Genomic DNA, 230,686 nt, shown 5'->3' on the forward strand with positions numbered 1-230,686 from the left:
TGCAGGCGATAAGATATTTGGTACAAAATAATATCTCTTGACGATAATAAAAAAATGAGTGAGGGCCTAAAATAATTTATATTGGCTTTGCTTTATGAGAAAGAGTTTTTGAACGAACTCTTTCTCATATTTTTTATATAGTGATAAGTTGTGTAATGTTTTTCGTAGTATCAATACATATATCAGTTGTACTCCTGTCTATTGATTCGATATCTTTTCTTCCATAAATTTTTACTATACTAAAAAGGTTAGATGACAATAAGATGAAAAGTATAGAGGGACAGAATGGAAAACATAAGCACTATTACTTTATATATAGATGAGTCTCTGATAAAAGCGCTTTATACTGAGCTTGCTAAATTTCACATAGAAGTTGATTCAGTCAGATATCGTCCAAAAACGTTCAATGCAGTTAAACCAACGCTCACTTTTTTTAAAGATAATTTAAGATATCTTGATGATATAAGAAAAGCTTTAATTTCACTCCTCGGAGGTGGCCGTAACCTAAAAATATCTGTAGTTAAAAGTGATGGTAGCTCCATATCTATTGAAGGTGATCTAGATAAGGATGAAATCAGTGAAATTTTGAAAGAAGCTAACGCTTTGATAATTTCTAAGTCAGATAAGGAAAAATAACTCATCAAAAAAAATCATTTCATTATTAATGAAGCCATAGCCACTTACATTTTTTCTTACTATTTTTTTTATCACTCTTTGTAATAGTCAAAGAGTTTAGTGTAACTCATATTATTCATTTCGGATGTATTATAATCAGTTATTATATTTTTATCTGTTAATTGATAAAGTTTACCTGTCCCATCAATAAATGCTCGGTTTAAAAGTATAACTTCTGCCTTATCACGTATGGTCGTGAATATAAGTTGTCGTAAAGGAGAAAAACATTGGTTATACATGTCAGTTTTGATTTCATTACACTTTTGGCTGTCTACTACTGAAGGCACATAGTGATCATTAACATACCATATTTGCATTTTTTTCTGCCATTCAAAAGGATATTGTGAACCTTGACAAATAATATCAGCCCAGGGATCGCATATCCAGGCTTCTGGTTGAAGGGTATTGAGCTTATCGAATTCATGCTGAATATCATCAGAACAGGTTCGAGGATGGTATATCATAATAAAAACATGATCATAGGGGGCGGTGAGACTACATGAAACTATAAAAGTTGGATTTCTATCTATTTTTCTATAATGATGAAAAATTTCAAGTGAGTGGAGTTTCATTAATTCATGAAGAGCATAATCGCTAAGTTCGTGACAATTTCCAGCAAGATTTCTTCTGAATTTATTAACGGTATAATAAGCATAGCTATAGGGAATATCATCGTCTTTCTTTCTTTGTATAAGTGTATTACGCATTTTCTCTACGTTAGTGTGAACTTTAAAAAAGGTATCTATGAATTTTTCTATGTTAGGATTTAGAGTATCTCCAATGCAATCAATATCTTTTGTAGAGTAGGGGATATGGGTTGATGAGCCAGCTTTAAATGTGTTTTGTGCTCGTCTGGTGACTAGTCTTAAAATATTCTCAATATCCATGGTGAATTCCTCGAATATATCTGATGATGTAATAACCGAATATCGTCTTTGACGTTGTATAATATTTTTAATTACATAGTCAATGGTGATTTGAAAGTCTGCTCTATAGTGTATTTTTTAACGAATATCTGGATGAATAATCCCTTAAAATGAAAAACAGGTTTTGATACAAGCCGGATTCATTTCATTTGCTGCTGTTTTTTGCGGTAGACTTGGTTTTTATGGTAGACTTAGTGCTGTTCGTTATCCGTTCTGTTTGAGGTGCTTCTGAATACACCGGCGCAGCTTTCATTGCCCTTATATTTGCCTGATGATGAAACATTTGCCAGTTTTTTTGCAGGTGAGAATACGTCTTTATTAGCAGCAATAAAATTGGCTATTAGTCAATCACATGGCAGTTATATTTATTTTTGGTCCCGCGATGGTGGGGGCAAGAGCCATTTACTCCACGCAGCCTGTGCCGAATTGTCCCAACAAGGGGAGGCTGTAGGATATGTACCATTAGATAAACGTGCTTATTTTGTTCCGGAAGTTCTTGATGGTATGGAACATTTATCATTGGTGTGCATTGACAATGTGGAGTGTATTGCAGGTGATCAGTTATGGGAAATGGCTATTTTTAATCTTTATAACCGAATTGTAGAGATCGGCCGAACCTGTCTTTTGATCACCGGAGATCGTCCTCCCCGGCAAATTAACTTAACATTACCAGATTTGGCATCTCGCCTGGATTGGGGACAGATCTACAAATTGCAGCCACTGTCTGATGATGAAAAAATTCAGGCATTGCAATTGCGGGCGAAGCTACGGGGATTTGAATTACCTGAAGATGTAGGCCGTTTTGTGTTAAAACGACTTGATAGGGAAATGCAAACGCTATTCAGGACGTTAGATGAGCTTGACCGTGCTTCTATTGTGGCTCAACGTAAACTCACAATTCCGTTTGTAAAAGATATTCTTGACCTTTAACAAGTCGGGTCAGGAAGCAAAGGGCGAAAAAGTGATAGCGGTATTTCCCTATCACTTTTTTGTCTATCTCAGATTAATTAATCGCCTAAAATTTCTTTAACTTGCTCTGGCGGGCGTCCTAAGCGTGCTTTATCTCCTGCCACAACAATTGGGCGTTCTATGAGTTTAGGGTTCTCGGACATTGCCTGAAGTAAGGCTTCCTGTGATAGTTCACTATTATCAAGCGCCAGTTCTTTATAGAGTGCTTCTTTAGTTCGCATTAACTGACGGGCATCGTTGAAACCCAGTTTTTTTAATAAAACAGCAAGTTGTTCTGCTGTTGGAGGTGTATCGAGATAATGAATGATTTCTGGTGTAATCCCAAGGTCTTCAACTAACTTAAGCGTTTCCCGGCTTTTTGAGCAACGGGGATTATGATAAAAAATAATATCTTGCATGTAAAAAAACCTCATTTCTCATATTGGCTATAACGTTGTTGCAGTTGGCGTAACTGATCAATGCGGGCATCGTAGCGGGCTTGATCATAACTATTTAATTTTACCAATGCACTGGCCTGACTGAGATAATTTATAGCCCTATCAAACTGTCCTTTTAATGCCATGGTTTCTGCATAAGCTGCCAATTCAGTACTGCGTTTTCCTTGTTTACCTGCCGCTTCTGCCATTAATGACCATCCCGTTAAATCATCAGGATAGTTAAAGGTATATTGGAATAGCTGCTGTGAAGCCTTTGGATATTGTTTAGCCTGAATATAGACATTAGCGAGATTGATTTGTAGTACTGGATCATTTTTATGTTTTTGAAAGGCTTGTTGTAAGCGGGTAATAGCTTGCGCATACTGTGATTGTTCAATATCAATATTTGTCATGGCGTCGATAAACCATATATTATCTGGTTGCGCATCCAGTAATGGAGTCAGTATTGTTCTGGCTTCAGCATATTTTTTATTTTGGATTAGCAAGAGAACCCGCCCGTAAGAGGCGGCAATTTTTTCTTTTGGGGTTCCTTGGCTGTATTTGTTCAGAAACTCCTCTGTATAGGGAGATTGTGCATAAGATTGTGTTGTAGGCTTTATTGTCAGAATACGCACGCGAGCAAGCAGATAATCCTGTGATTCTGGGATAGATTTTTTGGGGTATTGATTGGCTCTATTGCGGGCGTCAGCTAAGCGGTTGTCAGGCAGTGGATGGGTGTATAACATTTCTGGCAGTTTAGAGCTGTACCGGGATTGATCTCCTAGAGTTTGCATGAAATTGGGCATTCCATAAGGATCAAATCCGGCCTGGTTTAATATCCGCACACCTATACGGTCTGCTTCCTGTTCGTTTTCACGAGTAAAGCTGATTATGCCTTGTGTAAAACCAGCCAGAGTACCACTTAATGCTGCCATTCCTGCTTGTGGATTAGCCATTAGCAGTAAGATAGAACCTAATGCTCCAGCCCATGCCAGCGGTGATTTTCGTTGAATATCTTCCATCCGGCGGGCTAAATGACGCTGAGTGACATGGGCGATTTCATGGGCCATGACAGACGCTAATTCGCTTTCATTTCGGCTATAACGGAACAGGGCTGAGTGTAGTACAACATTGCCACCGAAAATAGCATACGCATTAATGTTAGGGTTATTGACGATATAAAAATGAAAAGGCGTTTTGACCGCATTTGCGTGATTTACTAACCGCTGGCCTAGCATATTGATGTATTTTGTTAATAGTGGATCATAAATCAGCGGAGTTTCAGCACGTATTTGACGGATATAGAAATCACCTAGTTCTATTTCTTGATTGATACTGAGTGTAGATCCTGCTGTTGTACCAATATCTGGTAATGAATCTGCAACAGGTGCGGAAAGGGCCGGAGTATTACCAAATAGTGTCAGATTAACCAATATCGCTATCAGGGATTTTTTAGTAGACGTTTTTTTCATAAAGCGATTCTCATAAAAACACTTCTAATAAAAACACTATGTCCAGTTAGCTATCATTTTCGGGATACGTGTATGATAGAAAAGGGTAACTTAAAATCAATCAGTTGTAAGCAATTTCAGTAAAATAATTGTTAAGTTTTATTATCAGGGAGTTTTGTCTATGTTGGATATGATCATGCAATGGTATCACCGCCGTTTTGCTGATCCACAAATTGCTGCATTATCGTTCATTTTGTTAGCAGGTTTTGGCATCATTTATTTTTTTAATGGCATTTTGGCACCAGTTCTTGCCGCAATTGTACTGGCGTATTTACTGGAATGGCCAACGGTAAAACTGGAAAAATTAGGGTGTAGCCGCTCACTTTCTGTGACTATTGTATTAACCATTTTTATGGGGATTAGTGCCCTGATTATCCTAATCGTTGCCCCAACGGTCTGGCAACAGGGAGTGAATCTGTTTTCTGATCTGCCAAATATGATTAACCATTTTAATGAGTATGCCCATACTTTACCCTCCCGTTATCCTGCTCTGGTTGATGCAGGTATCATTGAAATGTTTGCAGAAAATCTGCGTGGCAAACTTTCTTTAGCCGGTGAATCTGTGGTTAAGTTTTCCGTGGCATCTTTGATTGGGCTGTTAACTTTTTCTATTTACCTGATTATTGTTCCTTTTATGGTATTTTTCCTGCTGAAAGATAAAAATAAGATGGTTGCAGCATTACAAAGTATATTGCCACGTAACCACGGTTTAGCCGGGAAAGTATGGCATGAAATGAATCAACAGATTACGAATTATATCCGTGGAAAAGTGATGGAAATGGTTATCCTGACCATTTTTACTTACGCGGTATTTGCTTTCTTTAAATTGCATTATTCGATGCTACTTGCTGTACTCGTTGGCCTGTCCGTGTTAATTCCCTATGTAGGTACGGTGATTGTTACTATTCCTGTGATTATAGTTGCATTATTCCAGTGGGGTTTCGGAACAGATTTTTGGACACTATTTATCGCTTACTCGGTTGTACAAGGATTAGACGGAAACCTGCTTGTACCTATTCTGTTTTCAGAAGCAGTAAATCTCCATCCACTGGTTATTATTCTTTCTGTTATTATTTTTGGTGGATTATGGGGATTCTGGGGCGTTTTTTTTGCTATCCCATTGGCGACTTTGATCAAAGCGGTCATTAATGTCTGGCCAGAAGAAAAAGCAGAAGAGTAGTCATAGTGAACCGCGATAGTGCTGACAATGCAGAAGCACCGCAAAAGTGGTTAAGTTGCGATTATTGTCAAGCACGTGGTTATAATGGTATGGAATATAATAGCCCGTAAAAAAATCCCCCATCTGATTGATGGGGGATTGTGTTATTAGCCTGTAAGTTTATCAAGATGAATGCTGTTTTAGATAATTCAGAACAACTTGGTGGTGGTCACTGGTTTTGAATTTATCAAAAACGTGTTCAATATTACCTGCTGGATCAATTAAAAAACTGATGCGATGAATACCGTCATAGGTTTTTCCCATAAACTGCTTTTCACCCCAAACACCAAATTGCCCGGCAACCTGATGATCAACATCAGAAAGCAGAGTGAAATTCAGCATCTCTTTCTCGACAAAGCGGGATAATTTTTCGGGAGTATCTGTACTGATGCCTAATACTGTGACATTAATTTTTTCCAGTTCGTCCATCGTGTCGCGTAAACCACACGCCTGAACAGTACAGCCCGGTGTCATTGCTTTGGGATAGAAATAAACTAAAACACGCTGACCTTTGAAGTCAGATAAGTTAATGTTTTCACCATCTTGGTCAGGAAGGCTGAATTGAGGGGCCTTATCTCCGGCTTTCAATGGACTCATCACGCATTCTCCGTTTAATCGTTTTTATTCAAATGGATTTTATACACTAATACTACCAGATGTTCACTCATTAATACGTATTCTGCATCTTTCGAAGAGCTGGCAACTGGCCGAATGGCTGGTGTTGGGCATTGAGCTCATGCGAAATCGCTCTCTGTCTTATGCAGAAGACGGATTTTCATCAGGACTCTTTGAAGCCGGATATATCCGTCATTCCGTACCCAATTCCTGATTTAAAAATAGTGTGATCTTCATCCTGTTTTTAACTTTCTTCGTTTACCGAAAATTAGGGCGCTATGAGGATGTGAGGGAGTCTATCTGAACAAAAACCGATGGTTCTATTTTCGCAGTTTGTCTCAGGCTGTAAGATATTTCTGAGTGTTTGAAATATTACATCAAAGAATAAACTAACTGTAATACATCTTATTGTATTGATTATTACTCTGTTCATGTTTTTTTAATTAAATAACAAGAGGTGAAATTAATTTTTATTGATGATTTTTAATCATCACTATAAATGCAATTGCATTTATAAAATAATTTTAAATAGAATTATTCTTAAGCTAAGATAATTTTTATTTATTAGGTTAATAAACGTAGTCAATAAAAAATGAATGAGTTCATCTAGAAAAATAAAAATGAAGACAGAATATCTTATTCTGATTTGCCAAATTAATTATTTACTCCGTTATTAGAAAAATTGTTGTAAAGTTGATGTTTATTAATCAAAAATTAAACGATGAAATTTAAAAGTCTGATAGAAAATACCAATTAAATATTCTGAATAATGTCTTAGGCATGAGTTATATTTCTCTCCAGTCAAATGAACAAAACAAAAAGCAAGAAAAAATATTTTTGATAATCCTACAGATTGATCATTTTTAAACAACTAACAGATTCGTTTAGATGAGGTAATAAATGAAAGATAACATTGCTACAGCGGGAAATAGTCTTAATGGTGAAACACTTTCTGGAATTGCTATCCCTGAATTAAGCACTCACCATCCGTGGCCTGTCGCGGTTTCGGGAATACTGTACGTTCTGGCGGAGCACTACCGCCTTTATTCTTTGTTCCCACTGGAACAGGCGATTATTCCTATACTTTCGGGGTGACTGAACATATCCAGTCAGGTTATCCGGTTTATGCGTTGCCCTGGCCGTCTATGAATGAGGAACTGATATCGACAATGGAAATGCTGGCCGCCAGAGTTATCACCTTTATGAAAGCCGTTCAGCCTGAAGGCCCATACCGGATATGTGGTTACTCTTCTGGTGGGATACTGGCTTATGCCATTGTTCAGCAACGGTTGAATAGTGGTGATAAGGTTAACAGACTTGGCCGCAAAACAGCTGGAGCAGAGAGAAAATTATGCGCAAATAGTTAAAGATTATGTGCCAGAAACATTGACAGTGACGTTACATTAGTTTTATGCGATAGATCCTCCTCCCTCTAAATCTATGTCAGTTTCCACAGATTCTGAACAGACGTCTTTAATTATGGACTGTTCATTAGGATGGAGTGAAGTGATGCCTGCTTCTTTAATACGGCTGATTGCTATACCCGGTAATCATTCCAGTTTATTTGAGGATAAAGAAAATAGAATTGTTTTATCTCAGGCGCTCAATACGATGTTAGCAAGGTAAATATCTGGTGATCCCACTTTATTTTTATTCGATAAAGTAAGGTGGGATTTTAACCCAAGGTGTTCATACGGAAAATCTGCTCTGGGGCCAATTCCTATTGTGGCGAGTGTACTCAAGCCTTACCATCCAACGCTTCCTGCACACTAATACTGCCTTGCGCATTCAATTCGGTGCACAGGCGATAAAAGGTTTCTTTAAATACAATCCCGTTATCATCCAGTGGATTATGGCCTGTAATTTGGATCTGCAAACGAGCGGGCATATTTTCATCGACCGGATGGGTTTTTGATACCAGTTCAGCAATATTGAAATTCTGGGTTGTGAACAGATTAGTAAAACGTTCAACAATACCGGGAGAATCATCTACATCTACCCGGACTGAAACTGTTGAAGGAAATTTTGTCTGAGCACCGCTGTGGGTACGTTTCATCACAACGAGTAATTCAAGTTCAGCTGCTCTTTGGGGCAGAGTGGATTCAATCAAGGTAATCGAGTTCCAGCTACCAGATAGCAGCATGATAAAGGTAAATTCTTCGCCAAACATTGCCAGACGGCTGTCCTCAATATTACAGCCGCATGTATTAACAAGGCGGGTAATGGTATTGACGATACCAGGGCGATCTGCACCGAGAGCAGTGATCACTAAAAAATGTGGTTTTGATTTTGGCAAAGTGATTTCCTTTATCTATGGTAGATGTCTGCTATACATATCGTTATTAAACATAAAAAATGATCAGGGGAAGGTCAATCGCATTTATGGGAGAAAGGTTACGATTATAATCTCTGTTTAATCGTCTACATTTGGTATTAACAAAATTCATTGAAATCGTATGGTTAAAGAGTTTCCTTCCTTATGACAAGAAAGTACCATGATTTTCTTGTTTGCAGTGTAAGATTTAGTTAAGAGGAAATGGTAATGGAGAGTGGGTACTTCGATTTTACGGGCAGTATGGTTGCAATAATCACACCAATGGATTCAACAGGTCAGGTTGACAAGAGCAGTTTGAAAAAGTTAATTGATTATCATGTCGCCAGTGGTACATCATCAATTGTTTCTGTTGGGACAACCGGAGAGTGTGCCACACTTACTCATGATGAGCATGTAGATGTTGTACTGACAACACTTGAATTAGCTGATGGCCGTATTCCGATTATTGCCGGAACAGGCGCAAATGCTACTACGGAAGCTATTTCTCTGACCCGATGCTTTGAAAATACCGGAGTTGTTGGTTGCCTGTCTGTGACACCTTATTATAATAAGCCATCGCAGGAAGGTTTATATCAGCACTATAAAGCGATATCTGAGAATACCGACTTACCACAAATTCTGTATAATGTGCCATCTCGTACTGGATGTGATTTACTGCCATCGACTGTTGCACGTTTGGCGAAATTGAAAAATATTGTCGCAATTAAGGAAGCAACAGGGAACTTAAGTCGTGTCAGTCAGATCCGTGAATTGGTTAATGATGAAAATTTCATTCTGCTGAGTGGTGATGATGTAAGTTTTCTCGATTTCATGCATCTTGGTGGAAAAGGGGTTATTTCTGTAACAACGAATGTGGCTGCGGCAGAAATGGCACAAATTTGTGAGTTGGCTCGTCGTGGTGAATTTGCGAAAGCGCGTAGCCTGAACAGCCGGTTGATGGAATTGCATCATAAATTATTTGTTGAACCTAGCCCGGCGCCAGCTAAATGGGCCTGTCAGAAACTGGGGTTAATTGCCGATGACACATTGCGTCTGCCAATGGTTTCATTGACGCAAGAAGGGCAAATTTCAGTTGAAAATGCCTTGAAAGTGGCTGAATTACTGTAAAATTTAGGGAATTTTAATGGCAACATTATTGCAAAAATCGAAGGTCATGAAGATTGCTGGCCTGTCATTGGTTGTCTTGCTGGCAGCATGCTCCAGCGATCAGCGCTATAAACGTCAGGTAAGTGGTGATGAGTCTTATCTTGAAACGCCTCCTTTGAAGATATTGAATATTCCCGCTGGGATGAGCTTACCACTACAAAATGGTGAATATGATATTCCGCCAGTGGCTTCAGAAGGGGCAACCGGAAAGGCTCTTGATATACGCCCACCATTGCAGGCATTGGCGTTATTGACAGGATCTCGTGTTGAAAATAGCGCACAAAGCAGTAAGCTGTTGCTTGAAAATACGCCTGAATACAGCAAATTGTGGTCACAAGTGAATGATTTCTTAGCTAAGAAAGGTTATCAGGTCAGTCAACGCAATGATGCCACCAAAACGTTGACAACTGACTGGGTTTTGTGGCCACGGTCAGATGAAAATGTGCCTTATAAAGGACGTTACCATATTTCGGTTGCTCAGCAGGGTTATCAAATAGCCTTGACTGTTTCAAATGCAGGTCTGGAACATGGCGATAAGGTTGTCAGCAATCCACTGGAAATCCAGCATTACAATACATTGATGCTTAATGAATTGGCCAGAGGTTTGAGTGAACAGCAAGAACTGTTGGCTCAGAACGGTACTCAGGATACGGGTGCTTTGGCGGTACAGAGCGGTAGCGATAACACAGGGTTGCCACAAATTATTGTCCGTGCATCATACAATACAGTCTGGAACAGGCTGCCATATACATTGGAAAGCATCGGCATGCAAGTTACCGATCGTACCCGTTCGACTGGCTTAATAGCGGTAACTTATAAAGAGCTATCTTCTTCAGGCTGGAAAGCATTAGGTGTTGAGGCACCGACTATCAGTGAAGGAAACTACAAGTTACAGGTAGGTGATCTGGATAACCGAAGCAGTTTGCAATTTATTAACGAAAAAGGTAAGCCGCTGACTCAATCCGAAAATGATCAAATGGTCGCAGTGCTGCAAGCAGCATTTAGCAAGACCACAAACAAATAACATATAAAGGGGCTTAAGCCCCTTTATATATTTGAGTGAAATGTTTTAGGTTAGATGTTTTGTTTAATTTTCCGTTTAAAAAAGATGTCGCATCTCTGGAGTGTAATATGCAGAAAAAAGCTGAGTTGTATCGTGGAAAGGCAAAAACAGTGTACGCTACTGATAATCCTGATCTGCTTGTGCTGGAATTCCGTAATGATACATCAGCATTGGATGGTGAACGCATTGAACAGTTTGATCGTAAAGGAATGGTGAATAATAAGTTCAACTATTTCATTATGCGTAAATTGGAAGAAGCAGGTATTCCGACCCAGATGGAACAGTTGCTATCAGAGAATGAATCTCTGGTTAAAAAACTGAATATGGTGCCTGTTGAATGTGTTATTCGTAATCGTGCGGCGGGTTCACTTGTGAAACGTCTTGGTGTGGAAGAGGGAATGGTTCTGAATCCACCTTTGTTTGACTTGTTCCTGAAAGATGATGCCAGACATGATCCGATGGTTAATGAATCGTATTGCGAAACATTCGGCTGGGTCAGCAAGGAACATTTAGCTGAGATGAAGCGTCTGAGTTACAAAGCCAATGAAGTTTTAAGTCAGTTATTTGATGATGCCGGCTTAATTTTGGTGGACTTTAAGCTGGAATTTGGTCTGTTCAAAGGGAAAATCGTATTGGGTGATGAGTTTTCACCAGATGGTAGCCGTTTATGGGATAAACAAACGATGGATAAAATGGATAAAGATCGTTTCCGCCAAAGTCTTGGTGGCTTAGTTGAAGCGTATGAAGAGGTAGCTCACCGTATTGGCGTTCTTTTAGATTGATTACGCAAACGATTACTTAAATGGATGTAGCCATTCGGCAATATCTGTATCCAATAAATTTCAGGTTGCAGCTTTGTTAGCTGCAACCTGAAAAATGAAATGCATGAAAGCAATTACGTATTAGTTGCCACGGGTTACAGCAGATATTTTGTTTTTTGCTGCCAGCCGTTTTGCTGCATACAAAATCTGTAAATTTGATTTCTGGAGCGTTCGTTGACATCAATGATATAACTTTCAGTCATAGGAACACTTTGTTCATAAGAACAATCTTTACCACAGTAATTTTTGACTGTTCTAAGGTGAGAAGTTTGAGCCACTTCGTTTTTCACTGGAAATCGTTGTAGAGCACTTGTATTGCACTCTGCATTTGCTTCGTGAAAAGGTGTGGGATTACTCCTTGCGGGTATCCATTGAGTGGTACAACCAGTTAATAGCACACTTATAGTGATTAAAAGCGCTGATTTTTTCATATTTCCTGTACGAACGCATCCTGTTTGCGAGGTATTCCCCACAATCTTTCCGCATTCACCTTAATAAAAGCATTAATATCTATCATAGAGATAACTTGAAAGATTCAGGGTATATTAGCAACTATTTTATTATGAAAATATAGTTATTCGTTGGTATATTTCCACCGAACATCAATAGGTTTACTGACATGCCAGGTAATTAAGCTATTATTCTGCTCTGCGTCAGATAATATATTGATTACTGTCAGAAGCATTATCTTCTATTTTGATAGAAAACAGGGAATTTATGAGTCAGATTGATCCCACTTTACTTATCTTATTAGTACTGGCTGGGCTTGGCATTATTAGCCACAACATGACAGTAATACTGGCCATGTTGTTTTTGCTGGTCCTCCGCCTTACCCCATTGAATCAATTTTTCCCTTGGGTTGAAAAGTATGGTTTAACACTGGGTATTTTGATTCTCACAGTAGGAGTCATGGCTCCTGTCGCCAGTGGAAAAATTTCTGCGCAAGAAATCTTCAGTTCATTCCTGAACTGGAAATCGTTGCTCGCTATTGCCGTCGGTGTTTTTGTGTCGTGGCTAGGTAGTCGGGGCGTATCCCTGATGTCAAATCAACCTTCTACAGTCGCGGGATTATTGGTCGGTACGGTGTTAGGTGTAGCATTGTTTAAAGGGGTTCCGGTCGGCCCATTGATTGCGGCAGGCATATTGTCCATTGTGATTGGCAAGTCATGACAGAACTGGATTTGAAATGGATAGCGTTGCAGGAACAAATGCAACGACAAGGACAACGCCGTTTGCTGGTATTAAGCGGTGAGAGTCAGTGGAGTGAACAGATCGTCACTTATTTGAAAGGGGTGTTTCAGGGGGATTGGATCACAATTACTTCCAACGCTCATGATGTTGTTGAATCCAAAAATGTTGTTGAACCCACAAAATCGGCTGGTTTACTGGGAAGAGAATTTTTACACGGGGTTTTTGATGCAACCCGTGGCTTTAATGCTGAAGCGTTAGCAATACTGGCGGGTACGCTGAAAGCAGGCAGCTGGCTGGTGATGCGCGTTCCTGTCTGGAAACAATGGGCTAATTTGCCAGATGAAGATAGTTCTCGCTGGAATGAGTCTGTTGGTGTGATCCCCACACCGCGCTTTATTCAGCATATTCAATGGCAACTCCTTACTTCTCCTGATTGTTTATTATGGCGGCAGGAAGCGTCTTTTCAGCCGGAGTTATTGCCTCAAACTCAGTTGTGGAGCATGCCGGATGGGAACCCAACAAGCAGTCAGAAGTTGATCCTTGAACAGTTGTTACAAGTTTCACAAGGTGTTTGGGTGATCACTGCACCGCGTGGGCGAGGAAAGTCTGCGCTTGCCGGAATGTTGGTGCGCCAGTGGCGAGGAAAATGTTGGTTATGCGCACCAGCAAAAGTGACAACAGAAGTTATTCGTTATTATTCCGGGGGGGTTGATCATTCTGATCCTGACGAACAGGGAGCACTATTCTGGTCGGTCGATAATTTACTGAAATTTCTTCGACTGAAACAGATCACAGACAATAATAGTGCAGAACAGAAGGTAGCGGCAGACTGGCTTTTGATTGATGAGGCCGCTGCAATTCCGATTCCACAGTTAGCGGAACTTATTCGACATTTTCCACGTGTGCTGCTAACCACAACTGTACAGGGTTATGAAGGAACCGGACGAGGATTTTTATTGAAATTCTGTTCTGCTTTACCCGATTGTCATATCAGAGAGCTGAAAACACCCATGCGCTGGGCCGAAAATGATCCATTAGAAACATGGCTGGATAGCGCATTGTTATTTGATAACGGTATTGATGATAGTCGATTGTTTTGTCAACAACCGTTTCATTTTGATATTGAAAAAAATTTATCCTTCAATTCCATTGAACAAGCCACGTGGTTACAACAACCCTGGTTATTGCGACAGTTCTATGGGTTATTAACAAGTGCCCATTATCGAACTTCTCCTCTTGATTTGCGTCGTTTGCTGGATGGCAGTGGAATGACATTTCTGGCGGCTATGTCTTCTTGTGTTGTGCATGATAACCCACAGCTGATTGGTGCACTGTGGATAGTGAATGAAGGCGGGTTGTCACCGGCACTGGCGCATGAAATATGGGCTGGCCGTCGTCGCCCAAGGGGGAATCTGGTGGCTCAATCGCTGGCAGCGCACAGTGGTTTTTCTCAGGCTGCCATAATGCGATCACAAAGAGTCAGTCGTATTGCGGTGCAAGCACAATATCGTCGCCTTGGTATCGCGCAGTGTTTAATTACTCAGCAATGTCAGGCAGCACGTGAGCAAAATCTGGATTTCCTGTCGGTCAGTTTTGGTTACACTGCTGAACTTTGGGCACTTTGGCAAAAATGCGGTTTTCGATTAGTGCGGATGGGAACGCATCTTGAAGCGAGCAGTGGTTGCTATACCGCGATGGCTATTTTGCCGTTGAGTGAACAAGGGATATGGCTTGCTCAGTCTGCACAGCAACAATTATCCCGTGATGTGAAGTGGCTGGAGTCATTGATTGGGTTTGTTTTACCTATTGCTCATCAAGATGATAGCCAGCTTGATGAGAATGACTGGCAAGAGCTGGCTGGTTTTGCATTTGCACATCGTCCTTTATCCGCTTCTTATTTTGCATTGCAACGCTTATTGTTAGCGAATGATCTGGCTCTGCCTGCATTGAGAAAACATCTCCAACAGGAGATGGAAATTGAGCAATGTGTGCGTGATTTGTCTCTGAATGGACGTAATGCGTTGTTAAAACGCTGGCGAGAAGAGACAGCAAGTGCATTGGCAAGTATTGATGAAATACTTGCCAGGCAATGGAAAGATCGGGCTATTTCTTGTGATCCGTTTTCTTGCCACCTGCCTGAGGCCAGTCGTCCTCATCGTCCCATGCAGCATTAAGATCCCGGTGAGGAGGGAGTTCAGGTTTGTTATCCAAAAAACGTTTTGTATTGATCCGGCTCAGTTCTTTTATTGCATTGATAATAATGCCTGCAAGTAACAACAGAACTACCCACCAATAATCCATTAGCCAGTGCATAACAGGCTCCTCTAACATTGTGATTGACCTTAAACCTCTTCTGTTGTTTTGATGTATTTTTCAAAAACACAGGAGAGGTTCGTAGTCAACCAATTAATGCCAGCAATGTCACGATCTTGCCAGGCATCTAATAAAATTTGTTCATTGAATAAGCATTCGGCTGCGTGAGATAGCGGCCAGTAACTAATATGCCAGGGTTCATAAGCTACACCTCGCACCGTGGCGTGGGTAAAGGGCCGATAGAAATCGTAACGGGACATGTTTTCTGTTAACCAATCTGATAGTGATTCAAAGTAACCACCTTCTTCATATTCCCATGGTTCCAATAATAACTGTTTGCCTTGTGGCAGCAGAAAAGGATCATAAATATCCAGCTCAGTTCCCCAATGATGGCGGCTGGCCCCCGGTAAGGCAGACCAACGGAGAATGGCTTCACAAATTTCTCCTTCGGCCATTTGAGTAATATCAAGAAGCTGGCTGTTGACATCTGATACTGGTCGTTGACCACGAAATTTTTCATTCCAGATAGTTTGTTGGCGTGTGAAATCACGAAAAGAGCTGGCGGGCTGTAACTTAAAGCCTGCATTGGCAGCGTCTCGTTGCATGGCAAGGAATGCTTTGGTGGCGTCAAATTGTAAACGATGATTACCAGATAGTGTCACCAAATGACCTGTCGATACACCAGTCAGCATTTCAGGGGTCATCATTTGATTAATTGCTCCATGATACGTTGATAGATCAGGCTTAACTCCTGTAAATCAGACACGCTGACACATTCATTTGTTTTGTGAATAGTTGCATTAATAGGCCCCAATTCCACGACCTGCCCGCCCATTTTGGCAATAAAGCGCCCATCAGATGTGCCGCCGCTTGTCGATAATTCTGGCTGATATCCACGATAATGTTTGATGGCTTCAACTGTAGCATCAACAAGCTCCCCTTTACAGGTCAGGAAAGGCTGACCGGATAACCACCATTCAATTTCATGCTTCAACTTATGTTTTTTCAGCATATCTTCCACCTGCTGGCGGACCCCGGTGTCTGTCAGTTCGGTACTGAAACGGAAATTAAACTGAACCTGCAATTTACCCGGTATGACATTATTGCTTCCCGTACCTGCCAGAATATTCACGATTTGCATACTGGTGGCAGGGAAGAATTCATTACCGTCGTCCCATTTAGTATTAACTAACTCCTGTAGGAAGGGGAGTGAGTGGTGAATAGGATTATCAGCGAATTGAGGATATGCAACATGCCCTTGAACACCGTGAATGGTTACATTGGCGGTCAGGGAGCCACGGCGTCCATTTTTGATAGTATCACCGAGACGTTTCTGGCTGGAAGGCTCGCCCACCAGGCAATAATCCAATCGTTCATGGCGTGACATTAATGTTTCAACGACTTTGACAGTGCCATTTACTGCATTAGCTTCTTCATCTGAAGTGATCAAAAAAGCAAGGCGGCCCTGATGATTAGGGTTATCAGCAACAAAGCGTTCTGCTGCAACTATCATCGCAGCCAGGGAGCCTTTCATATCTGCTGCACCACGACCATACAACATACCGTCACGGATAATTGGCTCGAATGGTGGGTTTTGCCATTCTGAGGTATCACCAGCAGGGACAACATCAGTATGCCCAGCGAGAGCAAAGGTTACCCCTGTTCCACGATAGGCCCAGAAATTCAGAGTATCACCGAACGGCATCCTTTCTATTGTAAAACCCGCATTTTGCAGACGCTGGATCAGAAGTTCCTGGCAGCCCTGATCATCGGGGCTGACGGAAGGTCGCTTAATTAATTCCTGAGTCAGTTCAATCACTGGACAAGTCATCAGTAAGCCCTTATTTAGCCGTAAGAGAACAGTCATGAGAAAAAAACTGTTGGTATTGTTCAGCTTTGAAACCCAGTAAGTAGTTTTCTGTTGCTGATGCTATTGCTTCCGATGCTGATGGTTTTGAGGTGACTGGCTTTGAAACCAGGGGTTTTGAAACTAATAGTGGGCGTTTAATGATAGCGGGTTGTTCCAGCATCAGTGCCTTAGCTGCTTCGGCATTGTTGATAGTGGATTTCTGCTCATCAGTCAATTTGCGCCAGGTTGTGCCACGGGTATTCAGTAAAGCTTCCCAACCTGCTTGTTCAATGAATATTTGCAGTAGTTCAGGGGATAAGCCATCAACACGGTAGTCATGAAATTGATATGGGATCTCTTGATCTTCTAACCAACGACGTGCTTTCTTCACAGTATCGCAATTTTTGATACCGTACAGAGTGAATGTTTTTTGAGGAGTGGTATCTGACATTATGAGATCCTTAGTCTTGTTTACACATCCGGCGTATACCTGTCATCTTCCAGGTTGCCGCTTTGCTGGCCGCATCTTGAAGTCCATTGGGTATAATGCGGGAAATTTGTCATTTTATCCAGATAACACGAACCTTTCATATACTCTGGCTGAACTGAACTCTGTATTTTACCTGATTGTCTGTCAAATAATGTTCTGACTGCTTATACTTATTCAACAATATATGGTAATTTGATACGATAATTTGAGAACCATTAGGCATAATTTACATATATATATTTCATGAATAAATTAATTCCAAAATATTAGTTTCAAATAAATACAATAATTGCATTTATTATAATGTAATTAACTATGAATTAAATTGAATTAATTATAATTAACTTTTATCTGGTTTAATTCACAATTTCCCTGATTTTTATCAACAGGGAAATTGTGTCTCTCTATTATAGAGATTGACTGTCAAGTGCTATATTAAATCTGCTTTTCTATGTTTCAGATAGATGATGGTAGCTTCGAGACGGGAGCGGGATTTAAGTTTTTTCAATAAGTTACGGGTATGAACTTTCACAGTTTCTTCTGAGATAAAAAGAAAATCAGCAATTTCTTTATTTGTCATTCCTTCTGAGATTTCTTTTAAAACGTCTAATTCACGTTTAGTTAATTTTGATAAAGGATCAACATAAAGATGACGAGTAGATAAATATTGATGAACTTTTTCACTGTATACTGCTTGCCCATTTACAGCTTTTTTTATGTTAACCAGCAGAGGGGTTAGTTCAATATCTTTTAATAAATAACCATTCGCACCTGCATCAATAGCATCATAAACATCGCTTCGGTTAGCTGAATCAGAAAGTACCAGAACGTAGGAATCAAGCCCTTTGCGGCGGAGTGACCTAATCGTATCAATCCCGGAAAAGCCGTTGATTTCCAAACCCATTAAAATAATATCTGGTTTTATTTGGCAAGCGATATTAATGGCATCTTCGCCGTTATCTGTCTCAGCAGTCACAATGAGTTCGCGCTCTGATTCAATCAACCCTTTTAAACCGTGACGAATGATAGGATGATTATCAACTATCATGACTGTATGATTATGCATGTTCCTTCTCCCATAATAGAAATGCAGATCTTATGTTTTGATAAAACATAAAAAAACAGAATTCTGCTTTATGTTAAATAGCTGTGTGATTTTTATGGAGTATATTGAATCATCTATAATAGAGATCCTGAAAATATATCCTGATATAAAAAAAGAAATATCGCAAACAGGTTTATCCATTTAGGTGAAATAAAATTCACAGGCATAAGAAAATGAGTTTCCCTAATTGCTAATAATTTTCTAAATCAAATGACTGCGATTATTTTATAGATTAAGTTTTGTTTTTGTAAACTCATTTTAAGTTGTTTCTTAGATATCTCTCTTATTAATTTAGTGAGTTATTAATGAATGGAAAATGGGAATACCTCTATATGAGTATAATTAAGGCATTTCTATATATTATTGGCTAATATGAAACCATTAGTAGATCATTTTATGATCATTTATTTCAGTGGCTATTAACAAAAATATTGTTAGTATCATGATATAACCTTCCTTAACTATTATACTGAGCAGATTTTTACTTAGACATGACTCACAAAGGATCAGACGATGGACGAAAAATTAAAACAAAGTGCCCTTGATTTTCATGAATTCCCGCAACCGGGGAAAATCACTGTTACTCCGACTAAGCCGCTGACTACACAGCGTGATTTAGCCTTAGCATATTCGCCAGGTGTCGCAGCTCCTTGTCTTGAAATAGCAGAAAATCCATTGGCGGCTTATAAATATACTGCACGTGGCAATCTGGTGGCTGTTATTTCCAATGGCAGTGCCGTATTGGGGCTGGGCAATATCGGGGCATTGGCGGGTAAACCTGTCATGGAAGGGAAGGGGGTGCTATTCAAAAAATTCTCTGGCATTGATGTTTTTGACATTGAAATTGATGAGTCCAATCCTGATAAATTAATCGATATCATTGCGGCGTTGGAGCCGACTTTTGGTGGTATCAACCTTGAAGACATCAAAGCGCCAGAATGTTTCTACATTGAACAGAAACTTCGTGAGCGGATGAAAATTCCTGTATTCCATGATGATCAGCATGGTACGGCAATTATTTGTACTGCGGCAGTACTTAACGGGTTGCGTGTTGTTAATAAAGACATCAGTAAAGTACGTATGGTGGTGTCTGGTGCGGGTGCGGCATCCATTGCCTGTATGAACCTGCTGGTGGCTTTGGGTTTAAAACGTGAAAATATTGTTGTTTGTGACTCAAAAGGTGTTATCTATCGTGGTCGCGAAGAAAACATGGAAAAAACCAAAGCGGATTATGCTATTGAAGATAACGGTAGCCGGACACTCGCTGATGTAATTCCCGATGCTGATATTTTCCTCGGATGTTCCGGGCCGGGCGTTCTGACACCAGAGATGGTCAAAATCATGGCGGAAAATCCACTCATTATGGCTTTGGCAAATCCGGAACCTGAGATCTTGCCACCACTGGCAAAAGCTGTGCGTCCTGACGCAATTATTTGCACCGGCCGTTCTGATTATCCTAATCAGGTTAACAATGTGCTCTGCTTCCCATTTATCTTCCGTGGCGCACTGGATGTTGGTGCAACAACCATTAATGAAGAGATGAAACTGGCCTGTGTACATGCAATTGCAGATTTGGCACTGGCTGAACAAAGTCAGGAAGTTGCTTCTGCATATGGTGATCAGGATCTGTTCTTTGGCCCTGAATACATCATACCGAAGCCATTTGATCCACGACTGATTGTAAAAATTGCGCCTGCTGTAGCGAAAGCGGCGATGGATTCCGGTGTTGCAACTCGTCCTATTACTGATTTTGGCGCTTATATTGAAAAACTGAGTGAGTTTGTCTACAAAACCAACTTATTTATGAAGCCGATTTTCGTTCAGGCGAAAAAAGAGAAAAAACGCATTGTATTGGCGGAAGGGGAAGATATTCGGGTGCTGCATGCAACTCAGGAACTCGTATCTCTCGGATTGGCATTCCCTATTCTGATTGGTCGCCCAAGTGTTATTGAGATGCGTATCAAAAAGCAAGGACTTCATATTGAAGCCGGTAAAGATTTTGAAGTAGTCAACAACGAAAATGACCCGCGCTTCAAAGAATACTGGCAGGAATATTACCAACTGATGAAACGCCGTGGTGTTTCTCAGGAACAGGCTCGCCGCGCTGTTATTGGTAATCCGACATTGATCGGAGCCATCATGGTACATCGTGGTGAAGCGGATGGTCTGATTTGTGGTACGGTTGGCAGTTATGGTGAACACTACCAAGTTATAAAAGATGTCCTTGGTTTCCGTCAGGGGGCGTGCACAGCCGGTGCAATGAATGCTTTATTGTTGCCAATGGGTAATACCTTTATTGCTGACACTTATGTCAATGAAGATCCGACACCAGAGGAATTGGCTGAAATCACGCTGATGGCGGCTGAAACTGTACGTCGCTTCGGTATTGAACCAAAGGTTGCTTTATTATCGCGTTCAAGTTTTGGTTCTTCTGATTGTGCTTCTGCACAAAAAATGCGTAAGACGCTGGAACTGGTACAGCAAATGGCTCCGTCACTGGAAATTGACGGTGAAATGCATGGTGATGCAGCCCTGGTAGAAAGTATTCGTCGTGACATCATGCCGGACAGCCCATTAAAAGGTTCTGCTAACCTGTTGATTATGCCGAATATGGAAGCTGCGCGTATTAGTTATAACCTATTACGTGTTACCGGTTCGGATGGTGTAACTGTTGGCCCGGTACTGATGGGGGTCTCAAAGCCAGTACATGTACTGACGCCGATCGCTTCTGTCCGTCGCATTGTTAATATGGTGGCATTGGCTGCGGTTGAAGCACAAACTGATCCTCTATAACTCATTCGTATTAAAATCCTGGTTTAAGACAGGGATGAATAAGTAAGTAACTCTGCCGGGCCTTTGTCTGGCAGGGGATTTTATTTGTAAATAATTCTCATTATCTATAGTATGCAGAGAAATTTTTAATGTGATAATGAACATCAATGAAAACATCTATCTGTATAAAAACAATTTTTTTGGTATGTGCTTTCCTGTTTGGTGGTTGTGCAACATCACTGACTACCCCTCAAAATAACTCTCAAGAAGTAAAGCAATCTCTTCCCAGTGAGTTAACACAATCAGGTGTTTTGCTTGATATGAACACCGGCAAATCTATCACTTCTGATGAATTGCTCGAACAATTGGCAACCTATCCCAGAATCATTGTGGGTGAAAAACACGATAATCCTTATCACCATCAAATCGAGTTATGGCTGGTTCAACAACTTGAGCAAAAACGCCCTCATGGCTCTGTATTACTGGAAATGATTAACCCAGACCAGCAAGAGAAAGTGAACAAAGTTAAAAGCTGGTTGCAGGGAAATCCAATAGTCAGAGATGAGCGCATTAAAAATCTGTTAGCGTGGCAGCAAGGCTGGCCTTGGGAGTTATATGGAAAACTGGTTATGGCGCTGATGAAAGCACCTTATCCATTGTTAGCAGCAAACTTGGATCGTAGTGAAATTGATCAGGCATACAAAAATTACAGAGCTGGAGACAGAACTTCACTAGTCTCTGATGATGTCAAAAAACGTATCGACGAAACTATCAAAAATTCCCATGGTGGAAATATAGATGAACTTCATCTCTCTGCCATGAGCAGAATTCAGCAATTACGTGATCAGCGAATGGCAGAACAATTGATTAAAGCACCATCACCAGTACTGTTATTTGCGGGAGGGTATCACGCCGTAAAAGTGATGGGAGTACCTCAGCATGTGAAAAAAATAGCACCCAATGAACGGGTTGCTGTACTTGTCATCGCTGAACAAGGGGTTTCTTTGAACAACGAATATGCTGATTTTGTCTGGTTTACCCCTAAAGTGGCCAGTAATATAACTAATTAGTTGTATCTATCACAAGGATGTGGTGATCTTAATAAATAAAAATAGTTTTCATTTATATATTCAATTGATTATCATTCACTAAATTTATCTTTGACATAATGCGCTATAAAAAATGTTGACGTATACAACGTACCAAACCGCTCACGTTGGTCACGTGACAAAATCCTTTCTCGCTGCTATCACACTTCATGTCTTATTGGTCGGATGGTTGATTTATAAACCGGAGGATCTTGATCTTGAGGCGTTTTTGCCTCCACCTGCGGTTATGATGGAAGTATCGCTACAGACAGAAGCAATACATAAGGTTGAAAAACAGCCGATTGGGATTGAACAATTATTATCTGTTGCCAGTCATCAGCAGGAAAGCAAGGTTGATGAAATCAATATGCCCAAATTGGCGGTGAATGAAGAAGCACAGATTTTAGTTTATAAGCCAAAGAAAAAACAAAAAGAGCAGGATGCACCTAAAAAAGCCCAACCTGTTAAGCGAGTGAAGGCAAAAGAGCAGGAAAGTGAAAAGTCCCAGAGTAGTTCAGCGCCGACAACCAGTAGCGCCACAGCGGATAATGTTACTTCCCGGACAGCCGCCTCTTATGAAAGTAACTCGGATGCGGTTGCTGATGCAAAAGCAGTCTGGCAGGCTGAGGTTAGTGGTCATTTAAACCGTTATAAAAGATATCCGGCGGATGCCCAGAGAAGAAAACGGACAGGGCGTCCAATGGTGAAATTCACAGTTAATCAATTTGGCGCAGTGATTGACAGTGAATTAGCAAGACGCTCCGGGACGTATTCACTTGACAGAGAAGCAAGGCTTGTATTGGAAAGAGCACAGCCTTTACCAGCTCCACCTGATGTCATTTTAACCAATGGCAGTGTTACAGTTGAACTGCCAATTGATTTCACTTTATCCCAATAACAATAAAAAATAGGACGAATGGCATGTCACAGTATAAAACGGTGTTTTCACCAAAAACCCAAAAAGCCGTGCTAACAAAAAGGATCGTGCTTAGTTTTTTGTTGGGAGGAAGTTTGTTGAGTAATAGTGTTACGACCATCGCAATGGAGGAAAACATGGTGCCGCCTATGGCCAAAAAACAGCCACATGAAATGACCATTCATGGTGATACCCGTATTGATCATTATTACTGGTTACGTGACGACAATCGTCAGGATAAAGAAGTCATTGATTATTTGACGGCTGAAAACAAGTATACCGCGGAGGCGCTGAAATCTGGCCAAGAATTGCGGGAAACACTGTATAACGAAATGACTGGCAGAATGAGTAAAGAAGACCAGTCAGTTCCTTATACTTATAATGGTTATATTTATCGTACCGTTTATCAGACAGGAAAAGATTTTCCAATCTATCAGCGTAAGCCAGCTGATAATGCAACTGACTGGCAGGTAATGGTTGATGGTAACGAACGGGCAAAAGGTCATAAGTTTTATCAAATCGGTGGATTTGTGGTTACCCGTGACAATAAGCGTATCGCCGTAGCAGAAGATACTCAAGGTCGTCGTAACTACCAAATTTCTTTCAAAAATTTTGCTGATAATGAATGGCAGAATAATGTCATAGAAAATACTTCAGGCAATATCTTGTGGGCTAATGATGGTAATACTTTGTTTTATGTACGCAGAGATCCACAAACTCTGCTGCCTTACCAGCTATTCCGCCATCAATATGGTACAGATACGAAGCAGGATAAAAAAATCTATCAGGAAGATGATGATCGCTTCTATCTATCAATTTCGAAAAGTACTTCTCTTGATTATATTCTGATTTCGATTACCAGTTACTCAACTTCAGAATATCGACTGATTGATGCTAATAACCCGCAATTAAAACCACAGATTTTCTCTGCTCGTCAGGCTGGACGTGAATATTATATTGATCACTTTCGTGGACAATTTTATATCCGCTCCAACTATGAAAATCCATTGTTTGGCTTATACCGGACGGATGCTCTCGATAAGCCATGGGAAACTGTGATTGCGCCACAGGAAAATACTGATTTAGAAGATTTTGAACTGTTCAACAATTGGTTGGTGGTGCAGGAACGTACGAAAGGATTAGCGGAGATTCGTCAGATTGATTGGAAAACTCAGCGGGAAAAACGGGTTAAGTTTGACGATCCGGCCTATATGGCATCATTAAGTTATAACCCGGAGCCAGATACTGATTTACTGCGTTATAGCTATTCATCTCTGACAACCCCAAGCTCTGTATTCCAATGGAATATGCAAACAGGCGAACGTGAATTGCTGAAGCAGCAAGAAGTTAAAGGGTTCAATAAAGAGAACTATGAAAGCCAGCGTATCTGGATAAAAGCACGGGATGGTGTGGAAGTCCCTGTTTCTCTGGTTTACCGCAAGTCTTTGTTTGAAAAAGGCCAGAACCCAATTCTGATTTATGGCTATGGTGCTTATGGTATCAGCATGGATCCATATTTTAGCTCTCCAATGCTGAGTCTTTTAGATCGTGGTTTTGTTTATGCTTTGGTGCACATACGTGGTGGTGGCGATTTAGGCCGGAACTGGTATCTGCAAGGTAAGCTAGAAAATAAAATGAACAGTTTCCACGATTTTATTGACGCGACTAAAACATTAATTGCTGATGGATATGGTGACAGCCGGCGTGTCTATGCGGAAGGTGGCAGTGCAGGTGGTTTACTGATGGGCACGGTGATTAATCAGGCACCGGAGTTATACCGTGGTGTGATCGCTAAAGTGCCTTTTGTTGATGCTGTGACTACCATGCTTGATCCATCTATTCCTTTAACAACAGGTGAATATGACGAGTGGGGTAATCCAAATAATAAGGAAGTTTATTTCCGTATTAAATCTTATAGCCCTTACGATAATATTAAACACCAGCGTTACCCTCATTTATTAGTGACAACGGGTTTACATGACTCTCAGGTACAATATTGGGAGCCTGCAAAGTGGGTGGCTAAATTAAGGGAAATGAAAAAAGGGAATAGCCTGTTATTATTGGAAACCAACATGGATACCGGGCATGGTGGAAAGCCGGGGCGTTTTAACCGATTGAATGATATCGCTTTTGATTATAGTTTTCTGCTTATGTTAGATGATGCTAAAACATATTTTCCAACCTTAAAAGATTAATAAAAATATATTAATAAATATGGATGCTGATAATTCGTTATTAGTGTCCGGATTTTTTATCGCCAAATTTTCGAAGCAATGTGAGTCTTAATAAATATTTTTTGATTTAGGATGATGTTAATGAAAATCATGGCAAAAATAGCTGGAGCCAGCGCAGTATTTATTGGGCTTCAGGGACTGGCTTATGCTGAAAATATAAATGACAATAAAAATCAAAAAGTCATGCGATTTAGCACACTGAAAATTTCAGGTTCTCAGGATAATAAGAACTCGCCGCAAATTGATGCAATGGAAAAACCCGGTGCTTATAGTTCTGTGGGTGAAGATAATAAACTTGGATCTATGGACAGCGTATTACGTGCTTTGCCGGGGACTTACACTCAGATGGATGTAAGTCAGGGAACAGTAGCCGTTAATATCCGTGGACTAAGTGGTTTTGGCCGTGTCAATATGATGGTAGACGGTGTTAGTCAGAGTTTTTATGGTATAGCGCCGAATTCATTTGGACACGGGGGAATGCCTTATAATCAGTTTGGTGTTTTGATTGACCCTAATTTTATTATCCGGACAGATATTGATCGTGGGCAGACTAACGATGGGGATTCAATCAATGCATTGGTGGGAAGTGCTAACTTCCATACCATTGGGATTGAAGATATTGTTTTCGAAGGTGATAAACTGGGTATACGAACTAAATCAACCTATGGCACTAACGGCATAGGCAAAAATGGCATGATTGCCATTGCGGGAAAAACGCAGGCATTCAGCCCGGAAGGTTCCATTGGTGCTATGCTTGCTGTTAGTGGTCACAGTATTGATGCTCACTATAAAAATGGCATGGGGATCAGCAGCGAAGAATTTGGTACGGATAAGACATTTAAGCAGAAACCAAATTCACAATTGATGAAAATAAATATTAAGCCAAATGATTTTCATGATTTGGAGTTGTCTGGACGTTTTTATCATAATAAGTTTACTAAACGTCATATCGATAGCTATGATTATCATTTGAAATATCATTACACACCATTTAGTGAATTAATTGATACTAAAATTTTACTGAGTTCAGGAAAGGGTGAACAGTCCTTTGTTTATCCTATGAGTGGATTAGGTAAAGGCGAATCACATAATAAATCTAATGCTATCGATGTTAAAAATACTAGCCGATTTAATTATGGTGACACTGATTTCGCATTTACTCTTGGTAGTAAATTGATGCGCACTGAATACAGGAAAAAAACAGGTATCGGCCTTAGTGAAAAATATACATCCTCAGAGGAACACAATCCATTTTCACCAGGCGGGAAACAAGATATCAGAAGTATTTATAGTCAGTTAAAAGTTGAACATGGTATTTATACCGCTAATTTGGGATTAAACTATTTAGACTCCAGCATAAAGGGAAGAAAACCGGCTTGTGATAAGAGAGTAAACTGTTTCCCTCAAGGAGAAGTACAATTAGATATTAAATCACGTGGATTTAATCCAAGTATTTTATTATCAGCAGAAATTACACCTGCATTCCAGCCATTCATAAGTTATACCCATGCAATGCGGGCACCAAATGCACAGGAAGTTTTCTATTCCAATGAAGGAGGAATTTCAATGAATCCATTCCTGAAAGGAGAAAGAGCAGATACTTATCAGATTGGGTTTAATAGTTATCGTCCGAACTTATTTATAGAAGGAGATTCATTTCGTCTGAAAGCAACGATGTTTCATACCAAAATCAAAAACTATATCTTCAGTGAATCTTATCTGGTTTGTGCAGAAGGTAGAATTTGTAAAAATGATGGGACATTGACAGATGAAGAGTGGGGAGAAGTTGATCCTAACTTTAATATATATATTTATGGTAATAGTCTGGCACCGGTAACTATGCGTGGCTATGAGCTTTCGGCGAATTATGATGCTGGCATATTCTACAGCTTATTAGCATATAGCCAGCAAAAAACACAACAACCAACCTCACTTTCGGCAAGTATTATGGGAACAAATCTAGCATCTCAGTTACCGGAGCGATATATGACATTAGATACTGGCGTTCGTTTACTGGAAGAAAAAATTCGTGTTGGTGCGATAGTGAAATATACAGATCAGTCTTATCACCAAAATCCTGATGTAGATGGAAATGCGGAAATCAGTGATAAGATGATAAAAGATAATAAGATACCGACCATTATTGATTTATATGCGGATTACCAAATCAATGAGAATATTTCTGTTAAATTTTCTGTACAGAACGTGGCCAACAAAAATTATGCTGATGCCCTGAATCGCATGAATTCTTCACCAAATATAGCGGAAGGGGAAGCTGTAGCTCAAACAGCCCGTGGCAGAACTTACGTGATAGGGGCTGAGGTTCGCTTCTGATAATGGTTAGTCGATATAATAGTGGTGCATATGCACCACTTTTTTTACATATTTTTGTACCAAATATCTTTCTTTTTCTTATTATTACCACAGATTTTAAAATTGTTTGTTTTTTAGATGATTGCCATACTATATATAGTATGCATTCTTATTTATTAGTATTTTGTATAATGTTTTTATTTAATTCATTGAAATTAATATACAGGGTAAATTTTATTTATAATTAAAATAATATCATAAGGTTTATAATGAATGATTAAAATGGGTATTTGAAACTGAGTGATAGTGGAAGATATTACTCTTTTAACTCTCCGCTTCCTGGTGATGAATTTTTCTCAACTGAACCACAAAAAAATAAAGATAAAATGGCAAATTCATCGCCTATCATTGATGATGAAACAGGCCTTTGCATTGGCTATCTGTATAGCAGAGGTGGAGGATTATATGAAGTTTATGATGTCAATGGAGAATATACCGGTTTACATGAATTACCACTGGAAACACCATTAATAGATCCCTTTTCATCTCTATGTTTTTTTATCATAATATGTTGAGCTTTTTTATACACCACGCCAAATTTATAAAGTTTATTGGAACTTATCACAAAACAGATAAGACACTTTTATACGTTATTTTTTCTCTTGCTAACTTTTTTCACTTTTATTACCTGGCTCTCAACCCAGCCATCCAGCAACCGGGTTTTCAGCGAATCCCCAACTTTGACCTGCTTAACCTGTTTCAACAACTTTCCATCGGGCGTTTCACTGATACTATAACCACGACTCAACGTTGCCAACGGGCTTACGGCTTCCATTCGTGAACAGGAAACCACAAATCTCTCTTTATAACGAGATAATTGCCGTTCAATTGCCTGTTTTAACCGAAAATCATATTGTTGAATATGCTGGCTATAATACCGGATTTCCTGTTCAGGATTATGCTGTAGCAGTCTTTGATTTAATTTTTCATAGGAAATTGAATTTTGTTTCAGGCAGCGTAATAAACCATCGACCAGTTTCTGCCGTAATTCAGATAAACGATTCTGTTGACGAGCCAGTCGCAAATCAGGCCTTTGTTGTTGAAGCCGATGTTGTAATCCATTAAAAATACGCTGCTTTTTGGCAAAAAAGTAATCCATCGCCATTTCGAGACGTTGTTGCAGGGACTGAACTTGCCTCAACAATTCAATTTGATTACGGCTAACCAATTCTGCCGCCGCAGAAGGAGTCGAAGCACGCAAATCAGCCACAAAATCTGCAATTGTGACATCAGTTTCATGCCCAACAGCACTGACGATAGGAATTTGGCTCTGAAATATCGCGCGAGCTACCTGTTCGTCATTGAAACACCACAAATCCTCCAACGAACCACCACCACGCCCGACAATCAAAATATCACACTCTTGTCGGGTATTTGCCAGCTCAATCGCCCGAATAATCTGCAATGGCGCTTCTGCCCCCTGAACCGCAGTCGGATAAATAATAATGGGCAAAGAAGGATCACGACGTTTCAGAATATTCAGAATATCGTGCAATGCTGCACCACTGGTTGAGGTGATCACTCCAAGGCATTTAGCCGGTGAGGGTAGTGGTTTTTTATAGATCTGCTCGAACAACCCTTCTGCGGCGAGTTTCTGTTTCAATACTTCAAATTGCTGTTGCAATAACCCGTCACCGGCAGGCTGGATGCTTTCTACTATCAGCTGATAATCACCACGTGGCTCATACAGGGTGATTTGCGCTCTGACCAATACCTGCTGACCATTTTGTGGCCGGAATGCCGCTCGCAGATTGTAACTACGAAACATAGCTGCCCGGATCTGCGCCCGTTCATCTTTCAGCGTGAAATACCAGTGCCCGGATGAAGGTTGGGAAAAGTTAGAAATTTCAGCACTTAGCCAAATTCTACCCATTTCCAGCTCCAATAGCTGACGAACCGTCTGATTCAGACGACTAACAGAAAAAATTCCAGTGTTGGTTGGCAGTGACATGTGAGCTAGATCAAATTTCAAAACAAAGACTTAATTGACTGATAATAACTACTCATAACCACTAATCAAGAAATTTTTTCAGAAAATGCTGGAGGCAACCAATTACGGCCTGTATAATGCCGCGGCAATATTTTATCCCTTATTGCCACATAGCTTGGTGAGATATTGCCCATGTTACGAATTAGAAAAGAAGCATTAACTTTTGACGACGTTTTGTTAGTTCCTGCCCACTCTACAGTTCTGCCTAATACAGCAGATTTATCCACTCAATTAACATCTACTATTCGCCTGAACGTGCCCATGCTCTCTGCGGCAATGGATACCGTGACGGAATCTGCCTTGGCTATCGCACTGGCACAGGAAGGGGGAATTGGTTTCATTCACAAAAACATGTCTATCGAACGTCAGGCTGAAGAAGTCAGTCGCGTGAAAAAACATGAAAGTGGTGTTGTGACCAATCCTGTCACTGTAACTCCACAAACGACACTGCGTGCAGTCAATGAACTGACTGAACGTAATGGTTTCGCAGGTTACCCGGTAGTGACAGAAGCGAATGAATTGGTGGGTATCATTACTGGTCGTGATGTCCGTTTTGTGACTGACTTGGATCTGCCTGTTACAGCCGTTATGACGCCAAAAGAGCGCCTGGTGACGGTAAAAGAAGGTGAAGCCCGCGAAGTAGTATTGCAGAAAATGCACGAGAAGCGTGTTGAAAAAGCGCTGGTTGTTGATGACAGCTTCCATTTGCTCGGCATGATTACTGTGAAAGATTTCCAGAAAGCAGAACGTAAACCGAATGCCTGTAAAGATGAGCAGGGGCGTCTGCGTGTTGGTGCTGCGGTTGGTGCCGGTGCGGGCAATGAAGAGCGTGTTGATGCACTGGTTGCTGCGGGTGTAGACGTGCTGCTGATTGACTCATCCCATGGTCATTCAGAAGGTGTTTTGCAGCGTATCCGCGAAACTCGTGCCAAGTATCCTAATCTGCAAATCATCGGTGGTAACGTAGCGACTGGTGAAGGTGCTAAAGCGCTGGTGGAAGCCGGTGTGAACGCAGTTAAGGTAGGTATTGGCCCAGGCTCTATCTGTACTACTCGTATCGTTACGGGTGTTGGTGTTCCGCAAATTACTGCAATCGCTGATGCAGTGGAAGCACTGGAAGGAACTGGAATTCCAGTCATTGCTGACGGTGGTATCCGTTTTTCAGGTGACATTGCCAAAGCCATTGCTGCGGGTGCATCTTGTGTGATGGTAGGTTCAATGCTGGCTGGTACAGAAGAATCTCCGGGTGAAATTGAGCTTTACCAGGGCCGTTCATTCAAATCTTATCGTGGAATGGGTTCTTTGGGCGCGATGTCCAAAGGTTCTTCTGATCGTTACTTCCAGACTGATAATGCGGCTGACAAATTGGTGCCAGAAGGTATTGAAGGCCGTGTTGCCTATAAGGGGCTGCTGAAAAATATCGTCCACCAACAAATGGGTGGTTTGCGCTCCTGCATGGGATTGACAGGTTGTGCCACGATTGGCGAACTGAGAACTAAAGCAGAATTCGTTCGCATCAGTGGTGCTGGTATTCAGGAAAGCCACGTCCATGACGTGACTATCATCAAAGAATCGCCAAACTATCGTTTAGGTTTGTAATTTATTTATTAAAGTGGCCCGCAATTGCGGGTCACTGACTTTTATTTTTTTAATTGCCACTTGTTTTGGGAATTCACCTCGAATGACAACTAATATCCATCAACATCGCATTCTGATCCTTGATTTTGGCTCGCAATATACACAGTTAATTGCCCGCCGTATTCGTGAAATTGGTGTTTATTGTGAACTTTGGACATGGAACGTCACTGAAGAACAAATCCGCGCATTTAACCCGAACGGCATTATCCTTTCTGGTGGCCCGGAAAGCACAACTGAAAACGACAGTCCACGTGCACCAGAGTATGTCTTCAACGCAGGCGTGCCAGTATTGGGAGTTTGCTATGGTATGCAAACCATGTCCATGCAACTGGGTGGAGAAGTTTCTAATTCTAATGAGCGTGAGTTCGGCTATGCTCAGGTTGAGATCAAAGGTGACAGCAAGCTGTTCCGTGGTATTCAGGATACACTAAATGAATCAGGTACGCCGGTACTGGATGTGTGGATGAGCCATGGCGATAAAGTAACAGCTATTCCCGAAGGTTTTACAACCGTGGCCAGCACGGATAGCTGCCCATTTGCTATCATGGCAAATGATGAAAAACGTTTTTATGGTGTGCAATTCCACCCGGAAGTGACTCATACCCATCAAGGCTTGAATATACTGAAACGTTTTGTGCTGAATATTTGCCAATGTGAAGCGCTGTGGACGCCGGCTTCTATTATTGACGATATCGTAGAACGTTTGCGTGCAAAGATTGGCGATGATCACGTTATTCTGGCGCTGTCTGGTGGTGTTGACTCTTCTGTAACTGCACTGCTGTTGAATCGTGCAATTGGTAAGCGTCTGACTTGTGTATTTGTAGACAATGGACTGCTGCGTCTGAATGAAGCAGATCAGGTGATGGAAATGTTTGCGGGTAAATTTGATCTGAACATTGTCCATGTTAAAGCGGAAGATCGCTTCCTTTCTGCGCTGGCAGGAATTGATGATCCTGAAGCTAAACGTAAAACTATTGGTCACGTGTTTATTGATGTATTTGACGAAGAAGCTGCAAAGCAAACTCAGGTCAAGTGGCTGGCACAAGGCACGATTTATCCAGACGTTATTGAATCTGCGGCCTCTGCGACAGGTAATGCACATGTGATCAAATCTCACCATAATGTGGGTGGTTTGCCGGAAGATATGAAACTGGGTCTGGTTGAGCCGCTGAAAGAGCTGTTTAAAGACGAAGTTCGACGCATTGGTCTGGAACTGGGCCTGCCATATGACATGCTGTATCGTCACCCATTCCCAGGGCCGGGTCTTGGTGTTCGTGTACTGGGTGAAGTGAAAAAAGAGTACTGTGACTTGCTGCGCCGTGCTGATGCTATCTTTATTGAAGAACTGCATAAGGCAGATCTGTATAATAAAGTCAGTCAGGCATTCACCGTATTCCTGCCAGTTCGTTCTGTTGGTGTAATGGGAGATGGTCGTAAATATGACTGGGTTGTATCTCTGCGTGCAGTAGAAACCATTGACTTTATGACTGCACATTGGGCACATCTGCCATATGATTTCCTGGGCCGCGTATCAAACCGTATCATTAATGAGGTCAATGGTATATCGCGAGTCGTTTATGATATCAGCGGTAAACCACCAGCAACAATCGAGTGGGAATAAGCTAAAGCTTTCCAAGGCTTCACCAAATTATCATGATTTTCTCATTAAGGCCCTGATTTAAGGGCCTTTTTATCTCTGGATCTCACCAAATCACACTATACCAGCTGTAATATAGCCATATTTAATAACCTACTTTGGAGCTAAGAAATCCCCGAAAAATAGACAGGCATAGCATCATGTGAGCTACTGACTATTCTTCCCCATTCAAGGAATACTGTTATGCCTGCACATATATCTATTTTTTCTATGTGCTTTGTTGGTTGATAGTGACGTATATAGTGATAATAATAATTAAATATTATATTTTACATTGATTATCATCCAATGTAATGTGAATAGAAATCCATCATAAAATGGACTTCATCATATTCACATTAGGCCTTTGATTATGAATAAAAAAATGATGTTAACAGGTATTACTATTGCTTCTGTGTTATTTGGGCAAATAGCTTTGGCAAGCAATAAAATTATTCCTTTTACTGAGAATGATGCGAAGTTCGCGAAATCTTTGGTTGATAATGATGTCAATAAGTTATTTGCTGGCGGTAAGGTATCCGGTAATTATGGATATAAGTACATAACTGCAAGAGACTTATACAAAGAATATTCAGAGAATGAAGTAAGAGCAAACAGAGAGTTAAAATATAAAAAAGTTATTATTTCTGGAAAGATTAAAAGCATAAATAATTATCTTTCTGATGGTAAGTCATTTATTGCATTAAGTGCCGGTAGTTTCTTAGATACCGTACATGCAGCATTAGGTAATAACTTTCAAGATTATGCCCTTGAATTACACAAGGGGCAAAAGATCACCCTGGCATGCGAAGTGGTTGGGACGGTTGTTGGTGAACCTGTTGTAAAGGATTGCATACCAGAAAGCAGTGTGAAAGAGCAAGTAACCCAATCTCTGGTATTGCAAATTAATAAAGCAATTAATGGTGACAGGGATGGATCTAATAGGAAAGGTGTTGCTATAGTGGCATTAACAAAATTAGTTAGTTTATCAACTAACAACTTCTCTATTTGTAAGAAAATTGATCTATCTTGCCTGCAATTAGCAAATAATCCAAAGTGGAAAAAGTTTGCAGCAGAAAACAAAGGGCAAATAGAACAGTATAAAAAAATGCTGGATAATCAGAAATAAAATAACCTAAGATAATTAAAGATCAAAATCATAGGCATGCAATAGATAATAAAGTTGTTAGTGGCGGCCTTTCAAAGGATAAAAGAGGCTAATGGATGGAGCCTGGTCTTCGCATCGCACTTGTATTCCCCCTTAAAATCTTTCCTTACCAGACAGAGATTGTGACTCTTTTCACGCTTTACAGTAGATAAACCTAAAACTAGGAAATATTCCTAGTTCAACTAAGACTATAGCTCAAGCCAACCTTTTATCACTCCTTTACACTATCAGTAATAATAATACCTACGAAAAATTTCGCGTTTCAGCGATCCACCTTTTTGGATTTCCACCTGCATTAAGAAGGTTCTTTTTATCGTGGTTATCTGAGGATTTCACATGCTTAAAATTCTTGAACAAGTCCGCCAACCAACGTTGGATTTACCAATCGAAGTACGCCGCAAAATGTGGTTTAAGCCTTTTATACAGTCGTATTTGGTGGTTTTTATTGGCTATATGGCTATGTATCTGGTGCGAAAGAACTTTAACATTGCCCAGAACGATATGGTTTCCACTTATGGTTTGTCGATGACACAGCTTGGTCTGATAGGGTTGGGTTTTTCTATTACTTATGGTGTTGGTAAAACCTTAGTCGCTTACTATGCTGATGGAAAGAATACCAAGCAATTCTTGCCATTTATGTTGATCTTGTCTGGTCTTGCCATGCTTGGTTTCAGTATGAGTATGGGCAACTCAGGCATCAGTATTTTCCTGATGGTAGCATTCTATGCTTTGAGTGGTTTTTTTCAGAGTATAGGAGGCCCGGCAAGTTATTCCACCATTACCAAATGGACACCCCGTAGTAAGCGGGGAACTTATCTTGGTTTGTGGAATATGTCACATAATGTTGGTGGTGCAGGTGCTGCCGGGGTTGCACTGTTTGGTGCTAACTATTTGTTTGACGGTCATGTGATAGGGATGTTTATTTTCCCTTCTATCATTGCGTTGATCATCGGTTTTATCGGCTTACGTTACGGTAGCGACTCACCGGAAAGTTACGGTTTGGGTAAAGTTGAAGAATTGTTTGGTGAGAAGGTCAGCGAAGAAGATATTGCGGCAGAAGAAAACCAAATGACCAAGCGTGAGATCTTTGTTGAATATGTCCTGAAAAATCAAGTGATTTGGCTTCTCTGCTTTGCCAATATTTTCCTCTATATCGTGCGGATTGGTATTGACCAATGGTCAACAGTATATGCATATCAGGAATTAGGGCACTCAAAAGAGATTGCGATTTCTGGTTTTACCATGTTTGAAGTCGGCGCGTTGGTGGGAACGCTAATGTGGGGTTATTTATCAGATTTGGCAAATGGTCGTCGTGCTCTGGTCGCATGCATCTCATTAGGCTTAATCATTGTTAGTCTTGAATTCTATCAACATGCAACCAGTGAATTTATGTACTTAGGCTCCCTGTTTGTACTCGGATTTTTGGTATTTGGCCCACAGCTGTTGATTGGTGTGGCAGCCGTTGGTTTTGTACCGAAAAAGGCAATCAGTGTTGCAGATGGTGTTAAAGGTACTTTTGCGTATTTAATCGGGGACAGCTTTGCTAAATTGGGCCTGGGGATGATTGCTGATGGTGTGCCTGTTTTTGGTTTAACGGGCTGGAAAGGCACTTTTGCGGCACTTGATGTTTCTGCATTTATTTGTATCGGCTTACTTGTTTTTGTTGCCATTGCTGAAGAGCGGAAAATCCGAAATAGCAGAAAATCACCGTAAATTCTATGAAAAATGTTCTGACGCTATTGTTTCATCCACGGTAGCGTCTTTGGGCGAAACGTATATGTTCACAGTTTATTGCACAGTTATATTAATGAGTGGAATATTACTGTGCTGGCGATTACGTGATAAACCGACTTCAATGGGATTGCCGACTATTGGCCAGTATCGCAATGATTTTTTGGAAAAAAAGCATGAGAACCAGGGGAAAGGGTTAAGTACCAGAGAAATATTGAGGACCTACGTTTTCCGCAATAAATACATTTGGTTACTTTCCTGTAGCTATGTGTTGGTTTACATCGTTCGCACGGTTATCAACGATTGGGGAAATCTTTATCTGACTGAATACCACCATTATGATTTAGTGAGTGCAAATTTTGTCGTGTCACTTTTTGAGGTTGGAGGACTTATGGGTTCATTGGTTGCTGGTTGGGGTTCCGATAAGTTGTTCGGCGGTAATCGTGGTCCTATTAATTTAATATTTTCAATAGGGATTTTTTTATCAGTAGCGGCTTTATGGTTGATGCCGGTGACCGATTTGGTGTTCCAATCGTTGGGTTTTTTTGCCATTGGTTTTTTTGTTTTTGGCCCACAATTATTGATTGGTATGGCTGCAGCAGAGTGCTCGCATAAAGATTCTGCCGGCGCAGCAACAGGATTTGTCGGCCTTTTTGCTTATACTGGTGCAGCACTTGGTGGCTATCCTTTTGCGATTATTTTAGAAAATTACCACTGGACAGGCTTATTTATTACTATTTCTGTTTGTGCTGTCATGATTGGCTTATTATTACTGCCTTTTTTGCAAGCCCAATTTCCTCAGCGATGACACCGACGTCATCCATTTTCATCATTTGATAATTATTGCGCTTTTATCCAGGTGATACCGCTCATATTTCTGCTCTCAATTCCGCTATCCGAAAATGACGAAGATACCAAATGCTCCAAATAGCATACCGTCATATCCAGATAATAAAATAAACCAAAACAACTAGATAACAAACATTATCGTTATAAATTAACTGATTAATTTATAGATGTAACTATTTGCTTAAATGGCAATTGATATTAGTTATCATCATTAATAATAATTATCAATAAGGTTAAATATCTTTAGATATTCTGACTAACGTTCGAGGCGCGAAGAGCTTCACTTAAAAACAGACAAAGGATTACTTCAATGGCTTACATGTCCAATGGCTTCAAAACACTGCTAAATACCCTGATCGATCAACAGATCAAGGCGGCGGGTCATCAGACCGAATGGTTCAACATGAGTCCCGATGAGCGTGACAAGTATATCAATCAGGTTGGCGACCGCCTGCTGGAAATGCAGCAAAGTACCCTGAGTGTGCTGGCAGCCCAGTATTTTCAGGAGACCCCCATCTCGGTGAGAGACCAGTTGCAAATTTTACAGCAACGACGACAGCAGATGAACGCCATACCCGACACCCCGGCGACCACTGCCTACAAGCAGCAACTAGACCGCGACATTCAGTTGTACAGCCGCCAGCAGACGGCCATCACGAGCTATGACAGTGCCTGGAAAAAGGCTCTGGTCAAGCTCAATAACGGCAGCGTCAAGCCCCCGGAGATGGCAGGCCTGATGGCCAATGCGCCGGCCAAACAAGACCAGCTGAATAAGCAGATCAGCCAACTGGAACAACAGTTGGCCATTCAGGTGGCTGAGTCCACATTCACCGCAGAATACGTGAAGTTGTTCTCCAGGCTGCAAGCCTACAAGGAGGTCAAGACCCGCTACGACAAATTTCTCAATGCACCGCCTGAGCAACAGAAAACCACGGCCCTTGACGCTCTCGTCAAGATACCTCAAGCCTCCGATGATCTGCCGGTGAATATTTCACTGCTGATGATGGAGGAGCGCCCTGGCTACATCCGCATGAACGTTGCGTTGGTCAATGCCAGCACTGATGGTCGTTTCAAGGACTTCTTCCTGGAGAACGGCAAGCTGGTCGTACCAACTGACGGGGTACTCAACTTTTCCTTCGGTACTGCGGCCCGTTCCCTGGCCTGGCAGCAACAATACCGGCTAAAGAACGAGCCACCTTCCTTCCGTTCGCCGACCTATGCACCGATTCGCTCAGTGCTGGTCAAAACCGGGTTCGTCGAGCAGTACTTCGCCAACCATCTGGTGTCGGAACACTCCTTGCGAGAAGGCTTCAAGGCGCAGTTGCTCGGTAACGGTCACAAGCTGCTGTTGACCAACGTTGATCGCAAGGTTCCGAACCAGATTGGGATCCAGGTCTCCGGCCAGGCGCCGAATACCACCATCACCCGCGTAGTCCCACTGGCTAGCGCCTTGAGCGAGCTGATCAATCAAAACGCGGATATCACCAGCTTCCAGACTATCGGCGTTGAAGGGTTTCGCCAGAACAATTATCACCCGGATCGTGACGGTTTGTTTGTCAATATCCATGAACTTGAACGCTCTGTCGGTTTTACCGAGCGCCAGTATCTGTTGGAAATGCCTGAGAACTACGGCTACCGTTCCGCGACACCTTTTGTGATGATGACTGTCGAGGGTGACAAGGTCAGCAGCAGTCACTTGAGCAAGACGCAGATCGACGGGCTGTATAGACACAACGACGCCTTTTTCGAGACACTGGGAAAACTGCGTAACGGTGATATCAAGTATAGTAAATTTAAAGAAAGCCCCGAATACGCTAGATTTGAGCAACAGCTGACGCGTTTGCTCGAACGTAACCACATCACCCCCGCAGGAGTGTTAATGCCAGAGTACCCCCGTGACAGCATGCGCGATATCAAGGGCAACAACCTGAACAAGGTACTGTGGGAACGGGCCTTCGCCGAGACGGTCTGGCAGAGCCACGATAACGACTCGCTGTTGTTCGGTCTGGCGACAAACTTGGCAAGAGATTATGATGTGAACAAGATCCTGCAAGGTGGCTATGTGCAGAGTGACATTGCCCAGGCCAAATTGCTACTGGCACCGCTGTACGAGCAATGGCGTGAGCAGGCTATCGACGCGGAAACCGAACGGGTCGCCAGTGAAAACGCGGCGCAGCATCCAAACAACCCGAGAGTATATGTCTTCGATCAGGTTGCGGTGGAGCGGTCACTGGACAGCAAGCTGTTCACCTTGTTATTGCGCGGCCCGGAGGGCCTGGAGATTAACGATGTGCAATTGTACCAGACAGCCGAGGCGCTGCTGTCGGGCAATGAGGGCCGGAGCTTGCGCAAGCAGGCGTTGTTCCATGCCCTGCGCCCGATAGCGGATAGCTTTTCCAAGGCAGCGGTGCCGGTTAATCCCCATGCTGAGCTGGTGCCGCAAAGCGGTGAGAATAAGGTCATAATCAATAACCGACTGAATCAGCCAGACCCGTATCTTATCCTCAATACCCACCCGGAGCTGGCATATGCCGATGGCTCGTACCGGATCAAGGAAGATAAATATCGCAGTTACAACCAGTTCCGTCCCGACCCTGAAAATGAAGCTACGCGCTACATGAATGACCTGGATACCCCGTTTGTGGGCGGGATTTCCGGGACCACCCAAACCGTCAGTAACGTCTTGCCGGAATTATTCGGTCACACGTTGAGCGTCAAGCAGTACTGGCAGTTTCAGATGGCCAATGCGGCCTTCATGATCCGTAACGGCTATCACTCGTTCTTTGAAACCTTCTATGTCGCTGCGCGTTACGAACCGGAGGGCGCGGGCAGTATCGGCAAGGACATGTTACAGATGTTCGACCAGTACCGCGATGCAGGCAGAGAGAAGGCGTTACAGGGTGAACTGTATGACGGGGTGATGGAGCGAGTCTTGCCGATCATCAATCAGGGCTTGCCAGAGGCTGAAAAGTTCCATTCACCGCGTTTTACTCGCTTTGGTCCAATGCCTGCGCTGCTGGATAAGAAGGAACCAGCAGGCATTGCTCCGTTCGATGAAAAACCTGTCAGTGACTGGGAAAAGCCTGTGGTTGAGGCTTACCATGAGGAGAGAAAGTCCCGCTTTGATGGTCAGCTGATTATTCAGCTTGAAAACGACCCGATAGTCATGGAGGCAGCGGCAAAATTGGCAGGAAAACACCCTGATTCGGTGCTGGTGCAGCTGGATGCACAGGGTCAATACCGGGTGGTTCATGGTGACCTGACTATTCTGGAGGATAAAGAAAAAATCCGCTGGCAGCTGGTTGGTCATAGCCGCGATGGTGAGACTAAGCTTAGTCACCAGACGCTGGCCAAACGCACTCCGGAAGCCCTGGCGTCACAACTCAGCCAGTTCTGCACAGACTCCGGCGTTAAAACGCCCCCTGAACATATCAGTATGGTGAGCTGTTCACTGGCTGGTGAAGGCCAGCAGGAAAGCTATGCGCTAAAGTTTGCTCAGTCGCTTGACCAGCGTATTCGTCCGTATTCTGTTAAGGCTTATGCCACGCCAGTTACAGTCAGCCCTGACGGACGGAAACAACCCACGGAAGACGGTAATAAAGCCACGTTTGTTTTTAATCAGAAGCATGAGGTATGGACAGTAGAAGTAACGCCAGCTAAATCAGTCCCTTCAGGGGGGATGGTTAACCCACCACTGGGAAACAAAACGGCTCCGGTTTCAGACAATGTGCAGATTGACATCCGGTTGCTGGCGATGCTTAACCGTGCAGAGGATTTTCAGCAGGCCACGGAGCAGCTGTACAGTAAAAACGCACTGTCCGCAGAAGAATGGCTGCCAGTACTGGGTAGCTTCAGGGAAGATAAGTCCCAGCCAGGAAGTTATTCTTTACAGTTTATTAATACAGCACGCTCTGAGCTTCCGCCCCGGACATTCACGACGGATGACCGGCGTATTATCGATTTTATCCATTCTTATGATAACGATCTCAAGGTTGTCAGAAAAAACTACGAGTATACTGAAGGGAAGCACACCCGGCGCACAGGTATCCCCGAAGCAGAAGCTGTGCACGGGCTGAATTCCGCCTTTATCATTAAGACGCTGATCCCCTGGTTTGCCGATAGAAACCGCACCACCGTAGCGAATGATAAGGTGCACAATACGATGCCCAATACGTTAGAGACCGCACTGCGAGTGCACACTTATGTTAACCTGACTCAGATGGCTCATGGTGCGCTGGAGGACAGTGCGAAACTCGTCAGTTTGTACAAGGCGGTGGCCAGTGAAGGCCGGGGAGTGACCAGCAGCCTGTTTTCATCGCTGTCCCATATCAGCACAGGTGTCGGGGCGGGGTTAAATATCACCAGTGTGGTACTGGACAGCATAGAACTGGCGCATGCGCAGAATGAATCCCAGAAGGCTGTTTATGGTACTCAGCTGGCGTTTGACAGTGCTGGTCTGGTGACAACTGGCGTGGGTATTGGTGCCAGTGCCCTCGGTGCCCCCATTATTGCAGGTTCTGCCTCCTCGCTAGCGGTGCCACTGGCGGGTTTAGGGATTGGTTTTACAGCCCTGGCCGAGGCGTTCGGCAGGGTAGCCGATGATGTAAAGGCAGTAGGCAATTATTTTGCCGATCTGGACGCCGCTTATCAGCAGGGGGGATACCGGCAGACGGAAAAAGAGGCAGCAGATGGCAGCCGTTATACGGTGATGGAGCCAATCCCCGGCGCAGTGATCCGTCAGCTCGATTTGCGCCACGGTAATCTGACTTTTGACAGCCAGTATCTCTATCGTAACGACCCAACTTACTCAGTAGGCTCAGGCCGGAGTAATTACTTTTTCTGGTGGCCCGGCCGGGCGGCTAATACTGATAAAAAGCAGGCAATTAATATCCGTGAAGGTATCGGTTACAAACAGGCGCAGGTCAGCTTCAGCTTCCATCCCAGAAGCAGCGACATACTGATCCTGCCCGTTACCATGAAGTCCTATATTAATTACGAATATATGATCCTGCCCTTCGTCACTACCCGCAACGACCGGGGATTTGACGTTCTGCGACGACTGGAAGAAGACGGACGATTCGACTTTGATTTTTATGCTTTTCCCTCTGAGCGCGTGGTACGCCGTATAACGCCGGAGTTTGTTAAGACGCCGGTTGACGTCATTCTGAACGATGAAGACCGGGATATTGTCATCCCGCCGTTGCCGAAGGATGTTCACGGTCGCTTGTCCTATCAGCTGACCGGCGGGAAGGGCAAATACCGTATCAGCTTGCAGGAGGGTGCCTCTCTGTCCTTACAGGGAAATAATTCCGATACTCACTGGATACTGGATGCCCGTCATATCGGCTCTGATGTTAACCCCAGTCTCAGCAAAAAAGATAACCAACTACTGCTCGGCAGTATAAAGATAACCCTGCCTGAAGCGTCGGATAATATTTCCCTGATAAATAATGCAGGGGTATTTTCTGTTCAGCAGAACAAAGAGCATCAGTGGCAGATAACAGAGATCGAAACAAATGCTGAGCGGTTTAACAGCCTGCAAGGGTTGCATGATCATCTCAGGCGGTTAAGCAATTCTGAGCATCACAACAGGCCATATATAGTGGTGGAACACTACCGGCACTCGCCGCAAAGCCGTCCAGTCGGCCGTGCATTCTATGAGACCGGTCGCGATCGTATGATTTACACCAACGTCCCTGACGCAGCAGATTTTCTCAACTATGCAGAGCTGGCGAAAGTTGACGGTAATAAGGCATGGCTTTACCGGGATGCCACGCTCTGGCAAGTGGACATTGTCAGTGGCGAAGTTCTGCGGCAGTACCTGCCGATAAAGTTTCCGGGAAGTGATCAGGAAAAAATCAGCAGCCACGTGATGCAAAGCAATGACCAGCTCTGGTTCGTGGTGGAACAGCAGCGGGATGAAAGTCGTATCTCGTATACGTATCAGGTGGCAGAGGAAGCACTGAAACTGGTGGCAGTTGACGGGAATACGGCCATACTGGCGGGCCTGGATAAAGTCAGTGAAAAAATCTCGCTGCCTGTCCCCCTTGGTTCCAGTGACGGTGAGTTTAATGGCCTGCTGGCACCACTGGCGGCGAGTCAGTGGTTCAGCGGCGATCTCTGCGCGCCGGAACGTCAGGTTAAAGGCAGTCCGGCGGAAGTGATCAGCTTTTCTGGGCGAGTAGCGGGTGTGGACAGACATTACTGGTTACAGACTGATGGAAGACAGCTGCAAAATGTGGTCAGAATGAACCGGATAAATCCGGATCAGGAGGATGCCGGTATTTTGGATAAGCTGAAAAAGAAAAATCCGGCTCTGGATCTGCTGGCCCTGACGGCAGATTTCACCCTTGTTTTCACCACAGCCGGTGATAAACCGGGTTATTATTTTTACAGCCATCAGAGACATAGTCTTTATTTTCAGCAGGATAGTGGTCTGTCCGGCACCCCGGCCAGCAAGGTGGCGGTTGATGATATCAGATCCGTATCCATAGCGAACAACCAGTTGGTTGTACTTTCCAGCAGTGGAGTGCTGTGGCGGGCAGATGATCAGGGCAGTATCCGTCTGATCGGGGTGACGGCAGACTGGTTGCTGCAACCTCACCAGAAGGGCCTGACAGCCGCACTGAGTCAGCTGGTGCGGGATACTCCAGATCAGTTAAGCACCCTGCTGCTGTTGGGGTTGCAGGACAGAGACGGAAAACCCGTCAGTGCCTGGTATGACAGTAAGGAAGAGCTGGTGGTGCAGGGCAGAGTTGGTCTCAATACAGAACACACTCTGGCCTATCTTGGTTTAGCGAAAGCGGAAAATGGCAGGCAGGCATGGATTTTTGACACCGACAACCATCAGTTATATCGCCAGCCACTGTCGGCGGAAACTGACCTTAAGGTGAGTGAAAAGCGGGTGCTCTCTGGGGAACCTGCCGCAGCGGAACTCTGGCACCAGGCCAGCTATCGATACCGCAGTGCGGTTCGTCAGGGCAATACACTCCGGCTGGAAACCCTGGACGGCGCGGTCTTGCTGCTGTCAGCCGACGCCAAGATGACAGACCGCCCGGTGCTGATTGCCTGGCATGTGCAGGGGCAACCAGACAGTGAAATTACCTCAGCCATTGTGGAGCTCAAGCGCAAGAATGAGGCTGAATTATCGCAAGCCGTTAGACTGTTTTCTGAGCATGGTTATCCTGCGTGGTATCTGCCGAAGGAAGGGAAAACGCTTCGTTCCAGCACACTTAATCCGGATCATGTTCTGCATTACCTGGGGCAGGTCGCCGGGCAGGAGGCCAGTTATGTCCATGACCAGATTACCGGAGATTTGTGGCAAGTCAGCGAAGAAAAGTCCACCCTGGTGGGGAATTACCGTTTTGTTAACCGAACGCCGGAGAGGCTGGTATTGCAGGTAGGTCAGGTTTCTCCGGATGGAACAATCCTGCTGCCACAACTGGCGGGCACCGATCGGCTGGCCATCACCGGACGTTCAGAAAAACCGTATTACTGGCTTTCCCCCGCCGAAGCGCTGACTCACTATCGGCATATCACGATAGATGATCGGGGTCAGGGTTCAGTCATCCGGTTTTCTGATACCGCCGGCATAGCCAACCTGTCACTATGGCTCAGTGGCCAAGATATCGTGCTGTTTCATCAGGCATCAGACACCAGTATAGGCATTGTCAGTATTGACAGGCGGCTAAGCGCCATATGAGGCTTGAAAGCACCGACGCTGAAGATGAAGATAATTCACTTACTGGAAAAATGGCCAAACTGACGGCATTAAACCCTGATGTCAGCCGTTTCGTCTACCGCAGTATGCGATAGAACTGAAGTTGATGAAAAAGGCTTCAGGGCGTAGTGTTAAGTAACTGGTCAATCTCATTGGCCAGTTGCACAAATCTTAAGAAGGGAACTTAAAAGTGCCTGAGACACAATAAAAGTTTTTATCAAATTAAGCAGAGCTGAGATACCGTCTCAGTCATTAAACTGCAAGCGGTATTTCTGCGTTAAATCACACTAATACAGTTAAATAATATATCCAGTTTCCTCAGTAAAGGGAGCAGAGTTAGCTGCTCTCACTGAGGTGTGATCTCTGTCGGTTACACCAATCTTCTCTGGTTAATTCCCATATTTCACAATCGTATTTACCCGATACGTATTCTTTTCTCTCTGTTTTAATTACCTTCATTCCTTCAGCTAATGAAATCTTTCTTGAGTTGTCATTAACTTTGGCTTTGGTTACTCTGAGTACAGTTTGCCCTAATTCGTTAAACCAATAACTCGTAACTCTTTCACATGCTTCACGCATTAACCCATTTCCTTGATATTCAAGAGAAAGCCAAAAACCGCGATTGCTATCATGTTTTTTGTATAACCCAATGAGACCGATCAGTTCATCAGGACGGGTTTTAATTCTGAGCGACCAGATATAGGCTTTTTGATCTTGTATTGCTGGCATGGCAATGTTATTGACAAAATCTTCACCGCCATTATCAGGATATGGCCAGGGTACGGCGTTACTGTCTAAATATTTTACGATGTCCCAGTGAGGAAATTTTTGTTGAATTTGAGAAGCATCATCATAAGCCAATTTCTTTAACAAAAGGCGTTTAGTTTCCAGATCTTTAAATGACATATCTTTATCCGCACAATCAAATGTTAATTTATGGTGAAGGATATAATGGGTTTTAGATGGTTAGCAGTCAATTTGATATCACCCCGGTTTTATAAAAACATGCTAAACGAAACATGGTATAGTAGGTTTTTGTTCTGTCTTTTATCCCATCGGAATGTTATGTCTTATCAATGCCCGTTATGTCATTTGCCACTGCTGTTTTCTTATCACCAATGGCGCTGTGAAAAGAATCATCAGTTTGATTGTGCAAAAGAAGGTTATGTTAACTTGCTACCAGTTCAGCATAAACGTTCAAAAGAACCGGGTGATAGTGCTGAGATGATGCAGGCGAGAAGGGCGTTTTTACAAGCAGGTTATTATCAGACACTACAACAAAAAGTCATTGAATTATTTGATCGTTTTTTACCTGAACAGGCTGAGGCATTGCTGGATATTGGTTGCGGAGAAGGTTATTACACTGCATCGGTACAAAAGGCGTTGAACCTTAAACAGCGTATTACAGTGTATGGCTTGGATGTGGCGAAAATCGCCGTTCGTTATGGTGCTAAACGTTACCCGGATGTCAGCTTTTGTGTGGCATCCAGCCATCGATTGCCGTTTGCGGATAGCTCCCTTGATGGGATTTTGCGAATTTATGCTCCCTGCAAAGCAGCGGAATTATCCAGAGTAGTAAAATCAGAAGGAGTTGTCCTGACTGTTACACCTGGCCCGCGTCATTTATATCAATTGAAAGAATTAATTTATCAGGAAGTTCATCTGCATCCTGAGAATACTGAACAACTGGGAGGTTTCGAATTGATTTCGGCGGAAACTCTGGCGTATGAAATGCAATTGGATGGTGAGCAATCCTGTAATTTATTACAGATGACGCCGTTTGCCTGGCGGACCTCTGAAGAGATCAAAAACAATTTGATTGCTAAGCAGTCATTTAATTGTGAAGTTGATTTTATGTTGAAAGTTTACCGTCGTATTTAATTTGTTGGACATTTTCTTACTCCTCGCGTCGCGAGGAGTTCTCAGATTTTATTATGGAAAGATATTTATAAAACTGGAGCCGGAATAGATATCTGGAAAATATCTATTCCGCGGAGAATATTAATATTATCAGGCATACATAAATAATTTTAGATGCTCAAATAATATATTGAAACCAATAGCAATTAATACCAGTCCACCAATAAGTTCTGCACGATTACCTAATAATGGCCCGATATAGCGTCCGATTAACATTCCCAGAGTAGCCATAATCATTGTCACCATTCCGATCGCCATTGCAGTATGTAATATATTTACCTGTAAGAAGGCGAGACCAACACCAATTGCCATCGCATCCAGACTGGTTGCAATGGCAGTAAATATTAATGTTAATGAACTATAACAACGGGGGGTAGTGGATTTAACCGCGGTTTCCGGCTCACGTTTGAAACTTTCGACAATCATCCGACAACCAAGGATAAACAATAATGAGAATGCTACCCAATGATCCCATTCCATAATATATTGGCTGGCATAAAGCCCCAGAGACCAGCCGATTAAAGGAGTACAGGCTTCAATCAAACCAAAAATAAGACCAGTGCGGATTGCTTCACGCAGATGTGGGCGATGGAGAGCTGCTCCTTTACTTACGGTAGCAGCGAAGGCATCCATAGATAGCGCTAATGCGAGAGTAAGAGTCGTATAGAGATTCATTAAAATAACCTCGGTTGGGTGATTCCACATACACATAAATCACCCCCAACCAATGGTGACGTTATGTGTCTATGGTCTTGCCAACCGATTTGGCATTCGTACCACGTTTTATGCAAACGAGTATGTTGATACGAATTTTCCAGAAGTCTTCTGGAACAGGCTACTCCCCAATGACTGGTGTGGACAATATCATAATTGGCATAAAAGGCAAAAATATTTTACTATATATGTCAAATAAGGAATTGATAATAGTTATCATTAACTTCTTGGGTGGAAAATAAGGCTGATATAATGTTGCAGCCTTATTCAAGATTAATATGAACCAGGGAAGGATTATTTGTTATTTAGCAGAAATTGATAAATTTTTTCTAAGTCATCTGGTTTTGTTACGGCAATATATATTTTATTTGACTCAAAATCTATCATTAAAATACCATCTTCAGACAAGTTCATTGCCTTAATCTGATCATAATTAAAGAATCGGTTGGAATAATAAAAGCCTTTTTCTTTAAATATGAGTTTAGGTGAACGAATATAACCAAGATATATTGTCACTAAGATGACAAAAGATAATAGATAAGTCGTTAGTGGAGAACCTTGCGCTATCACGTTATTGTAAATAATGATAGTAATTAAGACGATAAATATTAAAGCATCAATTCGATGTTTTCTTTTTAATTTTATGTTTAACAGAGTCTTGCCTTTGAGATAGTTGATGATAATTTCATCATACACAGCAAAAGCGAGCATTAATACAATTGAAATCATCAATACGATGTCATTCAGGCTCATTGTTACCTCTGATTTTCTAACTCATAGCTCTTGTTTTTATAAATGGGGGAGGAAATTTCCTCCCCATATTTTTAATAAATCAACTTTCTAACAAAACTATTTAACTAAGCCCAGAAAACCGAAATGATAACCGATGATGCCGATTACGAAGAACCCAACAATGATCCATAGAGGGTTTACTTTTTTCCGTAATAGCCACATGCAGCCAAAGGTCAGCAATAGCGGGGCTATACCGGGTAGCAACTGGTCAAGAATAGTTTGGACCGTTGTTACCTTCACCACTCCTGTGACGGGATCAGGTACTTTGGAAATAACAAATGGAATATTGACTTTCGTCCAGCTATTAACCAAAGCTCCCATCACGAATAGCCCCAGGATTGACGCTCCTTCTGTCATCTTTTGCAGGAAACCGCCACCCATATCTTTAACGATATCCATTCCTTTTTTATAGCCATAGGCAACACCGTAGTAGCGGGTCAATAAACGCACCAGGTTGAACAAAAAGAAAAACAGAATAGGGCCAAGCAAGCTGCCACTCATAGCAATTCCTGCTCCAAGTGCTGCAAAAACAGGACGGACAGTTCCCCAGAAAATAGGGTCACCTACACCTGCCAAGGGTCCCATTAAACCAACTTTAATACCGTTGATTGCACCATCATCAATATTAGCTCCGTTGGCCCGTTGTTCTTCCATCGCCATTGTAACGCCCAGAATAGGAGCAGCGACATAAGGATGCGTATTGAAAAACTCAAGATGGCGTTTGATAGCCAGTTTGCGTTCTTCGGTATTTTCGGGATAGAGACGACGAATGGCAGGGACCATTGAGAAACAGAAACCCAATGCCTGCATACGTTCGAAGTTCCATGAACCCTGTAATAAATTAGAGCGTAGGAAGACACCACGGATATCGCTTTGTGTCAGTTTTTTCTGCCCCATGTTTGCTGTATCTGACATATTGTTTATCCTCTTAATCTAATTCGTTATCAAGGTTATTTGGGGTATTGCCAGCCGGAGCAGTGGCTTGTGATTGGTTGTATTTAGGGCTGAGTTGGATATACAGGATGGCCAGAACAGCGCCAACGACACCGAGTATAACGAGATTCTGGACATATACAGCGGCCACAAAACCGAGATAAAAGAATGGCATCAGGTAGCCGGCACGCATCATGTTAATCACCATTGCATAACCAACAACGACGATCATACCGCCAGCAATATTGAGGCCAGTGGTGACAACTTCTGGAATAGCGTTCAGCATGCTCTGAACTTCAGAGGTTCCGACAGACAATGCAACAACCAGTGCAGGCAAAGCAATACGCATTGCTTGCAGTATTAAAGCAGTAATGTGAATGATAGTGATAGTGCGTAGGTTGCCATTTTCAGCAGCCTTATCCGCTGCGTGTTGGAAACCGACAGTCATAGTACGGACGATAATGGTAAGAACCTGACCCGCAGCAGCCAGTGGAATCGCCAGCGCGATACCTGCGCCAACATCTTGCCTGCCGGCGATAACCAGAATGGTTGAAATGATGGATGCCAGAGCTGCATCAGGAGCAACCGCTGCACCGATGTTCATCCAGCCCAGGGCGATCATTTCCAGTGTACCGCCGATGATAATGCCGGTTTTCATATCACCAAGCACTAAACCAATCAATGTACAAGCAACTAATGGACGGTGGAATTGAAATTCATCAAGAATGGAACCCATACCCGCAATACAGGCGACGATGAATATCAATAAAAGTTGAACAACGGTAATTTCCATTGTTTTCTCCTGTAACCAAATGTAATTTGGTAAGAATTTCGTTATTGAGTAATGGTTAATAAAAAAATATCTGTTTTTGTTTTTTTAAGCTTTTTTGAGCAAATCCATCATATTTAAGCGTGCATCGCTGGCAACTTTGCGTGCCTCAAGCTCGATACCGCGAGAATTCAGCTTTTCGAAAGCGTTAATATCTGTTGCATCAACAGAGATAGCATTGTTGATTTGGGTTTTACCTTGTTTGAAAGCCATGCCGCCAATATTAACAGATTCCAGTGCAACACCGCCTTCTACAATACGTAGTACATCAGTAGGGTTGGTGAACAACAGCATAACGCGCTCACCGGCATATTTAGGGTTATTGTAAACACGGATATACTTGGCAATATCGACCACATGTGCACTGACACCGGGAGGTGCAACCTGCTTTAATAACGTAGAGCGTACAGTATCTTGTGCTACTTCATCACTGACTACAATGATACGTTTAACGTTAGTCTCTTTTGTCCAGCGAGTTGCAACCTGACCATGAATAAGACGATCGTCAATGCGAGCAAGGGCAATTTTCATGTGACCACCAGCAACAGGTGCAGTAGTCTGGGAAGTCATGGGAGTTGCAGGTTGGGTTGGTTCAGGTTTATCAGCTTCTTTGGCTGGCTCTGTTTTAAGGGCTCGAATACCTTCTTTCCCTGTTTCCAATGCAACGGAAACCAGTTCTTCCATTGATGGATCATCATCACGGCACATAAAGGCTTCAACCAGCATTGGTATGTTTACGCCAGTGATGATTTCGTAGTTTTCTTTGTCCATTACGATACGGTTCGCCGCATTAAATGGACTGCCGCCCCAAGTATCGACAAAAAATAAGACCCCCTGTGTTGTATCAAGTAACTCCAGCTTCTTATTGTATTTTTCGAATAACGTATCGGCATTTTCACCGGGCACAAAGTCAATATAAGAAACGTTTTCTTGTTCCCCAATCAACATCTCTGTGGTGTGAAGCAGTTGCTCAGCCGCAGCCCCGTGTGTGCCAATCATAATGGCTATACTCACTTGTTTTCCCCTTTTTGTAACAATTGAACTCGGATTTATTGCAAGCTCATACTCAATATTTCCAATATGTTGCACTATACCCGCTGCTTTCAAGATGCAGATTTGAAATCCATAGGGTATATCGATTAATAATGATGACAGCTATTAACGAATATGATAGTTACAAACATCGTGTTTTATCGAGGATCCATCTCAAGTATTTCATTTCTCATGGTTTATATTTCGTTACATAAGAAAATATATCATTAGATTATCATTGGAAGCATTTAAGAAAATTGCTATCAGTCAGAAAATTCAAGATGGACTATTTTGAGAGGTTAAAATAAGATTTTTATTCTACTCATCATAAATTAGTAACTTATTTTCCTTTAAATTTTTGTTTTTATGATTTTTGAAACTATTTCCGGTAGCATTTTATTAATTTTTAGATAAAAAATTTTGATACCTTAGACTGGAAAGAAGAAAAAATGTACTTAATTGATCCGTTTCAGCCAAAAAAAATCCCTACTGTATAGCGGGGATTTTTTCAGATAAGTAAGATTTTACCTAAAATAGGTGACAGTTTAACTTATGAACATATTAATTAAGTTGCAGGTTTGATTAGTCACACTGTACTTTTATTGCCAAACCACCACGTGATGTTTCACGGTATTTCGCGTTCATGTCCTTACCCGTTTCGTACATGGTTTCAATAACTTTATCAAGTGAAACCCGTGGTTCGCTGGTGCGGCGCAATGCCATACGAGCGGCATTGATCGCTTTAACTGAAGCAATGGCATTACGTTCAATACATGGAACCTGTACCTGTCCGGCAACAGGGTCACAAGTCAAACCAAGGTTATGCTCCATGCCTATTTCGGCTGCGATGCAAACTTGTTCAGGACTTGCTCCAAGTAATTCTGCGAGACCTGCCGCTGCCATTGAACAGGCAACTCCCACCTCTCCCTGACAGCCGACTTCGGCTCCAGAAATGGAAGCATTCATCTTATACAGAATGCCGATTGCACCTGATGCCAGGAAGTAGCGCGTGTACAGCTCAGGAGTAACAGGCTCGATACAATGGTTGTAATAAGCCAGTACTGCCGGCACGATCCCGCATGCACCATTGGTTGGTGCGGTCACAACACGCCCACCAGCGGCATTTTCTTCATTGACTGCCAAAGCGAACATGTTGACTAAATCAACGACATTCATTGGGTCATTAGACAGTTTATTTGATGATGTCAGCATACGGTGCAGAGCGGCTGCACGACGAGGTACACGCAGAGGGCCAGGTAAAACGCCTTCTGTATTCAAACCTCGTTCAATACAGGCCTGCATGGTGTCCCATACATCTGCAAAGTATTCAGCAATTTCTTCTTTGCTATGCAAATCCAGCTCATTTTTCATCATCAAGCCAGAAATAGATAACCCTGTTTTGCTGCAATTCATCAGCAGATCAGCAGCAGAGCTGAATGGGTAAGACACAGGTTTGGTATCCTGAGATGGCTTACCGAAATGTTCTTCATCAATAATAAAACCACCACCGATGGAGTAGTAAGTTTTGCTGTAAACTTTTTTGTCACCTGCAATTGCATGAATCTGCATACCATTTTCATGCAATGAAAGGTTATCGCTACGGAAATTCATACCTCCGTCACGAGGAAAATCGACTTCATGTAAACCATTTGCCAGCGGCAAACGTTGAGTTTGCTCAACATCACGAATAAAACCAGGGATTGAATCAATATCAACAGTAGCGGGCATATTACCGGCCAACCCCATGATAATGGCGATATCCGTATGATGACCTTTCCCGGTTAATGAAAGTGAGCCGTATACGTCAACAGCTACACGCGTGATAGAGGACATCAGCCCCTGGTTTACAAGATCATCGACAAATTGTTTTCCTGCTTTCATAGGGCCAACAGTATGAGAGCTGGATGGGCCGATACCCACCTTAAACATGTCGAAAACGCTAATCACGCCAGACTCCTTAGAGAAGAAAGATATATAGTATATTTATAATTAAAGCGCGTTACTTTACTGTTATTTAGTGGTGTTGATAAAGGAGTTTACAGTTTTTTTTTAATTATAATAGCTATTGATATGATTTTGGATAATAAATAAACAGATTTATAACGCCTCGTAAGCCGTTCCTAGAGTGATTTTTGAACTTGCTGTGCCAGTTGGTAAATAATGGCAGCGGTTAATCCCCAAATCATCTGCTCACGATACCAGTAAAAATAGATCCGATGTTGTCGATTTCGCAGCTTAACATCCAAATATTGATAGCAAGGAAGAGAGAGTGCATCAAAAAGTGGAATTTCAAAAACTCTGTCTACTTCTGTTGGATTGATCTGAAAAGAAAAGGGAGGCGAAACCAACCCGACGACAGGTGTAACACGATACCCGCCACTACTGTCCAATGGGGCGAGTTGCCCCAGAATTTGTACCTGATGATGTGGAATGTTGACTTCTTCTTCTGCTTCACGCAAAGCTGTAGCGATCAATGAATGATCTTCTGGATCAGCTGCACCACCGGGAAAAGCAACTTGCCCTGCGTGTGAACGTAAACTTTTAGCTCGTTGAGTCAATAAAAGCGTTGGTTCTGGCTTACAAGTAATTGGCAATAATACAGCGGCATTCCGTTGATTATTGCTTAGATACTTTGGTTGTACAGGAAGTTGCAATTGAAACCGATGAATAAAATCAGAAAGAGATGTCATGATAGTTGGAGTTCCCTTAATTTAGGTAAGATATGTCCAAGTTTATCGAATGTTTCCTGATACTCTTTTTCCGCAATACTATCTGCAACGATACCGCCACCAGCCCAGCAGTATATTTTTCCTTTTTCTGTCAGCAGAGTACGTATAGTGATATTGCTGTCCATTGTACCGCAGAAACTAATATAGCCAATAGCTCCACAATATCCGTGTCTGCGATGTGGTTCTAATTCTTCGATAATTTCCATAGCCCGAATTTTTGGGGCACCAGTAATGGAACCACCGGGAAAACAAGCGCGTAGTAAATCGGTCGCGTGATATTTATCTGGCAGTGTGGCGGTAATGGTACTGACGAGATGATGTACTGCCGGGAAAGGTTCAACGACAAATAATTCCGGAACTTTGACGGATCCTGGTATTGCAACACGTCCGATATCATTTCTCAGGAGATCAACGATCATCAGATTCTCAGCACGGTCTTTTCGGGAATTGGATAATTTCTCAGCTTGCAATTGATCTTTTTCCGGATCTTGATCACGTGGTAGTGTCCCTTTGATTGGTCTGGTCTGGATTTGCTTATCTTCCAGCAATAAAAATCGTTCAGGTGAAACACTAATGATGCAATTTTCGGGCAAGCGGATAAAAACTGAAAAAGGAGCACGGTTACATTCATTCAGTTGCTCGAATGCCTGCCATTCATCACCTTGGTAGTCAGCATGAAAACGTTGGGCCAGATTGACTTGATAGCAATCTCCATCACGCAGATAACGGTGGATTTGGGCGATTTTTTCATGATATTGCTGTTCACTCATATTAGATTGCCATGAATTGGTGAGCGCAAAATCGGTTTCTTGATTTTTTTTGTGTGATTTTAGCCATGCCAGACGGTTATCAATATCGTGATAGCTGAGTAAAGTCGCTTTTTGCTGATGATGGTCAATAATAAGACACCAATCGTAGATCCCAATCGCCATATCTGGAAAATTCAGTTCATTAATGGCCGTAGCGGGTAATTTTTCAGTTCGTCGTCCGAGATCATATCCCCATATTCCCAGAGCTCCTCCTTGAAATGGTAAGTCGGGATCAAATTGTGCGGTAAGATTACAGGCATGAAGATGTTTTTTCAGCAATAGAAAGGGATCATCTTGCGAATAAGAAACTGCATCACGACTTTTGATTTCTGTCGATTCCCCTTGTGTTACAAGAGTCACAAGGGGTTCAGCCACAAGAATGTCAAAACGATTATGTGGATGTTGGGCTGCACCTGAATGTAACAACATTGCCCAGGGAGAGGCAGAGAGCGGAGCGAAATAATAGGTAGCAAGACTGGGAGAATAAGGTAGCTGACGTTTTTGTAATGTAATCTTCATGGCGGAACCCGTATTGGCTGGGCAATTAAAAATAACTGATTAATGCGCGGAGAGTACCATAGAATGGTATACTTGTTCACTGGTTGTCACACTGCAACTTAAAATTGATTGAGTATATAATCACAGCTTGTCGCTAATTATTGTCGTATATTTGAGGTTAAAGCTATGTTTTCAGGTATGCCAGCATTGTCCCATGAAGAACAGCAAGTCGCAGTAGAAAGGATCCATCAACTTATTTCTGAAGGGATGGGAAGTGGAGAAGCCATTGCCATTGTTGCTCAGGATCTGCGGGAAAAGTATCAGGACAAAGAGCAGATCCATGTTTTATTTGAGGATGATGTAAAATAGCAGCAACGCATTTTTAACAAAACTCACATAATTACTTTCTATTACATGTTAATTTAACCGAACATTTAATCCATATGATTTGGATGGTAATAGGAGGTAATATGAAGACAAACCAATTTATTCATCGTACTGGGTTATTGAGTGTAACTGTTGCGTTTTTCCTTTCGTTTGCTGCGTCAGCCGCTGAACATGATCATGTGGCTAAATTTGTTTCCTGTAAAAACTTGACTAAAGATCAAATCGCAGCGCAAGTTAAGCAAGATTTTTTACAAAATCGTCTTAATCATTGGGGTAAAGACAGGCAACAACTGGGTACAGGAAAAACCCGTTGCGTGGGTAAATGTCAATGATATTACTGGTGATGAAGATGTGTTACAGATTCCGCTTATTGTCCGGGGTTCCAAAAAAGACAAAAGTTACAATGCCACAATTGATTGCCAAAAAGAGACTATCAGTTATCGTGAAGTTAAATAAACAAATTGTCATGACAGCTTCAAATATATTCGGGATACTGGAAATGTATCCCGTTTTATTTATGAGTGAGGGTTCTTTATGACGGAATTACGAAAACTTTATCCAGCTTATGACGCATATGAAACCGGATATCTGGATACTGGGGACGGGCACCAAATTTACTGGGAGCTTTGCGGTAATCCTGAAGGTAAACCTGCGGTATTTATCCACGGAGGGCCCGGAGGGGGAATAGCAAATTATCATCGGCAGTTATTCGATCCAGAGCATTATCATGTCATGTTATTTGATCAACGTGGCTGTGGTCGTTCCAGGCCTCATGCAAGTCTTGAAAATAATACAACATGGCACCTGATAGATGATATTGAACGTTTACGTAAGCGGATGGGAGTTGATAAGTGGCTGGTTTTTGGTGGTTCATGGGGGTCAACGTTATCTCTGGCTTATGCGCAAAAAACATCCGAATTCTGTATCAGAATTGGTATTAAGGGGAATATTTTTACTCCGGCCTCAAGAATTGCAATGGTACTATCAGGCAGGTGCTTCCCGGTTTTTTCCTGAAAAGTGGGAGCGTACACTTTCTATTCTTTCTGAAGAAGAACGTACTGATGTGATAAAGGCTTACAATAAACGTCTCACGAGTAATGATCCCGCAGTGCAGTTGGAAGCTGCCCGTTTATGGAGTACCTGGGAAGGGGAAACTGTTACACTATTACCTTCTGAGCATGCAGATTCATTTGCAGAAGAACAGTTTGCGTTGGCGTTTGCACGTATTGAAAACCATTATTTTATCAATAACGGTTTTATAGATGAGACACAGCAGTTATTAGATCATGTTGACGTTATCAGGCATATTCCAGCAGTCATCATTCATGGGCGTTATGATATGGCATGCCAGTTACAGAATGCCTGGGATCTGGCGAAATCGTGGCCAGAGGCAGAGTTTCATATTGTAGAAGGTGCAGGTCATTCCTTTGATGAGCCGGGAATTCTGCATCAGTTAATTGAAGCAACTGATAAATTTATTGGAAAATAGGTGTGGTAACCACTCGCTTATGCGGTGGTTACTTTTTTATTCATATTTAACGGTTCTTAGGTTCATAAGGTAAGCGAGACAAATATCTCGATTGTTGGCGATAGTGGTTCAATCGTTGCTGAAAATATTCTCGCAGGTGTTGTGGTTGGGCTTGCTCAACAGTGTCGGGAATGACAGGCATATTATAGCGCTCTTTAAATGCAACCCCTGATGCCGCCAGATCAACATTGACCTTATCCATCTCATCTTTAGATAACTTGGCTAAGTTATGCTCTACCATTTCCTCTCCAAAAGTACTATGTAACCTCAGACGATAAAATTAATTGAGTCTTCTTTATTTGGCAAGTCATTATTTGCATAAAAAAACACCTCTTAAATATTAATAATATCAATTCTCATTTTTATTAAATATTAATTCTTTGATTAAATATTTAATTAAATAAAACTGATTCTTATTTTCTCATATTTAATGAGATTTATTCTTGCGATAAAATAAAAATAATTCTTTAAATATCAATGCATTATTTTTTTAAAATTTATCTTTGTTTTATTGATTTTTAATGGGCATAATATGCAGCAATTAATAAAATATTAGGAGGATGGGCTAATGTTAAAACAAGAAATGATTACGAAATTAAATGAGCAATTAAATCTGGAGTTTTATTCTGCCAATTTGTACCTGCAAATGAGTGCATGGTGTAGTGATAAAGGTTACGAAGGTGCGGCAGCATTTCTGAAAAACCCATTCACGAGAAGAAATGCAACATATGCAGCGTTTATTTGATTATCTGGGCGATACAGGAGCAATGCCTGTACTGGGTGCTATTCAGGCTCCACCTGTTGAATTTAATTCTATTTCTGATGTGTTCAATCAAACCTATGAACACGAAAAAACTGATCACAGAAAAGATCAACAAACTGGCTCACTTAGCAGTGACAACCCAGGATTACTCTACTTTTAACTTCTTACAGTGGTATGTGGCTGAACAACACGAAGAAGAAAAATTATTCAAATCTATCTTAGATAAACTGGATATGGTGGGTGAGAGTGGTAAGTCTTTATTTTTACTGGATAAAGATTTGAAAGGATTATCCGTTCCAGCTCATGCTTAAGAAAGCACTAAAATAAATTAATCTGCATTATTTTTACCGTATTTCCTGTTTTTGCTTATTTTTAAGCAGGAATTACGGTTTTTTTGTTTTATCTCCTGTTTTTGTTTTTTGCGCAGTGCTTCACAGGTCAGGACTTTCACCACAGATTAAATTTATCGTTTGTTATAAAATCCCCTTTAAGCATAAAAATTCATCGGTATATTAAAGGGTTATTCTATCATGTCTATTTTTAACATCCGTTCATTCTGGAGTAATCTGTCTGCTTTGGTTGTTCTGTTTGTCGGTATGTCCTGTCAACAGGCTTTAGCTCATGCTCACTTGAAAGATCAAACTCCGGCAGAAAATACAACGGTGGAAGCTGCACCACAAGCTATAACCTTGAGTTTCTCAGAGCGTATTGAACTTGGATTTAGCAAAGTAAAATTAATTGGCCCAGAAAAAAAAGAGATTAAAACAGGTAAGTTAGCACTTGATCCTGCGACTAAAACGCAACTAATCCTGCCCGTAGAGGATAAACTGGCAGCAGGGGAATATCGTGTTGACTGGAGTGTTCTTTCTGTTGACGGTCATAAGACGAAGGGTGTTTATAACTTTACTGTAAGATAATGATTTCACTTGAGGCGTTATACATACTCTGCCGTTTCTTGCATTTTGTGGTAGTTATGCTGATGTTTGGGTTCAGCTTGTTTACTACCATACTTGCTTCAGGCCATTTTTTAGTTTTAATTAAAAAAACGGTTGGGAGTCGGTCTGGCAATTAGCACGGTATTGGCTTTTGTCACCTCAATGATCTGGTTTATTGTACAGACAGGGTTGATGGGAGATGGCTGGCACGACGTTTATCAATTTGAAATATGGCAGGCAGTGTTAACAACTGCTTTTGGTAAAGTATGGCAATGGCAATTGTTGGTTGCTGCCCTTGCTGTTGGGGGAATATTCTTTTTACGTACTAATGTTGGTGACTCTAAGACAAAGAATTTTTTATTATTAGGCTGCTCTGTCATTTTGCTTTCAAGCCATGCTTTCATTGGTCATGCCGCTATGTATGAAAGGGAGCTTGGCTTGCTGCTTCAGGTAAATCAGATTGTTCATTTGCTTAGTGCAGGCTATTGGTTCGGAGGGCTATGGCCTTTTTTGTTATGCCTGCAATTTTCGCGGCTAAAAGATATTTCCAAACCAAACTCAGCTTTTCACCAGATAGATAGCTATAGTATGGAGAATAGTCTGTGTGATGAAAGTGTAGCTGCGATGAGGCGATTTTCTAACTACGGGCATATAGCCGTTTTTTTGGTGATCGTCACAGGAAGCGTAAGCAGTACCATTTTAATTCCTGGTTGGCTGACTTTTGATGCCCCTGCTTCCGAATATCAATCAATGCTATGGCTGAAAATCATACTTGTTACAGCTATGGTTCTTTTGGCCTTAATCAATCGTTATATTCTGGTGCCCAAATTAAAGCAGAAAGGACGTTATGAATTACTAATGGTGAACAGTTGGTTGGAAATCATTCTGGGAACTGTTGCTCTATTGTGTGTTGCTATCTTTGCGACAGAGCCTCCTGTGTGATCCTTGAATAGTTGGTGTGAGCTTGGATATACCTCTATGGTTTTTTAAGTTGTGACCAATAAAGCTGCTACTTGTAAAACGATGGGTATATAAACAAGAAAAAGGGCGGTAGAATTCAGCTTGTATGTTTATCAGGGGGATGATGATGAAACGAGTATTTTGGTTTTTATCTTTTTTATTTTTTTCTTTCCAGGGGATTGCTGCTCCAATACAAACCATCAGTAAATTACAGTTCGGGAAACAATGGGCTTTTACTCGTGAAGAGGTTATGCTTGATTGCCGTTCAGGAAGTGCGTTGTTTGTGATCAATCCCAGTACGCTTATGCAATATCCACTCAATGATCGCGCAGTAGAAATGATGAAAAATAATCAAGTTATTGCAACCCCACTAAGTACAATACTCTTAGATGATCCTGAACATCGCAATCGAAAAATGAGTATTGAGCCATTTCAGAAAGCGGCTATGTTGCTATGCAATGATCAAACAAGTAATGGTAAATCAAGCGATGAAAAATAACCGTAATTTTTACTGCTGATATGTATGTTAATTAACGAGCTAAATAATTAACAAAATTTGGTAATTTACCGTGTGTCAACTACTCTTTAAGAGGTAGGTTGTTCTACGTCTCAATGGCATTTTAGCGCACGGCTCTTTAAACAGAGCCATTTTCCCTAGGCTGAGTAGAGGAGTAAGCTCGGCCTTTTTTTATTATGTTTACTATGAGAACTGAATAATTTTACTCTTTTTTCGCAAAATTATCTCTTTTTCTGAACTTGTATAATCTATTCAATATACCTCATGGATTTCAAGCTTTAGTGTGGCGGTAGATAAATACCTAAATAGCAAGTGGCTGATTACTCGTTTTTGACGAAGTGTTTGATAATAATATGAGCAAGGGCACGATTTTGGCTGCAAATTAGGTGATTTTCTAATATAAGCTGTGATAACTAACTGAATTTCATAAGTGAATACTGGTAAAATATTAAAAGAAAATTTTAATTCTGAGATTCAGACGGTATTCTGGAACAGCGATATAAGGATAGTAGAAGATTTACCAGAATGGTTTGATGTTCTTGGGAAAACTTAAGTTGTTGTTTTCTTATTATTAAATTGTTATTTTCCTGGCTCTTGTGTAGGTGTGTATGGACAAACGTGAATTCTATCAGGAACTATCAGATAGCTTAGTAGCTCTGTTATCAGGCGAATATAACTTGATCGCATCTCTTGCAAATACAAGTTCATTGTTATATGCCCGTTTGGGCAATGTTAATTGGGTTGGCTTTTACTTGGTAGATGGTGATACCCTAGTTTTAGGGCCATTCCAAGGTAAAATTGCTTGTGTTCGTATTCCTATAGGGAAAGGTGTATGTGGAACCGCTGTAGCAAAGAATTGTGTCCAGCGTATTTCCGATGTACATGCTTTTCCCGGTCATATAGCTTGTGATGCTGCCAGTAATGCTGAAATTGTCCTTCCTTTGGAAATTAATGGGCAAATTATTGGCGTTCTGGATATTGATAGCACGGTTTTTGATCGGTTTGACGAACATGATGAATATGGCTTAACAGTGCTTGTTAGCAGGCTTTGTGAGCATTTGGAGCAATGTGTTGTGCCAAATTATCTGCAACAGAATGTAACTTAACCTATGTATGGCGTGGCATTTATCAGCAACACTATTATAATGTCGCCTGTTCATGCCTGCGCTGGTTGGCAAAACCGTTGTAATCAGGAAATTTCATGGAAAATCAACCTAAGTTGAACAGTAGTAAAGAAATCATTGCTTTTTTGGCTGAACGATTCCCGCTTTGTTTTGCCGCAGAAGGCGAAGCACGTCCTTTAAAAATCGGGATCTTTCAGGATATCGTTGAACGTATTCAGGGCGAAGAGTGTTTAAGTAAAACACAGCTCCGTTCTGCTCTGCGCTTGTATACTTCCAGTTGGCGCTACCTTTATGGAGTTAAAGAAGGAGCCCAACGTATTGACCTTGATGGTAATGCGTGTGGTGAGCTGGAAGTTGAACATATTGAACATGCGCGTCAGCAGTTAGCGGAAGCTAAAGCTCGGGTACAAGCTCAACGAGCTGAACAACGTGCCAAAAAACGTGAAACAGAAAACATATCTGACAAGAAAAGCGAACGTCCTGTGAATAAAAAGGCAACGCCTCGTCGTCGCCCATCAGCAGGTAAAAAGGATGAAAAGCGTCCATCACGTTCGCAAGATAGTCTGCAACAATCACGTAAGCCAGCAGATAAAATGGCCAAAAAAATTGCACAACCTGAATTAACCTCAGTAACAGATGTATCCTCTCTGAAAGTCGGTCAGACAATCAAAGTGAATGTAGGAAAAAGCCTCATGGATGCTTCTGTGCTGGAAATTGCAAAAGATGGTGTAAGAGTGCAATTACCTACTGGTTTGGCAATGATTGTACGCGCAGAACACTTAAAGTTCTGATACGGAGGCCAACTTGGGCATGAACAAACTCATTACTTTGGCTTTCGTTTTAGTGCTAACATTTTCTGGTATAGGGCACGCAAATACTGTTAATGACAGTGTGAATCGTAATAGTAATGCCACTAATGCTGATGTAGCTGGTGCTGGTACAGCAGGTGGAAATAATCCTCTTACTGTTACTATCAATCAGTTACCCGATCTAAAGCCAGAACCACAACATCCTACAGTGAGTAAACGGATCGTTTCCCGTTTTCTCCGCTCTCATTATCGCCATTTTAGTCTGGATGCTGATTTTTCAGGTAAGGTTTTTGATCGTTACCTAAATATGCTGGATTATGGACACAATGTTTTTCTTGCATCAGATATTGCACAATTTGCTGCGCAAAAAGGGATTTTAGGCAAAGAGCTTGAAAATGGTGATCTACATCTTCCATACGTATTATTTAATTTACAGCAGAAACGCCGTTTTGAACGCTATCAATATGCTCTTTCCCGATTGGAAAAGCCTATCAGTTTAGATGGCAACGATACGCTTGAAACTGAACGTGATAAGGCACCCTGGCCTACGAGTGTTGAAGAATTAGATAATCTTTGGGATGCCAAGATTAAATCCGATTGGATAAATCTCAAACTGTCAGGTAAAAATGACAAAGAGATCAAGGAAGTACTGACAAAACGCTATCGGACTTTATTGAAACACCTTACTCAGAGTAAAAGTGAAGAAGTTTTCCGAACAATTATGATGGCTTTTGCTCGTGAAATAGATCCGCATACCAGCTATCTCTCTCCTCGTGATACAGAACAGTTCAATTCAGAGATGAGCCTTTCTCTTGAAGGGATTGGGGCTGTTTTGCAGTATGATGATGAATATGTATCTGTTCGCTCACTGGTTGTGGGAGGGCCAGCAGCCAAAAGTAATTTACTCAAAGTTGGAGATAAAATTATTGGAGTGGGGCAGGCTGGTAAACCAATTGTAGATATTGTTGGTTGGCGTCTGGAAGATGTTGTTGCTCTGATTAAGGGGCCAAAAGGTAGTAAAGTCCGCCTTGACGTCATCCCAGGCACAAAAGGCGCTAAAAATCACATTATCACTTTAACGCGTGAAAATATCCGTCTTGAAGATAACGCAGTTAAGATGTCAGTTAAAACTGTTGGTAAAGAGAAGGTTGGGATCCTTGATATACCAAGTTTTTATGTCGGTTTGACTAATGATGTAAAAGTACAGCTGCAAAAACTGGCGAAACAAAATGTCTCTGCAATTGTCGTTGATTTACGTGGTAATGGTGGTGGTGCGCTAACAGAAGCTGTCTCACTTTCTGGCTTGTTTATCTCAACGGGGCCGATTGTGCAGATTAGAGATAATACAGGCCGGATTAAAGAAGATTCGGATACTGATGAGGCAATCTATTATAAAGGGCCTTTGGTTGTTTTAGTTGATAACCGAAGTGCTTCCGCATCTGAAATTTTTGCGGCTGCTATGCAAGATTATGGGCGTGGATTGATTGTTGGTGAGCCTACTTTTGGTAAAGGAACTGTCCAACAATATCGTTCTTTGAATCGCATTTATGATCAGATGCTAAGCCCTGATTGGCCAGAGATTGGCTCGGTACAATATACTATTCAGAAATTTTATCGGGTGAATGGTGGTAGTACTCAACTTAAAGGTGTAACGCCTGATATCCTTATGCCAACAGGGGAAGAACCATCTGACATAAGTGAAAGTCAGGAAGACAATGCCCTGCCATGGGATAGTATTCAATCGGCAAGTTATACTTCTTCAAAGAAAATTTCAGAGTTAGTACCGCTATTGACCAAACTGCATCATCAGCGTATCACCAATGACCCTGAGTTCAAATATATCAATCAGGATATTGCCTATTACAAGGTGCTAAAAGCGCGTCATGGTGTTTATTCGTTAAACTATGCAGAGCGAGATAAAGAAAATAAAGAATATGAGGCGATAAAATTAAATCGCATTAATGAGCGTTTTAAACGTGAAGGGAAGAAGTCACTTACATCACTTGATGATTTGGCAAAAGATTATAAAGGTCCAGATCCTTATTTAGATGAATCAGTACAGATTGCTTTAGATTTGTCTCATCAGTTTGCTGAAATGACTCAGGCGAAGTGATTGCAAACTTCGTTATGGATAAAAAGCCGGCTTGATAGTCGGCTTTTCTATTACTGGTTGGATCTTATATAATATTGTAAAGTTACGTCGATTCTGTCGCTTAACGTCTTAAAAAAATTGAATAATACGGGTTCAGCCCCCATCTTATGATTTACTTTTAGTTGAACTGTTTGATTATTATAGGAAGCCAATTTATATGATGCGAATTGCTTTGTTCCTGCTCACTAATCTGGCTGTTATGGTAGTGTTTGGGATAATACTTTCACTCACAGGAGTTCAGCGCAGTAGTGTAGCTGGTCTCATGATAATGGCTGGGTTGTTTGGTTTTGGTGGTGCATTTATTTCTCTGTTAATGTCTAAATGGATGGCATTACGTTCTGTTGGTGGTCAGGTTATTGAAAAGCCGTCTAACGAAATGGAATTTTGGCTGATGGAAACTGTCCGTCGCCAGTCTGATCAGGTTGGTATTACCATGCCACAGGTTGCTATTTATGATGCACCTGATATTAACGCATTTGCGACAGGAGCTCGCCGTAATGCTTCTTTGGTTGCTGTTAGTACTGGGTTACTGAATAACATGAGTCGTGATGAAGCAGAAGCTGTAATTGCTCATGAGATCAGCCATATTGCTAATGGTGACATGGTCACAATGACGTTATTGCAAGGGATTGTAAACACATTCGTTATCTTTATTTCACGTATCATCGCACAAGCGGCTGCAAGTTTCCTGTCCAGCAGCGATAATGAGAGCGAAAGCAGCAGTAATGGTAACCCTATTGTTTATATGATCCTTTCCATGGTTCTGGAGATTGTATTTGGTATTCTGGCAAGCATCATTACCATGTGGTTCTCCCGTTACCGTGAATTTCACGCAGATGCAGGGTCAGCGAAACTTGTCGGACGTGAAAAGATGATTGCTGCATTACAACGTCTCAAAACCAGTTATGAGCCTCAGGAAGAAGGCAGCATGATGGCGTTTTGTATTAATGGTAAGTCTAAAAGCTTCAGTGAGTTATTCTTATCTCACCCTCCATTAGATAAGCGTATTGAAGCTCTGCGTAGCGGTGAGTATATAAAGTAACATTCTTCTCTGATTTTTAGATGAAAGATTAAAAAAGTAATTAAAGTAAAAGCCGGGATTCAATGAACTCCGGCTTTTTTGATACTGTTTATCAGATAAGAAATGGAACTGAACTGAGAAAGTTTGGATGGAGGAAAAGGAAGGGGGATAAATCTTGAACCCCACCTTTGCTACTGAGATACAAAGGTGAGGGAAGGGAGTAATGAGTTGATCTTGATTAAGATTGACGCAATGTTACTTTATCTTGTTCGAATGTTTTTTATCAGTCTTACCCATTAATTGGCTGGTAATTGTGCCAGCAGCCATTGATCCGTTGACGTTTAACGCCGTGCGGCCCATATCGATAAGAGGTTCAACAGAGATCAACAGGGCGACTAAAGTGACAGGTAATCCCATTGCAGGCAGAACAATAAGCGCAGCAAAAGTAGCACCACCGCCAACACCAGCTACACCGGCAGAGCTGATTGTCACAATACCAATGAGAGTGGCTATCCATAGGGGGTCAAGAGGATCAATTCCAACAGTTGGAGCAACCATTACTGCTAACATGGCAGGATAAATACCTGCACAGCCATTTTGACCGATAGTTGCCCCGAATGAGGCGGAAAAGCTGGCTATAGATTCCGGGACACCAAGATGACGGCTTTGTGTCTCAACATTTAACGGAATGCTGGCAGCACTTGAACGGCTGGTAAAGGCAAATGTCAGTACAGGGCCTGCTTTTTTGAAGAACTTCAGAGGATTAATGCCTGTCAATGCCAGAAGGACGCCGTGTACAACAAACATCAGACCTAAAGCGACGTAGGAAGCAACAACAAAATTACCTAATTGTGCGATATCGTGAATATTGGAGCTGGCAACAACTTTAGTCATTAAGGCCATTACACCATATGGCGTGAGGCGCATAACCAGTCTGACAAGTTTCATTGCCCATGCCTGCATAGTATCGATAGCAACAAGTGCTCGCTCACCACGCTCGCGGTCATCTTTTATCATTTGTAATGCAGCAATTCCCAGGAATGTTGCAAAAATGACCACACTTATAATTGAAGTTGGGCTTGCTCCTGTGAGATCTGCAAATGGATTTTTAGGAATAAAAGAAAGGATTAATTGCGGCACACTCAGCTCTGAAACCCGATGGATATAGTTTGCTTCAATCGCTGACAGACGCGCAGTTTCTTGCGTACCTTGAATTAATCCGGCAGAAGTTAAGCCAAACATACTGGCGATAACAATAGCAATTAAAGCGGAAATGGCGGTAGTAAACAGTAAAGTACCGATAGTCAGGAAGCTGATTTTGCCTAAAGAAGACGCCTTATGCAGTCGTGCAACTGCACTCAGTATAGAGGCAAAAACCAATGGCATAATGACCATCTGTAACAATTGTACATAACCATTACCGACAATGTTGAACCATTTAATTGATTCTTTCACAATAGGATCGTGTGCACCATAAATCACATTTAATGCCAATCCAAAAAAAACGCCTACAATCAGGGCAATAAGAACTTTCTTGGATAGGCTCCATTGATCTGAACTCGTTTTAGCTAATACTACGAGCAGCGTTGCGAAAATCAGCACATTAATAATGAGTGGTAAATTCATCCCCAGTCTCCAATATTTTGACTAATATGATTTTTTTGTATGGAATATGCTTACTTCAGGTTATAACAAAAAGTTGCACCATATATTCTATTAACTATGCATGGTATCAATATAAGAATTGGCTTTCTTATAATTAAAAAGAATAAAATATAATTATTTATCACTAGCTAGTTCAATTAGTTATATGTGCTTATGTAATTTATTTTCACCTTGTTCAGGTTTGGTAACAATGTGCAGAGATTTACCGCGTGATATATGGGTTTCTTGGTGTTATATAATTAATATAATTCATATTGTTACATCAGAATAGGAGGACATAACTAACAAAATAGCAACGCTGAAGATGAAAATGATAAGTAAAAATTAAAAAGTAATACTTATATTTTGAGTTAACTCCCCATCTTTTAAATGGGGCTGTGGTTTGATTAAAAATAAACTCAATTACTTATATAGATTTTGTAATTTATCGATATTTAACTTATCAAGTGGCAGTTTATCGAATGGTAGTTTGTCTAAATAGTGCATAAACGAAAAATCGATGTACTGTGGAATGAGAATAGCAATTGCTACAATCAAAACGGCTATAAATCGTTCCGCTTTTTTGCGCTCTTTTCCCCTTAATATAGGGATTCGGAAACGCATCTTTAGTGGCCATAAGAGAGGGATACCTGCTGGAGTAAGCATATCTGCAACCAAATGGCTGATATAGCCTACGATCATGGCATGGAAAAAGTCAGTTGGTATGGGCCAGTCAGCAGGCATTTTGGTCTGAAAGAGAATAATGCCAACAACTAGTGCCAATAGGCTATGTGTGAATCCTCGATGCCCACAAAGTCGTGCAATAGGAATGGAAATAAAACGGAATAACCTGCCTAACGTTGAATGTGGATGATCAATATCAGGTAATAAAGAAGCCAAAAGCACACCAGGAAGCATATGCAACCAATCTCCCTGTGCTATTTCTGGCGTAATTTCTAGCTGATGAGCCAATACAAGGCTGGCAACTGAAAAGAGAAGATGCCCTTCTGCTGTCATAATTATTTATACTGAATTGTTTGTTATATTGATATTTATTGCTGTTTATGCATACAGTTCGCGCTAGTATAGAGGGTTTTGTATAAGTTGAATAGGGGTAAACAAGAAAAATCTTTTATTTATTAACATATAACACTAATATTTAACTGATTTTTGTCTAGAATAGTTATCCATGCTTCTGGAGATTCGTTCACTTACTGTCGCGTTATAACTTGAAATTTATTGGGTATATGCTCATGAGGAGTATTAATGACGTATCATCAAGCAAGATATGTCGCTATTGCGAAGCGGCTGTTGGGATGGATTATTTTTGTACCCGCTTTTTTGTCAACTTTAGTTTCAGTGGCTAACCTGATATGGCAACATGAGGTTAAAGGTGAGGGCATTAATGCAGTATTGAATGATTTTTTGAGAATGATGGCTGAAATGATCAAATTCAATACACCATTTTTGGATTTTTTTTGGAAGCACTCTCCAACTCCAGACTATGTGGCAATGATCACAGGGGCAAATGTCAGTTTTTTGGTTATCTATTTCCTGATGTTTGTTGGCTTGGCAATGAGTGCATCTGGTTTGAGGATATACCGCCAATTCAAATTTATTAAGGAACAAATTGAAGATCATATGGTCCTTGAGAAAGCTAAAGAGAGCGGTGTAACTAAGGAACAGTTGGAAGCTAAAATCGAATTTCCACGCCATTCATTATTCAGCCAAATATTCATTCTTTATATATCACCCATTATTATCGGCGCAATCGCCTATTTTTTATCGAAATTATTAGGTTGGTAATATATAAGATAGCTGCGAGAGTAGTTAGCTCTGCAGCTTACTGGTATATCCAAGAATAGAACGGAGAACTGTCTAAAATAGCACTCTGATATCGGGTAGTTATAATATTCGTAAATTGAGGGTATTAAAATCTAGTTATTAACTTTAACCATTGAATTAGACTTGAAAAAAGAAATTTTCCTTTATTATGTAGATAGTCTGAATGATTATTCAGATAATATATTATCGATTATGGTTTGCACGGCAATGAAACTATCGCCACCAAAAAGGTTACAGCGATTCAGTAAATAATAGAGCTGATAAAGTGGCTGTCGTTCAATAAAGTCTGGTGGCAATGGCCAAACACTTTGATAACCGTCAAGAACTTGCAGAGGCAATTCAGGATAGAAAGGGAGCATAGCAAGGTCACATTCACGATCTCCCCAATAACATGCAGGATCAAATGCTACGGCGCAATTGTTGTTTAATGATGCACAATTTGTTGGCCATAAATCGCCATGCAATAAAGAGGGTTCAGGTTGATGAGAATGCAGTTTGTCACTGATTTTTTGGACAATAGAATCGATATTCCCGAATACCATTCCCTTGTCTGCTGCAAGTTGTAACTGCCAGCCAATGCGCTTTTCTGCGTAAAATTGATTCCAGCGTTTTTGCCACCCATTAGGCTGTATTGTAGTGCCAAGCATATTGTCAAAATCAAAACCGAATTTCGGTTGTTCATTCCATTGGTGCAGCTTGGCAAGTTGTTGGCCAAAGCAATACGCGTTATGAGCATCGAATGGTTTTATAGGAAGGTATTCCAGTATAAGAAAACTATGACTACGATCATGCCCAACACCGTAAACTTCAGGTATGCGCGTTGTTTTACTACGTGCTAATAATTCCAGCTGTTCTGCTTCTGTTTTAAAAACAGTCAACATCTCTTTCGTGTTGGATTTAACAAAGATATGTTGTTCACCATACTCAATGGACCACGAGCGGTGAATGTCTCCTCCTGATAATTCCGTCTGATTGCAGATTTCTGCTTCACCAAAATGTTCACTTAATAGACGGCTAACAGTTTGCCACATGACTCACCTCATTAAGTTGACAATTACTATGATGCTCATAGTACATACAGAACCAACGATTGAACAGATTAAAAAGAAATTTAAATGCAATTGACAGGGCTATATTTAAATCAGATATAGCCCTTTAATTTGATTTTATTGAAGACTCATAATGATGGAGAGAATATGTCTCTGGTCAACTTTCTATGCATTTTTTTTCTGGCTAATTTTATTTGGTCATAAATAACGGCAAATGTGAAGAAAATAGCCTGAATGATAACAATGCATGGTCCTGTTTCACCATCAATATGGAAGCTGACTATTGTGCCTAAGACACTTGATAAAACAGATGCTATTATGGCGACAATCAACATTCGATCAAAACTCCGGCAAAGAATAAAAGCAATAATGCCGGGGGATATCAGCATAGCAATGACCAGAATAATACCGACGGCTTGTAATGAAGCGACAATGGTTAGAGCCAAAAGGGACAACAAGCTATAGTGGAGCAGTTTTACTGGCAGGCCAACCACTTTTGCTTGATTGGGGTCGAAGCAATAGAGCATGAAGTCTTTGCGTTTCAGCAGTACAACTGCCAGCGTGAACCCTGCAATGCAGAATGTCTGGATCAATTCATTTTCGGTAATTCCGAGTATACTGCCGAACAGAATATGGGTCAGATGTTGTTCCGTATCTATACGGGTAAAAAGTACTAACCCAAATGCAAACATGCCAGAAAACACAACACCCATTACGGTATCTTCTTTTATCCTGCTGTGTTCTTTCAGATATCCGGTGGCGAATGCACAGAATATTCCTGACAGGAAAGCACCGATTGCAAGTGGTATACCTGCGACAAATGCCAGAACGATACCCGGTAATACGGCGTGAGAGATGGCATCTCCCATCAATGACCAGCCTTTTAGCACTAAATAACATGATAGTACTGCGCAGACTGTACCGACCACGATAGCCGCAAAAATAGCGCGTTGCATGAAATCATGCAGAAAGGGTTCCGTGATGAGTTCAATTAGTGTACTCATGGTGTCCTCCTTGAGTTAATGCCTGAGATTCTTTTCTGGCTCGTTTGCGAGAAGCTAACATGCCATGCTTAGGTGCAAAAAAGAAAGCCAACAAGAAAATCAGAGTTTGTATTGTGACGATCACACCGCCGGTTGCGCCGTTGAGGAAATAGCTGATATAAGCGCCTACACAACTTGTTAGTGAGCCAATAGCAACCGAAATGATAAGTAAGTGTTTAAAACGATCTGTCAGCAAATAGGCCGTTGCTCCGGGAGTGACTACCATAGCAATAACCAGGATGGCTCCTACTGTTTGTAAAGCAGCAACAGTACAGGCACTTAATAAGGTAAAGAAAATAATTTTCAGGCGTAATGGTGATAACCCGATAGATCGGGCATGGACTTCATCAAAGAAAACGACCAGCAGATCTTTCCAGAGCAGCATGAGGATAACGAAGGATACGGCAATAATAATTTCTACTTGTAAAACATCTTTATCAGCAATACCCAGAATATTGCCGAGAATAATCGTCTGCACATTGACAGAAGTCGGATTTAAAGAAACGATTAATAACCCGGCGGCAAAAAAGGTGGAAAAGATAAAACCGATCACTGCATCTTCACGTAATCGTGTGATGTGACGAACCAGTGTCATTGATAATGCTGCAAGCATACCGGTAAAAAAAGCGCCTCCGGCATAAGGTAAGCCAAGAGCATATGCACCGGCAACACCGGGTACAACAGAGTGGGAGAGTGCATCCCCCATCAACGACCAACCTTTCAACATTAAATAAGCTGATAAAAAAGCACAGACAGCACCGACAATAGCACTTACCCACATGGCCTTAACCATGTAGTTATAATTAAACGGTTGTAACAATACTTCCATCATGGCTGGCTGTCCTTCTGTTTTTGATTTTGTCGTGGAGGAACATGATGGTTATGACCATAAAATACGGCGGCACGTTCGTCATCGGTAATGACAGTGAGGGAGCGTGGGTCATCATCATCATGGAGTTCGGGCCCAGAAAGATTGACATGGCGTAAGACACCGTCAAATGTCATTTCCAGATTCTTCTGAGTGAATGTTGTTTCAGTTGGGCCACTGGCCAGGACTGTTCGATTAATCAAAATAACGTGGTCGCAAAATTCGGGAACACTACCGAGGTTATGTGTTGACACTAAGATTAAGTGCCCTTCATCACGTAAATCACGGAGTAAATCGATAATAGCGTTTTCTGTCTTAACATCTACTCCGGTAAAAGGTTCATCCAGTAGCAGAACTTTTCCTTCCTGAGCCAGTGCTCGTGCCAGAAATGCACGTTTTTTCTGTCCGCCGGAAAGCTCACCAATTTGGCGATCGCGTAGTTCAATCAACCCGACACGTTCAAGTGAGTTATTCACGATTTGATGGTCAATTTTACTCGGCCTGCGTAGGAACCCCATTTTTCCATAGCGTCCCATCATCACAACATCAGAAACCAGAACCGGAAAATTCCAGTCAACATCTTCGGTTTGTGGAACGTATGCGATGATATTTTGTTTCAATGCTGTTTTAATGGATTGGGCATTGAGAGTCACTTTTCCTTGAGAAGGTGTCACTAATCCCATAATGGTTTTAAACAATGTGGATTTTCCACTACCGTTCATACCGACTAACGCACAGATTGTGCCGCCTTTAATATCGAAACAGGCATCGTAGATTGCAGTATGTCCATTGTTGTAAGTAACAGTAGCGTTATTAACCAATAAATGTGGATGTTCAAATAGTGACGATGTGTTTCTCATTGATTAAATCCTTTTGCGATGGTGTCTACTGTCGTATTCAGTAGGTCAATATATGTCGGCACTGGGCCTTTTGATGTAGAAAGAGAGTCAACATAAAGCACCCCGCCGTAACGAGCACCGGTCTCTTTACTGACTTGTTTTGCTGGCTTATCTGAAACAGTACTTTCACTGAAGATAACAGGGATCTTATGTTTCATCATAGTATCAATGACATGGCGAACCTGCTGTGGTGTGCCTTGGGCTTCAGCATTGATCGGCCATAAATAGACTTCTTTGAAACCATAATCCTGAGTGAGATAGCTAAAAGCGCCTTCACTGGTTACTAACCAACGCTCATTTTCGGGAATACGAGAAAGGCGCTCTCTTAGTGGTACATCCAGTTTGGCTATCTTATCGGCATAGATTTTTGCATTGCGATTGTAAGTATCTGCATTCGCTGGATCGTGTTTGACTAAGGCTTTGCGAATATTTTCAATGTAGATTAACGCATTGTTCGGGGACATCCAGGCATGTGGATTGGGATTTTGATTGTAAGGTCCTTCACGGATTGGAAGCGGTGTAATGCCTTCGGTAATCACTGCAACAGGAATATCCTGCATATTTTCGAAAAAGCGTTCAAACCAACGTTCAAGATTCAGGCCATTCCAGAGGATTAGATCTGCTCGCTTCGCTTTAATAATATCTTTTGGGGTGGGTTGATAATCGTGAATTTCTGCTCCGGGTTTTGTGATTGACTCTACAATCGCTGCATCGCCTGCGATATTTTGAGCCATGTCTTGAATAATAGTAAATGTAGTAACGACCCTGAATTTTTTATCAGCATGGGCCTGTTGGCTGAATAGAATAATCGAGAAGAGAGCAACGACTATACTGAGTATCGGGAGTGCAGAGAGCGAATGTTTTTTGTTCATTAGCGTAAACCTTATTTTTTATGTCTGTAATTATTGATAATGATTATCAGTATCACCTTTGTAAAGTCAAGGTGACGCTGTCATATGGAGGATAATTTTGTAGACCTTCCTGAATTTTCTTCCCGTTTTTGGAATTACTATGCGAACAAAAAAACAGCACATTGTCTAGTGTTTTGAAGTTTATTGGATATAACGACTTCAATTTATTTTGATGAGATATATAAAAATATTTTTATTTTATTTAAAAAATTATATATGCTTTATAAGGTTAATTTTAGTTCAGGAGGATTTTCGTGAGACTAAATTTTATTCATGCTTATATTTTTCTGGCAATATTGTTAACGGGCTGTGCCAGTCAGGAATCTCATCAAGTAAAGAATCATAGTCCATCGCCTAAAGGAATATTCAGTGGTAATAATGTTGTTTTGGGTTCTGGTAAATTGACAAATCGAACCAGAACAACGCCATTTGATGAGATTATTGAGCAAGCTGCAAAGCGTTATGGTGTTGATGAAACTTTGATCAAGGCAATTATCCAGGTGGAATCCGGTTTCCGTCCAGAAGTTATCAGTAGATCTAATGCGGTTGGATTGATGCAGATTAAGGCCTCTACAGCAGGACGGGATGCCTATCGATTGAAAGGGAAACCGGGGCAACCAACGATACGAGAATTGAAAGATCCTAAAACTAATATTGATCTTGGCACTGCTTATATCAGTATCTTGAAAAAGCAGCACTTGGAAGGGATTATCCATCCTGAAACTTTATATTATGCGACGATAGTCGCTTATGTTAATGGTGCAGGGGCACTACTGCGAGCCTTTGACTCCAATCGTACTCTGGCGATTAATAAAATTAACCGAATGACTCCGGATGAATTTTATCAATATGTTCAGAATAATCACCCTGCACCGCAAGCACCTCGTTATTTATGGAAAGTGAAGAATGCTTATCGTGCCTTAGAGTAGTGTGATTTTTAATATGTTTTGAGTATTTATTGTGTTGATGAAATTGACAGAAGACTTTAGTTTTGTTTTATTTTTTCCGTAAGTAGAAAATGCAGTTTATTACTTGTATTCTGTTAACATATATAAAAGATAAATAGATTTGGTTATTAACGATATATCGAGGATTTACCTTCGAAGATATTAATATCTTTAGGCTTCAAGAGTTCTGTAGAGTAACGGAGATGGAAGCATATCAAAATAATTTATAAGTAAATATATTAAATTATTATACGAGGCGATTTATTTCCGAATTGGGGTTTGAAATAGGAGAAACTATGTTAGTTAAACATAGTTATTGGAATAAAATAATTTAATTATCTTACTATCAACAATTATTGATTAGGAAAAGTAATGTCATTAAAACAAAAAAATAGAAGGCCTGAGTGTATCCAACACTGGACACAAAATGAAGAGGAAGAGGGACTAGGATATTCTGATAGCGATGAAATATTCACTATAGGTTCTTCTCTTGGTGAATCTCTGGGACACTAAAGAAAATAGGTATTCATCATGAACGTGTATTGCCTGGTCGCAGAACGTCCTATCCTCACGCAGAGAGAGATGAAGAAGAGTTTGTATATGTCCTCGAAGGAACTCCCGATGTATGGATTAATGGAAAGTTATATCGATTAGAACCTGGGGATGCGGTTGGGTTTCCTGCGGGTACAGGAATTTGTCATACAGTAATTAATAATACTGATTCAGAAGTCAGTTTACTGGTTGTAGGAGAGAAAAGTAAACCTGAACATAAAATTTGGTATCCACTGAACCAGGAATATCAAAAAACTATAAGTAGAGGATGGGATTTTCCTCCTGAGCAGATATTTGATGAGCATGACGGTAAGCCCGATAAAAATAGATAAATTATGTTACATTGTTATCCCTAAACTATCTGCTATACAGGTGGTTTTTTACATAAGTATAGCTCCATGTAAACAGAATGAATGCTGTCAGTAAAAGATAATATGAAAGAGAAAAATTTGAATATGACGTTCATACTATAGTCATCTGATTAAACTATGATGGTGAATGTATGTTTGATGATTTGCTTGATTGGTCAATAAGAAACTATTCTGCGATAGCATCAATATTGTCTGCTTTAACTGCATTTCTTGGCGGAATTTGGATAATGCTTAAAAATTTCTATAGCAGTTTAAATTTCTTGAGAAATAGGAGGCTAACAAACAATATTGATTATCTTGAAAAATATGATGAATATCTGAGTCAGGAAGATAAAAAATATATCAAAAACATTATTACTTCTGAGATTATGTTTAAAGTAACCAGGATTAAATCAAAGGAACTTAGACACCTGGTCATAAAGCTCGCTGCTCTCGGCATTGAATCAGGTTATATATTCGATATTAGAAGATTGAAAAGATATGTGATAGTGAATGCAGATATTGCAAAGATAAAGATTGACGCTTCTTATGTGGTAACTTATTGGATTGAAAAGTTAATGTCTATCGTTATTTTTGCTTTAATGATTTTCATCGTTTTTAAAACCCTGTATATCGATAATCCAAATATCTCCAGTTTGGAGTTTCTGGTGATGATATGCCTCGTTATCATCTTAGAGTTGTTAGGCATTTGCTTTTTAACATTGAGTGTATCTCCCAGACGAATAAAGAGAATAAATACGGAATTAGCTAAACATAAGTTGGATAATTAATGTTCAATGGTTGAAGCTGAGAAATCATAACGAAATTTGCTGCCTTATTTGGCGAAAAGAATTGTGTTAATAGAATGATAATTCTTATGTTGTTCTTTTTATTTGTTGCTAAATGATATGGGTGATAACATCCTCTCCCGAGTTAAGGCGGTGTACATGAGTCGTTTGTAATTTTGTGTACTTAACTGTGTACATAACTTGCATGGTGCAGCAAGTGCCCGTAATTAACGTATTGAACTTTAAGGTAAAATATTTCATACAAGTGATCTTTCGTGTGGGTCACCACTGTAGATAAGGATTTTAAATGCCTGTAATTACTCTTCCTGACGGTAGTCAGCGTCAGTTTGAGCATGCCGTCTCTGTGATGGATGTTGCTCGCGATATCGGGGCTGGTTTGGCAAAAGCGTGTATTGCTGGTCGTGTTAATGGCGAATTGGTGGATACATGTGAATTAATCGAAACCGATTCCACTCTTGCTATCATCACCAGTAAAGATGAAGAAGGTCTGGAAATCATCCGCCATTCATGTGCTCATTTATTGGGGCATGCAATCAAGCAATTGTGGCCTAATACGAAAATGGCAATTGGTCCTGTGATTGACAACGGTTTCTATTACGATATCGATTTAGATCGCTCTTTGACGCAGGAAGATATTGAGCTGCTTGAGAAACGCATGTTGGAACTTGCCAAGAAAGACTATGATGTTATCAAGAAAAGAGTCACTTGGCAGGAAGCCCGTGATACTTTTGCGGCTCGTGGTGAAGAGTATAAAATCCAGATTCTGGATGAAAATATCAGCCGTGATGATCGCCCTGGCCTGTATCATCATGAAGAGTACGTGGATATGTGCCGCGGCCCTCACGTACCTAACATGCGTTTTTGTCATCATTTCAAATTGCAGAAAGTTGCAGGTGCATATTGGCGCGGCAACAGCGATAACAAAATGTTGCAACGTATTTATGGTACTGCATGGGCGGATAAAAAACAGCTTAACGCTTATTTGTTGCGTCTGGAAGAAGCTGCAAAACGTGACCATCGTAAAATTGGTAAGCAGCTTGATTTATACCATATGCAGGAAGAAGCGCCGGGTATGGCATTCTGGCACAATGACGGTTGGACTATTTTCCGTGAGCTGGAAACTTTTGTTCGTGTCAAATTGAAAGAGTACCAATATCAGGAAGTCAAAGGCCCATTCATGATGGACCGCATCTTGTGGGAAAAAACCGGGCACTGGGAAAACTATAAAGAGAACATGTTCACCACATCATCGGAAAACCGTGAATACTGCGTAAAACCGATGAACTGCCCTGGCCACGTCCAGATTTTCAACCAAGGGTTAAAATCCTACCGTGATCTGCCTCTGCGTATGGCTGAGTTCGGTAGTTGTCATCGTAATGAGCCTTCAGGTGCATTACATGGTTTGATGCGTGTCCGCGGTTTTACTCAGGATGATGCTCATGTTTTCTGTACTGAAGAGCAGATCCTGCAAGAAGTCAGCAACTGCATCAAAATGATTTATGATGTATACGCTACATTCGGTTTTGAGAAGATTGTTGTTAAGCTATCGACTCGTCCGGAAAAACGCATTGGTACTGAAAAACAGTGGGATGAAGCGGAAGCTGATCTCGCAGAAGCGCTGAAAATGAATGGTATTGAATTTGAATATCAGCCTGGTGAAGGTGCGTTTTATGGCCCTAAAATTGAATTTACTTTGTATGATTGTTTGGATCGTGCGTGGCAATGTGGTACTGTGCAGCTAGATTTTTCACTGCCAGCGCGTTTGAGTGCGTCATATGTCGGTGAAAATAACGAACGTAAGGTTCCTGTAATGATCCATCGTGCTGTTCTTGGTTCCCTTGAACGGTTCATCGGTATTCTGACAGAAGAGTATGCTGGGTTCTTCCCAACATGGCTGGCACCTCAACAGGTAGTTGTCATGAATATTACGGATGGTCAGTCAGATTATGTACAGGAATTGGTTAAAAAACTTCAAGATGCAGGCATTCGTGCAAAAGCAGACTTGAGAAACGAGAAGATTGGCTTTAAAATTCGCGAACACACTCTGCGTCGAGTGCCTTATATGCTTGTCTGTGGTGATAAAGAGGTCGAGTCAGGAAAAGTTTCCGTTCGTACCCGCCGAGGCAAGGATTTAGGTAGCATAGATGTCAGTGAGTTTACAGAGAAACTACTGACAGAAATACGTAGTCGTAATCTTCGTCAATTGGAGGAATAAGGTATTAAAGGCGGAAAAAGAATTCAACCGGCGCGCCCAAATCGCATTAATGAAGAGATTCGCGCCTCTGAAGTTCGTTTAACTGGGTTAGATGGCGAACAGATTGGTATTGTCAGTCTGAGGGAAGCTCTTGAAAAAGCTGAGGAAGCTGGTGTTGATTTGGTGGAAATCAGCCCAAATGCCGAACCGCCGGTTTGTCGTATCATGGATTACGGCAAGTTCCTCTATGAGAAGAGTAAGTCAATCAAAGAACAGAAAAAGAAACAAAAGGTTATTCAGGTCAAGGAAATTAAATTCCGTCCTGGTACAGATGAAGGCGACTATCAGGTCAAACTACGCAACCTGGTTCGTTTTCTGGAAGATGGCGATAAAGCCAAAATCACTCTGCGTTTCCGTGGACGTGAAATGGCGCATCAGCAGATTGGTATCGAAATGCTTAACCGCATTCGTGACGATCTGAGTGAACTGGCTGTAGTCGAATCCTTCCCATCGAAGATCGAAGGCCGCCAGATGATCATGGTGCTCGCTCCTAAGAAGAAATAGTCAGGCAGACAAGTAATAGGCTCTAACCATTTGGATGGAGTCTATTCGCCTTACTAGTTCGTTGTAATTAACAATGCGAAGTGGATATTAAAATGCCAAAGATTAAAACAGTACGCGGCGCAGCTAAACGCTTCAAGAAAACTGCAAGCGGCGGTTTCAAGCGTAAGCACGCTAACCTTCGTCACATTCTGACTAAAAAATCAACTAAGCGTAAACGTCATTTACGTCCAAAAGGCATGGTCTCCAAAGGTGATCTGGGCCTGGTTGTTGCTTGTCTGCCATACGCATAAGCAATTTTTTAGATTAGAACTCAGAGACGATAGGAGAAGTATATGGCTCGCGTAAAACGTGGTGTTATTGCCCGTGCACGTCACAAGAAAATTTTGAAACAAGCGAAAGGTTACTACGGTGCTCGTTCGCGCGTTTATCGTGTTGCTTTCCAGGCTGTTATCAAAGCTGGTCAGTACGCTTACCGTGACCGCCGTCAGCGTAAACGTCAATTCCGTCAACTGTGGATTGCTCGTATCAACGCTGCTGCACGTCAGAACGGCATGTCTTACAGCCGTTTCATCAACGGTCTGAAAAAGGCTTCGATTGAAATTGACCGTAAGATTCTGGCTGATATCGCTGTATTCGACAAAGTAGCATTTGCTGCTCTGGTTGAAAAAGCGAAGGGCGCTCTGGCATAAGTCAGGTTAGAAGAGGGAGCAACGCTCCCTCTTTTACTTTTTTCAAAAATATGCTTACTATTAGTCAAGTTTGCTGGTCAGGTGAAAATAGCCGGCTTAAAAATGATATAGGAGAGAGAATAAAAATGATGAAATTAGCCTTTTTTCGTTTCTTTTTTTACTTTAGCACCTAAAATCAGGGGGCTTTGCGCGTAAGAAAAGAAACGAAAAACAGCGCTTGAGCCTCCGGTATGGAGGCTTTTTTATTTCTATGACCTCATTTACAGATATACACATATTGATGAGGGCATAGTCGATAACAACTAAAAGGCCATCTGGCCGAAGGAAGAGGAAAACGATGTCACATCTTACTGAGCTGGTTGCAAAGGCAAAAGCAGCCGTGGAAGAAGCCCAGGATGTTGCCGCGTTGGATTTGGTGCGAGTTGAATACCTGGGAAAAAAAGGCCATTTAACTCTCCAGATGTCATCGCTGCGTGACTTGTCTGCCGAGGAACGTCCAGCAGCAGGGGCTGTTATTAATCAGGCAAAACAAGAAGTCCAGGAAGCTTTGAATGCACGTAAGGCCAAATTGGAAGCGGATGTCCTGAATGCCCGTTTGGCAGCAGAGAAAATTGATGTTTCATTGCCTGGCCGTCGTATGGAAAATGGCGGATTACATCCTGTCACTCGCACGATTGAACGAATCGAGACTTTCTTTGGTGAGTTGGGCTTTTCTGTTGAATCAGGCCCGGAAATTGAAGACAGCTATTATAACTTTGATGCCCTGAATATTCCTTCGCATCATCCGGCTCGTGCTGATCATGATACTTTCTGGTTTGATGCAACGCGTTTGCTGCGCACACAAACCTCAGGGGTACAGATTCGTACAATGAAAGATCGTCAGCCGCCGATCCGCATTATTGCTCCTGGCCGTGTATACCGAAATGATTATGATCAGACACACTCGCCAATGTTTCATCAGATAGAAGGGTTGATTGTTGATAAAAATATCAGCTTCACCAATCTGAAAGGTACGCTACATGATTTTTTGAACAATTTCTTTGAAGAAGATATGCAAGTTCGTTTCCGTCCGTCTTATTTTCCATTTACTGAGCCATCCGCAGAAGTTGATGTGATGGGGAAAAACGGCAAGTGGTTGGAAGTATTAGGCTGTGGCATGGTGCATCCGAACGTATTGCGTAATGTAGGTATTGATCCTGAAGTTTATTCTGGCTTTGCCTTTGGTATGGGAATGGAACGCTTGACTATGCTGCGTTACGGCGTTACCGATCTGCGTGCTTTCTTCGAAAATGATCTGCGCTTCCTTAAACAGTTTAAATAAGGCGGGAATATCTCATGAAATTCAGTGAACTCTGGTTACGCGAGTGGGCGAATCCTGCTATCAGCAGTGAAGAATTGTCTGATCAAATCACCATGGCAGGTTTGGAAGTTGATGGTGTTGAAAAAGTAGCGGGTCAATTCCACGGTGTTTTTGTTGGTGAAGTTGTTGAGTGTGCTCAGCATCCGAATGCGGATAAATTGCGCGTTACAAAAGTCAATGTAGGTGGCGATCGCCTGTTGGATATTGTCTGTGGTGCGCCAAATTGTCGTCAGGGGCTTCGTGTAGCTGTTGCTACTGTTGGCGCTGTACTACCGGGTGATTTCAAAATAAAAGCTGCCAAATTACGTGGTGAACCATCAGAAGGTATGCTTTGTTCATTTTCCGAACTGGGAATTGCCAGTGATCAGGATGGTATCATCGAACTGCCTGCGGATGCGTCAATTGGCTCCGACTTACGTGATTACATGAAGCTGGATGATAATGCGATTGAAATCAGCATTACACCTAACCGTGCTGATTGCTTGAGCATTCAGGGTGTTGCACGTGATGTTGCTGTTATCAATAAACTGTCAATGACTCAGCCAGAAATCGAATCTGTTAAATCATCTACAGATGCGACATTCCCTATCCGTGTTGATGCACCAGAAGCTTGCCCACGTTATCTGGGACGAGTTATCAAGAATGTTAATGTTAAGGCAGTGACACCATTATGGATGCGTGAAAAGCTGCGTCGTGGTGGTATTCGTTCTATTGATCCTGTTGTTGATGTGACCAATTATGTATTACTTGAATTGGGTCAACCATTGCACGCATTCGATTTAGAACGTCTAAGCGGTTCAATTATCGTGCGTATGGCAGAGCAGGGTGAAAAATTAACACTGCTAGATGGTAATCAAGCGGAACTTTCTGCTGATACTCTTGTCATTGCTGATGAAAAGCAACCACTTGCAATCGCAGGTATTTTCGGCGGCGAATATTCTGGAGTTAATGCTGAAACTCAGCATATTCTGCTGGAGAGTGCTTTCTTTGCACCATTGGCAATTACAGGTCGTGCCCGTCGTTATGGCCTGCATACAGATGCTTCTCATCGTTTTGAACGAGGCGTTGATCCACAGCTTCAATACAAAGCGATGGAATATGCGACTCAGTTATTGACTGCTATTTGTGGTGGGGAAGCTGGTGAGATCATCGATGTTACCAGTGAATCTCATCTGCCGAAGCCAGCAACTATTACTCTGACCCGCAGCAAATTGAATCGTTTGATTGGCCATCATATTGCTGATGAACAAGTAACGGATATTCTGGCACGTTTAGGTTGTCAGGTAACAGAACATAATGATAGTTGGGAAACAGTTGCACCAAGCTGGCGTTTCGATATGCAGATTGAAGAAGATCTGGTTGAAGAAGTTGCCCGTATTTATGGTTATAACAATATCCCTGATGTACCTGTACGTGCTGATTTGGTAATGATTTCACATCGTGAAGCGGATTTATCCCTGAAACGTGTAAAAACCATGCTGGTGGACAAAGGTTATCAGGAAGCTATTACCTATAGTTTTGTTGATCCTAAGATCCAGCAATATTTGCACCCACAGCAAGAAGCATTGATCCTGCCAAATCCAATTTCAGCTGATATGTCTGCAATGCGTCTGTCTTTGTTGACAGGATTATTGACTACTGTTGCGTATAATCAGAACCGTCAACAGAATAGAGTTCGATTATTTGAAACAGGTCTACGTTTTGTACCTGATGAAAGCGCAGAATATGGAATTCGGCAGGAATTGATGCTTGGTGGTGTAATTGCCGGAAATCGTTTCGATGAACACTGGTTGATTGAAAAACAAGCAGTTGACTTCTTTGATCTGAAAGGTGATTTAGAATCTGTTTTAGAAATGACGGGTAAACTATCCGAGATTTCTTTTAAAGCAGAAGAACATCCTGCTTTGCATCCCGGACAAAGTGCTGGGATTTATCTGGGAAATAATTACATTGGTTATATTGGGGTTGTTCATCCAGAGCTGGAACGTAAACTTGACTTGAATGGCCGCACCGTGGTATTCGAATTGTTGTGGGCCAACCTTGCGGACCGCATAATTCCAGAAATGAAGGAAGTTTCTCGCTTCCCATCCAATCGCCGTGATATCGCGATAGTTGTGCCTGAAAATGTAGCCGCAGAAGATATTCTGGTTGAATGTAAGAAAGTTGGCATAAATCATATAGTTGGCATAAACTTATTTGACGTGTATTGTGGTAAAGGTGTCGCGGAAGGCTGTAAAAGCCTTGCTATTAGCTTAATCTTGCAGGATACCTCGCGTACACTGGAAGAAGAAGAGATTGCTGCGACCGTTAACAAATGCGTTGCTGCATTAGAACAGCGATTCCAAGCATCCTTGAGGGACTGAACTTATGGCGCTTACTAAAGCTGAAATGTCAGAAAATCTGTTTGAAAAACTGGGTATTAGCAAACGTGACGCTAAAGATCTAGTGGAAATATTCTTTGAAGAAGTGCGTCGTTCTTTGGAGAATGGGGAGCAGGTTAAGTTATCTGGATTTGGCAACTTTGATTTGAGAGATAAAAACCAACGTCCAGGCCGTAACCCGAAGACAGGCGAGGATATTCCAATTACTGCTCGCCGAGTTGTCACTTTTCGCCCGGGGCAGAAGTTGAAAAGTCGGGTAGAAAGAGCTTTACCAAAAGAATAATGCATAAAAAGACCGCCATTAAGCGGTCTTTTTTCTTATTTTCCATTCTGAATAATTTCACTCTTCATGTTACCTACACACTCTTTATCGACACTTTCTGTCACTGAATTGATCACACGCCAGAGAAAACGTGATTATCGGATGATGATTTTTTTATTCGCTTTGTCAATTGTGCTGTTTATTTTATCACTGTGTGCCGGGGAAATATGGTTCTGGCCCAATCAATGGTTGTCTGATCCTGCACGGCTTTTTATTTGGCAATTAAGATTGCCCAGAGCACTGGCGGTGTTTGCCGTTGGTGCAAGTTTGGCGGCGTCTGGTGCAGTTATGCAGGCATTATTTGAAAATCCATTGGCTGAACCCGGACTATTAGGAATTAGTAATGGTGCGGGAGTCGTGGTTGTTTTTTTGATCCTTGTTTTTCATGGTATTGCTCCATTGTGGATATTAAGTACCGGTGCAGTTTTAGGCGCACTACTTATGACCACGATTTTATTCGCTTTCTCTAAAAGGCACCGGGTGACTAATGCACGCTTATTATTAATTGGCGTAGCTTTCGGTGTTGTATTCGGAGCTATGATGACATGGATGGTTTATTTCAGCACCAGTCTGGACTTGCGCCAATTGATGTACTGGATGATGGGTAGTTTTAGCGGTATTGATTGGCGGCAGATATGGCTGGTGATCGCACTGATCCCTGTTATTTTCTGGTTAAGCGGAACCGGGAAGATACTTAATTATCTCTCCCTGGGGGAATTGCAGGCGCAACAATTGGGTATATCTCATAATAAATGGCGTAATTTATTTGTATCGGCAGTGGGATTATTGGTTGGTTTAAGTGTTGCCCTTGCCGGAGCGATCAGTTTTATCGGTTTGGTGCTTCCCCATATTTTGAGGCTGCTTGGTCTTACGGATCATAAGACTTTACTACCAACCTGTACATTGGCGGGAGGGAGTTGCTTGCTGTTGGCAGATTTAATTTCTCGTTTATCTTTATCCCATGCTGAAGTACCGATCGGTGTTGTTACAGTAACGTTGGGAGCCCCCGTTTTTATCTGGCTGTTATTAAAAACACCCCGGACATAGCTACATGTTCATCATAACTATGCATTAGGTATTAATGAATGACCTGGTAGATTACGGAAAGGCACGAAGAGAATAACAAAGAAATAAAAGAGTAGGGAAGATAGCATGACTCATCGACCACTTTTAGTATTGGATAATATCACGGTCAGTAACAGGCTGGCCTCACTGTCTGCATCAGTAAAGGCTGGCGAGAAAGTTCACTTAGTTGGGTTGAACGGTTCAGGAAAAAGCACTTTACTTGCAGCAATTGCCGGAGTTTTGCCTCACGGTGGCAATATTTATATCAATGGCAAAGAATTGCGTGATTATCGACAAAGTGAATTAGCGCAATGCCGGGCATGGTTCTCTCAATCTGCTTCAGCTCCTGTTATGCCTGTTTTTCAATATTTGGATATGTACCGCCCTGAGTTGGCACGATTGTCTGAAGGAGAAGAGGTGTTATATGAACTTTGTCGGCAACTGAAATTGACCACATTACTGTCTTCAACAATTGGGCAATTATCGGGAGGAGAATGGCAGCGGGTCAGGTTGGCTGGTGCTTTTTTGCAGGTATGGCCTGAATTGAATTCAGATGGGAAATTATTACTTCTTGATGAACCAACTAATAACCTTGATATCACCCAACAAGCTATTTTAGATAAATTAATTAACCAGTTTTGTACATTAGGTGGTTCTGTTTTATTGAGTAGCCACGATCTTAATCACACTTACGAACAGGCTAGTAATGTATGGTTACTTTTACGCGGTAAATTATTTATGTCGGGTATTCCACGGAGTATTATGAATGAAATTAATTTATCTGAAATTTTTGAAATAAACATTAGACATATCAAAAATAATAACTATAAATTATGGAGGGTCGATCATACTTAATTTTCATAAATAGAAAATCACCTTAATTGATTGCTTTCTTTTTGGGTGTGTTGATTGCCCTTGAATTTGTTTGCTTGTTGTTATTTTGTTTAGTGAATGTTTTTCATCATAAAATAAATCAGGCTACACAAGGCGATTATGGATAACTTTTTACCATTCTCTCGTCCATCAATTGGGAATGAAGAGATCAAAGCAGTAGAGAAAGTTTTACGTTCAGGCTGGATTACAACAGGGCCACAAAATCAGCAGTTAGAACAGGATTTTGCTCGGATGTTTGGTTGCAGACATGCGATAGCTTTGTATTCTGCTACGGCGGGAATGCATCTGGCCTTGCTGGCGTTAGGTATTGGATCTGGTGATGAAGTAATCACTCCTTCCCAAACCTGGGTTTCTACTATCAATATGATTTGCCTGTTAGGTGCTGAACCAGTCATGGTCGATGTGGATCGTGATACTCTGATGGTTAATGCCAAAACGATTAAACAGGCTATTACACCGAAAACCAAAGCAATTATCCCTGTCCACTATGCAGGTGCGCCCTGTGATCTTGATGCCTTGCGTGCGGTTGCTAAAGAAGCTGATATTCCCTTGATTGAAGATGCCGCTCATGCAGTGGGAACCCGCTATAAGAATGAATGGGTTGGTGAACAGGGAACGGCTATCTTTTCTTTCCACGCCATCAAAAACATGACATGTGCGGAAGGTGGCATGTTGGTTACAGATAATGATGAACTTGCGCAGCGAGTTCGTTGTTTGAAGTTTCATGGGTTGGCCGTTGATGCTTTTGATCGGCAGATCCAGGGCAGGAAACCTCAGGCAGAAGTTATTGAACCGGGCTTTAAATACAATTTATCAGATATTCATGCGGCGGTGGCGGTTGTCCAGCTAAGCAAATTAGCATCCATGAATGCCCGCCGCCGGGAGCTGGTAGCGCGATATTCTTCTGCTCTTAAAGATACCCCTTTACAGATGTTAAGTGTGCCTGAGTATGAACATTGGCACTCTCATCATTTATTCATGGTACGTGTTGATCAAAGTATTTGCGGTATTGACCGCGATACTTTCATGACGCGCTTAAAAGAACGCAATATCGGCACAGGATTACATTTCAGAGCGGTGCATACACAACAATATTATCGGCAACGTTATCCAGTGCTGTCTCTGCCTGAATCTGAGTGGAATTCGGCAACACTTTGTTCGTTACCCCTTTTTCCAGATATGAACAATGATGATGCAGATCGTGTCGTGAATGCAGTGTTGGAAATTCTTGCGGAGTGTAGATAGTGGTGTTTGAAAAAAATAAAAAAAGTTTCGGTTGTTATTCCGGTTTATAACGAAGAAGAAAGCTTGTCCCAATTATTGGAAAGGACGATATCTGCATGTCAACAACTTGAGCAGAAATATGAATTAATTTTAGTAGATGATGGTAGCCGCGACAGCTCCGCCGATATTTTGACTCAAGTGGCTGAAGATCCTAAAAATCATGTCATTGCAATTTTGCTGAACCGTAATTATGGGCAGCACTCTGCAATTATGGCGGGATTTCATCAGGCCGATGGTGATCTTATCATCACCCTTGATGCAGATTTACAAAATCCACCGGAAGAGATCCCCCGTTTAGTGAAAACAGCCGAAGAGGGATATGATGTTGTCGGTACACGCCGTGCCAATCGTCAGGATCCTTGGTTCCGTAAAACCGCCTCTAAGATCATTAATGCAATGATCACGAAAGCAACGGGGCGTTCAATGGGGGATTACGGCTGTATGTTACGGGCATATCGCCGCCATATTGTGCGAGCGATGTTGCAGTGTCATGAACGCAGCACATTCATTCCTATTCTGGCTAACACATTCGCCCGCAAAACAATCGAAATTGATGTAGCTCATGCAGAGCGTGAGTTCGGTGATTCAAAATACAGCTTTATGAAGCTGATAAACCTGATGTATGACCTGTTAACTTGTCTGACAACAGCACCGTTACGGTTATTGAGTGTTGTGGGAAGTATTATTGCTGTGACGGGTTTCCTGTTGGCTATTTTGTTGATTGCCTTACGCCTTATTTTTGGTTCCATGTGGGCTGCTGAGGGCGTGTTTACTTTATTTGCCATCCTTTTCATGTTCATTGGTGCACAGTTCGTTGCGATGGGGTTACTCGGAGAATATATCGGCCGGATATATAACGATGTCCGTGCACGTCCACGTTATTTTATTCAAAAAGTGGTCGGAGCTAAAAAAACCGACGATAATCAGGAAAAAAGAGAATGAAAGCCGTTATTTTTGCCTATCATGATATTGGTTGTGTCGGACTTAATGCATTAGTGAGAGCGGGGTTTGATATTCAGGCTGTCTTTACACATGTCGATGATCCGAATGAAAATAATTTTTTCTCTTCTGTGGCACATATTGGTGCGGATTTAGGCTTACCTGTATTTGCTCCGGAGAATGTCAATCATCCACTCTGGATTGAACGTATTAGTGAAATGCAGCCGGAGGTTATTTTCTCATTTTATTATCGCGATCTGCTCAGTCAGGATATTTTATCACTGGCAACAAAAGGAGCATTTAACTTACATGGTTCTTTATTACCTAAATATCGTGGTCGTGCACCTGTTAACTGGGCGATATTAAATGGTGAGACAGAAACAGGTGTAACACTGCATAAAATGGTAGCAAGGGCAGATGCCGGAGATATTGTTGCTCAACAGGCAGTACAGATTGAGAAAACAGACACTTCATTGGGTATTCATGGAAAAATTCGTGAAGCCGCAGTTGAACTATTGAATAATATTCTGCCTCAGATAAAAGCGAATAATTACCCCTCTATTGCGCAGGATGAAAATCAGGCAACCTATTTTGGTCGCAGGACAGCAGAGGACGGGAAAATTTTCTGGCATAAATCTGCTGAAGAGATTAATAACCTCGTCCGGGCGGTAACAGAACCTTATCCAGGCGCATTTACTTTCCTCGGTGAGCGTAAAATTACTATCTGGCGTTCACGCCCGATTAATAAAGCTCATGATAAACAGCCAGGAACCGTGCTTTCTGTGGATCCACTGATTATTGCGTGTGGAGAAGGGGCATTAGAGATTGTCAGTGGACAGAGTGAATCCGGTATTTATGTGCAGGGTAGCCGACTCGCTTTGGAAATGGGGATTGTGGCAGGCATTCGGATTGGGCCGAAAGCCACAACACAAATCAGCCGCCGTAAACGTGTCTTGATTCTGGGGGTTAACGGATTTATCGGTAATCATCTGACAGAACGTCTGTTGAACGATGGTAATTATGATATCTATGGAATGGATATTGGCACTTCTGCCATTGAGCGTTTTATCGGTAATCCAAATTTTCATTTTATTGAAGGGGATGTCAGCATTCACACAGAATGGATCGAATACCACATTAAAAAATGTGATGTTGTGCTGCCATTAGTGGCGATAGCTACACCTATCGAATATACCCGTAACCCGTTGCGTGTTTTTGAGTTGGATTTTGAAGAAAACCTGAAAATTGTTCGCTATTGCGTGAAATACAATAAACGGATTATTTTCCCGTCCACTTCTGAAGTTTATGGCATGTGTGACGACAAGGAATTCGATGAGGATACTTCTCGTTTAATTGTGGGGCCAATCAACAAACAGCGTTGGATCTATTCAGTTTCTAAGCAATTGCTTGATCGTGTTATTTGGGCATACGGCGAAAAAGAGGGCTTGAAATTTACTTTGTTCCGGCCATTTAACTGGATGGGGCCGAGGTTAGACAATTTGAACTCAGCCCGTATTGGTAGTTCAAGGGCAATTACTCAGTTAATTTTAAATCTGGTGGAAGGTTCCCCCATTAAGTTGGTTGACGGGGGAGAGCAGAAGCGCTGTTTCACTGATATTCATGATGGAATTGAAGCGTTATTCAGAATTATCGAGAACCGGAATGGCTTGTGTGACGGCCAGATTATCAATATCGGTAATCCGACGAATGAGGCCAGTATCCGTCAATTAGCTGAAATATTGCTGAATAGCTTTGAAAAACATGAACTACGTAGATATTTTCCTCCGTTTGCCGGATTCAAGAAAATCGAAAGCAGTAGTTATTATGGTCAGGGGTATCAGGATGTTGAACACCGCAAGCCTAGCATTAAAAACGCGGCACATCTGTTGGGATGGAAACCCACGATCAATATGGAACAAACCATTGATGAGACATTGGATTTCTTCTTGCGTGATGCTGTGAAAGAGCTAAAAAAGAAGAAAGAATATGCAGGGCATATATGATGCAAAAAGTTGGCTTGAGAATTGATGTAGATACTTACCAGGGCACCAGGGAAGGTGTGCCGCAATTACTTAAGATTTTACGGCGTCATCATATCCAGGCTAGTTTCTTTTTCAGTGTTGGCCCAGACAATATGGGACGCCACTTGTGGCGTCTGCTAAGGCCTAAATTTCTGTGGAAAATGTTGAGATCAAATGCAGTATCTCTTTATGGTCTGAATATTCTATTAGCCGGCACAGCCTGGCCGGGAAAGAAAATTGCAAAAGATTTAGGTTATCTGATGAAAAAAACTCTGGATGCAGGCCATGAAGTTGGTCTGCACGCGTGGGATCATCAGAGTTGGCAGGCAAAAGCAGGGCATTGGTCAGAATCAGAACTGGCAGAACAAATCCAACTTGGCATTGATGCCCTGGAAAAGGCGACAGGACACTCCGTAACATGCTCTGCCGTTGCTGGCTGGCGGGCAGATGAACGTGTACTGGCAGTCAAGCAGCAATTTGGTTTTGACTACAACAGTGATTGTCGGGGAACACATCCGTTCAGGCCATTGTTGCCGGATGGGAGCTTAGGGACTGTTCAAATTCCTGTAACATTACCGACTTATGACGAAGTTGTCGGAACGCAAGTCAATGATGCGGATTTTAACCTCTTTATTCTTGATGCAATCAAAAATGTTCAGGGTGTTCCTGTTTATACCATTCATACAGAAGTTGAAGGAATGTCCAAAGCGCCGCAGTTTGAAGCACTGCTGGATATACTCTGCCAGCAAGATATTCAGTTTTGCAAGTTATGTGATTTATTACCAGAAAAGAGAAACACATTGCCTGTTGGGAGAATTATCCGTTCAGATTTTCCTGGTCGTGAAGGCTGGTTAGGTTGCCAACAAGAGGTATAAAACAAATATGTCGAATACTTGGACGAGTAGAGCCGGGGCCGTTCTGATGGCTCTTTTTTTTATCTTTACTTACCTGATCCCTCTGAATAGCCGTCTTTTGTGGCAACCAGACGAGACACGATATGCCGAAATCAGCCGGGAAATGTTACAACGTGGCGATTGGATAGTTCCTTATTTTTTGGATATCCGTTATTTTGAAAAACCAGTGGCTGGATATTGGATAAATAACATTAGCCAGTGGATCTTTGGGGATAATAATTTTGCGGTGCGTTTTGGTGCTGTATTCAGCATTATAATTAGTGCATTTCTTCTTTATAGGTTAGCTATGATGATGTGGCAGTCTCGCCAGACTGCATTTATTGCCAGCCTGATTTATATCTCCATGTTTATCGTTTTTTCTGTCGGCACTTATAGTGTTCTTGATCCAATGTTTTCACTGTGGATCACGGCAGGAATAGTGAGCTGTTATTGGGCACTGAAGGCCGGTAGTTGCCGTGAACGGATTTGGGCCTGGTCTGTACTGGGTATAACCTGTGGCATGGCGTTTTTGACAAAAGGTTTTCTGGCATTGGTTTTACCGGTAATAGCCATGATACCTATCACGATATACCAGAAACGTTTTCTGGAAATGGTTCGTTTTGGTCCGCTTGCAATTATTTGTGCTGTTTTGATTAGTTCGCCTTGGGTGATCGCAATTGCTTCGCAAGAGCCTGATTATTGGCGTTACTTTTTCTGGGTGGAGCATATACAGCGTTTTGCTTCTGATCATGCACAGCATTCCGCCCCATTCTGGTATTACCTGCCAATATTGATTTTAGGTGTTATTCCGTGGCTGGGATTATTACCCGGCGCTTTGCTCAAGAGTTGGCAAGAGAAAAAAAATCATCCTGAGATGTTCTTCTTGTTTTGCTGGTTTTTTGTCCCATTGCTATTTTTTAGTATTTCTAAAGGAAAACTGCCTACTTACATTCTGCCATTTATCGGGCCTTTAGCGTTGATGATGGCAAAATATGCTGTTGATAATATGAAGAATGGCAATATGAAGGCATTAAAGCTCAATGGATTGATAAATGTTTTCATTGGATTGATAGCAATACTGGCGCTTGTATTTCTGGAAGTTGCTTCCAGTCGTCCTCTTTATCAACCCCATGAATGGCTTAAATGGGTGATAGGACTTTTCGCTTTTGGGTTTTGGGGGATAGTGGGCTATTTCTGTTTTATACGCAATGGCAAACATTGGCAATGGGCGGCTGCTTGTTCAATTGTGCTGAGTTTATCAATAGGCAGTGCCTTACCAGATAAGACCATTGATTCTAAACTGCCGCAGAATTTTATCAGGCAGAATGAAAAAGAGCTGGCTGAAAGCAAGTATATTTTATCTGCATCGGTTGGTTTAGGAGCCGCAGTTGCATGGGAATTAAAACGCAGTGATATTGACTTATTTCAAAACAAGGGTGAACTGAAATACGGATTGAATTATCCAGATAGCCGCAATCGGTATATAACACAGGAACAATTTCCCTCATGGTTAGCCAGTGCACGGAAAGAGGGACAGGTTGCAATTGTTTTCTTATTGCCTACAAAAGGGATGCTTCCTGAGTTGCCTAAACCTGATTTGATACAGCGTAAATATCGTTTTGTCCTTGTGATTTATAAGAAGCAGCCATGACATGAACAGTAGTATAGGGTTATTGATACTGGTTAGTTTATTAACTTGTGCAGGACAAATTTGTCAGAAACAAGCTGTTACCTGTTGGGGGAGAAAAGATGTTCCCTATAAACCGGCAATTGTAGTGGCATGGTTGGTTAGTGCTGTTCTTCTGTTGGGTATAGGGATGATATTCTGGCTACGTTTGCTGCAATTGCTACCGCTGAGTATTGCTTATCCTATGCTGAGTATTAATTTTGTACTCGTAACGCTGATCGGACAGTTTCTGTATCATGAAAAAGCCGGGATAAAACACTGGATAGGTGTGTTTTTGATTATGCTGGGAATTTTATTGATGAGCTTAAATCAATGAAAGGGTATTTTTGGGGAGTGGTTAGTGTCCTGCTGATTACTGTTGCCCAACTATCATTGAAGTGGGGAGTGGCGCAATTACCTGAACTTTCTTTATCTAGACATTGGTCAGATATCGGTTGGCTTTGGTTGCATCATCAGCCTTTATTGATGGTGATGGTGGGACTAGTGAGTTACGCATTATCCATGTTCAGTTGGATTTTTGTTTTGAAATATCTGCCGTTGAATAAAGCCTATCCGCTTATCAGTCTGAGCTATATTTTTGTTTATCTATTGGCGGTATTATTACCCTGGTTTAATGAAGATATCTCACTACTGAAAACAATAGGGATCCTGTTAATTTCATTGGGAGTTTGGTTTATTAGCAGGCCAGAAGGCAGAGAGGCTGATTGATGATTATAAGAATAAGATATTTATGCTTGTTACTGAGCTTATTTCTGATTGGGTGTTCTAATCCTGTTTCGAAATCAAACTTACCTCCATTACGAGCAGCACTTTCTGATCCGATTATTGTTATTGCACAGTTAGAAAAGCAGCTTACACAATGGCAGGGTACGCCTTACCGTTATGGTGGCATGGATCAGCGAGGTGTTGATTGTTCTGGCTTTGTTTATCGTACTTTTCATGATCGTTTTAATATCCTGCTTCCTCGGACAACGAGTGAACAGACCCAATTGGGGACACGGATTAATAAAAAAGATTTAATGCCGGGTGATCTGGTATTTTTCAAAACCGGTAGCGGTGATAATGGGTTACACGTTGGTATTTATGATATCAACAATGAATTTATTCACGCATCGACCAGCAAAGGTGTAATACGTTCCTCTCTTGATAATATCTATTGGCGTCGTGTTTTTTGGCAGGCCCGCAGAATATGATCCCAACCTGAGTCACCAATTGAATCAGAACATTATGATATCCTGAGACACTGTTTTTGCTTTGTCCGGAGACAAATAATGTCCACATTACGCTTACTGCTGTCTGATTCCCACGATCCCTGGTTTAATCTCGCTGTTGAAGAGTGTATTTTCCGTCAAATGTCGCCAGAGCAACGTGTTTTGTTCTTATGGCGTAATGCAAATACTGTTGTCATCGGGCGGGCTCAAAATCCGTGGAAAGAGTGTAATACACGGCGCATGGAACAAGATGGTATAAAACTGGCGCGACGTAGTAGTGGCGGTGGGGCAGTTTTTCATGATCTGGGGAATACATGTTTTACCTTTATGGCGGGTAAACCAGAATATGACAAAACGGTTTCTACTCAAATCATTCTGGATGGATTAAAAAAATCCGGTATTCATGCAATGGCTTCTGGCCGAAATGATCTGGTTTTGCCTTTATCGGATGGGGAGCGCAAAATTTCTGGGTCAGCGTATCGGGAAACCAAGGACAGAGGTTTTCATCACGGTACATTGCTGATTAATGCAGATTTGAATCGCCTTGTGGATTATCTCAACCCTGATCCTAAAAAATTGCAGGCAAAAGGCATTACTTCTGTTCGTTCCAGAGTGACAAACTTGTCAGAATTATTACCGGATATTACACATGAAAAAGTGTGCGAAGGAATTATAGAGGCATTTTCTGAATATTTTGGCGAAGTTGTGCAACCAGAGCTTATTTCTCCACAAGCTTTACCGGATTTACCGGGCTTTGTTGATATTTTTAGTAAGCAAAGTAGTTGGGCATGGAATTTTGGCCAGGCACCTGCATTTAGCCATACACTGGATACCCGATTTCTTTGGGGGGGCATTGAATTACATGTTGATATTGAAAGTGGAATTATCAATCGTTGCCAGATTTTCACTGATAGTTTAGAACCTGCCCCATTCGAATTATTGGCAGAAGAATTGATTGGTGTACTGTATCAGCCGGATGCCGTTGGGCAAGTGATCCAGCGCATCAGAGAGCAAAATCCGTTGTTGGATATGGAATTGCAGCAATTTGCTCATTGGGTAGTTAATGAGCTGAAATAAAAAGTAATTTAGAGGATCTAACAACAAAAAATGGTCAACGGCAGGGACGTTGACCAGAAAAGGGGACACTGACTATAAACACATTTTGTAAATCGGGATTGGACGATTAGTTATCTTTTGTCATTATTCAGTCACCTGTTTTTCCATGGGTTGCCGAAGAGCGCCATCGTATACGAATTGGCAGGGCTTTGCCACGCGCCAGAAATCCCTGGTTGAAAATCTTATCTGGCTGAGTTTATTCGGGTTACTGCTCAGGCGTAATCTGGCAAGGCGTTTACTCCCGACAGTGTCCTTATTGAAAGCTGCTAATAATAGCTGTATTTGGCTGCGGCCTATATTAAATGGTGTCCTTCAAAAGGCCTGGTCAGAAATCGTTTTTTGTCTGGAAGAAGCGAAGGAATATTTATCCCAAAAGGCATTCAAGACACCATAAAGAAAAATAAGAAAAAACAGTACATTAGATGAATATTTTGAAAAAATTAATTATTAAGCTCCAGTATATGATTGACCTATAGTTAACTTCAGGTTTTATAGTGCACATCTGGTATTTCTGTTAATTGACAGAATACAGGATACTGAGTTACTTTCCCTATAAATTGAAAAAAGTAGTATCTTCTGCTTGAAAATCGTAAGGATAAATTATGCAACGATTTGTTGAGAATATTCTGGAGAGTTCTTGGATATGGATTATCACTCGATTACTTATTTTATTTATTTTTATTCCATCGGGGCTTGCCAAGATTATCGATTTTGAAAGTAGTCTGGCAGAAATGCGTGCTGCGGGTTTACACCCTGATTGGTTTTTTAATATTGCATCAGCAATCGTCTTACTTTTCGGCTCAATATTGATCCTGTTAGATCGCTTTGTCTGGTTTGGTGCAGGCATATTGGCTGTCTTTCTTTTGTTAACTATTTTTATTGTCCATACTTTTTGGAATTTCTCTGGCGAAAATGCCAAGATCTCACTCTATTTTGCGTTTGAACATACCACTGTGATCGGAGGATTGCTGGCAACGGCGATTGCGAGTCATTTAAGAAAAAAATTCAATATACATTAAAGGAGGCTACCTTATGTTATCTACACCAATAGGGCGATTAAGAGTAATGGGATTCGTTGAGGGGATTTCTTTTCTGTTACTATTATTTGTAGCAATGCCGTTAAAATATTTCGCGGGATTTCCAATAGCGGTTAAAGTTACAGGTATGGCTCACGGTATCTTATTTATTCTGTTTGTCTTTGCACTAATTCAAGTAGCAATAGTCCACCGTAAATCAATTTTATGGTTATTTGGTGCATTTGTTTCATCTGTTATCCCATTTGGTACGTTTGTATTAGATGCAAAATTAAAAAATGAACAATAGTGAAAATCCCCTTTCGTAGAAAGGGGCATTGATTTATTTATTCCCGAAGGGACGTTATTGAGGGGTAGTGGAACAGTAAACGTCTTTAAGCGGCAAATTTAAATAACCCGAATTCCGTTTAAACCATCACTGAAAATTTTCTACTCAGAAGAAGATCTTCCAGTGATGGTTTCTTCCATTTGGTCGCGCAACGCGATTCAGGCGCTTATTTGGCAAATGTGGCGCATAAAAATGGTGAAAAGAACGCTCACTGACTATCTAAAACGTTGGGGATTTACGCCACAAAAACCGCTAAAAAGAGCCTATGAACAAAATCCCAAAGCCGTTGAAAAATGGCATAAAGAGACCTGCCCGGCGGTAAAAAAAGAAATCCGCCAGAATGAGTGAAAAAGACCCGAAGTCATATGATGAAGCTACAGAAAAGATCTGAACATGTTGCACGTTATTTTCCGCATCGCTGTATCCAATATGCTGCTTGATAAACAATATATATTTGAACACCGGGTTAATAATATAAATTATGGCTGTAGTCTTAAGCTACTCCAGCCAGCTTTACCATATTCAAAACGTAATCTTCTATGCAAACGATTAGAGCTGGCTGCCCAAAACTCAATGGCATGGGGTTCAAGAAGATAAACAGAATACCGTTCCGGACAAGGCAATGCACCACTCCCCTCGAGCTGTTGCGCAGATATAAGGAGCTGTTTATATGAGATCAAAGGCTCACTTTGATAGGAAGCCGTTGACATTGAATGTAAAGGTATTGGTCGTTTATTCCATTCTTCAATAGCGTATTCTTGGGTCAGTTTTTTAACCTTGCCACTTACAGACATTTGACGGCCAAGCTCACGCCAGTAAAAATGGCCACAAGCAAAAGGATTATCGTTTATATCTCTTATTTTACGACTACAGCTATGTGTGGAAAATACAATACCCTCATTTGTAAATTCTAAAATAGCCATTACACGAGATGACATATCTCCGGTGCTGTTTGTAGTCGTCAATACCATTGAACGAGGTTCACAAACGTCTTGATTAATGGCTTCCTGCAACCATTTTCTACCCAAATTAATAGGCTCAGCAGGAAGACAATCATATTCAGGGAAATTATAATCCAGCTTACCTGTCATACTTTCAAAAATTTCGCTCATAATTATTACCTTACATATTTATCTTAAATATTATTCCTAAATAAAATATTGTCCTACTGCAATCTGATACGCATAACCCCCTGCTTCAAGGAAAAATTCTTCATTGATCTTTTTAGCTACTGCATTCATATAAGATGGCCTTTCTATTTCCACACCTTGTATGATTTCAATCCTTTTCCCAAACTCAGATAAGCCATATCGGCAAAGATGCAGGGCTAAAGGGCCAGCTGCCGAACCTGTTGCTGCATCCTCGGCAACACCGTAAGCAGGGGAAAACATACGCAATCTCAAACTATCAGTATCGGTTAGGCAAAAACATAAAGCTGCCATATCATTAAATTGAGAAAGTTTTTTAAGGTCAGGATTAATTTTTTCGAGTATGTCAATATTTTCAACGCCCACAAATACATGTCTTGGTCCCACATTATACATATCTATCGGTAATGTACTTTTTTCCACACCAAGGGCTTCAAGTAATTTTTGATGATACTTATAAGAAGAAATAATGGGATTAGGTTGTTCCATCTGTACATAAGCGGTGTAGGGTTTCTCTTTTACTAAATCAATTGAAAATCGATAAATACCTCTTTGTGTTTCAATATTAATTTGAAATAATCCGGTTTCTTTTGCCAAAGCTAATGCCGTGCCAAGTAATGGATGCCCTGCAAATCCCAATTCGTTAACAGGAGTGAAAATTTTTATATTAAAATCTCCTCCTTTTATAGGGGAGCGAATAAATGTTGTTTCAGAAAGATTAATTTCTGCAGCTAATTTCTGCATGTGATAGTCATCTAAATCGTCACAATAAAAAAATACAGCTACTGGATTGCCTGTAAATAACTCACTACCGAAAGAATTTATAATGGTATATTTATGCATAACTCACCTTAATAATTATTTAATATGATATAGATAAGAAGAAAACCAAATTCACGCCCATTCAAAAACAGCTCGGTCTTTATGAGTAATTACTGAGTAGATAGCATCTTTCAATATTCTATGACCTTCTTTAGTTAATATTGACTCAGGGTGAAATTGCATTGAACAAAAATTCTTTCCTTTCAATCCATGAACATGTTTTGATAACGGATCACGATAAACCAAAATATCACCCACAGGGCTTGTTATACATTCTGATTCGGAAATAGCAGTAAAAGTATTATAGAAACCAACATATTCTGTTTTTCCGAAAATAGATATTTTCTTTTGTATTCCTTGATTTGGAGGAGAAAGACGTTCTATTGGCAATCCTAGGAGTGTACATAAGATTTGATGGCCAAAACAAATCGAAATAAAAGGCTGATTTTGTACCATCGTATTCATGATGATATGACGACTTGTTAACACTCTTGGATCAGTTAAGTTACATGGATCACCTGGCCCTGGTCCTACCACAAGTAACTTTGAAGGTTCAATATCACCGATTGAAGAGAATGATTTAACATCAACTTTAAAACCTACTTCACGCAGTTGATATGCCATCATAGATGTAAAAGTATCTTCATTATCTAAAATTACAATCTCTGGTTTACTTATATCATTTAATGAATGGTTTGATGATTGCATCATATCCCCAAACCAAAAACTGGAAAGCCGTTCATTTCTTTTTTTGAGTATTTTATTAATATCTTCTCTTTTAATAGATATTGTATCAGAAACAATCATTCCCATCGCATTTTGAATTGCAGAAGCTTTAGCAATCGTTTCTTGCACCTCTGAAAGCGGATTGGAATCACGAACCAATGTTGCACCCACTCCCACTTGTATTTTTCCGCCTTTTGAAATCTCAGCAGTACGAATAAGAATTGCTGAGTCCAATAGCCATGATTTATTATTTACATTCTCTATCAATGCAGTAAAACCACTATAGTAAGAACGACCATGTTTTTCGTAACGTGCAATCACTCTCGTTGCGTTCTCTAAAGGACTGCCAACAACAGTGGGTGCAAACATTGAGAGCCTTAATATTTCAGATACGGACAGTTCTGTTGAGCCTTTCAGGTTATAGTAGACGTGTGCTAATTTTGACATATTAATTAATGATGGCCCTTGGACTTTAACGTCTGAGGAACAAATATTTGTCATCATTTTTAGTTCTTCATCAAGAACCATTGATAACTCGCCTTCCTCTTTCGTATCTTGTAAGAAATTAAAAAGGCCTTCTTTAGTCTGACCAGAAGCAGGAAATCTATATGTACCACTTATTGGCATCATTGAAACTGATTTGGCATTAAGGCTAATATGCATTTCCGGAGAGGCGCCAACTAAAGTTATCTCTTTCATATGAATAAAGAAAGTCCAGTAAGCTCCTTTCTCTTGTTCCAATAAATTCCGAAAGATTGTCATGCCTACATGATCATCATAATGTGTCATGTCACCATTCAGAGTTCGTTTAATAACGAAATTAGCCCCTTCTCCTGTACCTATTTCATTCTCTATGATCTCTTTGACAATTTTTTCGTAATTCTCATCATTCGGATTGAAATAGGTATTGCTAATATCAACCGGAACTTCAGGTAAAATATCAATAGCATCCTCAAGTAAACATGTTTCATATTGATTGACAACAAGGGCACGGAAAGGCGTGTTGTCGTCAATAACAGTAAAGCCACGCTCTTTAATCTGGCGATAGGGTGTAACAAGCAGAATTCCCCAATTCCCCATTGCCCGTTGTTCACTTTGAAGTTGATCCAATTCTTTTAAATTTTTAAGTATACACTCTGTACCAACAAGAATTTCAACTGTTGCTTTTTTAAATTTATCTGGCCTGTATACTAATGCATAAGTATCGAAATAACCCGCAATGATTTTTTGCAGGATTGTTCCTTCTTCAAAAAAATAAGTGTTCATCATTTACAAATCTCTTGAGTCGGTAATACCTTCGCACAACATTTATCCGCATATATTAATGCCTGTAAATGAATCTGTTTTGAAAAATCTGCAATTGCATCTTGTATAAGAAAGACTTCAATATCTCTTGAATAAGCATCAACGGCGCTGGTCTGTATTCCAATATGAGCAAAAACACCACAGAGAATGATTTGATCGCGTTTTTCTTTCAGAAAAATGTCACCAAGAGATGTTGCATGAAAAGCACTGTATCTCCATTTAGCTAAAATGCTATCTTCTGGTTGGGGTGCTAATTCTTTGACTATGGCAGTGTGTTCATCTTTTCTGCTCATTCCTTTTCCCCATATATCGTAGAGTAACCCGCGTTCTTTTTTGGTCATATCTCCACGTTGTGCGGTATAAACAATCGGGATATTATTTTTTCTGGAATAAGCAATAAGTTTTTGACAATTTCTTATTAGTTCTTGCCTTAAATCAGAATGAAAAAAATTCAGAAAATAGGTTTGCATATCATGTACAAGCAATATGCTTCGATTATTATCATGTTTCCATTTTACTCTACTTATAATATTAAACTCAGGAAATTTAAGTGAGTAGCTCTCTATTTTAGGAATATTCATTTTTCATCCTATTGAAAATATGTTAAAAATAGCCATTATTATAATAAATATGGCCATCTATTATTTATAGTTAAATATTGAGATAATTAAGTTGGCATATGGCTTCTATTTATTTTTGGAATTTCAATGCCCAATGCTTTAAATTGTTGACAAGGATTCATAAATTCACGTTGTAGCTTTATTTTTCCATTTTCAAACTCAAAGTAATGAATAAAATGATTTTCATAGATACCTTCAGGATAATCATCAAAACGAATTATTCCTTTTCCATCACATTCAACCCAGAAAATGTTAGGATCTTGGGTACTATATATGTCAACATTATACCAAACCCAATCAGGAAAGTATTTCAAAAACCCATACAGCATGCTTAGCTAAACTTTCCCTTCCTTTTATCATAAGGGGCTCTCCTGTATCAGAAGTCCAAAGCCCACCACAACCATCCTCGCTAAACAACTCATACCGTTTCAGTCTATCTTGTCCTTTTGTAGCCATATATTTTTCAACAATTAATCTATTTTGTTGCCGTACTTTATTGTTGTCTTTCATAGTAACACCTTCACTTTAATAAGAGAATTAAAATATCTGAATAATAATTTAGGGTAATTATTATTCACTCAGAAATTAATATCCATTAAATCAACAAGTGCTGCATTGCTTAATGATAATGATCATGCCTAAAAAAATAACCATTGATACGCTAATATATATATTTATAAATTGTAAATGTACAGAATGAATTTAATATTAATATGTGACTGATATCACAATTAATAGAATATAAAATCTTTAATGAAAATTTATTTTATTTATGACAGAGTTAAGCTTAACTAAGTATATTTACTATAAACACCTTAAATCATTAAGGTTTTGTCGTATTATTAACCTGGTGTACATATATCTATTATTTGTCATGCAGCATATCGGCTACAGCGATGCTGGAAATAACGAACAACATGTTCAGACCTTTTCTGGAGCCTCATCATATGACTTCGGGTCTTTTTTATTCATTCTTGTGGATTTCTTGCTGGTGAAGAGGCTCGGATAGCATTTTTCAAGTCGCCATTGAGGGACTCATCCGAGTTTAATTCGGGTGAACAGGCAGGCAAATAAAACACTTCAATTTGTTTTTTTGTGTTTCTCTAACCACTTTTTGACAAACCGGGCATGGTGGACACGCAAATTATCCAGTATCAAATAGACTTTACGATCGGCCTCTTTTATCAAGCGTTGAAAAAAGTGCAGTAGCCTTCGGGCCGTCATCGTGTCGTGATACAGCATAAATCTCACACTGCCCTGATTATTAATCGCCGATATCATATTGATAGAAAAGCGCGTTGCACAAAATATCAACTTAAGGAAACGTAAGACGGCTTCTTTATTCCAATAAGCTGTCAACAGAAAATCCACTGTATCGCCATCTGAATCCACAGCCCGGTAGAAATAACGCAATCACCCTTTGATAATACGACAGGACCTTAATGATTTAAGGTGTTTATAGTAAATATACTTAGTTAAGCTTAACTCTGTCATAAATAAAATAAATTTTCATTAAAGATTTTATATTCTATTAATTGTGATATCAGTCACATATTAATATTAAATTCATTCTGTACATTTACAATTTATAAATATATATATTAGCGTATCAATGGTTATTTTTTAGGTATGATTATCTTCATTAAATAATACAGCACTTGTTGATCTAATGGATATTAATTTCTGAGTAATTTAATAATTACTCTAAATTATTATTCAGATGTTTTTTTATTAAATTGATATAAAAATAAGGCAAATAATATTCATTATCTTTAGTGTCAACAATAAACCAGGAGAATAAATTGAAAGTTATATCCGCGAGTACAAATGGTTCAATTGTTGAAGAGTCAATTATGTTTGGTCAATTTGGCTGGCCGGAATGTGAACCTGTTATGAATTCGAATGATTATATAATTTCATCAGATTTAAGAAAGTTTTTACTTGAAAAGTGTTCAGTATCTAAATCATTACCTTCTGAAAATTGGTGGAAAGAGAAATGGAAAAAAAATGTTCCTTTACCGACTCTTGTCCGAGATTATATCAATCATCACTCTATTCAGTTTAATCCTCGAACTGTTTTTGCATCCAGTTCAGAAATATTAAAAAAAATTGAATTGTGCGTAAACGAAAGAAAGAGAATAGATATCATTCTTCCTGTTTTTTGTATCGTTAACAACTGGCAGAAAAGACATAATATTACGTCTGTGACGATGGCAGAAGAGGCTTCTTTATTACATCTGGCGAATTTTTCGTCTTATCTTGAAGAAAATACGGGGGTCAGCATACGTTTTAATATTCTTTCAGATGCTACATTTTATGCTGGGATCATTGGTTCGCCTATGGATGCGTCAGAAAAATATATACAAGATCTGAAAACATTTACCCAGGAACAAAAAATTGATGACATTGTTAATGTTACCGATATGTCTGATATTGTGTCACAGTTTCGGAGTGAATATGAATATGCTTTATCCGAACATCTGAAAGTTTTCACCCTGGATCCGTTTTTCGGAATTAATCCTGAAGAAGCCATTCGTTTTCAAGCTAGTGTCGGAAATGCGGTCAATATTTCTGATTTGCCACTGACGTATGATCAGAAAAAAGCGATGTTTTGTGATTCTGTTTTTCCGAGTCAGGAAATAAAACAGGAAATTATCGACAGAATTAATAAATCTTTCGTGCATTATCGAGCAATGAAAGAAGCAATGGCGGCCATTCAATGGGAAAATGCGCTATTTCCTCATGCAATTCGAGCTTCTATTCACCATAAAACAATGCCTATACTGGGTGTCAGGGTATATCCTAACTACAAGAGCCATTCACCAACACTGCCTTATCATGGTATTGCTGTGATTGAACACCGGGATAATGTTTGGTGGATGAATATCGAACAGGAAATTCACCAGCATGGTAAGAGATTAAGAATTATAAACAATCATGGCGTGAGTGATTTTTATATTGATGCGGATACGCTAGAAAATCTGTCAGCTATTTCTTAATCACGATAATACCTGTTTAAGGTGCAGTTTTTCGGCAAAAATCAGTTTTTATGAATACGTATTTGAGTCGTTATTCAGCACCTTATTTTAAAATTTAATTATTTAAATTAAGCCATTTTTGTCTGGTGAAATTATAGATACGTTATTTTCATCTCTAAAGTAAGGTGATATATGAAAAATGCAGAACAAATAATCGGTCTCTCCACTGAATCCACTGAATCTCGTCTACAAAGAGAAATACACTATATCACTTCGAAAGCCCCGCTGGATTACTGGCAGAAACAATTATTGGGTATCTCTCTATTACATCATTTTCCTGTGGATAACCCGCGTCCAGAAAAACCCAGTTTCAAAAAATGTACACTACAGCAACGTATCTCAAAGGAGTTAGTGCAAAAAATAACCAAATTATGCGCCAGATATGACGTTACATTATTTACGTTTCTGGAAACCGCTTTTGCGCTACTTCTGAGCCGTTACAATCATGAACAGGATGTTCTAATAGGGACATTTATGCCAGAAATAGTGCATGATGAAACGCAAACGTTAATCAATTCCTTCACAAATTTACGGGTTATCAGGACAGATTTATCCGATCAGCCAACTTTCAGTGAATTATTAAAGCAAAATCACCGCACTATTTTGGAAGCTTACGCGCAGCAGGATCTCCCTTTTGAACAATTGGCGGCAGTATTCAACCCGGATCAGAATCTGAATTATCACCCTATCGTCCAAATTGCTTTTACACCGGAAAAAACGTCTCAGCATAGGACAGTACTGCAATCTAATGGTGAGGCATATCCGCCTTTGAAAAATCGCCTGGATTTAGATATCCGAATTTATGAAGAGGATACGGATGAAATCTATATTTTATGGCATTATGCCACTGAACTGTTTGAAAATGTGACGATTGGAAGATTAATCGCCAATTATCAGACTCTGCTTACCAATATCACTGGCGTGATGAATTCATGTGAGAATCCTGAACAGGAGCCTGTTATTCATCATATTCCATTTTTATCCGATGCCGAAAAACACACGTTATTACACGAATGGAGCGGGCCACGGAAAGTGTATCAATCCGCACGCTGTTTCCACGAATTGTTTGAAGAACAGGCCGAAAAAGTACCTGAAAACACTGCACTGATTTTTGGAGATGATTCGCTGAGTTATCGGGAGCTCAACGAACAAAGTAACCAGCTTGCACACTATCTGATTGAGCAGGGAGTTAAGCCGGATATGCTGGTTGCATTTTGCCTGTCAAGATCACTGCAGGCTATGGTGGCGTTGTTAGGTATTCTTAAAGCCGGTGGTGCGTATGTGCCTTTAGATCCCACGTATCCGCAAGCTCGCCTGCAATATATGCTGGAGCACAGTGAAGTTAGTTTGATTCTGACTGAAACACAACAGGTAGAAAAATTGCCTGTTAGTCAACAAAAAGTAATTTATCTGGATGCACAAGAGCTGCGTTCGCATCTGCAAACACAACCAATGACAAATATCACTGACCGTTCAGCGCCTCTGACAGAAAATCATCTGGTGTTTGTGAGTTATACCTCCGGCTCGACAGGCAAACCGAAAGGTGTGATGGTGAAACATAAGGGCAGCGTCAACATGGCATTATCGGAGGCCACGCTGTTTGGCATGGATTCAAATAGCCGAGTATTGCAGTTTGCCTCTCTGAGCTTTCCCGCGATTACTATGGAAATAGGAATGGCTTTTCCTTATGGTGCCACGCTGTTTCTAATTTCAGAAGAGCAGCAGCGTACTCCGGAGCTGTTGGACGATATCGTTGAAAAGTATCAGATTACCCATGCTTTACTGCCGCAGGCATTATTACCTCATCTGGATTTCGAGAAGTGGCGTTCGGTTTCATGTCTATTGCTGGGAGGGGAAGCCCTACCATCACAAATAGCGCTCCGATGGAAACCGGGTAGAAAGCTATTTAATGTGTATGGCGCGGTAGAGCTTTCCTCTATGGTGACGGCGGGTTTATTAAGCGATGACCGGGTTACAATTGGAAAACCTCTGCCAAATATTGTTGCGCGTGTGCTTGATCCACTGGGTGAGTTAGTACCGGTTGGTGCTGTCGGGGAGCTGTATATCGGCGGTGTTCAGCTGGCAAAAGGCTATCTGAATGCCCCGGAAATCACGAAAAAGCAGTTTATCCGTGCGGCGGCAGGTTTATCCTATGCGGATGATAATACAGAAAATAGACTCTATCGGACAGGAGATTTAGCCCGCTGGACTTCGAATGGTCAACTAGAGTATGTTGGCCGGGCTGATTCATTAGTGAAAATTCGCGGTTATCGAGTTGAATTAGGCGAGATTGAAGAAGCGTTAAGCAAACATGATGCGCTGAATAGCGCTGTAGTGATCACTTACGGCGAGGGCGACGATAAAAGACTGATCGCTTACGTATGCCCAAATGAGCAATGGCTTGCGGAAAGAGTAGCAGAGTTTAATATTGGTGACGTTGAAAATAAAATAGGCAAATATACGGGAAGCTACCGGGACTTATCCGTGATCCGCCGTGAACTTTCAGAATTGCTTGAATCAGCACTGAGAAAGCAGTTACCTGATTATATGGTGCCCAGCCTCTATATTCCGCTGGAACGAATGCCACTCACACCAACTAAAAAAGTAGATAAAAAAGCGCTGCCCATACCAAATGAAAGCGATTTACATCAGCAAGATTATATTGTACCTAGAGATGAGCTTGAAGAAACGCTGTGCCAGATATGGCAAAACCATTTGAATGTTAATCAGGTGGGAATTAAAGATAATTTCTTTGCACTCGGTGGACATTCACTTTTAGCAGCGAAAATTACGGCGTCCATAAAAAGTTGTTTGAACAATAATATTTCTATATATCAATTACTTACTAATCCGACCATAGCTCAGATTGCAGATCTTATTAAGAAGATGAAAGCACCGGAAATAATGATATCTGAACCGATGCAAACGGCCTGTGATGAGAAAATAGCCCTTGATAATTGTCAGAAAGTCTTTTTCCCTTTGATACAACAGCGATGGTTAGAGCAAAGCTTACATGTCTCCATTACTTTACTGGTCAATAGTAAAATAGATCTCAGTGCCCTGAAAAAAAGCCTGAATGCCGTTTTAGGCCGGCATGAAAGTTTACGTTTAAAATTCTATCAGCAACATGGACAGATTTTTTCGCGACCTGACAATGAGATAGCAATCGATTTTCAGATCATTGAATTACAATTTAAAGGAAAAGATAAAGAAAAGTTAATCCATGAAATTGACTCATTCTGGAAAGAAGAGAAGAAGATACCGTTTGATATTTATCATGAACCATTAATCAGGGCATTTCTGTTTCCTGTTTCGGAAATAAGTGCAGTATTATTGTTTGATATTCACCATATGGCTTTTGATGGTTGGTCAATCAATATTTTTCTTAAGGAATTGTTGCAACTGTATGCCGCCTATTCACAGGGAAAAGAGCTCACGCTTCAACCAGCCGCAATGCAGTATTCTGAGTACATTCATACTTCGAAGCAACTGCAGAAAACAGAAAGATGTCAAAAACAGCTTCAGTTTTGGCAGCATCAGTTTGCAGATCTTAATAATCAGTATGATCATCTGCCTGATTTCAGTACTCATGCAGCATCAAATGGTCATTTTAATTTTCGCGATATCAGGATATCTCCTACATTAAATAAAGCGGTTTCAAGATATTGTGAAGCTAATAAGATTACGCCTTATATGTTATTTATGGCTCTGTTCCATACCTGCATTTTTATGAATTCAGGTGAGTCGCAAATTATCATTTCTACACCACAGTTTGATCGCGCCAGTATTGAAAGCCAGCAAGCAATCGGGATATTGTTGAGTTTTTTACTTATAAAGTCCAACCTTAACAAAGAGATGAGTCTAAATGATATTATTCAGCAGATCAGCCAGTTTAGTTATAAAGCACTAGAAAATTCAGATATTAATATATCGTCAGTCATTGATTTCGTCGGTGAGAAAATCAGAGATGTTATGTTTAATATTATGTTTATCTATATTGATAATTACCTAGATGTCGCGAATGACGAAAAAGAATTATTCGATAATTTGGGTGTCGAGCCAATAATGCTTACTGAAACGCCAATAGAATCACTGGGAATGTGTTTTTTTAACCAACCAGAAGAGCCGATATGTGAGCTAGGATACAACACCGAACTGTATTCGGAGGAATGGATAGATAATTTAATCAAATATTATGAACAGTTGATGAATATCATCATATCGGGTCGAGAGCACGAAAGCATCCGTCATTTCTATCACTGACATAGGTTGTTGGCACTGGGTAAAAACCCAACATCAATCAGTTAAGGAATTGCCTGATCAGATCGATTGACCGACCCTAAGACGGGTTCTCAAATACCCTCATCACTATTAGGTCATGAGGGTTTTTTGGGGTGACTGACGATATCCCTTATCCGAAAGACGTTCAGACGCCTGCATTCCCTTGTGGATATGTGTTCGCAGGTATCTGGCTTACGCATTGAGCCTGTGTAATCTGGAAGCAATGATGGCTGAGCGTGGGGTAATCGTCGATCATCCCGCGTTTTCCTGCTGGGTTCATCATTTGGTTCCGTTGATTATTAAACGCTACTGGTGTAGTCAGCCTGAGGCTGTCCCTATCTTACCGGCAGGCGTTATCCCCTGCATTTCGGCCTTGTACTGGCGAACCCATTTTCCTGGGATGCTGTTGTCGATCCCCAGTAAACAGGCGACATCGACAACCCGCTGTTGATGTAGAACAACCTGCTGGACCGCTTCCAGCTTAAATTCAGCGGAATATTGGCGTTTGGTTGGTTTCAATTTCATCATCATACCTCATTGTCATGTTAATAAGATTAGCAAGCTTTTGAGGTGTCCGGGATTCTTATACTGCTACCATCCGATCATAGCTTAATGAGACAGAATCATCTTGAAAAGTGACTGGTATAAATTTAAAAATAGCAAACAAATGGTGTCTCAAAACAATTGTTTTTGTAATCATCCCAAAAGTGAGATGGGTAACTATCAATATCACTTTGTAATAACATAGGCTCATGCCATTCAAGCTTTAACCCTGCTTTACGGCTCGCTTCTTGATACTGTTCACGACTCCAGCGATACATAGTAAAAGAGATAGGTGGTGTAGACATAAGTTCAACCTTATGACGGAGACCATTTTGCCAAGGTTCTTCGCTTAAAATATTGAGATGATATTTTTTACAATTTCCTTTTGCTAATCTGTAATCAGGCGAACATATATAGGATATTAATTTACCAGAAGGACTGAGATTATTTGCAATGGATTGAAACATCATTTCCAATTTTTCTACTGACTCTGAATAGTGCAGTAACCAAGCGGCAACTATCAAGTCAAATTTTCCAAATGATTCCATTGTGCAAACGTCTCTTATATGAAATTCAATATTATCTCCATCTTGCTGAGATTTCTTTTTAGCAAGCTCTATCATTTTATCAGATATATCAACACCAACAACTCTTGAAGCACCATGACTTTTGAATAACCAGCTGTAGAGACCATATCCACAGGCTAAATCTAATACGGATTTTCCTTGTATATCTCCGGCCAGGTTGAGAATAGTGCGAATTATTATTTTCGCCTGGGGAGCTGAATTGGTAAAATCTTCGTAAAGATGTGCAACAGGGTTATAGATAATATTGTCTTTCATAATCACATGCTCTTAATTGATTTATTTTATTAACAGGAAATGCACCCCCGCAGACTTCTAGTTGCTGCTTGCAAGATTATTATTTCTTAACCTCCCGCAACTGATTTTATTTCAACAACGTGTCAAACACGTTAATATCATGGTTGTTGTGTAAATGTGGGACTGTCCAGCCGTTCACGTCATACTCAGAAAGACAGCGATCAACTAACTCCGTCATTTTTTTCATATTGCCAGAACCATAAGCATGACGCAGGCAGTTCAACCTGAGTTCATCTTGATTGCCGGCATAGTTGATCTCATACAATTCATGACGCCCGCCAAATTCGCTGCCAATAGCATCCCACATTAATTTTAAGACTTTGATGCGCTCTATGTGGCCCATTCCGTTAGAACCGCACACGTATTTCTCAAGATGCTGATTAATAGTAGGGTTGTTTATATCGCGCACACTAGATGGCAGATAAATTAAACCACTGGCGACGTTATATTCAATAATATTCTTGATTTTTGTATAAGCGATGGGGGCCATTACGCGATAAGCATGGACTGACTGCATATCCAATTGATAAGCGCTACCTTGCCACGGTTTGGATTCTGAACACATTGCACTTGCCAGAGACCAGCACAAATTACGCCACGCGACAACTTCCCCCAGGTCAGCCTGAACTCCACGGAAATTCACAACGCCGGTACATTCCAGACTTTTTTGCAGCAGTCCAGTTATAAAATCCAGTTTGACACAGAGACGTGAACAAGACTGCAATGAAGACAGCCCAGCAAACCCGCTTTGAGCCATCCAATTTTTGGCGCGCTCAAAGTCGCGATAGACCAACACATTTTCCCAAGGAATTAACACATTATCCAAAATCAGGATAGCGTCATTTTCATCAAACCGACTGGAGAGAGGATAATCGAAAGGTGATCCTATGGCACTGGCGACGAATTCATAAGAGGTGCGGGAAATAAGTTTTAGGCCTTCGGCATCCATAGGTGCCACGAAGACTAGAGCAAAGCTAGGATCGTCACCGAGTGCCTGAGTTGGTGCGAAACCGACAACACTAAAGTTTGTCAGTGCAGCGTTTGTTGTCACAACTTTGGCACCGCTGACGATAATCCCGGCATCGGTCTCTTTTTCCACCCGCATAAACACATCTTTGATCTGGTCTATCGGCTTGTGGCGGTCAATTGGTGGGTTGCCAATGGCATGGTTCAAAAAGAGACACGATTCCTGAGTACGCTGATACCAATGACGTGCGTTGTCGGCAAACTGACCGTAATACTCAGGATATGCTCCCAAAGAACAACAAAAAGCTGCTTCAAAATCCGGTGAGCGCCCCATCCAACCATAATTCAGACGTGCCCATTCAACAATAGCATCCCGTTGTTGAAGGAACTCATTCGGGTTGGTTGCAAATCGAAAAAACTTGTGAGTATAGCCGCCGTTGCCCGTATCGGTATCCCAACATAACGTATCTCGGTTTTCCGGGATATGAAGAGACTCATACTGTTCTGCCACTGATGCCGCTGAGTTGCGAAAAGCCGGATGGGTGGTCACATCCTTTACCCGTTCACCATAGATGTAAATTTCCCGGCCATCTTGCAAGGAGTTCAGAAATTCTTTACCCATAAATGGGCGTTTTTTATCAGCGTATAAATCTTCAGGTTTCATAGCCACCTCATAATTGAAAATATTCCTCTGTTCTCATTTTTTACCCCCGACATTTCGCACTGTATTCGTAATTTGTTGTTTTAATTAAGTATCAAAACAATGTATAAATTTTATACAGACAATTTAAAATCAGTATATTATAGATATAATTGCGTAATGACGGTTACACATACAGAGGTATTCATTTTTTCTTATTTATGAAATTATCATGAATTTCATTTTTTATATAATTTAATCTATTAATTATAACTTCGTTTATATCTATCGATTTTAATATAGACTTTGTATTTTATGTCACTCACCAAAATATAATAAATTCATATTGAAAAATGAGCAAGCATTCCACGACTATATATTTTAAATATTTTTATTTTTTATCCATATGGTAATTATTGATAAAATAATTAATTACGTATGGAAATTCGGATGACTGATATATTATTCGGTAATAAAATTAGAAAGTAAAATAAAACTATCATAAAGTATGTATTTTTTGAAACTCCACCTCATAAAAATATTATATGACGGGTATAAAAAATATATTCAATCTCAACAACCACCGACTAAAGTCGGTGGTTTTAACTTTTCATATGGAAAAAATAAATCAAGACACTTTCGCTCGAAATCTCTTTGTTAGTATTACATAACCTTTTAGTTTGCAAGTCACTACAGATAGTTTCTTTAGAAACGATAATCAGATCATAAATAAAGCTTTTTCTATCTGAGATAATATCTTATTTCTTAACTTACTGTACATTATAGATAAATTTTACTTATCTATTAAACACTCAGTTTATTTACTCTCAGGCTTCATCTATTAACCCGGTGTACAAATATCTATTATTTGTCATGCAGCATATCGGATACAGCGATGCTGGAAATAACGAGCAACATGTTCAGACCTTTTCTGTAGTAGCCTCATCATGTAACTTCGGGTCTTTTTCACTCATTCTTGCGGATTTCTTGCCGGTGAAGAGGCTCGGATAGCATTTTTCAAGTCGCCATTGAGGTACTCATCCGGGTTTAATTCGGGTGAACAGGCAGGCAAATAAAACTCTTCAATTTAGCGGTTGCTGATGGCGACGAGGTATTAGTCAAAGTAAAAAGTGCGGCAACTTGGCACGGAGGGCAGGGGGATTCCATTACTGCACCAAATGCCTCTACCCATGTGAATGTCATGGAAAGAGCATTTCGAAAAGCACAGGCGGATGCCGGAAAACTACAATATGTTGAAGCTCATGGTATTGCATCTAATGTTGGGGATCTCAGTGAAGCCGATGCCATTGCAGCGTTTTTATCAAAGCCAGAGCACACATCCTGTGTGGTCAGTTCAATGAAATCGAATGTGGGGCATCTTGAGGTATGTTCCGGTATTGCAGGATTTGTACGAACAATACTGGCGATTAAACATCAACAGATACCGGGTATTTCTGAATTACATGCGCTTAATGCAAATATTGATAGCAACCGGTTACACATCAAAAATACCGGTCAGTCATTTAATGAATTCAGAGGATTAGTGGGTTTACTCTCATATGGATTAGGTGGGGTTTCTGCATTTGTACTTTTAGAACCTTTTATTGATCAATCTGAAAATTTGCTTATTGAAGATAAAGAACATTGGTTTTGCCTGTCCGCAAATAATATTGAGTCATTAAAACGGTATGTAACTTCGGTGATAGAACAAATCCACCAGTATCGCCATATCACACCGTTATCTCAGTTGATATCGACATTACGTTTTTATCGAAGGCACTTAGATGTGCGGTTAGTGGTAAAAGTCGGCAGCTATGAAGAGCTGCTTGATAAATTAGCGGCATTTTTGGCAGGGCACATCGTAGATGGATTACACACCTCTGTGAACTGTCAGGATAATGATGTAATGCCGACAGCATTCCCAGAAGCATTGCGCATGTGGTTAGAGAAAGAAGGCGGTGATGGAGAGATGAACCTATATGAATCAACAAATAACTTTCTGACAGTCGCGGGAATAGAAAAAGCAGCCGATGAAATACTCTCGTTGTATAAAGAGATCATATCCCAACTTCCCGAAGGGAGACTTTGATATGGAAAAGTTTGAAGAAATAAATATCTGGGAACGATGTTGTTGTACCTGACAGTGAACTACGTAAGAAGTATGTCTCTTATAAAGAGATGGGATGGGTGGGGAATTGATTGCTAAAAGTGGCATGTCTTTTGGATAAAATCCAGAAACCGTAATATCATAAGGTTTGTTTTTTAATCCAAAGACAGGATTGTGTGAGATAGTCACAATGCACAAATTAACGATAAGGTAGCCATCTTATGAAAGAATTTCAAAATGACGAAGTTTACTCGGTATTTAATAATTACCCTGAACGATATCAAAAAATATTATTGACGATAAGAGAATTAATATTTGATGTCGCATCAGAAACGGCAGGAGTTGGATTAATTACTGAGACTTTGAAATGGGGGCAACCTAGCTACCTTACTCTTGAAACGGGATCGGGAACCACAATCCGGTTAGATCGTTTCGGTCATTCGCATGTGGCTATCTTTTTTCACTGCCAGACCACATTAGTTGATACGTTCAAAACACTTTTTCCCGAACTGATTTATTCAAAAAATCGGGCAATAGTCTTAGATCCAGAAGACGATTTACCAACAAATGAGTTGAGTATATGTATTGAAATGTCACTCACTTATAAGTTGAGGAAAAAAAATAAACACTTCATTTAGAAAACAGGATGTGAACAATGAAAACATGTACTGTCGCAATGTTTCCTGGACAGGGGGCCCAGTTTCAAGGTATGGGACGCAGCCTGTTTGATAAATATGAATACCATATGAGGCTCACACAACAGGTATTGGGGTATTCACTTGCTCAGGTGTGGAAGGTGAAACCAGCGTTCTTAACAGAACTGAATTCACACAGCCCGCTCTGTTTGTCATTAACATTCTTTATTATTTAGAAAGCTTAGAAAAACACGGCACAAACACTGAAATCTTCGTGGGCCATAGCTTAGGTGAATATTGTGCTCAATTTATTATTTCAGGTGATAAATCTGAATTGTCGCAATTTAAAGAAAAGGTGTTAAATGTGAAAGGTATTTATCACCCTTTGCAGGTTAATGGCGCATTCCATTCAAAAAGAATGGCAAGTATTGCAGAAGAATTTAAAGGCTTTCTTGAACATGTTGATATTTTTCCACTGAAAGCCTTTGTATTATCTAATGTGACCGCTGACTTTTATCCATTAAATAATCGGGAGCAATTAATAGATTTATTAGTTAAACAGTTATCGTACCCTGTGCGTTGGCAACAATGTATGGAGAAATTACATTCAGATAAGCATATTATTGGTTTTGAATATGGGCCGAAACCGGTGGTAGGCCTATTAGCTAAAAAAATATTGGGTGAGCGTATTACGTTGATGGAATAATACATTAATTATTTAAAATAAATAAAAATTAATTATATTCGTAATGGCTAATTAATAAATTATCACCATAATCGTTATTTTAAAATAACCTGTTTGCATAGGATAAATATTTACTCTATGCGAAGGGTTGGTTTCACTTATTTAAAATAAATGATTGTTTATTGTTTGCCAAAATAAAAAAAGGAGAGCTATTGATGGAATATTCTATCATCGGCGTAGCTGCATATTTCGGTGGAGGTTTGTCATTATCTCATTATTGGCAGATATTGGTTGACGGCGGATCTCTGATTGGTGTGATAGGAGAAGAGCGCTATCAACTTAATAACCGCCAAACACCGGTTAAATGGGGGCTTAGGGAAAAGATACGCGGTATGTTTCTTGAAAATATTGATAACTTCGGTAGACATATCTTTCCTTTCTCAAGCTCTGCAATTATGTTTGCAGACCCAAGGCAGAGATTGTTTCTGCAAACTTGCTGGCAGCTCCTTGAAGATGTGGGGTTAGCGGCATCAACGCTGTCTGGCAAGAAGGTGGGCGTATTTGTTGCCCGGATGGCTGGTATTTAAACTCTTATGAGAACCTCCAAAAACTTTTCACAGCCACAAAATTGAGCAAAATGTAGACACAGTACATCTCTGCAAGGTAGCGCCGTCATGATACCGCCTCGTTCTGCTTTAAAAAAAGACAAGCTGGCATCCGAATATCACCGTCGAAAAATCGATGAATTAGGTGATCCGCTGCTTGTTCTTGATAAATATGTTGATTTCTCGGCACTGGCTGACACCGTAGACCGTGTCGCGCCACGTAGTAGTTCTCCCAAAGGCGGACGCCCGCCATTCCCGACTGAGGTGATGGTTCGCATCATTATCCTGAAACATTTCCATCATCTTTCTGATGAAAAGATGGAATATCAACTGCTTGACCGAATGAGCTGGCAACGTTTTTGTCGCTTGACCAATGTCATTAATATTCCAGACCGTAACACGATTGGGTATTTCGAAAAACGGATTGGGCAGGAAGATGCCAGGGCATTGTTTGAAGAAGCGAAGCGTCAGCTTTCGGCACAGGGATTCATCCCTCGAGGTGGCCAACTCATTGATGCCACGTTGATTCCGGTTCCTAAACAACTTGTTTTTTTCCAGATACGTATTGGAGTTATTATTATTCACGTTCAATGAAAGTGCTGATGATTTTGTCATGCATTTCAGGTGACTTTGAATAACCGAGTGTTTTACGGTTCAGGCGATTAATTCAGTTACGTAAGGTCAAGTTTTCGCGTTCGATACGTTGAGTAAAATATTTTCCAACCCTATGTTTGGCTGAAGGCAGTAAATTATAGGCACGGTAATTATCAGTACACCAAAAGGCTATCTTGAATTTAGACAGTTTTTTCAATAACTTTTCCAACGTCTTCTTGTTTCGTCTACCAAAAGCAGGAGCAATGATACGTTTTAGACGAGGCTCCCAAGCATACTATAACCAACGTTGGCACTTTTTATTCCCGACGAATGTTCGTTTGGTGACAAAACCGACCTTTTACTTCCACTGTGTCCATGTATGTTATCTCGCAAAAATAAGCATTATAGATAAAGAACAACACCTTGAATACGTGACCAAAATAGCCTATCCTTTATCATACATAAGTTATTCTTATTTTATTACCTAATAACGATTTAATCATGAGATATTGACATGGAAAGAATTAATTTTAGCTCTTGGAAAAAAGTAACTTTAACAGTTTCCGCATTAAAGCTAGATAGAAAAAACCCTAGAATTCCTGACTATGAACCCACAAGAACGACTAAAGATATTGTTCGCTTCTTATTCAAAAATGAAAAAATACAATTATTGATAGAAAAGATAGTCAATAAAGGATTCATTAATCATGATCCTATATATGTAATTAAAGAAAAAGATAGCTATATTGTTGTTGAAGGAAATAGGAGATTAACAGCCTTAAAATGTTTGCTTGATCCTACTTTAGCTCCAACTATCCCAGCACAAAAAAAAATAGAAAAATTGAAAGCAAAATTAGGTAATGAACTAATTGAAAAAATAGAAGTAGTTGTCGCACCATCTAGATTAGATGTTGAAAATATTTTATTTGAACTCCATTCAGAAGGTAAACTACAATGGAGTCGCCAACAAAAAAATAAATTTATTTCAGAAGCTGGGATATCTAGTGGAGAAACGATAGAACAAATAGCAGCTCGATTTGATGTATCCGCCAGCGAAATATATGACTCAGTTCAAGAATATTTAATTGAAAAATATTTCCCATATATAGGGCTAAGTACAGAACAAGAAAGTAAAGCATTAAATAGTTCCTTCAGCATTAGTTTTATGTCTAGGGTATTAAACACTGCCTTATTTAAAGAAAAAACAGGATTTAAAATTGAAGGTAATGCAATTAAAACAACCATTGTTGAAAACAAGTTCAAGAAAATTCTAAAACATATTGTTAGCGATATTTTAGACAAAAAAATTGACTCTCGAAGCCTAAATAAAACTGAAGACATTAATAAATATTTGGAAAAGATAACATTGTCATTATTAAATGAAAAAGATGATGATGATGATAATCCTGTTAACTTCACACCATCCTCAGCCACTGCTAGTAGTGTAGATGATGATGTAAAGCTTACTAAGACAAGAAGAAAAAATCAAAGATTAATAGATGATTCTATAAATTATAAAACCGGTGTAGATAAATTAGATTTCCTAATTCAAGAAGGGCAAAGCTTATGGGTTAATACACATAAAACAGCAGGTGCACTTCTTTTAAGAACTATATTAGAGCTGGCTGTTATTCGTGTATTTGATATAAATAAAAGTAAGCAATTGTGTTTCAATCCCAAAGGACGTACAAATCAGCTATCAGTAAATTTAAAATCTTTGGTGAAAAAGGAAGATTGGTTTCAAAATAAAACTTACTTAAATGATTTAAGAACCTTTATTGACCCAAGTTGTTCTTCTTGGAAATCTTTAGAATCCCTAAATAGATATGCACATGGTGAATTTACAATTCCTGATAAAGACATGTTAGTTCAGGTTTGGATGATAACTAAGCCATTAATTTTATACACTAACATTTAATGTACTGAAATTTAAAGTTTTATATTGTAATGACCAATGGATTAAGTTATAGTTCGTTGGTCATATTTTAGGGTAAAAGGTATAATGAAACCAACATATTCACCATTAAGATATCCAGGGGGAAAATCTGCCATATCAGAAATGGTGTCCTCCCTTATTACCTATAATGATTTAAATTCACATAGCTATGCTGAACCATATGCAGGAGGAGCCGGGCTAGCTCTTTCTTTGCTTTTCTCTAATAAAGTAAAAAGCATTTACTTAAATGATATCGACCGTTCTATATGGTCTTTTTGGAATGCCATATTAACAGATAGTGAGCGGTTTATAAAAAAAATAATATCCACAGATATCACTATAGATGAATGGCATAAACAAAGAGACATTCAACATAATAAAGAGCAAGCTGATATTTTTGATCTGGCTTTTTCTACATTTTTCCTTAATAGGACGAATCGCTCTGGAATTATATTCAAAGCTGGAGTAATTGGAGGGTTTTCACAGTCAGGAAAATATAAACTTGATTGTAGATTTAATAAAAAAGGTCTGGTTGATAGAATAAATAGAATAGCTCAAAAAAAAGATAAGATCCATGTTTACAATATGGATGCAATCGACTTTATGAGTAAAATAAAAAGAAAAAAAATTCTTTTATCTATAGATCCTCCTTATTATGAAAAAGGTTCATCTTTATACACTAATTTTTATCAAAAAGATGACCATTGCAATTTAAGCAAAAATATACTCAAGCTTAAAAAGCCATGGATATTAACTTATGATTTTGCATATGAAATTTATGATTTATACAAAGAGAAAAAGTGTTTTTCTTTTGATTTAAATTATAGTGCTGCCCATAAGCGCATAGGAAAAGAGTTATTAGTCATAAGTGATGGAATAAGTATTCCTGATAGTTTAAAAAATAGCGTATCTGAATTAAATCAATCAGATTTTTTTTGAATTTTTATTATATAATCAGCTCTACAACCGCCAAGCATGGCGGTTTTTTCTTATGGCTTTAGCCAGTTTAAGTAGCGTAAGCTTCTTAAACATAAAACCACCGGTCATGTATTGAATAGTTAGTGATTGTGATATGCTCTAACTTTTTAAGAGTTGGAATACACCTATCAAGCCTGTAAACCCGGCGTTATAAAGAACAGATTATCGATATGGCAATGAATAACGGAGCGACACCGCCCGTGTCCTGAAAGTGGCCATAAGCACCGTCATGACAACGTTAAAAACTTACCCCCGAAACGTGACGCCGCTTCCTCTTGACGGGGATAACATTCAGCTTATCTGTGAAATGGATGAGCAATGGTCGTTTGGGGGGAACAAGAAAATCTATGGTCTCCCCCGCTTTTGCAACACTCATTTTGATGTATGATGGGCTTGCTTAAATCTATCCGGCGTCTCTATGAGTATGGATACCCGCGCCACGATGAGTTCCGCACCTGATGAACCTAAAAATCAACTCGGCTTCAGTGAGCCATTTTTTCTTTCAGGGTATTCATCAGGCCGATTGGCCATTCATGTCATCAATAATCAGCCTTCGCAAAACCAGATGGGTAACATGTATTTCACTGTTTAATCATCAATTTATTGAGTCAGTCAGCATTTATCAGGCCTGATATTCATTTTGCCGAGTGGTGATTGCCCAAACTATTCGTGCCAGCTTGTTAGCCAGTGCACAGGCAACCACGTTCGAATGTTTTCTGCTGAGTTGTTCCTGAACCCACTCGGCAAGCCTGCCCTTTTGATGCTCGAGCCGCATCATGAACGCGCGGGCACACTGAACCAGCAATCGACGTAAATTTTTGTTGCCTCGCTTGCTGATGCCCAGCAGGGTAGGCTTTCCTCCCGTACTGTATTGTCGGGGCACCAGTCCCATTGAAGCAGCAAAATCTCTGCTGCATGAAAATTGTTTGCCATCACCGAGCTGAGATGAGAGTAAGCGGGCCGTAATTGGTCCCACACCCGGAATTGTCATTATACGTTGAGCTGTCTCGTCAGATTTAATGGACTGGTTTAATTCTGATTCCAGCGCCGTTATTTGCTCAACGAGATAAAGATAATGGGCATGTAATTTCATCAGCAAACGGCTCAGATAACCGGGAATGTCATGTTCAGCCAGCACCAGAGATAACCGTTTAATGACCGCTTCACCTTTTGGCAGGCTGATACCAAACTCCAGCAAAAAGGCATGCATCTGGTTAGTGGTTTTGACTCTGTCTCTGACGAGTGATTCTCTGACACGATGCAGTGCTCTCATCGCCTGTTGAGTCTCTGTTCTCGGCTGGACAAAACGCATGGAGGGTCGTGAAGCCGCCTCGCATATCGCCTCTGCATCAACACAATCGTTTTTGTTACTTTTGACAAAAGGACGAACAAATTGCGGAGATATCAGCTTTGCCTCATGACCTAAATCAGCAACCCGGCGAGCCATAAAGTGTGCGTCAGCACACGCTTCCATCACGACGGTAGCGAATGAACTCCCGGCTAAAAATTCCATTAATTTTGTGCGGGTGAATTTTTTACGCAAAATTGCCTTACCGAATTTGTCCTGACAGTGGATGTGGAAAGAATGCTTGCCGAGATCGATACCAATAAGTGTAACGTTTCGCATGATGGACTCTCCAGAAAGAAAATACCCTATAAGAGTAGGACTCATGGGTGGGGGAGACCATCTCATTATCAACGCTGGCTCTGGTATGCCTGGGAACCCCGTCTGAAACGAATAGGGGCGCAGGTTTTTGGGGAGCGCAGCCGGAAAACATTAGACAAACTGCTTACCCTTTTATCGCCCTTTCATACTCGGTTTTATTGTACGGATGATTATGCGGTGTATGACAGCCTCCCGGAAGAAGAACACCTGACCGAGAAGACATTCACCCAACGTTTAGAGAGAAACAATTTAACCCATCGAACCCGGATAAAAAGACTGAATCGAAAAACGACAGGGTATTCTAAATCGGAGGAAATGCACGATAAAGTGATTGGTACTTTCATTGAGCGTGAGAACTATTTTTAATAAGAGATCTGACTATTTAATACATAACCTAAAAAAGTCTCTTTTCTGTAAACCAAAAGGTCACGGTGGAAAGTTCAAAAAAGTAAATCAGCACTCATATCCCCCGATTCAAAGGGGATATGAGGGACGGTTTAATCAAAGATTAGGTTACTTGAGGGGTTGCTTTTGCTTCGTGTAAGCTACTCATCAAACGACGGACAGGAACGAGTAAAACAAGCAAAATAACGGCGCAAATAACCAACGACAGTGATACGTTAGCGAATAACTGAGGCAGGTTATCCAATTTATCTGCGCGTACATTTCCACCGATCAAGCCTGCGGCCAGGTTGCCCAATGCGCTGGCACAGAACCACAATCCCATAACCTGTCCCCGCATGCGCGAAGGCGCTAATATTGTCATCGTTGCTAATCCGATTGGGCTAAGGCAAAGTTCACCCAGCGTCAGGAAGAGGACACTGGAAACGATCCAAAGTGGTGAAACGGCGTTACCCGTTTCCAGTACGTTTTGAGCGGCGAACATCATGATGGTAAACCCCCCGGCAGCAAACAGCATACCAATCACAAACTTACTTATACTGTTTGGATTCATATTGCGTTTTGCTAATGCAAACCACAACCCGCTAAAGAGTGGAGCCAGCAGGATGATATACAGTGGATTGATCGACTGGAACCAGACGGCGGGAATTTCATAACCCAGTATTACCCGGTCAGTATAATCATTGGCGAATAAGTTAAATGAGGTTGGTTTTTGTTCGAATGCTGACCAGAATAACGCGGCTGAAACCAGCAGAATGAAGCAGATTAACAAGCGAATTTTTTCATTGTGATTTAATCCAGCAAACAGGAATAAATAGGCAAAATAGAGGATGACACTTGAAGAGATAATATAAACCAGCAGGTTCGCCACCTTGATGGGATTAAAGGGAATAACACCCATTATCACGAGAGCAATAATGACACAGGCCGTTATTGAGATGGCGCTGACATATTTACCTACATGTTTGTGTTGTACCATTGGGCGATCCCAACTGGAATTCAGTCCTGTTTCTCTATCATAACGACGCATTGAAGGCACGGTATAAAAACGGAAAATCAGCAAGGCGAGTAGCATACCCAATCCACCGACGCCAAAGCCCCAGTGCCAGCTATAGTTTTTCACCAACCAGCCCGTGATTAAGGCCGCGATTAACGATCCCAAATTGATGCCCATATAAAACAGGGAAAATCCCCCATCACGACGGGGATCGTCTTTTTTATACAGTGTCCCTACCATAACGGTGATACAGGTTTTGAACAGGCCAGTGCCGAGTGTAATGAGCAACAACCCAATAAAGAACAGATGCTTGCTCCAAATTGCAGAGAGGGCAATGGAGAGATGGCCCAGGGCAATAATGATTGAACCATACCAAACAGCAAGGCGCTGTCCTAACCAGTTGTCTGCCAGCCAGCCACCGGGTAATGACGTCAGGTAAATACTGCCGGCAAAAATTCCGACAATGGCGGAGGCCTGTTCACGGGGGATCCCCATACCTCCGTCGAAGATGGCGGCAGACATGAATAAAATGAGCAGGGGACGGATACCATAAAACGAAAACCGTTCCCACATTTCTGTCATAAAAAGGGCGCTGAGTGGATAAGGGTGTCCAAAAAAGGTTCTGCTATTGATTGAAGATTGCATCTAATAATTCTTCCTAAAAGTCCATATTCATGATAGTGATATTTTACAAGTTAAAATGAAAAGGCCACTTTATAAATATGTTATTTTGTTAACATATTTTTATAAAATTGGTTACTTAATTATTGGTGTATTTTTAATATTTTCTATTTCTATCTTTCATTTTCTTGAGCAATAGCACACCAGCAGCGTGAACGAAGGCTCAGAGAGTTCAGTGTGCCAAAAGGGATTCTGAGCCGGAACCGTCGAAAGTTTTGTCAATCCCTGTCCGCTTTTTGGTTTTGATGGAGATAACCGGTGGGCTGGAAGCGTAAGCGTCTCACTATCCTGAATGCCATGGTCAAAAAGAACGAAGAATGGAATGAGGCGTACCATAAAATTACCTCATAAGTTATCGTCCAAGACAGTTGCTAAGGTTATCATTGACAAGAAATTGATTATAAAGCACAAACTGCAAACTTTACCCGTTCATTTTGAACTGTCAGGGGGGCAAACCCACGATATTAAGCATGCGGAAAGTCTGGTGAATCATTCTCCGGCATCCGGTTTTGTGATTGCAGACAAAGGCTATGATAGTGAAGCCTTCAGAGAGATCGTCAAACAAAAAGGGGCGACACCGGTCATTCCTTATCGAAAAAACAGCTTAAAATCAGACAAGCGTATAGACAACTGGTTATATCGTTACCGACATTGAGTGGAAAATGCCTTTGCCAGAATCAAACATTTTCGTGCTATAGCAACGAGATACGATAAGATACGATAAATTAGAACGAAACTATGCCAGCATATTAGCACTGGCGTTTATCCTTGTCTGGCTACCCATGTGGGTTGATTGATTTATGAACACAAAACATCAACACGCCCTAAAAAAAGGTCTCCTTGAGTTTATCGAGGACGGTGAGTCAACAATAACCTCTATCCTGAGAAAGCTGGGCATGATGTATCTTGAACAATTATCCTGTTTACAGACATGGATCGGTGAGCTTAACGCAATGATTGACAGGTATGTTAAAGAAAACGATGCCTGCCAACGGTTAGCCGCCATTCCCGGTATTGGGCCGGTGATCGCCACAGCCATTGTCAGTCGTGTTGGAAATCCTGGTTTGTTCAAAAATGGCCGACATTTTGCTGCCTGGCTAGGGTTAACTCCCAGACAATATTCCAGTGGTGGAAAAACCAGACTCGCAGGAATAACGAAACGGGGTGATGGCTATATACGTAAGCTGTTGGTTCAGGGAGCCAAAGCAGTGATCTACCATATAAACCTAAGGCATAATAACTATGGTGAGTGGATAAAACAGCTGATGCAGCGCCGACCGGTCAATATTGTGGCTATCGCGCTGGCAAATAAGATCGCCAGAATATCGTGGGTGATATTAACGGGTGAAGAAAAATTCAGGATGACGTAATAATCACAGAGTAACGGAGTCGTTTTTAGCTTTATTGATCTTGCTAATTGCGCGGGAAAAGTGAGATGGGAGATTGGTCAAACCGACACCTGTAAAACCTGATATATCCAACGACCAAGAATAGATAAAGGTTTAAAGGCCGATAAGGAGCAGGTGGGCATATATCCATCATGGCTCAGCAGGAAATAGTCTGCAAATACAGAAGCCGAATGTACGAACGCAGTTATGACCTTCCCCCCCACCCCCCCGACGAGCTTATCTTGCACATACGCGGGAGTTCATGTACGGATATAGAGCTGCAATCTACCTTCCCTTCAATGTCACAATAACTTCTGTCTTGCAAACGGGATGCGTTCATATAGTGACCATAGACGCAATAGTCCGGGCTCCCGCAGAGCCATGGCTTTCCTGAAAAGCTTCGCGAATTAAGCTCCTTAGTCGAACACGTTCGGGATCTGGCGATTTTTATCGAGTTCGCCAGGCCTGATAACTGCTGCGATGTATGATGCCGAAGAGTTGGCAAAGCAGAACGACGGGGTAATGCACTCTGAATCTTTCAATTAACGCAAATTGTTCAGGGAGTCCGAGATCAAGAGTGCCGTAGTCTTTTTTATAATTTCATTTTCCATTTCAAGGTGTTGCAGTTTTTTAATTCACGGATTTCAAGCTGCTCCGGCGTGATTGGCGTTGCCTTTCAGGATATCATCTTCCTAAACCTATGTGTTATAGCGGGGTAAAGATGCCATCGCAAATCTGGCATAAGTTCTCTGTAATACATCAGTTTAGTAACGATACCGAATCGCCACCATGTCACCGTCAGGCTAAACACCTACGACACCACAATCTTCCAAGCAGATGCTATTAGTACCAACGATAGTAAATACTGAATCTTTCTGCCAGAAAATTTACCCGCAAGCATGCTACCAATAAGCACAGAAGGAATGGAACCAACCAGCAAACTAGCCAACATCCCCCCATCAACTTTGCCTGCCAAAAGATACCCAATCCCCGCCACCATAGCTAGAGGGATAGCATGTACAATATCGGTGGCAACCAGACGATGCGGTACCATTCGTAATGGATAGAGATACAATAACATCACACTACCAAGAGCCCCTGCACCCACCGAGGTAAGTGCAACACATAGCCCCAATAACGCTCCCGCAATTACCGTAAACGCGGGTTGTGTTGCCTTAAAACGCACAGGTTTGCCGATACGACGATTCCGGGCAATGGATGTCAGCCTGGGTGCCAGCAGCAAGCCGACAGCCGTAATCAGTACCACAAAACTAATTGCCTCTGTTAACCAATCGATTCTGGCAATATGCACACCATGATTAACAAGCAGCACAACCAATAGTGCTACAGGCAAACTACCACACCAAAGCCGCTTAACTACTGTCCAGTCCACATTTCCGGCGGTTTGATGCACCCTCGCTCCGATAATCTTAGTAATTGAGGCAAACCACAGATCGGTCGCAATGGCCGTCGTCGGCGATACACCAAAAAATAATAATAGGATCGGGGTCATCAGTGCCCCACCGCCAACACCAGTCAAGCCGATAAATAATCCAGTCAGCGCACCAGCAAATGTGTAAGAAAAATTAATCATGTAGAATCAGCACCTTATTGCGAGTAGCAATAAAAAAATGGGTCCAGGATAGCTTGCTTACCGTAATGTACGGAGTTACCCACCAGATCGAGCACAGCCTGAGCAGAGGCGGTGGACGACTCACAAATCGGAGACTGTCGTGGATAAATACCTATGGTTCCCTCAGCTATCAGACAAAATTTCAATGAACTTCCTGTCTGTACGAGCCGTACATGACTTAATCGGTTAATGAAGTCACTGGTCGCGGTATTGAGATGGTTTTTGCTTGCCACGCCCCTGAAAATTTTAATGTCATGGGCAAGACGCATAAAAATCGGTTCCGAAAGCCCTCCCCTGTACACGATAAGTCCCTAAACCTTCCCCCAATACAGACGCCCTGGGTAGTGATGCGATGTAAGGTCTGCAGCCATCAATGGACTTTGACCTTTTTGCCGTCAATAAACTTTGATCTTTTTTGAGTTGGAGAAATTTATGGTTACCTTCATACACCTTCATGATCTCTTTACCTACATCGCTAGCAATGGTGATTAAGCGAGGAATCAAGTCTGCAAAATTCATTTATTTCACAATGTGTTTAATATTTACATGCTTACATGCTTACATGTTTACATTAATTTACTTTAACCATAAAATAACACAAGTCACATAGAGATAACAAAAATGGAACACATCAAGACAAAAGAAAACCCCTTCTGGCGAGATGGTAGTCAGAAAGTCTGGGATACCGACCTAACTTATGAATATATGCAACAATCTGGTCAGGTAGACAGAAAAAAAACAGCAGAGCAGCGACTCAAATGTACAAATATTCTGCCAGTGGTGCTAAGTGTAGAAAGCCTGCGCGACGAGCAGGATCGCCAACCCACTCGGCTGGTACTAGAGTGGGCCATCAAACAGGCTCGAAAACGACGCGACAGGGTATTGTTTATCCAATTGAACTTACTACCAGATGGTAAACCCTATCTGCATGCTAATGATGCGCGTGGTGAAAAATTTTCGATCCCTATAGAGACTGTTAGCCCTGACACCATCCGGCAGGCATTGGTAGCACTACAGCAACATATTGGAAAAGCGATCGCTGTTTTTCCCCATGCAAAACTTGTGCATCATACACGCCATCTGGGAGAGCTCGACCAAATCACAACCTGCCCGCAGGCTTACCAACCCGTATTAACACCTCCTGCAGTACTGGTAACCCCGAACCGGCGCAGTATATTCCCTTCGGCACATCTGAAACGTTTGGAAACAGAAAGTATCGACATCATTAGAGAAGCCTTAGCTGAAGCACAGAATCCAGCTATGTTGTACTCTCTGGGTAAAGATAGCAGCGTGATGTTGCACCTAGCGAAAAAAGCGTTCTATCCTTCCATACCTCCGTTTTCACTGCTGCATGTCGACACACGTTGGAAATTTCAGGAAATGTACCAATTCCGGGATCTAGTAGCATATGAAAGTGGTATGGAGCTACTGGTTTACATCAATCCGGAAGCTATCGAAAAAAATATCAACCCATTCGATCATGGATCTGCCCTGCATACCGACATAACTAAAACCGAAGGGTTAAAGCAGGCACTTGATCATTACAAATTTGATGTTGTTTTTGGTGGCGCCCGGCGAGATGAGGAGAAATCTAGGGCCAAAGAGCGAGTCTTTTCTTTCCGCACTGCCGCCCATCGCTGGGATCCCAAAAACCAGCGTCCCGAGCTCTGGAATCTGTACAACACACGCAAGAAATCAGATGAAAGCATCAGAGTGTTTCCATTATCTAACTGGACAGAACTGGATATCTGGCAATATATCTATCAGGAAAATATCCCGGTCATTCCTCTCTATTATGCCAAGCCACGCCCGGTAGTTATACGGCGAGAAATGATCATGCTGGTAGATGACGATCGTTGCCGCTTGCTACCAGGAGAAGAGATTCAAATACGCAAAGTCAGATTTCGCACACTGGGATGCTATCCCCTTACAGGTGCAATCGAATCTGACGCAGAAACCATTGAAGATATTTTGCTGGAGCTGATTCAAGCACGCCAATCCGAGCGACAAGGTCGCAAGATTGATACCGATAGATCCGGCTCTATGGAGAAGAAAAAACAGGAAGGGTACTTCTGATGGTACACCAAAAAAAAATAACCAGTCCGACTAACCAGCCTACCCCACTGGAATTTATCTCTATCAACAACTGGCTTGAGCAACAAGCTGATATGGATTTGTTGCGCTTTATCACATGCGGCAGCGTAGATGATGGTAAAAGTACCCTGATTGGCAGGTTATTATGGGATTCACAGCAAATTTTCGAGGATCAGTTGGCGGTATTAAAAACTGACTCCAAGCGCCATGGTACCCAGGGGGAGCAAGTCGATCTCGCGCTGCTAGTGGATGGCTTGGCGGCAGAGCGCGAACAAGGTATTACCATCGATGTAGCCTACCGTTTTTTTTCCACTGCACGACGAAAATTCATTGTGGCTGACACTCCAGGCCATGAACAGTATACCCGTAATATGGTTACTGGTGTTTCTACTGCCGATTTGGCGGTGATTCTGATCGATGCACGTCTGGGGATCCTTATGCAAACACGGCGACACGCCTATCTTGTGTCACTGATGGGTATCCATCATATCGTACTTGCTATCAATAAAATGGATCTGGTGGATTTTGACGCTAAAGTTAGTCAGAGCATCGAAGCGGAATTTAATCACCTCACACAGACACTGAATTTCAAAAGTGTAACCCCAATTCCAATATCGGCTCTAACCGGCGATAATATCACCAGCCGTTCGTCTCATATGCCGTGGTACCTCGGTCCAACCTTAATGGAGTTGCTGGAAACTATTGATGTTACCCGTCCCACAGACCACCGTTTCGTATTCCCGGTACAATGGGTTAACCGACCGTCTTCAGATTTTCGAGGTTTTAGCGGCACAATAGCCAGCGGTCATGTCGCCGTCGGGGATCCTGTACGTATTACCACATCGGGGCAAATAGCCCATATAAAACGTCTGGTCACATTTGATGGCGATCTGTCAGATGCACACAGTGGAGATGCCGTCACACTGGTGTTGGACAAAGAAGTGGATGCTTCACGTGGCGATATCATTGCTGCTGCCAATAAACCATTAGAAATGAGCGACCAGTTTGAAGCAACGTTGATCTGGATGCAAGAAGAGGCTGGTCTTACGGGGAGTAACTATGAAATAAAGCTTGCCAACCAATGGGCGAGAGCTGCCATTACCAGTATCAAATACGGCATCAATATTAATACACTGGCTCATGAGTCTTACCGCCAGTTGGGGATCAATGATATAGCCGTATGTGATATTGCGCTACATCGCCCACTGGTACTGGATGCCTATGAACAATCCCCCACTCTGGGCGGCTTTATTCTGGTGGATCGCTTTACTCAGGCGACTGTGGCCGCTGGGCTTATTCACCATAATCTGCGACGAGCACAAAATGTCCATCGGCAAGCGCTTAGCATTAGCCGTGAGAATCGTGAACAACTTCATGGTCACAGAGGTAAAGTGATCTGGTTTACTGGCCTGCCCGGCTCAGGTAAATCAACTTTGGCCAATACATTGGAACAGGAATTATACAATCAGGGCAAATGTACTTATGTTCTTGATGGTGACAATATCCGCCAAGGTATTAATAAAGATCTCGGTTTTACCGATGCTGATAGGGTTGAAAATATCCGCCGCGTAGCAGAAGTGGCCAGATTGATGATGGATGCCGGGCTGATTGTAATGACTGCTTTTATTAGTCCATTTAGGGCTGAGCGCGAAATGGCAAGGCAACTGATTGGTGAAGAAAACTTTATTGAAGTGTATGTCAATACACCATTAGAAATTTGTGAGCAGCGCGACCCTAAGGGCTTATATAAAAAAGCAAGATATGGTCAAGTGCCGAATATGACGGGGATTAATAGTCCCTATGAAGTGCCGTTGAAGGCTGAAATAACGATTCAATACACTGACATGACCGATAAACAGGCTATTGCAAACATTCTTCAAAAAATTCAAGAAACTTCATTTAATTACTAGGCATCATCTGTAACTAGAATATGCAGATTCCCTAGCAATGATCTTTTTAAGATAAGAAATCATCAAATGAAGATCATTATATTTGGTTCTATCGCATTAAGTGGGTAATTAGGTATTTAATAATGTCATTATTGTTAATAATGTTAACAACGGGAGGGCTATGCTTATAGATTCATTCGTAAAATTGTATAAGATACTCAGCGAAACTGAAGATAACGGACTGAAAGTATTACTTTCAGAGACGCTAATGTACAAGATCGACTTGCTTAACACGTTAGAACCAACGTTGATACCTAATAGCAAAGATACTACTGATACGATACAGTGTCTTGAACATACTCTAAATAAAGCATTTTCAGTTTTAAAACGCGATCAAGAATTCTCTTATGAAGGCTTTGAGGATTTCGATACTTTAGACAAAATTTCGGCCAGTTATGCCGTTAGCTGTTCATTTGATGCAAGGGTATCACATCATTCCTCATCCTGTGATTATTTCATTCTTTTCGAGTTACTTAGATGCTTAGAAAAACAAAATAGAAAAGCAAATATATCACCTGAGCTCATTAATGAGGCTATAGAAGATATAGCCCATTTTGATGAGAATTTTGCCATGCCAACGATAAGACTGGCAATTTCTAACCTTAAAACGTCAATTCAGAAAGATGCTATTATTCTTGCTGATTTGATTTTATTGTTTTTTAATGGCATAGAACATTTGAGGGAAGCTATTAAGTCATCAAATGATGTATCCTCTGCTGCAAATATTGCTGAAAATGGAAATTCAATAGAAGAAAAAATAAGGAATATAATTGCTTACAAAGTGATAAACCTCTTTAAGTTAATCAGATAAATTATCTGCATTACTGTTACAATCGATAACACGATAACCTGATTCTCTGCCTGTTCTTATGAAATCGAAGATAATACTTTCTGAGCCTGAACGAATCACATTGCAACAACTTGCTTTGAATCATCCACATCGGGACATTCGTACGCGAGGAACGGGTTTGCTCATGCTTGCCAGAGGGATCAAGCCGTCCCAGATCACCGCTGAAATCGGATGCAGTCTCCGGGTTATCTATAATTGGGTTCACATGTGGCACAATTCAGGGATAGCGGGATTATTAGGTGGTCATGCCGGAGGCCGGTATCTCGCCATGACGCCTGACATGATTGCCACTGCGGTCGAAGCGGCCAGCGCAGAGTCCCTGACACTCGCCCGGATAGCTCAGTGCGTTGAGGCAAAGCATGGTGCCCTGCCTTGTACGCTTGAAACGCTGGCAAATACCCTGAAAAAGCAGGGGCTCACCTATAAACGAACCCGACTGTCGCTTAAAAAAAGCGTAACGAAACGGAGTTTGCTAAAAAATCCGCCTTGCTGAATAAAATTAAGGCTGGAGCACAGTTAGGCCATTACCGTCTGCTCTATTTCGATGAGGCGGGTTTTGCCGCGTCTCCTCCGGTGCAATATGGATGGAGTCCACGGGGTAAGCCCCATAAAACTGAGCCTCGAGAGCATGACAGACGGTCAGTTCTGGGGGCGTTAAATTACACGGATAACACGCTGTTTTACCAGACAACGTCAGGCAGTATCACGCGCGATGACGTGATTGATTTTTTAGAGCAGGTCGCCAAACAAGGGGACAACCGCCTGACATTTTTAGTGTTGGATAATGCGCGTATCCATCACGGGATCGAAGAACAAATCAGAAATGGCTGGTTACGAGAACACAACATGTTTTTATTCTATCTTCCCGCTTACAGCCCAGAGCTGAATTTGATTGAGATCGTCTGGAAACAGGCCAAATACCATTGGCGACGTTTTATCACTTGGACTCAGAATACAATGGAGCATGAATTAAATACTTTATTGAAAGGTTATGGCGACCAATTTGCAATTAACTTTTCTTGAGTACTTAAAAAAGAAAATGGCTCCTTTTATTTAAAGTATGCAGTAGCCAAATTAAGCGATATAAAATATCATCTGAGGGATAATTTAAGAAAGCTAAACTTAAAGAACCGCAATCATACATTAACGATGGAGAAAATCGTTGTAGGTAAAAGTTCAATGGCCTATGGTTATCATAATAAAAAAATGATCAATCGCTGTCCCTTAGATGAATTGATGAAAAAAGATCCGCAAAAATTTGTTTTCCATTTGAAGAATTCATCTTGGTTTAAAGGTGAAAACGCAAATAAAATGCCTTTTTTCAGTAAATTAACATCTTTTGAAGGCCCAATGTATAAAGTTTTCACTAAAAATGAATTGCTCCTGATAAAAAAATGGGCGATTAGTGAAAGAGGAAAGGATAATGATCTTGAAGATATTATAATAAATTCTTTTCCTGTAATGGATATTCTTCCACATTCCCATGAATATGATGATGAAAAAGACATAAGGAAATTTTTCCATCAATTGATGACTTGTGATGATCATTACTATCTTGACTGGAAATGCGAAAAGTTTGTAAACGACTGGCTTTATAAGACCAGAAAAAAAATCAATAAAATTCCATTTAAAAACTACGAAGAAACATTATTGGATGAGTGGTTTTTAGAGAGAGCAAAAATGCAAATCGAAGACTATTCGCAGGGGCGTATGGTTTTCAATAAATCAAGAGAGGATGTCATTAGTGAGGCCCTTCATTTAGCGCCAATGGTTTTGCTGGATGGTGCTTGGATTAACCACTATAGTCATCACAATCTCATTAATGACGATATTGGCAAGATATTGTTTGAAATTTACGCGGATGAAATCGGTAATGGCTACATTGAAAAAAATCATCCACTTATTTATCGAAACCTGATCTCTGAGATGGGTATCGAATTGCCCGATATTGCCAGTGCCGCATTTTCAGAGTCTGAACATTTTGATGATGACGATTTTCAGGTGCCAGTGTTCTGGTTGTCAATTTCCCGCTTTCCGAAAAGATTTCTACCGGAAACCCTTGGCCTCAATCTGGCAATGGAATTATCTGGTGTTGGTGGTGCTTATAACCAAGCACGCGACGAATTAAAACAATATGGCTTTAACACGTTATTTGTTGATCTTCATAATTCCATCGATAATGCAGCATCGGGACATTCAGCAGATGCGCTGAATGCGATTAAAATTTACATGAATAAGCACGCCAATAAAAGCAATCCAAAATTAACACGACTTCTTTGGGAAAGAGTATGGACAGGATATTTATCCTTGTCCCCCCCCAAAAAAACATTATCATTCTTTTTAATTTCAAATAATTATGATATTTAGGATGGAATATGGATAACAATCAAGAAAAATTCTCTATCGGATTGTCATGTTACTATCATGATAGTGCGGTAGCATTAATGAAAGGTGATCGTATTATTTCCGCTTTACAGGAGGAACGTTTTTCAAGAATAAAACAAGATAAACGTTTCCCTGGATTAGCGTTGCAACGCATTCTTGTTGATAATGGCATTAAATTAAATCACATTGATAAAATATTCTATTATGAGAATCCTGAAAAAAAGTTCTCTCGAATTATAGAAACATACTCTTGCTTTGGACTCAAAGGCGTTTCTTCATTCAATGAGGAAATTCCTCTGTGGTTTACTGAAAAAAAAGATATTAAGAAAAAACTACAACAGGAGCTAGCGACGCGTTATCCCAACGAGGACATTCCAGTTATAGAATATATTGATCACCACCATTCGCATGCGGCTTCAGCATTTTATCCTAGCCCTTTTCAATCCGCTGCCGTACTTTGCATTGACGGTGTCGGAGAATGGGCCACCACATCAGCCTGGCAGGGTAATGGACAAACATTAAAAAAAATTTGGGAGATTAAATTCCCCCACTCTCTGGGCCTTCTTTATTCCGCTTTTACTTGGTATTGCGGTTTTAAGGTAGACTCTGGCGAATATAAATTAATGGGATTAGCCCCCTATGGTACCCCAATTTATGTCGACATAATTAAAAATAAAATAATAAAGATAAATAACGATGGTAGTTTTATCTTAAATATGAAGTATTTTGACTATCCAGTTGGTAACTGCATGGTGTCAGAAAGTTTTGGTGAATTGTTTGGTCATGCGCCAAGAAAAGCGGAATCAATCCTCAGCCAGCATTATTTAGATATGGCAGCTTCCATACAAGCCATCACCGAAGAAGTGGTGATAAAAATCGCCTGCCATCTGCGAACCATTACTGGTGAAAAGAATCTCTGCATGGCAGGAGGGGTAGCACTGAATTGTGTGGCGAACGGGAAAATCGCAAAAGAAAAAATATTCGACAATATCTGGATTCAACCAGCGGCGGGAGATTCCGGAGGTGCAATCGGAGCGTTGTATGCCGGTATGGCTATGAACAAAGAGCTCCAGCGCCAACAATATGGCGTCGATCTGATGGCTGGCGCCTATTTGGGTACCGCCTATAAAAATACGCATATCAAGGAATATCTGGACAGCATAGATGCGGTTTACCATGAATATCCTTGGGAGCAAGTATTAGAGCGTACGGTGAGCAAAATCTTAGACGGCAATGTCATCGGTTGGTTCCAGGACCGTATGGAATTTGGCCCACGAGCGCTTGGCAACCGTTCAATCATTGGTGATCCACGTAATTCCACGATGCAGAGCGTGATGAATCTAAAGATCAAAAATCGTGAGTCTTTCCGTCCATTTGCACCAATTGTAATGGCGGAATACGCTCACGAATGGTTTGATATTCACCAAGAAGATGAATACATGCTTTTTGTTACCAATGTTGCCAAAGATAAGCTAATTCCTTACCAAGACGACAACTTTCATGGGATAGAGAAATTACAGGTTTTACGCTCACAGATACCTGCAGTAACACATGTAGACAACTCTGCTAGGGTTCAGGTGCTGTACAAAAAAAACAACTCCAAGTTCCATGATCTCTTGGCACAGTTTTACCACCAAAGTGGCTGTCCGGTGTTAATTAATACCTCATTTAATGTACGCGGCGAACCGATTGTCGAGTCACCTCATGATGCTTATAAATGTTTTATGCGCACCAAAATGGACATACTGATTATGGGTAATATTGTCTGCATCAAGTCGGAGCAACCACCGTTGCCTGATGATGAAGATTGGCAAAATATCTACACTCTGGACTAAATGATGAATATTTCACTTAAAATTTATTATTTTTTTATTTTGTTACCAACAGGCTTTGTCAAAAACAAATTCAAAGACCCGATGAGTTTAAAGTTCGAAGATAAAAACAGTTTTTATCATTTTGAGCCAGGAGAATCGAATGAGAAATAAGTTAAGCCACGATGAAGCCGTGAATGAAGTCTATCGTTTAACACCGCAAATCCGCGATTACGATGAATTTATGTATCTAGGCGTAAGGTGGTTGCCATATACGATGTTTTTCCATCAGACCAACTTTAAATCAAAGGCGATCAATACCGATAGCCTCGGTTTCCGTTACACAAAATATAAAGATGGCTATATCTCGATGGATTCGATTCCATCAGATGTCCCAATCAACATTATTGTCGGTGGTTCAACCACTCTAGGTACTGGCACTACCGGCGATGAATACACCATTGCCTCTGGGTTGTCGAAGTTAACCGGCGAACCATGGATAAACTTTGGTGGCAGGGGCTATAACTCAACGCAAGAAGTAATTTTATTTTTGATGCACCAACATCGGTTCAACCAGATTAACCACGTGGTTGTGTTCAGTGGTATGAATACCCTAACTTTGGAAGGAATCCCCGATGAGCTGGCGACTGAGCACGGCCGCTATTATTATTCATATGAATACCAATATTATATGGGACAATATAATAATGATCTAAAAAGGAGAAAGAACAGCTACGCTTCGGAGCTGGATAAGCGTAATGCTAACCCGATGAAAAAGCTTTATAACAAAATTATGAACGTCTCAGATAGCTTTAACCCAGCAGACGTTATAATTACTGATGATGCCACTGATACCACGCAACGCCTGATCAGAACGGCTGGAGTGATTGGGCAGGCACTTAGCCAATGGAAATCGTTGCTGGCTCCATACAACGCCAAACTGTCCTTTTTTCTCCAGCCTATGTCTTACTGGTCAAAGAGCCAACTTACTACGACGGAGGAAGAAATTTTTTGGGCTATCGATCAGTGCCCAAATAATTTTTGGCGGCTGTTTTCACGTATTTTGGCTAAGGAAAATCACCCAATTCTAGTCAATGAATTACACACGAGACTGACTCAAGCAGAAGTTAATTTTTTTGATATGAACGCCCTAATGGGTGATTCTCCTTTGATCAACGAAAGCATCTATGTCGATCGCGTACACTTTAATGACGCAGGTTATTTCGAGATGGCCAGATTAATCAATAAATATATTGGAGAAAATCATGAATAAAAAAAGAAAAGGTTTTCTTAGCTTTCTTCTTTCTTTATTTAAACGCAAAAAGAAGAAGCCAAATTCTATTTATCCATTACGCTAACAGGAGTGAGTATGTCGAAAATTATTTTTTTATGGGGGCCAGCCCGTTCATTATCCACCGCAATGTTGAAATCATTTCAAATGCGCAACGATACTACGGGGCTGTTTGAACCCTATGCCGATACCTACTACTTTTCCAAGGACAGAATGACCGATATGTATGGCGACCGCCCAGAGCTTTGGGAGCAAACCGGAGAAGTAGTCGATCGGCAACTGCTGTCCATCGACACTCCGGTGCTCTTCCTGAAAGAAATGGCCTATTTTGGCCTTCCTTACGTTGGTGAAGAGATCTTCAAACAAGGCAAACATACGCTCATCATCCGCGAACCCAAAGCGTGCCTACGCTCACGCAAGGCCGTGCGTAAGAATGAAATTGGCGAATGGGAGTTCGGTTTTACCGCGATGGATCAACTATGGGAGAGGATTTTCAACGCTGATGAACCGCCTGTAGTGATCGAAGGTGATGCGCTCCGCAATGCTCCGGAGTACTCGCTGCGTAAATATTGTCAGGCAATCGGCCTTGATTTCCAAGAGTCTCAGCTAAGCTGGAACGATGGAAACGTCCGAAAATGGACTGACGAAGAGGCAGAGGCCCATGCTCGTTTCCATAAGACGCTGGAGTCTTCTACCGGTTTCATCCCTGAAAGCGATATGCACTATGATGATAATTTCCAGTTCAATGATGCAGAATGGGCAATGGTTAACCGAGCAACTGCGATTTATGAAAAAATCAAGCCGTTTGCCATAAACCTGTAAAACAAGTGAGCCATCGGTATTATGCTGGTGGCCTTAAGGATTAAAAATGAAAAAAAGTGGGCTAATAACGATATTTTGCCTCTGCTATTTTGTTGTTAATTTTAATATATCCTTTATTTACCCGATGTTGCCTTCGTTGCAACATCATTTTTCAGCTAACGAACATCATATTGCGCTGTTACTGGGTGCATTTCCTTTTATCGCCTTCTTCGGCAATTTGTTGTATGGCCCTTTTATTGATAAATACGGTAAAAAGAAATTTATCCTCATTGGAGCTACCGGCTGTGTTTTATCCTATGCCGGCTCAATCTTCTCTACCAATATCCAAGAACTCATAACCTTCCGTATCCTTAGCGGTTTTTTCGTGCCGATGATGGGTGCGACCATTTTCCCACTGATCATGGAGTTTTTTAATAGGGAAAATCGACTATTTGTGACGGGAATTGTGCAGGGAGCAGCGTCGTTCGCACAACTGGTAGCCTTGCCGCTAGGAATACTCTCCGGTGATAAGATTGCTTGGTACTTTCCGTTTATGCTATTAGTGGTGATACTCATCATCAGCGTTACGTTGATGCTACTACTGTTGGACGCCGAAAAGCCTGTCACGGTGCAAAGTATCAACCTCAAAAACTATTTGGCAAAGTACACCTCCCTGCTCCGCAACCGGCAGGTACTGAATTACCTACTGCTGTATGCTCTGTTTGGCCTGTCGGTATTCGTTGTATTTGGTATGTATGCCTACTGGCTGAGCAAAACCGGCGTCGGTGACAACTATCAGCTCGCTATTTTATTTATGTTCTCTGGCATTACTGGGCTGGTCGCCTCTACAACAATTAGCCGCGTCAATAAAATCTTTGCCAGCACTGGAAGCCTAATTGTTTTACTGCTTAGTATTGCGATGGTTTCCGTCATGTTGATGCCGATGTTAGCTGGATACATCGTTCTTCAAACAGTGCTTTTCTCACTTTTCTCTTGGGTAAGATCGTCAATTAACCCGCTGATTTTTTTCGATGTTTATCAACAAGTTGACAACGCTGAACGCAGTACTCTAAACGGGGTGATGAATGCGTCATTCCAACTTGCCACCTCGATTGGCGGGATGATCAGCACCGGCTGTTTATTTTATGCCCCCTCTTTCTGGCTCAATTCAGCGGTGTTCTGCGGGTTTCTTGTTCTTTGTTTGCTACTGACGTTAAAAAATACACAAAAACTCGCTAATGAGGTAACACTATGAAACATCTAGTTTTTATTGACGCTAATAATTCAGCGATACAAAGCATGGACGAAGCATTAAAGAAGGGTTATAAAGTGACATTTTTTCGTCAGAGCAATGTCTCTTTTTATCAAAACAATGTTTACACGCAGTCGGTCCTGGAGCGTCTACATACGATAGTTGATATGCAAAACGGCACCGATGTTGATGAGATTGCATATCTGTTGGGCAATATTCTGCGTCATGAGGCCATTGACGGGGTGATTGCCCCCAACGAACCTAGTCTTGAAGCGGTAGCCGAAGCTTGCAAACGCTGTGATATCCCCTTTACCAATCTGCAAGGAGTGAAAAATGCGAGGGATAAACGTAAAGCGCGGGCAATCCTGCGAAAACATCATGTGCCGACGATACGTTCTTGGGTAGCCTATACGCTTGATGAAGCTAACGCTATCTTCGCACAATATACCCCACCATTTATTTTTAAACCGGTCAGCGGTTTCGACAGTTTACATGCAGTAAAAGTTTCTACACATGAGGAAGTTACTGAAGCAGCAATGGATATTCTAAATGCTGGTAAAAATATTGCACTGCCTTATAGAGAGATATTTTCAAGAGGTATTCTCATCGAAGAATTTTTGTCAGGGATGTTAATCTCAGCAGAAGTTGGTATATATAATGGTTTGTTTTTTCCGTTTATGATTAGTGGTCGTTCACAATCAAGATTTAATGAATGTGTTGAACTAGGGTCTTTTATGCCGGCTGCTCTTTCAAATGAACAGAAAATTAAATGTTTCGAGTATGCAAAATCAGTTTGCCAAGCTTTGGTATTGGATCATGGAATTTTCCACATTGAGATGATGTATACAAAAACAGGGCCAATTCTCGTCGAAGCTAACCCACGGCTTATGGGAGGGGTGATGCCTGAGATATACCGTCAAGCTACAGGTGAATCAATCTACCCTGCATTGTTTACAATTGCCATGTGTTCCAATGGTCCTATTAATATACCAATGGCTAATAGGGCTGTTACAGTAAGGAAAATTATGCCGTTAGCTGATGGTATAATTTCAGATGATTTTTATGTTGATGATATTAAAAACAATCCGAACTTGGTTAATTTTTATGCTGATAAGTTATTACATTCCCGAAATGTTCATAAAAATGAAGTGTTAGGTAGGATTATGGTGGCGCATAATGATCTGGATAAAGCAAATCTTATAGCCGATGAAATCCTTCTGGATATCGAAAGTAGAATAGGAATTAAAATTCATCAACCGCTTTAACATTAAATAATAGGTTTAGACCCGAATTCATATAATAAGTGCGACGACACTCGTAAAGAGATTTTGGCGGGAAGTTAGCGACTGATAAACTGCTTCTTCCTGTCCGGCAAGACAAGTGTAAAGCATGAAATACCAGCAGCTAACCGAAGGTAAAAAGATACCAAATTGAAATCCTTTTGTCAGAGAAAAGATGCACAGTGAGTGAAATAGCTCAGCGCATCGACGTTCATCGCACCACCTTGCCGTGAAATTCGGCGTAACAGCGCCACTATCAGCGCCGTGACTGACAAGGTCATCCCTGAGCTTAAACAGTGGCAACAGCGGCCACTGGACGCCATTTACCCCTTCGTCTGGCTGGATGCCATCCACTACAAGATCCGTGAGGATGAGCGCTATGTGAGTCAAGCGGTCTATACCGTATTGGCACTCAATCTTGAAGGCAAAAAAGAGGTTCTCGGCCTGTATCTCTCTGAAAGTGAAGGCGCTAACTTCTGGTTATCCGTGCTGACTGACCTGCAAAATCGTGGGCGGAAAGATATCCTCATCGCCTGCGTTGATGGGCTGACGGGCTTCCCGGAAGCGATCAACAGCATTTACCCACAAATCGAGGTTCAGTTGTGCATCATTCACCAGATCCGCAACTCGCTCAAGTACGTGGCCTCAAAGCACCACAAGGCCTTCATGGCTGACCTGAAGCCAGTTATCGGGCGGTCTCAAAAGAAGCGGCAGAAAGCGCCCTGGACGAGTTGGACATGAAATGGGCCAGCAATATCCGGTTGTCATCCAGAGCTGGCGTCGTAAATGGGTTAATCTGTCGGCTTACTTCTGTTACCCGGTGGCTATCCGCAAGGTTATTTACACGACGAACGCTATCGAGTCGGTACACCGTCAGTTCAGAAAACTGACGAAAACAAAAGGCGCGTTCCCGAATGAAAACTGCCTGCTCAAACTGCTTTATCTGGGGTTTCTCAATGCCCAGGAAAAATGGACGATGCCAATCCAAAGTTGGAACCTAACGCTGTCTCAGCTGTGTATTTACTTTGAAGGGCGTCTGGATAATGCGATAACGTTATAGCGGCTAAATTATCGTGACACAGAATACTGAACGCCCTCGATCTTATATCAGTATCCTGTCAAATCTTGTGTTTCATATTCTATATGATTTATCTATATGGTAGTAATTAATCGTTCTAATCAATAACAGAAATGCCTAGATATTAATAAACATTAATCAATATTATTAGTACTGTGATAAAAAGGAGATTTGAAATGGCTTTAACATACATCACTAAGATTATGAATAAAACTCAAAGTGAAATAGTCATTGTAGTAGGTGAAAAAAACAATGAAAGTTATGTACTTCAAAGTCTAGAAACAGGTAATTTCAATATAGCTGTTCCATGGGTTGGTAATCAAGAAGAAGCATGGAAGCCCATTAGACTATCAATTGAAACAAATAAAGAAAACGTCTTCGGAACAGATACTATTTGGGTTTTCCAAGATTATTGGAGCGATGATAGCTATATCATGTATTGTATTGGTGATGAATTTCATTATAAACACGATACACTCACACGCGAAGTAAAAGGGTTTAATAAAGGTGGGGGTAGAAAAATTTTAAGAATAATGAGAAATGAAAATGGCGAATATGATTTAAGAATGGTTTAAATGTAATCTATAAATAGAATTACATAATATGGAATATAACCTAATTATGATGAAATTTCATAGTTAGGTTATTAGGAGAGTGAATAATGAAATAGAAAAATAAAGAAGAAAATATAGTATATAAATAACAATTAATAAAAGTGTTCAAGGAGGTGTATCATATGAGCTACCACTATGTATTCTTCAGATCGAAAAACTCACGGTACGGGAGTGTTGTACGATCTACTGTTGATCAAAGGAACTGGATAAAGCCAAAAAAAGTGGAAAGTGTGTATACAGAAAGAAGTGATGCTAATCCTACAGGTTTTTTATATAAAGGTTTTCCAACTCCTACCAGACCGGAAAAGCTATATATGATTCTAAGACAGAATCGATTTTTGATTCCGTTCAAAAATACCATAGTGTTAGCTGATGTCACGAGCGGTAGTTATATAGAAACCGATCTTACTACGCAAACAACTATTGTTCCTTATTCGGATCCGAACTCTGTTAATGTCTATTTTTTTTATCAAAGATCCCGTGGCATCTTGAATGTTGGTTGTCTTCGTAGTGATGATAGTAATAATCACGGAATAAACCTCGCATCGCTCTCTACGCTGGATACTGAGTTACAGAAATATCCCATTTCTGGATACCCATCTATGGTGCATTTGGATAATCATCTCGATAATGGTGCACAAGTCTTCTATGTAAACTCTGATAAAAAGCTTGCGAGCTTTAATATTGATTTTAATCGTCAGAGTGTGACAGAACAGAGAACTTATAGCGGTATAACGGTCACTGGTAGTCCAAGTTTAATATATAACGCTCAGAGAGGGGAATATACCGTATTCTATAGAGGTCAATACAATGAGTTACGTTACGCAACTTTTGTTGCTCACGGCGCTAAGGCTGGGAACTTTCTTACTGATGGAAGGCTGGTTAATAACAGGACTAAGGTATTCAGTTCTCCTTCGGTTATTTATGAGAATAGCGAAGCTACCGTATATTTTATAGGAGATAACGAAAAAATGTGGATGTATAAAATAGACATGGAGGGAAACTCTCCTAACATTAAGAGCTACAGAGGCAATTTTGTTGATGGGAGTGTTTCTAATGAAGATGGGGACGCTCCTTTCGCAATAGCATCGGCTACCCGCGTACTGCTTTGATATTAGGTACATTTGTCATTTTCAGAAGACGACTGCACCAATTGAGAGGGTTTAGATTAAACGATTCAGAACAATTGTGTACTCATCTCTATTAACTATACTAATGGGGGTTGTAAGTCAGAAACGCCGAAATTTCCAGCTTACAGTTAAAATGCCCCCATGAACCAATAGACCTTGTTTACGATTTTGTGTAATCGCCATTTTCATATTCATTAAATGTGACCGTTTAAACGGTCACCAAATTCAATCATAAATCGACTCATCGCAAGACGCCAATCTTGGATCGGCATTGTCCATTTTTTAGAAGCGGCCTGAATGGCCAACCAGATCACTTTTTTCGCCGAGTCATCCGACGGAAATATCTTGCGTTTCTTTATAGGGAACCTCCAAAAACTTTTCACAGCCACAAAATTGAGTAAAATGTAGACACAGTACATCTCTGCAAGGTAGCGCCGTCATGATACCGCCTCGTTCTGCTTTAAAAAAAGACAAGCTGGCATCCGAATATCACCGTCGAAAAATCGATGAATTAGGTGATCCGCTGCTTGTTCTTGATAAATATGTTGATTTCTCGGCACTGGCTGACACCGTAGACCGTGTCGCGCCACGGATTATTTCTCCCAAAGGCGGACGCCCGCCATTCCCGACTGAGGTGATGGTTCGCATCATTATCCTGAAACATTTCCATAATCTTTCTGATGAAAAGATGGAATATCAACTGCTTGACCGAATGAGCTGGCAACGTTTTTGTCGCTTGACCGATGTCATTAATATTCCAGACCGTAACACGATTGGGTATTTCGAAAAACGGATTGGGCAGGAAGGGGCCAAGGCATTGTTTGAAGAAGCGAAGCATCAGCTTTCGGCACAGGGATTCATTCCCCGAGGTGGCCAAGTCATTGATGCCACGTTGATTCCGGTTCCTAAGCAACACAATAAGAAAGAAGAGAATGAACAAATTCGTCAGGGTAAAACCCCTGATGACTGGACAGCAAACAAACGATGCCAGAAAGATACCGAGGCAACCTGGACGAAAAAGCACGGTAAAAGTTATTTTGGCTATAAACTTACCATTAATGTCGATACAAAATATAAAGTGATTCGCAACATCGCGACAGGAACCGCCTCCGCACATGATAGCCAGTTTTTTTGAAGCCGTTTTGGAACGGTCAAATACAAGCCGGGACATTTATGCGGATAAAGGGTATGCCAGCCAGATGCGTGAACACGCGCTGAAGGAACAGGGCTATCGTGTTCATATTCAGAGAAAAGCGTTACGAAAGAAGCCATTATCAGCCTGTCAGAAAAGACGAAATAAGAAAATAGCGAAAACCCGGGCACGGGTAGAACATATCTTTGGTTCATTCTCCCAGATGGGTGACAAACTCATCCGAACGGTAGGCCGGCTGCGAGCCAATTTTGCGATGATTCTGAAGGCCACTTGTTATGATTTACAACGTTTGGTTTATTTTGGAAAATCCGGCCTTCATGCCTTTTAATTTCGGTATGTGATGAAAAAGCGATGAGTTTATTTTTTCCCCTGAAAAAGCAAGAAAAAGTCATACACAATAAGGTCATTTATTGGTGAGTGCAACATTGACCTTATTTTTTGTATTGAGAGTTTTTAGAGGTTCCCTTATGTAGACAGGTTCCCTGATGAGCATAAGGGAAGTCAGGAATTTATTGTTCCGGGGAACGATCCTTGTTTTCTGGCAAATCGTGTCTCTTTCTTTTCAACTTTAATGGGCCCTCCATCGTTGTTGATACAACATGTTCAAGTGCTTTTGTCGCTTTGGATATGGTATGTCAGGCACTTGAAGCGGGTGATTGTGACTACGCTATTGTGGGAGGCGTTTCGCTGTTTCTGAATCCCTGGAAAGCGGAAGAAACCACCGCGACGCCGTTTGAAACAGGCGGAGAGGATATGCACAGTTTTTCTGAAAAGGCTTCAGGATATACAGAACCTCAGAAGGGTGCGCGGCTTTACTTTTGCAAATAAACAGCGATGAATTAAACCGGCACCACTATGTTTATGGTGTGGTGTCGGCTACCGGTCATAATTCGGGCGGTAAAACCAAATCATTTGCTCAACCCAATAAAGAGCAACAAACCAGTCTGTTTCAGACCGTCTTAAAACGGGCGAACCTGTTACCTGAGCGAATTCAATATGTGGAAGCACTCAGCGTTGCTTCTTAAGTGTTTGATTTTAAAATTAATGATTAAAAATCAATACCATAAGTCACGGGTTGTCATGCATCTTCAAGTTTATTGCGTATATAGGTCATTTAAAAATATTACGACAGTTGACTAATTAAAGTCTTTCGGTAAAATTTTCTTATCAAACAATCAATTATTGAACAATAATCACGCTAATTGTTTATCTTATTGTTTTTAATGATTTTTATCGTTTTATTGGCTGTAACTGTAAGAGAAAAATGATATTAATGTAAAAATATATAGATTAGTATTTGGATGGCGGTTATTCTTATAGAACTTTAACCGAGCGGTACTGTATCTATTTTTTAGAGTTTGTATTTGTTTCGTTGATATTTAAAATCTTAATAGTTTAGCTGAAGGATTATTTTATACAGTTCATATCGTTGGTGAATTAATGCGCGATTTTATTCGATGCGCTGTAAAACTTCGCTCTTTAGGGCAACGAAGATGTCAACTTTTAAGTAACAGGCCAACGCGACACTAATTAAGTAATTAGCGAAATATCTGACTCTACTTATGTGAGCGTGATATAGGATGCGTATCCATTATTCATATGAATAAACTGATTGGATAATTCATTGATGTTATATAAGTCTCTAATTATAAGGAGGGGTAATTGGAATTGACATTGGGATCCGACCTGGCACGTTTAGTTCGTGTTTGGCGCGCTTTAATTGATCATCGTTTGAAGCCGTTGAAATTAACTCAAACACATTGGGTTACTCTGTATAATATTAGTCTGTTACCACCGGAGCAGTCACAGATACAACTTGCGAAAGCTATTGGTATCGAACAACCGTCCTTGGTAAGAACTTTAGATCAATTAGAAGAAAAAAAACTCATTACAAGGCACACATGTGCTAATGACAGGCGCGCCAAAAGAATCAAATTAACCGAAGAATCGGAAAATTTTATCAAAGAAGTGGATAGTGTTATTGGTTCGACGAGGAAAGAAATTTTGGAGGGAATTACTCATGATGAGCTAATTCTGCTCGCTTCTGTAATAAAAAAAATCGAAAAAAATATTAACCAATTACATAAACAGGTAATATAAAAATTAATCGATAAACAGAAAATCACGGATTGCCAAGATTTAGTTCCGCGATTTTCTGTTTAAACATACATTGAACAATGTTAAATAGGCGATACCGTTGTCGAATCACCACTATCGACGATTTTAACTCGTTGCCCTTTATTGAATACAACTTGATCCAGCTTTTGTACCACAACGATATTCCTTCCGCTATCAGTACGAATTTCCAACTCAACACCTTTTGTTTTATCGAGAACACCTTCAATTCCTTGACCCGCCATTCCTCCCGCAATAGCACCTGCGGCTGTTGCAAGCTTTTGACCAGAGCCACCACCAATGGTATTTCCTAACAATCCACCTAAAACTGCTCCACCAACCAGACCCAGCACATTAGGATCACCAGCTTGACCACCTTTAATAGTCACTGGACGGACAGACAGAATAGTGCCATAGGCAACGTTTTGAATTTGTTTGGCTTGACCAATCGAATAGGTATCGCTGGAAAGTGCTCCCATGTCAGCACATCCGGATAATGTTGTTGCTACAACTGCACCAACCAGGAAACGTTTGAACATAGTTACTCCTAATTTTAATGCTACGAGAGAAAACTGGTAATAAACCTACAACCAAGTATTCAGTTACTATGGTCAGTAACAAGCATAATAATTTTGCGAGTTACTTATTCTATACACTAATGGCTTATCTCTAAATATATAATAAATTTCTCGATGAACTCCAATAGGAATAAATCCTGACCAAAAGTTTAGCATGTTTTGTGAAGAGTCCTCCAAAACTCAGATTTTATCTCTTATATTCCTTGTTAAGCATATATAGTCCAAATCAATGTGTTTTATAGTTACACAGAATTTATTTACAAATGTAATCCATTCTTTAAATAGGAGAATATTTATGAAGTCAGGACGTTATATTGGTGTGATGTCAGGCACCAGCATGGATGGAGTTGATGTTATTTTAGCAGAGATTAGTGATAAGGCGGTTACACAGCAGGAAAGTTATAGCCATCCATTTCCTCAGGAACTTAAACAAAAATTACTTTCTATTTGTCAGGGGCAGCAAACAACATTATCAATAGTTGGGCAGCTTGATTATGAACTAGGGACGCTTTTTGCTGAGTCAGTAAAAGGATTATTGAATAAAGCCGGGTTAACTGCAAATGATATTACAGCGATTGGGTGTCATGGTCAGACTGTATGGCATGAGCCGGATGGCGAAAAACCTTTTACCATGCAAATCGGTGATAATAATCGTGTAGCCGCATTAACGGGCATTACAACTGTAGGAGATTTCCGGCGCCGCGATATGGCGTATGGTGGTCAGGGAGCACCTTTAGTTCCCGCATTCCATATGGCGGTACTTGGGCATCCGACAGAAAGACGTGTGATTCTTAATATTGGTGGTATTGCCAATATCTCTGCGCTTCTGCCAAATTCTGCTGTCAAAGGATACGATACCGGGCCGGGGAATATGCTGATGGATGCCTGGACATGGCGTCATAAACAACTGCCTTATGATGAAGATGCACAATGGGCGGGTGAAGGGTACGTCAACGAGGATTTGTTACAGAAAATGTTGTCTGATCCTTACTTCGCGCGTACTGCACCGAAAAGTACGGGGCGTGAATACTTCAATATGGCATGGTTGGAAAAACAATTAGTTGATTTTCCTGATGTCAAACCAGAGGATGTGCAAGCCACTCTTGCTGAACTGACGGCAGTGAGTATTGCCGAGCAGGTATTACTGAATGATGGTTGTGAACGTTTGTTGGTTTGTGGTGGTGGTGCCAGAAATCCGCTCATCATGCATCGATTATCTGCTTTGTTGCCTGATACTGAAGTTGCTACAACAGATAAATATGGATTGAGTGGTGATGATATGGAAGCATTAGCATTCGCCTGGCTGGCATTCCGTACAATGTCTGGTCTGCCGGGCAACTTACCATCAGTAACTGGTGCGGACAGGGCAACAATTTTAGGGGCAATTTATCCTGTTGCTGATAGATAACAATGTCATGCTGATATTCATTCAGGAGTCGAGAGCTAAAAATGTCAGAGCATAATGAAACTCATATAGCAGAATTGCGCCGCGAATATATGCGTGGTGGATTACGGCGGAAAGATCTTACTAAAGAGCCGATAGATTTGTTCGAACTGTGGTTCAAACAGGCCTGTGAAGCCAAACTCAGCGATCCAACGGCAATGTGTATTGCGACGGTCGATGAGCATGGTCAGCCTCATCAGCGTATTGTTTTATTAAAACACTTTGATGCCCGCGGTCTGGTGTTTTATACCAATCTTGGCAGTCGGAAGGCGAAACATTTAGCTCAAAATAACCGTATCAGTCTCCATTTCCCATGGTATCAGCTTGAGCGACAGGTTAGTTTCCTGGGGAAAGCTGAGCGTTTATCGCCTGTTGAAGTGGTGAAATATTTTCACAGCCGCCCGAAAGATAGTCAGATTGCTGCTTGGGCTTCACAACAATCTTCTCGTATTTCTGCCAGAAGTATTTTAGAAGGTAAGTTTTTAGAGCTGAAACAGAAATTCCAGAATGGCGAAGTGCCGTTACCCAGTTTCTGGGGGGGATTCCGGGTTGAGTTTGACTCAGTAGAGTTTTGGCAGGGAGGAGCTAATCGTCTTCATGATCGTTTTCTGTATCAACGAGAAGGAGATGAGTGGCATATTGATCGTCTGGCGCCTTAACTGTATCAATTACCATTTTTAATACTGGCACTTATATTACTGGCGTTTTATGCTATAGCTCGCGATTTAACGCCAGCAATATAATAGTAAATTGCGACAACTATATATGCCTAATAGATTGCAAGTTGCAGTGCAACAGTCAGTGAACATAATCGACAGAGCCTGCAACTTGAAAGACAAAAGGTATAACTACAGAATACAAACCGATGGAGTCATTGATGTCTAGCAATAACCTGATTAAACAACTGCAAGAGCGGGGCCTTATTGCCCAGGTAACGGATGAAGAGGCGTTAGCGGAAAGACTGGCGCAAGGTCCGGTCTCTCTCTATTGCGGCTTTGATCCTACCGCTGACAGCTTGCATTTGGGCCATCTGGTTCCCTTGCTGTGTTTAAAAAGATTCCAACTGGCAGGGCATAAGCCGATAGCGTTGGTAGGTGGAGCGACAGGTCTGATTGGCGATCCGAGCTTTAAAGCTGTGGAGCGCAAATTAAATACAGAGGAAACTGTCAAAGAGTGGGTGGAAAAAATTCGTAAACAAGTTTCACCATTCCTCGATTTTGAAGGTGAAAATGGTGCAGAATTAGCCAACAATTATGAATGGTTTGGCGAAATGGATGTACTGACTTTCCTGCGTGATATAGGCAAGCACTTTTCCGTTAACCAGATGATCAATAAAGAAGCGGTGAAGCAGCGCCTGAACCGTGATGATGTTGGTATTTCCTACACTGAGTTTTCTTATAATCTGTTGCAATCTTATGATTTTGCTAACCTGAATGGAAAATACGGTGTTGAATTGCAGATTGGTGGTTCAGACCAATGGGGCAATATTACTTCAGGTATCGATTTAACACGCCGTTTACATCAGAAACAAGTATTTGGTTTGACAGTACCTCTGATTACTAAATCTGATGGCACCAAATTCGGTAAAACAGAAGGTGGAGCAGTTTGGTTGGATCCTAAGAAAACCAGCCCATACAAATTTTACCAGTTCTGGGTTAACACAGCAGATGCTGATGTATATCGTTTCCTGAAGTTCTTTACTTTCATGAGCATTGAAAAAATCAACGCATTGGAAGAAGAAGATAAGAACAGCGCTAAGGCTCCGCGTGCTCAGTATGTTCTGGCTGAAGAGGTTACCAGACTGGTACATGGTGAAGCGGGTCTTACTGCGGCGAAACGCATTACTGAAAGTTTGTTCTCTGGCGCTGTGGCTGATTTGACCGAAGATGATTTTGCGCAATTAGCGCAGGATGGTATGCCAGCAATTGAACTTGAGAAGGATGCTGACTTGCAACAGGCTCTGGTGACTGCTGAATTTGTTCCTTCCCGTGGGCAGGCGCGGACCATGATCAGTTCCAATGCGGTTTCCGTTAATGGTGAAAAACAGTCTGAGCCTATGTATGTGTTTACTGATAATGACCGTCTGTTTGGACGTTATACTTTACTGCGCCGTGGTAAAAAACATTACTGCCTCATTAATTGGAAATAATCCATAAAAGTGTTACTAAAGGGCAACGTTACTGTTGCCCTTAAAATATCAGATTGTTAAGCCAATTATGGTTCTTAAACATGGTTTTTAAGCATTGCTCCTAAAATAATAAATCAGGCCTTATCATGAAAAATATTCTTTCAATTCAGTCTCATGTTGTTTTTGGTCACGCAGGAAACAGTGCATCTGTTTTTCCTATGTGTCGCATGGGAGTGAACGTATGGCCATTAAATACAGTTCAGTTTTCTAACCATACTCAATATCCACAATGGCGTGGTTGTGTGATGCCACCGGAGCATCTGGCTGAAATTGTGCAGGGAATTGGTGAAATTGATAAATTAGCATCTTGTGATGCTGTACTGAGTGGTTATATTGGTTCGGCAGAGCAGGGAAACTATATCCTTGATATCGTGAAGCAGGTTAAACAAGCTAACCCTGAGGCATGGTATTTCTGTGACCCTGTTATGGGACATCCGGAAAAAGGGTGTATTGTTGCTCCCGGAGTGGCTGAATTCTTCACTGAAAAGGCGTTACCTGTCAGTGACATCATTGCACCTAATTTACTGGAACTTGAAACACTCACTATGCGGGAAATCAAAGATGTAGAACAAGCAATATCCGCAGCTCGTTTACTGTGTGAAAAAGGCCCTGAAATTGTTTTAGTTAAACATCTCAGTCGTGCAGGATACCGAAAAGATAATTTCGAAATGTTACTGGTGACTAAAGAAAATAGCTGGCATATCAGCCGGCCACTGATCGATACCGGTGAACGTCAACCTGTTGGAATAGGTGATTTAACCAGTGGCTTATTTCTCGTTAACCTGCTGAAAAGCCCGTCTTTAACAAATTCAGCATTACAGGCTGCGTTGGAACATGTTACCGCAGGAGTTTATGAAGTCATGCTGGAAACGCAAAAAAGAGGGGAATTTGAGTTACAGCTTGTTGCCGCTCAGGACAAGATGGTGACCCCAACCTATAAATTCAGAGCCGTACAAATCAAAACCAAAGGGTGAATGTGATAGTGCCGAAATTCATCTGATCGTGTGTGCCGATAGTTTTGTTCAGCTAGCAGGCAGCAGCTTCTGCGGCTCATGCTTTGAATTATCTTGTTTCGCCAGAGTCAGCGGCGGAATTTTTTTTGCTGCTGTATTGATTCCCCGGATCCGAATGAAAAATCAGCCGACCTTCTGTATGGCGTGTTTCCAGCGCATTGTTTAGTGCCCGGCAGACCAATTCAGCATCCGGTGAAGACGATATGGCCATGCCGACCACACAGCGGGAAAACAAACCCATCACCACGGCGAGATAACGCCAGCCTGATTTTGTTCGAATGTATGTGATATCTCCACACCACCGGGTATTCGGGCATGCCGGGGTAAAATTCTGTTGTAAAAGGTTCGGGGAAGCAACATGCTCTTTCCCCGCCGGACGATAACCGTAAGCCCCGGTTGACGACTTTGCAGACCGCATTCCTGTATTAACCGTCTGGCCTTCCAGCACCCAACCGGTTGGCTTTCATTCGTGAGCGAATGGCTCAGCGTGCGACTGCCTGTCGCCCCGCGACTTTGGTTGTACAGTTCGCGGACACGGGCCCGTAACTGCACGCGCCGTGTCGACGGGACGCTGACGCGACTTGAGTGAGACGTTCAGTGTCTGGCATATTCCGACAACCGGCCACCGGGCGCTATTCAGCAGAATAGTGGCATCTTGGCTGTTTCAGTTTCATCGTCATCCCTCACGTTCACTGTTAATCAGATTAGCAGGCTTGTGAGGTAGGTGTCGGGATCATTAAACCACTCCAGCAGAGACGGTTACCGATATTGAGCGGCCCGAACAGCCGAAACATTGCTCTTAAGGTTAAATAATCATCATGTCATCATGAATGCTTATTTGGATATAAGTGTTTTATTTTAAATAAAAAACAAAGTTTCTTTGCTGACTGCTTTCCCGCTTGTGGATTTGGATATCAAAAAATTAGAGGGAACAAAAGCGAAGTACAGATTGAGGATGGGTGATTACCGGATACTGTTTGAACTTTCAGGTAACGAACCGAAGATTTTAGACGTGCAGGAAGTTAATTGGAGACAAACTAACACTTATTGACTGGCACTGCGGGTATTCCCGCCTGCTTTTTCCTCTATTTGCGTCAGGGTCAATACACTATTGGAGATAATATGGCGGGTATCCAGTTTATTACAGATGAAAACGGCAACAAGCAAGCTGTCGTACTGCCTATTGCGGAGTATGAGCGCTTGCTTGCAGCGCTGGATCATGATGAAGATTATGTCAGCATCCCTTACACCAAAGGGGCTAATGATGATGAAACCATTCCTCATGAAGTCATTAGTATTATGGTTGATGAAAAAATCCCCCTTCATGCTGCATGGCGTATATACCGAGGTTTATCACAAACCGAAGTGGCTGAAAAATTGGGAATAAAGCAGGCCGCAGTTTCCCAGTTTGAAAAAGCAGAACGCCCCCGCCAGGCAACACTGGAAAAATTAGCCGCACTTTATGGATGCAGGCCGACACAATTAACACTGGATTAAAATCAATCCATTCAACCAAAAAACAGGGGCGAATTGCCCCTGATGCTGAAATGGTGAGGTTGGTATATGTACCAACTCAGAATTAAGCGGCTCTTACTATGTAATTGAATGCTATGTTGCGGGGGCGGACACGGAATGATGCTAAAGTTACTCCACCACCTGACCTTAAATCAGTCCTTAGATACGGACCAGAAGAAGTTACAGGATCCTCATAATCGGATGCCATAAAATCTTTAAGATTTGGACTATATTGTCTTAGAGAGCCAGTCTGAAAGCTTGGGGCACACATGGGGCAAAAAATTACCGCAAATTTACTCAATCTTGCACATAATGGCTGAGTGATATTCGTGGTAACTGTCTGCTTTACTTGAAATTGCATGAACTAACACGCTTTGCATAACCTACTCATTCAAATGATGAATATGCAGGTTTAGGAGCCCCAATTACATTCCATTAATATTGATGATTAAACTTTTTCAATGAGTTATGGATACTCAAGTAAGGATGGTTGTTTGAACAGCCATCTTACTGTTTAAAATAAAATCCCATCGGGATATCCTCCTAACCGTTAACAAAAGTCATTTCATAAAAAATTTCACCTCAAGTAAATTTATACCATCATTTCTTTTCCGAAGAGGATAAAGTACATCATTGACAACTAAATAAATTGGCTAACTATCCGAGGTGATTATGGAAAGCATTTCTTCTCAGCAATTAGTGCAAAGAAATACTATCAAAAAAGATAAAATAAAATCAGGTAATATACAGGTACAGGATGTCATTAATATAGATAAAATCTTAGAAGATGTGAGGCGATTTAATTTAAATACCGTAAATGTACCTGTTGAAATCGATATTCCAGAGGTAACATCTTCTAAGTTTACTGTGAATCAATATCAAAAACAGCATGCTATTAATCTGATTAAAGAATTATTAAAGCATGATATAAAAATCATCGTTGAGCCGTTCCCGTTCATCCAGCAAGGTTCCATTGGTGAAACGGAATGGAATCCAAACGATATTAATGAATTCTTCTGGAATTGGAAAGCAGTTGTATTACAAGATATTTTTGATTCAATAACTAATAAATATAATATTTATGGATTAAAAATTGCTTCTAATTTTATTCACATGGAGTATGCCGAAGGGTATTGGGATGATGTTATCGATTTTACCCGTAAGCAATATGATGGTAACGTTATATATCAGATGAATTCGTGGATAACGGCGGTTTGGGATCCTTCCTATGAAGCTAAATTTATACAGAGGATAAACCGGCCTTATTTAAAGAAAGTGGATTTTGTCGGCATCGACTGCTGGTTTGAACTTTCAGATAAGAAAGTTCCATCTTATGAAGAAGTAATAGAATGTTTGTTTTCAACGACTATTTATAATCGTGATCAAGAAGTTATTTACCAAATTGAACGGTTACATCGCTCAACTAAAAAACCGCTATATTTTGGTGGGTTTAATATTCCTGCATGTGAATATGGACTGCGAACTCCGTGGAATCCACTGACCTCAGATGTATTTTCGGCGGAAATACAAATTAATGGATGGCGTGCTTATAGAGAAACAATGGAACCAAAATCCTATTTTAAAGGTTTTTCCATATGGTTTATTGGATCTTATGATAAAAAACACCCATATCAGATCCATAGTAAAGAAGCGGAAATAATTATTAATGAGTGGTACAAGGGATAGTTTTAGATATTCGATATTCAAATATAGTGGTTTAAGAAAACATCTTAGTTTAAGAAATATGAGTAGTTCAAGCTTGTTATTTTCATCTGTCAAATACCAGAAAGAGCCTGAACTACATTATAGGGTTGAGGGTTATGGAATTATTGCAAACGAACGTACCGGAAATCCCGCAGCTTTTTCTGGTTTAGCGACAATATTAAAAATAACCGCTCCACGAGTTGGCACTTGATCTAAATTGGTCATCACTTCTATTTGATAAGTATCTTGTGCCAATACATAATTCTCGCTGAGTAACCCATTATTCTTTCTGGAGTCTTTGGCTGAATCAGTATCAAAAGTCTCGTGCCCGATAGCTTTTATTTTTCTTTCTTCAAAAAGAAACTTAAGAGCATCTAATCCCCAGCCGGGCGTCTGGTTATTTCCGTTGATATCTTTATTACACATTTTTTCCTGAGATGGCCAGCGTTTACTCCAGTCCGTTCTTAGTGCGACAAAAGTATCCGCTTCAATAATGCCATGTGTAGCTTCAAACTGGAGAATATCATCTTTAGACAGTGAGAAATGAGGTTCTTGTTTTGCCCGTTCTGACTGGTCAATGACAATTAATGGTAATACTAGCTCTTTTAATTCCAATTCGTTCAGGAAACGAGCATCAGGTATAAAATGGCAAGGGGCATCAATGTGAGTACCATATTGCCCAACAAAGGTAAATTGTTGAGCGAAGAATCCATCTGGATAACTAAACAGTGTTTTAATTTGAGCAGGGTCAAACATAAAAAAATGGGGTGAGTCTTGATCAAAACTATGTGTTAAATCGATCCATTTTTTAGATTTTAATAAAGTGAGTGCCTGTAAGATATCATTTGTCATAACAGCCTCATTTTGTTTAATTGTAGGGGAATTTTTGAGAAAGACAGGTTCATTTTCAATCGCAGGTGACTGCTTAAGCAGCCACCAAGACCTGTCTGTTTATGAATATTAATGACTTCCAGGAGTGATATCAATATACCCGTCGTCTTTCAAGTTGCATCTTGAAATCCACAGGGTATATAGGTGGGATTGGTAAATGAATCCTCCTTCTCTGAGATAATTGATGAGGCCAATAATAACCATTGGCGATTTGTTATTATCGATAAAGGAGGGGCTGCTATTGTTTGGGAATAAAGTGGTCCCTATTCTGAATAGATTGTCGGTAACTTATTTTTTGCCAGTGGATGCCTGTCGGTTAATATCGTAAAATTAAAAAAATTCTTCATATCATTCCGTTGAATATCTGGGTTTTAATTAATAATAAATTTTGATTATTATTCTGACTGCTTATTGTCTGAAAAATTCATTACCATCATCCATGAGTTAATTTTTTGTTTTGAAAATGTTTGTATTTTTATATTGATAGTTTGCAGGTTATGCATAAAATATAATGCCAAATTAGACTACCCGAAAAAGGGATGGTGACTAAATGACACCACCTGAAATGAATATCAATAAACTATACCACTAATTAATATTATATTAATAAAATATCAAATATCATGGTGCCGTTGTTATATTTATGTCTTCTCTGTTGTAGGGGTTAGCTCCATTTCATAATCACTGATAGGGAATTGCCCATAAGTATCATGTAATAATTGCTTACAGCTTTCCTGTTTAATCAGATCGCTAAGTTCATCTAATCGTTTTTGCAATAACCTCCTGGTTTCTTTTTCATTATCTAAGACGGTTTGCAAAATTTTGGTTAATTTCTGCTGCAATGAAATAGGAGCATCTGAATCTTCTGATAATAGAGTAACCACTTCTACTGTTTTCAGGTAGGTGATTTCCATATCAACAAGTACATCCCACTTTTCATTTCTAGCTAAATCAAGCATCTGCTCACTTAAATTAAGGATCTGCTGGTAAGCTGACAAAAGATCCAGATCATTTTTCATCAAACAATATCCTGACTAGCGTTGTAATGAGGACCTATTTGCCGCCAAGAATCTGAAATCTCGGTAAGTAAATCAATCACTTCGGTAATAGCCTTCTCATCGTTGCGTAAATTAGCATGGAGTAAACGACGACTCATATAATCATATAAAGCAAAAAGATTTTGGGCAATCTCTCCGCCTTTTTCGAAATCAAGCCCCTCTTTGAGACCATTATCAATGATATTTATCGCCTTTGAAATAGCTAAACCTTTTTCCGGGATATTCCCCTGCTGCATCAGAATAATTGCACGACGCAGGGCGCTGAGCGCCCCATTGAACAATATCTGAATCAACTGATAAGGAGAGGCATTCGTAATTTCGCTTTCAAGATCTACCTGAGCGTATAACTGGCTTGCCGAACGTTGATACATAATATCCTTTATTATTTTAAAAGCTGGGCCAAGGATAAACTTGATTGGTTCATTGAAGTGACAAGTTTATCCAGTGCTGTAAATTGTTTTTTATAGCGCGCCATCGTAGCATCAATGTTTCTGTTGGTCTGTTCTACTTGCCTTTCTAGTGTTTTCAGACTTTTATTGATACCTTCGGTTACTGTTGCGATAGTTCCTTCATGGCTATCCAACGTTTTTTTTAATAAATTATAAGTCTGGGTTGCAAAACCCGTTTTTTTTCCATCACCCATAAAGAAAGCCTTAACGTTGGCAGGTTTTTCTTTCAGGTTTTTTTTCCAGTTTTTCGTTACTGATTTCCAGCGTACCATCTAATTTCTGTTTGATACCTAATTTATTCAGGGTAGCAATATCAGCAACATTTTGGGCTGTAAATAATTGATGCCTTAGCTGGCTTTGAATGCCTTTTAAAGTACTGTCACCAAGTAAGGGACCATTGTCTTTCGAAGCCGCTTCACCTTTTCCAACCGGTTTAAATTTGGTCAGTGAATCAAAAGTAGTTTGTACTTCATTATAAGCATCAACCCACTTTTTGATCGCTTCTTTCATTGGTTCGATATTACGGGATACAACCAAAGTTTCTGGTTTAACCACTTCCTGAGTTTCGCCACTTTTTCCCGGGACTTTTTCTGTGACTTTTTCCGAGACTTTTTTCAGGATTAGGGTAATACCTTCCGGTGCATCTTTTATCTCATTAGTTTGGCGTTCAATCTCAATGCCATTGACTGTTAATTTCGCATTGGTTGCTTCCACCGTTTGTGTCATTGCACCCGTGCCGCCACCTTTGCCGTCAGATGTATAGTTCAGCAATTTACCCAACTGATCATCACCTTCAACTTTGATGGTGATGACGGATTTTGTGCCGGCTTTTTTCGAAGTCAGGAGCAGATAGCTCTTATTATCTTTATCCTTATCTTCTGCTTTGATGATACTGGCGCTAACATTGCCCTCTTTTTTATTGATGGCATCATGGATTTCAGTCAGAGAAGTTTCATTATCTTTCAGGGAAATGCGCATGGGTTCTTTTTCACCTGGTTGTTCGATAATAATGGTACGAGTGCCTTTACCTTGTTCTCCTTGTTGGGCTTTTACATCAGCAACTGCCGTCGAGCGCAGAGACTGAGCCTTTGCAAGTTGTTTGACTTCAATAACATAGTTACCCGGACTGGCTTTAGAATCTGTACTGGGAGTAAACGTTTTATGATCTTCGCTTGTTTTGGTCGTATTGAGCTTATCGAATTTTTTCAGTTCTTCGGATGCACTTTTTAACTTTTCCAAACTACCTTTTAGTGTACCGAAACCGGTTAGCTTAGCTTTATAGCTGCTTTGTTGTTGGGTTAATGGTTGTAAACGTTTTCTTTCTTGTGCTTCAAGTTTATCCAGTAAGTTTGGATCTATCCCAGATGCGATTCCTACTGAGGAAATGCTAGCCATATTGACTCCTTTTAATAAAAAGCATCACTGGACTTGTTATCGGATTAATTTGTGAAAAGTTTACTGACAAAATGATTTTTTTGATGGACGGAATAATTGATGAGAACAGGCGCTGTTTGGCTTATCGGGGAAAAGGGAGAAAAAAATAAAAAACTTTTTTCAAGAAATATTAAAGGTTCTTTTTAAGGGGCCGATAAAACTGTTGGCGGTGATGAACACCGTGAGCAAACAGGCTCAGACTAATTATATCGACTTGATTTTAAAAGGAACTCTACTATGGCATCAGTCATTAATACTAACTATTCATCTCTGCTGGCTCAGAACAACCTGACCAGATCTAAAGGCGTTTTAGGTTCTGCTATTGAGCGTCTGTCTTCTGGTTTACGTATTAACAGCGCGAAGGATGATGCTGCTGGTCAAGCGATCGCTAACCGTTTTACTGCTAACGTTAAAGGCCTGACTCAGGCTGCCCGTAACGCAAACGATGGTATTTCTATTGCTCAGACTACCGAAGGTGCTCTGAACGAAATCAACAATAACCTGCAACGTATCCGTGAACTGACTGTTCAGGCACAGAACGGCAGCAACTCTAAGAGCGATATCACTTCTATTCAGGACGAAGTTAAACAGCGCCTGAGCGAAATCGACCGTATCTCGGAACAAACTCAGTTCAACGGCGTGAAAGTTCTGAGCAAAGATAGCAAAATGAAGGTTCAGGTTGGTGCTAACGACAACGAAACTATCGCTATCGATCTGAAAAAAATTGACAGCACTGTTCTGAAACTGAATGAATTTGATGCGACTAAAGGTTCTGCTTTTGGCAAAGAGAAAGAATCCATTGTGGTTACTACTGCTGCCACAGGTTCGGCACCTGCAAAAACAGAAGAAAAAGCTCTGGACAAGTCAGGTCTGACAGGGATGACGGATGTTAAGGTTTTTGAAAAAGAAGGAAGTACTCCTGCTAAACCTGAATACCTGATGTCTTATAAAGATGGAAAGGGTGAAGTCAAATATGCTACTGCAACCATTGATGACAAAACTGGCGCAGTTAAGAAAGGGGCTGATTATACTCCAACCGTTAACGATCGTCCTTTGGATGCGTTGGACAGCGCTTTGGCACAAGTCGACAGCCTGCGCAGCTCCCTGGGTGCGGTACAAAACCGTCTGGAATCCACCGTTAACAACCTGAACAACACTGTTAACAACCTGAGCGCTGCTCGTAGCCGTATCGAAGACGCTGACTACGCGGTGGAAGTTTCTAACATGAGCCGTGGTCAGATCCTGCAACAAGCTGGTACTGCTGTTTTGGGTCAAGCCAACCAGATCCCACAAACCGTTATGTCTCTGCTGCGTTAATTTTTATTTTCCAGCATAAAGGTTTATGCAGGGTAACCTGCATAGATCTCGCCTGTAAAATAAGGATCGGCTTGCCGATCCTTATTTTTTAGTCTCAGTTTTATAGAAATTGTTTGATAAAAACGGTTTTCTAACGTTTGTCAGGGACAGCCTGAAACTTGCGATGCATTTGGGCGGACAACAAAAATTTCGCATAGGTGAAAAAGAAGCGCTTTTACTTCATTGTTCAAACGATTGTACCGATTAGGTGATTGGATAATGGTATCCAGTCTCTTATCCAAAGGTGTCTGTTGTTGTGAGCGATTTGTATACCGCCGAAGGCGTGATGGACAAAAATAGCCTCTGGAAGCGCTATGTACCACTGGTTCGCCATGAAGCACTGAGGCTACAGGTAAGGTTGCCTGCCAGTGTAGAGCTTGATGACCTGCTTCAGGCCGGTGGCATAGGGTTGCTGAATGCGGTGGAACGTTATGATTCCTTACAGGGAACGGCGTTTACCACCTATGCGGTGCAGCGCATCAGAGGTGCAATGTTGGATGAGCTGAGAAGCCGTGATTGGGCGCCGCGTAGTGTGCGCCGCAATGCACGGGAAGTCACGCAAACCATCCGTAAACTTGAGCAAGAGTTAGGCCGTCCAGCTAGTGAGCAGGAAGTTGCTAAAGAATTAAAGATTAATCTGATAGAATATCGGCAAATACTGTTAGAAACCAATAACAGTCAACTATTTTCTTATGACGAATGGCACGAAATTCATGGTGAAAGCTGTGAGCCGGTGATTGAAGAAGAGCATGAAACAAATCCTCTCCAACAGTTACTGGAAGGTGATCTCCGTCAGCGGGTTATCGATGTCATTGAGTCGTTGCCTGAAAGGGAAAAAGTAGTTCTGACGCTGTATTATCAGGAAGAACTTAATCTTAAAGAGATTGGCGCGGTGCTTAATGTGGGGGAATCTCGCGTGAGTCAGCTCCACAGCCAGGCAATAAAAAGGCTGCGGGCGCGTTTGAATCCAGAGAAGTAACTTTTTGCTTATTTGTTTTTTGTTAAGACTACACACAGGGCTTTATCTCTTATGTCTGTTACAACACAAAAGAAACGGCCTCTCAGCCGTTATATTAAGGACTATAAACATAGTCAGACTCATTGTTTGCATTGTCATAAGACGCTTGACCGTATTTCCCTTGTTTTTAACGGTCAGGTCATCAATAAAGAAGCCATTTCTGAGATGACTGAATTGGTGGATGACAAAACATGGAGTGAGTTACAGGGTAAATTTGTAGCGCTGTGCCGCTTCTGTAGTGAAATTTATTGCAATAGCCAAACTGATTATTTCGACATAATGTCATTTAAACAGTATCTGTTTGAACAAACAGAGATGAGCCATAGCACAGTACGTGAATATGTAGTTCGTTTGCGGAGACTGGATGAATTATTGACATCAAGTAATTATCCTGAAGAAGAGTTTACACCAGAAAAAATTCAGGAAAAATTGAGTGAGAAATTGTCTCAGTCCGCTTTCAGTAACTACAATATCGCGTTGCGTAAATATGAACAATATCTGAGCTGGCAACAGAACGGACATTGTTAATTAGACAAAGACATAGCGTCTGTCGGGCTGAACAATTTTAGAAGGGGATGCGATAATAACGCATTCCCCTCTGTTTTTTAACCCGTCTTTTTTATCCAATAGTCATTAAGCTGGCATTACCACCTGCCGCCGCAGTATTAATGCTTAAAGAACGCTCGTGCAATAAACGCTCCAGTAGCAGATGAGTTTCACCACGGGCAAAGCTCTGTACAGAAATAATCGGCCCTTTACGTTGTGCGACAGCTTCACAAACATAGCGAAGTTGATCACAATCACCATGATAAATAACCGCTTCCATTGTTGTGTCTTCATTCTGCCAGTCATTGACCAAATGAATGGAATAACGAATTTCATCCGGTAACTGTTGCAGCAATTGCTGGTGCAGATCATCTTTTTCCCAAATAGCCTGACAGCCGACAGAAAGCACCGCTGCTAATTGGGTTAGCGCATCCTGCTCATTATCCGCGAGACAAAGGACTTGACCACGCGGTAACAGCGTATAGGTATTACGTTCTCCCGTAGGTCCCGGTAATACGCGCGTTGTTCCTCCCTGAGCCAGTAAACTATATTCCTGAATAACTTTGTTCAGTTCTGAATGATTATGTGCAATTGCCCATTCAGCCAGTTTGTTGAAAGGAGAATGCAAGGCAGTACGGGCTTTGGCATCCAGTAAATATTCCTCATCCTGTCGTGCCAGTGTTTGAGTCGCGGCATTGACTGGACGTTGGGACAACAGGCGATAAAGATAGAGTGGCCCGCCTGCTTTTGGCCCTGTTCCCGATAATCCTTCACCACCAAATGGTTGTACGCCGACGACAGCACCGACCATATTGCGGTTAACATATAAATTCCCGACTTTCGCTTTACTGGTGACTTGAGCGATAGTTTCATCAATGCGTGTGTGAACACCCAATGTTAAGCCGTAGCCGGAGGCGTTAATCTGATCCAGCAACTTATCCAATTCATCCCGCCTGAAGCGCACAACGTGCAGAACCGGGCCGAAAATCTCTTTCTTCAATTCATCAAAACTGTCCAGTTCAATAAGTGTTGGTTTGATAAATGTACCTTGCGACCATTCCTGGCTGTCTGCTGTATTTTGATGTACAGCCTGATAAATCGTCCTGCCTTTGGTGCGCATGGCTTGAATATGGCGTTCGATATTTGCTTTTGCTTCAGCGTCAATCACCGGGCCGACATCTGTAGCCAAGTGTTCAGGGTTGCCCATCCGGCATTCAGCCATCGCACCTTTCAACATAGTGAGTGTTCTGTCGGCTACGTCATCTTGTACGCAGAGAATACGCAGGGCAGAACAGCGTTGACCAGCACTGTCAAAGGCAGACGCAATAACATCGGTAACAACCTGTTCTGTCAGAGCAGAAGAATCGACAATCATCGCATTCATGCCACCTGTTTCTGCAATCAATGGCGTGGGACGCCCTTGTGCGTCGAGGCGACCGGCTATATTGCGTTGTAACAGGCTGGCAACTTCGGTAGAGCCGGTGAACATCACCCCACGTACGCGCTCATCACCTACCAGCATTGCGCCGACGGTTTCTCCTTGCCCCGGTAGTAATTGCAGGACGTCGCGGGGAATACCTGCCTGATGCAGCATTTTAACGGCAACCGCTGCAATCAGCGGTGTTTGCTCTGCCGGTTTTGCCAATACACTGTTACCAGCGGCTAATGCTGCGGCAATCTGACCGGTGAAAATTGCCAGCGGGAAGTTCCACGGGCTGATACAAACTACAGGCCCAAGCGGGCGATGAGTATCATTGGCGAAATCCTGACGAACCTGATCCGCATAATAATAGAGGAAGTCCACCGCTTCACGGACTTCTGCGATAGCATTGTTGAACGTTTTACCCGCTTCCCGCACCAGAATGCCGAGCAGGGATTGCAGGTTGTTTTCCATCAACTCCGCAGCACGCACTAAGATAGCTGCTCGCTCTGATGGTGGTGTTGCAAACCAGATTGTTCCTGCATTAGCGGAAATTTCCAGCGCATGGTTGACTTCCTGCTCTGTGGTTTCACGGACATAACCAACGGTATCAGAAGATTTGGCCGGATTATTGACGGGTCTGGCCACAGGTAACTCTCCGGTGTGAGCGTAATCACTACCCAATAGCGGTTCACTATTCCATGTTTCCATTGAAGAACTCAGCAGGGCACTGGAAAGTGAAGCCAGACGGTGTTCATTAGAAAGATCAAGCCCCGCTGAATTGACGCGGTTTTTACCATACAAATCAATTGGCAATGGAATTTTCGGATGCGGCAGACCGATTTGCCCTTCGGATTTAGCCAGCTCTTGTACCACCTTCACCGGATCGGCAACCAGTTCATCAATCGGTAGGGATGTATCTGCTATGCGGTTGACGAACGATGTATTAGCCCCATTTTCCAGCAGGCGGCGCACCAGATAGGCTAATAACGTCTCATGTGTTCCGACGGGGGCATAAATGCGGCATGGACGATTGAGCTTGCCATCAGCAATTTTACCAACCACTTGTTCATAAAGCGGCTCACCCATACCATGCAGGCACTGGAATTCATATTGGCCCGGATAGTAATTTTGCCCCGCAAGATGGTAGATAGCAGACAGAGTGTGAGCATTATGAGTAGCAAATTGTGGATAAATAAGATTAGGAACAGATAGTAACTTGCGGGCGCAGGCAAGGTAAGAAACATCGGTATACACTTTGCGGGTATAGACCGGATATCCTTCCAGCCCATCGACTTGGGCGCGTTTGATTTCGCTGTCCCAATATGCGCCTTTTACCAGACGGATCATCAACCTGTGACGGCTACGTTGTGCCAAATCGATAATATTGTCGATCACGAAAGGACAGCGTTTCTGATAAGCCTGAATTACAAAGCCAATCCCGTTCCAGCCTTCCAGTTGTGGTTCAAAACAGAGTTTTTCCAGCAAATCGAGAGAAATTTCCAGACGATCAGCTTCTTCTGCGTCAATATTGATACCAACATCGTACTGGCGAGCCTGTAAGGTTAATGCAAGTAAGCGCGGATAGAGTTCATCTATAACGCGCTCATACTGAGCACGGCTATAGCGGGGATGCAGGGCAGAGAGTTTGATGGAAATTCCCGGTCCCTCATAAATGCCACGCCCGTTTGATGCCTTACCAATCGCATGGATAGCCTGCTGATAAGAAACCATATAAGCCTGTGCATCTTCTTCAGTCAGAGCGGCTTCACCAAGCATGTCATAAGAATAGCGGAACCCTTTTTCTTCCAGCTTGCGCGCATTGGCGAGAGCCTGAGCAATAGTTTCCCCTGTCACAAACTGCTCTCCCATCAGGCGCATTGCCATATCCACGCCTTTGCGTACTAATGGTTCACCGCTCTTGCTGATGATCCGATTTAAAGATTTGGAGAGTTTGGCTTCATTGTGGGTAGAGACCAATTTACCTGTAAACAACAATCCCCATGTAGCGGCATTGACGAACATAGACGGGCTTTGACCAAGATGTGAATACCAATTGCCATTACTGATCTTGTCACGTATCAGAGCGTCACGGGTTGCTTTATCGGGAATGCGTAACAGCGCTTCGGCAAGGCACATTAATGCAACACCTTCCTGTGAAGAAAGTGAAAACTCTTGTAATAACCCCTGAACCAGACCGGAACGACCAATACCCTGTTTCTGCTGGCGTAATTTCTCTGCGATAGAATAAGCAAGTTTATGGGTTGCCTTAGCTTGTTCTTCTGATAATTGAGCCCGTTGCAGCAACATAGGAACTGCTTGCGTTTCGGGCAGGCGATAGGCAGCAGTAATTGCGGAACGTTTCACCGATTGGGGTAAAATATGTTCGGCAAAATCCAGAAATGGTTGATAAGAGACCTCAATCTGTGATTCTTCTTCGGAAATCTTTTCTTCTTTGTTATTCTGAGCGGCTGATATTTCTGGGATCTTTTCCTCATTTTCCAGACGTTCAAGATAATTAAAGATGGCTTGCTTAATCAGCCAGTGTGGTGTGCGTTCAATTCGTTGTGCAGCAGCTTTAATACGATCACGCGTTGCTTCATCGAGCTTCACGCCCATAGTGGTACTACCCATTCTCACTCCTTAATAGGTAAGACTAATCAAGTTACAGGACAATATCTTTCATGTTGCAACTTTGTGCAACTCTGTTAAAAGCTGTTGTTTGGAATTTGTGAAATTAATCTGGTTTTGATGATGTAGTTGGTGAGCTTATGATTATTAATGAATTATCCATATGATACATAAGAGTTTGTTATCATATTTCTGAGTCAAATCATAATCGATCGTTTTATAAAAGGTGCAACTTCTGGAACATAAATGTGACTTGGCGTGCGTTTCTTGTAAAAAATGCCGTTAATCAGTTGTTAAAAATGTTTTAGCTAATCTAGGATAGAGAGTGATTTAAAAACAATTACAAATATAAACTATACATATCGGAACAACGCCACCTTCAGTGAAATTATCTTCAGGTACAACTCTGGTATAACCGGATAAGTGAATACCTGCTTTGAAGATATATTGTGCTGAAGGGGGAAATTTTAAGTACAGATAACATCATTGACGCAAATCAGACCGTCTGAATAAACAGGATTTGCAAAAAAAAATACTATGGAGAAGAACCTGCATGACAGTAAATTCACCAATGCTAATTACCTTCATTGTCTATATTGCTGCGATGCTGCTGATAGGCTTCATGGCTTACCGTGCCACCAAGAATTTCGATGATTATATTCTAGGTGGCCGGCGATTAGGTAGTGTGGTAACAGCATTATCTGCTGGCGCTTCTGATATGAGTGGCTGGTTATTAATGGGGCTACCGGGGGCGATTTTTTTTAGCGGGTATTTCCAAAGCCTGGATTGCGTTAGGCTGTCTGCTTGGTGCATACCTGAACTGGCGATGGGTTGCAGGGAGATTACGTGTACATACTGAAGCTAATAATAACGCTTTAACATTACCGGACTATTTTGCCAATCGTTTTGAAGATAAAAGTAAACTTCTGCGTATTATTTCCGCGTTAGTCATTTTGATTTTCTTCACAATTTATTGCGCATCTGCTGTTGTGGCTGGTGGATTATTGTTCGAAAACTCATTTGGTATGAGTTATGAAAAAGCGATTTGGCTTGGTGCATTAGCTACCATCGCTTATACCTTTCTCGGTGGTTTTCTGGCGGTAAGCTGGACTGATACAGTTCAGGCATCTTTAATGATTTTTGCTTTGATTCTGGTGCCTGTTTTGATCCTTTTTAAACTTGGTGGATTTGAATCAGCTATTGATATTATCAAAGCAAAAGACCCTGCTTATCTGGATATGTTTCAGGGTGTACAGACCGTTACTATTATCTCCTTATTAGGGTGGGGATTCGGTTATTTTGGTCAACCACATATTCTGGCTCGTTTTATGGCGGCTGATTCTCATCAGACTATCCATAAAGCCCGTCGTATCAGTATGACCTGGATGTTTTTATGCCTCGCAGGAACAGTTGCGGTTGGCTTCTTCGGTATTGCCTATTTTGAGCAAAATCCAGCGCAAGCTGGGAATGTTATGCAAAATAGTGAACGTATTTTCATGGAGCTGGGGGTAATTTTATTCAATCCGTGGATTACTGGGGTATTACTGTCTGCTGTTCTGGCTGCGATTATGAGTACCTTGAGTTGTCAATTGCTGGTTTGTTCCAGTGCATTGACAGAAGATCTCTATAAAGCGTTTATACGGACTAAAGCAAGTCAAAAAGAATTGGTGTGGATTGGTCGTTTGATGGTTCTGATGGTTGCAGCTATCGCGATAGCTATAGCAACCAACCCGAACAACAAAGTATTGGCTTTGGTCAGTAATGCCTGGGCTGGCTTTGGGGCTGCATTTGGCCCGGTAGTATTAATTTCAGTACTCTGGAAACGGATGACACGTAATGGAGCATTGGCTGGTATGGTGGTGGGGGCAATCACGGTACTGGTGTGGATGGAATACCAATGGCTTGGTTTGTATGAAATCATCCCTGGGTTTATTTTTGCTTCTCTTGCGATTGTGGTAGTGAGTTTGTTAGGTAAAACTCCAAACCAGGCCATTCAGCAGCGTTTTACTGAAGCAGAAGCTCAGTATAAGACTAAATAAATTCGACTAAAAAGCCTCTGATATTTCGGAGGTTCATTCATTAGTTATCCCCTGTATCTTTCAAATTACAGTTGAAAGGTGGAGGGGTTATTATCAATTAATCATTTCATGTCCATATATTTATATATATGTAGCGGACATTAGTGAGAATATATCTTTTTATCTCAAACGAAGCTGGTCTCCAAAAATTTATTGGAGAACCAGCTTGCCTAAATTTTAATTAGGACTCTGATGCAGATCCAGACATGGATGCAGGATAAAGATAAGCAGACCAATCATTATACTGACAAACAAATATAGAAGCATATTTTGCTGACAATGGGTTAGCTAAATTAAAAACTTTGTTTCTTAAATCAGCAGCAGAACTTAGCGATTTTCCAATATAAGTTCCGGCAGGTAAAGCCATAATTTCGCCGCTGTTGTATCTGACTGTTCTATGAAAATCAATTATTTTCATGGATTCATTAAGAGCATTATGCTCTTTTGGACCTGCACCAAAAATTTCAACACGAATCAGATAATTATTCATATATCGTCTCTCTTTTATTTAAGAAAATATCAGTTATCCACTTTTTTTGACCACAGAATGTTATAACTACATCCAATCCCTTTCCGAGGCTGGTGTGCCGGTGAATTTAACAGGTATTAATGATGTTTTGCCATATCAATAAATCACAGTTATTTGAGGAAATAGTCATGTAAATGGAAATAGCAAAGTATAGGAAATGAAAATAGCATTTTCTGCGGTTTTTAATATTCTGAAAAATGAATATTTAATTATGAAGTTAAGAAATAAAATAACTTTGCGATAATGAGTAAATAAAAGAACCTGATTTCTGGGAATATGTAGGTTAGGGTATATCGCTATTTTGGTTGGATTATTTACTCCGATGGATACATTAGAACCCGTAATTCGGTTTATAAAATCAGGAAGTCCAATATATTCGCTCGTTATTGAGACAATATTGTGTCCGCCAGGCATGAAAAAACGGTAAAAATCATCGAGATCACAGAAAATTTCAGCTAACTTGACAATAGCCTGTTCCTTTTTAGTCGTCTAAAATTCTGATCTTGGAACAGGCTTTTAGTTCAATTTCTTACCCAGAATTCGGGGTAATTATTTCTTTTCTGCTGCAATACGATCACGAATGTGTTGAGCACGCTCCTGTGAAGGCGGGTGTGAATCAAACATACTGGTTTCACCACTGCCCAGTTTAGCCAGTTTCTCGAAGCTGGTTGCTAAACCTTCAGTTTTGATATTGCGTTTTTTCAGCAGATCATAAGAGAAGTCATCAGCCTGACTTTCCTGATGCTGTGAGAACTGCGAGTTGATCAGGTTTTCACCCAGTGCTGCAAGTTGAGAATCACTCAGCTGTGCGGCTACACCACCGGCTGATGCAGCTGCGGTACGTGCAGCAACTGTAGCATAAGCAACCTGCATTGCTTTACGGGTGTGGCCGAGTGCAACGTGGCCCATTTCGTGGCCCAGAACGCCTTCGACTTCATTGTTGTTCATCATGTCCATCAGGCCGCTGTATACGCGCACACAACCGTTAGCCATTGCCCATGCGTTCACATCATCAGTCAGATAAACTTTATAGTTAACCGGTGTACCGTTAACTTCGTTACCTAATGCTTTGGCGATTTTGTTCAGACGCTTAGTGTATTGGCTGGATGCCGGTGCAATTTTATTCTGTGCATCCATATCATTACATGTTTGGTCAGATAACTGTTTGACATCAGAATCACTTAATGTCGCCGCCTGGAATAGTTGCATTCCGGAGTGAACCAGCATCCCTTGATCAATATTCTTACAACCTGTCAGAATTACAGCAGAAACAGCTACTGCAACAAGAGTCTTAATTTTCATAATGTTTTTTTCCTTTGCAATACATGCAACTATAGTATTTTCAGAGCATTAAAAGATTATGAATTTTGCTAAAAATAACAATAGAAATAAACTCCAATAGTTATGATTATGTGAATTTGGTAACATTTTTAAAAAATAATCAAAATCTTAAGCAGAGTAATTTAGTTTAATTTTTTTAACAAAATGACTTTTTGTCTATTTAATATGAATTCTCAAAATGTAAGATCACTTTCTTACTTCTCACATCGCGAGGAACTCAGGGGATTTGAAAGCTAAATGTATCGCTATTATGAAAAGGCATTTATACGCTCTCAGTAATTGAATAAAATAAATACAGTATCTAATTTTGTGAGTAGCGTAAAATACAACCTATTGGTTTTTCGTGTAAATTCGTTCTGTTAATACTGTAGTTGTCTATGTCACAATGGCTCCTTAAACACAGCTTGCTGCTATTGAAGTCATGCTGTGAGAATAAACTGGATACAACTATGGAAGAAAAAATACAATCTACATACCCACCTGAAACTGAGGGTTCTCACCTTCAGCGAAGTCTTACTAACCGACATATACAGCTTATCGCTATTGGAGGAGCTATCGGAACTGGTCTGTTTATGGGATCAGGTAAAACTATCTCTCTGGCAGGGCCATCGATCATTTTTGTCTATATGATCATTGGATTTATGCTGTTTTTTGTGATGCGTGCAATGGGAGAGTTATTACTTTCCAACCTGCATTATAAGTCATTCAGTGACTTTGCCGCAGATCTACTTGGGCCATGGGCCGGTTTTTTTGTGGGCTGGACTTATTGGTTCTGCTGGGTGATTACTGGTATCGCGGATGTTGTCGCTATTACCTCTTATGTTGGATATTGGACACCTGATTTTCCTGAATGGGCCACCTCACTTCTATGTGTTTTAGTATTGCTGACTCTGAATCTCGCGACAGTAAAATTGTTCGGAGAATTGGAGTTTTGGTTTGCGATGATTAAGATTGTTGCCATTGTTGCTCTGATTGTAATAGGGGGAGTATTAATTGGCATTCAATTCCAGTCACCTTCGGGGCATATTGCCTCCTTTACCAACGTTTGGAATGACGGAGGTATGTTCCCAATGGGGCTGAGTGGCTTCTTTGCGGGCTTTCAAATCGCTATATTTGCTTTTGTTGGAATTGAATTGGTAGGAACCGCTGCTGCGGAAACAAAAAATCCAATGAAATCATTGCCGAAAGCAATTAATGCCATTCCGATCCGAATTATCACATTTTACGTGTTAGCCTTGGTTGTTATTATGTCGGTTACTCCATGGCGCGCGATTGTGGCAGATAAAAGCCCATTTGTGGAATTGTTTGTCCTGATTGGGTTACCGGCAGCAGCCAGTATTGTAAATTTTGTGGTTCTGACTTCTGCTGCTTCCTCAGCAAACAGTGGGGTTTTCTCCACTAGCCGGATGCTATTTGGTTTGGCAAAAGAGGGGGATGCACCAAAACAGTTCAGCCGTCTTTCCCGACGATCGGTTCCTGCATCGGGTCTGATATTTACGTGTTTATGCCTCTCCTGTGGCGTCATTTTGATCTATTTTATCCCCGATGTAATGCATGTCTTTACATTGGTAACGACAGTATCTGCCATTCTGTTTATGTTTATCTGGAGCATGATTTTGTGTTCCTATCTGGTTTATCGTAAACGTCGGGCTGAGTTGCATAAGGCATCTGTTTATAAAATGCCATTCGGTATTGTCATGTCGTGGGTATGCTTAGCCTTCTTTGCTTTTGTTTTAGTATTGTTGTCGTTGCAGCCAGATACCAGGCAGGCACTGATTGTTACACCAGTCTGGTTTATTATTTTAATGATTGGGTTTCAGGTTGTGAAAAAGCGCAGAGCCCGTCTTTAGTCGTCGAATATTCATTCTGTATAACTGATGGCCCCGTGTTGGGGCCATTTCTTTGTCGTCCCTAAATCGCTTACTTTTTACTACAGCTTTGTGAAAGATAGATTGTGTTGTCAGTCTGACATTTTTGTTCCTTGATGGAATCTTAGTTGCCATGTACCAGATGCCGATAACTGCCAAATGGATGAACGTAGCACTTTGTTATATGGATGTCCTGACTTATCCATTTCATAAGATTGATAAGTAAGAAGTACAATATTTTTATCCAAATTCTGCATATTAAAGTTTTTTGAAAAAATCTGTGAAATAGTACTTTTTTCTTCTTTTAATGCATCTTCCACAATTTTTTTAGTATAAACATAATCTGACTTTCCTATTTCCAGAAAATGATCATGTAAAATGGTATTTATCCATTTATTATCATTTCTTTTTTCTCTATGCAGGCTTACTTCAAGACTTTTTATCAATGCAAAAATAGTTGAGTTTTCCTGCTTCATAGATCACCTTAAAAAATTAATGGATCAGTAAAAATAGCTATATTTATTTGTTAAATAATCTATTTACATTTAATGTATTATCAGATAATTAAAAACCTCGTTGTAGTATTTTACACTCATACTCTTGTGAATTTAATTGGCTTTGTAGCTGTTTCATAAGAGTCTCATGATGCTCAAAATCACTACATATTAGTAAATCAAGAGCTGCATAGTTATATTCAGGCCAGGTATGTATAGTAAAATGTGACTCTGCTAATATCACAGCTCCACTAACTCCCCTGAATTTGGATTGATGAAAATGGCAATTGATAATATTAAACTTACACTTATCAGCAATATCAATCATCATGGTTTCGATAGCTGATACAGACTTTAATTTATCTGTTTCACAATTTTTCATCCCTATAACAAGATGAGTACCGAGCTGTTTTGTGCCTGTGGAGAGACTGATTTTTTCTTGTCCACGGTATTGGAACTTAGTCCCTTTACATCTATTGCAACCGACCTCGATAAGCTGTTCTATTGTTAATATGCTTTTTCCATATCCAATAGTAAGTTGGTTATCACATGATTTGCATTGATAAAATTTTACACGAGGATTAATTTCTCCGGTATATATTTTGTTGGAGTAAGAACTATCTTCTGAAATCATAGAATATGAACTTTGTGTAACAGAGAGAATGTATAGATCACTGACATTCCCAATAATACTTCCACCATGGTATTGATTGAATTGTGGATAAATATTTTTGATAAAAAGGTTTTGATCGCTAAACAATTTTTGTACTTCTTGGTTTTCTTTAGGTTTTTTTTGTCCAAATGATAGTAATATTTCACTACCGTCATTTTTAGCAAAACTAATTGCCCGTGATAAAAATAACTTTAACCCACTGAAAGTATATGGTGGATCTGTCAAGATAACGTCAAAGTATTTAGCATATTTATCTGAGTGTTTCAGGTCTACGTATTCAGTATTAATGATAAAATTATTTTCTTTTGATACCTCTTTAATAAACTCCAATAGTTCTTTATCTATGTCTTTGACATAAATATTATCTTTGCAATAATTGCCTAGTTTTTTAAATGCCATCATTAAAGCTAACGATGTTAAATCATCATCCCCCAAAAAGAGAATTTTTTGTTTAAATACTATTGGATTATTCAGTAATAACATGACCCTGCGTATTGATGTATCCAGAGTCGCATGGGCTTGGTCTAACAGTACATTGACGCGTGGACGTTTAGCATATATAGGTGAAAGTAAATTGACTAATTCATCTTTAAAATTTCTATTTTTTTCTTTTGAAAATAATGACCTATATAATTCAGTGTCAACCAATTTGTAATTAAGTTCATTCTGTACAAACTGGATGCCTGATGGAGTTAATTTAAAAACACCTTTTTTATCAGCGTAATTTGTTTTTATTAACTCTTTTTTGAATGCAGATACTATAGGAATAGGTAATCCTGTTTTTAACGAGAGATCTTTATTTGAAGTGCGCTTTTCCAAATATAAGTGTACAAATAATTTTTCCAGTACTTCAATCGGTTGAGACAAATTCATATTGTTTTTTATAGTGTAGAGTATATTCATTGTAATCTCTTTTATATTTTCCTAGCCATATTGGTGATATAATCGAAGTGGTTTTTTATTAATTCAGTTGTTAAAATTCCTGTCAACGCCATTGCAGTCAGTCCCTCTAAAATAAGGAAGGTTTGTTCTGCCTGCTTTTGATTAAAATCAGTTAATTTAAGAATGATTTTTATATTGGATTCATATATTTCACGTGCAATACTATTATTGTCTGTCTGTGATTCCTGGATCATAAATTCATATCCGGCAACTCGGATAGTTTTACGGATATTTAATAATTCTGTTTTTTCATGTTCCAGATATTCAATAAATGTACTAAAATTACGTTCTGATTTCTGTAAGTTCATTTGCCGAACAAGCGCGATAAAAAATATCTTTAGTGGATTGGAAATAGCGATAAACACCACCACGACTGATTTCACATTCAGTAATAATATCAGTCATTGTAACTTGACTATACCCTTTTTTAATAAAGACTTTGTATGCTTGTTCTAAAATATATTGATGCTTTTTCTGTGCTTTCATTTCATTACCTTTGAAAACGACATCAATGTCACTTTTGGAATAATCTATGTTAAATATTTTGCTTTTGCAATAAGAATATTGTCCATAAATAAGTATGAGGTTATTTTTATATAGTGATTATTATAAACTTTACTATAACGGTAGGATTAACGAACCATATAATGTTTATTACAAGCACTTTGTAGTAGACATTATAGACAAATAGTGAAAGGGGGCTTGCGGGCAAGAAAAGAGAGATTAAGTTTAAACATGGTAAAGATGCAAGTCACATTGTTGAATATGAATTTATTTTCGTTATTACTTTCAAATGATAATTAAAATGAGAAAACTATAAGCCAGTATACATATATCATAAATAAATGAGATCTATTTATATTTGGGGGTATTTTTATGTAATGTGAATATTGTTAAAGATGGTTTGATTTCTTTATCTTTTTCGTGATTTTTATTTACCCGGAGAGTTGCTTTCGATTTTGAGAAACAACATCTGTTAGAAAGTCTGCGACTTTCCTTATCCTGGGAGAGTGTGCCAAATCTGCCTGAATAACAAGCCAAAGAGGTCGTTCTAATTCCGGTTGCTGTGAAACACAAATAAAATCTGTAGTGTTGGCAATAAAGTGGGGCAGTATTGCCAATCCTAAACCTGCTTTTACCGCTGCAATTTGGGCTGAAAGTGAAGTTGTAGCTATAGAGAGTGGGCGGCCTTTCAGGATTTTCTCTATCCATTTGGATGATGGGAGTTGCAGGTATTCATCAGTCCAACTGATAAAGTGGAAGTTATCATATGTGCCTTCAGATATCTTAGCCGGATGATTTATAAAATATTTTTCACTGGCATATAATCCAAAACCCAATATACCTAATTGACGTACTGTAACATGACCTTGTTCAGGTCTGATAAGACGAAGGGCTAAATCAGCATCACGGCGATGAAGATTTATAGTATGTACATCAGTAATGATTTCCAGCGTCAGATCTGGGTAGTTTTTTTGTAAGGTTGACAGATTAGGAATAATTAAATTATTGGCAAGAAGTTCGGTTGTTGCGAGGCGGACTTTACCAGCGATTTTTGTACGTATGTCAGCTTCAGTCAGAAATGAATTGGCAGCTATTTCCATTATCTTGGCTTTTTCCAGTAGTTCTCTTCCATCTTCCGTTAACTGATAACCTGTCTGATGACGGAGGAATAAAGGCATTCCGAAAGTTTTTTCAAGCCGTTCAATTTTTCGCGATACCGTTGCGATACCAACACTAAGGAGCGTTGATGCATTACTGATAGTTCCGGTTTGTGCGACTGCCAGGAATACTCGAATATCATCCCAACTAAATGATTGCATATTATGATTTCCGTTTTTGGAAAATTATCTTCTAATTATGACTAAATATTTCATTTTTGAACTATGCCACAATAATTCCAGTAAAAACAACCCAGTTATCTTTTTAAAAATTAAGAGGGTTAAATCATGAACATACGAATAACGCCACAGTTAGCGGTTATTCTGACGTTGATTGCGACATTTTTATGGGGTTCAAACTTTCAGGTCACCAAAATAGTTCTTGTAGATCTCCCTCCGTGGACAGCTTCTGGTGAGCGTTTTGTTTTTGCTGTCTTATGTATTTTCATTTTTATGATGTTCAGAAGAAAAATTAATGGCAGGGTGTTTAAGAAAAACTGGCTGGCTTTTATTTGCCTTGGAGGAATTGGTATCGCGGGGTTTAATGGAGCATTGTTTGTTGGTCTCCAACATGGACATCCCGTGACTGCTGCATTAATAATGGCAACGACACCAGTTTCTGCCAATATTTTAGAAGCCATTATTAACCGCCATTTTCCTGAAATAATACGAGTGGTCGGAATGATTATTAGCTTACTTGGTGTGGCACTAGTAATTACCAATGGTCAGTTGATTTTTGGTAGCACGCTTCATATAGAAAAAGGGGTATTGATTATTTTTGTCGGGAGTCTCGGTTGGGCAATTTATACCGTTGGAATTCGTGTATTTGTTACAGAAGCAACTCCACTTGAAACCACCAGTTGGACAATGTTTTTTGGCATGATTATATTGGTAATAGTTGCAATTTCTGTTGAATCTCCTGTTCCTGCATTATTATCAGCACCACTTGAGAGCCATTTGGCGAGTATTTATATGGGTATTGCTGGTTCTTTTCTTGCCTATCTTTTTTGGAATATAGGCATTACTGTTCGTGGGGCAGGTAAGACAGCAATATTTTTTAATTTTGTACCTATTTTTGCATTGATGATACAGATAATTGTAGAGAACAGGTTCAGCTTAATTCAGTTTATTGGTAGTACTCTTACTATTATAGGCGTCCTGTTGGGGCAAGGTACTATCAAAATATTCCAAAGAACGCTGCTGTGATATTGACATTATTGTGGTATCTGGCGAATTGTGGTAACCAACGAAAAAATGAATGCGATGAAACTAATTAATGACCTATGACACACTTTGAGGAACATTTGATTGTGTGATTTAGTACTGAGTAAGACACAAGTATATGACAGTGTGGTTGCTATATGCTGACGTTAATATGGATATATACAAAACGTCACTCAGTACTGGATCAATCCCTGTCTGACCGATTCTGGTTTGGGCAATATTATGCAGAAACCGTGATTGAACCGCCAGAAATAGCTTTGTATCTGTGACGTCAATTATTCAATTATGGGACTAATGATGAAAGAACATCCTGATTTATGGATTGAACTTATGGATAGCCTGAGAAATGCTTGGCCACAGATATCCGGTTCCTTGCTGGCTATTATGATCTGTTATGGACGTCTGATTTATGATGGTGTAGAACGAAAAAACCGCTGGGTTGAACCTTTTTTATGTGGGGCGTTGTCATGGGGATTCTCAAGCGTACTGGAGCTGGTTGGTATTCCCAGCAGTATGTCACCCGCACTTGGTGGTGCTGTGGGCTTTATTGGTGTAGAAAAATTACGCGAAATTGCGATCCGTATCATTGATAAGCGTTTGGATGAAAAATCACATAATTAGAGGCTATTGATATTTTGTGGCCGATAATGGGAAGGTTATCGGTCACTGCGGGGCAGGTATAAGGCCCGTCAATAAAGACGTGGCCACCCTGAGTTTGCTACATTCTGGTATTTACCTGCCAAAGTTTAATCAACATGCGAGTCAGATAACTATCTCTATAATTACCTTAGCTGAATTGATCTTTAGTACAGAAAAAGCTCAAATCCTGAAATAAACCTTGCAACAGTCGAGAAGTTTACATCAAGATCAACAATCTTTCCTTATGATGCACAAGCCGCATTTCACTACGGTAATTTAGCATATGCCAGCTAATCAGCCTCCGAGGTATTCTGACATACCATTATTGCCGGAGGTAAATTTGCGGCTGGTAAGTTTCAGGATGTTGGGTTACGCCTAAATCAGCCCGATACCATTGTTTAAGGATATCATCCCGCAGGACATCCTGTGGTGTGCCGGATGCGACTAACTTTCCTTGATGTAATAGGATAATTTTATCCGCATAGAGTGCAGCCAGATTTAGATCGTGCAATACGCAGCAGACAGCAAGAGGGCGTTGGCGGGTCAGGTTATGAACAAGTCGCAATGTATGCTGTTGATGGTAAAGATCCAATGCTGAGGTTGGTTCATCCAAAAACAGACAGGACTCTGTTGGCTCTGGATGCCAGAGTTGAGCCAGAGTCCTTGCCAATTGAACACGTTGTTGTTCTCCGCCAGAGAGTTGCTGATAATTCCGATACCTCAGTTCATTACACTCTGTTAATGCAATTGCATCATCAATAGCGATTTGTTTATGTGCGTTTTCATGGGGGACTCGCCCCATTGCAATAATTTCTTCCACGCTGAAAGGAAAAGAAAGCGAACTGTATTGCCGCATTACTGCACGGATCCGTGCAAGTTTTTGGGTTGGCCATTGGGACAGCGGGATCCCTTGTAACAGGCATTCGCCACTGTTTGGTGAAACATAACCGGTTAACAGCCGTAATAGCGTGGATTTACCTGCGCCATTGGGGCCAATAATTGCAACAATTTCTCCTTGATGGATAGAGAGCGAAACCTCTTTGATGATTTGGCGCTGCCCAATAAAGTAGTTCAGATTTTTGGCTTCAAGTAAACTTTTTGACATTATCGGCTCCATTACAAACGGCCTTTTGATGGTTTAAGGATTAACCCTAAGAAATAAGGGGCACCAATTAAACCGGTAATCAGACCGACCGGCATTTCAGCGGGAGCAACTAACGTTCTGGCCAATGTATCCGCAGTTAACAAAAGACATGCTCCACCCAGTGCTGATATTGGTAATAACCAGGAATGGTCGCCGCCAAACCGCAATCTGGCAAGGTGGGGAATAACCAAACCAATAAAGCTGATAACACCACTCAACGCGACTGCACAGCCAATCAGCAAGGCACTAAGCAGAAGTAACTGAAACTTAGTTTGTTGGACATTAATGCCTAAATAGTGGGCTTCTTCATCGCCCAATTGCAGCAGATTGAGTTTTCGAGACTGACTGAGTGCTAACAGGCTGACGGGAATAATAATAGAAGCTGCAATAATCAGTGTCGGCCATTCAATCTGGCTCAGTGAACCCATCATCCAAATGGTAAACTGACGTAATTGTTGGTCATTACTGATATAGCTCAATACACCGATAAATGACATACATAGTGCATTAATGGCGATACCTGCAAGCAGCAATTTCGATAAATTGCCGTGGCTATATTTATTTAATGAAAAGATCAGTAATGAGACTAATAAACTACCACTAAAAGCTGCAATAACATGACCGTACAACGCAATACTTTCAGGTAACATGTCATCTGGTAAAGAGAAAGGCAAAAAGGTGGGCACAACAATGGTTATTGCCACAGTCAGTGCCGCACCACTGCTGATCCCTAATAATCCGGGATCAGCAAGAGGATTACGAAATAATCCCTGCATTATGGCACCGGAAACAGCCAGTGCACCGCCAATCAAAATCGCCAATAGAATACGCGGCAGCCGGATATTTAACCAGATTTGCCACTGTGGGTCATCCAAAGAGGATTCCCACAGAGTTTTAAAAGAAAGAGGCAATGCCCCCATATTGGCTGAACTGATTGCCAGAATAAATAGCAATACGCCCAGTAACATCAAACCAAAGCTGGGGGATTGGGTTCGACTCATTGCACTTTCTCCGCAGCCTCACGGACTTGTTTCATCACTTCCGGGGTGTGGATACCGAATCCGAGCAAGCTCATTTCATCCACAACGACAACCTGTTTTTTCTTTCCTGCCGGAGTAAAGTTCAAGCCCGGAAGTTGCCATAGTTTTTCCTCACCACCCAGCGTTTTCAGTCCTTCGGTGCTGACCAGCAGCAAATCAGGCTGGCTGGCGATAACTCCTTCCTGAGATAAAGGGCGGTATCCTTTAAATCCCTGCATGGCATTTTTGGCACCAATGGCATGAATAATCTTATCCGCAGCGGTTTGTTGGCCGGCTGCCATTGGCATAATCCCTCCGTGACTCATAACAAACATCACTTTTGTGGGAATGTCTGACGTAGGGATTGCGGCCAATTGTCGTTGATATTGAGTGATTAGCTCTTCACCACGTTTTTCCTGGTTGACCGCCTTGGCGGCGGTCTTGATTTTTTCAGGAACGGCTTCTAACGAGGCTTTGCTGGTCACTTTAATAACTTTTATACCGGAATCTTCGACTTGCTTGAGTGCCAGAGAAGGTTGGGCCAATTCACTAGTGATCACCAGTGACGGGCGCATAGACAAAATCCCTTCTGAATTCAGCATTCGCATATACCCCACATCTGGCAATGAGAGTATTTCCTTAGGGTTCTGACTGGTACTATCCCTGGCAACAACATGCTGTCCTTCGCCAAGTGCAAAAACGATTTCAGACACATCACCGCCAATTGTGACAATACGTTCAGCGGAGAACGCACTGGAGGAGATGGCAAGCATAAATGTTAGAAGCCACTTTTTCATGCTACACAAGTTTCCTTTTCTGGTTGCAGTTTAGGTAGTGCGGCAATTTGTTCACGCCACTGTGCTTGCTCAGGCGTACCTTCGGTACGCTGACCATACAGTTGGGCGATTTGGTTACCATCCGCATCGAACAACTCAAGGCTGGTGACGAAACCATCTGTTGTTGGCTTGCGTGTGATCCAGCTTTCAGCAATAGCACTTTCAATCAGGTGTAAGGTGAAGTTACGATTAAAAATATTAGCCCATTTCTGGGAAGAGTTTTCTTCCTGATACGGCATCAGACGCTCAAGTTTACCAGTAAAGATCTGGATACAACCGCGATTTCCGACGAAGATCATAATTTCATTTTGGTCTTTGTGTGCAACTTCAAGGATCTGAGTCAGGGCGGAATTCTCTACACGGTAAGCCAAATCATCTTTGACAGCATTGAAAATCTGCTGGCGATTGAGATTATGACGTTTCATCATGATGAAGAACTGGTGAACGTCGGTCATTGCACGCCACTCTTCATCTAATTGTGCTTTCAGCTCTTCAGTCACTTCTGCATATTCAGGGACTTCTTCAGGTTTCACTTCCAGCGCAGGGTTTTCATCTGTCTGATATTTCTCAATCAGGGCTTCCCATGCAGCCATATCAGTATTTGCGGTTGTATACACTTTGTGCAGAGCATCACCCTGGCGATCAAAGAACTGGATACTGTGACGCATACCATTTTTCGCAGGTTCTACCAGAGAGAAAACACAGCTCCAATGATCAAAGAACGTACGTAAATCTAGTTCACGTGGGTTTAGGATCAGACCAACATGCTGACTGAACTTTGTGTTTTCGTAACGACCAACCTGTTCATGAACAGCAAAATCATTGCGGGTAATGGCCTTGGTTTCACCGACTGTTGCCAGTTCTTGCAGCAGGGTAGGAGCATCAACGTTCAGACGTTTTGCGTCGATACCGACACGACTGTGCAGTAATTCTCCTTCACTGACATTAAGATAAGTGGCCAGGTCGCGTGCATATTTAGCTTTATTATCCGCTTTTGCCTGTAGGTAACGTTCATAAAGTGACTGATTCACAGATATTAGCTCCTTAAAAAAACTGCGTTAAAGGTTAAAAATTAGTGCTGTTATTCTTTACCACTGATAGCTGACAAACAGTCTGGCATTGCGGCCATTCTGCGGTGCGCCCAGTGATGAGTAATATTGCTTGTCGAAAGCGTTGCCGAGTACGACAGAGGTTGTTACACCTTTTAGCTGGCCTTCACCGTGGTAACTGATGTAGAAATCATTGACACCATAGCCTGCATATTTGGAAACTTTTCTTCCATATTCATCTTTATCACCACCATTAACCCCTTTGAACTGGGTACGTTGAGTGAATTTACCGATCCAACCAATAGAAAAACCGCTACTGGAAAGAGGGATATCTAGCGTACTGGTCACTGTATCAGGGCTGAGGGCATCAATAGATTTGCCGGTTTGCTCATCTTTACCGGCAGTGCGGTTATATGCCAGATCCCATGAGAACCAATCTGTGTCATAAGTCATCGAAACATCCCAGCCCCAGATTTTGGCTCTTGGGATATTTATTGATGTTGTGAACTTCCAATCAGCGGTTATATTGGTAGAAATATAATCTTTCGCTTTGGTATCAAAATAGCTGGCTTTGAATTTCAGCCCATCATTGTTGGTAAGTAATTCATCGAAACGTAACCCGAAGCCATATTCCTGAGTTTCATTACTCTCAGGACGCAAGTTTGGATTAGGTTTCCAGTAATTTCTACCAAAGTGTCTGGAATCGTTATACATCTCTCCCATTGTCGGAGAACGGAATGCCTGAGAATAAGAAGCAAACAGCATCGACCAATCTGTTGGGGTGATACTGATAGCGCCTTTTGATGACCACTTATCAGCATTGATATCTTTGTATTTATCGTTTGATGCTTTGTAATTGTCATAACGTGTACCGACGATAAATGAAACCGGCAAATCACGAATAGTTATTTCGTCTTGCAACCAACCAGATGCAAAACGGATATCCGCATTCGGGAATCCATTTATATCATTGCTGCTTGGTTTTTGTTTCTGTTTATATATTTCGCTACCATAAATAAATTGATGTGCAGCAAAGGCACTTGCATTCAAGTGAGAACGGTTTTCCAGTTTGAACCCATAAGTTTCCTGTTTACGGCCTTCAAAGCCATCTATTTTAGTTTTGGTATTGATGGTTACATCAGAATAATAAACGTCATTCCTTAGGTTCAGCCAGCTATACTCTGAAGGGTTGAGTTTATAAGTCAGTTGTACATCACGTTGTGTCGTTGTGCGATCTGCCCGCAAGTTTCTGCTATGGTCAGTGATATCTTGTGGATTTTTCGGCTCATCAGCTTTATTGCGGTAATAACGCAGCTCGCCGCCAAGTGACTGGTTGTCATCAATTGTCCATGTCCCTTTTGCCAGCATATTGCCGATAGTTTCATCATTCTGGCCTTTTACCCCGCCACCGTAACGAATATTGCCAACACCACGGGTGCTGAAACTGAATAAACCATCAAGATTATCGGTTTTACCAAATGCGGCTCCGCCGAATCCCCAACTGTGATCCCCGGTTCCGGCACGACTAAAAACACGAAAGCCCGTATTTTGTCCCGCCTGTAAGAGATCTGCTGCATCAACCGTCTGATAGGCAATGACCCCACCTAATGCACCACTGCCATAGAGCAGGGCGGATGGGCCACGGACAACTTCAACTTGTTTAATCAGTGAGGGATCAAGGAAAATGCCATTAATGTGCTTGGTATCAGTACCCTGACGAACGCCATCAACCAGCATTAAAACGCCTTTTTGAGAGTAACCACGCAGACTGATTTCTTGCCCGTTAGCACGCCCGTAATCCACAGTATTAATCCCGGGGATCTTGCGCAGTAAGTCATTTGCATTGCCTGCAACTTTACTGTTGGCTGAGTTACCTTCAACAACTGTTACCATCATAGGTGCTTCAAAACTGTCGCGCTGATTCCCTGTGGCATAAACCGTCAGCGTATCTTTATGATGTTTGTTATTCTCTGCTGGAACTGTTTTTTCAGCTTGGATGGTTGCTGCGTGAGCAGAAGACAACCCTGTCAGAATGACAATACTTAGTGCAGACAATTTCAGGTTTGGTGGTTGAATTCGGGTCATATAGGTTATCTCCATAATTTTGCTGTGTTTTAAAGCACACGAATGGTTTTGAAACATACATATATCGTTTTAAAACCATTGAGATGCATCACGGTGAATTCTCTGAATTGTTATTAAGTCAGAGTAAAGTTATCGGGTTGTGTCGAATCACGATGTAACGCAAGAAGGATCTGTTGTTGCAAAGGATTGATGTAGTAGCACAGGCAATCAGTTAATTTTTTCATAACCCAATATGAACAATAATTATTCTAGTATTGAGAATAATTATCGTTTCTGTGTTGATTAACTTCAAGTTATTTTTTTATGTAGGTATAACTGACTCAATAGATTGGTTTTGTATGATTTTTCGAAAGGGAACTGGCTCCTATTTCCACGTGAACAGAAGCCAATAAAAACGATATTCAGAACCGACTTTCAACTGCTTCAGCCAGAATATTAAGGAATTGTTCGGTATCTTGCCAGCTAAGGCATGGGTCAGTAATAGATTGTCCGTAGGTCAGAGGTTCTCCCTGCATGATTTTTTGAGAACCTTCGACTAAAAAACTTTCTGCCATGACACCCGCAATAGCCGTTGAACCAGACTGGATCTGTTGGCTGATATTTCTGGCTATATCCAGTTGTCGGCGGTGAACTTTCTGACAGTTTCCATGACTGCAATCTACGATCAAGTGTTCTGGCAGGTTGAATTCGCGTAATTTCTGACAAACTGCTGTAATATCTTCAGCACTGTAATTCGGTTTTTTTCCACCACGCATAATGATATGCCCATAAGGATTTCCGCTGGTCTGATAGATGGTCATCTGTCCATTTTTATCGGGTGACAAGAACATATGTCCGGCACGTGATGCCCGTATTGCATCAATAGCAATATGAATATTACCGTCAGTACCATTTTTAAATCCGACCGGACATGACAGTGCAGAGGCCATTTCCCGGTGGATTTGGCTTTCTGTTGTTCTTGCACCGATTGCTCCCCAGCTAATTAAATCTGCAATATATTGCCCGATGACCATATCCAAAAATTCTGTGGCAGTGGGCATTCCCAACTCATTAATATCAATTAATAACTTACGGGCGAGTGAAATCCCTTTATTGACCTGACAGGAGCCATCCAACATAGGGTCTGAAATTAACCCCTTCCAGCCAACAACAGTACGAGGTTTTTCGAAGTAGGTTCGCATTACGATTTCCAGACTGTGCTGATATTTTTTACGCAATACGTGCAGACGCGAGGCATAATCAAGGGCGGCATCAACATCATGAATAGAGCAGGGCCCAATGATGACCAGCAAACGTTGGTCGTTGCCTGTAATAATAGCTTCAATACGTCTGCGTGATACCGTCACATTTTGCAAAGTTTTTTCTGATATAGGATATAGCTCAGAAAGTGTTTTAGGTGTTATTAATCTGTCAATTGGGTGGGTTCTTAACTCATCTGTTTTGTGCATATATTTTCTCGAATTCTACTTCTCTTGAGGCGCAGTCTGGCGTAATTGTAATTGAAATTACAATAACTCAACTTCCAGCAAATTCAACAAACAATAATTACAATTACATGAGAAATCGTGAATATAAGATTGTAACGATATTCTGAGATGTGCTGGTATTTCCGGGATCAGAACATGCGCCGTTTCAATCCCATACTGTCAATAATTTTGGTTGAAATCTCTTCGACAGAATAATTGGTGGTATTTAAGTAATTAATTTTGTTTTTGCGGAATAGGGCTTCAACCTCAGTAATTTCTATCCGACATTGCCGTAATGAAGCATAACGACTATTTTCTCTCCGTTCTTCCCGGATAGCGGCCAGTCTTTCCGGGCTTATTGTCAATCCGAACAGTTTCTGCTGGAAAGGTTTTAGATCGGCAGGCAATTGCAGATTATCCATATCATCAGCAGTGAAAGGATAGTTTGCGGCTTGAATGCCGAATTGCATGGCAAGATAGAGGCTGGTGGGTGTTTTTCCACAGCGGGAAACACCCAGAATAATCACCTGAGCCTGATCGAGATTGCGTAATGAAATACCATCATCGTGTGCGAGGGTGTAATCAATGGCTGCGATACGGGCATCATATTGACTCAGATTTTTTTCAGATAAACCATGGGTACGGTGTAATTCAGGTTTAGGTTCCAGTCCGATTTCTTGCTGTAATGGTGCTACGAGAGTCTGGACAATATCCAGGCAAAAACCTTTACTGCTGGTGATAATATTTTTAACTTCACTGGAAATGATGGAATAAAAAACTAATGGCCTGATTTGTGTTGCCTGATAGATGGTATTTATCTGGTTCCTGATTTCTTCTGCTCTTATTTTGTTGGTTACAAAGGGTAAGGTATAAGACGTGATAGTAATCGGGAATTGGGACAATACAGCATGACCCAAAACTTCTGCCGTAATTGCTGTACCATCGGAAATGAAAAATACACTGCGTTCCAGAATTTCATTGTCCTGAATCTGAGGAAGTTGGATCTCTATCATTGTGCTTTTCTTTATATTGTTGAGTTTATAGGGAGTTATCAAAATATTAGCTGAATCGTTTTTATTACAAATTACAGCTATCGATAACGTTCCAGATTATACGTGTAAAAAAATAATATTGTTGGGTTGATCGATTCACCTTTCCATATGCAGCAAGACATTGTGCTAGGCTATTTCTTGCTGTAAAAATAGTTTTAATTTTCCGAGTTGTACCTCCGAATATAAAAAGGATAGTTTCAATGTCCAATAATGGCCTTACCCCATGTAATGTGCTTTGGTATAACCAATTAGGCATGGATGATGTTAGTCGGGTCGGTGGTAAAAACGCCTCTCTTGGCGAAATGATCACTAATCTGGCTGACCTTGGTGTATCTGTCCCCAATGGTTTCGCTACGACTGCACAAGCATTTAATGATTTTCTGGAACAAAGCGGTGTTAACCAGCGTATTTATCAATTACTGGATGAAGTTAATGTTGATGATGTTAATCAATTAGCTAAGGCTGGCGTACAGATCCGCCAGTGGGTGATTGATACACCATTTACGGCGCAACTGGAGAAAGATATCCGCGATGCTTATTTGCAATTGTCTGAAGGTGAGCCGGATGCTTCTTTCGCTGTCCGCTCCTCTGCGACTGCTGAAGATATGCCGGATGCTTCTTTTGCCGGGCAGCAAGAGACTTTTTTAAATGTGCAGGGCATTGATGCCGTGATGATTGCCATTAAACATGTTTTTGCATCTCTCTTCAACGATCGGGCCATCTCCTACCGTGTCCATCAGGGCTATGACCACCGTGGTGTTGCATTATCAGCCGGGGTACAGCGTATGGTGCGTTCTGATCTGGCATCATCGGGTGTGATGTTTACGATTGATACTGAGTCTGGTTTTGATCAAGTCGTGTTTATTACATCTGCCTATGGTTTGGGTGAAATGGTTGTGCAGGGAGCTGTGAACCCTGATGAGTTTTATGTCCATAAACCTACATTAAAAAATAACCGCCCTGCGATCGTCCGTCGTAATTTGGGCTCTAAAAAAATACGTATGGTCTATGCAGACAACAAAGAGCATGGTCAGCAGGTACGTACAGAAGATGTCTCTGAGGAGTTACGCAATCGTTTCTCTCTTACTGACAGTGAAGTTGAAACACTGGCAGGGCAAGCATTACTGATTGAAAAACATTATGGTCGTCCGATGGATATTGAGTGGGTGAAAGACGGGCACAATGGCAAGCTGTATATTGTACAGGCACGTCCTGAGACAGTCCGCTCAAATCAGCAGGTGATGGAACGTTATCAACTGAATGAACAGAGCCGTGTGCTGGTGGAAGGTCGTGCGATTGGGCACAAAATCGGTGTCGGTATGGTTAAAGTTATCCACAATCTCAGCGAAATGGATCGTATCCAGGTAGGGGATGTGTTGGTAACAGATATGACCGATCCAGATTGGGAACCAATCATGAAAAAAGCGGCAGCGATTGTTACCAATCGTGGAGGCCGTACTTGTCATGCTGCTATTATTGCTCGTGAATTGGGTATTCCTGCGGTAGTGGGTTGTGGTGACGCGACAGAACGCTTAAAAGAAGGTGAGCAGGTGACTGTTTCTTGCTCTGAAGGGGATACCGGTTTCGTTTATCAGAATAAACTGGATTTCAGCATTCAAAGTTCTCAGGTTGATGAGCTGCCAAAGTTGGATGTTAAGATCATGATGAATGTGGGCAATCCGGATCGGGCGTTTGACTTTGCCTGCCTGCCGAATGAAGGTGTAGGTCTGGCACGTTTGGAATTCATTATAAACCGTATGATTGGTGTGCATCCCCGTGCCCTGATTGAGTTTTCTGAACAATCCCCTGAACTACAGGAACAGATTAAATCATTAATGGCAGGCTATGATGATCCTGTTGAGTTTTATGTCGGACGTCTGACGGAAGGTATTGCGACGTTGGCGGCGGCATTTTGGCCTAAGCGTGTTATTGTACGTTTATCTGACTTCAAATCTAATGAGTATGCGAATTTAGTTGGCGGTGATTTATACGAACCACACGAAGAAAACCCGATGCTTGGTTTCCGTGGTGCTGGTCGCTATGTTTCTGACAATTTCCGTCAATGTTTTGCTCTGGAATGTGAAGCGGTCAAACGGGTGCGTAATGTTATGGGGTTAACTAACGTCGAAGTGATGATCCCATTTGTACGTACAGTAGCACAGGCCGAAGCTGTAATTTCAGAATTGGCATTACAGGGTTTGAAACGTGGTGAGGATGGGTTGAAAGTCATTATGATGTGTGAAATTCCATCAAATGCATTATTAGCAGAACAATTCCTTGAGTATTTTGATGGTTTTTCTATCGGTTCAAATGATATGACTCAATTAGCATTAGGACTAGATCGTGATTCGGGTGTCGTATCTGAATTATTTGATGAACGTAATGATGCAGTGAAACAATTACTTTCTATGGCAATTCAGGCAGCTAAGCGACAAGGAAAATATGTCGGTATTTGTGGTCAGGGGCCTTCTGATCATGAAGATTTCGCTGAGTGGCTAATGAAAGAAGGGATTGACAGTTTATCATTGAATCCTGATACCGTTGTAAAAACCTGGCTTTCTTTAGCAAGAAATAGTTAATTACAGCTTATCCAGGCATGAATTAAAAAGCCTGTTAAAAGTATTCTCAGGCTTTTTATTCTTTATAACATGATCTTTTTTAATATGGGCGATATATTATATAGAATAAATGGAATTTTTCCAAAAAAAAAGCCTATCATGGGCTGACAGGCAAAGACTACACACAGCAATATATATTACTTCACTTATCCCAGTTTGTGGCGTTTACAAACTAAGACAGCAATTCACGGGAAACATTGTTTCGATGAAAAGAATACTAATTTAATAAGTGAGTTTATTCATTAAGAATTCTCTTAATAAATCAGAATTAAGAAAACAAAATTAAAAAATAACTTTTTTGTAACAAGTTCTTGAAGAATTTATTTACTGGCGGGATGAATTTCTATTTTTTATAGAAACGAGATTATCTATTTACTTTAATGATAGTTGCGCGGAAAAATCATATTCCGCGCTATCATTTATTATTGTAGAGGGTCTTTTTTGAAATATTGTTCTATATGTTCTATTTTATTTTCGGGTTTAGGAACTTCATCCATCCAGGCCAGCAGCAAGCTATAAGAGACAGCTAATACCACCGGGCCGATAAATAATCCAATCACACCCAGTGAAAGTATACCTCCGATAACACCGGTGAGAATTAAAACCATAGGTAAATCGGCACCAAGACGAATAAGGAAAGGACGAAGAACACCATCCATTGTGACCAGAATTAAACTCCAGACAACTAAAATAGTTCCCCAGGTCGTTTCTCCTGTCCAATAAAGCCAAACAATGGATGGGATAAGGACGAGTAAAGGGCCTAATTGAGCAACACAGAGTACAAACATTATGACTGTTAGGATCATTGCATAAGGAATACCTGCGATTGCTAACCCAATTCCACCAGCGATAGCCTGTACGAGTGCTGTAACAACCACACCTAAAGCAACAGCACGAATGGAACGAGCAGCCAGTAGTACAACTGCATCACCACGTTTACCCGCCAGTCGGATAGCGAAATGGCGAATGCCTAGCATAACGTGTTCACCTTTCCAATAAAGCAGGACACTGAACAGTACCATGAGTGCCAGGTGGAACAGAAAACGGCCTGCATTGGCGGCCTGAGCAAAAAACCATGTTGCTGCTTTACCAATATAAGGCGGAATTTTGGCCAGAAGCATGTTACTGCCTTCAGCAATGGTGTCTTGCCATTTAATATATAAGTCATTGCCAATGATCGGGATTTTATTGAGCCATTCCAATTGAGGCAGGTGTATATTGGATGGAGATTTTGCCCATGAAATTAGTGGAGTGCTGTTTTCCAGCAGGCTGCTAACCAGTAAGGCAATAGGAATAACAAATAATAAAATCAATATTAGTGTCATGATGGAAACCGCGATCCAGCGTTTTCCCCATAAATGTTGTTGTATTTTTTCCATTAGCGGCCAAGTTGCGATAACCACCATTCCTGACCAGATGAACCCTAAAATAAATGGACTCAAAACCCAAAAGCTGGTCGTAATGAGTAGTAAAATGAAGAACAGTACAAATAGCAGTTTGGGTAAATCGTGGCGTGGTTGCGATTTTTCCATGAAATGATTTCTCTCGGCAATTAAAAATATTGTTAGAATCAACAATGGTAAATAAATATAACGTTATTTCACAGATTGCTCAAAATTGTTAAATATTGTGATATTGTTGAAAAACCGTCTGTTCAGATCCCTGTCTGAATTGACTATTAAGGTAGTATATAAATAAAGCAATGTGGACACTTATTAGAAAAAGGGGCAATGAGCCAATGATCCCACGTATACCACAAGCCCCCCAAGTCAGTGAACTGGTAAAGGAATATTTGACTGTATTGAAGGAAACTGGTTTTACAGGTGATACTGCCAGCAATTACGCAGACAGACTGACTATGGCGACAGATAATAGTATTTATCAGTTGTTACCACAAGCGGTTATCTTTCCGCGTTCCAGTGCCGATGTTGCATTGTTGGCGAGGATTGCAGGAGAAGAACGCTTCCATTCTCTGACATTCACACCCAGAGGTGGGGGAACTGGTACGAATGGCCAGGCCCTCAACGAGGGTATTGTTGTAGATATGTCCCGGTATATGAAAAGGATTCTGGAAATTAATCCAGAACAAGGGTGGGTTAAAGTTGAAGCCGGTGTTATTAAGGATCAACTCAACCAATATCTAAAACCTTTCGGTTATTTTTTCTCTCCTGAACTATCAACCAGTAATCGCGCCACATTAGGCGGTATGATCAATACTGATGCATCCGGTCAAGGATCGTTGGTGTATGGTAAAACGTCGGATCACGTACTTGGTGTCCGTGCTGTTTTACTGGGGGGAGAAATGCTTGATACCCGCCCTATGAGTACAACACTGGCAGAATCGATTGCAGAAGAGAAATCTGTTATCGGCCATGTCTATAAAACGGTACTTGAGCGTTGTCGTGAACAACGGGAATTAATTGTTGAGAAGTTCCCGAAACTCAATCGATTTCTGACAGGTTATGATTTGCGTCATGTTTATAGTGATGATATGCAAACATTTGACCTGACGCGCATATTAACGGGATCTGAAGGCACTCTGGCTTTTATTACCGAAGCAACATTAGATATTACACCATTACCGAAAGCCAGACGGCTCGTGAATGTAAAATATGATTCTTTCGATTCAGCCCTGCGTAATGCTCCGTTTATGGTTGAAGCCAAAGCGCTTTCTGTTGAAACGGTAGACTCAAAAGTTCTTAACCTCGCACGTGAAGATATTATTTGGCATTCAGTAAAAGAATTGATTGCTGATGTTCCGGACAGGGATATGCAAGGCTTGAATATCGTTGAATTCAGCGGAGACAATGAGCAGCAAATTGATCAACAGGTTAACGCTCTCTGCTTGCGCCTTGATGAATTGATGGCAAACAATCAGGCAGGTGTTATCGGTTACCAGACTTGCCACCATTTGGATGATATTGAACGCATTTATGCCATGCGGAAAAAATCTGTCGGATTGTTGGGTAACAGTAAAGGTGCAGCTAAACCTATCCCGTTTGTTGAAGACACTTGTGTACCTCCTGAACATCTTGCTGATTATATTGTCGAATTTCGCCAGCTTCTTGATAGCCATCAACTTGATTATGGTATGTTTGGTCATGTGGATGCTGGAGTTTTGCATGTCCGGCCTGCATTGGATATGTGTGATCCTCAGCAGGAAATTCTTATGAAGCAGATTTCCGATGATATAGTCCGCTTGACAGCTAAATATGGCGGGTTGTTATGGGGAGAGCATGGCAAAGGTTTTCGGGCAGAGTACAGTCCGGCTTTTTTTGGCGAAATCCTGTACGATGAATTACGTCAGGTAAAAGCGGCATTTGATCCACTCAACAGGTTGAATCCGGGAAAAATTTGTCCGCCAATGGGAATTGACGCCCCGATGATGCAGGTCGATGCCGCTAAGCGTGGCACTTATGACAGAATTATTCCTGTTAATGTCCGAAACATATTCCGTGGGGCAATGGAATGTAATGGTAATGGTTTGTGTTTCAACTTTGATGTAAAAAGCCCGATGTGCCCTTCAATGAAAATCAGCCAGCATCGCATTCATTCGCCTAAAGGTAGAGCAACCCTTGTCAGGGAGTGGTTGCGGCTTCTAACGGAGCAAGGCGTTGAACCTAAGTTATTAGAACAAGGATTTGATCAGGCCCGATCCGGTTTACATGGAGTAAGTTTGCGTGGATTGATTGAAAAAACGCGTTATAGCTGGAAAGCATGGCGGGGAGAGTATGATTTTTCCCATGAAGTAAAAGAGGCGATGTCGGGTTGTCTGGCATGTAAAGCTTGTTCAACACAATGCCCGATTAAGATTGATGTACCATCATTTCGTTCCCGGTTTTTGGCTCTGTACCACAGCCGTTATTTACGTCCGTTGCGTGATCATATTGTTGCCAATGTAGAAAGCAGTACCCCGTTAATGGCAAAGGCTCCCCGGATATTTAACTTCTTCTTGCGGCAGCCATGGCTGCAAAAACTCAGTCAACATACTATTGGTATGGTTGATTTGCCACAGCTTTCCTATCCGACATTACAGCAGCAACTCGCAAGTCATTATGCAGCCCGGACGACATTAGAACAGCTCGAAATGTTATCTACAATCCAACGTAAGCAGCATGTACTTATCGTCCAGGATCCTTTCACCAGTTATCACGATGCAAAAGTTGTCACTGATTTTGTGCGGCTGATCGAGAAGCTAGGATATCAGCCAGTATTGTTACCATTTTCTCCGAATGGAAAAGCACAACACGTTAAAGGATTTTTAAATAAATTTGCCAGAACTGCCGGGAAAACGGCTGATTTCCTGAAACGGGTAGCACAACTGGATATTCCTATGGTGGGTGTTGATCCTGCTTTGGTTCTGTGTTATCGCGATGAATACAAAGATATTCTGGGTGAACGGCGGGGGAATTTTAACGTTCAACTGGTTCATGAATGGCTGGTGAACGTGTTGCCGGAAATTGCCTCAAAAGGAAAACGTGACGAGGTAACATCTGGTCATGATTGGTATTTATTGGGGCATTGTACAGAAGTGACAGCGTTACCTAATAGCGGTAAACAATGGATTGATATTTTTCACCATTTTGGCTGTAAGTTAAACAACATCAATGTGGGATGTTGTGGTATGGCAGGCACATATGGTCATGAGAAAAAGAACCTTGATAATTCTATTGGCATTTACAGACTTTCGTGGGCGCCTGTACTGAATAATCTGGCTTTGGAACATTGCCTCAGTACTGGATATTCATGCCGTAGTCAGGTGAAGCGCATAGAAGGAAAAGTACTTAAACACCCATTACAAGCTTTATTGGAGATAATGCAGTGATTTGGAAACGTCATCCAGATGTAAACATGTTAAATCAATTGGGTATTGATTGTATTTTGAATCATATGGGAATAGAAATCACTCAACTTGGAGATGATTTCATTGAGGGAACAATGCCTGTTGACCAACGAACTAAACAGCCATTTGGTATCTTGCATGGTGGAGCATCGGTGGTATTAGCTGAGACTCTGGGCTCCTTTGCCGGTTATCTCTGTTCTGAAGGAGAACAGAAAGTTGTGGGGGTTGAAATTAATGCCAATCATATTAAAGCTGTGCGCGGGGGAATAGTTAAAGGGATCTGCAAACCAATCCATCTTGGGCGTACTCATCAGGTCTGGCAAATTGATATCTATAATGGACAACAGCAATTATGTTGTACATCCCGCCTGACTACAGCTATTTTATCTTAATATTCAATATATTATAACGTAAGTTGATTAGTTTAAGTTCCTGCTGATATTTGTTGGCAGGAACTTTTGGGGTTTATCTGATTATTTGGTTGATTTCAGCCAATTCATTCTGAATATGGCTGAAAATAACACATAGCCTGTTTTACGCCAGGTTTTGACTATTGATATGTTAGTCTGGTGTAATTACGTTGCCATCAGTTGTAAGATGCGTTGTAGTCTGAATACTGTTCAAATTTAGCTTTGATTGTGGCAAAGGGAATAGAATAGTCTCCCAGAATAGGCTATTAATTAACCACCGGCATTCAAATAACATTGAGGAAGTGTGTATGAAGCGATTTTTGACTTTTATCAGTACTTTCTTGATCGGCATGTTGTCGTTCTGTGGGGCAGTTAATCTAGCTTATGGAGTGGAATATCCATTGCCACCAGCTAACAGCCGCCTGATTGGTGAGAACTCCATCTATGTCGTACCTGATGATGGTCTCCCGTTAGAAGCCATTGCCGCCAAATACCAAATAGGTTTGCTGGCTATGTTGGAAGCCAATCCTGGTGTTGATCCTTATCTACCCAAACCCGGTACAAAACTCATTATTCCGTCACAGATGTTACTTCCCAATGCCCCTCGTCAGGGGATTGTTATTAACCTGGCTGAACTGAGACTCTATTATTATCCAAAAGAGAAGGATCATGTCATTGTTTACCCAATTGGAATTGGGCAGCTTGGGCGCAATACACCAACAATGACGACATCGGTTAGCCAATTAATCAAACATCCGACATGGACACCTACTGCTAATATCCGCAAAGATTATGCAAGTCGCGGTATTATCTTGCCAGCGGTAATACCCGCAGGCCCGGATAATCCGATGGGTGATTTTGCTCTGCGTTTGGCAGCAGGGCGTGGAGAATATCTGATACATGGTACTAATGCGAATTTTGGTATTGGTATGCGGGTCAGTTCGGGTTGTATCCGCTTGCGTCCTGATGATATTGAGGCACTATTTTACAACGTTCCGAAGGGAACCCGTGTGCAGATTATTAATGAACCAATCAAATATGCGGTAGAACCAAATGGCAAACGCTATGTTGAGGTTCATCAACCACTTTCAAAGACAGATGCTGATGATCCTCAAACAATACCAATTAAGCGTACAGAAGGGCTATTAAAATTTATTGAGAATAATAATACGAATGCTGTCTTGGTGGATCAGGAGATAATTCGTCGTTCTGGCATGCCTGTGGTAGTCAATAAGGGAACTATTTTGTCCGGTGAGAAGGGAAGAGAGCTCCGAAGGTTGACGGAAGAACGTGAAGAAGTTACTCTCAATATTCAGCCCATTAAATTACCACCGTTGAGCCAGCCTGCTCCAATTTATCAGACTAAATCCTGACCGAAACAGTGAATTGAGAATATAAAGAATGGCGTACTTACCAAAGTACGCCATTCTTGGATATGCTACAAATTTATTTTTTGTAGGAACGAACTTGGTTGTCAAGACGTTGATTTGCACGAGCGGCTTCGTCTCTAGCTGTTTGTACATCAGAACGCACTGAACTAACCTCATTGCTCAGTTGGTCAACTTTTGAACCCAGAGTTTGAATCTGAGAGGAAAGCTGGTCAACTTTAGTCGTGCTTGTACAACCCGCTAACATAGTAGAAGCAAGAATTACTGCGCCAAGTACAACTTTAGTACGATTCATCACAATACCCTCTAGATTAAGTTAATCCCCAAGTAGCTATCTAATTATTACACAAACTTTTTTGGAAAGAGAATAAATTTTTGTCTGGATAAACAAATTCTACTGTTTTTTATTCTAAAATAAGTTAATAATTTTTAGATAATCGCAATAAAACGGTAATATGATGAGTAATTAAATCAGAAAAATCTCAAACATTACGTGATGTATCTTCCAGTTTTCACCACTTGAATGAAATAAACCAGAACTATCTATTTTCCCTTCTGTGTCAAATTATTAGCTACCAGTATCTGAAAATTAAGCAAATTAGACGCTATTATGATCTGTATTAGTATAAATGATTTTAAAATAAACGGAGGTTTTTTATACTCAGTGTTTTGGATTATTTCAATGTGAACGTTTGTTTATTATTGAGGTGTAGCTAAAAGGCAGGCATTATTTTTGCCTGACAAGCTGCTCATTAATTGGGCAGCTTGTCTTGTGTTCAAAAATAATTACAGTACATGAACAGAAGAAGTATTTGTTGTACCGCTTGGTACTAATGCACCGGATACCATCACAACTATATCTCCTTTGCTTGCCATACCGCTGGCTAATGCAGCTTCTTTACCAATACGGTAGAAATCATCAGTAGAAGCAATTTCTTTGACAACTTGCGTAGAGACACCTTTAACCAGCAATAACTGACGAGCAGTAATTTCATTGGTAGTCAGTGCAAGGATAGTAGCATTAGGGAAGTATTTACGGATAGATCTTGCAGACTTACCACCATAAGTCGCCACAACAATCAGAGGTGATTCCAATTTTTCGGCAATTTCTACCGCTCCACGGCAAACCGCTTCGGTAACTCGCAACTTCTGAGTTTTAGTATTTTCGATTCGGCTACCCATGACACGATCTGTACGTTCACAGATGGTTGCCATAATGGAAACGGCTTCAACAGGGTATTTCCCTTTAGCACTTTCGCCGGAAAGCATCACTGCGTCAGTACCATCCAAGATTGCATTGGCAACGTCGCCTGCTTCAGCACGAGTAGGACGTGGATTTTTGATCATGGAATCCAGCATTTGAGTTGCAGTGATGACAATTTTGCGTGCAGAATTACATTTTTCTATCATCATTTTTTGCGCAAAAATCACTTCTTCTACGGGGATCTCAACACCCAAATCACCACGGGCAACCATGATGCCGTCTGAAGCTTCCAGAATTTCATCAAAATTATTCAGGCCTTCCTGATTTTCAATTTTGGAAATAATTTGAATGTGCTCGCCACCGTGGGCTTTTAAGTGTTCGCGGATTTCCAGAACATCAGAACGCTTACGAATGAAAGACGCTGCAATAAAATCGACACCTTGCTCACAACCAAAGATAAGGTCTTGCTTGTCTTTTCCTGCCAGTGCAGGCAGGTTGATAGAAACATTTGGCAGATTGACGCCTTTGTTTTCACCTAAGTCACCGTTATTTAACACCTCACAAATGACTTCTGTTTCGGTGATACCTTTTACTGTCATGGCAATCAGGCCATCGTCAACCAATACTGTATTACCCACAGATAAATCCGCTGGTAAACCTGAATAGGTTACGGCAACACATTCTTTATTACCGATGACGGATTGATCTGTTGTGAAGGTGAAAGTCTGACCAGATGTTAGAGAAACATCATTACCACCTTCCAGTTTCATGGTTCGGATTTCAGGGCCTTTGGTATCCAGTAAGATAGCTGCCTTTTTACCGGTTTTTGCAGTAACTGCACGAAGATTTTTAATGCGTTGACCATGTTCTTCGTAGTCGCCGTGAGAAAAATTCAGGCGCATAACATTCATGCCTGAGTTAAGCAGTTCGGTTAGTTTTTCCTCGGATTCAGTTTTTGGTCCGATAGTACAAACAATTTTGGTTTTTTTCATGACAATCTATCTACTGGTTTTTATGAATTAAAAAGAGTGAATCACCAACCATTGACATTATAAGCCAGTATCATTTGGCATTGTTAGTTGCGCAACATAATGGAAAACGGGTGGCAGAAAATGTCAAATGGTTGTTTTTCATGAAGCCAGGCATGTATGGACATGTGGACTTGGAACGATTAATCATTTGTAACTTTTTCTGAGTTCGGTAAATCAATTGGCTGAAACCATTCAACTTATGACAATGCGTATTATAGAGACTAATTTCTGTGAAATGAATTAAAAAAAATAGTTCTCGAAAAGATTTATGTAAAAGAACAAAAAATACTCACGTGCAAGTTAGGAAAATCAGCAAGTTGTTGCGCAATAGTATCGAATCGGATAGTTGTTATTTCGGTTAGGCGTGAGAATAAGTATGGGACATACCAGTACCAAATTGTGACAATTAATAAACGGGATAACCAGATTAGAAATGAAGAGAGTTAAAAGTAAAAAATAAGAGAAAACCATAAAGATATGGTGCGTCCGAGTGGACTCGAACCACCGACCCCCACCATGTCAAGGTGGTGCTCTAACCAACTGAGCTACGGACGCACATAAACTGAATTTTTTTGTCAACCGGATATTTGGTGCGTCCGAGTGGACTCGAACCACCGACCCCCACCATGTCAAGGTGGTGCTCTAACCAACTGAGCTACGGACGCAATCTAAATTTCCGTGGCTGACAACGGGAACGAATATTAACGATCACTGAGCTGTCTGGCAAGGGGAAAAATGCAAATTCGTGTTCGATTGCTCGCATTTACATCTATCAGTGTGAATTTACAACTTTTCCCCTTGGGATGATAATCTAATATACTGAATTAACGAGTAGAATATGCCAGAACAGTATGGTCAGGCTGCTTTTGTAACCACCAAATCCGGCTGCCCATCATGATTGCAGCTACAGTTAATCCGATAATAAACCCAATCCAGAAACCTTGTGGCCCCATCGGTTCAGTAACATAGTTGGTCAATGCCAATATATAACCACTAGGTAATCCGAAACCCCAATATGCGATGAAAGTAATAAAGAAAATGGAACGTGTATCTTTATATCCGCGCAATACCCCGGAACCAATCACCTGAACTGAATCAGAAAGCTGATAGATAGCAGTGAACAGCATCAAATGAGATGCCAAAGCGACAACTTCAGAATTATTGTTGTACATTGTTGCAATTGGTTCACGGAATAGAATCGTGAAGGTTGCTGTTATACAGGCAATTGCCAAGCCAACAACAAGGCTGGTATAAGCTGATATTTTGGCACCTTCGGTTGATTCCTGCCCAAGGTTATAACCTACACGGATAGTTGCCGCTATGCCAAATGACAATGGGAACATAAACATCAATGAACTGAAATTGAGAGAAATTTGATGCCCTGCAACGGCAATTACGCCGAGAGGGGAGATCAGTAGGGATACAACAGCAAATAACGTAACCTCAAAGAACATAGCCAGAGCGATGGGTAAGCCAAGCAGAGTAATGCTTTTTTGAGTATACCAGTTAGGACGGGCAAAATTGTCAAACGTATGGATATCTTTCTGAGAAGGTGAGTGTTTGACATATGCAAGCAGTAACAGGAACGTTACCCAGTAAACGGCTGCTGTTGCAACACCACAACCTACACCACCAAGTTCCGGTGCGCCGAATTTACCGTAAATAAAAATGTAGTTGACGGGGATATTAACCAATAATCCTAAGATACCAATAACCATTGCTGGTTTGGTTTTTGACAGCCCTTCACACTGACTGCGTAAAACTTGGTAATACAGGAAACCAGGCGCTCCCCACATAATAGCGTGAATAAAATCTACAGCTTTTTGTGCCAGGATAGGATCCACATTATGTTGCGCTTCTATAATGAAGCGGCAGTTATACAATATTATAATAATGAAAATAGCGAGGAACGTTGCCAGCCAAAAACCCTGTTGGATTTGGCTGGCGACATTTTTTCTCTGGCCTGAGCCATTCATATGTGCAACGATTGGTGTTAAGGCCATCAACAAGCCTTGACCAAACAGAATCGCCGGCAGCCATATTGATGTCCCGATAGCAACTGCTGACATCTCGATTGCGCCAGCTTTACCGGCCATAACTGTATCTACGAAACCCATCGCAGTTTGTGAAAATTGAGCGATGATGACGGGGATGCCCAGAGCGAGCAAACTACGCGCTTCATTTAAATATTTCTGCACGTACTACACCTTTTTTGATTAAAAATTAATTAGAAGAACAAGGAGCATTTCTGTGAGCAAACGAAGTTGTTTGAAAAGTAATCTCTTGTTAACTCAAGTATTGTATAGAACTCATTTTATTAAGCCAATCATTGCACGATATTTATGCCTAATCGAAGATAACTCTCAACCGAAATAGTGTCTAAAAGAGATGAGTGCGTTACACTAACTTATCATGCAAAACGATGAAAGAGGTTTCCCATGTTTACAGGTATCGTCCAGGGAAAAGCGCCTATAGTTGCTATTGAAGAAAAAACACACTTTCGGACTCATGTAGTTAAATTTCCGGCTGAATTATTACCTGAAATTGAAACGGGAGCTTCCGTTTCCCATAATGGCTGTTGTTTGACTGTCACTAAAATAGATGGCGATTTGATTAGTTTCGATTTGATGAAAGAGACACTGCGTTTGACTAATCTCGGTGAGCTTAAGGTTGGCGATTTAGTGAATTTGGAAAGAGCAGCAAAATTTGGTGATGAAATTGGTGGGCATTTGATGTCCGGTCATGTCATTACAACGGCTGAAATTGCTAAAATTTTTACTTCGGAAAATAACCATGAAATATGGTTCCGTGTTTATGATAAGCAGTTAATGAAATATATCCTGCATAAAGGTTTTATTGGTATTGATGGGATTAGCCTGACAATTGGAGATGTCGTGAATAATCGTTTCTGTGTTCATTTGATTCCAGAAACATTGGAACGTACGACACTCGGTAAAAAACGCATTGGTCAAAAAGTAAATATTGAAATTGACCCACAGACACAAGCAATTGTAGATACTGTTGAACGGCTCATGGCGCAAAAAGAACAGCAAAGAGTATTATCCCAATTGGAAGAGTAGTTAACGTTACTTATCTTAATAAAGAATATTAATGAAAAAGCTACAGAGGTGTTCACTGTAGCTTTTCAACAGCCTTAGAAAGCTGTTGTAAACAATATTATCGAGGAACTCTCAGCCCATTTTCAATTCCATGCGGGCTGAACATAACTTGCCATAGTTGAATATCTCTGGCACGGAATGCGCCAGCGCAGGCATTCAGATAATAGCTGAACATTCGTTTGAAGCGAGGGCTATAGTTATTTTCTATCTTACTCCAGTTCGCGATAAAACGTTCATACCATGCCATCAGGGTACGATCATAATCAGCCCCAAAGTTATGCCAATCTTCCATAACGAACTTGCCTGTGTTGGCTTTGGCGATCTTTGCAATTGATGGTAAGTGGCCATTAGGGAAAATATATTTGCTGATCCATGCATCGACATTTACTTTATCTCGATTGGAACCAATAGTATGAAGTAAGAAAAGCCCATCAGGTTTCAGGTTTTTACGTACTATATCGAAATAATTGGCGTAATTTTTATGGCCAACGTGTTCAAACATGCCAACGGAAACAACTCTGTCAAACTGGAGATTCAGGTCACGATAATCTTCGAGAATGATTTTAACATCCAGATCTTTACAGCGGTCTTGAGCGTATTTCTGTTGCTCTACAGAAATGGTAACACCAGTAACGGAGGCATCATAGTGTTTGGCAGCATAGGCGGCTAGTCCACCCCATCCACATCCGATATCCAAAAGAGTCATGCCCGGTGATAACTGTAGTTTTTCGCAAATTAACCGGAGCTTATTAGATTGAGCTTCTTCCAGAGTATTTGCATCTTTCCAGTAGCCACAGGAATATTGCATGTAGGGATCAAGCATGAGCGTGAACAGGTCATTACCTAAATCATAATGCTCTTCACCCACAATCCAAGCTCGTTTGGGAGATTGTAAATTAAACACGCGGGAGGTAATAATCTTCAGGATATCTTTGATATTTTTAGGGATTCTGTGTTCCAGACCCGCTTTTAAGACTTTATAAAAGAAGATGTCCAAACGTTCACAATCCCACCAACCATCCATATAACTTTCGCCCAATCCCAAAGAGCCTTGTTTTAACACTCTTTTATAAAAATCACGGTTTTTGACTTGTATATCAAAAGGACGTTTACCGTTGATTTCAATACCAGCTTCTTGAAGCAAGTCATTGGCGATCCTATGCCACTGGTCAGTAATTGTTTTTTTTCCTTCAACGAAAGATGAACTCATAGACTCTCCAACATTTGTTTGATGGAATTTTGAGGTATATCTTTGTGATAGGCTGTTTATTATCCTAAAACAAAAATGGATTGACTTGAAATTAAGCAGAAAATGTTTCAAAGGCATAGATGCCGATTCATCCTGAAATTAAAGAGAGCTTCATTGCCTTTAGAAACCTCAAATTCCGAGTTTTTTAGAATAATGAATCTGTATGAGTATATGAGTGAAATAATATTTAAACAATAATCTAAAGGCCATATTATGATATGGCCTTTAGATGAGAACATTCTTAGTTATTATCTTTAGGAGTAATTTATTAATATATAACTAATGACTATTGTTTACTTTTTTACTTTTGCAAGTAATAACCTATTATCATTGGGATAATAGTCGAAACCATTACTGTTGTGGTGGACAGAAGAGGATCTTTCATGAACATAGCAACAAACATGCTGGCAATAAAGCAAAGACCCAATTGTAAAGCATTTTGTAATGCAGCCGCTTTACCGCCGTCTTTTGGATAAACAGAAAGTGCATTTGCTACGGCAATAGGGTAAGAAGCACCATTCATGACGGCCATAAAACAAAAAGGAATAAGAATAAGCATGAAAGAAGGATAAATTAGGGCAATTAAATAGATGAGTGCCATGCTTACAGCATAGCCTGTCAGTAAAATTGGAAATATAGTTTTACTTTTGACTTTTTCCAATAAAATGCGGCAACCATATCCACCGAGCATAAATGCTAAAGTTTGTGGAATATAGCTTAAGCCGATATCTGTGGCATCATAACCCATATTGATCAAAATCGTTGGTGAACCTGTTAGCCAGGCAAAAAAACCAGCACTACAAGAAGCATAAATCAACACATTTCCGCTGAAGGTTGAAGACCTCAATAAGGTGAAGAAAGAAACTTTATTTTCATTAAGGTTGGTGTCAATAGGTGCGCGTTTACTGGACAGTAAAAATGTTGGTACGAGCAGAGCCAGTGTTACAGCCATTAAAACAAGAAAAATAGTTCTCCAACCTGTATGTGACAATAACCATGCACCGAGTAAAGGAGCAAGGGCAGGGGAAAGTGCGACCAGCGGCATAATCATGGCAAAAACGCGTTTTGTGCGTTCTGCGTCATATCTATCAACGACTAAAGCTTGCCAGGAAACAGCAGCAGAACAGACACCCACAGCCTGAATAAATCTCAGAATAAGTAATTGAGTTGCATCTGTTATCCAAAGTATTCCTAAACAGCTAAGACAAAACAGAGACAAGCCGATAAGCAGAACAGGTTTTCTTCCCAGACGATCAGACAGTTGTCCCCATAAAAGCTGGGCAATAGCAAAACCAGCAAGAAAAACGCTGAGGCTTGCACTAACAGCCCCTTCTGATGTACCTAAGTCTTTTGCCATAGCATCAAAAGCGGGCAGATACATATCAATGGCTAAGTAGCCAAGCATACTTAGGCCAGCGAGATAAAACATAAATGGCCTGGAATTTTTATTTGTTGTCATTGTGTCAATAAATCGATGTGATAATTGATAAGAAAATATAAGGTTTATTTTATATGGCGTAATTTTTGGTTGTGAAACGGTATTATTTGCATAATGCTGTGAAAAAAATTAAAAGGAAGAAATATGTGGTCTGAATATTCTCTGGAAGTTGTTGATGCTGTAGCCAGAACAGGAAGTTTCAGTGCAGCTGCATCAGAGCTTCATCGCGTACCTTCTGCCATCAGTTATACAATAAAACAACTTGAAGAATGGTTGGCAGTGCCCCTATTTAAACGTCGTCATCGCGATGTGGAATTAACCGAGGCAGGGGCTATCTTTGTAAAGGAAGCACGTTCTGTTATCAAAAAAATGTATCATACTCGTCATCAATGTCAGCAAGTGGCTAATGGTTGGCGTGGGCAGCTCAGTATTGCTGTTGATCAAGTGGTGAAACCAGAACGGACACGCCAGCTTATTCTGGATTTTTACCGCCATTTTCCGGATATCGAGTTATTTATTTATCCTGAAGTTTTTAATGGGGTATGGGATGCGCTGGTGGACGGGCGCGTTGATGTTGCTATTGGTGCCACTAGCGCCTCTCCGGTCGGGGAACGATATAGTTTCAGGAACATGGGGTTCATGCCGTGGCTGTGTGTTGCCAGTCCAGAGCATGAATTGACCTCTATAACAGAAAGATTAAATGATGACCAATTGAGGGCTTACCCTAGCTTGTGCATTGAAGATACTTCACGTAATTTGCCCAAGCGTAATACATGGGCTTTGGATAATCAACGGCGGTTAGTTGTCCCTGACTGGAGTGCGGGGTTGGCTTGCCTGATGGATGGGCTGTGTGTGGGAATGGTGCCCAAACATAGTGCTTTGCCGCTTATTCGTCAAGGAAAACTCAGCTTGCTTGAACTTGAGCAACCATTACCTGATAGCCCATGTTGCCTGACATGGTCGCAAAAAAGCCATTCACCTGCATTAAACTGGTTGCTTGATTATCTTGGAGATAGTGCAACACTCAATGCTGAATGGCTACAAGAGGATTAATCATTAACGGCGATAATCAATGAAAGGGCCATCTACAACAGAGCGACGCTCAACAAGACGCGGATGGACTTCGATAGTTTGTGCATCTTCACGTTTATTGATAATCCTATCAAGTAACGTGGAGAAAGCCATCTGTCCCAGACGCTCTTTAGGCTGATGAATCGTTGTCAGTGCTGGTGTGAAATAACGGGCATTGCGAATATTGTCATAACCAATGACAGAAATATCTTGTGGAACGCGTAACCCCATCTCGTCAGCAGCACAGATCGCCCCCATTGCCATCACATCTCCCCCACAAAACACGGCCGTAGGGCGATGTTTTTGGCTTAAGATTTTATACATCGCCTGATATCCGGATTCAGGCTCAAAATCCCCCTGAACAATCCATTCTTCCCGAATAGTGATATTTGCTTCTTTCAACGCTTTAAGGAAACCTTGATGACGCCCGCCTCCGGTATTTCTGGCCAATGGTCCGGGAATAGCAGCAATATCACGGTGACCACGTTCTATCAGATATCGACCGGCCAAATAACCACCATGGAAGGCATTGTCGATAATTGCATCAGTGAAATCCCCTCTGGACTCACCCCAATCCATGACCACCATGGGAATGTTGCGATAGTCTTCCAGCATTCCCAACAGTTGTTGGGGATATTCAGAACACATAACCAGTAAACCATCGACGCGTTTTTGCGCCAGCATAGCGAGATAAGCTTTTTGTTTGTCGAGATTGTTATGGGAATTACATAAAATCAATGTATAACCTTTGCTATAACAACTATTTTCGACAGACTCGATGATTTCAGCAAAATAAGGTGCTTCACTTGACGTTGCCAGTAGTCCGATAGATTTGGTGTGATTAACCTTTAAGCTACGGGCAACAGCACTGGGGGAATAATTCAGTTCCTTAATGGCAGCCCATACTGTGGCCTTTGTATCTTCGGCGACGAAACGGGTTTTATTGATAACATGGGATACGGTTGTGGTTGAAACACCAGCGTGTTTAGCCACATCTTTAATCGTTGCCATGATAAAAAGGACTCCTGACCTTAGGTCTAAATTTGTATACCCTTCATCTGGATATAGATCTTTGTTAATCATTTGCCAGTATTATATTTTATATATAGGAAGATAACTGACAATAATTTAGCGATAAACCTTGGATTTTGTCTGATCTAGCTCAAAAGTGAAAGTAGTAATCGATGCTATAAAGTATATGCATTAAATACCACAGTGTGGTTTTTAACCTCTGAGGTAAATAGCCAATCAAAATTTATGGTGTTGCTGAGTCTTAATTTTCATGGTGAGGATGGCTTATGGATACAGATCTGAAATTGGGATTATTGACTGCCTGTAGCGCATTAATCATGATTGTTTTTCTGGGGGTGCTTTGCTTGATCTAGTCAAGGTCGAGAAATAATATCAAGGTGAATTGCTGTCTGTTTTACTTTAAAGGTAAGTTTTTCACTACTTAAAGGGCACTTATAAATGAAATTAAGTGCGTTGAATCGGAAAAACTTACCCTTGTCATTTTAACTGGCGGGTTAATTAGGCCAGATTTTCTTCCACAAATTTCCAGTTAACCAGAGCCCAGAAATGCTCCAGATATTGAGGGCGTGCATTGCGGTAATCGATGTAATAGGCATGTTCCCAAACGTCAACAGTCAGAACAGGCTTATCTTCACCAGCCAATGGAGTTGCTGCGTTGGAGGTATTGACGATAGCCAGACTGCCGTCGGCTTTCTTAACCAGCCATGTCCAGCCAGAACCGAAGTTTTTCAATGCTGCATCAGTAAGTTGCTGTTTAAATTCAGCAAAAGAACCGAAAGAATTATTGATAGCTTCTGCAACTTTACCAGTTGGTTCACCACCACCATTTGGTGACAGACTATGCCAGTAGAAGGTATGGTTCCAGACTTGTGCTGCGTTATTAAAGATACCGCCTTCAGAGGATTTAATAATTTCTTCCAGTGATTTTCCGGCAAACTCGGTATCTTTAATCAGATTATTCAGGTTCACAACGTAAGTGTTGTGGTGTTTGCCGTAATGATATTCCAGAGTTTCTGCTGAGATGTGGGGTTCTAAGGCATCTTTAGCATAAGGTAATGCTGGTAATTCAAAAGACATTGCATACTCCTTTTAATATCGGGTTTTTGGCTTTATAAACCATGACTTGTGTTTATTAATCATGGATAGAGCAAATTTTAGCTTATTATCATGTTGCTATTTTGTTTGGTAATTATCTTAACAACTTTTCTGCTAAATAACAGGAGAAATGATGTTATTTAGTGGCGAATTGACGTAGAAGCATCCAATTTTACTGATTTTAATATTTATTAAGGATGAGAATACCAACTAGTTACAACTTATTGTTCAGAATAAAAAATTTGCAGGAGCATGTTCACGGTAGCAAATCTGCATCAGAAAGTGGTATTCTGAATTAATCTTTTCTGATGCTGATAAACAGCGCCTGCCGTTTAAGGAAGTAAAAATGACGACAATTGAGAAAATCGAACGCCAGATTCAAGAAAACCCAATCCTGCTGTATATGAAAGGTTCGCCAAAATTGCCAAGCTGTGGTTTTTCTGCTCAGGCAGTTCAGGCTTTGTCTGCTTGTGGTGAACGTTTTGCCTATGTAGATATTCTGCAAAACCCTGATATCCGCGCAGAGTTGCCTAAATATGCGAACTGGCCAACATTCCCTCAGCTTTGGGTTGAAGGTGAGTTAATTGGGGGATGTGACATTCTGATTGAAATGTATCAACGCGGTGAATTACAGGTTCTGCTCAAAGAGACTGCGGATAAATACCGTGAGCAGGAAGATAATAAGTAATTCGTTGTCTCAGTGAAGTTTTGAATCAACAAAGCCCCATACACAATTAATATTAATAATCATATTTATTGGCGGTAATATTTCATGGCAATTTTAGGTTGTGGCAACCGGTATGGGGTGATAATCGTTATATAGTTATAAAGTAAGAGCCTGGTGGGATAGGCTCTTACTTTGTCAGGTTTCATTATCTGGATCTGGCACAGCCAACGGCCAACCACCAAGCCGTTTCCAGCGATTAACCAATTCGCAGAAAAGCAGGGCAGTCCGGTCTGTATCATACAGAGCACTATGTGCCTGATTGCTATCAAAAGGTATTTCTGCCGTAATACAAGCTTTAGCCAGAATTGTCTGGCCTAGCACTAATCCACTCAATGCGGCAGTATCGAAAGTGGCAAAAGGGTGAAATGGATTGCGTTTTAAACCAGAGCGTTCTGCTGCTGCCATGACAAAATTGTGATCAAAACTGGCGTTGTGGGCAACTATAATTGCACGGTTGCAATTACTGTCTTTCATGCCCTTGCGGATCATTTTGAAAATAGCATGTAACGCTGTATATTCACTGACAGCTCCACGTAATGGGTTAGTAGGGTCAATACCTGTAAATGCTAAAGCTGCCGGGTCAAGGTTGGCTCCTTCAAACGGTTCAATGTGGAAATGTAGCGTATCAGCAGGTGCCAGCCAACCTTCTTCATCCATTTTTAAAGTAATTGCAGCGATTTCGAGTAAAGCATCTGTCCGTGCATTAAAACCAGCAGTTTCTACATCAATGACAACAGGATAATAGCCACGAAAACGTCCGCTTAGTATATTTTGATCTTTTGTATTAGACATCTGATTTTGTTCTTAACTTCAGGATAGCCGATATTATGACAAAATTTATGGTGTCTTGCAGAAGTAATATCTATCCAGTTGAGAAATGAAGGGCATGCAAGATGCCCTTTTGTAGAGAGGAATAATTAGTGCCCTAATGCACTGGTGGCACTTTTATTTTCGATTAACTCGATCTTATAGCCATCAGGATCTTCAACAAAAGCAATAATAGTTGTTCCGCCTTTAACTGGCCCTGCTTCACGAGTGACTTTTCCGCCAGCAAGTTTGATACGTTCACAAGTTGCGGAAACATCATCAACGCCTAAGGCGATATGACCGAATGCTGTTCCCATTTCGTAGCTTTCAACCCCCCAATTATAGGTCAGTTCGATAACAGCACCTTGACTTTCATCGGCATAACCTACAAAAGCGAGGGAATATTTATACTCTGGATTTTCACTAGTACGAAGTAGACGCATGCCCATTACTTTAGTATAAAAATCAATCGAGCGTTGCATGTTGCCAACACGGATCATTGTATGAAGTAGACGCATGATTACCTCTTTAGTTTATGGTTTTATAATCAAATAGCGATATCGCGAAATGACGTAGTGGTGAAATTTTGTGTTCTGACTGCATATGTTTGATTAACTATACCCATCGTAATTGAAGATGCTTGATTTTTCACTCACATTAGCTCATGTTAACAACCCTGAAAATTCATCTGACTGAAGACCAAAAGAAAGCCCTCGAATTGATGCATGATACGACTCGCGATAGCCGAGTTTGTGATCGCATCAAAGCTGTTCTTCTCGCTTCCGAAGGCTGGGTAGCCCTCAAGCCTTACGGATCCATGAAAGTACAGTGAGTCGCCATTTGAAGGATTATTTCTCCGGGGAAAAGCTCGCCCCTGAAAATGGCGGCTCTGAAAGTCGTTTGCTTGCCGAACAAACCACCGAATTGATTGAGTATCTGACGGTAAATTTGATGCAGATAAACAGCAACAGTTTATTGAGACCTACAACGCGCTGAAAGCTGAATGTGGCCAGCATGAGCCCATTTTGTTTAAGGATAGCGTTGCATCGGCCAGTTGAACTCACAGTGAATATCCGACGATTAACGCGAAAAATGTCGTCCTGTTTTTCGGTGCAATCCGGGAAACGTATCCGCTTTCACAAAAAATCCATCTCATCACTGAAAAGGCGTTACCTGTCAGTGACATCATTGCACCTAATTTACCGGAACTTGAAACACTCACTATGCGGGAAATCAAAGACGTAGAGCAAGCAATATCCGCAGCTCGTTTACTGTGTGAAAAAGGCCCTGAAATTGTTTTAGTTAAACATCTCAGTCGTGCAGGATACCGAAAAGATAATTTCGAAATGTTACTGGTGACTAAAGAAAATAGCTGGCATATCAGCCGGCCACTGATCGATACCGGTGAACGTCAACCTGTTGGAATAGGTGATTTAACCAGTGGCTTATTCCCCGTTAACCTGCTGAAAAGCCCGTCTTTAACAAATTCAGTATTACAGGCTGCGTTGGAACATGTTACCGCAGGAGTTTATGAAGTCATGCTGGAAACGCAAAAAAGAGGGGAATTTGAGTTACAGCTTGTTGCTACTCAGGACAAGATGGTGACCCCGACCTATAAATTCAAAGCCGTACAAATTGATTAAGCATAAAAACAACCGGTATGTTCGTGCTTATCAACATAGTTCAAGGAAAATGAAGCTATCGGTAAGAGTCAGGGAAAGTGTCCATATATTCATTTAGCTGTAGACAGTTACGGTTTGCCCGTGCATTGAAGAACAAGGAGCAACAGCTGTCATTCCTTACCGAAAGTCAATATTGATTTTGGGAAAACCAGACATAACTCTGGCTTTCCCGGAGGGATTGTTACTATAGCGTTGTGGCTTACTTCAATAGACTCTCAGTCTTTTTTGTCAGAATAAGGGCGGACATATTTAATAATGCACTCAAGTTTTTCGCAGGTTTCCTGCCATTCTCTTCCTGGTTTTGAATCTCTGACCAGTCCGGCACCAGCCTGTAGCCAACAGTGTTCTTTATGTTGATAAAGAGAACGTAATACCAGTGCTGCGTCTAATTTACCTGAGCTATCCAATAACATGACACAACCACTATAAAGCCGACGAGGTTCACCTTCATAATGTGAAATAGCTTGTAAAGAAGGTTTTTTCGGAATCCCTGAAGCGGTTACTGCCGGGAATAAGGCAATGAATGCATCCCAACGATTTTTGCCTGTTTGCAGTAATCCTTTTACCCGTGATGCCAAATGTTGTACCGAACCACGTTCACGAATAACCATAAATTCTGATACACAAAGCGTGTTTGCCTGACAAATCGGGGCCAATTCTTCTAATGCGAGTTTGGCTGACACCGCGTGCTCAGCGATTTCTTTCGGATCAGAAAGTAAATCTGCGCGCAGCTTTTGATCTTGTATCTTGTCATGTGTCAATGCTCTGGTGCCTGCTAATGGTTGGCTATTAACCCAACCAGAACCATCTGCCTCAACCACGGTTTCTGGGCTGAAACCGTAAGCAGAAAATTCTTCATCCCGTAAGAAGAAAGAGCGGGCAGGGGTGTTAGCCTGACGGCCTAACCAGTAACTGTGTGTTATATCCACATTTGAACCAAGCTGAACTTTGCGTGAGAGGATCACTTTTTGGTAGTGTCCTGTGACAATATCTTCAACTGCATTGGCTACGTTATCTTGATAATTCTTTGCTGCGTCTGCTGTATTGATAATTTCCAGCTCTTTTGTATATGGGAAAGTTGGTGTACCGGCTTGATCAGCTTGTCTGATTTTTTCGCTTAATATAGTGAGCTGGTTTTCTTCAAGTGTTCGTATCAGAACTTGCCCTTGAATTATGCGTAATTCATGCTGTGGAACAGTGATTTTTATTAATGCTTCTTGCTGTTCTAATGATGGAGCTAATGGTATCCCGTATGTCATATGAGAAAACTCAAATAATGCTCTGCCATAAGCACGCCAGTCTTTGATAGAAAGGTCATTGAGAACCTGCTCAAGTTTTTGGCTTAACGTACTGATATCGTATGGATGTCGATTGCCCTTTGAATCAATTAGTTGTCCAGATGCATTTGCACTTATAGTGGCTGCACAGCCAATCCCCAATGACCATTCACCGTTGATCTCATAGAGTGTACAAGGTTGTGTATTATTATCTGTAAGATCTGCAAGTAAATGAGTGACCAGATCTAATGGAGTGCTGGTAATAGCGATAGTGTGTTCATGATATTGCTGTATTGGACTATTATTTTCTTCTGCTTGTTTTGTTTGCTCTGTATGTTCTGTTTGTGCCATCTGTACCAACTGACGTTTGTCTATTTTTCCCACTGTGGTTAATGGCCAATACGCCACAAACAACCATTGATCAGGGATCTTATGGCGCTGAACGCCTTTCTGATGTAAAAATGCCTGTATCTGTGTAGGTTCCGGTTGGTTGATACTCTTTGGTATGCAAGCGCAAATTCGTTCACCCAAGAGTTCATCAGGAACAGCGATGATAACTGCGTCATCAATATTTGGATGTTGCAGCAGTAATGTTTCAACTTCTTGCGTTGAAATTTTCTCTCCACTGCGGTTGATCTGCTCTTTAATGCGTCCCTCAACGATCAGGTTGCCATCTGATCTCATACGAACCAGATCGCCGGTACGATAGAATCCGTCAGTGGTGAAGGCGATGGTATTATGTTGATCAGCGCGGTAGTATCCCGTAATAGTGTAAGGGCCTCGTGTAATCAGTTCGCCTACTTCACCGGAGGGAACAGATTGCAGATTAGCGTCAACAATTTTGATCTCATCTTCTTCTGATAATGGACGACCTTGGGTGTTAATAATGACCTCATAAGGATCATCCAGTCGGGTATAGCAAAGTAATCCTTCCGCGGTGCCAAATACCTGTTGCAAAGGCCCAAGGCGTGTCATCACCTGTTTTGCCAGTTCTGGTGTAAGTCTGCCTCCACCGACTTGTAAACAACGCAGGGAGGAAAGATCGCTTTGTTCCCAGTCACGAGCCTGTTCCCAGAGTCGGGCAAGCGCCGGAACTAACGCAACATGTGTCACCTTATGTTGTTCAATCAATGGCATGACTTCTTCGCAACTGGCGGTATCACTTAAGAGGACACATCCTCCCTGAGAAAATGTGCCCAGAATACCGGGGCTGCCTAAGGTGAAATTATGTGCAACGGGCAATACCGCTAAATAAACGCTTTCGGTATTGATTGTGCATAAGCGAGCTGACAGCACAAAGTCATAAGTATAGGCATCGTGAGTACGTGGAATTAATTTCGGTGTACCTGTTGTTCCCCCAGAAAGTAGGAGTATGGCAATATCACCGTAACATGAGCCAGGGACAGAGATATCGAGTGGTTCACCATCAATGGAGGATAAAGCAGTAAATTCCTCGGCTTCACCATCAACAATAATATGTTTCATTTCAGGGCAAGATGCTGCCACTTGCCGTGCCATTTCTCGGTAATCAAAACCATAAATACAATCAGGGATAACGTAAGCCACCGGACGGGCAATCTGGCAAAGTGCATGAACATCATGAGCCCGTTGTGTCGGCATTAATAATACTGGATGAGCACCTAATCTGAACAGAGCAAAACAGGTGACAACAAAGGAGATGCAGTTAGGCAATTGTACCATGACGTTGTCACCACGACGTATTCCCCGCTGAGATAATCCACTTGCCAGCCTTTCCGCAAGTTGATGGAGTTCATGGTAAGTCAGATGTTGTTCTTGATAGATCAGCGCTGTTTTATTCCCCCAGGTTTTCGACCATCCGGTAAGCTGTTGGTCTATGGTTTTGCCATTCCAAAGATAGTCTGGAGTTATAGTAAAATTTCTTCCTGGGATTGAATAAGATGCCATCATGCGAACTCCTGTGGATAAACATATTGCATAAATTGTGTAATGTGACGAATAAAACGTTGAGGTTTTTGCGTGACATAAAAATGATTGCCGACAATCTCCTGGCAGCAATGCGAAAGGTTTTGTTTGTCACCGGCAAGCCAGTGATGCCACTGCTGAACTTCCAGAGCGGAGGCCTCTTTGTCTTCGTTGCCATAAAGCAACAAGGTTGGTGTTTGCAGTTTTATTGAGCCAGATTGAATAGCCTGGTGATAATGTTCCGTAGCCCAGAAATCAGCACGTAGCATAGGTAAGAACAGCGCCAGCAATCCGGGATCTTCGCGTAACATCGGGCTGCAACCGCCAATATCAATGAGTTGTTCAATGAATTCATGATCAGGTAATCCACTCAATTGACGGCGGGATTGAAGATGGGGAGCATGACACCCCGAAAGTACCAGTGCTTTAGGAGAGCAATTATGTTGTTCAAGGCGTTGGCAAGTTTCAAAAGCGACTTGAGCTCCCATACTGTGACCGATCAGTATCAGGTTTTTTCTCTGGGCAGGTGTTAGCGATACGAGCAGATCAGAAAGTGATTGCGCTAATGAGGCAATGCTGGTGACTGCACGTTCATTCATACGGCTGTCACGACCGGGATAAGTCACCAGCGAAACGGCAATATCTGGATCTTCCAGAGTAGTCCATTGGCGAAATGCACTGCTGCTGCCCCCAGCAAAGGGGCAGATTAATAGAATGTATTTGGGTTCGTCACGAGGTGTCAGGCACGGGCGAATCATCGGATGTGCAGGGAGTACCCACTTCATCAGTATTCTTCCTTAATTAACATCATCATTAGCATCAGTAGTCAGCATCAATTGAGCCGGATCAATCCAGACTGGAGGCTGTAAATCCTGAGTAACAGGCTCTCCCATCATGCGCAGAATTTGTTGCCACAAGCCTGCCAACCGTCGTTGATATTCGTCACTAAAAGCTGGAGGACAGAGTGCGCCATTCAATACAGAACTTAATGTATTGAGCAGAAATGCCGCACCTTCAGCACCATCACATTCAAATGCCGTTATCCAGTCTTTGGTTGCCGGGCAAAGAATTTGCGATGTTGTTTGGTGTTGATAAGCACCATTCGGTTGACTGGCAGTCAGATAGAGACTCTGATTATTATTCAGATGATTTGGGGCATGAAGAACGGGTGTCCAAATCACCGGCCCGTAACTGGCTTCTTGCGTCAGATAACCCGCAGGCCAGACCAGCGTCATCTTGTGCATGACAAGATTGTGCATATCGGGATCTTTTGGATCGAGATAGGATTGAACGTCTAACGCTATGGTCGTCCCTGCCAAACACAATTCAAAACAATGAAATGCATTACTCCGTTGGCCCACATAGGCTATCTCTATCTGTTCCGGGCAATGGCAGGCTTGTAGCAACAGGTCGAGGGCCGAAAACAGTAACTGACGGCTGGTTGTCAGGTAGCCATTTATCGGACGTTGCTGTGATAAGCGGCTAATTTGATGTGCTGCATGTAACCAACTTCTGCCGGCATGGCATTGGCTGTAAAAGCTATTTACCCAAAATATAACCCCTTGCTTTTCAGCGGCTGATTGGTGCCGTTTGATGGTTTCTGCATCAAGGGGGTGTTCCTGAATAACAGAAATACCCCGTGCCAATAATGCTTGGGTTAATTGATCACCTTTGCCACCAATCACTTCTGCGCGTATGACGACACAGGCAATATCAATGTCGTCCGGTAATTCATCCAATGAACGAAATAACGGCACATTGAAATCACGAGCCAGTTGCTGCGAGCGAAGGCTTCCTTGTGCCAGAATACCGGCCAGCTCCAGATCTGGCCGAGGTTGCAGGAATGCATTAAGGTACAGTTCGCCAAATTTGGCACCGACAATTAGAACCCGCCGTGGCTTTATCATATGTTCTCCTTAACAGGCTCAATAGTTAGGGCTGAATTCAGGATGTTTTTCAGACAAATAACCAAAGAGCTGACATGTTTGTGTTGGAATAAGCTGTAGTGATTACCATCAAGTTGTGTCACGTTGACAGGCCCGAAAACTTGCCAGCCGAGCGCCATTGAGGTGATTGTTGTTGGATCGAGATAATCCATAAAATCAGGTAACGCCTGCGCAGCCCGGATAAGGGCGAAAGTCTGTGAAGTCCGTGGTGGGCAGTAATCAAGTAATGCACGCAGATTATGGCGCCACACGGTGTAGAGTTCAGTCAGCAGCGAGCTGTCAATCTGTGCAGATTGTGGCAGGGCCTCATGCAGAGTTTGCAGGAATGTCCCGGTATTGGCCGCTATCGTGCGATTATCCAGCGCCAGATCTGGGAATTGTCCCTGTAAATCAAGCAGGAAATGACGGTGGCAGAATGCATCATCCAAAATCAGATCAGGGCGTACGTTTGGAGCGCAACTATCGATCAGGATGCAATGAGAAACGTTTTCACCCGTAGCGCGTAATTGATGCGCCATTTCATAGGCCACCAATCCGCCAAAAGACCAACCTGCCAGTGCATAAGGCCCTTTAGGCTGGAAGATACGGATTTGATTGATATAATCAGCCGCCAACGCTGCAACGGCAGGGCTATCGGTATTCAGGTTATCTGGGGAAAATGCTAACCCAATCAGGCGCTGATCGCCGAAATTAGCTGCCAGATGACGATATCCCAGCAGATGCCCGCCAATAGGATGGACGATAAATAAAGCAGGTTTTTCAGTGCTTCCCTCGTTTAAGATTACCCCTTGGCAGGTATTTTCCGGTTGATGTTCAATAAATTCAGCCAATGAATGTACTGTATCGTAAGTTTGCAGCAGGCTGAGCGGATATTGGCGATTGAAGGTCTGGTTGATTTTCACCATTAACCGTACTGCTGCCAGAGAATCTCCTCCAAGAGTAAAGAAACTCTCATGCACGTTGATACCTTGTTGCTCTAATACTGATTCCCAAAGGCTTAATACCGCTTGTCCTGTCGAGTTAAGAGTCACCGCCGATGGTATTGAATTAACTTCTTGCGCTTCTTCAACCAGAGTAACCAACGTGTGTCTGTCGATTTTACCGTTGTCGGATACAGGTATCGTATCGAGAATAATAAATCGCTGCGGACACATCCAAATAGGTAAGGTTTGCTGTAACCAGTGAGGCAGTATTGGTAAAAGTTCGGTAGATAGCGGCGCGTTGTCAGTTAAACGTAAGCCCGCAACCAGTTGCAATGCGCCGGTTGACGTTGTATGAGCAAATACTAACGCTTGTTGTATCGCAGGATGTTCGCATAAACGGTGCTCAATTTCGCCTAACTCAATTCGGTAGCCACGGATTTTAATCTGGTGATCATTGCGCCCCAGAAATTCGATATTCCCGTCTGGTAGCCAGCGCCCCAAATCACCCGTACGGTAAAGCCGCTCACCTGTTTGAGGATGTGTGATAAAAGCATGTTTCGTTTTTTCAGCATCGGCCCAATAACCCAGTGCCAGACCTTGTCCACCAATATACAATTCACCGGTTACCCAGACAGGACAGGGTGAAAGCACTGTATTAAGCACATGGAAAGTCTGATTAGCCAGAGGCTTACCATATGGAATGCTGCGCCAGTCTGGATCGACTTGTACAATAGGATAGGTAATAGACCAGATTGATGCTTCAGTTGCACCTCCTAAACTAAGGAGGTTTAACTCAGGGTGAAGCGTATGTAATTTGGCCGGCAAATTGATTGGTATCCAGTCACCACTCATCAATACCCAACGCAGGTTGTGTAGGGAATGGGGATAGCTACGGGCATATTCCTCAAGCAGTTGCACAAATGCGGGAACGGAGTTCCAGACAGTCACCGATTCTTGTTGTAACCATGCTAATAATTTGTCCGGCTGCCTATTGTCACCCGCAGCAGGCATTACCAGTTTTGCCCCACAACTTAGCGTGCCGAACAGGTCATAAACGGAGAGATCGAAGGTTAACTCTGAAATTGCCAATACGCTATCGTGCTCATTGAGTGCAATGCGCTGGTTAATATCGAGAATAGTATTGACCGCACCTTGATGATCAATCATTACGCCTTTTGGTGTTCCGGTAGAACCGGAGGTGAAGATAACATAAGCCAGATCTTCAGGGTGTACGGATAAACTTGGTTTGCTGGTGGCTGGCAACTTGTTGAGTAGTGTTTTATCCAGAGGGATGATCTGGACATTGTCGGGCCAGTTCAACTGTTGAGCGAACTTAGTTTGAGTCAATACAGTATCAACTTCCCCTGATGCTAATAGCTGATGAATCCGTTGTTGCGGATAGCTGGCATCAATAGGCAGATAAGCACGTCCTGCTAATAAAATTGCAATAACTGCAATAACCTGTTCCCGGCCTTTTTCCATCACCACACCAACCAGAGGTGAAGTCTGATTTTCTTGTGCTTGCAGATGAGCCGCCAGTGTCAGGCTTTGTGACCACAAAGTGCGATAGTCTAACTGACAGCAGGCATCGACAACGGCGATATGTTGTGGATAACGATTTACTGCCTGTTCAATCAACGAGCAAAGAGTATGTGGCGGAAAATCACTTGTTGTCGCATTACTATTCTGGCACAAAGCGCGATCATGCGTCGGGAACCAGTCAGGAAGCGGAGTACTCCATAGGTAGTCTGGTTCAAGCAGGGTAGCGATACCGGCCTGATAGTGAGCAAACATGTTTTCTGCTACTTGAGGCTGGAACAGTTGCGGCAAGATCGCCCATTGTATGGTGACACCACCTTCTGCACCGGAAATTAGCATACAGTCAAGATAAACATGAGGTGTTTGCGCACCAAAAAGATTGAGTGTTCCTAATCCTGATGGCGCTTTACCCGCAGTACCGGTTGTATCGTTGAATACGATTGGCATACCGGCATTCAGGTTGTGGCGATGCTGATTTTTCTCCCTGAGTACCAATTGCCCGTCAAACAGTGCGTGTTGAAGATCAGCTATCCATTGTTTTTGAATCCGGTTTGCAGCATCGCTAAATCCGGAGATATTGCGTAAATCGACTTCCAACAATGAGGTGGTGGACAAATTGCCGACCAGCATATCGCAATGTTGTGGCATTAACAGGCGATTGCCATGCAGGACATTGATAGTGAAATGCTCGCTGTTGCTCCATACTGACAAAGTATGGGCAAATAGCGTAAGCATCACTTGGGACGGTGATATGCGGTGCTCTGCTGCACGTTGTTGCAAACATTGCCATTGTTGTGGGCTGATATATCCTGTCAGGCACTGTTGATCAAGTTGCTGTGACTGGTGATCTTTCAGTGGTAACATCGGGGCGTCTGGCAGTGAAGGTAAACGATCAAGCCAATATTGGCGGCTTTGTTGCCAGGTTGTTTCGGCTTTCTCATTCTCCAGTGCCTGAATATAGTCAGCAATTGTCGCTGCCGGCGGCTCTGGTTGCCAGTCAGGTTCCTGATACCAGTGGTGTAAATCACGCAAGATTAAGGTCAGACTTTTGCCATCTGCCACCAGTAGGTCAATAGTCAGGTGTAATAAATGTGTCCGGTCATCGGTATGGTACAGCGTTAAATCAAATAACGGCCAGTTATCGCTAGGAACGCCTTGAGTACGCAGAGTGTTACGGGCGTTATTCAGTTGTGTCTCGCACTCCTCTTGTGGCATGTCACGACAATCAATGACTGTCGGCGTATAGCAGGGCACTGCTGGCAGAATATGATATTGTCCCTCTTTTACATAACCGCGTAATTGCCCATGATGGTTTATCACACGGTTCCACGCGGCAGTAAAACGAGGCAGATCAAGCCCGTCAATAGTCAGCTCAGCATAGAAGTGGGCAATACCATTGCCAAACTGAAACAGTTGGCTCTCTCCCAACCAATAAGCATATTGCAGAGCAGTGAGTGGCAGAATCTGCTCTGATGCTGGTTCTGTTTGATGTGGTGTAACCAGTGTTGTTGAATTTGTCTCAATAACCCGCAGGGTACGGCAAAATTCACTCAATTTAGGGTGTTCAAACAGTTGTTGCAGATTGGCTTGTTCATAACCCTGGCGACGTAGTTGCACCACCATGCGGGTAGCAATCAAGCTATCGCCGCCACTTTGGAAAAAATCACTGTGACGTTGAATTGTTTGCGGAAGTAGTGAGTTCCAGAGATCAATGACTTGCTGTTCAATATCATAAAGCTGAGCATCTGCTGTTTCCGGTTGTCCAGCTTCCCCGCTGACCGAGTGTGCCATGTTATTTTTCGCGGCCATTGTTGGTAATGCTGCCAATGGTAACTGCTCTTGTTGTTGAATATGCAATGGGTAAGGCAAGGCAGAAAATTGTACTGCTATTTCAACAACATTCAGTCGTGCCTGCTGTTCGGATCGCGCCAGAATCAATTGCTGATACAGTTCTGGCCCATCTTGTCCCGGCCATTCCAGTGAAACACGATAACCGGATTTCTCCAGACATTTACGCCAGTCCGCAAGTTCCAGCAGTGCGCTATTACCTTGATCATCACCGCGATCATCGGCCCAGGCATTAATACCTTCAATAAATCCGACACTGGCGAGTTGCATAGCACTTTCGCGTTTGGTGGATTCAATAATCAGCAGCCACCCACCGGCTTTTAGTAACCGGGACAGACGTTTCAGGGTATTCTTTAGATGGATGGCATCATGTAAGACGTTAACCGCTATAATCAGGTCATAACCAGATTCAGGATGTTGACTAAAATCAATATGCTGATTAATGTCGAACAGGGCAAATTTTACGGTTTCGCCATAGTGATTAAGTGACTGGCGGGCATCATCCAAAAATAACGGTGAAACATCAGTAAAGTGGTAACTTTCAATGGATTGAGAATTCTGTTTAAGCACTTTTTTTGATGTGGCGCCTGTTCCTGCGCCGACTTCCAGCACAGTGAAATGTTCAGATGTCTGGCTCAATTGTCGGACAATTTCAGCGGCAGCCTGATTCAGGCAACGTAATGCAGGGTTTTCGCTGTAAAGGCTGGCTGTAGTTTGTTTATCGGCAAATAGCAGTTCCAGTGCATTGCCATATCCGGCAAGCAGGGTGTTATGTTGGTCAATGCAGGTTGCAACATAACGGCTGATGGTTTGGCACCACACCGCATCATCCAGTTTTGCTGTAGGAGCAGGGATCTGGCTGAGCGGTTGCAGACAACGGTATCCACCAGCGATTTTTTCCATAAATCCTTGCTTGCTTAATAATCCTAGCCATTGGGTAAGCAGGCGTTGATACCGTGGTGCCAGTTGTAAACATTGTTCAATCTCTTCACGGGAGTGACATTGTTGTGAAGAGGTGAACAGGTTATGGCGTAGTAAGGTCTGGCCTATACCCAATAACGCTTGTTGCTCAATATGTTGCCAAGAGAGTTCAAATACTTGTTGTTCCGTTAATGTCGGCAGTGGTAAGACTTCGGTGTTTATTACCAGTGGTTCTGGCAACGATAATGACAAATTATCTTCTGCTACCAGCCATAAATTATAACTCTGAGTATCGTCCTGACGTGGCTGGATTTCTGCTAACCGTATTTCAGGTTGAGAACGCAGATATTGTTCGGCCTGATGCAATGCAGGGTGTTGTGGCCAGAAGTCATAACGAGTATGACCGACAGGTGGCGTATGAAGATCATAATGCTCCAGACATTCAGGCTGGTGGCAAATTTGTACAACTTGTACTAACAATGCGTTATAGGCAGCAAATAGTGCTTCAATGACCCCCGTTTCCAGTACATCGTCCATGCAATACCAGTTAAACAGCAGATTACCATCCACTTCCATAACCTGATGATCCAGCCAGACTTGTGGCGTTTGGCTCAGCACAAAGACCGGATCACCCAATAATTGAGTGATGGATTGTTTTATTGCAACACCTTCTTGTGCCATTCCCAACATACTGGTGAAAACAACTGGCGTCAGAGGTTGCCGGCTTTGGGCTTCACCCGATTGCTGGCGAGCCAATTCCCGCAGTACTTCAACCCCATTGACATGACTATGACTCAGCCGTTGCCAGAACAGGGCCTGAGTTTTTTCCATGCTGGTACGCAGGGAGGTGGTTTTACGTAAATCAAAATCCATCAGCATGACGGAGGTAAAATCACCAATCAGCTCTTGAACCTCTGAATGGAAAGGCTGGCGGTTAAAAAATGTCAGGTTGAGAGTAAATAGCGGATGACGGCTGTACCATTCAAGCGTATGAGCAAACAGTGTTAGCAGACCCGCGGAAGGTGTGACCCCCCATTTTTTCCAGCTTTGTTTAAGTGTTTGCCAGTCAGATTGTGCCAACCGACCTTCATAAGTCGTGAATTGTGGCTGGTTACGCTGAGGTAATTGTGGGTTCAACGGTAATCTTGGCGCTGGAGGCAGTGAAAGCAATTGTTCCTGCCAGTATGCCCATGATGCGCGCCACTCTTTACTTTCACGTTGTGCTTGTTCTGCCATCACATAGTCGCGGAAAGTAAATGTTTGTGGAGCCAGTGGTTGTTGCTGATGATAAGCTCGTTGTAGATCGTCCATCATGATCCGGAAACTCTGTACGTCAAACTGCAACAGATCCAAGTTCATATGTAAGCGGCAGCGCGCATTCGGCAGCAGGGAAACAGAGACTTCAAACAGTGGCCACTGTTCCGCAGGCGGCACTTGATAAGAAAGAGTATGACGACGCTGAGCCAAAGCTTGTTCACAGGCTGTATCGTTCAGCGTTCGCAAATCACCCTGTGATAAAACATACCAGGGCGTTTCAGACAGAATTCTCTGTTGTCCCTCTTCATCAACAATCATGCGCAACATGCCATGACGCTGAATTAAGGCATTCCATGCCTTTTCAAAACGTAGGATATCAAAGCTGTTTAGTACCAGATCCCATTCAAACAGGACGTGACACGCCACACCACCAAAATCAATGGCCTGAGTACGGCCAACCCAGTAAGCGTGCTGAATTGGCGTCAGAGGAAATGGTTCATGGTGTTGGGTACTGTCAATAATGATCTCAGGCTGAGCTGATACAGAGGCTTGTTCAGGCAATGCGTCGCCAATAATCGTATTAAGCCCCTCCAGTGTCATATTCTGATAGGCCAATTCAGCGGTTAATCTGAAACCAAATTGCTGGTGGATCACCGTATTTAGTTCAAGGAACAGTAGGGAATCCAAACCAAATTGCAATAGATCTTGTTGTGGCTCCAGATGTTCAGGCTGTTCTAAGCGCAATAATATTGCAACATGCTGACGTAGCCAATGAAGCCGCTGTTTACTATCCTGATAGAGTGCGTTATCAGTAGAGGGTGCAGATGTCGGTGTTGTAACGGCATGGGCCGTGTCAGTCTGCAAACGCCGCAAAATGTCAGGATGACGCTCATCTAACCGCATTGCCAGATAGCAAGGAGAAGCGGTACGCAGAGATTGATTGAGATGCCAGATTCCCTCATTGACACTGAATGGTAACATGCCATCTTGCGCTAGTTTTTCCACTAATCGCCGATCGCTGGCCATGCCAATGCCACCCCAGACACCCCAAACTAACGTTTTTACCATCAATGTATCGGTTGCGGTCAGTGCTAAAGATTCCAGACAAGCATTGGTGATGGCATAAGCGCTTTGTCCCTGAGCACCTAGCATTGAAGCAGCGGAAGCATGAAGCAGCAGATATTGTGCTTTATGTTGCTGAAGTACTGTTTGTAACGTTAACGCGCTCTGTGCTTTTACGCATAACATCTGCGACAGATGTTGACGCTCAAGTTTTGCCAGAGGAGTGTGATCAGCAATACCGGCAGCATGAATCGCGCCAGCAATCCTATCTTCTTGTGCCAGTGATTGCACGGCATTTAACAAAGTTGATTTGTCAGTGACATCAACGTTAATCCAGCGTATTTCGCATTCGCCACTCAGTGACAACTCATGAACAAAAGCATCCCAGTCCTCTTGTTTGCGGCGGGCAAACACAGCAACCTTACGAGCGCCTTGGGCCAGCAACCAACGGATAGAAATTTGCCCGATCCCCCCCATACCGCCAGCAACGATGTGCCAACCCTGATGGGGAATCGACATTGGTTGCTGCGATAGCACAAGTGGCTGACGCTGTAAAACAGGGACAGTCACTTGATTTCCGCGTACTTTCAGCCAGCGATGTTGTTCATTCAGATAACTGAGTGCTAATAACAAAGCATCAGTATCATTGATATCGGCGATATCAACCGCCTGAATATGGCGATGGGGATACTCTTCAACCGCGACACGCAACAGTGCCCAGACAGCGTATTGAGCGGGATTGATATCCTCTTTTGATAAGGTGCTTTCAGGTTGAGCACAGCAAGTTATAACCGTTAAGGATGTCGTTTTATCACGTTGTAATTCGCTAATAACCTGATCACACAATTCAACGACATCATCACCCTGGAGCAGTAATAATGTATTTCCGCTTTCCGGCTGTAAATTTATGCCTGCCTGACGCCAATCTTGAGCAATTGTGTCACTCGCTGTTGATGAACGAAGAGCATACGTCGTTGAAGATCTTGGCTTATCTACAGTAGTTATGGTGCGCCAATGCAGAACATAGTGAGTATCAGGGCATGGCTGTGGTACAGGAAGCCATGATTTTGTCGTCATCGGCGTTGTCGCCAATTGGCGAGGTAGGTCGGCCCTGTCACTCATGAATGCGAATAAACGTTCGCCAACATAGATCAATGCAGGGAAATCGGTGAGTAAATTTGCCTCCAATAAGCGGCGCTTGGCATATGGCAGAGCACGGTGAGGGCGATACATTTTGCTGACTGTTAGCCCGACAACTTCTTGGTAATAGCCTTGCTGAACACAATGGTTCAATAGTTGTTCCAGCAAAGGGCGCCAGCAAGGTTGCAGTCGGCCAGCCCGAATCGTGTCAATGGCACTGAAACCTTGTTCAGTCTTGTGCCCATGGCATTGATAAACCAGTGCATCGGTATACAGCGCTCGAAGTATTGCTGCATTGGCGTTTTGCTCAATGGCAGGATTGAGCAGGGAATTAATATCAAGCCCAGTATTAGTATTGACCGAATGTTGTACAAAATTGTGTTGCACAGTGCTGGTTGTAGCGAAGCTATAATGCTGTTTATCAAATGGATAGAGCGGAGCATGACATTTTGTCCCGGTAAACGGAAAGAGACGCGGCCAGTCAAGATGTGCACCGGCACAGTAGAGTTGCATTAGTGCTGTTTGCTGAGCTGTCTCTGGAGTGCCTTGACGATGTGCACTGGCAACCCAGGTTTCATGTGGCAAACTGACGCGTCGCCCGATCCCTGTTAACTGTGAATCAGCACCAAATTCTACGAATAATGCTACACCTTGTTGACGGGCAAACTCAATCGCTTGATAGTAACGCACCGTCTGACGCATATGGTGACGCCAGTAGTCTGGTGAACCTAATTGCTCGGTAGTTGCAATATCTGCTGTCAGGGTAGAAATTAACGGAATTTCTCCCGATACAGGATGTAGCTTGTTGTTATACAGGGAAAAACGCTGAGAAAATTCTTCCAGAATTGGCTCAAGCATGGCTGAGTGTGCTGCGCAGGCAACTTTAAGGCGCTGGCAACGGATCTGCTGCTGTTCGAGACGTTGTGTCAATGTGTCAATTTCTGTTTCTGTACCCGCCCAAACCCAGTGTTGTGGACCATTGCAAACCGCCAGATCCAATGCCAGTGTATGCGTAAAGGGAAGAATATCTTCTTCGTTGGCAAAAACTGCCAACATTGCGCCCCCTTGGGCACATTTTTGCATCAATTTGCCCCGTACCGCGACCATCGGCATCACTTGCTCCGGCGTGAAAATCCCGGCAACAACAGCAGCGGCGAATTCGCCAACGGAGTGTCCCAATACGTAATCCGGCTTTAAGCCTAGTGCTTGCCAATGTGCTGCCAGCGCAATCTGATGCGCTACAATAGCTGGTTGTGCATATTCAGTGCTAGTTAATGCGGCATAATGCTCTCCGAACATCACTGTTTTTAATGGCAGAGCCAACTCAGAGGTACAGGCGGCACAACAACGATCCAACATAGCAGAAAAAACAGGAGAGCTGGCATACATTGCTTTTCCCATGCCAGACCATTGACATCCCTGACCGCTGAATTGCCACAGTTGTTTGCTTTCACCCTTGACTTGTCCACTAAAAATATCCGGTGTTGGGCTATGGTTCTCAAAGGCGGATAAGCTTGCGGCATTTTTTGCTGTATTTTGTGGTGTTAGTGTCAACGCTAAACGCCAGGGGAATGAAAGATCGCGCCCCTGTAAGGCCGTCCAGGCCAAATCGGCATGATTTTTTGAGGCAAGTAAAGTTGCGTAACGTTGTGCCAATTGACGCAGTGAAGATTCAGAAGCTGCGGAGAGCAACAAAGGTGTGCTTTGTGCCTGGGCTTGCGAATCATTGACACGGTGACGTTGTAATTCTTCTGGCAATGATTGCACTACGATATGGCAATTGGTGCCGCCAATACCGAATGAAGAAACGCCCGCAGTACGCAATTCTTGTGTCCAACGTTGTCCTTGTATTGCCAGCCTGAATGGGCTTTCTTCCAGCCGCAATGCCGGATTGGGGTGCTGTACATTGATAGTCGGAGGAATGTAACCATGCCAGACTGACAGAACCGTTTTAATCAAACTGGCAATACCCGCGGCAGTATCGAGATGGCCGATGTTGCTTTTCACTGAACCAAGGTGACAAGGCGGTACAGCCGCACTACGTTCGGAGAATATGCTGCGTAACGCATCAACTTCTATTGGATCGCCAAGTGGTGTACCTGTGCCATGTGCTTCAATCATTCCGACATCATCAATGCTGACATCGGCCAGTTGTAATGCTTCGGTAATCACACTGCGCTGACCATTAACCGAAGGGGCAGTAAAACCAACTTTCTCATTGCCGTCGTTATTAATGGCACTGCCACGCAACACCGCCATGATAAGATCGCCATCGCGTAACGCATCGCTCAGACGTTTCAGCGTAACAATCCCAACGCCATTGCCGCCGTAAGTGCCGTTTGCCTGACTATCAAAGGGACGGCAATGCCCATCAGGTGAAAAGATCATTCCCGGTTGATACAAGTAACCGCTTTCTTGTGGGAAAGAAACTGCCACACCGCCGGCCAGCGCCATATCACATTCCCCTGAACGCAGGTTTTCGCAAGCCATATGCACGGCCACCAGTGAACTTGAACAGGCTGTTTGTACTGTCAGTGCGGGACCTTTCAGATTTAATTTATAGGCGGTACGCGTTGCAAGATAATCTTTATCGTTGCTCATTAGCGCCTGTAGTCCTTTCACTTTGCCAATATCGGTCATAGTGAATTGTGACCATGAAGGCCAGGTGCTGACTCGGCTACTGGCGAAAACGCCTGTTTTCAAGCGTACATTACGTGGCGAATAGCCGGCATGTTCAAGGGCATGCCAGGCTGTTTGCAGAAACAGGCGTTGCTGAGGATCGAGCATTTCTGCTTCCTGACGCGAATAGCCAAACAGTGTGGCGTCAAATTGTTCCGCATCCTCTAATATCGCTGCCTGATTGACAAAGTTTTCACTCTCAATGACTTCAGGTGGAATACCTGCATCCAATAATGTTTGGCGGGAGAGAGTGGTAGTACACTCAATCCCTTGTTGCAGGTTATGCCAGAAAGTAGCGCTATCTGGTGCCTGTGGAAAACGGCAGGCAAGGCCAATCACTGCGATGGGATCACAATTATCGTAGTGAGGCGTTAAATCAGTCATTGTGCAGCTCCTTTATGACGTTTTTCCCGTTGCTGCAGACGCTTTTGCTGTTGATGCTGACGAAGAGCAATCGACGATTGATTTCTGTCTGGCGTATCTTTTCGGCAACGCAAGCTGAGCGCTTCTGGTGTTGGATAAGCGAATAAATCAGTGACAGCAAGATGGTGAAAACCTGCATGTTGTAATTTGCCGTGCAATTGAATTAGCTGTAGCGAATTGGCTCCGGCATCAAAAAAGTTCTGTTGAACATTGATGGAATGGCTGGTTACCGATAAAAACAGGCGTTGAATTTCACTGCATATCTGCGGATCGCATCCTTCCGAACGTGATGATGCAATAACAACGGTTGCGTTATCTTCAACCCAGTTATCTTTGACTGCATTATCTGCAACCATCATGCATTGCTGGCGTGGCATCAGTTGTTCCAACGCTGAATGCCAGCTCTCTGGCTGTGCTGCGAGGGTACGTAATAGTGCTATGTAGCTGTTAAACATGGTTTGCAACTGATGTGGTTCAAATAACTCTTCGACCGCATCCCAGTTCAGGCAAAGTTCATCGTCAGATTCGTAAACCTGATGATCCAGCCAGATTTGTGGCGTTTGCGATATACCCCAAACGGGTTTCATCCATGATGAACGTGAAAGGAATTGCCCTTCATGAGTTCCTAATGCACTGGTGAAAACAACAGGCATGGTGGCTGCATCCGGGCCACGATTTTGTGCCAGCTCACGCATCACTCTGATCGCCGAAATATGGCGGTGATCCAGATCCTGCCATAACTGTTGTTGTAACCGCCGTGCACTTGATAACCAGTTTTTCTCCGGATGCCAGGCGAGAAGTGACAGTGAGGTGAAATCACCCAGAATATGATTAATGTCCTCATGCCAGTGTGGACGATCGAACAGGGTAAGATTAAGTGTTAACTCCGCTCTGGTGCTGAATGCAGAGAGAACAGCTGCATAAGCTGCAATCAAGAGGGCAGAAGGTGTTATCTGATGTGGGGCAGCATGTTGCTTCAACTGTTTCCAGTCATGTGCAGATAACCGATCACTGTAGCGTACAAAACGAGGGGATTGCACACTTTCCGGTGCAATACGCACTGGTAATTGTGGTGCCAGTGGTAAAGTTTTCACTTGCTCTTGCCAATATTGCAACGAACTCTGATGCACTGGTATTTGTTGCTGGCGTAACACACAATCTCGGAATGTGATGTTCAGTGGTGGCAATTCTTGTTGTTCGTTGAGATATAGCTGTTCTAATTCAGCCAGCAATATCTGCATGCTCAATCCATCTAATAGCAGATTATCCAGACTGACAAATAATCGGCAGACAGGGCTGCTGTCTTGCGCAAGTTGGAAGTCGAACACTGGCCAGTGTCCGGCATCTAATACCTGATGTGACAAACGTTCGCGTAATGTATCCGCCTCAGAAATATCAGTGAATTGGTGCTGTTTAACTGAGAAGAGAGGGACATCTTTCAATATTTGCTGTTGCCCATTAATAACCACCGTTCTAAGTACCGGATGACGCTGGATCAGGCGATTTAATACTCGGTCCAGGCGTTGAACATCCAGTTGTTCTATCCGGTATTCGATAAAGAAATGTGCGCCAACACCACTCAGGGTAAAACCAGGGTGACGTCCAACCAGATAAGCCTGTTGAACTTCGGTCAGTGGGAAAGGTTGATATTTATCCTCATCTTGCTCTTTTGATATCGAATATGTCTTTAATGAAATGTCAGACAGAGGAGCCGGTAGAGGAGAAAGTGTCGTGGTGAATGCCGCTAATTGCGGGTTACGGAAAAGGTGACTCAGTTCACCTTTCAAGCCTTGTTGTGCCAGTTCACCGATCAGACGTGTAGCTAAAAGGCTATCACCACCAAGTTGGAAAAAGTCGCTGTTACGACCTGGCTGATCAGTATTCAACAAACGTTGCCAAATGGTAGCAACCGTTTGCTCCTCTGCATTCAACAGAATCATGTCATTCTGGTGCAGCCCGGTTTCGGTTTTTGTGGTGGACAGTAAGCCTTGTGCCAGAGCGTTACGGTCGATTTTACCGTTAGGTGTAAGGGGCAGATGAGGAATAACATGCAAGCGTTGTGGGATCATATATCCCGGCAAATATTGTGCCAATACTGATTTAATTTTTTCCCGATCAGGTATGGAGACGTTGTCACTTGCTTGCATCAATAACACATTAAGGTTGCCAAGGGTAATTGGAGTTTCTGTCTGTAGTGGCAGAAGAGATAACCATTGTGATGCAGAGCGTAGCTGAATACCGTGAGGTGAGAGCAACTCAGTGGTAATCAGAGAGATAGATGAAGCGTGATGCAACTCTATGGCCAATACTAACGCCCCGGGTTGTGCCAAAGGCATCAACGCCTTGATACAGTTTGTCGGATTTTCTTCACGGTGTAATACATTGTTTAGTAAGATAATATCTGCCTGATGCTGTAGTGACTCAGGAACTTGCTCAGGCCAGCGTTTTATTGATACATGAGTGTGGGTACTTAACCGAGTTTGCATCTGGTTAATAAGTGCCTGAGAACGTTCAAAGCCGATATAGGACAGATGTTGATCAGTAATTTGTTCTGCCAGCCATTGAGCACAGAGACCACTTCGGGCATCGAACTCCATCACGGTGACAGGGCGTTGTAACCGTTGGGAAAGAGCAACGATAACTTGTTTTAAACCTGCTAACCATTGTTGAGTTTCGGGCAGTATAAAGAGCTGTTGTTCCGGTGCGAACTGTGGATCATCAAGCAATGTAACTGCGGTTTGTTGTCCGGTCAGAATACTACGCAGTGTAGAATGCCAGCGCTCAGGGATATATCCTGCTTCAGCTTCGTTATGGAATGTTGAGGATAATAATCCAGTCTGATATACGTGATGTGCAGATTCAATCAATAGATTGCATTGGCAAAGATATGCCAGCATACGGGCAAACCAACCATGATATTCTGATCGGGGCTGGTAATCTTTCAGACAATCGGCGAGAGATTGGGGGGAAGTAAACGTAATACCGTAACGAGACAGATGTTCCAGCAAAAATGTTGCAACTTGAGGTTCACTGTTGCCATCAGTTGTATCTGTTTTATCGATAATGGCCTGCATTGCAGGAAACAGATCACGGTAAGTTGTCGGTAACTGTGAGGCACGATTTATGCGTTGGTATAAGGTATCGCCTTCCAGTTCAAGGAACGCCACCAGCGATTTTTCTTTTTCGCCACTGGTTAAAGCAACGCCTTTACGAATACCGGTTACTTGATTGAGGGCAGCATCAATCTCTCCTAGCTCAATGCGATATCCCCCAATTTTGACCTGACTGTCGCGGCGTCCCATAAATTCCAGCCAGCCTTCGGGATGATAACAACCCAGATCACCAGTTCGATACCAGCGTTCTTCCTGATCGATGACGAATTGGGCGGTAGTGCGTTCTTCATCATTAAAATAGCCTAGTGCGATACCGGCTCCACCAATCCAAAGTTCACCGACAACCCAGTCAGGACAATCTTGGCCATCTTCACCCACGACACGATAACGCTGGTTAGCCAGGGGATAACCATAAGGAATCGAACGCCACTGTGCATCCACTTCTTTGACGATATATTCATTTGACCAGATAGCTGCTTCCGTTGCACCTCCCATGGCACTGAGTACACCAGCAGGATTGAATGCACGGTAACGTTCAGGCAGTGATAAGCCGATCCAATCTCCGGATAGCATCACGGTTCGAAGCGTTTTCGGTGCATCAACTTCCATTCCTTCACAATAGGTCAGCAACATATCAAACAGTGCCGGTACACTGTTCCACAACGTAATATTGTGTTGCTCGATCAACATTTCCCAAGTTGATGGATCGCGGCGTTGTGCTTCATTAATGAGTACCAGTGTTCCTCCGGCACTGAGAATGCCAAAAATGTCGTAAACGGAGAGGTCGAAATGCAGTGCGGAGAGTGCCAGCAATCGATCACGACTTTGAACCTGATGACGACGGTTGATGTCCAGACAGGTATTCAGTGCACTTTGGTGACTGATAACGACACCTTTCGGTATGCCCGTTGAGCCGGAGGTATAAATGATATAAGCCGGATCGGTTACGGCACGCTTAGCCATGTGGGTTAAAGGTAATAGTTGGTCATCTTGGTGCCAGGAAATACAGCATATATTTTGTGACCAATCTGGATGTTGTTGTTTAGGATTAATGACAACGATAGTGATGCCAGCACTTTCGCAGATAGCACGACGTCGGTTTAATGGCTGATCCACCGGAACTGGAACGTAAACACCTCCAACATAAAGGATGGCTAATACAGCAACGATTTGCCCGATGTCTTTTTCCATGCTGACAGCAACTCGATCTCCCGGCATAACCGACATTTTTTGCAGTACGGTTGCTAATCGGCGGGCTGCCAGACTGAGTTCGCCATAACTGATTTTTTCATTATGATGGGTCACTAACGCAACAGCATGGGGGGTATGCTCTGCTTGATTAAACACACCTTCATGCAACAAGGCGTTTGGTAGCGGTTCAACTGTGTTGTTGATTTGACGTCGTAGATGGTATTGTGACTCAGGCATCAAGTCCGGGAGTTTCTCACTCCACTGCGCGGCGTTTTCCGTCAGGTTCTCAATAATCCCTTGATAGACAGTGAATAAAGTATCCATCAAGCCGTCAGGGAAGAGTTCATCATTACTGTCCCACTGAATGTTTAGTGTGCTTTCATGTTCAAAAGCAACAAAATCTAACCATACCTGTGGTGTCTGTGAGATGCCCCAACCTGGTTTTCCCAGAACATCGCGGGTATTCTCACCATATAAAGGCCGGCCTAAATTGCTGGTGAACACAATTGGCGCACCGTGTGGGTGGTTACCGCGTCTCTTAAGTTCACGCAGCACTTCTACACCAGACCAATGACGATGTTCGTATGCTTCAGCAAACGTTGCTTGTGCATTCTGAGCCAGTTGGCAGAACGGTAAATTATCACCGGGAATATCCAACAGTAGAATGTTGGTAAAGTCTGCCAAGATGTTATCAACCGCAGGGTGCAGCGGAGCTCTGTCAAATAGCGTCAGGTTAAATAATAAGTGCGTGGTGCTATCTTGAGTTGCCTTAGCCTGTGTTGTGCTGCTCCAGCGACACAATAAAGCAGCAAATGCGGTTGCCAATGCCATGGTTGGTGTCACCCCATTTTGCTGCGCGAGGTATTTAAAATGTTCCCAATGCTCAGGCGCTAAACAGAAATGTCTGCGCTGGATCCGGACATTTTTTATTAGGGCAGGATCTTTGGCCAGAGGAAGCTGAGGCGCAAGTGGTAAGGTATCTAACCGGCTGCGCCAGAATGCCTCGGCTTCTTGTCTGGCTTGCTTAAATTGAGCCTGATATTGCGTCAGATAACTGCAAAAATCATAGTCAGGGGATATAGATGGCAAGTTACGTTTGGCAATCAATGCTGCCAGTTCAGTAAAGAACAGGCTGAAACTGGCGGCATCCATGATCAGCAAATCGATATTCGCA

At 41.5% G+C, this 230,686-nt stretch carries 187 protein-coding genes, 2 tRNA genes, 20 pseudogenes, 1 riboswitch and 1 other annotated feature (2 of these 211 cut by a window edge); of the genes and pseudogenes, 118 read left to right on the plus strand and 91 right to left on the minus strand.

What is annotated here, in order from left to right:
• Both upp and BDD26_RS13215 read left to right on the plus strand, forming a co-directional pair.
• Positions 1 to 31 carry the 3' portion of a uracil phosphoribosyltransferase gene (gene upp, locus BDD26_RS13210; RefSeq protein WP_038269806.1) on the plus strand. It extends 596 nt beyond the left edge of the window, so the window shows 31 of its 627 coding nt (coding positions 597-627); its start codon lies beyond the left edge, outside the window; the stop codon is at positions 29 to 31.
• A 254-nt stretch (positions 32 to 285) separates the two neighbouring features.
• Positions 286 to 636: a hypothetical protein gene (locus tag BDD26_RS13215; RefSeq protein WP_115826785.1), complete on the plus strand. Its 351-nt coding sequence runs from the start codon at positions 286 to 288 to the stop codon at positions 634 to 636.
• Between the two features lie 71 nt (positions 637 to 707).
• Here the strand turns inward: BDD26_RS13215 and BDD26_RS13220 are convergent, their stop codons facing one another.
• Positions 708 to 1,562, minus strand: a complete 855-nt coding sequence (locus BDD26_RS13220; RefSeq protein WP_115826786.1) for a hypothetical protein — start codon at positions 1,560 to 1,562, stop codon at positions 708 to 710.
• A 261-nt stretch (positions 1,563 to 1,823) separates the two neighbouring features.
• Here BDD26_RS13220 and hda point away from each other — a divergent pair, with 261 nt between their 5' ends.
• Positions 1,824 to 2,531: a DnaA inactivator Hda gene (gene hda / locus BDD26_RS13225; protein ID WP_038269800.1), complete on the plus strand. Its 708-nt coding sequence runs from the start codon at positions 1,824 to 1,826 to the stop codon at positions 2,529 to 2,531.
• A 77-nt stretch (positions 2,532 to 2,608) separates the two neighbouring features.
• Here the strand turns inward: hda and arsC are convergent, their stop codons facing one another.
• Positions 2,609 to 2,968 (minus strand): arsenate reductase (glutaredoxin), encoded by a 360-nt coding sequence (gene arsC / locus BDD26_RS13230; RefSeq protein ID WP_038269797.1) that lies wholly within the window; start codon positions 2,966 to 2,968, stop codon positions 2,609 to 2,611.
• A gap of 11 nt (positions 2,969 to 2,979) precedes the next feature.
• Positions 2,980 to 4,458 (minus strand): beta-barrel assembly-enhancing protease, encoded by a 1,479-nt coding sequence (gene bepA / locus BDD26_RS13235; RefSeq protein ID WP_115826787.1) that lies wholly within the window; start codon positions 4,456 to 4,458, stop codon positions 2,980 to 2,982.
• Between the two features lie 160 nt (positions 4,459 to 4,618).
• On the opposite strand from bepA, the gene BDD26_RS13240 reads away from it, so the two are divergent.
• On the plus strand, positions 4,619 to 5,677 hold the full coding sequence (locus BDD26_RS13240) for an AI-2E family transporter (RefSeq protein ID WP_038269793.1): 1,059 nt from the start codon (positions 4,619 to 4,621) through the stop codon (positions 5,675 to 5,677).
• A gap of 162 nt (positions 5,678 to 5,839) precedes the next feature.
• Here BDD26_RS13240 and bcp read toward each other — a convergent pair whose 3' ends face one another.
• Positions 5,840 to 6,313 carry a thioredoxin-dependent thiol peroxidase gene (gene bcp, locus BDD26_RS13245; RefSeq protein WP_038269791.1) on the minus strand — a complete coding sequence of 158 codons (474 nt, stop codon included), beginning with the start codon at positions 6,311 to 6,313 and terminating at the stop codon, positions 5,840 to 5,842.
• 918 nt (positions 6,314 to 7,231) lie between these two features.
• Here bcp and BDD26_RS20245 point away from each other — a divergent pair.
• The gene (locus tag BDD26_RS20245) at positions 7,232 to 7,426 is read left to right on the plus strand and encodes a hypothetical protein (protein ID WP_244922733.1); all 195 of its coding nucleotides are present in this window, start codon (positions 7,232 to 7,234) and stop codon (positions 7,424 to 7,426) included.
• Positions 7,423 to 7,698 (plus strand): thioesterase domain-containing protein, encoded by a 276-nt coding sequence (locus BDD26_RS13250; RefSeq protein WP_244922734.1) that lies wholly within the window; start codon positions 7,423 to 7,425, stop codon positions 7,696 to 7,698. Before BDD26_RS20245 ends, BDD26_RS13250 begins: the two co-directional genes overlap by 4 nt.
• A 371-nt stretch (positions 7,699 to 8,069) precedes the next feature.
• Here BDD26_RS13250 and BDD26_RS13255 read toward each other — a convergent pair whose 3' ends face one another.
• Positions 8,070 to 8,627, minus strand: coding sequence for a glycine cleavage system transcriptional repressor (locus BDD26_RS13255; protein ID WP_038269782.1), 558 nt, complete (start codon positions 8,625 to 8,627; stop codon positions 8,070 to 8,072).
• A gap of 246 nt (positions 8,628 to 8,873) precedes the next feature.
• Between BDD26_RS13255 and dapA the strand changes: the two genes are divergently transcribed.
• The 3 genes from dapA to purC all read left to right on the plus strand — a co-directional run bounded on the left by dapA (position 8,874) and on the right by purC (position 11,657).
• Positions 8,874 to 9,773 (plus strand): 4-hydroxy-tetrahydrodipicolinate synthase, encoded by a 900-nt coding sequence (gene dapA, locus BDD26_RS13260; RefSeq protein ID WP_038269780.1) that lies wholly within the window; start codon positions 8,874 to 8,876, stop codon positions 9,771 to 9,773.
• A gap of 16 nt (positions 9,774 to 9,789) precedes the next feature.
• Positions 9,790 to 10,836: an outer membrane protein assembly factor BamC gene (gene bamC, locus BDD26_RS13265; RefSeq protein ID WP_038269777.1), complete on the plus strand. Its 1,047-nt coding sequence runs from the start codon at positions 9,790 to 9,792 to the stop codon at positions 10,834 to 10,836.
• Positions 10,837 to 10,943: 107 nt separating this feature from the next.
• Positions 10,944 to 11,657, plus strand: a complete 714-nt coding sequence (gene purC, locus BDD26_RS13270; protein WP_038269775.1) for a phosphoribosylaminoimidazolesuccinocarboxamide synthase — start codon at positions 10,944 to 10,946, stop codon at positions 11,655 to 11,657.
• Positions 11,658 to 11,791: 134 nt separating this feature from the next.
• Here purC and BDD26_RS13275 read toward each other — a convergent pair whose 3' ends face one another.
• On the minus strand, positions 11,792 to 12,169 hold the full coding sequence (locus BDD26_RS13275; protein ID WP_147299018.1) for a hypothetical protein: 378 nt from the start codon (positions 12,167 to 12,169) through the stop codon (positions 11,792 to 11,794).
• Positions 12,170 to 12,413: 244 nt separating this feature from the next.
• Here BDD26_RS13275 and BDD26_RS13280 point away from each other — a divergent pair, with 244 nt between their 5' ends.
• Both BDD26_RS13280 and BDD26_RS13285 read left to right on the plus strand, forming a co-directional pair.
• Positions 12,414 to 12,866 carry a DUF441 domain-containing protein gene (locus BDD26_RS13280; RefSeq protein WP_038269771.1) on the plus strand — a complete coding sequence of 151 codons (453 nt, stop codon included), beginning with the start codon at positions 12,414 to 12,416 and terminating at the stop codon, positions 12,864 to 12,866.
• Positions 12,863 to 15,061: a tRNA(Met) cytidine acetyltransferase TmcA gene (locus BDD26_RS13285; protein ID WP_115826789.1), complete on the plus strand. Its 2,199-nt coding sequence runs from the start codon at positions 12,863 to 12,865 to the stop codon at positions 15,059 to 15,061. The genes BDD26_RS13280 and BDD26_RS13285 overlap by 4 nt, the downstream gene beginning before the upstream one ends.
• On the opposite strand, the gene BDD26_RS13290 is transcribed toward BDD26_RS13285, so the two are convergent.
• The 5 genes from BDD26_RS13290 to BDD26_RS13310 form a co-directional block, all read right to left on the minus strand.
• Complete coding sequence (locus BDD26_RS13290; protein WP_072022066.1) at positions 14,991 to 15,200, minus strand: YpfN family protein; 210 nt, start codon at positions 15,198 to 15,200, stop codon at positions 14,991 to 14,993. The two genes, BDD26_RS13285 and BDD26_RS13290, sit on opposite strands and share 71 nt — an antisense overlap.
• A gap of 29 nt (positions 15,201 to 15,229) precedes the next feature.
• The gene (locus tag BDD26_RS13295) at positions 15,230 to 15,907 is read right to left on the minus strand and encodes a M15 family metallopeptidase (RefSeq protein WP_115826790.1); all 678 of its coding nucleotides are present in this window, start codon (positions 15,905 to 15,907) and stop codon (positions 15,230 to 15,232) included.
• A complete protein-coding gene (gene dapE, locus BDD26_RS13300) occupies positions 15,904 to 17,031 on the minus strand; it encodes a succinyl-diaminopimelate desuccinylase (RefSeq protein WP_115826791.1) in 1,128 nt (375 codons plus the stop codon). The genes BDD26_RS13295 and dapE overlap by 4 nt, the downstream gene beginning before the upstream one ends.
• A gap of 10 nt (positions 17,032 to 17,041) precedes the next feature.
• Positions 17,042 to 17,500, minus strand: a complete 459-nt coding sequence (locus BDD26_RS13305; protein WP_115826792.1) for an ArsC family reductase — start codon at positions 17,498 to 17,500, stop codon at positions 17,042 to 17,044.
• Between the two features lie 469 nt (positions 17,501 to 17,969).
• Positions 17,970 to 18,605, minus strand: coding sequence for a response regulator (locus tag BDD26_RS13310; protein WP_038269758.1), 636 nt, complete (start codon positions 18,603 to 18,605; stop codon positions 17,970 to 17,972).
• Positions 18,606 to 19,157: 552 nt separating this feature from the next.
• On the opposite strand from BDD26_RS13310, the gene maeB reads away from it, so the two are divergent.
• The 6 genes from maeB (at position 19,158) to BDD26_RS13340 (ending at position 28,542) form a co-directional block, all read left to right on the plus strand.
• Positions 19,158 to 21,437 carry an NADP-dependent oxaloacetate-decarboxylating malate dehydrogenase gene (maeB, locus tag BDD26_RS13315; protein ID WP_038269754.1) on the plus strand — a complete coding sequence of 760 codons (2,280 nt, stop codon included), beginning with the start codon at positions 19,158 to 19,160 and terminating at the stop codon, positions 21,435 to 21,437.
• Between the two features lie 146 nt (positions 21,438 to 21,583).
• Entirely contained in the window at positions 21,584 to 22,486 is a 903-nt protein-coding gene (locus BDD26_RS13320; RefSeq protein ID WP_115826793.1) for a ChaN family lipoprotein, read from the plus strand.
• Between the two features lie 154 nt (positions 22,487 to 22,640).
• Positions 22,641 to 23,402 (plus strand): energy transducer TonB family protein, encoded by a 762-nt coding sequence (locus BDD26_RS13325; protein ID WP_244922735.1) that lies wholly within the window; start codon positions 22,641 to 22,643, stop codon positions 23,400 to 23,402.
• 23 nt (positions 23,403 to 23,425) lie between these two features.
• Entirely contained in the window at positions 23,426 to 25,615 is a 2,190-nt protein-coding gene (locus BDD26_RS13330; protein WP_211305475.1) for a S9 family peptidase, read from the plus strand.
• 114 nt (positions 25,616 to 25,729) lie between these two features.
• The gene (locus tag BDD26_RS13335) at positions 25,730 to 27,988 is read left to right on the plus strand and encodes a TonB-dependent receptor domain-containing protein (RefSeq protein ID WP_115826795.1); all 2,259 of its coding nucleotides are present in this window, start codon (positions 25,730 to 25,732) and stop codon (positions 27,986 to 27,988) included.
• Between the two features lie 269 nt (positions 27,989 to 28,257).
• Positions 28,258 to 28,542 carry a hypothetical protein gene (locus BDD26_RS13340; protein ID WP_115826796.1) on the plus strand — a complete coding sequence of 95 codons (285 nt, stop codon included), beginning with the start codon at positions 28,258 to 28,260 and terminating at the stop codon, positions 28,540 to 28,542.
• A gap of 68 nt (positions 28,543 to 28,610) precedes the next feature.
• Here BDD26_RS13340 and xseA read toward each other — a convergent pair whose 3' ends face one another.
• Complete coding sequence (xseA, locus tag BDD26_RS13345; RefSeq protein ID WP_115826797.1) at positions 28,611 to 29,978, minus strand: exodeoxyribonuclease VII large subunit; 1,368 nt, start codon at positions 29,976 to 29,978, stop codon at positions 28,611 to 28,613.
• Between the two features lie 171 nt (positions 29,979 to 30,149).
• Between xseA and guaB the strand changes: the two genes are divergently transcribed.
• From guaB to BDD26_RS13375, 5 genes are all read left to right on the plus strand, one after another.
• Positions 30,150 to 31,616 carry an IMP dehydrogenase gene (guaB, locus tag BDD26_RS13355; protein WP_115826798.1) on the plus strand — a complete coding sequence of 489 codons (1,467 nt, stop codon included), beginning with the start codon at positions 30,150 to 30,152 and terminating at the stop codon, positions 31,614 to 31,616.
• Positions 31,617 to 31,698: 82 nt separating this feature from the next.
• The gene (gene guaA, locus BDD26_RS13360) at positions 31,699 to 33,276 is read left to right on the plus strand and encodes a glutamine-hydrolyzing GMP synthase (protein WP_115826799.1); all 1,578 of its coding nucleotides are present in this window, start codon (positions 31,699 to 31,701) and stop codon (positions 33,274 to 33,276) included.
• A 388-nt stretch (positions 33,277 to 33,664) separates the two neighbouring features.
• Positions 33,665 to 34,420: an OB-fold protein gene (locus tag BDD26_RS13365; RefSeq protein ID WP_038269736.1), complete on the plus strand. Its 756-nt coding sequence runs from the start codon at positions 33,665 to 33,667 to the stop codon at positions 34,418 to 34,420.
• Between the two features lie 375 nt (positions 34,421 to 34,795).
• Positions 34,796 to 36,172 (plus strand): hexose-6-phosphate:phosphate antiporter, encoded by a 1,377-nt coding sequence (gene uhpT, locus BDD26_RS13370; RefSeq protein ID WP_038265471.1) that lies wholly within the window; start codon positions 34,796 to 34,798, stop codon positions 36,170 to 36,172.
• A complete protein-coding gene (locus BDD26_RS13375; protein WP_280524519.1) occupies positions 36,084 to 36,998 on the plus strand; it encodes an MFS transporter in 915 nt (304 codons plus the stop codon). The genes uhpT and BDD26_RS13375 overlap by 89 nt, the downstream gene beginning before the upstream one ends.
• A 384-nt stretch (positions 36,999 to 37,382) precedes the next feature.
• Here the strand turns inward: BDD26_RS13375 and BDD26_RS20250 are convergent, their stop codons facing one another.
• From BDD26_RS20250 to BDD26_RS20260, 3 genes are all read right to left on the minus strand, one after another.
• On the minus strand, positions 37,383 to 37,577 hold the full coding sequence (locus BDD26_RS20250; RefSeq protein ID WP_244922736.1) for a hypothetical protein: 195 nt from the start codon (positions 37,575 to 37,577) through the stop codon (positions 37,383 to 37,385).
• 72 nt (positions 37,578 to 37,649) lie between these two features.
• Entirely contained in the window at positions 37,650 to 37,961 is a 312-nt protein-coding gene (locus tag BDD26_RS20255) for a hypothetical protein (RefSeq protein WP_244922737.1), read from the minus strand.
• Positions 37,962 to 38,270: 309 nt separating this feature from the next.
• Positions 38,271 to 38,771, minus strand: coding sequence for a hypothetical protein (locus BDD26_RS20260; protein WP_244922738.1), 501 nt, complete (start codon positions 38,769 to 38,771; stop codon positions 38,271 to 38,273).
• Between BDD26_RS20260 and BDD26_RS13380 the strand changes: the two genes are divergently transcribed.
• Complete coding sequence (locus tag BDD26_RS13380; protein WP_244922739.1) at positions 38,736 to 44,741, plus strand: TcdA/TcdB pore-forming domain-containing protein; 6,006 nt, start codon at positions 38,736 to 38,738, stop codon at positions 44,739 to 44,741. The two genes, BDD26_RS20260 and BDD26_RS13380, sit on opposite strands and share 36 nt — an antisense overlap.
• A gap of 354 nt (positions 44,742 to 45,095) precedes the next feature.
• On the opposite strand, the gene BDD26_RS13385 is transcribed toward BDD26_RS13380, so the two are convergent.
• Complete coding sequence (locus tag BDD26_RS13385) at positions 45,096 to 45,665, minus strand: GNAT family N-acetyltransferase (protein ID WP_115826800.1); 570 nt, start codon at positions 45,663 to 45,665, stop codon at positions 45,096 to 45,098.
• A gap of 159 nt (positions 45,666 to 45,824) precedes the next feature.
• Here BDD26_RS13385 and rlmA point away from each other — a divergent pair, with 159 nt between their 5' ends.
• Complete coding sequence (gene rlmA, locus BDD26_RS13390; protein ID WP_115826801.1) at positions 45,825 to 46,640, plus strand: 23S rRNA (guanine(745)-N(1))-methyltransferase; 816 nt, start codon at positions 45,825 to 45,827, stop codon at positions 46,638 to 46,640.
• Between the two features lie 129 nt (positions 46,641 to 46,769).
• Here rlmA and mntP read toward each other — a convergent pair whose 3' ends face one another.
• The 8 genes from mntP to pabB all read right to left on the minus strand — a co-directional run bounded on the left by mntP (position 46,770) and on the right by pabB (position 55,036).
• On the minus strand, positions 46,770 to 47,354 hold the full coding sequence (gene mntP, locus BDD26_RS13395; RefSeq protein ID WP_115827563.1) for a manganese efflux pump MntP: 585 nt from the start codon (positions 47,352 to 47,354) through the stop codon (positions 46,770 to 46,772).
• Between the two features lie 6 nt (positions 47,355 to 47,360).
• Positions 47,361 to 47,535, minus strand: a riboswitch (yybP-ykoY riboswitch).
• 152 nt (positions 47,536 to 47,687) lie between these two features.
• On the minus strand, positions 47,688 to 48,146 hold the full coding sequence (locus BDD26_RS13405) for a DUF986 family protein (protein ID WP_115826803.1): 459 nt from the start codon (positions 48,144 to 48,146) through the stop codon (positions 47,688 to 47,690).
• Between the two features lie 96 nt (positions 48,147 to 48,242).
• Positions 48,243 to 49,100 carry a PTS mannose transporter subunit IID gene (locus BDD26_RS13410; RefSeq protein WP_038264911.1) on the minus strand — a complete coding sequence of 286 codons (858 nt, stop codon included), beginning with the start codon at positions 49,098 to 49,100 and terminating at the stop codon, positions 48,243 to 48,245.
• Between the two features lie 13 nt (positions 49,101 to 49,113).
• Complete coding sequence (locus BDD26_RS13415) at positions 49,114 to 49,911, minus strand: PTS mannose/fructose/sorbose transporter subunit IIC (RefSeq protein WP_038264918.1); 798 nt, start codon at positions 49,909 to 49,911, stop codon at positions 49,114 to 49,116.
• Between the two features lie 84 nt (positions 49,912 to 49,995).
• Complete coding sequence (manX, locus tag BDD26_RS13420) at positions 49,996 to 50,961, minus strand: PTS mannose transporter subunit IIAB (protein ID WP_115826804.1); 966 nt, start codon at positions 50,959 to 50,961, stop codon at positions 49,996 to 49,998.
• 600 nt (positions 50,962 to 51,561) lie between these two features.
• The gene (locus tag BDD26_RS13425) at positions 51,562 to 52,926 is read right to left on the minus strand and encodes an L-serine ammonia-lyase (RefSeq protein ID WP_115826805.1); all 1,365 of its coding nucleotides are present in this window, start codon (positions 52,924 to 52,926) and stop codon (positions 51,562 to 51,564) included.
• Between the two features lie 173 nt (positions 52,927 to 53,099).
• Complete coding sequence (locus BDD26_RS13430; RefSeq protein ID WP_038264925.1) at positions 53,100 to 53,669, minus strand: CoA pyrophosphatase; 570 nt, start codon at positions 53,667 to 53,669, stop codon at positions 53,100 to 53,102.
• Entirely contained in the window at positions 53,666 to 55,036 is a 1,371-nt protein-coding gene (gene pabB / locus BDD26_RS13435) for an aminodeoxychorismate synthase component 1 (protein ID WP_115826806.1), read from the minus strand. Before pabB ends, BDD26_RS13430 begins: the two co-directional genes overlap by 4 nt.
• A gap of 165 nt (positions 55,037 to 55,201) precedes the next feature.
• Between pabB and BDD26_RS13440 the strand changes: the two genes are divergently transcribed.
• The 4 genes and pseudogenes from BDD26_RS13440 to pip all read left to right on the plus strand — a co-directional run bounded on the left by BDD26_RS13440 (position 55,202) and on the right by pip (position 56,891).
• Positions 55,202 to 55,384, plus strand: a complete 183-nt coding sequence (locus BDD26_RS13440; protein ID WP_038264931.1) for a YoaH family protein — start codon at positions 55,202 to 55,204, stop codon at positions 55,382 to 55,384.
• Positions 55,385 to 55,485: 101 nt separating this feature from the next.
• A complete protein-coding gene (locus tag BDD26_RS13445; protein ID WP_280524520.1) occupies positions 55,486 to 55,734 on the plus strand; it encodes a YebF family protein in 249 nt (82 codons plus the stop codon).
• A gap of 19 nt (positions 55,735 to 55,753) precedes the next feature.
• Complete coding sequence (locus tag BDD26_RS20525; protein ID WP_280524521.1) at positions 55,754 to 55,858, plus strand: YebF family protein; 105 nt, start codon at positions 55,754 to 55,756, stop codon at positions 55,856 to 55,858.
• A 78-nt stretch (positions 55,859 to 55,936) separates the two neighbouring features.
• Positions 55,937 to 56,891, plus strand: a pseudogene (gene pip, locus BDD26_RS13450) (prolyl aminopeptidase).
• Positions 56,892 to 56,937: 46 nt separating this feature from the next.
• Here pip and BDD26_RS13455 read toward each other — a convergent pair.
• Positions 56,938 to 57,171, minus strand: coding sequence for a DNA polymerase III subunit theta (locus tag BDD26_RS13455; protein ID WP_038264940.1), 234 nt, complete (start codon positions 57,169 to 57,171; stop codon positions 56,938 to 56,940).
• Positions 57,172 to 57,498: 327 nt separating this feature from the next.
• Here BDD26_RS13455 and ftnA point away from each other — a divergent pair.
• The 8 genes and pseudogenes from ftnA (at position 57,499) to htpX (ending at position 65,232) form a co-directional block, all read left to right on the plus strand.
• Positions 57,499 to 58,004 (plus strand): annotated as a pseudogene (ftnA, locus tag BDD26_RS13460) (non-heme ferritin).
• A 219-nt stretch (positions 58,005 to 58,223) separates the two neighbouring features.
• Complete coding sequence (gene yobA, locus BDD26_RS13465; protein ID WP_115826807.1) at positions 58,224 to 58,610, plus strand: CopC domain-containing protein YobA; 387 nt, start codon at positions 58,224 to 58,226, stop codon at positions 58,608 to 58,610.
• Between the two features lie 180 nt (positions 58,611 to 58,790).
• Positions 58,791 to 59,570, plus strand: a complete 780-nt coding sequence (gene copD / locus BDD26_RS13470) for a copper homeostasis membrane protein CopD (protein ID WP_342353468.1) — start codon at positions 58,791 to 58,793, stop codon at positions 59,568 to 59,570.
• Between the two features lie 145 nt (positions 59,571 to 59,715).
• On the plus strand, positions 59,716 to 60,087 hold the full coding sequence (locus BDD26_RS13475; protein ID WP_038264953.1) for a YebY family protein: 372 nt from the start codon (positions 59,716 to 59,718) through the stop codon (positions 60,085 to 60,087).
• A 626-nt stretch (positions 60,088 to 60,713) separates the two neighbouring features.
• Complete coding sequence (locus BDD26_RS13480; protein WP_115826808.1) at positions 60,714 to 61,211, plus strand: GAF domain-containing protein; 498 nt, start codon at positions 60,714 to 60,716, stop codon at positions 61,209 to 61,211.
• Between the two features lie 95 nt (positions 61,212 to 61,306).
• A complete protein-coding gene (gene proQ / locus BDD26_RS13485; protein WP_115826809.1) occupies positions 61,307 to 62,020 on the plus strand; it encodes an RNA chaperone ProQ in 714 nt (237 codons plus the stop codon).
• A 19-nt stretch (positions 62,021 to 62,039) separates the two neighbouring features.
• Positions 62,040 to 64,151, plus strand: coding sequence for a carboxy terminal-processing peptidase (gene prc / locus BDD26_RS13490; protein WP_115826810.1), 2,112 nt, complete (start codon positions 62,040 to 62,042; stop codon positions 64,149 to 64,151).
• A 196-nt stretch (positions 64,152 to 64,347) separates the two neighbouring features.
• Positions 64,348 to 65,232, plus strand: a complete 885-nt coding sequence (gene htpX / locus BDD26_RS13495; protein WP_038264965.1) for a protease HtpX — start codon at positions 64,348 to 64,350, stop codon at positions 65,230 to 65,232.
• Positions 65,233 to 65,466: 234 nt separating this feature from the next.
• Here the strand turns inward: htpX and BDD26_RS13500 are convergent, their stop codons facing one another.
• Together BDD26_RS13500 and BDD26_RS13505 are read right to left on the minus strand one after the other, a co-directional pair.
• Positions 65,467 to 66,837 carry an L-cystine transporter gene (locus BDD26_RS13500; RefSeq protein ID WP_115826811.1) on the minus strand — a complete coding sequence of 457 codons (1,371 nt, stop codon included), beginning with the start codon at positions 66,835 to 66,837 and terminating at the stop codon, positions 65,467 to 65,469.
• A gap of 441 nt (positions 66,838 to 67,278) precedes the next feature.
• Positions 67,279 to 67,872, minus strand: coding sequence for a metal-dependent hydrolase (locus BDD26_RS13505; protein ID WP_038264971.1), 594 nt, complete (start codon positions 67,870 to 67,872; stop codon positions 67,279 to 67,281).
• A 249-nt stretch (positions 67,873 to 68,121) separates the two neighbouring features.
• On the opposite strand from BDD26_RS13505, the gene BDD26_RS13510 reads away from it, so the two are divergent.
• A complete protein-coding gene (locus BDD26_RS13510; protein ID WP_115826812.1) occupies positions 68,122 to 68,661 on the plus strand; it encodes a YniB family protein in 540 nt (179 codons plus the stop codon).
• A gap of 206 nt (positions 68,662 to 68,867) precedes the next feature.
• Here the strand turns inward: BDD26_RS13510 and BDD26_RS13515 are convergent, their stop codons facing one another.
• The 5 genes from BDD26_RS13515 to BDD26_RS13535 form a co-directional block, all read right to left on the minus strand.
• Complete coding sequence (locus BDD26_RS13515) at positions 68,868 to 69,731, minus strand: fructosamine kinase family protein (RefSeq protein ID WP_115826813.1); 864 nt, start codon at positions 69,729 to 69,731, stop codon at positions 68,868 to 68,870.
• Positions 69,732 to 69,877: 146 nt separating this feature from the next.
• The gene (locus BDD26_RS13520) at positions 69,878 to 70,753 is read right to left on the minus strand and encodes a metal ABC transporter permease (protein ID WP_115826814.1); all 876 of its coding nucleotides are present in this window, start codon (positions 70,751 to 70,753) and stop codon (positions 69,878 to 69,880) included.
• The gene (locus tag BDD26_RS13525; protein WP_115826815.1) at positions 70,737 to 71,624 is read right to left on the minus strand and encodes a metal ABC transporter permease; all 888 of its coding nucleotides are present in this window, start codon (positions 71,622 to 71,624) and stop codon (positions 70,737 to 70,739) included. The genes BDD26_RS13520 and BDD26_RS13525 overlap by 17 nt, the downstream gene beginning before the upstream one ends.
• A complete protein-coding gene (locus BDD26_RS13530; protein ID WP_115826816.1) occupies positions 71,621 to 72,520 on the minus strand; it encodes a manganese/iron ABC transporter ATP-binding protein in 900 nt (299 codons plus the stop codon). The genes BDD26_RS13525 and BDD26_RS13530 overlap by 4 nt, the downstream gene beginning before the upstream one ends.
• Positions 72,517 to 73,431, minus strand: coding sequence for a metal ABC transporter substrate-binding protein (locus tag BDD26_RS13535; protein ID WP_115826817.1), 915 nt, complete (start codon positions 73,429 to 73,431; stop codon positions 72,517 to 72,519). Before BDD26_RS13535 ends, BDD26_RS13530 begins: the two co-directional genes overlap by 4 nt.
• A 293-nt stretch (positions 73,432 to 73,724) precedes the next feature.
• On the opposite strand from BDD26_RS13535, the gene BDD26_RS13540 reads away from it, so the two are divergent.
• The 25 genes and pseudogenes from BDD26_RS13540 to BDD26_RS13660 all read left to right on the plus strand — a co-directional run bounded on the left by BDD26_RS13540 (position 73,725) and on the right by BDD26_RS13660 (position 96,458).
• Positions 73,725 to 74,399 (plus strand): transglycosylase SLT domain-containing protein, encoded by a 675-nt coding sequence (locus BDD26_RS13540; protein ID WP_038265009.1) that lies wholly within the window; start codon positions 73,725 to 73,727, stop codon positions 74,397 to 74,399.
• Between the two features lie 390 nt (positions 74,400 to 74,789).
• A pseudogene (locus BDD26_RS13545) lies at positions 74,790 to 75,301 on the plus strand (cupin domain-containing protein).
• A 170-nt stretch (positions 75,302 to 75,471) separates the two neighbouring features.
• Positions 75,472 to 76,110, plus strand: coding sequence for a hypothetical protein (locus BDD26_RS13550; RefSeq protein ID WP_038259547.1), 639 nt, complete (start codon positions 75,472 to 75,474; stop codon positions 76,108 to 76,110).
• Positions 76,111 to 76,414: 304 nt separating this feature from the next.
• Positions 76,415 to 78,343 carry a threonine--tRNA ligase gene (gene thrS / locus BDD26_RS13555; protein ID WP_115826818.1) on the plus strand — a complete coding sequence of 643 codons (1,929 nt, stop codon included), beginning with the start codon at positions 76,415 to 76,417 and terminating at the stop codon, positions 78,341 to 78,343.
• Positions 78,344 to 78,346: 3 nt separating this feature from the next.
• Positions 78,347 to 78,886, plus strand: coding sequence for a translation initiation factor IF-3 (gene infC / locus BDD26_RS13560; RefSeq protein ID WP_072021977.1), 540 nt, complete (start codon positions 78,347 to 78,349; stop codon positions 78,884 to 78,886).
• A 92-nt stretch (positions 78,887 to 78,978) separates the two neighbouring features.
• Positions 78,979 to 79,176 (plus strand): 50S ribosomal protein L35, encoded by a 198-nt coding sequence (rpmI, locus tag BDD26_RS13565; RefSeq protein ID WP_006118955.1) that lies wholly within the window; start codon positions 78,979 to 78,981, stop codon positions 79,174 to 79,176.
• Between the two features lie 42 nt (positions 79,177 to 79,218).
• Positions 79,219 to 79,575 carry a 50S ribosomal protein L20 gene (gene rplT, locus BDD26_RS13570; RefSeq protein WP_010847342.1) on the plus strand — a complete coding sequence of 119 codons (357 nt, stop codon included), beginning with the start codon at positions 79,219 to 79,221 and terminating at the stop codon, positions 79,573 to 79,575.
• A 122-nt stretch (positions 79,576 to 79,697) separates the two neighbouring features.
• Positions 79,698 to 79,822: a sequence feature (Phe leader region), on the plus strand.
• On the plus strand, positions 79,704 to 79,748 hold the full coding sequence (gene pheM, locus BDD26_RS20845; RefSeq protein ID WP_366301101.1) for a pheST operon leader peptide PheM: 45 nt from the start codon (positions 79,704 to 79,706) through the stop codon (positions 79,746 to 79,748). (Overlaps the previous feature by 45 nt.)
• A gap of 90 nt (positions 79,823 to 79,912) precedes the next feature.
• On the plus strand, positions 79,913 to 80,896 hold the full coding sequence (gene pheS / locus BDD26_RS13575) for a phenylalanine--tRNA ligase subunit alpha (RefSeq protein WP_038259544.1): 984 nt from the start codon (positions 79,913 to 79,915) through the stop codon (positions 80,894 to 80,896).
• 14 nt (positions 80,897 to 80,910) lie between these two features.
• Entirely contained in the window at positions 80,911 to 83,298 is a 2,388-nt protein-coding gene (pheT, locus tag BDD26_RS13580; protein WP_115826819.1) for a phenylalanine--tRNA ligase subunit beta, read from the plus strand.
• 4 nt (positions 83,299 to 83,302) lie between these two features.
• Entirely contained in the window at positions 83,303 to 83,599 is a 297-nt protein-coding gene (gene ihfA, locus BDD26_RS13585; protein ID WP_038259542.1) for an integration host factor subunit alpha, read from the plus strand.
• Between the two features lie 66 nt (positions 83,600 to 83,665).
• Positions 83,666 to 84,685, plus strand: a complete 1,020-nt coding sequence (gene btuC / locus BDD26_RS13590) for a vitamin B12 ABC transporter permease BtuC (protein WP_051502192.1) — start codon at positions 83,666 to 83,668, stop codon at positions 84,683 to 84,685.
• A gap of 105 nt (positions 84,686 to 84,790) precedes the next feature.
• Complete coding sequence (btuD, locus tag BDD26_RS13595) at positions 84,791 to 85,558, plus strand: vitamin B12 ABC transporter ATP-binding protein BtuD (RefSeq protein WP_115826820.1); 768 nt, start codon at positions 84,791 to 84,793, stop codon at positions 85,556 to 85,558.
• Between the two features lie 138 nt (positions 85,559 to 85,696).
• A complete protein-coding gene (gene arnB, locus BDD26_RS13600) occupies positions 85,697 to 86,842 on the plus strand; it encodes a UDP-4-amino-4-deoxy-L-arabinose aminotransferase (protein WP_115826821.1) in 1,146 nt (381 codons plus the stop codon).
• A 6-nt stretch (positions 86,843 to 86,848) separates the two neighbouring features.
• Positions 86,849 to 87,823, plus strand: coding sequence for an undecaprenyl-phosphate 4-deoxy-4-formamido-L-arabinose transferase (arnC, locus tag BDD26_RS13605; RefSeq protein WP_115826822.1), 975 nt, complete (start codon positions 86,849 to 86,851; stop codon positions 87,821 to 87,823).
• Complete coding sequence (arnA, locus tag BDD26_RS13610) at positions 87,820 to 89,823, plus strand: bifunctional UDP-4-amino-4-deoxy-L-arabinose formyltransferase/UDP-glucuronic acid oxidase ArnA (RefSeq protein WP_038259538.1); 2,004 nt, start codon at positions 87,820 to 87,822, stop codon at positions 89,821 to 89,823. Before arnC ends, arnA begins: the two co-directional genes overlap by 4 nt.
• A complete protein-coding gene (arnD, locus tag BDD26_RS13615; protein ID WP_115826823.1) occupies positions 89,823 to 90,716 on the plus strand; it encodes a 4-deoxy-4-formamido-L-arabinose-phosphoundecaprenol deformylase in 894 nt (297 codons plus the stop codon). The genes arnA and arnD overlap by 1 nt, the downstream gene beginning before the upstream one ends.
• Before the next feature lie 7 nt (positions 90,717 to 90,723).
• Positions 90,724 to 92,385: a lipid IV(A) 4-amino-4-deoxy-L-arabinosyltransferase gene (arnT, locus tag BDD26_RS13620; protein WP_115826824.1), complete on the plus strand. Its 1,662-nt coding sequence runs from the start codon at positions 90,724 to 90,726 to the stop codon at positions 92,383 to 92,385.
• A gap of 1 nt (position 92,386) precedes the next feature.
• Positions 92,387 to 92,737, plus strand: a complete 351-nt coding sequence (arnE, locus tag BDD26_RS13625; RefSeq protein ID WP_038259535.1) for a 4-amino-4-deoxy-L-arabinose-phosphoundecaprenol flippase subunit ArnE — start codon at positions 92,387 to 92,389, stop codon at positions 92,735 to 92,737.
• Entirely contained in the window at positions 92,734 to 93,129 is a 396-nt protein-coding gene (arnF, locus tag BDD26_RS13630; RefSeq protein ID WP_038259534.1) for a 4-amino-4-deoxy-L-arabinose-phosphoundecaprenol flippase subunit ArnF, read from the plus strand. Before arnE ends, arnF begins: the two co-directional genes overlap by 4 nt.
• Complete coding sequence (locus BDD26_RS13635; RefSeq protein ID WP_115826825.1) at positions 93,129 to 93,614, plus strand: C40 family peptidase; 486 nt, start codon at positions 93,129 to 93,131, stop codon at positions 93,612 to 93,614. The genes arnF and BDD26_RS13635 overlap by 1 nt, the downstream gene beginning before the upstream one ends.
• A gap of 78 nt (positions 93,615 to 93,692) precedes the next feature.
• On the plus strand, positions 93,693 to 94,709 hold the full coding sequence (gene lplA / locus BDD26_RS13640) for a lipoate--protein ligase (protein ID WP_038259532.1): 1,017 nt from the start codon (positions 93,693 to 93,695) through the stop codon (positions 94,707 to 94,709).
• A 641-nt stretch (positions 94,710 to 95,350) separates the two neighbouring features.
• Positions 95,351 to 95,767 carry a DoxX family protein gene (locus tag BDD26_RS13650; protein WP_038259531.1) on the plus strand — a complete coding sequence of 139 codons (417 nt, stop codon included), beginning with the start codon at positions 95,351 to 95,353 and terminating at the stop codon, positions 95,765 to 95,767.
• A gap of 13 nt (positions 95,768 to 95,780) precedes the next feature.
• Positions 95,781 to 96,071, plus strand: coding sequence for a DUF3817 domain-containing protein (locus BDD26_RS13655; RefSeq protein WP_038259530.1), 291 nt, complete (start codon positions 95,781 to 95,783; stop codon positions 96,069 to 96,071).
• Between the two features lie 165 nt (positions 96,072 to 96,236).
• Positions 96,237 to 96,458: a helix-turn-helix domain-containing protein gene (locus tag BDD26_RS13660; RefSeq protein ID WP_244922813.1), complete on the plus strand. Its 222-nt coding sequence runs from the start codon at positions 96,237 to 96,239 to the stop codon at positions 96,456 to 96,458.
• A 131-nt stretch (positions 96,459 to 96,589) separates the two neighbouring features.
• Here BDD26_RS13660 and BDD26_RS13665 read toward each other — a convergent pair whose 3' ends face one another.
• The 9 genes and pseudogenes from BDD26_RS13665 to BDD26_RS19590 form a co-directional block, all read right to left on the minus strand.
• Positions 96,590 to 97,222, minus strand: a complete 633-nt coding sequence (locus BDD26_RS13665; RefSeq protein WP_115826826.1) for a pyridoxal 5'-phosphate synthase — start codon at positions 97,220 to 97,222, stop codon at positions 96,590 to 96,592.
• A 36-nt stretch (positions 97,223 to 97,258) separates the two neighbouring features.
• Positions 97,259 to 98,101, minus strand: a complete 843-nt coding sequence (locus tag BDD26_RS13670; RefSeq protein WP_115826827.1) for a PhzF family phenazine biosynthesis protein — start codon at positions 98,099 to 98,101, stop codon at positions 97,259 to 97,261.
• Between the two features lie 51 nt (positions 98,102 to 98,152).
• Positions 98,153 to 100,075: an anthranilate synthase family protein gene (locus BDD26_RS13675; protein ID WP_115826828.1), complete on the minus strand. Its 1,923-nt coding sequence runs from the start codon at positions 100,073 to 100,075 to the stop codon at positions 98,153 to 98,155.
• Positions 100,072 to 100,692, minus strand: a complete 621-nt coding sequence (locus BDD26_RS13680; protein WP_115826829.1) for an isochorismatase family protein — start codon at positions 100,690 to 100,692, stop codon at positions 100,072 to 100,074. The genes BDD26_RS13675 and BDD26_RS13680 overlap by 4 nt, the downstream gene beginning before the upstream one ends.
• A gap of 86 nt (positions 100,693 to 100,778) precedes the next feature.
• Positions 100,779 to 101,060, minus strand: a complete 282-nt coding sequence (locus BDD26_RS20530; protein ID WP_280524522.1) for a PhzA/PhzB family protein — start codon at positions 101,058 to 101,060, stop codon at positions 100,779 to 100,781.
• Positions 101,029 to 101,241: a PhzA/PhzB family protein gene (locus tag BDD26_RS20535; protein WP_280524523.1), complete on the minus strand. Its 213-nt coding sequence runs from the start codon at positions 101,239 to 101,241 to the stop codon at positions 101,029 to 101,031. Before BDD26_RS20535 ends, BDD26_RS20530 begins: the two co-directional genes overlap by 32 nt.
• Before the next feature lie 458 nt (positions 101,242 to 101,699).
• On the minus strand, positions 101,700 to 101,810 hold the full coding sequence (locus BDD26_RS20850) for a hypothetical protein (protein WP_425330425.1): 111 nt from the start codon (positions 101,808 to 101,810) through the stop codon (positions 101,700 to 101,702).
• A 1-nt stretch (position 101,811) separates the two neighbouring features.
• Positions 101,812 to 102,045, minus strand: a complete 234-nt coding sequence (locus BDD26_RS20540; RefSeq protein ID WP_425330442.1) for a transposase — start codon at positions 102,043 to 102,045, stop codon at positions 101,812 to 101,814.
• Positions 102,046 to 102,138 (minus strand): annotated as a pseudogene (locus BDD26_RS19590) (DDE-type integrase/transposase/recombinase); the annotation flags it as partial. It abuts the gene before it with no gap.
• A 395-nt stretch (positions 102,139 to 102,533) separates the two neighbouring features.
• Between BDD26_RS19590 and BDD26_RS13700 the strand changes: the two are divergent.
• From BDD26_RS13700 to BDD26_RS13710, 3 genes and pseudogenes are all read left to right on the plus strand, one after another.
• Positions 102,534 to 103,730 (plus strand): L-tyrosine/L-tryptophan isonitrile synthase family protein, encoded by a 1,197-nt coding sequence (locus tag BDD26_RS13700; protein WP_115826831.1) that lies wholly within the window; start codon positions 102,534 to 102,536, stop codon positions 103,728 to 103,730.
• Between the two features lie 171 nt (positions 103,731 to 103,901).
• A complete protein-coding gene (locus BDD26_RS13705; protein ID WP_115826832.1) occupies positions 103,902 to 108,032 on the plus strand; it encodes a non-ribosomal peptide synthetase in 4,131 nt (1,376 codons plus the stop codon).
• A 141-nt stretch (positions 108,033 to 108,173) separates the two neighbouring features.
• Positions 108,174 to 108,354, plus strand: a pseudogene (locus BDD26_RS13710) (IS6 family transposase); the annotation flags it as partial.
• Between the two features lie 14 nt (positions 108,355 to 108,368).
• Here BDD26_RS13710 and BDD26_RS13715 read toward each other — a convergent pair.
• The 4 genes and pseudogenes from BDD26_RS13715 to BDD26_RS20855 form a co-directional block, all read right to left on the minus strand.
• On the minus strand, positions 108,369 to 108,575 hold the full coding sequence (locus BDD26_RS13715; protein ID WP_170140409.1) for a transposase: 207 nt from the start codon (positions 108,573 to 108,575) through the stop codon (positions 108,369 to 108,371).
• Positions 108,576 to 108,700: 125 nt separating this feature from the next.
• Positions 108,701 to 109,435, minus strand: a complete 735-nt coding sequence (locus BDD26_RS13720; protein ID WP_038265664.1) for a class I SAM-dependent DNA methyltransferase — start codon at positions 109,433 to 109,435, stop codon at positions 108,701 to 108,703.
• Between the two features lie 106 nt (positions 109,436 to 109,541).
• Positions 109,542 to 111,104 carry a 4-hydroxyphenylacetate 3-monooxygenase, oxygenase component gene (gene hpaB / locus BDD26_RS13725; RefSeq protein WP_115826834.1) on the minus strand — a complete coding sequence of 521 codons (1,563 nt, stop codon included), beginning with the start codon at positions 111,102 to 111,104 and terminating at the stop codon, positions 109,542 to 109,544.
• 981 nt (positions 111,105 to 112,085) lie between these two features.
• A pseudogene (locus BDD26_RS20855) lies at positions 112,086 to 112,167 on the minus strand (hypothetical protein); the annotation flags it as partial.
• Between BDD26_RS20855 and BDD26_RS13735 the strand changes: the two are divergent.
• The 5 genes and pseudogenes from BDD26_RS13735 to BDD26_RS13755 all read left to right on the plus strand — a co-directional run.
• Positions 112,153 to 113,169 (plus strand): KS-MAT linker domain-containing protein, encoded by a 1,017-nt coding sequence (locus tag BDD26_RS13735; RefSeq protein WP_425330443.1) that lies wholly within the window; start codon positions 112,153 to 112,155, stop codon positions 113,167 to 113,169. The pseudogene BDD26_RS20855 and the gene BDD26_RS13735 sit on opposite strands and share 15 nt — an antisense overlap.
• A gap of 239 nt (positions 113,170 to 113,408) precedes the next feature.
• The gene (locus tag BDD26_RS13740) at positions 113,409 to 113,825 is read left to right on the plus strand and encodes a DUF1801 domain-containing protein (RefSeq protein WP_115826836.1); all 417 of its coding nucleotides are present in this window, start codon (positions 113,409 to 113,411) and stop codon (positions 113,823 to 113,825) included.
• A 151-nt stretch (positions 113,826 to 113,976) separates the two neighbouring features.
• Entirely contained in the window at positions 113,977 to 114,528 is a 552-nt protein-coding gene (locus tag BDD26_RS13745; protein WP_170140410.1) for an ACP S-malonyltransferase, read from the plus strand.
• A 194-nt stretch (positions 114,529 to 114,722) separates the two neighbouring features.
• Positions 114,723 to 115,094, plus strand: a complete 372-nt coding sequence (locus BDD26_RS13750; RefSeq protein WP_115826838.1) for a beta-ketoacyl synthase N-terminal-like domain-containing protein — start codon at positions 114,723 to 114,725, stop codon at positions 115,092 to 115,094.
• A gap of 87 nt (positions 115,095 to 115,181) precedes the next feature.
• Positions 115,182 to 115,655: pseudogene (locus BDD26_RS13755) on the plus strand (transposase); the annotation flags it as partial.
• A 34-nt stretch (positions 115,656 to 115,689) separates the two neighbouring features.
• On the opposite strand, the pseudogene BDD26_RS13760 reads toward BDD26_RS13755, so the two are convergent.
• Positions 115,690 to 116,040, minus strand: a pseudogene (locus tag BDD26_RS13760) (IS1 family transposase); the annotation flags it as partial.
• A 180-nt stretch (positions 116,041 to 116,220) separates the two neighbouring features.
• Here BDD26_RS13760 and BDD26_RS13765 point away from each other — a divergent pair.
• The 4 genes and pseudogenes from BDD26_RS13765 (at position 116,221) to BDD26_RS19595 (ending at position 119,212) form a co-directional block, all read left to right on the plus strand.
• Positions 116,221 to 117,624, plus strand: coding sequence for a ParB N-terminal domain-containing protein (locus BDD26_RS13765; RefSeq protein ID WP_115826839.1), 1,404 nt, complete (start codon positions 116,221 to 116,223; stop codon positions 117,622 to 117,624).
• Positions 117,625 to 117,708: 84 nt separating this feature from the next.
• Positions 117,709 to 118,581: a DNA adenine methylase gene (locus tag BDD26_RS13770; protein ID WP_115826840.1), complete on the plus strand. Its 873-nt coding sequence runs from the start codon at positions 117,709 to 117,711 to the stop codon at positions 118,579 to 118,581.
• 150 nt (positions 118,582 to 118,731) lie between these two features.
• Positions 118,732 to 118,963 (plus strand): annotated as a pseudogene (locus BDD26_RS20270) (IS1-like element transposase); the annotation flags it as partial.
• 75 nt (positions 118,964 to 119,038) lie between these two features.
• Positions 119,039 to 119,212 (plus strand): hypothetical protein, encoded by a 174-nt coding sequence (locus BDD26_RS19595; RefSeq protein WP_170140439.1) that lies wholly within the window; start codon positions 119,039 to 119,041, stop codon positions 119,210 to 119,212.
• A gap of 30 nt (positions 119,213 to 119,242) precedes the next feature.
• Here the strand turns inward: BDD26_RS19595 and BDD26_RS13775 are convergent, their stop codons facing one another.
• Complete coding sequence (locus BDD26_RS13775) at positions 119,243 to 120,247, minus strand: IS110 family RNA-guided transposase (protein ID WP_115826841.1); 1,005 nt, start codon at positions 120,245 to 120,247, stop codon at positions 119,243 to 119,245.
• 69 nt (positions 120,248 to 120,316) lie between these two features.
• On the opposite strand from BDD26_RS13775, the pseudogene BDD26_RS13780 reads away from it, so the two are divergent.
• A pseudogene (locus tag BDD26_RS13780) lies at positions 120,317 to 120,652 on the plus strand (IS1 family transposase); the annotation flags it as partial.
• 142 nt (positions 120,653 to 120,794) lie between these two features.
• On the opposite strand, the gene BDD26_RS13785 reads toward BDD26_RS13780, so the two are convergent.
• Positions 120,795 to 122,330, minus strand: coding sequence for a peptide MFS transporter (locus tag BDD26_RS13785; protein WP_115826842.1), 1,536 nt, complete (start codon positions 122,328 to 122,330; stop codon positions 120,795 to 120,797).
• Positions 122,331 to 122,787: 457 nt separating this feature from the next.
• Here BDD26_RS13785 and BDD26_RS13790 point away from each other — a divergent pair.
• Positions 122,788 to 123,163: pseudogene (locus BDD26_RS13790) on the plus strand (transposase); the annotation flags it as partial.
• A 3-nt stretch (positions 123,164 to 123,166) separates the two neighbouring features.
• A complete protein-coding gene (locus BDD26_RS13795; RefSeq protein ID WP_115826843.1) occupies positions 123,167 to 123,736 on the plus strand; it encodes an IS110 family RNA-guided transposase in 570 nt (189 codons plus the stop codon).
• A gap of 360 nt (positions 123,737 to 124,096) precedes the next feature.
• On the opposite strand, the pseudogene BDD26_RS20860 reads toward BDD26_RS13795, so the two are convergent.
• From BDD26_RS20860 to BDD26_RS19390, 3 genes and pseudogenes are all read right to left on the minus strand, one after another.
• Positions 124,097 to 124,430 (minus strand): annotated as a pseudogene (locus tag BDD26_RS20860) (IS3 family transposase); the annotation flags it as partial.
• A 135-nt stretch (positions 124,431 to 124,565) separates the two neighbouring features.
• A complete protein-coding gene (locus BDD26_RS13805) occupies positions 124,566 to 125,348 on the minus strand; it encodes a sulfite exporter TauE/SafE family protein (RefSeq protein WP_115826844.1) in 783 nt (260 codons plus the stop codon).
• A 14-nt stretch (positions 125,349 to 125,362) separates the two neighbouring features.
• Complete coding sequence (locus tag BDD26_RS19390; RefSeq protein WP_147299019.1) at positions 125,363 to 125,620, minus strand: FIG domain-containing protein; 258 nt, start codon at positions 125,618 to 125,620, stop codon at positions 125,363 to 125,365.
• Between the two features lie 472 nt (positions 125,621 to 126,092).
• Between BDD26_RS19390 and cysD the strand changes: the two genes are divergently transcribed.
• From cysD to BDD26_RS13885, 14 genes and pseudogenes are all read left to right on the plus strand, one after another.
• Positions 126,093 to 127,463 carry a sulfate adenylyltransferase subunit CysD gene (gene cysD, locus BDD26_RS13815; RefSeq protein ID WP_280524541.1) on the plus strand — a complete coding sequence of 457 codons (1,371 nt, stop codon included), beginning with the start codon at positions 126,093 to 126,095 and terminating at the stop codon, positions 127,461 to 127,463.
• A gap of 47 nt (positions 127,464 to 127,510) precedes the next feature.
• Positions 127,511 to 129,391, plus strand: coding sequence for a sulfate adenylyltransferase subunit CysN (gene cysN, locus BDD26_RS13820; RefSeq protein WP_425330444.1), 1,881 nt, complete (start codon positions 127,511 to 127,513; stop codon positions 129,389 to 129,391).
• 160 nt (positions 129,392 to 129,551) lie between these two features.
• A complete protein-coding gene (locus BDD26_RS13825) occupies positions 129,552 to 130,241 on the plus strand; it encodes a hypothetical protein (protein WP_115826848.1) in 690 nt (229 codons plus the stop codon).
• A 58-nt stretch (positions 130,242 to 130,299) separates the two neighbouring features.
• Positions 130,300 to 130,773 carry a helix-turn-helix domain-containing protein gene (locus BDD26_RS13830; protein WP_051502334.1) on the plus strand — a complete coding sequence of 158 codons (474 nt, stop codon included), beginning with the start codon at positions 130,300 to 130,302 and terminating at the stop codon, positions 130,771 to 130,773.
• The gene (locus BDD26_RS13835) at positions 130,767 to 131,303 is read left to right on the plus strand and encodes an IS630 family transposase (protein ID WP_084766466.1); all 537 of its coding nucleotides are present in this window, start codon (positions 130,767 to 130,769) and stop codon (positions 131,301 to 131,303) included. The genes BDD26_RS13830 and BDD26_RS13835 overlap by 7 nt, the downstream gene beginning before the upstream one ends.
• A gap of 126 nt (positions 131,304 to 131,429) precedes the next feature.
• Positions 131,430 to 132,647 carry an iron-containing redox enzyme family protein gene (locus BDD26_RS13840; RefSeq protein ID WP_115826849.1) on the plus strand — a complete coding sequence of 406 codons (1,218 nt, stop codon included), beginning with the start codon at positions 131,430 to 131,432 and terminating at the stop codon, positions 132,645 to 132,647.
• Positions 132,648 to 132,655: 8 nt separating this feature from the next.
• Entirely contained in the window at positions 132,656 to 134,500 is a 1,845-nt protein-coding gene (locus BDD26_RS13845; protein WP_115826850.1) for a carbamoyltransferase family protein, read from the plus strand.
• A 139-nt stretch (positions 134,501 to 134,639) separates the two neighbouring features.
• A complete protein-coding gene (locus BDD26_RS13850) occupies positions 134,640 to 135,749 on the plus strand; it encodes an SGNH/GDSL hydrolase family protein (RefSeq protein WP_115826851.1) in 1,110 nt (369 codons plus the stop codon).
• Positions 135,750 to 135,845: 96 nt separating this feature from the next.
• The gene (locus BDD26_RS13855) at positions 135,846 to 136,589 is read left to right on the plus strand and encodes a sulfotransferase-like domain-containing protein (protein ID WP_115826852.1); all 744 of its coding nucleotides are present in this window, start codon (positions 135,846 to 135,848) and stop codon (positions 136,587 to 136,589) included.
• Between the two features lie 46 nt (positions 136,590 to 136,635).
• Entirely contained in the window at positions 136,636 to 137,823 is a 1,188-nt protein-coding gene (locus tag BDD26_RS13860) for an MFS transporter (protein WP_115826853.1), read from the plus strand.
• Positions 137,820 to 139,085, plus strand: coding sequence for an ATP-grasp domain-containing protein (locus BDD26_RS13865; RefSeq protein WP_115826854.1), 1,266 nt, complete (start codon positions 137,820 to 137,822; stop codon positions 139,083 to 139,085). The genes BDD26_RS13860 and BDD26_RS13865 overlap by 4 nt, the downstream gene beginning before the upstream one ends.
• A 279-nt stretch (positions 139,086 to 139,364) precedes the next feature.
• Positions 139,365 to 140,160 (plus strand): annotated as a pseudogene (locus BDD26_RS13875) (IS256 family transposase).
• A 194-nt stretch (positions 140,161 to 140,354) separates the two neighbouring features.
• A complete protein-coding gene (locus tag BDD26_RS13880; protein ID WP_038265684.1) occupies positions 140,355 to 140,753 on the plus strand; it encodes a hypothetical protein in 399 nt (132 codons plus the stop codon).
• Positions 140,754 to 140,914: 161 nt separating this feature from the next.
• On the plus strand, positions 140,915 to 141,904 hold the full coding sequence (locus BDD26_RS13885) for a hypothetical protein (RefSeq protein ID WP_115826855.1): 990 nt from the start codon (positions 140,915 to 140,917) through the stop codon (positions 141,902 to 141,904).
• A 212-nt stretch (positions 141,905 to 142,116) separates the two neighbouring features.
• Here the strand turns inward: BDD26_RS13885 and BDD26_RS13890 are convergent.
• Positions 142,117 to 142,290, minus strand: a pseudogene (locus tag BDD26_RS13890) (IS256 family transposase); the annotation flags it as partial.
• 74 nt (positions 142,291 to 142,364) lie between these two features.
• On the opposite strand from BDD26_RS13890, the pseudogene BDD26_RS13895 reads away from it, so the two are divergent.
• The 4 genes and pseudogenes from BDD26_RS13895 (at position 142,365) to slyA (ending at position 145,175) form a co-directional block, all read left to right on the plus strand.
• Positions 142,365 to 143,403: pseudogene (locus BDD26_RS13895) on the plus strand (IS5 family transposase).
• Between the two features lie 203 nt (positions 143,404 to 143,606).
• Positions 143,607 to 143,903 (plus strand): beta-ketoacyl synthase N-terminal-like domain-containing protein, encoded by a 297-nt coding sequence (locus tag BDD26_RS13900; protein WP_170140411.1) that lies wholly within the window; start codon positions 143,607 to 143,609, stop codon positions 143,901 to 143,903.
• Positions 143,894 to 144,100 (plus strand): hypothetical protein, encoded by a 207-nt coding sequence (locus tag BDD26_RS13905; RefSeq protein WP_170140412.1) that lies wholly within the window; start codon positions 143,894 to 143,896, stop codon positions 144,098 to 144,100. Before BDD26_RS13900 ends, BDD26_RS13905 begins: the two co-directional genes overlap by 10 nt.
• A 637-nt stretch (positions 144,101 to 144,737) precedes the next feature.
• Positions 144,738 to 145,175, plus strand: a complete 438-nt coding sequence (slyA, locus tag BDD26_RS13910) for a transcriptional regulator SlyA (RefSeq protein ID WP_038265702.1) — start codon at positions 144,738 to 144,740, stop codon at positions 145,173 to 145,175.
• Between the two features lie 80 nt (positions 145,176 to 145,255).
• Here the strand turns inward: slyA and BDD26_RS13915 are convergent, their stop codons facing one another.
• Complete coding sequence (locus BDD26_RS13915; protein WP_038265700.1) at positions 145,256 to 145,729, minus strand: outer membrane lipoprotein; 474 nt, start codon at positions 145,727 to 145,729, stop codon at positions 145,256 to 145,258.
• Positions 145,730 to 146,063: 334 nt separating this feature from the next.
• Here BDD26_RS13915 and anmK point away from each other — a divergent pair, with 334 nt between their 5' ends.
• The 4 genes from anmK to pdxY (BDD26_RS13935) all read left to right on the plus strand — a co-directional run bounded on the left by anmK (position 146,064) and on the right by pdxY (BDD26_RS13935) (position 150,374).
• Positions 146,064 to 147,176: an anhydro-N-acetylmuramic acid kinase gene (gene anmK, locus BDD26_RS13920; RefSeq protein WP_038265698.1), complete on the plus strand. Its 1,113-nt coding sequence runs from the start codon at positions 146,064 to 146,066 to the stop codon at positions 147,174 to 147,176.
• A gap of 41 nt (positions 147,177 to 147,217) precedes the next feature.
• The gene (pdxH, locus tag BDD26_RS13925; protein ID WP_115826858.1) at positions 147,218 to 147,871 is read left to right on the plus strand and encodes a pyridoxamine 5'-phosphate oxidase; all 654 of its coding nucleotides are present in this window, start codon (positions 147,218 to 147,220) and stop codon (positions 147,869 to 147,871) included.
• A 218-nt stretch (positions 147,872 to 148,089) separates the two neighbouring features.
• Positions 148,090 to 149,361, plus strand: a complete 1,272-nt coding sequence (tyrS, locus tag BDD26_RS13930; RefSeq protein WP_115826859.1) for a tyrosine--tRNA ligase — start codon at positions 148,090 to 148,092, stop codon at positions 149,359 to 149,361.
• Positions 149,362 to 149,486: 125 nt separating this feature from the next.
• A complete protein-coding gene (pdxY, locus tag BDD26_RS13935; RefSeq protein ID WP_115826860.1) occupies positions 149,487 to 150,374 on the plus strand; it encodes a pyridoxal kinase PdxY in 888 nt (295 codons plus the stop codon).
• A gap of 88 nt (positions 150,375 to 150,462) precedes the next feature.
• On the opposite strand, the gene BDD26_RS13940 is transcribed toward pdxY (BDD26_RS13935), so the two are convergent.
• Both BDD26_RS13940 and BDD26_RS20930 read right to left on the minus strand, forming a co-directional pair.
• Positions 150,463 to 150,831: a DDE-type integrase/transposase/recombinase gene (locus BDD26_RS13940; protein ID WP_115826861.1), complete on the minus strand. Its 369-nt coding sequence runs from the start codon at positions 150,829 to 150,831 to the stop codon at positions 150,463 to 150,465.
• Between the two features lie 35 nt (positions 150,832 to 150,866).
• Positions 150,867 to 150,965: pseudogene (locus tag BDD26_RS20930) on the minus strand (hypothetical protein); the annotation flags it as partial.
• Between the two features lie 570 nt (positions 150,966 to 151,535).
• Here BDD26_RS20930 and BDD26_RS13950 point away from each other — a divergent pair.
• Positions 151,536 to 151,910, plus strand: coding sequence for a helix-turn-helix domain-containing protein (locus BDD26_RS13950; protein WP_115826863.1), 375 nt, complete (start codon positions 151,536 to 151,538; stop codon positions 151,908 to 151,910).
• A 690-nt stretch (positions 151,911 to 152,600) separates the two neighbouring features.
• Positions 152,601 to 153,614 (plus strand): glycoside hydrolase family 113, encoded by a 1,014-nt coding sequence (locus BDD26_RS13955; protein WP_115826864.1) that lies wholly within the window; start codon positions 152,601 to 152,603, stop codon positions 153,612 to 153,614.
• A 132-nt stretch (positions 153,615 to 153,746) separates the two neighbouring features.
• Here BDD26_RS13955 and BDD26_RS13960 read toward each other — a convergent pair whose 3' ends face one another.
• From BDD26_RS13960 to fliD, 4 genes and pseudogenes are all read right to left on the minus strand, one after another.
• Positions 153,747 to 154,484: a cyclase family protein gene (locus tag BDD26_RS13960; protein WP_038259493.1), complete on the minus strand. Its 738-nt coding sequence runs from the start codon at positions 154,482 to 154,484 to the stop codon at positions 153,747 to 153,749.
• A 680-nt stretch (positions 154,485 to 155,164) separates the two neighbouring features.
• The gene (gene fliT, locus BDD26_RS13965) at positions 155,165 to 155,542 is read right to left on the minus strand and encodes a flagella biosynthesis regulatory protein FliT (RefSeq protein WP_038259494.1); all 378 of its coding nucleotides are present in this window, start codon (positions 155,540 to 155,542) and stop codon (positions 155,165 to 155,167) included.
• The gene (fliS, locus tag BDD26_RS13970) at positions 155,542 to 155,952 is read right to left on the minus strand and encodes a flagellar export chaperone FliS (RefSeq protein WP_038259495.1); all 411 of its coding nucleotides are present in this window, start codon (positions 155,950 to 155,952) and stop codon (positions 155,542 to 155,544) included. The genes fliT and fliS overlap by 1 nt, the downstream gene beginning before the upstream one ends.
• A gap of 11 nt (positions 155,953 to 155,963) precedes the next feature.
• Positions 155,964 to 157,425 (minus strand): annotated as a pseudogene (fliD, locus tag BDD26_RS13975) (flagellar filament capping protein FliD).
• Positions 157,426 to 157,701: 276 nt separating this feature from the next.
• Here fliD and BDD26_RS13980 point away from each other — a divergent pair.
• From BDD26_RS13980 to fliZ, 3 genes are all read left to right on the plus strand, one after another.
• Positions 157,702 to 158,781 (plus strand): FliC/FljB family flagellin, encoded by a 1,080-nt coding sequence (locus tag BDD26_RS13980; protein WP_115826865.1) that lies wholly within the window; start codon positions 157,702 to 157,704, stop codon positions 158,779 to 158,781.
• Positions 158,782 to 159,076: 295 nt separating this feature from the next.
• Positions 159,077 to 159,799 carry an RNA polymerase sigma factor FliA gene (locus BDD26_RS13985; protein ID WP_038259498.1) on the plus strand — a complete coding sequence of 241 codons (723 nt, stop codon included), beginning with the start codon at positions 159,077 to 159,079 and terminating at the stop codon, positions 159,797 to 159,799.
• Between the two features lie 51 nt (positions 159,800 to 159,850).
• Complete coding sequence (gene fliZ, locus BDD26_RS13990) at positions 159,851 to 160,366, plus strand: flagella biosynthesis regulatory protein FliZ (RefSeq protein ID WP_038259499.1); 516 nt, start codon at positions 159,851 to 159,853, stop codon at positions 160,364 to 160,366.
• A 91-nt stretch (positions 160,367 to 160,457) separates the two neighbouring features.
• On the opposite strand, the gene putA is transcribed toward fliZ, so the two are convergent.
• Positions 160,458 to 164,438: a trifunctional transcriptional regulator/proline dehydrogenase/L-glutamate gamma-semialdehyde dehydrogenase gene (gene putA, locus BDD26_RS13995; RefSeq protein WP_115826866.1), complete on the minus strand. Its 3,981-nt coding sequence runs from the start codon at positions 164,436 to 164,438 to the stop codon at positions 160,458 to 160,460.
• Between the two features lie 550 nt (positions 164,439 to 164,988).
• On the opposite strand from putA, the pseudogene putP reads away from it, so the two are divergent.
• Positions 164,989 to 166,474: pseudogene (gene putP, locus BDD26_RS14000) on the plus strand (sodium/proline symporter PutP).
• Positions 166,475 to 166,694: 220 nt separating this feature from the next.
• Here putP and BDD26_RS14005 read toward each other — a convergent pair.
• Complete coding sequence (locus tag BDD26_RS14005; protein ID WP_115826867.1) at positions 166,695 to 167,003, minus strand: hypothetical protein; 309 nt, start codon at positions 167,001 to 167,003, stop codon at positions 166,695 to 166,697.
• A gap of 588 nt (positions 167,004 to 167,591) precedes the next feature.
• Complete coding sequence (gene loiP, locus BDD26_RS14010; protein WP_038259503.1) at positions 167,592 to 168,344, minus strand: metalloprotease LoiP; 753 nt, start codon at positions 168,342 to 168,344, stop codon at positions 167,592 to 167,594.
• 488 nt (positions 168,345 to 168,832) lie between these two features.
• On the opposite strand from loiP, the gene cycA reads away from it, so the two are divergent.
• Positions 168,833 to 170,233, plus strand: coding sequence for a D-serine/D-alanine/glycine transporter (gene cycA / locus BDD26_RS14015; protein WP_115826868.1), 1,401 nt, complete (start codon positions 168,833 to 168,835; stop codon positions 170,231 to 170,233).
• A gap of 110 nt (positions 170,234 to 170,343) precedes the next feature.
• Here cycA and BDD26_RS14020 read toward each other — a convergent pair whose 3' ends face one another.
• The 5 genes from BDD26_RS14020 to BDD26_RS14040 all read right to left on the minus strand — a co-directional run bounded on the left by BDD26_RS14020 (position 170,344) and on the right by BDD26_RS14040 (position 174,183).
• Positions 170,344 to 170,727 (minus strand): nuclear transport factor 2 family protein, encoded by a 384-nt coding sequence (locus BDD26_RS14020; protein WP_115826869.1) that lies wholly within the window; start codon positions 170,725 to 170,727, stop codon positions 170,344 to 170,346.
• An 88-nt stretch (positions 170,728 to 170,815) separates the two neighbouring features.
• On the minus strand, positions 170,816 to 172,321 hold the full coding sequence (speD, locus tag BDD26_RS14025) for an adenosylmethionine decarboxylase (protein WP_115826870.1): 1,506 nt from the start codon (positions 172,319 to 172,321) through the stop codon (positions 170,816 to 170,818).
• A gap of 11 nt (positions 172,322 to 172,332) precedes the next feature.
• The gene (locus BDD26_RS14030; protein WP_115826871.1) at positions 172,333 to 172,668 is read right to left on the minus strand and encodes a hypothetical protein; all 336 of its coding nucleotides are present in this window, start codon (positions 172,666 to 172,668) and stop codon (positions 172,333 to 172,335) included.
• Positions 172,643 to 172,846 carry a TetR/AcrR family transcriptional regulator gene (locus tag BDD26_RS14035; RefSeq protein ID WP_115826872.1) on the minus strand — a complete coding sequence of 68 codons (204 nt, stop codon included), beginning with the start codon at positions 172,844 to 172,846 and terminating at the stop codon, positions 172,643 to 172,645. Before BDD26_RS14035 ends, BDD26_RS14030 begins: the two co-directional genes overlap by 26 nt.
• 449 nt (positions 172,847 to 173,295) lie before the next feature.
• Complete coding sequence (locus BDD26_RS14040) at positions 173,296 to 174,183, minus strand: LysR family transcriptional regulator (RefSeq protein WP_115826873.1); 888 nt, start codon at positions 174,181 to 174,183, stop codon at positions 173,296 to 173,298.
• A 126-nt stretch (positions 174,184 to 174,309) separates the two neighbouring features.
• Between BDD26_RS14040 and BDD26_RS14045 the strand changes: the two genes are divergently transcribed.
• The 3 genes from BDD26_RS14045 to BDD26_RS14050 all read left to right on the plus strand — a co-directional run bounded on the left by BDD26_RS14045 (position 174,310) and on the right by BDD26_RS14050 (position 175,866).
• The gene (locus tag BDD26_RS14045) at positions 174,310 to 175,227 is read left to right on the plus strand and encodes a DMT family transporter (protein WP_280524524.1); all 918 of its coding nucleotides are present in this window, start codon (positions 174,310 to 174,312) and stop codon (positions 175,225 to 175,227) included.
• A gap of 155 nt (positions 175,228 to 175,382) precedes the next feature.
• Complete coding sequence (locus BDD26_RS20545) at positions 175,383 to 175,514, plus strand: hypothetical protein (protein ID WP_255296115.1); 132 nt, start codon at positions 175,383 to 175,385, stop codon at positions 175,512 to 175,514.
• 28 nt (positions 175,515 to 175,542) lie between these two features.
• Positions 175,543 to 175,866, plus strand: coding sequence for a phage holin, lambda family (locus BDD26_RS14050; RefSeq protein ID WP_038259506.1), 324 nt, complete (start codon positions 175,543 to 175,545; stop codon positions 175,864 to 175,866).
• A 340-nt stretch (positions 175,867 to 176,206) separates the two neighbouring features.
• Here BDD26_RS14050 and BDD26_RS14055 read toward each other — a convergent pair whose 3' ends face one another.
• The 7 genes from BDD26_RS14055 to ppsR all read right to left on the minus strand — a co-directional run bounded on the left by BDD26_RS14055 (position 176,207) and on the right by ppsR (position 184,496).
• Positions 176,207 to 176,992 (minus strand): heme ABC transporter ATP-binding protein, encoded by a 786-nt coding sequence (locus BDD26_RS14055; protein WP_370698781.1) that lies wholly within the window; start codon positions 176,990 to 176,992, stop codon positions 176,207 to 176,209.
• Between the two features lie 8 nt (positions 176,993 to 177,000).
• The gene (locus tag BDD26_RS14060) at positions 177,001 to 178,029 is read right to left on the minus strand and encodes a FecCD family ABC transporter permease (protein ID WP_038259508.1); all 1,029 of its coding nucleotides are present in this window, start codon (positions 178,027 to 178,029) and stop codon (positions 177,001 to 177,003) included.
• A complete protein-coding gene (locus BDD26_RS14065) occupies positions 178,026 to 178,844 on the minus strand; it encodes a heme/hemin ABC transporter substrate-binding protein (protein WP_038259509.1) in 819 nt (272 codons plus the stop codon). The genes BDD26_RS14060 and BDD26_RS14065 overlap by 4 nt, the downstream gene beginning before the upstream one ends.
• Complete coding sequence (locus BDD26_RS14070) at positions 178,841 to 179,914, minus strand: hemin-degrading factor (RefSeq protein WP_115826874.1); 1,074 nt, start codon at positions 179,912 to 179,914, stop codon at positions 178,841 to 178,843. Before BDD26_RS14070 ends, BDD26_RS14065 begins: the two co-directional genes overlap by 4 nt.
• Positions 179,915 to 179,971: 57 nt before the next feature.
• Complete coding sequence (locus tag BDD26_RS14075) at positions 179,972 to 182,017, minus strand: TonB-dependent hemoglobin/transferrin/lactoferrin family receptor (RefSeq protein ID WP_038259511.1); 2,046 nt, start codon at positions 182,015 to 182,017, stop codon at positions 179,972 to 179,974.
• Positions 182,018 to 182,418: 401 nt separating this feature from the next.
• Positions 182,419 to 183,465: a 3-deoxy-7-phosphoheptulonate synthase gene (locus BDD26_RS14080; RefSeq protein WP_115826875.1), complete on the minus strand. Its 1,047-nt coding sequence runs from the start codon at positions 183,463 to 183,465 to the stop codon at positions 182,419 to 182,421.
• A gap of 167 nt (positions 183,466 to 183,632) precedes the next feature.
• Positions 183,633 to 184,496, minus strand: coding sequence for a posphoenolpyruvate synthetase regulatory kinase/phosphorylase PpsR (ppsR, locus tag BDD26_RS14085; RefSeq protein ID WP_115826876.1), 864 nt, complete (start codon positions 184,494 to 184,496; stop codon positions 183,633 to 183,635).
• 239 nt (positions 184,497 to 184,735) lie between these two features.
• Between ppsR and ppsA the strand changes: the two genes are divergently transcribed.
• Positions 184,736 to 187,114: a phosphoenolpyruvate synthase gene (ppsA, locus tag BDD26_RS14095; protein ID WP_115826877.1), complete on the plus strand. Its 2,379-nt coding sequence runs from the start codon at positions 184,736 to 184,738 to the stop codon at positions 187,112 to 187,114.
• Positions 187,115 to 187,575: 461 nt separating this feature from the next.
• On the opposite strand, the gene ydiK is transcribed toward ppsA, so the two are convergent.
• Positions 187,576 to 188,685: an AI-2E family transporter YdiK gene (gene ydiK / locus BDD26_RS14100; RefSeq protein WP_038259515.1), complete on the minus strand. Its 1,110-nt coding sequence runs from the start codon at positions 188,683 to 188,685 to the stop codon at positions 187,576 to 187,578.
• 206 nt (positions 188,686 to 188,891) lie between these two features.
• Between ydiK and ydiJ the strand changes: the two genes are divergently transcribed.
• The 3 genes from ydiJ to BDD26_RS14115 all read left to right on the plus strand — a co-directional run bounded on the left by ydiJ (position 188,892) and on the right by BDD26_RS14115 (position 193,779).
• Positions 188,892 to 191,978, plus strand: coding sequence for a D-2-hydroxyglutarate dehydrogenase YdiJ (gene ydiJ, locus BDD26_RS14105; RefSeq protein WP_115826878.1), 3,087 nt, complete (start codon positions 188,892 to 188,894; stop codon positions 191,976 to 191,978).
• On the plus strand, positions 191,975 to 192,388 hold the full coding sequence (locus BDD26_RS14110) for a hotdog fold thioesterase (RefSeq protein ID WP_038259517.1): 414 nt from the start codon (positions 191,975 to 191,977) through the stop codon (positions 192,386 to 192,388). Before ydiJ ends, BDD26_RS14110 begins: the two co-directional genes overlap by 4 nt.
• Before the next feature lie 326 nt (positions 192,389 to 192,714).
• Positions 192,715 to 193,779 carry a L,D-transpeptidase family protein gene (locus BDD26_RS14115; RefSeq protein ID WP_115826879.1) on the plus strand — a complete coding sequence of 355 codons (1,065 nt, stop codon included), beginning with the start codon at positions 192,715 to 192,717 and terminating at the stop codon, positions 193,777 to 193,779.
• Positions 193,780 to 193,852: 73 nt separating this feature from the next.
• On the opposite strand, the gene BDD26_RS14120 is transcribed toward BDD26_RS14115, so the two are convergent.
• From BDD26_RS14120 to BDD26_RS14140, 5 genes are all read right to left on the minus strand, one after another.
• Positions 193,853 to 194,089: a major outer membrane lipoprotein gene (locus BDD26_RS14120; RefSeq protein ID WP_115826880.1), complete on the minus strand. Its 237-nt coding sequence runs from the start codon at positions 194,087 to 194,089 to the stop codon at positions 193,853 to 193,855.
• 491 nt (positions 194,090 to 194,580) lie between these two features.
• Positions 194,581 to 195,990, minus strand: coding sequence for a pyruvate kinase PykF (pykF, locus tag BDD26_RS14125; RefSeq protein ID WP_038259520.1), 1,410 nt, complete (start codon positions 195,988 to 195,990; stop codon positions 194,581 to 194,583).
• Between the two features lie 517 nt (positions 195,991 to 196,507).
• Positions 196,508 to 196,584: transfer RNA gene (locus tag BDD26_RS14130), tRNA-Val, on the minus strand.
• Between the two features lie 33 nt (positions 196,585 to 196,617).
• A tRNA-Val gene (locus BDD26_RS14135) sits at positions 196,618 to 196,694 on the minus strand.
• 159 nt (positions 196,695 to 196,853) lie between these two features.
• The gene (locus tag BDD26_RS14140; protein ID WP_038263681.1) at positions 196,854 to 198,227 is read right to left on the minus strand and encodes an MATE family efflux transporter; all 1,374 of its coding nucleotides are present in this window, start codon (positions 198,225 to 198,227) and stop codon (positions 196,854 to 196,856) included.
• A gap of 240 nt (positions 198,228 to 198,467) precedes the next feature.
• On the opposite strand from BDD26_RS14140, the gene BDD26_RS14145 reads away from it, so the two are divergent.
• Positions 198,468 to 199,109 (plus strand): riboflavin synthase, encoded by a 642-nt coding sequence (locus BDD26_RS14145; RefSeq protein ID WP_038263678.1) that lies wholly within the window; start codon positions 198,468 to 198,470, stop codon positions 199,107 to 199,109.
• Between the two features lie 97 nt (positions 199,110 to 199,206).
• On the opposite strand, the gene cfa is transcribed toward BDD26_RS14145, so the two are convergent.
• Entirely contained in the window at positions 199,207 to 200,358 is a 1,152-nt protein-coding gene (cfa, locus tag BDD26_RS14150) for a cyclopropane fatty acyl phospholipid synthase (RefSeq protein WP_115826881.1), read from the minus strand.
• A 340-nt stretch (positions 200,359 to 200,698) separates the two neighbouring features.
• The gene (gene punC / locus BDD26_RS14155; protein ID WP_038263673.1) at positions 200,699 to 201,856 is read right to left on the minus strand and encodes a purine nucleoside transporter PunC; all 1,158 of its coding nucleotides are present in this window, start codon (positions 201,854 to 201,856) and stop codon (positions 200,699 to 200,701) included.
• A gap of 123 nt (positions 201,857 to 201,979) precedes the next feature.
• Here punC and punR point away from each other — a divergent pair, with 123 nt between their 5' ends.
• Positions 201,980 to 202,888 carry a DNA-binding transcriptional activator PunR gene (punR, locus tag BDD26_RS14160; protein ID WP_115826882.1) on the plus strand — a complete coding sequence of 303 codons (909 nt, stop codon included), beginning with the start codon at positions 201,980 to 201,982 and terminating at the stop codon, positions 202,886 to 202,888.
• 3 nt (positions 202,889 to 202,891) lie between these two features.
• Here the strand turns inward: punR and purR are convergent, their stop codons facing one another.
• A complete protein-coding gene (gene purR, locus BDD26_RS14165) occupies positions 202,892 to 203,917 on the minus strand; it encodes an HTH-type transcriptional repressor PurR (protein ID WP_038263667.1) in 1,026 nt (341 codons plus the stop codon).
• Positions 203,918 to 204,436: 519 nt separating this feature from the next.
• The gene (gene sodB / locus BDD26_RS14170) at positions 204,437 to 205,015 is read right to left on the minus strand and encodes a superoxide dismutase [Fe] (RefSeq protein WP_115826883.1); all 579 of its coding nucleotides are present in this window, start codon (positions 205,013 to 205,015) and stop codon (positions 204,437 to 204,439) included.
• A gap of 364 nt (positions 205,016 to 205,379) precedes the next feature.
• Between sodB and BDD26_RS14175 the strand changes: the two genes are divergently transcribed.
• Positions 205,380 to 205,721: a Grx4 family monothiol glutaredoxin gene (locus BDD26_RS14175; RefSeq protein WP_115826884.1), complete on the plus strand. Its 342-nt coding sequence runs from the start codon at positions 205,380 to 205,382 to the stop codon at positions 205,719 to 205,721.
• Between the two features lie 174 nt (positions 205,722 to 205,895).
• On the opposite strand, the gene rnt is transcribed toward BDD26_RS14175, so the two are convergent.
• Both rnt and gloA read right to left on the minus strand, forming a co-directional pair.
• Positions 205,896 to 206,552 (minus strand): ribonuclease T, encoded by a 657-nt coding sequence (rnt, locus tag BDD26_RS14180; RefSeq protein WP_038263657.1) that lies wholly within the window; start codon positions 206,550 to 206,552, stop codon positions 205,896 to 205,898.
• A gap of 125 nt (positions 206,553 to 206,677) precedes the next feature.
• Positions 206,678 to 207,085: a lactoylglutathione lyase gene (gene gloA / locus BDD26_RS14185; protein ID WP_038263654.1), complete on the minus strand. Its 408-nt coding sequence runs from the start codon at positions 207,083 to 207,085 to the stop codon at positions 206,678 to 206,680.
• A gap of 158 nt (positions 207,086 to 207,243) precedes the next feature.
• On the opposite strand from gloA, the pseudogene pdxY (BDD26_RS20275) reads away from it, so the two are divergent.
• Positions 207,244 to 208,210: pseudogene (pdxY, locus tag BDD26_RS20275) on the plus strand (pyridoxal kinase).
• 45 nt (positions 208,211 to 208,255) lie between these two features.
• Positions 208,256 to 208,336 (plus strand): annotated as a pseudogene (locus tag BDD26_RS19775) (IS5/IS1182 family transposase); the annotation flags it as partial.
• Positions 208,337 to 208,464: 128 nt separating this feature from the next.
• Here BDD26_RS19775 and BDD26_RS20670 read toward each other — a convergent pair.
• The 5 genes in view from BDD26_RS20670 to BDD26_RS14220 are tightly spaced (at most 39 nt apart) and all read right to left on the minus strand, a layout consistent with a single transcriptional unit that may run on beyond the window.
• Positions 208,465 to 211,452, minus strand: coding sequence for a salicylate synthase (locus BDD26_RS20670; protein WP_115827567.1), 2,988 nt, complete (start codon positions 211,450 to 211,452; stop codon positions 208,465 to 208,467).
• Complete coding sequence (locus BDD26_RS14205) at positions 211,452 to 212,228, minus strand: thioesterase II family protein (RefSeq protein ID WP_051502398.1); 777 nt, start codon at positions 212,226 to 212,228, stop codon at positions 211,452 to 211,454. Before BDD26_RS14205 ends, BDD26_RS20670 begins: the two co-directional genes overlap by 1 nt.
• A 39-nt stretch (positions 212,229 to 212,267) precedes the next feature.
• Positions 212,268 to 213,377 carry a Gfo/Idh/MocA family oxidoreductase gene (locus BDD26_RS14210; RefSeq protein WP_115826885.1) on the minus strand — a complete coding sequence of 370 codons (1,110 nt, stop codon included), beginning with the start codon at positions 213,375 to 213,377 and terminating at the stop codon, positions 212,268 to 212,270.
• Positions 213,374 to 225,169: a non-ribosomal peptide synthetase/type I polyketide synthase gene (locus tag BDD26_RS14215; RefSeq protein ID WP_115826886.1), complete on the minus strand. Its 11,796-nt coding sequence runs from the start codon at positions 225,167 to 225,169 to the stop codon at positions 213,374 to 213,376. Before BDD26_RS14215 ends, BDD26_RS14210 begins: the two co-directional genes overlap by 4 nt.
• Positions 225,166 to 230,686: the 3' portion of a non-ribosomal peptide synthetase gene (locus tag BDD26_RS14220; protein WP_115826887.1), read on the minus strand. It continues 680 nt past the right edge of the window; the window shows 5,521 of its 6,201 coding nt (coding positions 681-6,201); the start codon falls outside the window, past its right edge — the gene reads right to left on this strand; it ends in the stop codon at positions 225,166 to 225,168. The genes BDD26_RS14215 and BDD26_RS14220 overlap by 4 nt, the downstream gene beginning before the upstream one ends.

It is taken from the genome of Xenorhabdus cabanillasii (assembly GCF_003386665.1).
Classification (GTDB): domain Bacteria; phylum Pseudomonadota; class Gammaproteobacteria; order Enterobacterales; family Enterobacteriaceae; genus Xenorhabdus; species Xenorhabdus cabanillasii.

Bases quoted from the DNA above. Each gene is read 5' to 3' on its own strand.
- BDD26_RS13215 (WP_115826785.1), top strand. From the start codon at position 286: ATGGAAAACATAAGCACTATTACTTTATATATAGATGAGTCTCTGATA.
- BDD26_RS13220 (WP_115826786.1), bottom strand. From the start codon at position 1,562: ATGGATATTGAGAATATTTTAAGACTAGTCACCAGACGAGCACAAAAC.
- arsC (WP_038269797.1), bottom strand. From the start codon at position 2,968: ATGCAAGATATTATTTTTTATCATAATCCCCGTTGCTCAAAAAGCCGG.
- bepA (WP_115826787.1), bottom strand. From the start codon at position 4,458: ATGAAAAAAACGTCTACTAAAAAATCCCTGATAGCGATATTGGTTAAT.
- BDD26_RS13240 (WP_038269793.1), top strand. From the start codon at position 4,619: ATGTTGGATATGATCATGCAATGGTATCACCGCCGTTTTGCTGATCCA.
- bcp (WP_038269791.1), bottom strand. From the start codon at position 6,313: ATGAGTCCATTGAAAGCCGGAGATAAGGCCCCTCAATTCAGCCTTCCT.
- BDD26_RS20245 (WP_244922733.1), top strand. From the start codon at position 7,232: ATGAAAGATAACATTGCTACAGCGGGAAATAGTCTTAATGGTGAAACA.
- dapA (WP_038269780.1), top strand. From the start codon at position 8,874: ATGGAGAGTGGGTACTTCGATTTTACGGGCAGTATGGTTGCAATAATC.
- bamC (WP_038269777.1), top strand. From the start codon at position 9,790: ATGGCAACATTATTGCAAAAATCGAAGGTCATGAAGATTGCTGGCCTG.
- purC (WP_038269775.1), top strand. From the start codon at position 10,944: ATGCAGAAAAAAGCTGAGTTGTATCGTGGAAAGGCAAAAACAGTGTAC.
- BDD26_RS13280 (WP_038269771.1), top strand. From the start codon at position 12,414: ATGAGTCAGATTGATCCCACTTTACTTATCTTATTAGTACTGGCTGGG.
- BDD26_RS13285 (WP_115826789.1), top strand. From the start codon at position 12,863: ATGACAGAACTGGATTTGAAATGGATAGCGTTGCAGGAACAAATGCAA.
- BDD26_RS13290 (WP_072022066.1), bottom strand. From the start codon at position 15,200: ATGCACTGGCTAATGGATTATTGGTGGGTAGTTCTGTTGTTACTTGCA.
- BDD26_RS13295 (WP_115826790.1), bottom strand. From the start codon at position 15,907: ATGATGACCCCTGAAATGCTGACTGGTGTATCGACAGGTCATTTGGTG.
- dapE (WP_115826791.1), bottom strand. From the start codon at position 17,031: ATGACTTGTCCAGTGATTGAACTGACTCAGGAATTAATTAAGCGACCT.
- BDD26_RS13305 (WP_115826792.1), bottom strand. From the start codon at position 17,500: ATGTCAGATACCACTCCTCAAAAAACATTCACTCTGTACGGTATCAAA.
- BDD26_RS13310 (WP_038269758.1), bottom strand. From the start codon at position 18,605: ATGCATAATCATACAGTCATGATAGTTGATAATCATCCTATCATTCGT.
- maeB (WP_038269754.1), top strand. From the start codon at position 19,158: ATGGACGAAAAATTAAAACAAAGTGCCCTTGATTTTCATGAATTCCCG.
- BDD26_RS13320 (WP_115826793.1), top strand. From the start codon at position 21,584: ATGAAAACATCTATCTGTATAAAAACAATTTTTTTGGTATGTGCTTTC.
- BDD26_RS13330 (WP_211305475.1), top strand. From the start codon at position 23,426: ATGTCACAGTATAAAACGGTGTTTTCACCAAAAACCCAAAAAGCCGTG.
- BDD26_RS13335 (WP_115826795.1), top strand. From the start codon at position 25,730: ATGTTAATGAAAATCATGGCAAAAATAGCTGGAGCCAGCGCAGTATTT.
- xseA (WP_115826797.1), bottom strand. From the start codon at position 29,978: ATGTCACTGCCAACCAACACTGGAATTTTTTCTGTTAGTCGTCTGAAT.
- guaB (WP_115826798.1), top strand. From the start codon at position 30,150: ATGTTACGAATTAGAAAAGAAGCATTAACTTTTGACGACGTTTTGTTA.
- guaA (WP_115826799.1), top strand. From the start codon at position 31,699: ATGACAACTAATATCCATCAACATCGCATTCTGATCCTTGATTTTGGC.
- BDD26_RS13365 (WP_038269736.1), top strand. From the start codon at position 33,665: ATGAATAAAAAAATGATGTTAACAGGTATTACTATTGCTTCTGTGTTA.
- uhpT (WP_038265471.1), top strand. From the start codon at position 34,796: ATGCTTAAAATTCTTGAACAAGTCCGCCAACCAACGTTGGATTTACCA.
- BDD26_RS13375 (WP_280524519.1), top strand. From the start codon at position 36,084: ATGTTTCTGCATTTATTTGTATCGGCTTACTTGTTTTTGTTGCCATTG.
- BDD26_RS13385 (WP_115826800.1), bottom strand. From the start codon at position 45,665: ATGTCATTTAAAGATCTGGAAACTAAACGCCTTTTGTTAAAGAAATTG.
- rlmA (WP_115826801.1), top strand. From the start codon at position 45,825: ATGTCTTATCAATGCCCGTTATGTCATTTGCCACTGCTGTTTTCTTAT.
- mntP (WP_115827563.1), bottom strand. From the start codon at position 47,354: ATGAATCTCTATACGACTCTTACTCTCGCATTAGCGCTATCTATGGAT.
- BDD26_RS13405 (WP_115826803.1), bottom strand. From the start codon at position 48,146: ATGAGCCTGAATGACATCGTATTGATGATTTCAATTGTATTAATGCTC.
- BDD26_RS13410 (WP_038264911.1), bottom strand. From the start codon at position 49,100: ATGTCAGATACAGCAAACATGGGGCAGAAAAAACTGACACAAAGCGAT.
- BDD26_RS13415 (WP_038264918.1), bottom strand. From the start codon at position 49,911: ATGGAAATTACCGTTGTTCAACTTTTATTGATATTCATCGTCGCCTGT.
- BDD26_RS13430 (WP_038264925.1), bottom strand. From the start codon at position 53,669: ATGACATCTCTTTCTGATTTTATTCATCGGTTTCAATTGCAACTTCCT.
- pabB (WP_115826806.1), bottom strand. From the start codon at position 55,036: ATGAAGATTACATTACAAAAACGTCAGCTACCTTATTCTCCCAGTCTT.
- BDD26_RS13440 (WP_038264931.1), top strand. From the start codon at position 55,202: ATGTTTTCAGGTATGCCAGCATTGTCCCATGAAGAACAGCAAGTCGCA.
- BDD26_RS13445 (WP_280524520.1), top strand. From the start codon at position 55,486: ATGAAGACAAACCAATTTATTCATCGTACTGGGTTATTGAGTGTAACT.
- BDD26_RS13455 (WP_038264940.1), bottom strand. From the start codon at position 57,171: ATGGTAGAGCATAACTTAGCCAAGTTATCTAAAGATGAGATGGATAAG.
- yobA (WP_115826807.1), top strand. From the start codon at position 58,224: ATGTCTATTTTTAACATCCGTTCATTCTGGAGTAATCTGTCTGCTTTG.
- copD (WP_342353468.1), top strand. From the start codon at position 58,791: ATGATCTGGTTTATTGTACAGACAGGGTTGATGGGAGATGGCTGGCAC.
- BDD26_RS13475 (WP_038264953.1), top strand. From the start codon at position 59,716: ATGAAACGAGTATTTTGGTTTTTATCTTTTTTATTTTTTTCTTTCCAG.
- BDD26_RS13480 (WP_115826808.1), top strand. From the start codon at position 60,714: ATGGACAAACGTGAATTCTATCAGGAACTATCAGATAGCTTAGTAGCT.
- proQ (WP_115826809.1), top strand. From the start codon at position 61,307: ATGGAAAATCAACCTAAGTTGAACAGTAGTAAAGAAATCATTGCTTTT.
- prc (WP_115826810.1), top strand. From the start codon at position 62,040: ATGAACAAACTCATTACTTTGGCTTTCGTTTTAGTGCTAACATTTTCT.
- htpX (WP_038264965.1), top strand. From the start codon at position 64,348: ATGATGCGAATTGCTTTGTTCCTGCTCACTAATCTGGCTGTTATGGTA.
- BDD26_RS13500 (WP_115826811.1), bottom strand. From the start codon at position 66,837: ATGAATTTACCACTCATTATTAATGTGCTGATTTTCGCAACGCTGCTC.
- BDD26_RS13505 (WP_038264971.1), bottom strand. From the start codon at position 67,872: ATGACAGCAGAAGGGCATCTTCTCTTTTCAGTTGCCAGCCTTGTATTG.
- BDD26_RS13510 (WP_115826812.1), top strand. From the start codon at position 68,122: ATGACGTATCATCAAGCAAGATATGTCGCTATTGCGAAGCGGCTGTTG.
- BDD26_RS13515 (WP_115826813.1), bottom strand. From the start codon at position 69,731: ATGTGGCAAACTGTTAGCCGTCTATTAAGTGAACATTTTGGTGAAGCA.
- BDD26_RS13520 (WP_115826814.1), bottom strand. From the start codon at position 70,753: ATGAGTACACTAATTGAACTCATCACGGAACCCTTTCTGCATGATTTC.
- BDD26_RS13525 (WP_115826815.1), bottom strand. From the start codon at position 71,624: ATGATGGAAGTATTGTTACAACCGTTTAATTATAACTACATGGTTAAG.
- BDD26_RS13530 (WP_115826816.1), bottom strand. From the start codon at position 72,520: ATGAGAAACACATCGTCACTATTTGAACATCCACATTTATTGGTTAAT.
- BDD26_RS13535 (WP_115826817.1), bottom strand. From the start codon at position 73,431: ATGAACAAAAAACATTCGCTCTCTGCACTCCCGATACTCAGTATAGTC.
- BDD26_RS13550 (WP_038259547.1), top strand. From the start codon at position 75,472: ATGTTTGATGATTTGCTTGATTGGTCAATAAGAAACTATTCTGCGATA.
- thrS (WP_115826818.1), top strand. From the start codon at position 76,415: ATGCCTGTAATTACTCTTCCTGACGGTAGTCAGCGTCAGTTTGAGCAT.
- rpmI (WP_006118955.1), top strand. From the start codon at position 78,979: ATGCCAAAGATTAAAACAGTACGCGGCGCAGCTAAACGCTTCAAGAAA.
- rplT (WP_010847342.1), top strand. From the start codon at position 79,219: ATGGCTCGCGTAAAACGTGGTGTTATTGCCCGTGCACGTCACAAGAAA.
- pheS (WP_038259544.1), top strand. From the start codon at position 79,913: ATGTCACATCTTACTGAGCTGGTTGCAAAGGCAAAAGCAGCCGTGGAA.
- pheT (WP_115826819.1), top strand. From the start codon at position 80,911: ATGAAATTCAGTGAACTCTGGTTACGCGAGTGGGCGAATCCTGCTATC.
- ihfA (WP_038259542.1), top strand. From the start codon at position 83,303: ATGGCGCTTACTAAAGCTGAAATGTCAGAAAATCTGTTTGAAAAACTG.
- btuC (WP_051502192.1), top strand. From the start codon at position 83,666: ATGTTACCTACACACTCTTTATCGACACTTTCTGTCACTGAATTGATC.
- btuD (WP_115826820.1), top strand. From the start codon at position 84,791: ATGACTCATCGACCACTTTTAGTATTGGATAATATCACGGTCAGTAAC.
- arnB (WP_115826821.1), top strand. From the start codon at position 85,697: ATGGATAACTTTTTACCATTCTCTCGTCCATCAATTGGGAATGAAGAG.
- arnA (WP_038259538.1), top strand. From the start codon at position 87,820: ATGAAAGCCGTTATTTTTGCCTATCATGATATTGGTTGTGTCGGACTT.
- arnD (WP_115826823.1), top strand. From the start codon at position 89,823: ATGCAAAAAGTTGGCTTGAGAATTGATGTAGATACTTACCAGGGCACC.
- arnT (WP_115826824.1), top strand. From the start codon at position 90,724: ATGTCGAATACTTGGACGAGTAGAGCCGGGGCCGTTCTGATGGCTCTT.
- arnE (WP_038259535.1), top strand. From the start codon at position 92,387: ATGAACAGTAGTATAGGGTTATTGATACTGGTTAGTTTATTAACTTGT.
- arnF (WP_038259534.1), top strand. From the start codon at position 92,734: ATGAAAGGGTATTTTTGGGGAGTGGTTAGTGTCCTGCTGATTACTGTT.
- BDD26_RS13635 (WP_115826825.1), top strand. From the start codon at position 93,129: ATGATTATAAGAATAAGATATTTATGCTTGTTACTGAGCTTATTTCTG.
- lplA (WP_038259532.1), top strand. From the start codon at position 93,693: ATGTCCACATTACGCTTACTGCTGTCTGATTCCCACGATCCCTGGTTT.
- BDD26_RS13650 (WP_038259531.1), top strand. From the start codon at position 95,351: ATGCAACGATTTGTTGAGAATATTCTGGAGAGTTCTTGGATATGGATT.
- BDD26_RS13655 (WP_038259530.1), top strand. From the start codon at position 95,781: ATGTTATCTACACCAATAGGGCGATTAAGAGTAATGGGATTCGTTGAG.
- BDD26_RS13660 (WP_244922813.1), top strand. From the start codon at position 96,237: ATGGTTTCTTCCATTTGGTCGCGCAACGCGATTCAGGCGCTTATTTGG.
- BDD26_RS13665 (WP_115826826.1), bottom strand. From the start codon at position 97,222: ATGAGCGAAATTTTTGAAAGTATGACAGGTAAGCTGGATTATAATTTC.
- BDD26_RS13670 (WP_115826827.1), bottom strand. From the start codon at position 98,101: ATGCATAAATATACCATTATAAATTCTTTCGGTAGTGAGTTATTTACA.
- BDD26_RS13675 (WP_115826828.1), bottom strand. From the start codon at position 100,075: ATGATGAACACTTATTTTTTTGAAGAAGGAACAATCCTGCAAAAAATC.
- BDD26_RS13680 (WP_115826829.1), bottom strand. From the start codon at position 100,692: ATGAATATTCCTAAAATAGAGAGCTACTCACTTAAATTTCCTGAGTTT.
- BDD26_RS20530 (WP_280524522.1), bottom strand. From the start codon at position 101,060: ATGCTGTATGGGTTTTTGAAATACTTTCCTGATTGGGTTTGGTATAAT.
- BDD26_RS20535 (WP_280524523.1), bottom strand. From the start codon at position 101,241: ATGAAAGACAACAATAAAGTACGGCAACAAAATAGATTAATTGTTGAA.
- BDD26_RS13705 (WP_115826832.1), top strand. From the start codon at position 103,902: ATGAAAAATGCAGAACAAATAATCGGTCTCTCCACTGAATCCACTGAA.
- BDD26_RS13715 (WP_170140409.1), bottom strand. From the start codon at position 108,575: ATGAAATTGAAACCAACCAAACGCCAATATTCCGCTGAATTTAAGCTG.
- BDD26_RS13720 (WP_038265664.1), bottom strand. From the start codon at position 109,435: ATGAAAGACAATATTATCTATAACCCTGTTGCACATCTTTACGAAGAT.
- hpaB (WP_115826834.1), bottom strand. From the start codon at position 111,104: ATGAAACCTGAAGATTTATACGCTGATAAAAAACGCCCATTTATGGGT.
- BDD26_RS13740 (WP_115826836.1), top strand. From the start codon at position 113,409: ATGAAAGAATTTCAAAATGACGAAGTTTACTCGGTATTTAATAATTAC.
- BDD26_RS13750 (WP_115826838.1), top strand. From the start codon at position 114,723: ATGGAATATTCTATCATCGGCGTAGCTGCATATTTCGGTGGAGGTTTG.
- BDD26_RS13765 (WP_115826839.1), top strand. From the start codon at position 116,221: ATGGAAAGAATTAATTTTAGCTCTTGGAAAAAAGTAACTTTAACAGTT.
- BDD26_RS13770 (WP_115826840.1), top strand. From the start codon at position 117,709: ATGAAACCAACATATTCACCATTAAGATATCCAGGGGGAAAATCTGCC.
- BDD26_RS19595 (WP_170140439.1), top strand. From the start codon at position 119,039: ATGAGTATGGATACCCGCGCCACGATGAGTTCCGCACCTGATGAACCT.
- BDD26_RS13775 (WP_115826841.1), bottom strand. From the start codon at position 120,247: ATGCGAAACGTTACACTTATTGGTATCGATCTCGGCAAGCATTCTTTC.
- BDD26_RS13785 (WP_115826842.1), bottom strand. From the start codon at position 122,330: ATGCAATCTTCAATCAATAGCAGAACCTTTTTTGGACACCCTTATCCA.
- BDD26_RS13795 (WP_115826843.1), top strand. From the start codon at position 123,167: ATGAACACAAAACATCAACACGCCCTAAAAAAAGGTCTCCTTGAGTTT.
- BDD26_RS13805 (WP_115826844.1), bottom strand. From the start codon at position 125,348: ATGATTAATTTTTCTTACACATTTGCTGGTGCGCTGACTGGATTATTT.
- cysD (WP_280524541.1), top strand. From the start codon at position 126,093: ATGCAACAATCTGGTCAGGTAGACAGAAAAAAAACAGCAGAGCAGCGA.
- BDD26_RS13825 (WP_115826848.1), top strand. From the start codon at position 129,552: ATGCTTATAGATTCATTCGTAAAATTGTATAAGATACTCAGCGAAACT.
- BDD26_RS13830 (WP_051502334.1), top strand. From the start codon at position 130,300: ATGAAATCGAAGATAATACTTTCTGAGCCTGAACGAATCACATTGCAA.
- BDD26_RS13840 (WP_115826849.1), top strand. From the start codon at position 131,430: ATGGAGAAAATCGTTGTAGGTAAAAGTTCAATGGCCTATGGTTATCAT.
- BDD26_RS13845 (WP_115826850.1), top strand. From the start codon at position 132,656: ATGGATAACAATCAAGAAAAATTCTCTATCGGATTGTCATGTTACTAT.
- BDD26_RS13850 (WP_115826851.1), top strand. From the start codon at position 134,640: ATGAGAAATAAGTTAAGCCACGATGAAGCCGTGAATGAAGTCTATCGT.
- BDD26_RS13855 (WP_115826852.1), top strand. From the start codon at position 135,846: ATGTCGAAAATTATTTTTTTATGGGGGCCAGCCCGTTCATTATCCACC.
- BDD26_RS13860 (WP_115826853.1), top strand. From the start codon at position 136,636: ATGAAAAAAAGTGGGCTAATAACGATATTTTGCCTCTGCTATTTTGTT.
- BDD26_RS13865 (WP_115826854.1), top strand. From the start codon at position 137,820: ATGAAACATCTAGTTTTTATTGACGCTAATAATTCAGCGATACAAAGC.
- BDD26_RS13880 (WP_038265684.1), top strand. From the start codon at position 140,355: ATGGCTTTAACATACATCACTAAGATTATGAATAAAACTCAAAGTGAA.
- BDD26_RS13885 (WP_115826855.1), top strand. From the start codon at position 140,915: ATGAGCTACCACTATGTATTCTTCAGATCGAAAAACTCACGGTACGGG.
- BDD26_RS13915 (WP_038265700.1), bottom strand. From the start codon at position 145,729: ATGTTCAAACGTTTCCTGGTTGGTGCAGTTGTAGCAACAACATTATCC.
- anmK (WP_038265698.1), top strand. From the start codon at position 146,064: ATGAAGTCAGGACGTTATATTGGTGTGATGTCAGGCACCAGCATGGAT.
- pdxH (WP_115826858.1), top strand. From the start codon at position 147,218: ATGTCAGAGCATAATGAAACTCATATAGCAGAATTGCGCCGCGAATAT.
- tyrS (WP_115826859.1), top strand. From the start codon at position 148,090: ATGTCTAGCAATAACCTGATTAAACAACTGCAAGAGCGGGGCCTTATT.
- pdxY (WP_115826860.1), top strand. From the start codon at position 149,487: ATGAAAAATATTCTTTCAATTCAGTCTCATGTTGTTTTTGGTCACGCA.
- BDD26_RS13940 (WP_115826861.1), bottom strand. From the start codon at position 150,831: ATGCGGTCTGCAAAGTCGTCAACCGGGGCTTACGGTTATCGTCCGGCG.
- BDD26_RS13950 (WP_115826863.1), top strand. From the start codon at position 151,536: ATGGCGGGTATCCAGTTTATTACAGATGAAAACGGCAACAAGCAAGCT.
- BDD26_RS13955 (WP_115826864.1), top strand. From the start codon at position 152,601: ATGGAAAGCATTTCTTCTCAGCAATTAGTGCAAAGAAATACTATCAAA.
- BDD26_RS13960 (WP_038259493.1), bottom strand. From the start codon at position 154,484: ATGACAAATGATATCTTACAGGCACTCACTTTATTAAAATCTAAAAAA.
- fliT (WP_038259494.1), bottom strand. From the start codon at position 155,542: ATGAAAAATGATCTGGATCTTTTGTCAGCTTACCAGCAGATCCTTAAT.
- fliS (WP_038259495.1), bottom strand. From the start codon at position 155,952: ATGTATCAACGTTCGGCAAGCCAGTTATACGCTCAGGTAGATCTTGAA.
- BDD26_RS13980 (WP_115826865.1), top strand. From the start codon at position 157,702: ATGGCATCAGTCATTAATACTAACTATTCATCTCTGCTGGCTCAGAAC.
- fliZ (WP_038259499.1), top strand. From the start codon at position 159,851: ATGTCTGTTACAACACAAAAGAAACGGCCTCTCAGCCGTTATATTAAG.
- putA (WP_115826866.1), bottom strand. From the start codon at position 164,438: ATGGGTAGTACCACTATGGGCGTGAAGCTCGATGAAGCAACGCGTGAT.
- BDD26_RS14005 (WP_115826867.1), bottom strand. From the start codon at position 167,003: ATGAATAATTATCTGATTCGTGTTGAAATTTTTGGTGCAGGTCCAAAA.
- loiP (WP_038259503.1), bottom strand. From the start codon at position 168,344: ATGAAAATTAAGACTCTTGTTGCAGTAGCTGTTTCTGCTGTAATTCTG.
- cycA (WP_115826868.1), top strand. From the start codon at position 168,833: ATGGAAGAAAAAATACAATCTACATACCCACCTGAAACTGAGGGTTCT.
- BDD26_RS14020 (WP_115826869.1), bottom strand. From the start codon at position 170,727: ATGAAGCAGGAAAACTCAACTATTTTTGCATTGATAAAAAGTCTTGAA.
- speD (WP_115826870.1), bottom strand. From the start codon at position 172,321: ATGAATATACTCTACACTATAAAAAACAATATGAATTTGTCTCAACCG.
- BDD26_RS14030 (WP_115826871.1), bottom strand. From the start codon at position 172,668: ATGAACTTACAGAAATCAGAACGTAATTTTAGTACATTTATTGAATAT.
- BDD26_RS14035 (WP_115826872.1), bottom strand. From the start codon at position 172,846: ATGAAAGCACAGAAAAAGCATCAATATATTTTAGAACAAGCATACAAA.
- BDD26_RS14040 (WP_115826873.1), bottom strand. From the start codon at position 174,183: ATGCAATCATTTAGTTGGGATGATATTCGAGTATTCCTGGCAGTCGCA.
- BDD26_RS14045 (WP_280524524.1), top strand. From the start codon at position 174,310: ATGAACATACGAATAACGCCACAGTTAGCGGTTATTCTGACGTTGATT.
- BDD26_RS20545 (WP_255296115.1), top strand. From the start codon at position 175,383: ATGCTGACGTTAATATGGATATATACAAAACGTCACTCAGTACTGGAT.
- BDD26_RS14050 (WP_038259506.1), top strand. From the start codon at position 175,543: ATGAAAGAACATCCTGATTTATGGATTGAACTTATGGATAGCCTGAGA.
- BDD26_RS14060 (WP_038259508.1), bottom strand. From the start codon at position 178,029: ATGAGTCGAACCCAATCCCCCAGCTTTGGTTTGATGTTACTGGGCGTA.
- BDD26_RS14065 (WP_038259509.1), bottom strand. From the start codon at position 178,844: ATGAAAAAGTGGCTTCTAACATTTATGCTTGCCATCTCCTCCAGTGCG.
- BDD26_RS14075 (WP_038259511.1), bottom strand. From the start codon at position 182,017: ATGACCCGAATTCAACCACCAAACCTGAAATTGTCTGCACTAAGTATT.
- BDD26_RS14080 (WP_115826875.1), bottom strand. From the start codon at position 183,465: ATGCACAAAACAGATGAGTTAAGAACCCACCCAATTGACAGATTAATA.
- ppsR (WP_115826876.1), bottom strand. From the start codon at position 184,496: ATGATAGAGATCCAACTTCCTCAGATTCAGGACAATGAAATTCTGGAA.
- ppsA (WP_115826877.1), top strand. From the start codon at position 184,736: ATGTCCAATAATGGCCTTACCCCATGTAATGTGCTTTGGTATAACCAA.
- ydiK (WP_038259515.1), bottom strand. From the start codon at position 188,685: ATGGAAAAATCGCAACCACGCCACGATTTACCCAAACTGCTATTTGTA.
- ydiJ (WP_115826878.1), top strand. From the start codon at position 188,892: ATGATCCCACGTATACCACAAGCCCCCCAAGTCAGTGAACTGGTAAAG.
- BDD26_RS14115 (WP_115826879.1), top strand. From the start codon at position 192,715: ATGAAGCGATTTTTGACTTTTATCAGTACTTTCTTGATCGGCATGTTG.
- BDD26_RS14120 (WP_115826880.1), bottom strand. From the start codon at position 194,089: ATGAATCGTACTAAAGTTGTACTTGGCGCAGTAATTCTTGCTTCTACT.
- pykF (WP_038259520.1), bottom strand. From the start codon at position 195,990: ATGAAAAAAACCAAAATTGTTTGTACTATCGGACCAAAAACTGAATCC.
- BDD26_RS14145 (WP_038263678.1), top strand. From the start codon at position 198,468: ATGTTTACAGGTATCGTCCAGGGAAAAGCGCCTATAGTTGCTATTGAA.
- cfa (WP_115826881.1), bottom strand. From the start codon at position 200,358: ATGAGTTCATCTTTCGTTGAAGGAAAAAAAACAATTACTGACCAGTGG.
- punC (WP_038263673.1), bottom strand. From the start codon at position 201,856: ATGACAACAAATAAAAATTCCAGGCCATTTATGTTTTATCTCGCTGGC.
- punR (WP_115826882.1), top strand. From the start codon at position 201,980: ATGTGGTCTGAATATTCTCTGGAAGTTGTTGATGCTGTAGCCAGAACA.
- purR (WP_038263667.1), bottom strand. From the start codon at position 203,917: ATGGCAACGATTAAAGATGTGGCTAAACACGCTGGTGTTTCAACCACA.
- sodB (WP_115826883.1), bottom strand. From the start codon at position 205,015: ATGTCTTTTGAATTACCAGCATTACCTTATGCTAAAGATGCCTTAGAA.
- BDD26_RS14175 (WP_115826884.1), top strand. From the start codon at position 205,380: ATGACGACAATTGAGAAAATCGAACGCCAGATTCAAGAAAACCCAATC.
- rnt (WP_038263657.1), bottom strand. From the start codon at position 206,552: ATGTCTAATACAAAAGATCAAAATATACTAAGCGGACGTTTTCGTGGC.
- gloA (WP_038263654.1), bottom strand. From the start codon at position 207,085: ATGCGTCTACTTCATACAATGATCCGTGTTGGCAACATGCAACGCTCG.
- BDD26_RS20670 (WP_115827567.1), bottom strand. From the start codon at position 211,452: ATGGCATCTTATTCAATCCCAGGAAGAAATTTTACTATAACTCCAGAC.
- BDD26_RS14205 (WP_051502398.1), bottom strand. From the start codon at position 212,228: ATGATTCGCCCGTGCCTGACACCTCGTGACGAACCCAAATACATTCTA.
- BDD26_RS14210 (WP_115826885.1), bottom strand. From the start codon at position 213,377: ATGATAAAGCCACGGCGGGTTCTAATTGTCGGTGCCAAATTTGGCGAA.
- BDD26_RS14215 (WP_115826886.1), bottom strand. From the start codon at position 225,169: ATGACTGATTTAACGCCTCACTACGATAATTGTGATCCCATCGCAGTG.